We start from the raw sequence: 223,049 nt of genomic DNA, 5'->3' as shown, positions 1-223,049 counted from the left end.
GAACGGATCGGGCTTGATCAATTCCGGCGATTCGGCAACGACCTTGAAGCTGGCGTCCGGCATGCCCATGGCGATGCGCGACTTGCTCCACAGGTGGTGGTTGGCGTCGAGCTTGACGTAGCCCTCGGGTGCGGTCTTGAGCTCGATGCCCGGCGAGGCAGCCACCACCTTGTCCACGTCGAAGCTCTTGGCCTTCTCGACCGCGGCCTTCCACAGCCAGGGGCCCAGGTAGCCGGCCTGGGTCACGTCGCCGATCACGGCGTCCTTGCCGTACTTGCCCTTGAAGGCGGCGACGAACTTCTTGTTGTTATCGTTGTCCAGCGACTGGAAGTACTTCATCGACGAGAAGAAGCCCGCAAAATTCTCGCCGCCCACGCCGGTCATCTCGTCCTCGGTGACCGAGAGGGTGACCAAAAGCTGCTTGTCGCCCGTGATGCCGGCGGCCTTGAGCGCCTTGTAGAAGGCCACGTTGGAGCCGCCCACCACGGCGACGAACAGGCAGTCGGGCTTTTGCACTTTGATCTTGTTCATCAGCGAGCCGAAGTTGGTGCTGCCCAGCGGGTAGTACTCCTCGCCGACGATCTTGCCCTTCTGGAAGTTCTCCACGTGCTTGCGTGCGATCTTCATCGAGGTGCGCGGCCAGATGTAGTCCGAGCCAATCAGGAAGAAGGTCTTGGCTTTCTTCTCGGTCTTGGCCCACTCGAGGCTGTACAGGATCTGCTGCGTGGCCTCCTGGCCGGTGTAGATCACGTTCTTGGACTGCTCCAGGCCTTCATAGAAGGTGGGGTAGTACAAGAGGCCGTTCTCTTTTTCGAACACCGGCAGCACGGCCTTGCGCGAGGCGCTGGTCCAGCAGCCGAACACGGCGGCGCAGTGGTCGTTGATGAGCAGCTTCTTGGATTTCTCGGCGAAGGTGGGCCAGTCGGAGGCGCCGTCTTCCTTGATGACCTTGATCTTGCGGCCGAGCACACCGCCCATGGCGTTGATCTGGTCGATGGCGAGTTGCTCGGCCTGGATGGAGCCGGTCTCGGAGATCGCCATGGTGCCGGTGGCCGAATGCAGCTGGCCCACGGTGACCTCGGTGTCCGTCACGGCCAGCTTGGTGGTGTTGACAGCGGCGGTGGTCTGGCCGAAGGACCAGGCCGGCAGGCCGGCCATCGAGGCGGCGCCCATGGCCTGCAGCAGGCGGCGGCGGCCGCCGTCCGCGGAGGGGTTGGTGCCCAGGACATTCGGATCGGTGAGGTGCTTCATGGTGAAAACGCTCCTTGCTACAGACGGGTTGGGGTGGTGTGCGGCGCCGGCCGGTTGGTTGGTTGCCGTGGTGCCGCGCTGGTGCCAAGATTAGGGAGAACCCTGGTGCGCGCCCATACGTCAATTAACGTAGCCCCTGCGTACGCCCCTCCTTGCAAGCGTTGCTAGAACGTTTCTTGCATGGGCCCCGTGCATGCCCTCCACCCCTCCGTCCGGCGCACCGCAGCCTGCCCAGCAGACGATCTTTCGCTTCCGGCGCGAGTACAACGCCTGGGTGGCCGACGAGACCATGGAGGACTACGCGCTGCGCTACACCGCCAAGAGCTTTCGGCGCTGGAGCGAGTTCCGCGTGGCGAACACGGCGTTCGGCTCGCTGTCCTTCCTGGCGCTCGAAGCCATCGGCGGGGCCATCGCGCTCAACTACGGGTTCTCCAACGCCATGTGGGCCATCCTGGCGGTGGGGGTGCTGATCTTCCTCACCGGTCTGCCCATCGCCTACTACGCGGCGCGCTACGGCCTGGACATGGACCTGCTCACGCGCGGTGCGGGCTTCGGCTACCTGGGCTCGACTATCACCTCGCTGATCTACGCGGTGTTCACCTTCATCTTCTTCGCGCTGGAGGCGGCCATCATGGCGCTGGCGCTGCAGATGGTGGTGGACTGGCCACTGCAGTGGTGCTACGTGGTCTCGTCCCTGGTCATCCTGCCCATGGCCATGCGCGGCATCACGCTGATCTCGCGCCTGCAGGCGTGGACGCAGCCGCTGTGGCTGTTTTTGCTGCTGCTGCCCTTCGTCTGGATCGCACTCACCCAGCCGCAGCTGTACCGTGACTTCGCCGGGCTGTCGGGCCTCAAGAGCGGCAGCAGCCAGTTCAACCTGCTGATGTTCGGCGTGGCGGGCACGGTGATCTTCTCGCTGGTGGTGCAGATCGGCGAGCAGGTCGATTTCCTGCGCTTTCTGCCCGAGCGCACGGCCGCCAACCGCTGGCGCTGGTGGGGTGCGGTGCTGGTGGCGGGCCCGGGCTGGATCGTGATGGGCATGCTCAAGATGGCGGGCGGTGCCTTCCTGGCCTTTGCGGCCTTGCAGTTCGAGCTCGGCGCAAGCCGCGCGGCCGAGCCCACGCAGATGTTCCTGGCGGGCTTTCACCAGGTGACGCAGGGGCTGGGCCTGCCGGGACTGGCGGTGGCGATGACGGTGGTGTTCGTCGTCATCTCGCAGATCAAGATCAATCTGACCAATGCCTACGCGGGCTCGCTCGCCTGGTCCAACTTTTTCGCGCGCATCACACGCAGCCACCCGGGCCGCGTGGTGTGGCTGGTGTTCAACGTGGGCATCGCCACGCTGCTCATGACGCTCGGGGTGTTCGGTGCGCTTGAGAAGGTGCTGGCCGTCTACAGCAACGTGGCTATTGCCTGGGTGGGCGCGCTGGTGGCCGACCTGGTGATCAACAAGCCGCTCGGGCTGTCACCGCCGGGCATCGAGTTCCGCCGCGCGCACCTGTACGACTTCAATCCCGTGGGCCTGGGCTCCATGATCCTGGCGGCCACGGTGGCCTGCTGCGCCTATGCCGGCATGCTCGGCGAGATGGCGGCCGCGTTCTCGCCCTTCATCGCGCTGGTGCTGTCGATGGCGCTGGCCCCGCTGCTGGCCTGGGCCACCAAGGGGCGCTACTACCTGGCGCGCCAGCCCGACACCACCTGGCAGCCCGGCGAGGCCGTGCGCTGCACGGTGTGCGAGAACCAGTTCGAATCGGAAGACATGGCACGCTGCCCGGCCTACGGTGCGGCGATCTGCTCGCTGTGCTGCTCGCTCGAATCGCGCTGCCACGACCGCTGCAAGACCGGCTCGCGCGCCACCGACCAGCTGCGCGCCGTGGCTGCGCTGCTGCTGCCGCGCCACTGGGCGGCCAAGGTCAACTTCCGCATGGGGCAGTACCTGATGGTGATGGTCTCGCTGTGCGCGGTGCTGGTCTTCCTGCTCGGCGTGGTCTACGTGCAGGAGAGCATCGAAACGCCCGCGCAGTTTCTGCGCATGCCGTTCTTCAAGGTGTTCGCCCTGCTGGCGCTGCTGGCGGCCGTGTGCGCCTGGTGGGTGGTGCTGAGCACCGACAGCCGGCGCATGGCACAGGACGAATCCGAACGGCAGACGCAGCTGCTGCTGCAGGAGATCGAGGCGCACAAGCGCACCGACGCCGAGCTGCAGGCCGCCAAGGACCAGGCCGAATCGGCCAGCCTGGCCAAGACGCGCTACGTGGCCGGCATGACGCACGAGCTGCGCTCGCCGCTCAACAGCATCCTCGGCTACACGCAGATCCTGCTCAAGAACCCGCAGACCGAGGGCTGGCTGCGCGAGAGCCTGTCCACCATCCAGCACAGCGGCCAGCACATGCATGCGCTGATCGACGGCTCGCTGGAGTTGGCGCGCATCGAGGCCGGCCGCCTGCGCCTGGACCTGGCGCCCCTGCCCCTGCCCGAGCTGATCCAGAACGTGGAGGGCATGCTGCGCCCGCAGGCCGAGGCCAGGGGCCTGCGCTTCGTGGTGCAGACCGAAGGCACCATGCCCGGCTGGATACGCGCCGACGCCAAGCGGCTGCGCCAGATCCTGATCAACCTGCTGTCCAACGCCGTGCGCTTCACCGAGCGCGGCGAGGTGCGGCTGCGCCTGGATTTTCGCCCGCATGTCTCGCGCATCGAGGTCATCGACACGGGCATCGGCATCGAGCCGCAGGACCGCGAGCGCATCTTCCTGCCGTTCGAGCGTGGCAGCGCCGGCCGCCGCGCCAGCGAGGCCGGCACCGGCCTGGGCCTGACCATCACGCACCTGCTCACGCAGCTCATGGGCGGCGAGCTGACGGTGGCCAGCACGCCCGGCCAGGGCAGCACCTTCACCGTGCGCCTGTACCTGCCCGGCATCTCGCCCGACCCAGCCTGGCGCCCGGCCCACATGGCCGCGCTGCGCCCGGTGATCGGCCACATCGCCCCGCGCCGCACGCTGCTGGTGGTGGACGACCAGCCGCTGCAGCGCCAGCTGCTGGCCGGCCTGCTGGTGCCGCTGGGCTTCATCGTGCGCGAGGCGGCGAGCGGGCGCGAGTGCGTGGAGATCGTGCGCCAGTCCCCGCCCGACCTGGTGCTGCTCGACATCTCCATGGACGACCTCGATGGCTGGCAGACCGCCGCGCTGCTGCGCACCTTGTTGCCCGCCAGCGAACTGCCCATCGTCTTCGTCTCGGCCAACCAGTTCGACCACGAGCCCGGGCGCCTGGCCGCCATGCAGGTGCAGGGCTTCGTGGGCAAGCCGGTGATCGAGTCCGAGCTGCTGCGTGCGCTGCAGGCGGCGCTGCAGATCGAATGGGTACACGACAACACGCCACAGCCCCTGCCGCCCCCAGCGGCCCAGGCTGCGGGCCCGGTGCCCTCCCCTGTCAGCCTGCCCCAGGACCTGCGCGACGGCCTGACCCGCCTGGCGCGCCAGGGCCAGGCCGGCGCCGTGCGCGAGCTGCTGCGCCAGGCGCGTGCCCAGCTGCCGGCCCACGCTGCGGCACTGGCCGTGCTCCAGGCCTGCGCAGACCGTTTCGACTTCGAGGCCCTGGCCCGCCACCTTCGCGAACCCGACCATGAACAGTCCCTTTGATCCCACCGCTCCGGCCAGCCCCGGCGTGCCCGGCCAGCGCGTCATCCTGGTGGTGGACGACGCCCTGGACACCCTGCGCATGCTCTGCGACGCGCTGGCCGCCGAGGGCTATGCCGTGCTGGCCGCGCGCGACGCCGAAGAGGCGTTGCAGCGCTTCGACATGGTGGTGCCGGACGGCGTGCTGCTCGACGCGGTGATGCCCGGCATCGATGGCTTTGCGCTGTGCCGCCAACTCAAGGCCACGCCGCCCTGGTCGCACGTGCCCATCGTGTTCATGACGGGGCTGTCGGACACGGCGCAGATCCTGCAGGGCTTTGCCAGCGGCGGCGTGGACTACGTGGTCAAACCGCTGCGCATCCCCGAGGTGCTGGCGCGCCTGGCGACCCACGTGCGCAACGCCCAGGCCACGCGCATGGCGCGCGAGGCGGTGGACGTGGCCGGCCTGGGGGTGGTGGTGCTCGATGGCCAGGGCCGCGTGGCCTGGCGCTCGCCCCAGGCCACGCGCTGGCTGGAAGACGCCTTCGCCGATGCCGAGGCCCCCACCGCAGTGGCCGCCGCCTGGCTGGTGCAGGCCCAGCGCGATGGCGAACAGACACTGGCGCTGGCCGATGGCCGCCAGCTGCTGGCTCGGCACATGGGCGCCAGCGGCCTGGCCGAATCGATGCTGCTGCTCAGCCACGCCCCGGCCGAGGCCGCCGCGCCGCGCCATCTGCAGCAGGTGGCACTGACCCCGCGCGAGACCGAGGTGCTCTCATGGCTCACCAAGGGCAAGACCAACCGCGACATCGCCGACATCCTGGGCATGAGCCCGCGCACGGTGAACAAGCACCTGGAGCACATCTTCGAGAAGCTGGGGGTGGAGACACGCACCGCCGCAGCCGCCATCGCGGGGCAGCTGCTGCAGGGCTGATGCGGTTGTGCGACCGGGGCGGTCCTGAGAAAGACGCCGGCCCTATTTCATGCCGAACACGATGATGGCCGTGACCGCCACCACCCCGATGACGACCAGTCCCACCACCTGCACCACCATCTCGGCACGGATGAGGTTGACCCAGAAGCCACCGCCTGCAGGCGGCGACGGTTTCTTATCCTGGTTTTGATCCATGCTGGCTCCTTGATTGACTGTTTTCAGTCTAAGCAGCCTGTGCATCCCCGGGGTAACAAAGCGCACATTGCGTGCAGTGCAATGTCAGACCTGTGCAGCCCCTTGCGCGCTGGCGGGCAGGCCGAACACGTGGTCGAACACCCAGTTGAAGACGAAGGTGTAGCACAGGAAAAAGACGATCATGCCGATGTCCATCACCAGCGCCTGCCACAGGCTGATATGGAACCACCAGGCAAAGATGGGCACCAGGGTGACCACCAGGCCCATCTCGAAGCTCACAGCATGCACCACGCGGCGGGCAGCGCTGCGCCCGCGCACCTCCTGCCGCGCCTCCCAGCGCTCGAAAGCCCAGTTGAACAGCAGGTTCCACGCCACGGCGATCAAGGCCGCCACCGCGGCGATCACGCCCGCATGCGCTGCGCCCTGGCCCGATAGAAAAGCCAAACCGGCCGTGGCAGCTGCGATGGCGATGAGCTCGTACAGCGTGACATAGACGACCCGGCGCTTGACGCCCTGCAGGCCGGCGGCAGCCTGGGTTGCTGCGAGGGAAGTGGTGGTGTTCTGCGATTCCATGGGCAGGACTTTATGTGCCAACGGCTGATATAAAAAGTTAGCTTGTGTCAGTTTTTCTGATAGATTGAGCCGCCATGGCTTTTTCGTCTGACAACATCCAGGTCTTCCTGTCCGTGCTGGACCAGGGCTCGTTCTCGGCGGCGGCACGCAGCCTCTCGCGCGTGCCCTCGGCCGTGAGCATGGCGATTGCCCACCTGGAGGCAGAACTGGACATGCCGCTCTTTGACCGCAGCGGCCGCGAGCCCCGGCCCACGGCCGCCGCACGGGCGCTGGAGCCGCAGGCGCGACTGCTGTCCGGGCAGTTGCAGCAGCTCAATGCCCAGGCGCTGTCGCTCACGCAGGGGTTGGAGGAGCGGCTCACGGTGGCCATTGCGCCCGAGCTGCTGGCCTCGCGCTGGACGGAGCCGATCGCCGCCCTGGCGCGCGAGTACCCGCTGCTGCAGGTGGAGGTGCTGGCCGCGCCGCAGGTCGATGCGCTGTCGCTGCTGCACACCGGGCGCGCGCAGCTGGCGCTGGTGTTCGAGCGGCCCAGCATCGACGGGCGCGAGGGCTTCCAGGAGGTAGGCAGCGAGACCCTGGTGGCCGTGATGGCACCCGACCACCCGGTGCTGCAGGCCGCGCGCGAAGCCGCCACGGAGCGCGGCGAGCCGGCCGCGCTGGCCCAACTGCGCGAGGAGCACCTCACGAGCACGCGGCAGATCGTGGTGGCCAGCCGCGACCTGGCGCAAATCGACCGGCGCTTCGTCTTTGCGCGCCACCACTGGCGCACCGACAACCACCTCGCCGCCCTGGGCCTGATCGAAGCCGGCCTGGGCTGGGGCTGGCAGCCGCGCGCACTGGTGCAGCCGCGCATCGACGCCGGCACGCTGGTGGAGATGCCGTTCGAGAACCTGAGCAATGGCACGGCCTTGTGGGTGGACGTGGTCTGGTCCAAGGAGCGGCCGCTGGGCCTGGGCGCGCGGCGCTTCGTGGACCTGATGTCGCACGACGCACACCGGGCCGAACACCCCGCCGAGCAGGCCTGCTCCACGACGCCCGCATCAGAACACGCGTGACTCTCCGTCCTGCGGTATCCACAACCGTTGCTGCACACCGGCCTCTGCGGCCAGGCCCGCCAGGCCGGAGCGCGTGGTAGGGCAATGGTCGAGGGCTTCCAGGTGGTTGGCCACCACCATGCCGAGGGCCAGGGTGCAGGCCTCGATCACGTCGCGCCCGTCCATGAGGATCTCGCCCCCCAGGTCGAAGCGCGCGCCGCCGGCCGGAAGCACGGCCACGTCGGGGCGCAACCGGGTGAGGCAGTCGCGCACCTCGGGGGTGAGCACGGTGTCCCCGGCGATGTAGACGCTGGGCTCGCCCGGCATCTCGATCAGGTAGCCATGGCCATGCTCCATGAGGCGGCCGACCCAGCCGCGCCCGTGCAGGCAGGCGATGGGTGTGATGTACCCACTGCCCAGAAAGGGCTGGCGGCCAGTGCCCGCCAGTGGCTGCACCAGCAGGCCGCGCGCGGCGAGGTAGTCCGCATCGCGGGGCATGCAGGCCACGGGCGTGCCCTTCCCGCGCAGGAACTGCTTGCCCGCCCGGTCCAGGTGGTCGAAGTGGCCGCGCTGGCAATGGGTGATGAGGGCATGGGTCACACGGCCCAGCACGGCGTCGGCCCCTTCGGGCAGCTCCACGATGGGATTGCGGCGGCGCGTGCCACCCAGGTAGCGCAGCGTGGGCAGGCCGCCCTGGGGCGAGAGCATGGGGTCGACCAGCAGGGCCACGGGCGCGCCCTGGACCGTGAATTCCAGCACGAGGGTGGCATTGCGCAATTGGGTGATCTTCATGGGGTGGTTGCAGGTGCGTTGGATGAAGCCCTATTGTTCAAAGGCGCCTGCCTGGTGAAAATGGCTGGAATGGACAATTCATTGCCAATTCGTGCCACGCCCTGGCATTGATCCCCCCTTCCCTGCGCGCCCCTGGCGACTGGCCCTGCTGCTCTACGAGGGCTGCATGCCTGCGGGCCTGTTTGCCACGGCCGACATGGCGCGCGCGGCTAACCTGCGCGCAGGGCGCCCACTGTTCGACGTGCAGTGGGTGGGCCTGGGCACGCAGCCGGTGCCCACCTGGCAGGGACCGGCGTTGACCCCAGCGAGCACCCTGGCCCAGGCGCAGGCCGATGCCGTCCTGGTGCCGGGCCTGTGGCTGTCGGCGCCCGATCAGGTACGGGCCCAGTTGCGCCCCCTGCAACCCCTGGTGCGCGCACTCGGCGCCCTGCCGCGCCGCACGCAACTGTGGAGCTACTGCGCCGGCGTGGTGCTGCTGGCGGCCAGCGGCCGGCTCGATGGCCATGCGGCCACGGCCACGTGGTGGTTGCAGGCGGCACTGGAGCAGGAGTTCGCGGGCGTGCAGTGGCGCTTCGACGAACCCCTGGTGGAAGAAGCGACGGCCACCACCGCCGCAGGTGCCAGCGGCTACCTGCCGCTGATGCTGCACGCCCTGGCGGCACGGCTGCCGCCCCAGGCGGTGCAGGACCTGCAGGAGGTGCTGATGCTGCCCCGCCCGCGCACCACCCACCCGGTCTTTGCCGGGCTGGACCTGATGGCCCAGGCGGAGCCCGCCCTGCGCAGCGCCATGCTCTGGGTGCAGCGCAGCCCGGCCCAGGGCCTGTGCCTGGACGACCTGGCCGCAGCCCTGCACCTGTCCACCCGCACCCTGGCGCGGCGGGTGCGCGCGCACACGGGCCTGTCTGCGGCACACTGGATGCGCCGCATCAAGTTGCGGCAGGCCGCAGATGCCCTGTGCCAGACCCGCCATCCGCTCAAGCGCATCGCCCAGGACCTGGGCTTTGCCAGCGAGGCCGGCCTGCACAGAGCTTTTGCCCATGCCACTGGCCAGACCCCCCTGGCCTACCGCATGGCCCATGGCAACCGTTGACTCCACCCCCAACCCACCGGAGAAGCACACCATGACCCCTCCCTTGCAGAGCAACAGCAAAGCCTTCGGCGAACGCCTTTCGGCCTGGCAGCCCAAGGCCGGCGGCAAGAAAGGCAAAGCCTCGTCCCTGGCCGACTGGGATCCGGGCGCCAAGCCGTTCTCGCAAGGCAGCAAGGCCGAGGACAAGGCCGCCGTGGAGGGGCTGGCGCTGGAGCTCGACGCACTGCAAAACCTGTTCTACGCCGACAGGCGCTACAAGCTGCTGGTGGTGCTGCAGGGCACCGACACCTCGGGCAAGGACGGCACCATCCGCGGCGTGTTCGGCCGCATGAGCGCCCTGGGCGTGCACACCGTGGGCTGGAAGGCCCCCACCGAGACCGAGCGTGCGCACGACTACCTCTGGCGCATCCACCAGCAGGTACCGCAAGACGGCGACATCACCGTCTTCAACCGCAGCCACTACGAGGACGTGCTGGTGCCCGTGGTCAACGGCTGGATCACGCCCGAACAGCAACAGCAGCGCCTGGCCCACATCAACGATTTCGAGCGCATGCTCAGCGAGACGGGCACCATCGTGCTCAAGTTCCTGCTGCACATCAGCCCCGAGGAGCAGCGCCTGCGCCTGCAGGAGCGGCTGGACGACCCGGCCAAGCACTGGAAGTTCAGCATGGGCGACATCGAGGTGCGCAAGCAGTGGAAGGACTACCGCCGGGCCTACGATGCCTTGCTCAACGCCACGCACACGCCCTGGGCGCCCTGGACCATCGTGCCGGCCGACTCCAAGACCCACCGCAACCTGATGATCGCCACCGTGCTGCGCCAGGTGCTGCAGAACCTGGACCTGAGCTACCCGCCGGGGGATCCGCAACTGGCAGGCTTCAAGGTGGAGTGATTTCCTGACCCTGCGCGCAACCCCCCGGAGGATGGCCTGTGGGGGTACCGAAAGGGCTTTCGGCAGGTTATGCATCAGATGCATAACCCTGTAACACTATGGCCTTGGACAGCTTGCTGGGCCAGGCATAAGCTTCGTGGCTTGAACTTATCCCACAAGGAAATTCACATGTCGCAATCTTCCGGCGCTCCGGCCACCAGCTCCAAGTTGGGCGCCGTCCATACCCTGCCTTCGTACCTCCAAGCAGACAACCTCGGCCCCTGGGGCGTCTACCTGCAGCAGGTCGACCGCGTCACGCCCTACCTGGGCCACCTGGCCCGCTGGGTCGAGACGCTCAAGCGCCCCAAGCGCGCGCTGATCGTGGACGTGCCGATCGAGCTGGACAACGGCACCATCGCCCACTTCGAAGGCTACCGCGTGCAGCACAACACCTCGCGCGGCCCGGGCAAGGGCGGCGTGCGCTTCCACCAGGACGTGACACTGTCGGAAGTGATGGCCCTGTCGGCCTGGATGTCCATCAAGAACGCGGCCGTGAACGTGCCCTACGGTGGTGCCAAGGGCGGCATCCGTGTGGATCCCAAGAAGCTCTCCCTCGGAGAACTTGAACGCCTGACGCGCCGCTACACCAGCGAGATCGGCATCATCATCGGCCCCACCAAGGACATCCCCGCACCCGACGTGAACACCAACGGCCAGATCATGGCCTGGATGATGGACACGTACTCGATGAACACGGGTTCTACCGCCACCGGCGTGGTCACCGGCAAGCCCGTGGACCTGGGCGGTTCGCTCGGCCGCGTGGAAGCCACCGGCCGCGGTGTGTTCACCGTGGGTGTGGAAGCCGCCAAGCTGACCGGCATGCAGATCGAAGGCGCCCGCCTGGCGGTGCAAGGCTTTGGCAACGTGGGCGGCATTGCCGGCAAGCTGTTTGCAGAAGCCGGTGCCAAGGTCGTGGCCGTGCAGGACCACACCGGCACCATCTTCAACGGCAAGGGTCTTGATGTGCCGGCGCTGCTGGCCCATGTGAAGATCCGTGGCGGCGTGGGCGACTTTGCCGGTGCCGAAGCCATGAAGCCCGAAGAGTTCTGGGGCGTGGACTGCGAGATCCTGATCCCCGCAGCCCTCGAAGGCCAGATCACCGAGCACAACGCCGGGCAGATCAAGGCCAAGCTGGTGATCGAAGGCGCCAACGGCCCCACCACCCCAGAAGCCGACGACATCCTGCACGACAAGGGCGTGCTGGTGCTGCCCGACGTGATCGCCAACGCCGGCGGCGTGACGGTGAGCTACTTCGAATGGGTGCAGGATTTCTCCAGCTTCTTCTGGAGCGAGGACGAGATCAACGCCCGGTTGGTGCGCATCATGCAGGACGCCTTTGCCGGCGTATGGCAGGTGGCCCAGGAGCACAAGGTGAGCCTGCGCACCGCCACCTTCATCGTGGCCTGCCAGCGCATCCTGCACGCCCGCGAAATGCGCGGCCTGTATCCTTGAGCTTCGGTTTTTTCCCGAACTGAGGCGGTCCTACCCGGTTGCCTCGTTTCAAAACCAACCGCCAGCGCCGCACCCGGCCCTGGCGGTTTTTTCATGGCCGGACCGCCCCCCATCGGCGCCGGCCCTCCAGCAAGGGTTGTTGCGCGCGGGCGACGCGGCGCATCCGCGTTGGTGCCTGTTGTCAACACGAAGCGACCGCTTGGCGCCAGCTGAAACAGGCGGATACGCACGCCAACAAATGGAAATGATTGCCCCAAAGGGTGCGTGGGAGACTGCCTTCCATTCGGCAATCCCCAGGAGACAACGGTGGCCCTTCCCTCACTGCGCAGCGCCGTGGCGCGCTTCATGCTGAGCCGCCTGCGCACTGCCCGCTCGGTGGCCCGCCTGGCCTACCGTCTGCACGGCAGCAAGCGCGCCCTCATCGACCGGCGCGGCACCCTCACCTACCAGCAGTTGCACGAGCGCGTGCTGCGCCTGCACGGCTGGATGCAGGCGCAGGGTGTCAAGCAAGGCGACATCGTCTTCACCTGGCTGCCCGAGACCGGCGAACAGTACGAAACGCGCCTGGCCACGTTCGAGAACGGCACCATCTTCGCGAGCTTCCACAAGCACCTGTCGGCGCAGGCCGCACTCGACACCCTCCTGCGCGTGAAGCCCACGGTGTTCATCCACGATCCGGCGCTGAGCGAACCCATCCTGGCCACCGTGCGCGAGCGCATGCCCGGTCTGCACATTCTGGCGCTGGGCAAGCCCTACGAGGACGCGCTGGCCCAGGCCACGCCCACACGCGGCACGGCCAGGCTACACGAGGACGAGGTGTTCGCGCTGCACATGACCTCGGGCACCACCGGGCTGCCCAAGGCCATCGGCTACACCCACCGCAAGTACCTGGACAGCGTGCGCTTCATCGCCCAGTCGATCAACTTCACGCCCCCGGCCAGCGGCCAGGACATCAACATGCTGGGCCTGCCGCTCACCGGGCCGGGCTCGGGCTTGGTGCTGCCCACGCTGCTCTCGGGTGCGGTGCTGGTGATGCCCGAGAACTTCCGCTCGGCCACGCTGGCCGGGCTGATCGAGCGCCACAAGGTCTCGCGCGCCTTCCTCTCGCCCTCGGCCATCATCGACCTGCTCGATGACCCGGAGCTGCCGCGCTACCGCCTGGCCTCCCTGACCCATGTGCCCTATGGTTCAGAGATGATGCCCGCGCCCAAGATCGCTGAGGCGATCCGCCACTTCGGGCCGATCTTCCAGCAGGGCTACGGCTGCCTGGAGGCGCTGCCGCCCATCACCTGGCTGCTGCCGCACGAGCATGTGGATGCCAGCGGTGCGCCCGTGAGCCTGGACATTCTCTCGTCCGTAGGCCGCGTGATGCCCGGCGTGGAGGTGGTGATACGCGATGATGGCTTCAATCCGCTGCCCCAGGGCTCCACGGGCCTCATCACGGTACAGACCCCGGTGCAATTCGACCGCTACTGGCACGACCCCGAGAAGACCGCCGAGACCCTGCGCGACGGCTGGGTGGTGATGGGAGACATGGGCTACTTCGACCAGGCAGGCTACCTGCACGTGCTGGGCCGCAGCGCCGACCGCGTAAGCAAGGGCGGCCAGCTGCTCAACCCGCGCGAGGTGGAAGAGGTCACGCACCAGCACCCTGCCGTCAAGGAATGCTGCCTGGTGCAGCACGGCGAGCAGGCCGTGCTGGTGGTGAGCCTGCGCCAAAGCTGGCGCACCGAGTACAACTGGCGCGCGCTGGAGCACGACATCACCGAGTACCTGGCCGAAAACCTGGCTGCGGCACTGCAGCCGGACCGCGTGCGCATCGTGCCCGAGATCCCGCGCAGCTTCCTCAACAAGATGCTGCGCCGCGAAGTGCGCGCCATGCTGAACGCCGAGGAGCCAGTGGCCGAACTGGCGCACGCGCTGTGAGCGGGCCCACCGCCGCGCAGGCCACCACCACCACCACGCTCACGCTGGGCACCAAGCTCAGCTATGCCGTCGGCAACGTGGGCCTGCAGATGCTGATCGCCGCCATGGGCTTTCTGCTCATGATCTTCTACACCGACGTGGCCCTGGTACCACCGGCCGTGGCCGGTGCCGCCCTGCTGGTGGGCAAGGTGTGGGACACCATCAACGACCCGCTGTTCGGCTGGGTGACGGACCGCACACGCTCGCGCTGGGGCCGCCACCGGGTGTACCTCATCTACGGCGCCATTCCGCTGGCCGTGGTGTCGGCCGCGGTGTGGATGGTGCCCCCGGGCCTGTCGCCCGTCGCGGCCTTCCTGTGGATCGCCATCACCTACACGCTGTTCGACACGCTGATGACACTGGTGCAGCTGCCCTACCAGGCCATGGCCGCCAACCTCACGCGCGACTACGACGAGCGCACCAGCCTCACGGCTTTTGCCTCGCTGGGCGCGCTGCTGGGCTTCTTCGCGGGCAGCGTGCTCATGCCCGTGCTGGTGCGTGCCGCGCCCGATGCGCGCACGGGCTATGCGCTGGCGGGCGCCTGCTTCGGCCTGGCCGCCGGCATAGCGGTGGCCGTGGTGGCCTGGCGCGTGCGGGAACCCGTGGCCGAAGAGGCCACGGCCGATCCGGCACCCGCCTGGGATTCGGTGCGCCGCACCTTGCTGGGCACGCTGCGCAACCGGCCCTTCCTGCTGCTGGTGAGCGCCGCCGGCCTGGTGCGCCTGGGCCTGACGCTGGTGCAGGGAGCGCTGGCCTATTTCGTCATCTACCAACTCCAGGGCACGCAGGGCGACCTGCCGCGCCTCATGGCCATCCTGCTCGGGGTGGTGGGGGTCTCTCTGTTCGTCTGGAAACGGGTGGTGGACCGCTGGGAGAAGAACCGGGCCTACATGCTGGGCCTGGTGTTCAGTGCCAGCGGTCTGGTGCTGCTGTACTGGATCGGGCCGGGCCAGCAAGCGGCCGTGCCCGCCGTGCTGGCGCTGATCGGCATCGGCATGGGTGCGCACTGGATCGTGCCCTTCGCCATGGTGCCCGACACCATCGACCACGGCCACATGCTGGCGGAGGAACGCACCACCGGCATGTACTACGGCCTGTTCGGACTGGTGGACAAGATCGCGCGCACGCTGGCCACGGTGATCGTTGCCGCCGTGCTGGACCTGACGCACTACGTACCCAACATGGCCCAGTCGGCCCAGGCGCTGAGCGGCATCCGGCTGGTGACCGGCCCGCTGCCCGCGCTGTGCCTGGCACTCGCGATCCCGCTGCTGCTGGTCTACCCGATCACGCGCGCACGCCACGGCGAGATCCGCCGCAGCGTGGGCGACGTGCGCGACAGCCAGTACGCCAACTGACGGCTCAGGGCTGGGGACCCGCTGGCAGCACCGGGACGACGGGCTCCACCCAGCGCAGGGCCAGGCAGAACGGCTGCGCGCAGGGGGAGCGCCCCGCGTAGGGGCAGCCAGAGACCTCGCACAACGGCCGGTCGCGCTCACGCGCCTCTTCGGTGGGCCGGTGACCGCTGGCCTGCAGCACGGCCATCTGCGTCCAGGGATCCATGCGTGCCAGCATCTGTTCGCGGCCATACACGGCCGCGCCCTGCTGCGGCGCCATGTCCAGCACCAGCAGGGCGCTGGTACGCTGGGCTGCGGTGTCGGGCCCTTCAAGCACCAGCGCGAACACGCCGGACTGCAGGGCCTGAGGGTTACCGGTGAATGGGGCCTGCAAAGGGGCGGCGGGTACCGCAGTCGCCGGTGGCTGGCTGGCCAGCCAGGGCACCGGCACGCGCAGGGTGAGTGCAAAGCTGCGCGGCCCGTCGGCCGTCTGCACCGTGCCCTGGGCCACGCGCCAGGTCTGCAGCGGGGGCAGTGCAGCCTCCAGACCCTCAGCCCCGCCGCCGTCGCCCTGCACCTGGCGTACCAGGTCCGCCGGCCAGGGCTGGATGCCCGCCACGCGCTGGGGCTGCGGCATGGGGGCGGTGAGCTGCTGCACCAGGGCCGCCACCAGGCTGCGAACCGGGGCGCTGACACCGCTGGTCGGCCAGACCGCTGCGGGCAGAACAGGGGCCGTGGCCGCAGCGGGCGCCCGCACGCCAGGTGCGGCAGGCGATGCAGGCAGCGCCGGTGCACCCGCCAAAGCCGGGCTTTGCGCTGCACGGTTGGTTTGCGCATCCCCTGCGGCATCGCCTGTGCCTTCCAGGCGTTGCCGGGCTTCGGGCGAAATGCTCACCCGCTCGGTGGCTGCGGGCACGGGCGCACCGGTCGGAAGCGGTGGCGGCACCGCGCCTGGAGGAACCCCCGGCACTGCGGGACTGCTGCCGTCGGCGGCCGGCGGCACAGGGGCTTTTTGCCCGGTGCCCAGCAGCATGTTCTGCCGCTGCAGGGCGGCCTCGGCCAACACCTGCGCCACAGGGGGCACAGGGTTGCGGGGAGGATCCACTTGGATGGACATACCGGTCGTGCAGGATCGTGGGAAACTGGCCCGATTCTGGCGGCAATCGCTCCCCATGACCAGCGCGGTGCCGCAGGGACACCCTGCCCGCCACCGTCGCGGCTAGCGCGGCGAAGGCAATGCTGCAGCACTGGCGCCGAACTGAAATCCGTCCACGACCTGCAGCAGCCGCGCAGCCTGCTGCTTGAGGCTGGTGGCCGCGGCAGCCGACTGCTCCACCAGGGCCGCGTTCTGCTGGGTCATCTGGTCGAGTTCGCTGACCGAGGTGTTGACCTTGTGCAGATCTCCCGACTGGCCCTCGACGGCCGTGCTGATGGTGCCCACCCGCTGCGACACGTCGCGCGCATGGCCGACCACCTCCTGCATGCTGCGCCCGGCATCGACGACCAGGCTGGCCCCGCGGTCGGCCTGCTGCAGCGATTCGGCAATCAGCGTGCGTACCTCGCGCGCGGCACCCGCGCTGCGGCTGGCCAGCGCCCGCACCTCACTGGCCACTACGGCGAAGCCGAGGCCCTGCTCGCCCGCACGGGCCGCCTCCACGGCCGCGTTGAGCGCCAGGATGTTGGTCTGGAAGGCGATGCCATCGATCACGCCCAGGATGTCGGCAATGCGCTTGGAGCTGGCCTGAATGCCCTGCATGGTGGACACCACCTGAGACACCACACCGCCGCAGCGCTCGGCCATCTCGGAGGCCTCGGTGGCCAGGTCGCGCGCGGCCGCGGCCTCCTGCACGCTCTGGTGGACCATGCCGCCCAATTGCTCCATGGAGGCGGCCGCTTCCTGCAAATGGGCGGCCGTGCGTTCGGTACGCTGGCTCAGGTCGTGGTTGCCCAGTGCGATGTCGCCGGAGGCGCTCGACATGCTTTCGGCCGCCAGGTGTACATCGGCCACCGCGTTGTTCAGGCGCAGCAGGGCATCGCGCAGCGCGACGGCCGTGGGGCTGGTGACCGCCACGCCGCGCACGTCGAGCGAGAGCTGCCCGTCGGCCTGCGGCCTGCACAGCTGCTGCAGCTCGGCCGACTCGATGGCATCGGCGCGCATGCGCAGAGCGATCAGCACCTCCACCGTGGCCTGCACGACCACGAAGGCCGCATGCACCAGGATGCGCGCAAAGTCCGGCTCGCTCAGGCAGTACAGCGGTAGCCCCGCCAGCTGCAGCCGGTCAAAGGCCACATGGTGTACGGCGATCACCAGCGCCGCGAACAGCAGTGGCCGCCAGTCGCGGTAGGCCAGCAGAAAGGCCAGGAAGACGAAGACACCGAAATGGAACTCGGGCTGGCCCAGGCTCAGCTGCAGGTGCAGCGCCACCATGCCCATGCCGCTGAACACGATGGCCAGGCGCGACAGCAGCGTGCCCGGCGCCAGCCAGTAGGCCACGGCCCCCAGCCCCGTGAGCAGGGCGCCCCAGGCCGCCGCCGTGCCGGGCCGGCCGTGGAGGGAACCCACCCACAGCGCCACCACGAAGCCCAGGGCCACGATGCCCAGCACGATCAGGTCGGCACGCCGGCCTATGCGCTGCAGCGCGTCATGCACCCCGTCACCCGTCCGTTGAACCGCCGATGAATCGACCATGTCTCTGCTCCTGTAGGGGCCCGGAGAAGGAAAGGTGTGCCCGCCGCTGCGCGAGCCCACCCAGCCAGCCATTGATCGCCCGCAGTCGAAACCACCGCCCTGGCGGGCGGTGAGGGGCATCAACAGGTCTTGACCATGGTCAAGGCATTCATGCCACGCGTCAACGATTGAATCGCCAGCGTCAGGCGACCGGCTCGGGCGCGGGCTGGGAGACCGCCGCCACCACGCGCGCCAGCAGCGCCCCGGCGTAGCGCGCGGGCAGCGGGATCCACACGCGCACCGGGTTGCCCTGGGCCACGGCCACGGGCTGGCCGTGCACGTCGTGCATGCGCTCGAGCCGCAGCTCGATGTTTCCGCTGGGGTGCACCACCTCCAGCAGGTCGCCCACGGCGAAGTGGTTCTTGGTTTCCACCTGCACCCAGTCGCCGACCAGGCCCACAGCCTCCTGGCCGTCGGCACCCAGCACCTCGCCCGCGAACTGGCTGCGCTGGGTGGCCGAATGACCGCTGAGGTAGTTCTGGTAGTCCTGGCTGGGGCGGCGCTCGAGCAGGCCGCCCGTGTAGCCGCGGTTGGACAGGCCTTCGAGCTCGACCAGCAGTTCGGGGTTGAATGGCCGGCCGGCCACGGCGTCGTCGATGGCGCGGCGGTAGACCTGGGCGGTGCGGGCCACGTAGTACAGGCTCTTGGTGCGGCCTTCGATCTTGAGCGAGTCGACACCGATCTGCGCCAGCCTCGCCACATGCTCCACGGCGCGCAGGTCCTTGCTGTTGAGGATGTAGGTGCCGTGCTCGTCCTCCATGATGGGCATGAGCTGGCCGGGCCGGCCGATGTCTTCGAGCAGGTAGACCTGGTCGGCAGCAGGGTGGCGCACGCCGTCGCCGCAGGTGGAAAACGACTGCTCGGCCTCCTGCTGGGCAGCGGCGAAGTCGAAGCCGGCCTCCATCTTCTGTGCCACGGCCTCGCCGGTCGTCGGGTCCACGTCGGCGCCGTGCGTGGCGTAGCCCCAGCGGCAGGCGTTGGTGCAGGTGCCCTGGTTCGGGTCGCGGCGGTTGAAGTAGCCGCTGAGCAGGCAGCGGCCCGAATAGGCGATGCACAGCGCGCCGTGCACGAAGACCTCGATCTCCATGTCGGGGCATTCCTGGCGGATCTGGGCGATCTCGTCCAGGCTCAGCTCACGCGAGAGGATGACGCGCTCCACCCCCATCTTCTGCCAGAACTTCACGGCCGCCCAGTTGGTGGTGTTGGCCTGCACCGAGAGGTGTACCGGCACCTCGGGCCACTTGTCCTTGACCATCATGATCAGGCCGGCGTCGGCCATGATGAGCGCGTCGGGCTTCATGTCGATCACGGGCTCGATGTCGCGCAGGTAAGTGCGGATCTTGTCGTTGTGTGCGATCAGGTTGCTGGTCACGAAGAACTTCTTGCCGCGCGCATGGGCCTCGGCGATGCCCTGCCGGATCTGCTCCAGGCGGAACTCGTTGTTGCGCGCGCGCAGCGAGTAGCGCGGTTGGCCCGCGTACACGGCGTCGGCGCCGAAGTCGTAGGCCGCGCGCATCTTGTCGAGCGAGCCGGCGGGCAGCAGCAGTTCAGGGGCTTTGAGGGCGGTCATCGGGGGCCATCCAGTCAGGGGTTGGGTTGCTCAGCGCGGCACCGGCATGGCGATGGCCTGCGGGAATTGCTCGCCATCGAAGGCCTTGTCGCCATCGGCGTCGGCCACGCCGTTGGCCACCAGGCCCTGGAAGTCGAACTGGCGCGGGTCCATGAAGTGCGAGGGCACCAGGTTGCGCAGCGCCACGGCCATGTTCTCGATGCGACCCGGGTACAGCTGCTGCCAGTCGCGCAGCATCTGCCCGATCTGCTTGCGCTGCAGGTTCTCCTGGCTGCCGCACAGGGTGCAGGGGATGATGGGGAAGGCGCGCAGCGCCGCCCAGCGCGTGAGGTCGTCCTCGGCCACGTAGGCCAGTGGGCGGATGACGAGGTGGTCGCCCCGGTCGCTCTGCACCTTGGGCGGCATGCCCTTGAGCTTGCCGCCGAAGAACATGTTCAGGAAGAAGGTCTGCAGCATGTCGTCGCGGTGGTGGCCCAGCGCGATCTTGGTGCAACCCAGCTCGTCGGCCACGCGGTAGAGGATGCCCCGGCGCAGGCGGCTGCACAGGCTGCACATGGTCTTGCCCTCGGGCACGTGCTGCTTGACCACGCTGTAGGTGTCGCGCGTCTCGACGTGGAAGGGCACGCCCAGCCCCGCCAGGTAGTCGGGCAGCACCTGGGCCGGAAAGCCCGGCTGCTTCTGGTCGAGGTTGACCGCGATGAGCTCGAAACGGTTGCCGTTGCGCTGCTGCAGCATGCGCAGCACGTCCAGCATGCCGTAGCTGTCCTTGCCGCCCGAGACACAGACCATGACCTTGTCGCCATCGGCGATCAGGCCGAAGTCGGCGATCGCCTGGCTCACCTGGCGCACCAAGCGCTTTTCGAGCTTGACGGCCTCGCGGTCGGTACCGCCCGCCACGGGGACGGGTGGTACGGTGTCGGGGAGCAAGGTGGGGGCGTCGGTCAGCATGGGGCAGGAAAATCAAGGCGGCAGCCGGCATGCGCCGGGCAAGCCTGCCCGGCCGCACCATAGTCTGCAGCTCAAATTGCTATCTTTTGTATAGCACAAGGCGATGGCACACCCATCGCATGGGTCGATTTTCGTACAAATCGGCCCGCTGGCCCGCGGAATCAGGCCTCGGCGGCGTAGAACATGCGGCGCGCCGGCACTGCCTCCACCGCGCGCGCAATCGCGCCGATGTGGTCCGGCGTGGTGCCGCAGCAGCCGCCGACGATGTTCACCAGCCCCTCGGCCGCGAACTCGTGCACCAGCCGGCTCGTGACCTCGGGCGTCTCGTCGAAGCCGGTGTCGCTCATGGGGTTGGGCAGGCCGGCGTTCGGGTAGCAGCTGATGAAGGTATCGCCCGCCACGCGGTTGAGCTCCTGGATGTAGGGGCGCATCAGCGTGGCGCCCAGGGCGCAGTTCAGACCGATGGCCAGAGGGCGCGCGTGGCGCACGCTGTTCCAGAAGGCCGTCACGGTCTGGCCCGAGAGGATGCGGCCCGAAGCATCCGTCACCGTGCCGCTGATGATCAGCGGCAGGCGCTGGCCGCTGTGCTCGAAGTACTCGTCGATGGCGAACAGCGCGGCCTTGGCGTTCAGGGTGTCGAAGATGGTCTCGACCAGCAGTACATCGCTGCCGCCCTCGACCAGCGCCTGGGTCTGCTCGTAGTAGGCAGCGCGCAGCTGCTCGAAGTCGATGTTGCGCGCGCCAGGGTCGTTCACGTCGGGGCTGATGCTGGCCGTCTTGGGCGTGGGGCCCAGGGCGCCGGCCACGAAGCGCGGCTTGTCGGGCGTGCTGTACTTGTCGCAGGCGGCGCGGGCCAGTTGCGCGGACTTCGAGTTCATCTCGCGCGCCAGCTCGGCCATGTGGTAGTCCTCCTGCGCGATGGTGGTCGCGCCGAAGGTGTTGGTCTCGATCAGGTCGGCGCCGGCGGCCAGGTAGCGCTCGTGGATGTCGCTGATCACGTCAGGCCGGGTCAGGCTCAGCAGCTCGTTGTTGCCCTTGACGTCGTAGGCAAAGTCCTTGAACCGGTCGCCCGCGTTGCCGGGGCCGGTGTAGCCCTCGCCCCGGTACTGCGCCTCGCCCAGCTTGAAGCGCTGGATCATGGTGCCCATGGCGCCATCGAGGATGGCGATGCGTTGGGCGAGGATGTCGGGCAGTTCCCGGGCGCGGGTGTAGTGGAGGGCTTGCATCCCGCTATTGTAGAAAGCGCGGCCTGCCTGCGCTGGAACGGGGCCAGGTTGCCCCGCCATCAGGCAGGGCCGGCGGCGGCCACGTCCAGAAAGCTGCGCAGCGCCGGGCTCACTGCGTCCCGGTGCCAGGCCAGCACCCCCACCGTGGGGTGGTGCAGGCCTGCAATGGGCACGAAGCGCACGCCCTGGGCCCCTGCCAGCGCCATGGCGGCCGGCACCAGGGCCACGCCCATGCCCAGGGCGACCAGCGCCACCACCGTGAGCCACTGGCGTGCGGCATGGCGCGTATGGGGGTGGATGCCGGCGCGGTGGAACAGGGCGATCACGTTGTCGTGGTTGGCGGGCGCCACGTCGCGCGAGAACATCACGAAGGTCTCGGTCGCCAGCGCCTGCAGGTCCAGGGCCGCCGCCTGTGCCAGGGCATGGTCCTGGGGCAGGCAGCAGACGAAGTGGTCCTCGGCCAGCGGCAGGCTGGCCAGCGGCTCGGGCACCACGCTGCTGTTGATGAAGCCAGCGTGCAACTGGCGGTGCAGCAGCGCCTCCAGCTGCTCGCCGGTGGACATCTCGCGCAGCTGCACCTCAATGCCTGGCGCCCGCTCGCCGAAGGCGCGCACGATGGCCGGCATGTCGCGGTAGACCATGGAGCCGGTGAAGCCGATGTCTAACCGCCCGCGCAGGCCCGCCGCCACGGCGCGCGCCGTCTCGCCCGCGCGCGCCACGCGGTCGAGCACCACGCGCACCTCGGCCAGGTAGGCATGCCCTGCGGGGGTGAGCGCCACATGCTTGCTACTGCGCTCGAACAGCTTCACGCCCAACTCGTCCTCCAGCGCCTTGATGCCCGAGCTGAGCGGCGGCTGGGTAATGGCCAGTCGCTCGGCCGCGCGGCCGAAGTGCAGCTCTTCGGCCAGCACGGCAAAGTAGCGCAGCAGGTACAGCTTCATGCGCGCATCATGCCAGCGCATGCCGCGCCTCAGTACGACTTGGGCAACCCGAGCACCTTCTCAGCGATAAAGCACAGGATGAGCTGCGGGCTCACGGGCGCCAGGCGCGGTATCCACGATTCGCGCAGGTAGCGCTCCACGTGGTATTCCTTGGCGTAGCCCATGCCGCCATGGGTGAAGATGGCGCGCTCGCAGGCGTGGTAGCAGGCCTCGGCCGCCAGGTACTTGGCGCTGTTGGCCTCGGCCGCGCAGGGCAGGTGCTGGTCGTAAAGCCAGGCGGCTTTCTGCACCATGAGGTGCGCGGCCTCGAGCTCCATCCACGACAGGGCCAGCGGGTGCTGTATGCCCTGGTTCTGGCCGATGGGGCGGCCGAACACCTCGCGCTCGTTGGCATAGCCGGCGGCGCGCGCCAGCGCGGCACGGCCCAGGCCCACGGCCTCGCTGGCGATCAGGATGCGTTCGGGGTTCAGGCCGTGCAGGATGTAGCGAAAGCCCTGGCCCTCCTCGCCCACCCGGTCTTCCACGGGAATGCGCAGGCCGTCGATGAAGACCTGGTTGGAATCCACGCACTTGCGCCCGAGCTTGTCGATCTCGCGCACCTCGACCGTGCTGCGGTCCAGGTCGGTGTAGAACAGGCTCAGGCCCTCGGTGCCCGAGCATTCCTCCACCGGCGTGGTGCGCGCCAGCAGCAGGATCTTGTTGGCCACCTGGGCGGTGCTGATCCAGACCTTCTGGCCATGCACCACATAGTGGCCGCCGTGGCGCACGGCGCGGGTGGTGAGCTTCAGGGTGTTCAGCCCGCTGTTGGGCTCGGTCACGCCGAAGCAGGCACGGTCGCGCCCCGCGATCAGCGGCGGCAGCCAGCGCGCCTTCTGCGCCTCGGTACCGAAGACCACCACCGGGTGCAGACCGAAGATGTTCATGTGCACGGCCGAGGCGCCCGACAGGCCCGCGCCGGTGGCAGCAATGGTGTGCATCATCAGCGCCGCCTCGCTGATGCCCAGGCCCGCGCCGCCGTATTCCTCGGGCATGGCGATGCCGAGCCAGCCGGCATCGGCCAGCGCGCGGTGGAAGTCCTCGGGAAAGCCGCCGTCGCGGTCCTTGCGCAGCCAGTAGTCGGCATCGAAGGGGGCGCAGACGCGCTCGATGGCATCGCGGATCTGCCCGTGCTCGGGGGACTGGGCGAAATTCATACAGGTGCAGGGGTGCAAGGTGCGGAAGGACGAATCACCCGCTCGGGCGATTCGAGGTAGGGCGGGCTGTAGATGACGAGCAGCTTCACCGGAGCCGCGCTGGTCACGGTGAAGACGTGCTCCATGTCGGCCGGGAAGAAGCACATGTCGCCCGGCAGCAGGTCGAACACCTCGCCCGCCACCTCGGCGCGGGCCGTGCCTTCCAGCAGGTAGCAGGCCTGCTCGATGCCCGGGTGGGCATGCGGCAGCGCACCGCCGCCGGCGTGCAGCGTGCCCAACAGCACCTCCATCTGCCGGGCACCCACGGTCTCGGGGCCGATCAGGCGCTGGTTGTGCGTGTGCTGGTGGTTGGCCGGCTGGTAGGCGGGCACCTCGGCGGCGCGCACCAGGTAGCGAGGCCGGTGGGTGGTGGTGCTGGTAGTCATGCGGTGTTGTCTCCGGCGGGCAGGTGGCAGGCGCCCTGTGCCAGCAGGGCATCGATGTCGGTGGGGGCATAGCCGGCCTCGGCCAGCAAGGCGCGCGTGTGTTCGCCCAGGCGCGGGGCAGGTGCCAGTTGCCACGCCGGCGGCGTGCCAGACCAGCGCGTGGGGTGGGCCATGGTGTGCAGCGGGCCTTCGCTGGGGTGCAGGCTGTCGTGCAGGAAGCCGGTGGCGCGCAGCTGCGCGTTGGCCAGCAAGTCGGCCGGCGAGTTCATGGGCATGTGGGGCACATCGGCCGCGTCGAGCAGGGCGCGCCATTCGGCGGTGCTGCGGCCGCGCAGGATGCGCGCGACCTCGGCGTACACCGCGTCGATGTGCGCGGCGCGCGCGCCATGGGTGGCAAAGCGCGGGTCCTGGCCCAGGCCCTCGGTCTCGCCAATGGCGGCGAAGAAGCTGCGCCAGTGCTTGTCGTTGTAGATCAGCACGCAGAGCATGCCGTCGGCCGTGGCGTAGGGCTTGCGGTGGGCGGTGAGCAGCCGCGCATAGCCGGCATCGCCACGCGGCGGATCGAAGCTGAGCCCGGCCATGTGGTCGCCCAGGACGAACTGGGCCATGGCCTCGAACATCGGTACCACGATGGCCTGGCCCTGGCCGGTCTTCTCGCGGGCGTAGAGCGCCGCCGTCACGGAGTACACCGCGTGCAGGCCGGTCACGCGGTCCGACAGGGTGGTAGGCGCATAAGCGGGCTCGGGCGCGCCGTACTGCTGCATGAGCCAGGGGATGCCCGTGGCGCCCTGGATCAGGTCGTCGTAGGCGGGACGCGCGGCGTCGGGCCCTTCCTGGTCGAAGCCGCAGCAGCTCACGTGGATAAGCCGGGGGTTTCTGGCAGCCACCGCGGCGGCGTCGAGCCCCAGCCGTGCCAGCGCCTGCGGCCGCACGTTGCTTATCAGTACGTCGCAGCCCTCGGCGAGGCGCAGGGCGGCCTCGCGCCCCTCGGGGTGCTTGAGGTCGAGCACGATGCTGCGCTTGCCGCCGTTGGCGTGCAGGAAGATGTGGCCCATGCCCGGGTTGGCCATGGGGCCCACGTGGCGCATGTTGTCGCCCTCGGGCGTCTCCACCTTGATGACCTCGGCACCGAGCTGCGCCAGGATCTGCGTGGCGAACGGGCCCATGATGACGCTGGTGAGGTCGAGCACGCGCACGCCGGCGAGCGGACCTGCTGCCTGCGGGGCCAGGGTGTTCTGCATGGGGGTTCCTTGCGGCCTGCTCATTCAGGCTTGATGCCGGCCTGGCGGATCAGGGCGCGCCAGTGGTTGAGCTGGTCGGCCACGTAGCTGGCGAACTCCTCGGGGGTCTTGCTCGGCCAGACCTGGAAGCCGATCAGCGCCAGCCTGTCCTGCGTGTCCTTGTCGGCCAGCACGGCCTGCAGCTCGGTGTTCAGGCGGTTCACCACGGCCGGCGGCATGCCGGCCGGGCCGAAGATGCCGTTCCAGGAGGTCAGATCGAAGCCCTTGGCGGTCTGGCCGATGGGCGGCACGCCCGGCAGCAGGGGCGAGGCCTGGGCCGTGGTGATGCCCAGGGTGCGCACCTTGTCGCTCTTGAGCATGGCCATGCCCGAGCCCAGGTCGGCCACGTAGACCTGCACCTGCCCGCCCACCAGGTCGGTCATGGCCTGGGGGCTCGACTTGTAGGGCACGCTCAGCAGGTCGATGCCGGCGATGTGCTTGATGCTTTCCATCGCCACCAGCGAGGTGCTGTTGGGCGTCGCGTAGCTGAGCTTGCCGGGGTTGGCGCGCGCGTAGGCGATCAGCTCGCCCAGGGTCCTGGCGGGCACCGAGGGATGCACGGCCAGCGCGAACGGCAGCTCGCCCACGCGCGCCACGGGCGTGAAGTCCTTGATCGGGTCGTACTTGAGGGCCGTGTACAGCGCCGGGTTCGCCGAATGCGAGGTGTTGGTGGTCATGAACAGCGTGTAGCCATCGGGCCTGGCCTTGGCGGCGATTTGCGCGGCCACCTGGGCATTGGCACCGGGCTTGTTGTCCACCAGCACCGGCTGTTTGAGCCGTTCGGCGAGCTTCTGGCCCACGGTGCGGGCCACCGAATCGGTGCCGCTGCCGGCCGCGAACGGCACCACCAGGGTGATGGGAGCGCTGGGGTACGCGGCTTGCTGCGCCCATGCCGGCAGGCTGGCCGCCGCCACGGCGCAGGCCGTGAGCGCGGCCCGGAGGATGTGATGCATGTGGTTGTCTCCTGGATGGGTGTACGGACACCCCTTGTGCCGGGGCTGGATCGCATCTTGTCCGGGGCAGCCATTTGCGTCCAATTGGATAATCGGACCGATCCATTCGCATTGCGAATCGTTGACTGCGGCGCCGGGTTGGCCGGAGCCGGGCGCCTGCACAGCGCACAATAGGCGCCTTTGCCCGCCGCCGCAGATGCGCGCGCCGGCGCTGTTGAACACCCACCCTACCAGGCTGCCGCCCTTTTGCCATGCGCTGCGGCAGCTATCAAAAGGAGAGTCATTGAGTCCGTCACCCGCCCACACCGTCCTGCACGACGTCTTTGGCTACGAGCAGTTCCGGGGCCCGCAGCAGGACATCGTCGAGCATGTGATCGGCGGCAGCGATGCGCTGGTGCTGATGCCCACGGGCGGCGGCAAGTCGCTGTGCTACCAGGTGCCGGCCATCGTGCGCCAGCAGCAGGGGCGCGGGGTGACCATCGTCATCTCACCCCTGATCGCGCTGATGCACGACCAGGTGGGCGCCCTGCACGAGGCAGGGGTGGACGCGGCCTTCCTGAACTCCACGCTGAGCTTCGACGAAGCGCAGGACGTGGAATTTCGCCTGCAGACTGGTGCCATCACCCTGCTGTATGCGGCGCCCGAGCGGCTGAACACCCCGCGCTTCCTGGGCCTGCTCGACAGCCTGTACAACGAAGGGCATCTGTCGCTCTTTGCCATCGACGAGGCGCATTGCGTGAGCCAGTGGGGCCACGACTTCCGCCCCGAGTACCGTGCCCTCACGGTGCTGCACGAACGCTATGCCGGCGTGCCGCGCATCGCCCTGACGGCCACGGCCGATGACCTGACCCGCGCCGACATCATCGAGCGCCTGCAGCTCGAGGATGCGCGGCTGTTCATCAGCAGCTTCGACCGGCCCAACATCCGCTACCGCATCGAGGAAAAGAAGGACGCCACCACGCAGTTGCTGCGCTTCATCGAGCGCGAGCATGCGGGCGAGGCCGGGGTGGTGTACTGCCAGTCGCGCAAGCGCGTGGAGGAACTGGCCTCGACCCTGTGCGACGCGGGCCTCACCGCCCTGCCCTACCACGCAGGCCTCGACACCAAGGTGCGCCAGAAGAACCAGGACCGCTTCCTGCGCGAGGAGGGCATTGTGATGGTGGCCACCATCGCCTTCGGCATGGGCATCGACAAGCCTGACGTGCGCTTCGTGGCGCACGTGGACATGCCCAAGAACATCGAGGGCTACTACCAGGAGACCGGCCGCGCCGGCCGCGACGGCCTGAACGCCGATGCCTGGATGGCCTACGGCCTGAACGACGTGGTGAACCAGCGCCGCATGATCGACGAGAGCCCCGCGGGCGAGGAGTTCAAGCAGGCGCTGCGCGGCAAGCTCGACGCGCTGCTGGCCCTGGCCGAGGCCACCGATTGCCGCCGCGTGCGCCTGCTGGCCTATTTCGGCGAAGAATCCACGCCCTGCGGCAACTGCGACAACTGCCTTACCCCCCCGGCCATCTGGGATGCGACCGACGCAGCGCGCAAGCTGCTGTCCACCATCTACCGGGTGCAGCAGGTCAGCCGCATCGGTTTTGGCGCGGGCCACATCATGGACATCCTGCGTGGCAAGAAGACCGAGAAGGTCGTGCAGTTCGGGCACGAGAATATCTCCACCTTCGGCATCGGGGCCGACCTGTCGGAGCCCCAGCTGCGCGGGGTGCTACGCCAGCTGATCGCCACCGGCGCCCTGGGGCTGCAGAAGGTCATGCTCGACAGCGGCCACAGCTTCGACACCCTGTGCCTGACCGAAGGCTCGCGCGCCGTGCTCAAGGGCGAGGTGCCGGTGCAGCTGCGCGAATCCGTCTCGGCCGCGCCGGCCAAGCGCACCCGCAAGGGCAGCGCGCCGCCGGCGGCCGCCGCCAACCTGGGGCCCGATGCACAGGTGCGCTTCATCAACCTCAAGGCCTGGCGCGCCGAGGTGGCCAAGGAGCACAACCTGCCGGCCTACGTGATCTTCCACGACGCCACCCTGGCGGCCATCGCCGAACGCAACCCCGCCACGCTGGAGGACCTGCAGGGCATCAGCGGCATGGGTGCCAAGAAGCTCGAAGCCTATGGCAGCGAGGTGCTGCGCGTCAGCGGGCAGTAACTTACCTGCCGGGCTTCTTGCCCGGAAAGAAGGTCTGCGTGAGGGCCCGGCCGATCTGCTCGAAGGCCTTGCCCGCCTCGCCATGCTCGTCCAGATCCTCGGCGCAGGTGGCCACCACGATGGCGGCACGGCCGCCGTCCTGCGGGTTGACCACGCCCATGTGACAGGCGCGGTGCAGCTGGGTGCCCGTCTTGTGGATGAAGCGCTCGCTGCGCGGCAGGCCGGCTTCGAGCCGGTAGGCATCGTAGGTGGCGTACTTGAGGTCGGTGAACAGGCGCTGCTGGTGCGCGGGGGAGAGCAGTTGGCCGGTGACCAGCTTCTCCAGCATGCCGCCATAGGACGTGAGCGGCGCGGAATTGAGTCCGCGCGCGTAGTAGCGCTTGTAGGCCTCGTCCATGGTCTTCACACGCAGATCCGCCTTGTCCACGCCGATGGTGCGCGCGAGCGTCTCCACGCGCTTGTCGCCCATGGGCGCAGCCGCCAGGCGCACCAGGTCCATGTTGGCCATCTTGCGCGCGTCGGGGTGCAGCTCGGCATACACGTCGTAGCGCACCTGGGTGAAATCGGTGATGCGCTCGAATCCCCTGGCACCGAGCAGGTCGCGCGCGCGGCGGTTGAGCGTGTCGTCGCCGATGCTGCGCATCAGCATGTTGGCCGCAGTGTTGTCGCTCTCCATGAGCATGCGCTTGAGCAATGCGTCCACCCGGTAACGGGTGCCGGCCTTGTTCCAGACCACGTTGCCCGAGCCGTCGACCTTGTCCGTGTCCTGCAGCGTGACCTGCTGCGCCAGGTGGGTCCGGCCCTGTTCGACCTCCTGCAGCACGGCAATCGCCACAGGCAGCTTGGCCGAGGAGCCCAGGTACCAGGGCCGCTCGGCCTGGTAGGACAGCACTTCGCCGTTGTCCAGCCGCTTGACGTAGACCCCGAGCTGCCCGGGAGTGGCCTGGTCGATCTTCTCGATCTGCTGGCGCAGCGCGTCGCTCCAGGCAGCGCCTTGCGCCGCCAGGCTAGCGCTCGCCAGGATCAGCGCGGTGCACCACGCGCGCAACGGGGGGCACTCTGGGTCATGGGTTCTTCCGTCGGTCAGCAGGCCAGAGTTGCACAGGGCCGCCCCCACGTCGCGCAGGGCACGGTCTGAACGCGCGCTGGACAGCTCTCCGCGCGTACAGGCGACCACGATAACGCGCCGGTCCCGGCCCAGACGTGGGACAGTGACCAATCCGGAGTCGCAGGTGCGCGCCCTTTGCGTGCCGGTCTTGTGCGCAAAGCGCGCCGCCTTGGGCAGGCCGGCCTGCACGCGGTGGACCCCCGTCTGCACCCGCTCCATCACCGACAGCAGGTAGCGGGTGTGCTCGGCGTTGACGACCTTGCCGTTGACCAGCAGCTCCAGCAGGTCGGCATAGGCATCGAGCCGGCCCGAGTTCAGCCCGCCCGCATAGTAGGCCTCGAAGGCCTCGCCCACGCCGGGCAGCAGGAAGGACGAGGCCGGCACGTGCAGCAGGCGCGCGAGCACCTGCATGCGCTGCGCATCGCTGCGCTGCTGCTTGATCACCAGGAAATCGTGGCCCGACAGGTGCGATGCCTGCGGCGTGAGCTGGCCGTACGCATGCCGGCGCACGTCGGCCAGGCTGGTGATGCGCTCGAAGCCCCTGGGCACGAGCTGCTCGACCAGGGCGTTCACGGCACGGATGCCGACCAGCCCGATGAGCATGTCGCTGGCCATGTTGTCGCTGTAGATGAGCATCTGCTCGAGCAGGTAGCGGATGCTCAATGCGGTGCCCACGGGTTTGGAGTTGGTCTGGCCGGCACCGTCCACGTAGTCCGAGGCGCGCACGCGCAGTTTGGTATCGAGGGTGAAGTCCCCGCGCTCCACGGCCTGCAGTACCGCCAGCGCCACAGGCACCTTGACGGTGGAGGCCAGGTACCAGCGCTCCATTCCGCGGTGCGACACGGCAATGCCCGTCTCCAGGTCGCGCACGTAGACGCCGATGCCCGCCGTGTTCTGCGCCGCCACCTGGACCAGTTCGGCTTGCAGCAGCTCCGGCCAGGCGGGGCGCGGCGACGGTGCGCCCTGGGCATGCACTGAGCCCGCGGACAGGGTCAGCGCAAGGAAAAAAGCCGGCAGAAGACGGGCGATGGCGGGCACCTCCGCAAAACTGCAACGGTACACCGCGCTCCCGAGTGGCTGGTAACACTGTGTGATCCCGAGGGCTACCGCACCCGCGGGCCCATCAGGCTTCTTGCAGCAGCGGCGAGCGCAGGATGATCTGCGCGGTGGCAAACAGGTGGGTGTCGATGGCCGCGAAGGCCCGGGCCTTGTCGCGCGCCAAGGCCGCTTCCATGATCTGGCGGTGCTCGCCGCGCACGTCGCGGTGGTCGGTGCTCAGCGGCACCGAGAGGCGGCGGTAGCGTTCGCTCTGCCGGTAAAGCATGTGGCGCATGCGCAGCAGCCACTGGTTCGGGCAGGCGCTGACCAGGGCCTCGTGGAACTCGCCATGCGCGTCGTTCCAGGCGGAGGTGGAGCGGGCCTCGGCCTCCGAGGGCAGGGACTGCAGGCGTTCCATGCGGTGGGCGGCCGCGACGATGCGCGTCTCCCACTCCACCTCGCCATGGTCCATGGCCTGGCCCAGGCACAGGGACTCCATTTCCACCCGGGCACGGGTCAGGTCCAGCAGCTCGTCCTTGCTCACCGGGCTCACGCGGTAGCCGCGGTGCGACTCGCCCACCACCATGCCCTCGGCCCCCAGGCGCGACAGCGCCTCGCGCACGGCGCCCAGGCTCAGCTCCAGCCGCTCTTCGATGGCCTTGATGTTCAGCTTGGCGCCCGGCGGCAGGCGGCCGTCGAGGATTTCGGCACGGATCAGGTCGCACGCTGTCTCAGCCTGGGTGCGCTTGGGGAAGGTGGTCAACATGGCAATCCAGATTTTATCCGGGAATCTACCAACACACGAATAATAGATTATTCGATCAAATATATATCTATGCGATCCGGACCCCGTCCTTCGATCGCCCACCAGGAGACCCGATGAAATTGCTTCGCTTCCAGTCGGCCGGCCACAGCGGCTGGGCTGTTTACCAACCGGCCACCGGTGCATGGCATGGCACGACCGAAGGCCATGGCGCCTACCCCGGCGATGTGGACGACCTGCTGCGCCAGGGGCGTGCGGCGCTGGACGCCGCAGCCGCCACCATGGCCCGCCAGGGCGCCGTGGACCTGGCTGCCGTGCAGCTGCTGGCGCCCGTGGCCCGGCCGGCCAAGATCATCTGCGTGGGCCTGAACTACCGCGACCACACGGCCGAAAGCGGCTTCGTGCAGCCCGCCTACCCCACGCTGTTCGCGCGCTTCAATTCCAGCGTGATCGCGCACGGCGCACCGCTGCTGCACTCGCCGCTGTCGGATTCGCTGGATTTCGAAGGCGAGCTGGTCGCGGTCATCGGCACCGGCGGCAGCCGCATCGCGCGCAAGGATGCCCTCGCCCACGTGCTGGGCTATTCGGTCTTCAACGACGCCAGCGTGCGCGAGTACCAGTTCAAGACGCCGCAATGGACCATGGGCAAGAACTTCGACGGCACCGGCGCCTTCGGCCCCTGCCTGGTGACCGCCGACGAGCTGCCCCCCGGCGCGCGCGGCCTGCTGCTGGAGACCCGCCTGAACGGCCAGACCGTGCAGTCGGCCAATACCGATGACATGGTGTTCGACATCGAATCGCTGATCGTCACCATCAGCGAGGCCATCACGCTCGAAGCGGGCGACCTGATCGTGGCGGGCACCCCGGCAGGCATCGGCCACGCCCGCGAGCCCCGCCTGTACATGAGGCCGGGCGACGTCTGCGAGGTGCAGATCGAGCGCATCGGCCTGCTGCGCAACCCCGTGCACGCCGTGGCCGCCACGGCGCCCCGCCCCTTCGAGCCCGCCACCGCCTAACGCCCAACCCCCAGGAGACTGCCATGCCATTGAACCGATTGCTGCGCACCGCCCTCATCGGCACCCTCGCCGCCCTGGCCGCCCTCGGCGTTCAGGCCCAGGACGCCAAGCCCCGCACCGCCCGCTTCGGCCACGGTCTGGCCGACAACCACCCGGCCGGTCTGGCGGCCAAGCAGTTCGCCGCCGACATGGACAAGGCCACCGGCGGCAAGATGAAGATCACCGTGATTGCCAACCAGGCCCTGGGCCCCGACCCGCAGATGCTGGGCGCCCTGCAGGGCGGCGTGCAGGAGTTCTACACCGGCAGCGCGCTGGCGCTGCTCGGGCAGGTCAAGGAACTGGGCTTCCAGGACGTGCCCTTCCTGTTCAACACCGAGGCCGAGGCCCACGCGGTGTTCGACGGCCCCGTGGGCCAGCACCTCAACACCAAGCTCGCTGGCGTGGGCATCCACGTGCTGGGCTGGTGGGAGAACGGCTTTCGCCACATCACCAACTCGCGCCGCCCGGTCAACAAGCTCGACGACCTCAAGGGCCTGAAGCTGCGCACCCAGCCCAACCCGCTCACGCTCGATGCGTTCAAGGCCATTGGCGCCAACGCCTCGCCGCTGCCCTGGTCCGAGCTGTTCGTGGCGCTGGAGACCAGGGCCTTCGATGGCCAGGAGAACCCCATCGTGCTGATGTACACCCAGCGCTTCTACGAAGTGCAGAAGTACATGACGCTCTCGGGCCACGTCTACTCGCCGCTGATCTTCGCCGTGTCCAAGAAGTACTGGGACAGCCTCTCGGCCGACGAGAAACAGATGATGACCAGCGCCGCTAAGAGCGCCACGGCCTACCAGCGCAAGGCCACCGCCGCCGAGGCGGGCACCGCGCTGCAGGGCATGAAGGACAAGGGCGTGCAGGTGACGCAGTTCTCCGAGGCCGACCTGCAGGCCATCCGTGACAAGGTGCCACCAGCGATTGCGCCGCACCTGGAGAAGATCGGTCCCGAGTTCATGGCCCTGGTGCGCAGCGAAATCGCCAAGGCGCGCGCCGCGGCCAAGCCGCAGTGAGCGACATGCCCGCCCCCACGGCCCTTCCGCCCGCCTTCCTCGATGCGCTGGGCCAGCTCCTTGGCCCGCGCCTGTCCACCAGCCTGGCGGTGCGCGAGCACCACGGGCGCGACGAGTCGATCTTTGCCGCCATGCCGCCCGACGCCGTGGCCCATGCACGCACGCAGGAGGAGGTGGTGGCCATCGTGCGCCTGTGCCGCGACCACCGCGTGCCGCTGGTGCCCTATGGCGCAGGCTCGTCGCTCGAGGGCCACACCCTGGCCACGCGCGGCGGGCTGACGCTGAACCTGCAGCCCATGGACCAGGTGGTCGCCATCCACCCCGAGGACCAGACCGCCACGGTGCAGCCGGGAGTGACCCGCAAGGCGCTTAACGCGGAACTGCGCGACACCGGCCTGTTCTTTCCCATCGACCCAGGGGCCGATGCCACCATCGGCGGCATGTGCGCCACGCGCGCCAGCGGCACCAACGCCGTGCGCTACGGCACCATGCGCGAGAACGTGCTCAACCTCACCGTGGTGACAGCCGACGGCGAGGTGGTGAAGACCGGCCAGCGCGCGCGCAAGTCGGCCGCAGGCTACGACCTCACCCGCCTGTTCGTGGGCTCCGAAGGCACGCTGGGCGTGGTGGTCGAGGCCACGGTGCGCCTGTACCCGCTGCCCGAAAGCGTGATGGCTGCCGTGTGCGCCTTCCCCGACATCGATGCCGCCGTGCAGGTGGTGGTGCAGACCATCCAGCTCGGCGTGCCGATCGCGCGCTGCGAGTTCGTCGACGCCACAGCCATCCGTGCGCTCAACGGCCATAGCCGCACCGGCCTGCCCGAGCAGCCCCACCTGTTCTTCGAGTTCCACGGCAGCGCGGCCGGAGTGCAGGAGCAGGTGGACACCGTGCAGGCCCTGGCGCTGGACGGTGGTGGCGCGCAGTTCCAGTGGGCCAGCAGCCCCGAGGAGCGCACGCGCCTGTGGGAAGCCCGGCACAACGTCTACTTCGCGGCGCTGCAGCTGCGCCCGGGCTGCCGCTCGGTGGTCACCGATGTCTGCGTGCCGATCTCGCGCCTGGCCGAGTGCGTGGGCCAGACCGCGCAGGACCTGCAGCAGTCGGGCATGCTCGCGCCCATCGTCGGCCATGTGGGCGACGGCAACTTCCACGTGCAGATGCTGGTGGATGCGAACGACCACGCTGAGGTGGCGCAGGCCGAGGCGCTCAATGCGCGCCTGGTGCGGCGCGCTCTGGCCATGGACGGCACCTGCACCGGCGAGCACGGCGTGGGCCTGCACAAGCAGGGCTTCCTGCTCGACGAACTGGGCGCCGCGCCGGTGGCGCTGATGCGCCAGATCAAGCACGCCATGGACCCGCACAACCTCATGAACCCCGGCAAGATCTTCGCGTTCTGACGCAGGCCTCCTCTTTCCTCCCACATTCCATGAAGCAACTCATCCACTGGTATTTCAAGGCACTGGAGGGGGTCGTCGTGCTGTGCCTGGCCGCCATGTGCGTCATGGTGTTCGGCAACGTGGTGCTGCGCCACCTGTTCGACTCGGGCATCAACATCTCCGAGGAGCTCTCGCGCTTCATGTTCATCTGGCTGATCTTCCTGGGCGCGATCCTCGCCATGCGCGAGGGCGGCCACCTGGGCATGGACATGCTGGTGCACCGCCTCTCGGGCAAGGCCCTGTTCATCGCGGTGCTGTTGGCGCAGTGCACCACGCTGGCCTGCTGCGCGGTGCTGCTGTGGGGCCTGCTGCGCCAGCATGCGCTCAACATGGCCAACACCGGCCTGGTGACCGGCATCTCCCTGGGCGTGGTGTATTCGGTGGCCTACCTGTGCGCAGCCTCCATCGGGGTGATGACGGTGGTGAACATCGTTCGACTGCTGAGTGGGCGGGTGAGCCCCGGCGCGCTGGTCGCCGTGAGCGAAGAAGGGGCCTGACACCATGGTCGTCGCCGTCTTCGTGCTCTCGCTGCTGGCCGCCATGGCCCTGGGCGTTCCCATCGCCTTCTCGCTCATGGCCTGCGGCATGGCCATGATGTTCTACATGGACATGTTCGACGCGCAGATCATTGCGCAGAACATGCTCTCGGGCGCCGACAGCTTTCCGCTGATGGCCATCCCCTTCTTCGTGCTGGCGGGCGAACTCATGAATGCCGGCGGCATCTCGCGGCGCATCGTCGATGTGGCGGGCGCCTGGGTGGGGCACTTCAAGGGCGGCCTGGGCTACGTGGCCATCTTCGCCTGCGTGGTCATGGCCTCGCTGTCGGGCTCGGCGATTGCCGACACGGCTGCCGTCGCCGCGCTGCTGATCCCGATGATGCGCAAGGCCGGCTACGACATTCCGCGCGCCTCGGGGCTCATCGCCTCGGGCGGCATCATCGCGCCCGTGATACCGCCGTCCATCGGCTTCGTGATGCTCGGCGTGGTGGGCAACATCTCCATCACGCAGCTGTTCATTGCCGGCATCGTGCCCGGCCTGATGATGGCGCTGGCGCTGGTGATCACCTGGGCCTACCAGTCGCACCGCGACGACATGCCGCGCGGCGAGCGCATGCCCCTGCGCCAGCGGATCTCGGCCACCGTGGCGGGTTTCTGGGCGCTGCTGCTGCCGCTGCTCATCGTGGGCGGGCTCAAGGCGGGCTATTTCACCCCCACCGAGGCCGCCGTGGTGGCCGTGTTCTATGCGCTGTTCATCGGCTTCGTGGTGTACCGCGAACTGCGCTGGTCGCAGCTGTACGGGCTGCTGCTGGCCAGCGCCAAAACGTCTGCCGTGGTGATGTTCCTGGTCGCGGCGGCGCAGGTCTCGGCCTGGCTCATCGCCGCCGCCAACATCCCGATGGTGGTGGCCGACATGCTGCAACCCCTGGTGGGCAGCCCGGTGCTGCTGATGCTGGTGATCATGGCGCTGATCTTCGCCGTGGGCACGGCGCTCGACTTCGCGCCCACCATCCTGATCCTGGTGCCGGTGCTGATGCCCGTGGTGCGCATGGCCGGCATCGACCCGGTGTACTTCGGCGTGCTGTTCATCATGAACAACGCCATCGGCCTGATCACGCCGCCGGTGGGTACCGTGCTCAACGTCGTCTGCGGGGTGGCGCGCGAGCGCATGGAGCCGGTGATCCGCGCCGTCATGCCCTACCTGCTGGCGCAGACGGCGGTGCTGTTGCTGCTCACGCTGTTCCCGCAGCTGGTGATGGTGCCGCTGCGCTTCTTCACGCGCTGAGGGCGCTTGCTGGAGGGCGATGGCGTGCTTGAAAAGGCAGCGCCGCCATCGCACAAAGGGCCCCCGGCGCGCCACAATGGCACCCATGCTGACCCTCCAAGACATCCAAGCCGCCGCCGCCCGCGTCCAGGGCCATGTGCTCGACACCCCGTGCGTCGAGTCCAAGACGCTCTCCCAGATCGTGGGCGCGCAGGTCTTCCTCAAGTTCGAGAACCTGCAGTTCACCGCCTCCTTCAAGGAGCGCGGGGCCTGCAACAAGCTGGTGCAGCTGAGCGCTGAAGAACAGGCACGCGGCGTGATCGCCATGAGCGCCGGCAACCATGCCCAGGGGGTGGCCTACCATGCGCAGCGCCTGGGGCTGCATGCGGTGATCGTGATGCCGCGCTTCACCCCGGGCGTGAAAGTGCAGCGCACGCGCGGCTTCGGTGCCGAGGTCGTGCTGCACGGCGACACACTCGAGGAAGCGCGGGCCCATGCCTACCAACTGGCCGAGCAGCGCAGCCTGACCTTCGTGCACCCCTACGACGACGAGGCCGTGGCTGCCGGCCAGGGCACGCTGGGGCTGGAGATGCTGGCGGCCGTGCCCGACCTCGACACGCTGGTGATCGCGGTGGGCGGCGGCGGCCTGATCTCGGGCGTAGCCACCGCGGCCAAGGCGATCCGCCCGGACATCGAGATCATCGGCGTGCAGACCTCGCGCTTCCCGGCCATGGTCAACGCCATCCAGGGCACGCAGCACCCGCAGGGCACCTCGACCATCGCCGAAGGCATTGCCGTGGGCACGCCCGGCAAGATCACGCAGGAAATCATCCGGCGCCTGGTGGACGACCTGGTGCTGGTGGACGAGGGCGACATCGAGCAGGCCGTGCTGATGCTGCTGGAGATCGAAAAGACCCTGGTCGAGGGCGCAGGCGCCGCCGGCCTGGCGGCACTGTTGCGCTACCCCGAGCGCTTCCAGGGCAAGAAGGTGGGGCTGGTGCTGTGCGGGGGCAATATCGACCCGCTGCTGCTGGCGGCCATCATCGAACGCGGCATGGTGCGCTCGGGCCGGCTGGCACGCGTCAAGGTCAGTGCGCGCGACGTGCCCGGGGTGCTGGCGCGCATCACGGCCATGGTGGCCGACACGGGCGCCAACATCGAGGAGGTGCACCACCAGCGCGCCTTCACCATGCTGGCCGCGCAGAACGTGGAGATCGAACTGGTGCTGCAGACGCGCGGCAAGGCCCACATCGGCGAAGTGCTGGAACACCTGCACGATGGGGGCATGGAAGCGGTGCTGATCTGATGGGGATTGGGCCTTGTCCCGCACACCGGCTAGAATTGGTCCAGTTTTAAGCACCTGGAGCCCCGCCATGTCCGATCACAACACCCCGCACGCCCCCGAAGAACATCCGGCCGACGCCGTGGAGAATGTGGTCCCGCTGATGCCTATCGTGCTGCCCGTCGTGGGCGGCATCATGATGTTTTTGCTGGCGTTCATCGCCGTGAACATGGCCTGATCGCCGGAGCGCCCCACACGCTTCCATGGCAGCCCCGCGCAGCGGGGCTTTTTTTCGTCCTCCTTTTTCTTCTTCAACGCCCAGGAGCAGCCCCATGAGACCCGGAAGCGCATTGGTTCTTTTCTCCGGTGGACAGGACTCCACCACCTGCCTGGCATGGGCGCTCACGCATTTCGCCCATGTCGAGACCGTCGGCTTCGACTATGGCCAGCGCCACCACATCGAGCTCACCGCCCGCCAGACCGTGCTCGCGGCCGTGCGCGAGCGCTTTCCCCAGTGGGCCGGCCGGCTCGGCGAGGACCACATGCTCGACCTGGCGGTGCTGGGCCGCATCAGCGACACGGCGCTGACCAGCGAGACCGAGATCCAGATGACCGCCGCCGGCCTGCCCAACACCTTCGTGCCCGGGCGCAACCTGCTGTTCTTCAACCTGGCCGCCGCCGTGGGCTACCGGCGCGGGCTGCACACCCTGGTGGGCGGCATGTGCGAGACGGATTTCTCGGGCTACCCGGACTGCCGCGACGACACCTTGAAGGCGCTGCAGGTGGCGGTGTCGCTGGGCATGGGCCAGCGCTTCACCTTCGAGACGCCGCTGATGTGGCTGGACAAGGCCGAGACCTGGCAGCTGGCGAAGGACCTGGGCGGCCAGGCGCTGGTGGACGTGGTGCTGGAGGAGTCGCATACCTGCTACCACGGTGTGCGTGGCGAGCGCCACGCCTGGGGCTACGGCTGCGGCACCTGTCCGGCCTGCGCACTGCGCAAGGCCGGCTACGAGCGCTGGGTCAGCTCGGCACCTGCCTGAAGCACCTCTCGTCAACACATAACCCCATGCAATTTTTGCATGGTTTTAGGCCCTGTCTGACAGACAAGCGGGCGGCAGATTCATAAAATCGACATCCCAGCCGACCCGCGGAATCCGTGGAATCCGTCCTCCACCCCGTGGGGATGAACCGCGCCCCGCCCGCCGACTGAGCAAGAAAGCCGTTTTTTCAAAGGCAGCGCTCAGCATCCGCACCTGCGCCAGGCCTCTCGCCCCGGTCCCGGGACGCTTCCTTTGAAAAGACTGTTTTTCAACTTAGGAAGCTCCCGATGAACGCACCCACCATGCAGGGCCTGAATCTCAACGCCCCCTCGCACGTCAAGAACGCCCGGCTGCTCGCCTGGGTGGCCGACATGGCCGCCCTGTGCAAGCCCGACAGCATCTACTGGTGCGACGGCAGCCAGCAAGAGTACGACCGCCTGTGCCAGCAGCTGGTCGACGCCGGCACCTTCAAGAAGCTCAACCCCGCCAAGCGCCCTGGCAGCTACCTGGCCTGGTCCGACCCGTCGGACGTGGCGCGCGTGGAAGACCGCACCTACATCTGCTCGGCCGCCAAGGAAGACGCCGGCCCGACCAACAACTGGATGGCCCCGGCCGAGATGCGCGCCACACTGCAGCCCCTGTTCGACGGCTGCATGAAGGGCCGCACCATGTACGTGGTGCCCTTCAGCATGGGCCCGCTGGGCTCGCCCATCGCCCACGTCGGCATCGAACTGTCCGACAGCCCGTATGTGGCCGTGAACATGAAGATCATGACCCGCATGGGCAAGGCCGTGTACGACGTGCTCGGTGTGGACGGCGAGTTCGTGCCCTGCGTACACACCGTGGGCGCGCCCCTGGCCGCCGGTGAGCAGGACGTGTCATGGCCCTGCAACAAGACCAAGTACATCGTGCATTACCCCGAGACGCGCGAAATCTGGAGCTACGGCTCGGGCTACGGCGGCAACGCACTGCTGGGCAAGAAGTGCTTCGCGCTGCGCATCGCCTCGACCATGGGCCGCGACCAGGGCTGGCTGGCCGAGCACATGCTGATCCTGGGCGTGAGCAACCCCGAGGGCCAAAAGTACCACGTGGCAGCCGCCTTCCCGAGCGCCTGCGGCAAGACCAATTTCTCGATGCTGGTGCCACCGGATGCCTTCAACGGCTGGAAGGTCACCACCATCGGCGACGACATCGCCTGGATCAAGCCCCAGGCCGATGGCAGCCTGCGCGCCATCAACCCCGAGGCCGGCTACTTCGGCGTGGCCCCCGGCACCAACACGCTGACCAACCCCAACTGCATGGCCAGCCTGGACAAGGACGTGATCTTCACCAACGTGGCCCTGACCGACGACGGCGACGTGTGGTGGGAAGGCATGGAGAAGGACACCGGCGGGCAACCCGCCCACCTGATCGACTGGCAAGGCAAGGACTGGACGCCCGAGATCGCCAAGCAGACCGGCGCCAAGGCGGCCCACCCGAACGCCCGCTTCACCGTGGCCGCGACCAACAACCCCGCGCTCGACGATGCCTGGGACGACCCCAAGGGCGTGAAGATCGACGCCTTCATCTTCGGTGGCCGCCGCTCGACCACCGTGCCGCTGGTGACCGAGGCACGCAACTGGACCGAGGGCGTCTACATGGCCGCCACCATGGGTTCGGAGACCACCGCTGCCGCCTTCGGCCAGCAGGGCGTGGTGCGCCGCGACCCCTTCGCCATGCTGCCCTTCATGGGCTACAACATGAGCGACTACTTCCAGCACTGGCTGACGCTGGGCGAGAAGCTGGCCGCCTCGGGCGCCACCCTGCCGCGCATCTACACCACCAACTGGTTCCGCAAGGACGAGGCCGGCAAGTTCGTCTGGCCCGGCTATGGCGAGAACATGCGCGTGCTCAAGTGGATGATCGACCGCCTGGAAGGCAAGGCCACCGGCGAGGAAACCATGTTCGGCGTGGCACCGGCCTACGCCGAGATCAACTGGTCGGGCCTGGATTTCAGCGCCGCCCAGTTCAACACCGTGACCAGCATCGACAAGGCCGCCTGGGCCGAAGAGCTCAAGCTGCACACCACGCACTTCGAGCAGCTGGCCTACCACCTGCCCCAAGCCCTGCTGGACACCAAGGCCGCCATCGAAAAGCGCCTGGCTGCTTAAATGATGGCCTGAGCCCACCTGGGCCAGCCAAGCCGCCCCGCCGGGGCGGCTTTTTTTGGCCGCCGGCACAGGCTCCGGCGCCCAGGGGTCCTTATCCCTGGTCGGCGAGCCGACCCAGGCGCGATGCCAGAAACGCCGCGTCGGCGGCCGAGGGAGCGAGGGCCATGGCCCTCTGGTAGGCGGATTGGGCCTGGGCATGCAGCCCCTTGCGCACCAACAGCTCTGCCTGCGCCGCGAAAAAGGGCTGGTAGCCCTGCATGCCCGGCCCGATGCTGGCCAGCTCGTCCAGGGCCGCGTCCAGTGCGCCCGCCTCGGCGTGGGCCACGGCGCGGTTCAGGCGCACCACCGGCGTCGGTTCGAAGACCAGCAGGCGGTCGTACAACAGGGCGATCTGCGCCCAGTCCGAGTGCGCACCTTCGCAATGGCAGGCGGCAATGGCGGCCTTGACCTGGTACGGCCCCAGGGCATGCCGGCCGAGCGCTCGCTCCAGGATCGCCACGCCTGCGGCGATCTCGCCGTGCTTCCACAGCGCGCGCTGCTGCTGGCCCAGCGGCACCGTCGTTTGGCCGCTGGCATCCGAGCGGGCCTCGCGGCGCGCATGGCTGATCATCAGCAGGGCCAAGCAGCCTTCGATCTCCGCCTCGCCAGGGCGCAGCCGGTCCAGCAGTGCGCACAGGTACAGGGCCTCCTGCGCCAGGTCGCTGCCGGCCTGCGGCCCCGCCGAGTAGCCCGCGTTGAAGACCAGGTAGATGACCGCGAGCACGGCGGCCAGGCGCTCGGGCCATTCGGCCGGCTCGGGCACCGCATAGCGGATGCGCGCCGCCGCGATCTTGGTCTTGGCACGCGACAGGCGCTGTCCCATCGTGGCCTCCTGGTCGAGAAAGGCCTGGGCGATCTGCGCCGTGGACAGACCGGCGACCACGCGCAGTGTCAGTGCCACCTGCGACTTCTGCTCCAGCGCCGGGTGGCAGCAGGTGAAGATCAGGCGCAGGCGCTCGTCGGGAATCTCGTCGGTCTCGGCTTCGCAGGCCTCACCGCCGGCCAGAACCAGCAGGCTGTCGCCCATGCGGTCGGCCACCTTGCGGCTGCGGATGCGGTCCAGCGCCTTGCGGTAGGCCACGCGCAGCAGCCAGCCCAGGGGCGACGACGGGATGCCGGAACGGCCCCAGTGGGACACCGCCGACTCCATGGCGTCCTGCAGCGAATCCTCGGCCAGCTGGAAGTCCCGGAGCCGGGCAATCAGCGCCGACATCAGGCGCCCCCGGTCCTCGCGTGCCAGGCGGTTGAGGGCCTGGGTCACAGCGAGGGCGCTGGAGGCGGATGAGTTCATCGCCGCGAGCCCGGAGGATTGTGGATGGGCCCGATCAGCCCGCCGGGTTGTAGTCCATCAACGGCCGCACTTCGACGGTGCCATAGCTGGCGGTGGGAACGGCCTGTGCGTACTTCAAGGCCGCATCCAGGTCGGCCACCTCGACCACGTAGTAGCCACCCAGGTGTTCCTTGGTTTCGGCAAACGGGCCATCCATGGTTTCCACCTTGCCGCCACGGATGCGCAGCGAGGTGGCGGTTTCGATCCCTTGCAGTCCATCGCCGGCCACCAGGACGCCGTCGTCCCTCATCTTCGCGCTGAGGGCGAAGTAGCCGGCCATCATGGCCTGGAACCCGGGCGTGCCGTAGGCAGGCTCGCGTTGGGGGTCGCTGTAGATCAGAAGCATGTACTTCATGGTGGTTCCTTGGAAGTGGTGAACGTCAAGACTCCGGAACCGCCCGGTGCGGCTTGGCGCGCCAGGGATTCCGGTGCACCAAGGACGCCGTCGCGTCGGCTTTTTCGACATGCGCCCCGATTATTTTGTCCGTTTCCACGTCCCGCGTCCCACCACGGCCCGCAAGCGCCCATGAAAAAAGCCGTGGCGATGCCACGGCTTTGTTCAGATTCCATCTGCCGTCGTGCGGCAGGCAGGAGCAGGGCCCGCTCAGTAGCCGGCGCGCAGGTCGTTCACCGTGCGCACGCCCATGGCGTGGCTCAGTTCGGCCATGATGCGCGGGTCGCGGATGGCGACTTGCCAGGTGCGTTCGTCTTCGGCGGCGCGGCGGCGGCTTTCGGCCCAGCCGGCGAAACCGGCGCGCAGGGCGGCAGCGGCGCGGCGTGCGGGGGCCGAGAGCAGGGCCAGGGCGGCGAATGCCACCAGCCACAGCACCATCCAGGCGGCCAGCAGGTGGCCTTCGCTCCAGGTGTCGATCACCTGGTTGGCCACCACCAGCAGGGCGGAGACGATGGCGGCGAGCAGGAGGGAGGCGGCGCCACGGGCGCTGTCAAAGCCGGCTGCGATGCCCTTGATGGCGGCAGCGGCGTTCTGGGCGCGGATCACGCCCGAGTGTTCGGTTGGATAGTCAACGTGTGCAAAATTGGTCATTTGGTTTCCCCTTTTCTAGCGCTTTTGGCGACATTGCCGGGCGAGTGACTAAATCTTAGGGTTTACCCCAGGTGTTATCAAGTTTATATCTTGAATTACCGCCATTCACTGCAGTGATGTATCGCCCAATCCCGCTCCAGCCCGCAACAAAAAAGCCGTGGCATGCCACGGCTTTGAATGTCGAGGGCGGCCCTGCCTGAGGGCAGGAGCGCTGGCTCAGTAGTACTTGCGGATGTCGGTCAGGCCGTGGTTCAGTTCGGCCATGATGCGCGGATCGCGCAGGGCGACCTGCCAGGTGCGGCGGTCTTCGGCGGCGTGGCGCTGGCTTTCGGCCCAGCGGGCGAAGCCGGCGCGCAGGGCCAGGCCGGCACGGCGGGCCGGTGCGGACAGCAGGGCCAGGGCAGCGAAGGCCACCAGCCAGAGCACGACCCAGGCCGACAGCAGGTGGCCGTCGGTCCAGCGATCGACCACCTGGTTGGCCAGCACCAGCAGGGCGGAGACCACGGCGGCCAGCATCAGGGAGGCAGCACCGCGGGCGCTGTCGAAGCCTGCGGCGATGCCCTTGAGGGCAGCGGCAGCCTTTTCGGCGCGGATCACGCCGGGGTGTTCGGTTGGATAGTCCACGTGTACAAAATTGGTCATTTCGGTTCCCCTATTCAGCGCTTTTGGCGACATTGCCCGGGCGATGTCGCAATACTAGGGTTTACCCTTTAGTCTTTCAAATTTATATGTTGAATCATTGGTATTCACATTGGTGATGATCCGAAACCATGTCCAGCCGCCTCAACTTTCGCTCGCTCGATCTGAACCTGCTGCGGGTTTTTGACGAAGTCATGGCCGAGCGCAGCCTGACCAAGGCGGCGCACAAGCTCTCGCTGACCCAGCCGGCCGTGAGCAACGCCATGCGCCGCCTGCGCGAGGTGCTGGGCGACGACCTGGTGGTGCGCAGCGGCCAGGGGGTGGAGCCCACGCCCCGCGCCCTGGCCCTGTGGCCCCCCATCCGCGACGCGCTCACGCAGCTGCAGGAATCGCTGTCGCCCGGCCGCTTCGATCCGGCCACGGCCGAGTCCACCTTTGTGCTGGCCATGGCCGATGCCACGGGGGCGACCCTGGTGCCCGGCCTGGTGGAGATTCTGGAGAGCGAGGCGCCCGGCGTCGCGGTGCGGGTGGTGCCCCTGACCACGCGCGACCCGCGCCGCCTGCTCGAAGAAGAGGCAGCCGACATGGCCGTGGGCTACTTTCCCGCCGTGCTGGCCGACCTCACGGCGCGCGAACAATCGGGTGGCATGGTGTCCTTCGAGAGCCGGCGCCTGTACGACAGCGAATACATGTGCGTGATGCGCCAGGGCCACCCGCTGGCCGATGCGCCGCTGACGCTCGATGCCTACTGCGAGGCACGCCACATGCTGGTGAGCTTTTCGGGCCGGCCCTTCGGCTTCATCGACGAGGCGCTGGCCTCGCTCGGGCGGCGCCGGCGCGTGGTGCTCACCGTGAACCAGTTCTTCACCGCCGGCCGCGTGGTCTCGGGTTCGGACATGCTCACCGTGTTGCCGCGCCACTTCGTGCCGGTGACCGGGATCGCCGACGCCCTGGTGCAGCGCAACCTGCCCTTTGACGTGCCCCCGGTGCATGTGGACGCGCTGTGGCGCCGCAACAGCACGCAGGAGGCGGCCATGGGTTGGCTGCTGTCGGCGCTGGCGCGTTCGGCACGGCGCGCGTTTCCGCAGGGAGAGCCCGGCCATGCAGCGGGCACGCCGTTCGGCGTGACACCTTAGACTGCGGGGTCCATGAAAATCCAGATCCTGTCCGACCTGCACCTCGAAGCCAACCCCGATTTCATGCCCGAGCCTGCGCCGGGCGCAGACCTGCTGGTGCTGGCGGGCGACATCGGCTCCTACCAGGAGGGGGGCCGCATGCAGGACGAGGACTTCGGCCTGGCGCGTTTTTCGCCGCTGCCGCAGTTCGCCGGCTGGCCCACGCCGGTGCTGTTCGTCCCGGGCAACCATGAGTACGACGCGCTCGACTTCGACGTCGCCCATGAGCGCCTGCGCGCCACCTGCGCGCGCCTGGGCATCCGCATGCTGGAGCGCGAGACGCTGGTGATGGGCAGCGTGCGCTTCGTGGGCACCACCCTGTGGGCCGACTACGACGCACTGGCCGACGACCAGCAGGTGGGTGACCTCACCCGGCGCCTGAAGCTGCGCGAGAAGGCCTTTCGTGCGGCCAACCACTACCTGCGCAAGACCGGTGGCACCAAGGACGGCGAGCTCTTCCTGGCCGAGCCCATGCGCGAGCTGGCACTGGTATGCACAGAGTGGCTGCGCGAAGCCCTGTCCACGCCCTTTGACGGGACCACGGTGGCCATCACCCACTTTGCCCCCAGCCTGCGCAGCGCCGACCCACGCTACGGCGTGGTGCCGGGTACGGCCGGCTTTTGCAATGTGCTCGATGGGCTGCTGCCCCACGCGCAGCTATGGATCCACGGCCACCTGCATTCGCCGAGCGACTACACGGTACAGGGCGCGCGGGCCGATGGCAGCCCCTTTGCATGCAGGGTGGTGGCCAATCCGCTGGGCTATGCCCGCAATGGGGAACAGGAAACCTTCCGGCCCCGGTACTGCGTGACCGTATGATCGGTCGACGGGGCCCATGCCCCGCAGAGCGCAGGATGAAAAGCATGACACAGGTCAAGACAACAACCGCCCGCGCCGATTAGTCTGACCATTCCAATTAGGAGAACTCGAATGAACATCCTGCTCGCTGTCGACGGCAGCGCCTTCACCAAGAAAATGCTCGCCTACCTGGCTGCGCACGAAGAATTGCTGGGCCCGAAACACGACTACACGGTGCTCACCGTGCAGGCCCCCCTGCCCGCCCGCGCGCGCTCGGCCCTGGGCAAGGAAGCCGTGGACACCTACCACGCCGAGGAAGCCGACAAGATCCTGGCCCCGGTGCTCAAGTTCATTTCCCGCCAGGGAGTGCAGGCCAAGACCATCGTCAAGGTCGGCCAGGTCGGGGAAACCATTGCCAAGGTGGCGGACTCCGGCCGCTACGACCTGCTGGTGATGGGCTCGCACGGCCATGGCGCACTCGCCACCCTGGTCATGGGCTCCGTGACGACGCAGGTGCTGGCGCACTGCAAGGTGCCGGTGCTGCTGGTGCGTTGAATTGGCGGCGGCACGCGCCGCCCCCTGATGCGAAACGCCCGGAATGCCGGGCGTTTTCGCGTGCGGTCACTACCACGTCACCTCGATACCAGCCCATCGAAGCAGGTGCGCAGCACCAGGTCCACGATCTCGGCGTCGGAGTACTGGCCACCTTCCTTGAGGAAGGTCACGACCGGGTCGCAGGCGCGTGCATACAGGGTGTACAGCACCACCAGCGGGGGCAGCGTGGGGTTGATCACGCCCTGCGCCTGGGCTTGCACGATCCACTCGCCGATCTGGTCGCTCACGGTGACCAGGCCATCGAGGTAGTCCTTGTCGGCCATGAGCACCGCGCGCAGCGAGGAGTTGCGGCTGGGCAGCAGCGGCATTTCGTTGGTCAGCAGGCGCTCCAGCGACCAGCGCACCAGGGCGCGCAGCTTCTCGTGCGCCGGCAGTTCCTCGGGAAGCGCGGCCAGGTAGGCGCGCACCCGTGCGAGGATCTGCACCATGGCGGCGCTGCACAGCTCTTCCTTGCTGCAGAAGTGCTTGTACAGGCTGGCCTTGGCGATGCCCACCGCGTTGGCGACATCGTCCATGGTCATCGCGTCGAAGGCCTTTTCACCCAGCAGGCGACAGGCCGACTGGAGGATCGCGCCCTCCCGAGCCTGGTGCATCTGCTCCTTGAAGGACACTTTGGGTTGTAGCGTGGTGGTGGACATGGACCCCATCTTATACATTGCAGTAAAAAAATAAATGACAAAGTTGCAATACAACTACGCCGTTCACGTTTTAGTCTGCAGGAATCGTGCCGCCCCACTGCGGGGAGTGCCATTTCGTGCGGGTTACCCCCTGTTGACTGCTTTTACAGCCCCGGGCCTGGAGATCAGGGCTGGGTCAGCGTCTTTGCGGCCGTGGCAGTGAGCGCCGCCGTCAGGGCGTCCAGTACCACCGATTCGAGGTTCCAGCAGTGCCAGTACAGCTGGATGGGCAGCGCGTGGCCCGGCGCCAGGTCCACCATGCTGCCATCGGCAACGGGCCCGCGCGCGAGCAGCTCGGGCACCACGCCCACAGCCCAGCCGGCGGCCACGGCGCGCATCTGCCCCTCGGTGCTGGGCACGAACAAATGGTTGAGCGCGACCCGCTTGAGCCCGAAGGTGCGCGCCACGAACTCGGCCGCCATGTCGTCCTTGCGGTTGAAGGAGAGGAACGACACCTCGCGGAAGTTGTGTGGGGTGAGGCCGTGGGGCAGGTGCTTTTCAGCAAAGTCCCGGGACGCCACGGCCACATAGCGCATGGCCCCGAGCGGCACCATCTTGCAGCCGCGCAGCGCCTGCTTGAGCGTGGTGACGCAGCCCAGCACCTGGCCCGAGCGCAGCCACTCCTGCGTGAAGTCCTGGTCATCAACGATGATTTCGAGCGGCAGGCGCTGGCCCACCAGTTCGTGCAGCGCGCCCATGGCCCAGGTGGCGATGCTGTCGGCATTGATGGCAATCGAGATGCGCTCGTCCTCGCGCGTGGCGCCGGGGGCGCTGGGGGCCAGCTCCTGCAGGTCGCGCTCCAGGTCGGCGCGCAACAGGCGCATCTGCTTGGTGTGCTTGAGCAGCAACTGCCCCGCCGAGGTCGGCCGCAGCGGCCGGCTGCGCACGATGAGCACCGAGCCCACCTGCGCTTCCAGCGCGCGCAGGCGCTGCGAAACGGCCGACTGCGTGACGTTCAGGCGCTGGGCGGCGCGCTCGAAGCCGCCCTCTTCGACGATGGCGGCGAGGCATTCCAGGGCGGCAGGATCATAGGTGCTCATGGCTTCAAGGCTCGCAAAAAAACCCGGGCGGCGGACGCCTCGTGGGCGACCGCTGCATTAGACAGACTGATGCGTTTGGATTGAGTTTAATTTTGCTTTTAGTAGAACGCAATGTGGATCACACTGCCATCCATGAAAACCATCATCCTGGGCGCCGGCATCATCGGCATCAGCACCGCGTGGCACCTTCTGGAGCGTGGCCACGAGGTCGTCGTGGTCGACCGCCAGCCCGATGCGGCGCTGGAAACCAGCTTTGCCAATGCGGCGCAGATCTCCGTGAGCTATTGCGAGCCCTGGGCCAACCGGGAAGCACCGCTCAAGGCGCTCAAATGGATGTTCGACAAGGAAGCACCGCTGCTGTTTCGCCCCCAGCTCGACTGGGAGCAATGGCGCTGGGGCCTCAAATTCCTGGCGCAGTGCAACGACACGGCCTTCGAGCGCAACGTGCAGCAGATCGTGGCGCTGGGCGCGTACAGCCATGCCGCCCTCAAGGACCTGGTGGCCACGACCGGCATCGACTACAACCGGCTTGAGCGCGGCATTGCCCATTTCTACACCGACCAGAAATCCTTCGACGATGCCGGCCACGCCGTGGAGCTGATGCGCAAGCACGGCGTGCAGCGCCGCCTGGTGAGCAAGGAGGAACTGCTGCAGATCGAGCCCGCGTTCAAGGCCTACGGCGAGCACATCACCGGCGGCACCTACACCAGCACCGACGAGAGCGGCGACGCCCGCGTGTTCACCCAGGCCCTGGCGCGCCGCTGCGCCGAGCGTGGCGTGCAATTCCTGTACGGCCACGACGTGCTGCGGCTGAACAAGATCGGCGACACCATCGATTCGGTGGCCGTCATGGCGCGCAGTGGCGCCAACGGCCTCAAGAAGGATTTCCTGCTCAAGGCCGATGCGGTCGTGGTGGCCTGCGGCTCCTACAGCGCGCCGCTGCTGCGCACGGTGGGCGTGGACCTGCCGATCTACCCCGGCAAAGGCTACAGCGCGACCTTTCCGCTGCTGCGCCCCGAGGCCGCCCCCTCGGTCTCGACCATCGACGACGGCCGCAAGATCGCCATGAGCCGCCTGGGCAACGTGCTGCGCGTGGCCGGCACCATCGAGCTCGGTGGCTACGACCTGTCGCTCGACTCACCGGTGGCCAAGGCCCGCTGCCACATGCTGTCGCGCCGCATCGAGGAAATCCTGCCCGGTGTGTGCGACACACGCACGCCCGAACAGGGCGGCAACCCGCAGTACTGGACCGGTCTGCGCCCCGCCACCCCGACCAACATTCCCTTCATCGGCCGCACCCGCGTGGGCAAGCTGTGGGTGAACGCCGGCCACGGCACGCTGGGCTGGACGCACGGCGCGGGCTCGGGCAAGGCGCTGGCCGAGCTGATCAGCGGCGAGCGGCCGGCGATGCACTTCGGCTTCCTGGGCGAGCAGGCTGCGCGGCCACGCAGCGCTACGCTGGCCACCTCCTGAACGCTGCGAAACCGGCTGCAGCAGGGGCAACCGGCGTCCTCAGGGCCTGGGCTCGGGAGCCTGGGCCTCGCTCCAGTGCTCGCCCATCCAGCGCAGCAGGTCCTGCCACATGGAACGCACCTCGGCATCCGCGGGCATGTTCAGCGCATGCGGCAGCTCGATGGTGACCACCGGCATGCCGCGGTGTACACCGCCGTAGTTGCCCAGCGACCCCGGGAAGATGCCCACCTGGTCCAGCCACAGCCGGCCCAGCCGCTCGGGCGGCGACAGCGGGCCGTCGAAATCGAGCACGCCATAGGGCGCATGGATGCTCACGATCAGGTGCGGCCGGAAGGCCGCCATCTGGGCGTGCAGGAACTGCGATTCGGGCTCGGACAGTGGCGCCTTGCCGGGAAAGCGCCGCGGGTCGCGCCGGGTGCGCTTTTCCCAGTACAGCGGCGCATCCTTCTCCCAGCCGGGCGTGGGAAAGTTGCGGTTCAGGTCCACGCCGCGGCCGTTGGTGCGCGTGGAGGGCCTGGCCAGCAGGCCATCGGGGTTGAGCACGGGGACGAAGCGCCAGTGCACGGGCCGCTCTGTCTGCTCGGCCAGGGCGATCCAGCGCAAGGCCAACGCGGCGGCCGTGAACTCGTCGCCGTGGATGGCGCCAGCCACCAGAACGCGCAGCGGGGCGTCGGCGGAAGCCTGCACCCCGGGCACCGGCAGGTCGCGCCAGAACAGCGGCACGCCATGCGCCGAGGCAGCGCCGCTCGGGGTGAGTTGCGCGGCATCGCACTGGGCGCGCGACACGGTGGGCAGCCGCTGCAGGAACAGCTCGCAGGCGCCTGGACCACCCGGCGCTGGCGGGGTTGCGGATGCCGCGGCAACGGGAACCGGCGCCACCGGCTCGGCCACCGCCTTCCCGTCAGGGGCAGCCGGCGAGCGCACGGCCGCAGCCCGGGGCGCCATGGTGCCCCGTTCCAGATCGGCGCGGGGCGCGATCCACAAGCCGCCGGCCGCCAGGGCCGCCAGCACGCCACCGGCCAGTGCCGAACCCAGCCAGCCGGGTACCCAGGGCGTCACGGATTGCGTCAATGCAATACCCGCGAGGACGCCAGGAAATCTGCCAGCGCGCCATCGAAGCCATCGGGGTCTTCGAGCTGGGGCCAGTGGCCCGCGTGCGGCAGGCTCAGGTGGCGCGCATCGGGCAGCACATGGGCCAGGGCCTGCAGGGCCGCAGGGGGCGTGCAGCGGTCCTGCGCGCCGCCGATGATCAAGGTGGGCATGTGCAGCCGGCCCAGCACGCCGGCACCGCGGTCGAAGGTGGAGAGCGCCTGCAGCGCGCGGCGGTAGGAACCCCGGTACACCTGCGACAGGGCATGCGTGGCCAGGCGCACGCCTTCGGGCAGCGCGCCGCTGCCGGTGAACTGCGGCACCAGGGCCTGGGCCAGCGATTGCATGTCGCCCTGCGTGGCGTCGAGGGCCGCAAGGCGCGGCTCCACCCAGTCCGCCACGGCCTGCGCATCCAGGGCGGGGCCGCCGGCGCACAGCACCAGGCGGCGCACCACGGCGCTCTGGCGCACGGCCACCTCCAGCGCCACCATGGCGCCCATGCCGTGGCCCACCAGGGTCACGGGACCGCATTGCAGCGCATCGATCAACGCCATGCAACTCTCGGCCAGACCCTTGAAGCCATAGGGTTCGATGGGAGCGCTGTTGCCATAGCCGGGCATGTCCCAGGCCACGGCCCGGTAACCCAGGCTGGCCAGGGTTTCGACCTGGGGCGCGAAGGTCCGGTGGCCGCCATCGGCGTCGTGCAGCATGAGCACGGTATGCCCGCTGCCCAGGGTGGAGAAATGGGGGAGAAGTGCCATGGGTTTCCTGCTCAAAGCCCTGCCATGGCAAGGGCCGGTCCATGATAGCCGACGGCTTTTTAACCCTGGGCCGTGGTCGGGCCATCGGTGCGCAGCGGTTACACCGCTGTCCGGGAAGACGGTACGCAGGTGACACCGAACAGCGCCCCCGGCCGCAACAGGGCCGTGGCATGCAGCCCATAATGGGCCCCTGCCCTTTTTCGGCCCCTGCGCCTGCCCTTTGTGAACCGCCCCCTGCCCCGCCCTGCCCTTGCCAGGCCCCCGAGCTTCTCCGCCCGCGAGTTCCGCGATGCGCTGGGCATGTTTGCCACCGGCGTCACCATCGTTACCGCGCGCAATGAGGACGGCAGCCTGGTGGGGCTCACGGCCAGCTCGTTCAACTCCGTCTCGCTGGACCCGCCGCTGGTGCTGTGGAGCCTTTCGCGCGGCGCCAGCACCATGCCCACCTTTGCCAATGGCGCGCACTACGCCATCAACGTGCTGGCGGCAGACCAGAAGCAGCTCGCCGAGCGCTTTGCCACGCGCGGCATCGACCGCTGGGCCGGCGTGGACCACCACCCCGGCATCAGCGGCGCGCCGGTGCTCGACGGCGCGGCCGCGAGCTTCGAATGCTTCAACCGCAGCCGCTACGAAGAGGGCGACCACCTGATCTTCGTGGGCGAGGTCGAGCGCTGCAGCCACCGTGCCGGTGTGCCCCCGCTGCTGTACCACGGCGGGCGCTTCTATACCGAGCACCCGCTGTGAATCCGGCGCCCGAGAGCGCCCCGGGTGTGTGGGTGCGGCATGTGAACATCGGCAGTGCCCGCCGCCTGAAGGTGGGCGAGCGCAGTGTGCTCACGGCCATCGGCAAGGCGGCCGCCGACGGGCCCATTGCAGTGCGTCCGCTGGGCCTTGCGGGTGACGAACAGGCCGACCTGAGCGTGCATGGCGGCCTGGACAAGGCCGTGTACGCCTACCCTGCGGTCCACTACGCTTTCTGGCAGGCCGAGCGGCGCCGGCGCGGCGTGAGCCTCTTCGACGAGGAATTGCCACCCGGCTTCATGGGCGAGAACCTCACCGTGGAGGGGCTGCTGGAGCACGAGGTCTTCGTCGGCGATACCCTGCATTTTCCCGATTGCGTGCTGCGCGTGACGGCGCCGCGCGAGCCCTGCTTCAAGTTCAACGCGGTGATGGGCTTTGCCCAGGCCGGCCGCACCATGGCGCTGGCGGGCTGCTGCGGCTACTACCTCGCCGTGGACGAGCTTGGCACCATCACCGCCGGCCAGCGCGCCACGCTGGTACCCGGCCGGCGCTCGCTGGGCATTGCGCAGGCGTTTGCGGCCAAGTTCGCGAAGCATTCGCGCTAACGCTGCAACGCGCTTGCGCGCTACACGGCCCGGCCGTGCGGCGGCGGCTCCACCAGTTGCCGCGCCTGCTCCTGCAATTGCGGGAAGACCTTGCCCACCAGCGCCAGTTGTGCGGCCATGAGGCTGCGGGCCGGAGCGTGGGACGGCGCGATGCCGGGTGCGCCGAACTCCTGCAGCACCTGTGCCACGGCCGGCGCCGCTGGCGCCTTGTCCATCCGCGCACCGCTGGCCAGCTGTGCCTGCTCCAGCCGCTCGGCCAGTTGCTGCAGCGACTGCAGCAGGGCGCTGGCCATCTCCGCGTCTGCCGCGTCCACGTCCGTCCCTGCGCCGCCGCGCTGCGCACCCAGGGCCGAGAGGTAGTTGAGCTGGGTGTGCGACAGGCGCAGGAAGTTGGCCACCACCTCCACATTGCCGCGCACGCTGCGCGGCTCCTTGAGCATGGCGCTGTAGGAATTGGACAGCGCGGCATCGGCATTGTGCGCATTGCGCCGGGCCAGGCGGTACTCCAGGTGGTCGCGCTTGCCGCTGTGGTACTGCGCCAGGATGGCGCGCAGGTACAGGGCCTGGGTCTGCAGCACCTGGGCCGCCAGGCGCGGCCACTGGCGCGACTGCCAGTGCGGCAGCACCAGCCAGGAGGCAGCGGCCGCGATCAGGCAGCCGGCGGCGGTGTCCAGCAGGCGCGCCAGGATCACGCCCTGGGCCATGCCCATCTGGTGGAAACCGAGCAGCAGCAAGGTGGTCACTGCGGCCGTGGCCAGCACGTAGCGGGTGTGGCGCGCCCCGAAGAACACCGCGCCCCCCAGCACCAGCAGTGCCGCCTGCACCAGGGCCCCCGGGAACAGCTGGATGGCCGCCCAGCCCAGGGCCAGGCCAATGGCCGTGCCCTTGGCGCGCTGAACCAGCCGCGTCTGCGTGGCCGCGTACTGCGGCTGGCTCACGAAGACGATGGTCAGCAGGATCCAGTAGCCGTGCGGGTCGCTCGTGGCCTGCATGAGGGCAAAGCCCGCCAGCAGCGACAGGGCCAGGCGCACGCTGTGGCGCAGCCAGGGCGACTGCGCGTGCAACTGGGCACGCACGCGGCCCCAGGCATCGCCCAGGCTGCGCGGCTCGCGGTCGAACAGGACGTGGTCGACGCCGCCCTCGGCGGCGGCGCCCCCCAGGGCGGTCGCGAACACCGCGGCCATGGCCGCCAGGTTGTGGCCCAGGGCATGCAGTGAGCGCAGGGGCCGGGCCATGGAGGCCGCCCCCTGCGTGCCAACGAGGTCAGCGGCAATGCCGTCCTGGTGCGCGATGGCGGCCTGCAGGTCCTCGATGGCGCGGGAGGTCATGCCCCCGTGCTGCGGGAGCGATTGCTGCTGGATGGCCAGCGACAGCTTGAGCGATTGCTCACCCAGCAAGGTGAGCACGCGCTGGCAGCGGTACAGCACGTCGCTGTGGAAGAACGCCGTGGCCAGCAGGTCGTAGTGCTCGTGCGAGGAGCTTACGCGCTCGTGCATGTCCTGCGCGGCCAGGTACTGGTGCATGGCGGCCTGCAGCCAGGCGGGCGGCTGGCCCCGGCCCATGCGGCTCATGAGGCTTTCCTTGGCAGCGTTGAGGGCATCCACCACGCGCCCGTTGTGCAAGGCCAGCGCCATGCGGCGGCGCTCCAGATCCACGTCGCGCACGGGTTCGAGCAGCAGGGCCTTCAGGCGCAGGTACTCACCCAGCAGCGCATACAGACGGGCCAGGCGAAAGCGCACCGGTGCCCGCGGCATGGCCCAGGCCCAGGCTACCGAGACCAGGCCGTACCAGGCGGCGCCAGCCAGCATCCATGGCGTCGCCTGCGCTGCCCCGGCGCGGCTGGTATGGGCCGCCAGGGCTGCATAGATGAACAGCACCAGCGAGCCGAAGGCAATGGCGCGGTAGCGCTCGCCGAGTGCCCCCAGCAGGGTGAAGGCCAGGGCCGACAGCGCCAGCACCCCCATCAGCGCCCAGGGCCAGGCCACCGTGGCCCACACCGCCAGCGCCATCAGGCCAAAGCAGCCCAGCGCCAGCAGCTGCGCGCGCAGGCGGCCACGCCAGCTGTCATCGGTTTCGGTCAGGGCGCTGGCGATCACGCCCAGCAGCACCGGCATCAGCTCGGCCTGCCAGCCGGCCCACCAGCCCCAGACCAGCACGGCGGCCAGCGCGCAGAAGGCCCGCGCCCCGCGCGTGACCCCTTCGTGGTTGCGTGCGCGCTGCCAGCTGGATTTCCAGGATTCGTCCACGGGAATGCCTCACATAAGGGATTACCCTAATGCCAAGCAATAAACCGGCCACTGCGGACTGCTGGGCCCGAAACAGCCGCCAGCGCGGGTGAGGAACCTGTTCAGGCAGCCCCGTGGCAGCACACGCACAGCTTGTTGCCGTCCGGATCGCGAAAATACGCCCCGTAGTAGTTCGCGTGGTACTGGGGGCGCAGGCCGGGCGGGCCGTCGCAACGGCCGCCATGGCGCAGGGCCAGGGCATGGACTTCGTCCACCGTGCTCCGGTCGGCCGCCAGCAAGGCGTTCATGGCGCCATTGCCGGGGCTGGCGGCCTGGCCGTCGAACGGGCGGCCGATGAGGAACAGCGGCCGCGCAACGCCGGGCATCTGCCACCCGGCCCAGGGCACCCCGGGCTCGCAAAAGCGCTGCACCAGGCCGAGGCGCTCCAGCACCGGGCCATAGAAGGCCAGGGCGCGCCCGAAATCGTTCACGCCGATATGGACATGGGACAGCATGTGCCGATCACCTCCTCAAGAATGCTCGCCGCATGAAGCGGCGCGAAACCTCAACGGACGGTGTCAGGGAGTTCGATCTTGACTTCGAGCACTTCCAGGTTGTCCTGGCGTTCCAGGTGTACCTTGAGGTCTTCGGGGTTGATCTTCACGTACTTGGAGATCACCAGCACCAGTTCGCGCTGCAGCGCGGGCAGGTAGTCGGGTTCGGAGGCGTTGCGGCCGTTGCGTTCGTGCGCCAGGATGATCTGCAGACGCTCCTTGGCAACGCTGGCCGTCTTCTTCTTTTCGCCGAGAAGAAAGGAAAGAAAGGATGCCATGGCTTACTTGCTCCCGAACAGGCGTTTGAAGAAGCCGGGCTTCTCCGCTTCGATGAAACGCAGGGGCTTGTCGGTCTGGCCGAGGAAACGGTCGATCACGTCCTTGTAGGCTTCCGAGACATCCGTGCCCTGGGCATGGATGGCGGGCGTGCCCTGGTTGGACGACTGCAGCACCACCTCGGACTCGGGGATCACACCGATCAGCTTGATGCGCAGGATGTCCTGGATGTCCTCCAGCGAGAGCATCTGCCCGTCCTCGACACGGCTCGGGTTGTAGCGCGTGATGAGCAGGTGCTCCTTGATCGGCTCGCCGCCTTCAATGGCGCGTTTGGTCTTGCTGCCCAGCATGCCCAGAATGCGGTCGGAATCGCGCACCGAGGAGACCTCGGGGTTGGTGACCAGCAGGGCCTCGTCGGCAAAGTGCATGGCCATGAGCGCGCCGCTCTCGATGCCGGCGGGCGAATCGCAGACGATGTATTCGAAGCCCATCTCGGCCAGGTCCTTGAGGATCTTTTCCACGCCGTCCTGCTTGAGGGCGTCCTTGTCGCGCGTCTGGCTGGCGGCCAGCACGAACAGGTTCTCGCACTGCTTGTCCTTGATGAGGGCCTGGTTCAGGTTGGCCTCGCCCTGGATCACGTTGATGAGGTCGTACACCACGCGGCGTTCGCAGCCCATGATGAGGTCCAGGTTGCGCAGGCCGACGTCGAAGTCGATCACGGCGGTCTTGTGGCCGCGCAGGGCGAGCCCGGTGGCAAAACTGGCGCTGGTGGTGGTCTTGCCCACACCACCCTTGCCGGAGGTCACGACGACGATTTTGGCCATGGATTATTGGATCTCTCTGGGGTTGATACGAACGGGATTGCGCAGCGGCTCGATGAAGAGCTTCTCGCCTTCCAGGCGCACCTGGGCCGGCCTGCCCGCGACGTCGTCGGGCAGGGCGGTCTCCGTCGTGCGGTAGATGCCTGCAATGGACACCAGTTGCGGCTCCATGCAGGTGGAAAAGATGCGCGCCTCGGTGTTGCCGCGCGCGCCGGCAATGGCGCGCCCGCGCAGCGGGGCGTACACGTGGATATTGCCGTCGGCGATCACCTCGGCACCGAAGCTGACCATGGCCAGCACCACCAGGTCGGCGCCGCGCGCATAGACCTGCTGGCCCGAGCGCAGCGGCTTGTCGATGACCATCGTGCCGGGGCCGGCCACAGGCACTTCGCGCACCACCTCGACCTCATGCACCACCTCGCGGATGACCTCCTGCACCTGGGCCCGCGCCTCGGGCTCCGGTGCGGGCCCGTCCGAGGGGGCTGCGGCCTCGGCCCGGGCCGGCGGCGCATCGGGCACGGCCGCCAGGCCCACGGCGCGGGCAGCCTCCATCTGGGCATCGCTGCCGCCACGCACCGCCACGGGCAGGGTGCGGTGCTCGCGCAACACGGCAACGAGGGCCGCGAAGTCGATGGCCTCCTCGGCCTCGCGCACCAGGGCCAGGTCGATCAGCACCGGGTCGTTGTCGAAGAACCCCGGTGCGTCGGCCACGCGCTCGGCCAGTTCGGCGGCGAACTGGGCGACATCGGTGGTCTTGAGCAGCACCGCCACCACGGACAGCGATGCGCTCTTGAGATCGAAGCGGGTGCGGACCTGGGCCGCCGTGGAAAAGGCCATGTCTACGGAGTTGGGTGAAGAAAGCGCCCGAAAGCCGGTATCGCCAGCCGCAAAGTGTACCGTGGGCCCGCGCAGACCCTGTCTCGCAACGTTTCAGGCCGTGCCCGGCAGCCTTGGCATGCCCCTCCCATAATCGGCCGATGCCCACTGCCCGCAAAACCCACCTCGATTCCCTGGCCGTCGGCCTGTTGCTTGCCTGCTGCATGTTCTGGGGCTTCCAGCAGGTGCTGGTCAAGGCCACGGTGGCCGAGGTGGCTCCGGTGTTCCAGGCTTCCGTGCGCTTCGTGCTGGCCGCCCTGGCCATCGCCGCGTGGTGCGTGTGGCGCGGTGTGCCCCTGTCCAGCCGCGGCGAACCCGCGGGCGCGCTGCGTGCCGGGCTGCTCGCCGGGGCCCTGTTCGCGGGCGAATTCGCCTGCATCTATGTGGGCCTGCAGTACACCAGCGCCTCGCGGCTCACGGTGTTCCTGTACGGCGCGCCGTTCTGGGTGGCGCTGCTGCTGCCGCGCTTCATCCCCAGCGAACGGCTGCGCGGCTGGCAATGGCTGGGCCTGGCCGCCGCCTTCGTGGGCGTGGGGCTGGCCCTGGGCGACGGCATGCTGGGCCCGGCCAACCAGGCCCTGCCCCTGGCCTGGGTGGGCGACCTGCTGGGCGTGGCGGCCGGCCTGATGTGGGCGCTGACCACGGTGGTCATCCGCACCACGCCGCTGGCGCGCGTCGCCCCGGCCAAGCAGCTCTTCTACCAGGTGGGCGTGAGCGCTGCCATGCTGCCCCTGCTGTCCCTGGCGCTGGGCGAGACCTGGACCTGGCACCTCAGCGCCTTCGCCTGGGGTTCGCTGCTGGTGCAGGCCCTGGTAGGCGCCTTCGTGAGCTACCTGGCCTGGATGTGGATGCTGGCCCACTACCCGGCCACCCGCATCTCGGTGTTCGTGTTCCTGACGCCGGTCTTCGCGCTGCTGTTCGGCGCCTGGTGGCTGGGCGAGCCGGTGACCACGGGGCTGGTGGTGGCCCTGGCGCTGGTGGCGGTGGGCATCGTGCTGGTCAATCGCAGGCCGGCTGCCGCCTGAAACGGCCCTATCCACGCACGCCCAGATAGAGGTGGGCAAGCAAAGAAGACGCGGCAAGCGCCAGGCCCAGGCGCACGACCAGCCAGCGAAAAGCGTCGTACTCCACGGCATTGCTGCGCCGATCCGGGCCTTGCACGGCCACAGACACCAAGACCAGCACCGCGCAGACCAGCGCCCCAAGCATGAGCAGCAATGGGCCACCATTGAGCACAGCCAGGGTCCTGAAGCGGCCCGCAGGCAGCCGCAGCGCCCCGGTGAACGCGGCCACCGCAGCGACGCCTGCCAGGTACAGGGCCAGACGCGTGCTGGAAGCGCGCCTGTCCCCGTCCACCTCCAGGTCGGTAGCTTGCTGAACCGGCTTTGCCCTGGGGGACTTCTTCGCCATAAGCGAGTCGAATCGGTCTGCGCGTCAGAATTTCGGGATACGGATGCGACTGATCATCAAGGAGCCGGAAACCGCAAACAGCAGCACCAGCGGATGCAGCGTGAAGCCGCCAACCAGCACCTTGCCGAACCACAGGTTCTCGCCCAGCGCGCCCATGTAGCCGGCCAGGGCCAGCAGGGCCACCAGCACAATGGAGGTGGGGATGGGCGTGCCCTCGAAGTACCGGACCTTGCCGTCGTCGCCCGAGAGCGTTTCGGCCGTGACGTTGTAGCGCGCCAGGCGCGAGACGCCGCAGGCCACGAAGTAGGCCAGCACCACGCGGTCGTACAGGCCCTGCATGCCGCAGCCATAGGCCATGATGGCAGGCGCCACGCCGAAAGAGATCACGTCGGCCAGTGAGTCGAGCTCGCGCCCCATGGCCGAGCTCTTCTGGCGCCAGCGCGCGATGCGGCCGTCCAGCACGTCGAAGATCAGCGCCGCCAGCACCAGGGCGGCGGCGAAGTAGACGTGCAGCACCTCTCCGGTCGCCAGGTAGGTCATGGCCGAGAACAGCGCACCCACGCCGCACACCGCGTTGCCCAGCGTGAACCAGTCGGCCAGGTGGAACTCGCGGATCATCGAAAAGCGCTTGGGATGGGGTTGGGGAGTGGTCATGTCGGGAGCGCTCCGGTCGCGCCAGGGAAAGTGGTGACGCCACATTATGGGCGGCAGCGCGCGCCGTTTCCTGTAGGCACATGACCCGCGCGGGTGGGAATGCGCGGTTCACCTTTGCGGACATGCGCCAGAGCGCCCAGGCCGAAGGGCCCAGCCCAGCCCCCTTGACTGTCAAGGATTTTTGAACGGACTGTCCATGCATTTAGAGGATTGTCAAAAAATCGGCGCGCACCAACAATGGCCTCTCCACCTGTTTTTCAGGATGGACCCGATTTGCCAGGAGACAACACCATGCACACTGCCAGGAGCGAACAGTCGCCCGGCCTCACCCCTGCCGCGGCAGGCATGGAGGCCCCTGCTCCATGACGGCCACCCTCGGTACTGCGCATGCGCGCCCGCCCCTGTCGCCCCCCTTCGCCCCGGCATTCCTGGTGCGCAGCCTGCAGGACGTGGAGCGCCTGGAGGCGTTGCCGCTGGCCCAGGCGCTGCCGGTGCAAAGCACCTACGAGATCTTCTGCAACTCGGCCCATGCCTTTGGCGACAAGACGGCGCTGAGCTTTCTGCCCACGGCCGACCCGGCCGACGAACCCGTGCGCTGCTCGTACGCGCAACTGCTGGCCGGCATCCACCAGACGGCCAACCTGCTGCACGACCTGGGCGTGGGCCCTCAAGATGCCGTGGCCGTGCTGCTGCCCGGCTGCCTGGAATACCACCTGGCGCTGTGGGGCGGCGAGGCGGCCGCCATCGTGCAGCCGCTCAACCCGCTGCTCACGCCTGAAAAACTGGCGTCCATGATGACCCTGGCCCGTGCCAAGGTGCTGATCGCCTATGGCGAGGACGGCGACTCGGGCTTCTGGACCAAGGCCATGGGCCTGCGCGGGCAGGTGCCCACGCTGCGCACGGTGCTGCGCGTGGCCCCGCACGGCGAGGCGCCAGGCGCGGCCGGCCCGCTGCCCGATGGGGTGATCGACTTTGCCAGCCGCAGCGCCCAGCCCGACGACCGGCTGGTGAGCGGGCGGCGCATCGCGGCCAGCGACATCGCCGCCTACTTCCACACCGGCGGCACCACGGGCGCGCCCAAGCTCGCGCGGCACAGCCATGGCGCGCAGGTGTTCACGGCCTGGGCCTGCGTGCAGATGCAGGGCATGCGGCCCGAGGACGCGGGCATCAACGGCTACCCGCTGTTCCACGTGGCCGGCGTGCTGCCCGGCGCGCTGGCGGCGCTCTCGGCCGGGGTGGAAACCATCATCCCGACCACCGGGCTGTTCCGCAACCGGCAGGTCATCGCCAACTACTGGCGGCTGGCCGAGCGCTACCGCTGCACCTACCTGTCGGCCGTGCCCACGGTGCTGGCAGCGCTGGCCAATGTGCCACTGGACGGCGCCGACATTTCGGCACTGCGCTACTGCCGCACCGGTGCGGCGGTGCTGGCGCCCGAGCTCGCGGCGCGCTTCACGCGCCTGTTCGGCCTGCATGTGCATGAGAGCCTGGGCATGACGGAGATGGCCGGCATCTCCACCATCACGCCGCCGGGCGTGAACGCGCCCGCGGGCTGCGTGGGCTGGCGCCTGCCCTACACGCGGCTGCGCATCGTGGCGCTGGATGCGCAGGGCAATGCCTCGGACCAGGAGATGCCGCCCGGCCAGCCGGGCATGGTGCTGTTCCACTCGCCCAACCTGTTCTCGGGGTTCCTCGATGCGGCCGACACGGCCCGGGCCTTCACCGCCGATGGCTGGCTGGCCACGGGCGACCTGGGGTTCGTCGATGCCGAGGGCCGGCTGCACCTGAGCGGGCGCTCCAAGGACCTCATCATCCGCAGCGGCCACAACATCGACCCGAAGGTGATCGAGGACGCCCTGGGCGCCCACCCCGCCGTGCAGCTGTGCGCTGCCGTGGGTGCGCCCGATGCCTATGCGGGAGAGTTGCCCGTGGTGTTCGCCACGCTGGTGCCAGGTCGGGAGGCCAGCGAGGCCGAGCTGCTGGCCTTCGCCAGCGCAGGCGTGGACGAGGCCGTGGCCCGGCCGCGCCGCATCACCGTGCTGGACACCATGCCCGTGACCAACGTGGGCAAGATCTACAAGCCCGCCCTGCGCCTGCAGGCCGCCTGCCAGACCGTGCAGGCGCTGGTGGACGGTGTGTGCACCGAACTCGGCATGGCCGGGCACCCCACCGTGCAGGCCGAGGGTGAAAGCGCCGTGCGTGTCACCGTCGATGCCGCGGCGACGGGCTCGCAGGCACTGCGGGAACGCCTGCGCCAGGTGCTGGAGCCCCTGCCCGTCAAGGTGCAGGTGGTGCTGTCACCACCCGGTGCCTGAGATTTTTTTCACCGAGCGACCCCCCATAACGATTCCAGGAGACAAGACACCATGCCCACTTCCCCGACAACCCTCCAACGGCGCACCTGGCTCGGCGCAGCCGTGCTGGCCCTCGGCAGCCTCGCCGGCACGACCGCGCTGGCCCAGCAACCCGCCTACCCCACCAAACCGATCAAGGTGGTGGTGCCGTTTGCCCCGGGCGGCGCCACCGACGTGCTGGCCCGCGTGCTGGCCGAGAAGATGGCGCCCGGACTGGGCCAGCCCCTGGTGGTGGACAACAAGCCCGGCGCGGCCGGCATCATCGGCACCGATGCCGTGGCCAAGGCCGCGCCCGATGGCTACACCATCGTGCTGGGCCTGAGCAATTCGCTGCTGACCAACCAGTTCCTCTACGAAAAGCTGCCCTACGACCCGCAGCGCGACCTGGCGCTGATCTACCAGATCGCCATCGCCCCGCTGGTGCTGGTGGCCCACCCCAGCGTGCCCGTGGCCACCGGCCCCGAACTGCTCAAGTACGCTGCCGCCAACAAGGGCAAGGTCGCCTATGGCTCCTACGGCACGGGTGCCTACCCGCACCTGGCGGGCGCCTACATGAGCTTGACGCAGAACGCCGACATGAGCCACGTGGCCTACCGGGGCGAAGCGCCCATGGTGCAGGACCTGATCGGCGGCCAGATCCAGATGGCCTACGCCAGCGCGCTGGTGGCCAAGGCGCACATCGACGCCGGCAAGCTCAAGGCGCTGGGCGTGACCGGCGAGCGGCGCATGGGTATCCTGCCCAACGTGCCCACGCTGGCCGAGCAGGGCATGACCGACGAGGCCTACCGCGTGGCCGGCTGGCTGGCCTTTGCCGCACCAGCCAACACGCCACCGGCCATCCTGGAGCGCCTGGCCGCCGAGGTGCGCAAGGCTGTGCAGTTGCCCGACGTGGCCCAGCGCATCGCCGGCATGGGCTTCGAGGTCAAGGCCAGTTCACCAGCCGAGTTCAAGGCCGCGTACATGAAGGAGCGGCCGGTGTGGGAGCGTTTGATCAAACAATCCGGCGCGAAATTGGACTAACCCGCTGAGCCGCTTCGCGTCACGGTGCGTCCGCCAGAGGCGGCCGCTCTTCGTTGCCGTCCAAGCCTGCGCAGGCAGGCTTGGAGCCGCGGCACTCAGCCCCCTCTCCCGCATTGCTGCGCAATACGGGCCGGGGGACGCCCCCGGTGCGGCGGGGCGGCCCTTGCACGGGGGCACTGGCCTGCGCCGTGCCTTCTCAGAGGCTGGCTTCCCCTAGGTCGCGTCCGCGGCTCGCTGGTTGGCAAACGCCACGTACCAGTCCAGGCAGCCCGGGTTGGCCATGGCGTCCTTGTTGACGACCTTCTCGATGGGCTGGCCCAGCAGGAGTTTCTTGATGGGCAGCTCCTGCTTCTTGCCGCTCAGGGTGCGCGGGATCTCGGGCACCTGGAAGATGTCGTCGGGCACGAAGCGCGGGCTCAGTGCGGTGCGCACGGCGCCGTTCAGGCGCTGGCGCGTGGCCTCGTCGAGCAGCACGCCTTCGCGCAGCACCACGAACAGCGGCATGTAGCTTTCGCGGCCCAGGTATTCGAGGTCGACGACCATGCTGTCGAGCACCTCGGGCAGGGCCTCCACGGCGCTGTAGATCTCGCTCGTGCCCATGCGCAGGCCGTGGCGGTTGATGGTCGCGTCCGAGCGGCCGTAGATGATGCAGCCGCCGCTGGCGCCATCGATCTTGAGCCAGTCGCCATGGCGCCAGACGGCGCCGGCCTCGGGCCCCGTGTCGCCGCCGCCGGGCCGGCGGCCATGACCGGGCGGGTACATGTCGAAGTAGCTGGCCAGGTAGCGCTCGCCCTTGGGGTCGTTCCACAGGTACAGGGGCATGGAGGGTATCGGCTGCACGCAAACCAGCTCGCCCACCTCGTCCTTCACGGGCTCGCCCTGGGCGTTCCACGCTTCCACCGCGGCGCCCAGCATGCGGCACTGCATTTCGCCGGGCACCTGGGGCATCTCGCGGTGGCCGCCGATGAAGGCGCCGCAGAAGTCCGTACCGCCGGAGATGTTGTTCCACCAGATGTCCGGCGTGCCGATGCGCGCGAACTGCGCCGTGCCCCAGGCCTGCACCTCGGGCGAGAGCGGGGAGCCCGTGGTGCCCAGGGCGCGCACGCGCGAAAGCTCACCGCAGGCCGCCAGCTCCAGCCCCGACTTCATGCAGTTGGCAAAGAAGGCCGCACCCGCGCCGAAGAAGGTCACCCCCGTCTCGGCCGCAAAGCGCCACAGCGTGCCCCAGTCGGGCCGGTCCTTGCTGCCACCCGGGTTGCCGTCGTAGATCACGCAGGTGGTGCCCGAGAGCAGGCCGCTGGCCTGGGCGTTCCACATCACCCAGCCGGTGGAGCTGTACCAGTGGTAGCGCTCGCCAAAGCTGTTGGCCTCGTAGCTGCAGCCGATGTCGTTGTGCAGCACCTTGAGCTGCAGCGCCACCAGCACCATGCCGCCATGGCCATGCACGATGGGCTTGGGCAGGCCGGTGGTGCCGCTGGAGTAGACGATCCACAGCGGATGATCGAAGGGCATCCACGCGGGCTCGAAGGCGTCGACCGCCGGGCCGCTGGCCGCCACGTCGGCGGCCCAGTCGGACCAGCCGGGCAACGCGGCCCCCGCATCGAGGTTGGGCACCAGGATGGCGTGCTGCACGCTGGGCAGGGCTGCGCGCAGCTCGGTGAGCACGCCCGTGCGGTCGTGGTCGCGCCCGCCGTAGGTGATGCCGTCCACGCCGATCAGCACCGTGGGCTCGATCTGGCGGAAGCGGTCGAGCACCGCATGGGTCCCCATGTCGGGCGCGCAGATGCTCCACACGGCGCCGATGCTCACCGTGGCCAGCAGGGCGGTCATGGCCTCGGGGATGTTGGGCAGGTAGGCGGCCACGCGGTCGCCGGGCTGCACGCCCTGGGCCTTGAGGTGCAGCGCCAGCGCGGCCACCTGGCGGCGCAGCTCGGGCCAGGCCAGCTCGCGGTGCTGCCCCTTTTCATTGCGGCTGACGATGGCCGGCAGGCCGGCGGCATGGGCCGCCTGCACATGCCGCAGCGCCTGGCGCGCGTAGTTGAGCTGCACGCCCGGGAACCACTCGGCCCCCGGCATGGAGTTCTTCGCCAACGCCACCGTGGGCGGCGTGGGCGACTCGATCTCGAAATAATCCCAGACGCTGTGCCAGAAGGCGTCGAGCTCGGTAGTGGACCAGCGCCACAGCGCGTCGTAGCTGTCGAAGGCCAGGCCACGCTGCTCGCGTAGCCAGTCCTGGTACAGGCGGATCTGGGGAATGAACGGGGGGGTGTTGTTTGTCTCCATGGCGACGCAGCGTACCAGCGCTGGCGCAGGCGTGCCATATGGCGCCGTCACCGGATTGACAAACCCTCCTGGAGCGACCGCGCACTCCTGCGGCTGGCCTCCTGGCCATGCGCCAGTCACCCGGCTGCGCAAGCGCCGGGGTCAGGCACCTTCCGGTTCATGCAGGCCCGTGATCGCGTAGCCCTTCTCCTTGAGCTGGGCCCCGGGCTTGACGATTCCGTAGTGGTCCCAGCGCTCGGCATCTTCGTCCAGGTCCTGGCCTTTCACCTCGGTGTCCCAATCCGTGTTCGTCGCTTCCTCCGGAATCCGCTTTCCTTCCGGCACGGCAAGGTGGGAGAAACGGCCCTCAGCTTCGGCCCGACGGTAGATGTCCACGCGCATGGTTGGTCCTTTGGCGGTTACAAAAGGCCCACTCTACTGCCCATGCGGGGAACACGCCGTAGGAAAAACTCGCGCTGCCGGCAGGGCCATGTCGGAACAGGTGCCTCTTTTTTAGCACAGTTGTGCTAAATTTCGGCCATGGATGCCAAGACCCAGAAAGCCGAGCTCACGCGCGCCGCCATCATCGGCGCCGCGCTGGACGTGGCCGCGGCCGACGGGCTGGAATCGATCACCCTGCAGGCCGTGGCCGACCGCGTGGGCCTGTCCAAGAGTGGCGTGTTCTCGCGCGCCGGTTCGCGCGAGGCGCTGCAGAAGGCCGTGATCGAAGAGTACGGTCGCAGCTTCCTGGCCCAGGTGTTCGTGCCCGCCATGCAGCAGCCCAAGGGCCTGCCACGCCTGAACGAGATCGTGCGCCGGTGGATCGCTCGCACCCGCGATGTGGAGGCCTTCACGGGCTGCATCTACATCGCCGGGGCCTTCGAACTCGACGACCGCACCGGCGAGTTGCGCGACCTGCTGCACTCCGAGATCACGCGCTGGCGTGCCGCGCTGCGCCGCACCGTGCTGCAGGCCACCGAAGCCGGGCACCTGCCTGGCGACACCCCGGCCGACCAACTGGTCGCCGAGATCTACGCCCTGATGATGGGCCTGTTGCACGATGTCCGCTTCCTGCGCGATCCGCAGGCAGTGCACCGCACCGAGGCGTCCTGGGCGCGCCTCGTCAAGAGTTACCAGACCGCCTGACACCCGGGCATGCGCCATGGCAACCCTTGTTCTTGTACGCCCAAATTTCGCACAGTCGTGCGAAGAAAGAAAACCACCATGCTGATCCTTTGTGGCATTGCGGCAATCGCCGCCATCGCAGGCGCCATCCATGGGCTGCGCAAGGCACTTGCCGGCCTTCCGCGCAGCAACCGTGACTGGGTCTTCTACTGACCCGCCGCCGCCCGCTTCACCCCCGTCCATCGCTTTCGGAGCCCCACCATGAGCCAGTCCACCGCCGTACAGGCCACCTCGAACTTCTACGGCGCGCATGCCGGCATGCGCCTGGTGCGCCTGGCGCTGGGCACGGCGCAACGCCTGTGGCCCCGGCTTGCCGTGCGCAGCGCCTACCGCCTCTTCGGCACGCCCCTGCCCTTGCGCAGGAGCGGCCACCGGGCCCCGCCCGCCGCAGGCTGGCAGGCGGAGCGCTGGCCTTTCGAGGACGCCGAGATCACGCTCTATACCCAGAGCGACCTGCCCACCGATGGTCCCGTGGTGCTGCTGTCCCATGGCTGGGGCGGGCATGCGCGGCACATGCTGCCCCTGGCCGAAGCCCTGGCCGCGCGCGGCATGCGCCCGGTGCTGGTGGACCTGCCCGCACACGGCGGCAGCCGCGGACGGGTGAGCAACCTGCCGCAGTTCGCCCGTGCCCTCGAATACGCCAGCGCGCGCCTGCAGGCCCGGGGTGACACGCTGGCCGCCGTCGTGGCGCACTCGCTGGCGGCGAACGCGGCGGCCCATGCCGCCAGCCGGGGCCTGCCGGCCGCCCGGCTGGTGCTGCTGGCGCCGCCCGCATCGCCGCGTGAGTACACGCGGCTGTTCGCGCAGGTGTTCGGCCTGACCGAGGCCACGCGCGCCGCGATGGAGCGCCACATCGAGGCGCGCGAAGGCATCCTCATGCCCCAGTTCGAGCCCCAGGCCGTGGGGCCACGCATCGCCCAGCCCACCCTGGTCGTACACGATCGGGGCGACCGCATCAACCGCTTTGCCGATGGCGAGGCCTACCGCGACCACATCGCGGGCGCGCAACTGCTGGCCACCGACGGGCTGGGCCACCGCAAGCTGCTGCAGGACGAGGCCGTGCTGCGCGCCGTGGCGGATTTCATACGGAAGACCCCCTGAGTCGCTTCGCGCCTTCCCCCTGAAAGGGGGACGCCCCCAGCGCGGCGGGGCGGCCCTTGCGCGGGGGCACTGGCCTTGGCCACGCCAGTACCGTGCGTTGCGGGTTATACGACGCACCATGAAAAACCGATAGGACCCGGCCTGCAGGCCTATGATCGGCAGCCTGTTCCTGCCGACCCGAATTCCCGATGCCCCTGCTCATGTCCGCCTGGCCCATCCTGGTCTGGGTGTTGCTCGCCCTGGTCGTGCTGTCCGCCATTTTCTTTCTCGCCCGAGGGGATCGGCGGGCCTTCCTGCAGCTGCTGGCCCTGGTGGCCTGTTTCCTGATCGGTGCGCTGCTCATGGAGTTCATGCTCTTCATGGCCGCGCGCATGTCGCGCACGGGCGGTGTGCAGGGCACGCCGGCGCTGGGCGACGGCACGCGCCAGCTGCTGCAGACCATTGCCAACCCACGCTCCATCTCGGCGCCGCCGCTGTCGCTGGCCGCGATGGCTGCGTATTCCGTGCCGCTGTCCTTCCTGTGGCTGCTGGTGGCCTGGGTGCTGCACCTGCGCGGCGGCGGCAAATCGGGTGCTGGCAAGAAGAAAAAGCCGGCCAAGGCAGCCAGCAAGTCGCGCAAGGCTTGACCCACGGCAAAGCCCCTGCTGGCACGGGGGCAGCACAATGGGCACGCATCCACAGCGGGTGCGCCCTAGTGCCATGACTTCCCGAAGTGACGTTCTCATCGTGGGCGGCGGTCCCGCCGGGCTTTCGCTCGCCATTGCCCTGGCGCAGGCCGGCTTCGGCACCACGGTGGTGGAGCAGCAGCCCGAGGCGGCACTGGCCAACCCGGCGCCCGACGGCCGCGAGATCGCGCTCACCCACCCCAGCGTGGCCACCTTGCAGCGTCTGGGCACCTGGGCTGGCCTGCAGGCGCACGAACGCGGCACGATCCGCGAGGCCCAGGTACACGATGGCCCCCTGGGTCGCCACGGCCCCCTGCGGCTGCGCACCGACGGCGCGCAGGCGCTGGGCGCCATCGTCTCCAACCACGCGCTGCGGCGCACGGCCCATGCGGTGGCCACCCGCATGGCGGGCGTGCGCATCCTCACCGGCGCGCAGGTGCACCGGGTCGCCACCGGGGCCGAGCATGCCGAACTCGACTGCACGCTGGCCCCAGCCGAAGGCAGCGGCGCCTCGCAGACGCTGCAACTGCGCGCGCCCCTGCTGGTGGCGGCCGACAGCCGTTTTTCGGCCACGCGCCGCCAGTTGGGCATCGGCGCGGACATCACCGACTTCGGCCGCACGGTCATCGTCTGCCGCATGCGCCATGCCCTGCCCCATGGCGGCACGGCCCACGAATGCTTTGGCTACGAGCGCACGCTGGCCATCCTGCCCCTGCCCGACGCCCCGGATGGCCAGCCCGTGTGCTCGGTGGTGGTCACGGCCGGGGCCGCCGATGCCGCTGCCTTGATGGCCCTGCCGCCCGAGGCCTTTGCCGCACAGGTGCAGGCCCAGTTCCAGTTGCGGCTGGGACCCATGGCACTGGACGGCGAGCGCCATGCCTACCCGCTGGTCGGCGTGTATGCCCGGCGCTTTGCCGGGCCGCGCTGCGCGCTGCTGGGCGACGCCGCCGTGGGCATGCACCCGGTGACGGCGCATGGCTTCAACCTGGGGCTTGCGGGCGTGGAGCGCCTGGTCGGCGCTCTGGTCGCAGGCCGCCACCTGGGCCACGACCCGGGCCACGGGGCGGCCCTGGCCCGCTATGCCAGCGCCCACCACCGCCATGCCTGGCCGATGTACCAGGGCACGAATGCCATCGTGCGCTTGTACACCGATGCCCGGCCCGTGCCACGCCTGCTGCGCCAGGGCGTGCTGCAGTTGGCGCGGCACCTGCCACCGCTGCAGGCGGCCATCGTGGGGCAGCTCACCGGGCGCATGGGCGCGCTCGCTGCCGCACCGCACCGGACCGCGCTGCGGCCCTGGGACTAAGAACTCAGCATGCCCCAGACCAGGGCCACCCCGGCCACGAGCAGATCGCCGGTGACGCCCGCGTCGGACGCATTGGCGCTGGTGAAGCGCTCTTTCTGCCGCTCGCGCTCGGCGCGCGTGCGGTCGCGCTCCAGCGACACCAGTGCGTCCGCCAGATCGGTGCGCTGGGGCGGGTGCAGTTGGGCGGCGCGCTGACCGGCCTGGGCATAGCCCTCCAGCGCGCTTTTCACGGCCTCGGGGTCGATCAGCGAGAACGCAGCGCGGCAGTAGGGGCAGGCGTGGTCCTTGCGGATGTCCACCGGCGAGCCGCAGCCCGTGCAGTAGATGGCACCCACGCGCTTGGCGAGGTCGGCCACTTCGGGCTTGGTCATGTGGCGCACGAAGCCCTTCTCCACCATGAAGGACGAGAAGGTGCTGAAGCGGCCATGCTGGCTGGCGCAGCGGTAGAGCACGTAGCGGCCGCTGCGCACCAGGTCGAAACCGTGTGCCAGCGGGCGCACGCAGCGCGGGCAGGCCAGGCTGTTCTGCAACGGACGCCGCTCGTCCGTGCGGTGCTCGTGCAGCAACCTGAACAGCTCCACCACGGCCGCCGGCGCAAGCTTGAGGTTCTCGTGGCGGTCGAACCAGATGCCCTGGCAGGCAAAGCACAGGTCGAGCGTCTGCGTGCCGCCCTGGTTGGTGGCGAACTGGTGCGCTTCCATGGGCTGGCGGCAGGAGGGGCAAGAGGGAAGGTGCTGCATGGGACGGGTGGAAAGCCGACGGGAATGCAGCCATGGTAGCGCGCCGGCCAGCTGACCCGCAGGCGACGCGGCCCAAGCCCCGGACCCTTGAACCGAAGCACAATGGCAAGCCCATTTGCCAACCAACAAGGGGCCCTGTTCACCCTTGCGAGAAAGAAAAGAACGATGCCTGCCATCTGGAAGAAACCCATCACCGTCGAATCGCTCACCCACCACAGCCTGCGCACGGCCGTGCCGCACCTGGGCATCGAGTTCCTGGAAGTCGGCGACGACTTCGTGCGCGGCCGCGTGCCCGTGGACGAGCGCACCCACCAGCCCTATGGCCTGCTGCACGGCGGCGTGAGCGTGGTGTTGGCCGAAACCCTGGGCTCGGTGGGCGCAGCCCACTCCTGCCCCGAGGGCTACCGCGCCGTGGGCCTCGACATCAACGCCAACCACCTGCGCTCCACCCAGAGCGGCTGGGTGACGGGCACGGCCCGCCCGGTGCACATCGGCCGCACCACGCATGTGTGGCAGATCGACATGGTCAACGACGCTGGCGAGATGACCTGCGTGTCGCGCATCACCATGGCGATCCTGGCGCCGCGCTGAGGCAATACGGCCTAAACGGCCGCGCAGACCCCGTCGGCGCGTGGGTCGGTCGCGCCCTCGATGCGCCCGTCGGGGTGGAACGCCACCGCCCCGGCATGGCCCATCATGTCCTCGAAGGCACCCACCACCTGCACGTCGTGGCCGGCGGCGCGCAACTGGTCCACCAGGGCCGGGTCCGCGCGCGATTCGAGCTTGAGGTTGGTGGAGTGCTCGCCCCAGGTGCGGCCCAGCAGCCAGCGCGGTGCGGTCACCGCGGCCTGCATGTCCTGGCCGAAGAGCACGTGGCGCGTGAACACCGCCGCCTGCGTCTGCGGCTGGCCCTCGCCGCCCATGGTGCCGTAGGCCAGCACGCGCCCGTCTTTCAGGTGGGCCAGCGCCGGGTTGAGGGTGTGGAACGGCAGGCGCCCGGGCGCCAGCTGGTTGGGCCCGGCGCCCAGCGTGAACGAGGCACCGCGGTTCTGCCAGTGCAGGCCGGTCTCGGGCAGCACGATGCCGCTGCCGAACTCCCAGTAGATGCTCTGGATGTAGCTGACGACATTGCCCTGCGCATCGGCAGCACCCATCCACACCGTGTCGCCGGGCTCCGTGGGCTCCGGCCAGGGCGCGGCGCGGACCTTGTCGATGCGCGCCGCCTCGGCGTCGAGCGACGCTGTCTGCAGGAAGGCCACCGGGTCGGCACGCATATAGACCGGGTCGCCCACATGCCGGTTACGCCAGGCGAAGGCCCGCTTGGTGGATTCCACCAGGCCGTGCACATGGTCAAAGCCCTCGGCCTGGCCCACGCCCAGGCGGTCGAACAGGCCCAGGATGGCCAGCGAGGACACGCCCTGCGTGGGCGGCGGCTGGTTGAACACACTGCCGGCCGACAGCTGCACCGACAGCGGTGCCACCCGTTGGGCCTGCCAGCCCTCCAGGTCGGCCAGCGCCAGCGGGCTGCCCAGGGCCTGCAGGTCGCGCGCCATGCTGCGCGCCAGGTCGCCGCGGTAGAAGTCGTGCAGCCCGGCCTCGGCCAGGCGCTGCAAGGTGGCGGCGATGCGCGGCTGGCGCAAGGTGTCGCCGCGGCGCGGCTGGCCCTCGGGCGCGAAGGCGGCGGCAAAGCCGGGCACATGTTCGAGCTCGGCCCACTTGGTGCGGGTCAGCTCGACCTGGGAGGTGGTGATGGGCATGCCCTCGCGCGCATGGCGGATGGCGTCTTCGAGCAGGCGCGCCAGCGGCAGGGGCTTGCCGCCCCAAGCGCGCGCCACTTCCAGGGCTTCGGCCCAGCCGCCGATGGCACCGGCCACGGTGAGCGCCGCGCGCGGCCCGCGCGTGGGGATGGCCGCATCGCCATGCGCCTGGTAGAAAGCCGCGTCCGCTGCCTGCGCCGCGCCGCCACAGGCGCGCACTGCGACCGGGGCCGCCGTGCCGGGCGTGTGGATGAGCCAGAAGCCATCACCGCCCAGGCTGTTCATGTGCGGGTAGACCACGGCGATGGCGGCGGCTGTCGCGACCATGGCCTCCACCGCGTTGCCACCCTCGCGCAGCACGGCGGCGCCGGCCTGTGCGGCCAGGTGGTGGGGGGCGGTGACCATGCCACCGCGGCTTTGCAGGCTGTGCAACATCGAGAAGTCTCCTGGGTATCGGTCGGTCCGTCGTTTGTCGGTCAATCCATCAACGATACATGGGCTGCAACAACACACCAACCCTGGCCGGGCATGCGCACCCAGGTCTGCTGCTGGCGGCCCGTGCGCGCGCTGCCTTCGCGCGTGAACTCGGTGCTGGCGGTGGCAAAGTCGCGCCCGTAGGTCGTGATGACGGTGTTGCGCAGCGTTCGCGCCAGGCCGGCCGCCGAACGGCCGCTGCGGAAGGCGCGAATCGCGTCGATGCCGTAGAGGCATTCCGTGGCGCCGTAGCGCACGGTGTTCGGACCGTGGAAGAACAGGGCATCGAGCACCTCCACCTCGTTGTGGACCAGGGCATGCTCGTAGCGCGCAAAGGCGGCGGTGACCTCGGCGAGGACATCGGGCAGGTTGATGGCAGTGTGGTCGTCCATGGCGTTCAATTCAATGTCCACCGCCGAGGTAGGCGCGGGTCAGGGCGTCATTGGCGGCAATTTCCGCCGCCGTGCCCTGGGCCACCACGCGCCCGCCTTCCAGCACATAGGCCCGGTCGGCCAGCGACAGCGCCAGCGCCGCCATCTGGTCCACCAGCACCAGGGTCATGGATTCGTCACGCAGGCGCGCGAGCGAGGCGAACAGCTCTTCGATGACCTTGGGCGCCAGGCCCAGCGAAGGCTCGTCGAGCAACAGCACGCGCGGGCGGCTCATGAGGGCGCGGGCGATGGCCAGCATCTGCTGCTCGCCGCCCGAGAGCAGACCGGCGCGCTGGTGCAGTCGCTCGCGCAGGCGCGGAAAGCGCTGCAGCATCTCTTCCACCCGGGCCTCGCGGCCCTCGGGGTGGAGGAAGGCGCCCAGGCGGATGTTGTCGAGCACCGAGAGCTCGGGAAACACCTGGCGCCCCTCGGGCACCAACACCAGGCCGCGCGCCACGATCTGCTCGGCGCGCAGCGGGCCCAACTCCACGCCGTCCATGTGGATGCCGCCCGACAGCGGCCGGTGCAGGCCTGCCAGGGTGCGCATCAGCGTGGACTTGCCCGCGCCGTTGGCGCCCAGCAGCGCCACCATCTCGCCCTGGCGCACGCGCAGGTCCACGCTGTGCAGCACAGGCTCGGCGCCATAGCCGGTGGTGAGGCGGCCCACGCCCAGCACTTCGGGGGCATCGGCCAGCAGGGCCCGCGCTGCGGCGGCATGCACGGCCACCGCACCACCGGCGCCATCGCCCAGGTAGGCCTTGCGCACGGCGGGGTGGGCCTGCACCTCGGCAGGGCTGCCTTCGGCCAGGTGGCGGCCCGACTCCATCACCACCACATGGTCCGACAGGCCCATCACCAGCGCCATGTCGTGCTCCACCAGCAGCACGCCCACACCCTGGTCGGCAATGCGGCGCAGCAGGGCAGACAGCTGCTCCTTGTCCTCGGTGGACAGGCCGGCAGCCGGCTCGTCGAGCAGCAGCACCTCGGGCCGCAGGGCCAGTGCGCGGGCAATCTCCACCAGGCGCCGGTCGACGTGGGCCAGGTCGGCGGCCGGCACCTGCACGGCGCCCCGGTAGCCACACCAGGCCAGCAGGGCGCGCGCCTCGTTCCGGGCACCGGCCGAGCACACGCGGCCGTCGCCCAGCAGCGGGCCCAGGCCACCGCGTGCCAACGCCAGGGCGACGTTGTCCAGCACGCTCAGCGAGCCGAAGAGCTGCGAGGTCTGGTAGCTGCGCGCCACGCCGGCGCGCGCGATGCGCCAGGCACCGCGGCCCTGCAGCGGCTCGGCGCCCAGCAGCGCGCCGCCGCTGGTGGGGGTGTAGAAGCCGCTGAGCATGTTGAGCACCGTGCTCTTGCCCGCGCCGTTGGGCCCGATCAGGCTGGTGACGGCACCGGGCCGCACGGCGAACGACAGCTCACTCACCGCGCGCACCCCGCCGAACACCATGGACAGGCCCTGTGCGCTCAGCGCACGGCCACCCTCGGGCTTCAGGGCTGGCAAGGCAGCGCCTGATGCGGTGCCCGCATCCGCGCTGGCCGGCGCATTGCGGTGCAGGCGCGCCAGCAGCCCTACCAGGCCTTGTGGCGCCACCCACAGCACCACCAGCAGCAGCGCGCCAAAGAACAGCAGGCGGTACTCCTCCAGGCTCGAGAGCAGCTCGGGCAGCAAGCCCACGATGACCGCGCCCACCAGCGGCCCGGCGATGCTGCCGGCGCCGCCGATCATCACCACCAGCACGAACAGGATGGACTGCAGGAAAGAAAAGCTGTGCGGCGTGACGAAGCCCGACAGCGGCGCATACAGCCCGCCCGCCAGCCCCGCGAGCAGGGCCGACACCGCAAACGCCACGGTCTTCACGACCAGCGGATTCAGGCCGATGGACTCGGCCGCCGTCTCGGAGTCGCGCACCGCGCGCAGCGCGGCGCCCCAGGCGCCACGCGAGAGCCGCACATAGGCCAGCAGCGCCACCGCCACGGCCACGATGGCCAGCACGGCAATGGCGCGCTCGCCACGCAGGGCATCAATGCCCAGTGCCGGCGCGGCAATGCCCATGATGCCGTTCTGCCCGCCGGTGAGCTCGCGCATCTCCACCGCGCTGTGCTCCACGATCAGGCCGAAGGCAATCGTCACCATGGCCAGGTAGGGGCCCTTGACGCGCAGCGCCGGCAAGGCGAGCAGCGCGCCCATGGCGCCGGCCAGCACGGCAGCGACCGGCCAGGCGGCCCAGAAGCTCCAGCCCGCCTTGGTGGTGAGAATGGCCACGGCGTAGGCGCCGATGGCGTAGAAGCCCACGTGCCCGAACGAGACCTGGCCCGACAGGCCGAGCAGCACGTTCAGGCCGATGCCCACCAGCGCCAGCAGCGCCACGTTGGCCAGCACGAAGACGTAGTAGCCATTGACCTGCGTGGCCAGCGCCAGGCCCGCCGCCACGCCCAGTGCCGTGAGCACGAGCAGGGTGGGCATGGCCAGCCCGCGCGCGGACGAAGGAAGGGAAGGTGCGTTCTGCATGGAGGAGAAAATCGTCTTCATACCTTGCGTACCAGGGCACGCCCGAAGAGCCCGTTGGGCCGCACGGCCAGCGCCACGATGACGAGCGAGAAAGTGAGGATCTGCGTGTAGCCCGAGCCCAGCGTGGAGGTGATCAGCGCCTCGGCCACGCCGAACAGCAGGCCTGCGGCCATCACGCCCCAGGCACTGCCGATGCCGCCCAGGATGGCGACCGCAAAGGCCTTGAGGCCGAACAATGTGCCCATGTCGGACTGCACGTTCACGAGCGGCGCGATGAGCACACCGGCCACGCCCGCGAACACGGCCGACAGCGCGAACGCCGCCGACACCACGCGCCCGATGGGAATCCCCATGAGCCGCGCCGCATCGCGGTTCTGCACCACGGCCAGCATGGCCGTGCCCCAGCGCGTGCGCCGTGCCACGAAATGCAGCACGGCGGCCAGCACCAGGCCGATGGCCGGGATGAGGAGCTGCAGCGGGTACACGCCCAGGCCGATGTCGCCCAGCGTCATCGGCGCCTGGGCCAGCGGCGAGGGCAGGCTGCGCGGCTCCTTGCCGAAGGTGAACATGGCCAGGTTGTCGACCACGATGCCCAGCGCCACGGTGGCCATGAGCCAGGCGTCGGAGCCCCGGCGCGCGAACGGGCGCACGGCGAAGAACTCCACGGCCAGGCCGTAGAGCGCGCACAGCAGCAGCGCCAGCAGCACGGCCAGCGCCATGGGCCAGCCCAGCACCATGGCGAAGCCATAGGTGAGCACGGCACCCAGCATCATGGAGCTGCCCTGGGCAAAGTTCACAGTGCCGGAAACGACGAAGGTGACGTGAAAGCCCAGGGCCATGAGCCCGTACATGCTGCCCAGGCCGATGCCGCTGATGAGGGCGGAGAGAAAGAGCATCGTGGTGATCGATCAAATGCGGTAAAGGAATGACGGCAACCGTCTTTGAAGACGGCTTGAAGCGGTCAGGAAAGCTCAGCGAAGCGGTTCTGGCTAGGCGCTACACGCCAGACTGATGGCAGGCAGTACGGTTAGTACGACAAGACACAGCAACGACGCCAGAAGAGCTTTATTGGCCGCGCTTACTTTTCGAGGCCCACGGGCAGGATGCGGTTGCCTATGAACTGCGCCCACACGTAGTCGTTCTCACTCAGTGCGTCGTGGTTGGCTTCGCTGAAGGGCTTGTCATAGCCCTTGATCAGGCCCTCGTACTTGCCGATCTTGTAGAAGCCCTGGCGCACGGCATCGCCTTCGGTGCTGCCGGCCTGGGTGATGGCCAGCGCCGCCAGTTGCATGGCGTCGTAGGCGTTGGCCACGCCCACGGCGGGGGTGATGTTGTCTGGGCCCTTGATCTCGGGGTACTTGGCCTTGAGGGCCGCCAGCACCTTCTCGCCCACCGGGCCCTGCTTGCCGAAGAAGCTGTAGGTCTGCACGAAATGCACGTTCTTGGCATTCGCACCGGCCAGTTCGGTGAAGCGGCCACCCGCAGGGCCCCAGTGCGAGACGATGGGCACCTGCCAGCCCATGCGGTCGAGCGACTTGACCACCTGGGCCGAGGGGCCCACGTTGCCGACCAGGAACAGCGCGTCGGCGCCCGCCGCCTTCAGGCGCGTGAGCTGGGGCACCACGTCCACGTCACTGTCGCCGAACTTCTCGATGCCCGCGGCCTTCATGCCCTTGGCGGTCAGCGCTGCGGTCAGGCCCTTCTCGTTGGACTCGCCCCAGGGGTTGTTCACCAGGATCATGCCGGGGTTCTTGGCATTGAAGGTCTTCTGCGCATAGGCCAGCATGCCGCGGTCAACGATCTCGTCCACGGCGGAGACGCGGAACGCGAAGTTGGGCTTGGCGCCGTTCTTGGTGACCGGCGTGCCTGCGGCCCAGGGCCCCATGAAAGGCACCTTTTCCTGGTTGGCCAGTTGCACGATGGCGATGGAGACCGGCGTGTCCAGCCCACCGAAGAGCACGGCCACCTTTTCCTTGTAGATCAGTTCGCGCGCAGCCGTCACGCCCTTGGCGGGGTTGGCCTCGTCGTCGCGGCGCACCAGTTCGAGCTTGCGGCCACCGAGCAGGCCGCCCTTGGCGTTGATCTCTTCGATGGCAATGGTCAGGCCGCGCGTGATCGCATCGCCCGCCAGCGCCGACTGGCCCGAGAGGGCGGTGACCAGGCCGACCTTGATCGGTTCGGCGGCATGGGCGGCGCCCATGGCTCCCAGGGCGGCCCAGGCCGCAGTGGCGAGGGTGGCGGCGGCAAAGCGGCGGCGGGTGGTGAAAGGCATGGCGGTTCTCCTGCAGTGGCGGGTGGACGGGGATGAACGGATCGGTGGGCGGATGTCGGCCCGCCTCGGGAGGCTCCACCAGCAAGCACCGTGCCAATGTCAACAAACACCAATATCTATTGGCAACTTTATCGATATGTGATTGTCGACAATCTGGCACACGCTTTGCTGACAAAGAACACCACAAGCAGTTCACCGCGTTCTGCCCCATTCCGAGGCAACCCCGCAGCATTTCGCACCCCGGTGGTGCGATCAGGAGCACCAACATGCAGCAGCAAGCACACACCCCACCCACCCAGGATGCAGGCGCCATCGTCGAAGAGTTCCTGCGCCTGGTGATGATTCCGGACCCGGTGGCCGCCAGCCGCTTCGTCGCGCCGGGCCTGGCCATCCGCTTCACGGGTGGGCGGTCCATGCGCCAGCCGGCCGAGTGCAGCGCCTTCAACGCCACGCGCTACGCCTGGGTGAAAAAGAAGTTCGAGAGCACCGACGTCGTGGCCGGCGCCACGCACGAAGAGGCCGTGGTCTACAACACCGGCACGCTCTACGGCGCCTGGCCCGATGGCACGCCGTTCGAGGGCAACCGCTATGTGGACCGCTACGTGCTGCAGCGCGGCCTGATCGTGCGCATGGACGTATGGAACGACAGCGCCGAGTGGCTGCTGGTGCGCGCCGGCCTGGCCGCACCCTGGTCGCCCACCCAAGGTGCCGGCGCATGATCACCAGCATCTACGGCGATGGCCCCCTGCCCTCCCATGGGCGCTTCGGCTACACGCCCATCACCCGCCGCCCCGACTACACCTGGCCGAACGGCGCGCGCCTGGCGGTCTACCTGGGCTTCAACCTGGAGCACTTCGCCTTCGGCGGGGGCCTGGGCGCACGCATCGGCCCGGCATCGCCCGAGCCCGACGTGCTCAACTACAGCTGGCGCGAGTACGGCAACCGCGTGGGAGCCTGGCGCTGCCTGGAGCTGTTTGACCAGCTGGCCCTGCCGGCCGGCTGCATTTTGAACACCGCGCTGTACGAGCACTGCCCGGAGCTGCTGGCCGCCTGCGCGGCACGCGGCGATGAGCTGATCGGCCACGGCCACACCAATTCCGAGCGCCAGGGCGACTTCGCCGAAGCCGAGGAGGCCGCCCTGCTCGCCGCGTGCCGCGAACGCATCGCACAGGCCAGCGGCGGCGCGCCCGCGGGCTGGCTCTCGCCCTGGATCTCCGAGAGCCCCACCACGCCCGACCTGCTGGCCGAGGCCGGCTACCGCTACACCCTGAACTGGGCGCACGACGACCAGCCCGTGCCGATGCACACGCGCAGCGGCCAGCGGCTGTGGTCGATTCCCTACCCGCAGGAGCTCAACGACATCCCGATGATCATTGCGCGCCAGCTCGACGGCAAGGACTTCGCACAGATGATTGTCGACAATTTCGACGAGATGCTGCAGCAATCGGCCGCGCAGCCGCTGGTCATGGGCATCGCCCTGCATCCCTACCTCGTGGGCCAGCCCTACCGCTTGCGCCACCTGCGCCGCGCGCTGGAGCATGTGGCGCGCGCGCGCGATGCCGGCGCCGTCTGGTTCACCACGCCCGGCGCCATCTGCGCGCATGTGGATGCCCTGTTCCCCTCTGCCTGAGCCCCGCCCCATGCACCGCCCCATCGCTTCCCCCGGCCTGCCCTTCACCGACACCGTCCATGCCTGGGTGCCCCATGGCCACTTCGTGATCGAAGGAGCACCCCACGGCCCCCTGGCCGGCCTGCGCTTTGCCGCCAAGGACGTGTTCGACGTGGCCGGCCATCCCACGGGCGCGGGCAACCCCGCCTGGCTGGCCAGCCACCCGGTGCCCACACGCCATAGCGCACTGGTGCAGCAGCTGCTCGACGCCGGCGCCACGCTGTGCGGCAAGCTCGTCACCGATGAGCTGGCCTACAGCATCCACGGCCACAACCTGCACTACGGCATGCCGCTCAACAGCGCCGCACCCGAGCGCATCCCGGGCGGCTCGTCGAGCGGCTCGGTGGCGGCCGTGGCCGCGCGCCTGGTGGACTTTGCGCTGGGCACCGACACGGGTGGATCCACCCGCGTGCCGGCCAGCTACTGCGGCGTGTGGGGCCTGCGCACCACGCACGGCCAGGTGTCACGCGAGGGCCTGGTGCCCCTGCACGACAGCTTCGACACCGCGACCTGGTTCGCGCACGATGCCGGCACCTTCGAGCGTGTGGCCCAGGCACTGCTGCCTGCCACCTCCTTCGCGGCGGCGCGCGCCGTCGTGCTGCAGGACGCGGCTGCCGAGGCCGACGCCGAGGTGGCCGCACTGCTGCCCCGCGTGGGCGAAGTGCTCGCCAGGGTCCTGCCCCAGGGGCTGGGTACGACCACCGCAGCCCAGGGCAGTTCTCTGGAGGACTGGCGCCGCCACTATGTGGCCTGGGGCGCCCATGAGGCCTGGCAGGCCCATGGCGCATGGATCGCGGCCAACGCGCCCGGCTTCGAAGACGCCATTGCCGGCCGCTGGCAGGCCGCGTCAGAGGTCACGGCCGAGGCCGCCGGGGCGGCGCGCGCCGCAGGCCAGGCCGCCCGCGCCCAGGTGCGTGCGCTCGTCGGCAATGGCACGGTGCTGATCGTTCCTTCGGCCGCCAGCGTGGCACCGTTGCGCAGTGCGGGGGGTGCCGAGATCGACGCCATCCGCGCACGCACCCTGCGCATCTGCTGCATCGCCGGGCTGGCCGGGCTGCCACAGGTGAGCCTGCCGCTGGCCACGGCCGGTGGCTTGCCGGCGGGGGTGTCGCTGATCGGTCCGGCGGGCAGCGACCGGGCCCTGGTGCACCTGGCGGTGCAGGTCTGGCAGGCGCTGCAGGACGGCGCACGCTGAAGGCGCGACAATGGGGGCAACAACATCCGCCGGACTGCGCGACGACAACCCACAGGCGCTCCGGGCGAACACCATGGCCACCAAGACAACTCCCCGCACCGGCGCCAAGCCACCGCGGCCCACCACCTCGACCCAATCCCCTGCGGCAGTGCCGCCCAAGGCGGCCGCGCAACTGCAGGAAAGCGACCTGCCCGGCCTGCCGGGCCTGCGCACGGGCGACGATGTGGAAACGCGCATCTACAACACGGTGTACGAGAGCGTGATGACCCAGCGCCTGACGCCCGGCACCAAGCTGCCCGAGGCCTCGCTGTGCGAGCTGTTCGACGTGCGCCGCGCCACCGTGCGCAAGGTGCTGCAGGCGCTGGCGCACGACCACATCGTGGACCTGCGCCCCAACCGCGGCGCCATCGTGGCCGAGCCCACGCCCGAGGAGACGCGCCAGGTGTTCGAGGCGCGCCGTGCGCTCGAAGGCTCCATCGTGCGCCTGGCCACGCACCATGCGACGCCCGAGGACATCGCTTCGCTGCGCCAGCAGCTGGAGGAGGAGCACCACGCGATGCACCGCTTCACCCAACCCGCCTGGGCACGGCTGGCCAGCGCCTTCCACCTGCGGCTGGCGGAGCTGTCCCGCAACCCGGTGCTGCAGCGCTACCTGATGGAACTGGTGTCGCGCTGCTCGCTGATCGTGGCGCTCTACGAGCCGCCGGGCAAGGCCTCGTGCGAGCACGAAGAGCATGCGCGCGTGGTCGACCTCATCGCCCGGGGCGACGCCGACGGCGCAGCGCGCGAGATGGACGCGCACCTGCTGGCGCTGGAGCACAGCATCACGCTGCAACAGGAACGCAGCGACAACAACCTGGCACGCATGCTCGGGATGGCCTGAGGTCTGCGCAAGATATCCGCGGTGATCAGTGGTCGGCGGCCTGTGATCGGGCCAGGCGCTCGCTCTGCCAGTACACGTCGTCGCCACCGTCCATGCGGTTGAGCACGCGGGCCAGCACGAACATCAGGTCCGACAGGCGGTTGAGGTACTGGCGCGGCGCGTCGTTCAGGGTTTCCTCGCTGCCCAGGCCCACCACCACGCGCTCGGCGCGGCGCGCCACGGTGCGGCACACATGGGCCTGTGAAGCGGCTCGGGTACCGGCAGGCAGGATGAACTCCTGCAGCCGGGGCAGCGATGCGTTGTAGTGCGCCAGTGCTTCGTCGAGCTGCAGCACGGCCTCGGGCTTAAGCAGTTCGTAGCCCGGTATGGAGAGCTCGCCGCCCAGGTTGAACAGCTGGTGCTGCACCTGCACGAGCAGGCTGCGCACATCGTCGGGCAAGGGTTCGCACAGCAGCAGGCCGATGTGGGAGTTGAGCTCGTCCACGTCGCCCATGGCGTGGATGCGGGTGCTGTTCTTGGAGACGCGCTGGTCGTTGCCCAGTCCGGTGGTGCCGGCATCACCCGTGCGGGTGGCAATGGCGGTGAGTCGATTGCCCATGGAGACCTCCTGTGCGCAGCGTCTGCAGAAGTCCGGCAAGCTGCTTCGTTGAATGGGGGATTGCCATCGCAGGTGCAGCACACCACTCTCGACAGCCATGCGCCGCATTGTCATCCATCGCCGCACATTGGCGCATGGGCCTATGGGAAAAGAGAGGAGCAGAAACGGCCAATGCAATGCACGCCTACCATGCCCTTGAAAGGCAGGTAACACGTCATTGCATGGAAAAAAAGGTTGCGGGTAGTGCGCCACCCGCCGGGCGGGGCCGGTGGCAGGCACCCGCCCCAGGGCGAGTGCGTACCAGACCACCGGACTCATCTGCCGCCATGGCGGCGGTCACTGGACCATGGCGCGGCGGTTGGCGGCATCGATCTCGGCAGTGGAGACCAGGCCGTTCTTGGCGCTGGACTGCATGCCGGACCAGGCGTCAGCGTGGTAGCGGTCCCATTCAGCGCGCGACACCATGCCATCGCCATTGGCGTCCATCAGGCGGGCGTTGGTCTTCTTTTCGGCATTGGCAGCGGCCTTGCCGCCGGCAGCGGTGGCATCGATTTCAGGGGCGGGAGCGCCCTTGCCCATGCCGGCTGCGGGGTTGGCCACAGCGGCCGACGAGTTGGCCTTCTTGTTGTCGACCTTGTTCTGGGCCGAGGTGGCGGCTGCGCCACCCGATGCGGACGGGCTCACTTCGGCAGGGGTCTTGCCCACGCCAGCGGGCGCCTGAGCCAGTGCGGCACTGCATGCGAGAACAGCCAGGGAAGCGATGAGGGTGTGCTTGGTAGTCATGGAGAGTCCTTGTCAAAAGAAGAGCGTTGAGTGCTCTGGGTCTATTGTTCAGCCGCGCCGTGGCCGGGGCTGTAGGACTTGCGCAGGGACTGGCGTGGGACTTCAAGCGAGCGTGCGGCGTACCATGGCAAGCCATTCGGCCGGGCGTCCTACACCAAGAGTTACACCGGGCAGGCAAATGTAGGCCCAGGCAACAGCCGGCAAAATGGCTGGCTGCCCACAGCCATCTGCGGTGCAATGGTGGCCTGTTCAACTTCGGAGCTCAGCACCCATGAAGACCCCAACGACCGTGAACACCCCATCGCGTAAAGCCGCCCACCCCTTCGATGCCAGCAGCGCCCTGCTGTTTGCCGTGCTTTCCATCGGTGCTTTCACTGCGGCGTCCACCGCCCATGCGCAGAACACCACCAACAACCCACCGCTGACCGCGCCGGCCAACAGCACCCGGCCTGCGACACCGAGCCTGGGGGTGACCCCGCCCATCCCGCACAGCGCCACGACCCCATCGCCCGCCCTGGCACCCCAACTCGGCGGCACGGCCAACTCCACCCAACAGGTGCAGAACTCGCAGGCCGGCGTTGCCTTCTCGCGTGCAGACGCCAACCGCGATGGCCAGCTGAGCCCGCAGGAGGCCGTGATGCTGCCGGCCATCAGCCAGAAGTTCGAGGCCCTGGACCGCAACAAGGACAAGTTCCTGTCGCTCGAAGAGTTTGCCCTGGCCGCCAAGTCCTGATCGACCCCACCTCCCCATTCATCCCACAAGCACGCTGCGGCGTGCTTTTTTTCTGCCCGTCCAATCGTACGGATTTGCATTCGATCGTATGACTAGGCGGGAGCCGCAGACAGTGCTGTAGCACGGCAAGGCGAACCAACGACGTTAGACGGTTGAAGGCAAATCCGTATCAGTCGTGCAGCGACGAGAGGAACTGCTGCAGCTCGGGCGTCTTCGGGCTGCCGAAGAGTTCGGCCGGTGTGCCGGTCTCGTGCACGCGGCCCTTGTGCATGAAGACCACGCGGTCGCCCACCTTGCGCGCGAACGCCATCTCGTGCGTGACCATCATCAGCGTCATGCCTTCGAGCGCAAGCGACTCCACCACGCGCAGCACCTCACCCACGAGTTCGGGGTCCAGCGCCGAGGTGATCTCGTCGCACAGCAGCACCTGCGGCTCCATCGCCAGCGCACGGGCGATGGCCACGCGCTGCTGCTGGCCGCCCGAGAGCTGGTCGGGCATGGCGTCGAACTTCTCGGCCAGGCCCACGCGGGTGAGCAGCTGGCGCGCCTGCTCGGCGGCGGCCTTGGCGTCGCGCGCCTTGACCAGCGTGGGCGCCAGCATGATGTTGCGGCCCACGGAGAGGTGCGGGAACAGGTTGAAGTTCTGGAAGATCATGCCCACCTGCTGGCGCAGCGAGCGCATGGCGGTGGGGCTTTCGTGCATGAGCTTCTGGCCGTTGACGCTGAGCGCACCTTCCTGGAACACCTCCAGGCCGTTGATGCAGCGCAGCAGCGTGCTCTTGCCCGAGCCGCTCTTGCCGATGATGGCGATCACCTCGCCGCGCTGCACCTTCAGATCGATGCCCTTGAGCACCTCGTTCGTGCCGTAGGACTTGCGCAGCGCCGTGATGTCCACGATGGGGCGGCCCGGCAGCCCATCGGCAGGGGTGGCGGCAGCAGGGGTGGTGGTTTCAGTGCCGGTTGCCATGGAGTTTCCTTTCGAGGGACTGCGCCACCAGGCTCACCGGGAAGCACAGCGCAAAGTACATGAGGGCCACGCAGGCGTAGACGAGGAAGGGCTTGTAGGTGGCGTTGGAGATCATGCTGCCGGCCTTGGTCAGTTCGACGAAGCCGATCACCGAGGCCAGCGCCGTGCCCTTGATCACCTGCACCAGAAAGCCCACCGTGGGCGGCACCGCGATGCGCAGCGCCTGCGGCAGCACCACATGGCGCAGCTGCTCGCGGAAGTTGAGGGCCAGGCTCTGCGCGGCCTCCCACTGCCCCTTGGGGATGGACTCCACGCAGCCGCGCCAGATCTCGGTGAGGTAGGCGCTGGTGTAGAGCGTGAGGGCAAAGGCCGCCGCTGTCCACGGCGAGGTCTTGATGCCGAACAGCGCGATGCCGAAGTAGGCCAGGAACAGCTGCATCAAGAGCGGCGTGCCCTGGAAGACCTGCACATAGGCGCTGATGGCGCGCTGCGCACCGCGCAGCTTGGACAGGCGCAGCACCAGCAGCGCCATGCCGACGAGGCCGCCGCCGATGAAGGCGATGAGCGACAGGCTCACCGTCCAGCGCGCGGCACCGAGCAGGTTGCGCAGGATGTCCCAGATGCTGAACTCAACCATGTCGAATTACCTTCCTACGAGGAAACGCGCACCCACCCAGACCAGCAGGCGCCGGGTGAGCATGGACAGCGCCAGGTACACGATGGTGGCCACGATGAAGGCCTCGAATGCGCGGAAGGTGTTGCTCGAGATCAGGTTGGCGGCATAGCTCAGCTCGGGCGTGGAGATCTGGCCGCACACCGCCGAACCGAGCATGACGATGATGATCTGGCTCACCATCGAGGGCCACACCTTCTGCAGTGCGGGCGGCAGCACCACCCGGCGGAAGGTCTGGCCGGGGGTGAGGGCCAGGCTTGCAGCGGCCTCCACCTGGCCGCGCGGCGTGGCCTCGATGCCGGCGCGGATGATCTCGGACGAGTAGGCGCCGAGGTTGATCACCATGGCCAGCATCGACGCCAATTCGGGCGAGAGCTTGAGCCCCAGCGCCGGCAGCCCGAAGAACAGGAAGAACAGCTGCACGATGAACGGCGTGTTGCGCACCAGTTCGACGTACGCGGCCACCACCCAGCGCAGCGCCGCCGGGCGCGGGCCCAGGTTGCGCGAGCGCGCCCAGGCGCAGGCCGTGCCCAGCAGCAGCCCCAGCACCGTGCCCACGATGGTGAGCCCTATCGTCCAGGCCACGCCGCGCAGCAGCAGGGGCCACTGCGAGAACACGGCAGAGAAATCCAGTTGGATGAGCATGGTGTGCCTACCCCGCCGCGCTCATCGCGCGGCAGGCCTGTGCAAGGTGGGTGCGGAGGTGCGGTGCAGCCGGAATTACTGCGGCAGGTCGCCTGCGGGGCGGCCCAGCCACTTGCTGGACAGCTTGTCGATGTCGCCGGACTTCCTGGCCTCGGCGATGATCTCGTTCACGCGCAGGCGCAGCTTGTCCTCGCCCTTGGCCACGCCGATGAAGTTGGGGCTGTCCTTGAGCAGCAGCTTGTACTCGGTGGCCAGGCTCGGGTTCTTGACCATGATGGTGCCGGCCGTCGATGCGCTGGTGGCGATCGCCTGCGTCTGGCCCGAGACGAAGGCCGAGATGCTGGCCGCATGGTCCTCGAAGCGCTTGACGTCCACGCCGGGGGGCGCGACCTTGGCCAGCTCCTGGTCTTCCATGGCACCGCGCGTCACGGCCACCGACTTGCCCGTCAGGTCGGCAAAGCTCTTGATCGACAGGCTCTTGCTTGCGAACACGGCCTGGAAGAACGGTGCGTAGGCCGCGGTGAAGTCGATGACCTTCTCGCGCTCGGGGTTCTTGCCCAGGGTGGAGATGACGAGGTCGGCCTTCTGCGTCTGCAGGTAGGGGATGCGGTTGGCGCTGGTCACGGGGATCAGCTCGACCTTCACGCCCAGCTTGGCGGCAATGTAGTTGGCCATCTCCACGTCCAGGCCCTGGGGCTTGAGGTCGGTGCCGACGAAGCCGTAGGGCGGGTAGTCGGTGGGGATGGCGATCTTGATTTCCTTGGCCTTCTGGATGTTGTCCAGCGCGTTCTGCGCATGCGCGGCAGGGGCCAGCAGCGCGGCAGCCGACAGGCCGGCGGCGGCCAGCAGGCCCAGGGTGGAACGGCGGGTGGTGGTGGCGCGGGGGGTCATAGCAGGGCTCCTAGGTAGGTGGATGCGTCGTCGGACGGTGGGGGAACAGATTTCTTGGCGGCCGCCTTGCGCGGAGCGCGGCCCTTGACAGGCACTGCCGCCTCGGGCGCGGCAGCGCTCTTGCGCACCGGCGCCAGCGCGTCGCGCAGCTCGGCCAGCGGGTCGTGGGCCGCCTGCAGGCGCAGGGCGTCCTGCACGGTGCCGATGTGTTCGGACATCAGGGCCTCGGCGCGGGCGATATCGCCGGCCTCCAGCGCCTCGACGATGCGCACGTGGTCGGCGCAGGACTGCGCTGCGTCGTGCGAGGACTGGTAGAGCATGGCGATCAGCGTGGTGCGCGCGGTGAAGTCGCGCAGCGTGTCGGCCAGCAGGCTGTTGCCCAGGCACTCGGCCAGGCAGACGTGGAAATCGCCCAGCAGGAAGCTGCGCGCACCCACGTCGCTGCCGGCCAGGGCCGCCTTCTCGCGCTGCAGGTGGTTCTTGAGCTGGCGCACGGCCGCCTTGTCCACCGACTTGAGCTGGTGCAGCAACCCGAGCTCGATCACGCGGCGCGCCTCGAAGGCCTCGCGCGCCTCGTCCTCGGACGGCTCGATCACGTACCAGCCGCGGCGCGCGCTCACGGTGACGATGCCGCGCGTGGACAGCCGCGTGAGCGCCTCGCGCACGATGGTGCGGCTGCAATCGAACAGCATGGCCAGCTGCTGCTCGCCCAGGCGCGAGCCCGGGGCCAGCTTCTGGGCCATCACGGCTTCGATGATGCGGTTGCTGATGTCGGTGGCGGAAGTCATTGGCACCACCTTTGCAGCTTCCGTGCCAACTGGTATACAAGCAAAATGCACCAGCTTGGCGCACCAATGGGATGCACTGGCAGCGGTCGCCGCACTACGGCGGCGCACACGGCGGTCGGGTTCTCCTTGGCCCGCCCCGCGTTTGGGCACACCGCCCTAAAATGAATCCCACACCAGATTCCGCCGGAGACATGCCATGAACGCCCCCACCGCCGCCTCGCACCTGCTGCCCGAGATCCACCTGCGCGAGGTGCCCCAGGCGCTGATCGATGCGCTGCAGGCCCGCTTTGGCGACCGATGCTCGCTGGCGCAAGCGGTGCGCGAGCAGCATGGGCGCGACGAGGGCTCGCTGCAGGCGCCGCCGCCCTCGGCCGTGGTGTTTGCCGAAAGCACGCAGGACGTGTCCGATGCCGTGAAGCTGGCCAGCCAATACGAGGTGCCGGTGATCCCCTACGGCGCCGGCTCCTCGCTCGAAGGCCACCTGCTGGCCGTGCAGGGCGGCATCAGCATCGACGTGAGCCGCATGAACCAGGTGCTGAGCATCGATGCCGAGGACCTCACGGTAACGGTGCAGCCCGGCATCACGCGCAAGGGACTCAACGACGCGATCAAGGACACGGGCCTGTTCTTCCCCATCGACCCCGGTGCGGACGCCAGCATCGGCGGCATGAGCGCCACGCGCGCCAGTGGCACCAACGCCGTGCGCTACGGCACCATGCGCGAGAACGTGCTGGCACTGGAGGTGGTGACCGCCAGCGGCGAGGTCATCCGCACCGGCACCCGCGCCAAAAAGAGCAGCGCCGGCTACGACCTCACGCGGCTGATGGTGGGCAGCGAGGGCACGCTGGGCATCATGACCCAGATCACCGTGCGCCTGTACCCGCTGCCCGAAGCCGTGTCGGCGGCGATCTGCTCCTTCCCGAGCATTGAGGCGGCCGTGCGCACCACCATCCAGACCATCCAGCTCGGCGTGCCGATCGCGCGCGTGGAGCTGATCGACCACCACACCGTGCGCATGGTCAACGCACACAGCAAGCTCGGCCTGCGCGAGGAGCCCATGCTGCTGATGGAGTTCCACGGCTCGCCGTCGAGCGTGAAGGAGCAGGCCGAGACCGTGCAGGAGATCGCCAGCGAGTTCGGCGGCAACGCCTTCGAATGGGCCAGCACGCCCGAGGAACGCACGCGCCTGTGGACCGCGCGGCACAACGCCTACTTCGCTGCCGTGCAGAGCCGCCCGGGCTGCCGCGCCATCAGCACCGACACCTGCGTGCCCATCAGCCGCCTGGCGGACTGCCTGCTCGACTCGGTGGCCGAGGCCGACGCCAGCGGCATCCCCTACTTCCTCGTGGGCCATGTGGGCGACGGCAACTTCCACTTCGGCTACCTGCTGGACCCGAACATCCCCGAAGAGCGTGTGACCGCCGAGGACCTGAACCACAAGCTCGTGGCGCGCGCCCTGGCGCTGGGCGGCACCTGCACCGGCGAGCATGGCGTGGGCCTGCACAAGATGGGTTTCCTGCTCGACGAGACCGGCGCCGGCGCAGTGGACATGATGCGCGCCATCAAGCGCGCGCTGGACCCGAAGAACATCCTGAACCCGGGCAAGATCTTCGCGCTGTGAAGGCGGCCACGAGGCCGTTGCCCCGAGCGCGGCCTCGTTTGCGGGCATAAGTCACACAATCGTGCAGGGCGTGGCTTGCGTTGCGCCCGGGCTGCCGTATCGTGGCCGGTCCCCGGCCTCTTGCTTCGCCTGCCATGCACACCACCATCCGCCCCCTGGTCCTTGCCATCGCCCTCGTGGGCAGCCTGTTCTTTGGCGCCCTGTTCGCGGTGTCCCTGGCCCGGCCGACCTGGGTGGAGCACCAGGCCCGGGAGCTGATCCGCCAGCAGATCGAGCGCAAGACCGGCGAGAAGATCGCGGCGCTGGACGCACGCTTTCTCGATGGCAAGGCACGCGCCCTGCTGCATGACCGTGAGCGCGAAATCGCCGCTGTGCGCGGGGCACTCACCCACGGCCTGCCCGCACGCATCGCAGCCATCGCCGCCGAGATGGGCATCCCCGAATGCGCGTGCCGCAAGCGCTACCAGGAGCACATGGAACTGAAACTCGGCACCTTGCAGCAGATGCAAGCGCAGCTCTCGGACCTGATCCGCACGCAGTACCTGGAGACCGTTGGCCAGCTGCTGCGCGAGCTGCGCATCTTCAGCGGCGCCAATGCGCTGGCCTTTGCCCTGCTGGGCGTGGCCGCGCTGCGCCGCCCCGCCGCCCGTCTGCAGCTGTTGCCCGCTGCGGCCACCTTGCTGCTGGCCACCGCTGCCGCCAGCGCGGTCTACCTGTTCGGGCAGAACTGGCTGCACACCATTGTCTTTGGCGACTACGTGGGCTGGGCGCTGCTGGGCTATATTGCACTGGTCTATGCATGGCTGTGCGACCTGCTGTTCAACCGGGCGCAGGTGACGGCCCACCTGCTCAGCAGCGCGGGCGGCAGCGTGTCCCCGTGCTGACAGCCCAACCGCCCGCCCGACCTTCCCTCCCATGCGCATCGCCTTCGTTTCTGACATCCACGGCAACCTCGCGGCCCTCGAAGCCGTGGCGGCCGACATCGCCCGTCGCGGCGCCGACCGGGTGGTGAACCTGGGCGACAACCTCTCGGGCCCGCTGCGGCCGCGCGAGACGGCGCAGTGGCTCATGGCGTCGGACTGGCTGTCGCTGGCCGGCAACCATGAGCGCCAGGTGCTGCAGTTGCGACCCGGCCACGGCGGCGCATCGGACCAGTACGCGCACAGCCAGCTCACCGAGGCGGAGTTCGCCTGGATGCGCAGCCTCACCCACACCTTGCGCCTGGACGAGAACGTGCTGCTGTGCCATGGCTCACCGCGCAGCGACCATGAATACCTGCTCGAAACGCTGGACAGCTCCACGGTGCGCGCCGCCACCCCGACCGAGATCGACGAGCGCCTGGCGGGCCAGTACGCACCGCTGATCGCCAGCGGCCACACGCATGTGCCGCGCCAGGTGCGCCTGGGTGCCGGTGTGCTGCTGCTCAACCCCGGCAGCGTGGGCCTGCAGGCCTACGACGACGACCACCCCGTGGCCCACAAGGTGGAGAACGGCACGCCTGACGCGCGCTACGCCATCGCGGAGTTGACTGGGCGGGGCTGGGCGGTGGAGCACCACCTGGTGCCCTACGACCACGAATCCATGGCCGTGCTGGCCGATCGGAACGGTCGGCCCGGGTGGGCGCACGCCCTGCGCACCGGCCTCATGCCGGTATGAGGCCAGCCGATTTTCAGCCGTGCACCGCGCGCGAATCGTCGGGCGCCTCTGCCCGGTCGTTCATGCCATAGTCGCGCACCACCGCCGCCACGCGCAGCCGGTAGTCGGCAAACACATGGTCGCGCCCGGCCGCCTGGGTGCTGCGGTGTGCCTCCTGCTGGCGCCAGCGGGCCACGGCTTCTTCATCGCGCCAGAAGGACGGGGACAGCAGCTTGCCCGGCGTGGCCAGGCTCTCGAAGCGCTCGATGGAGACAAAGCCGTCGATCTGCGCGAGCAGGGGCTTCAAGGCCGCTGCCGCATCCAGGTAGGCGCCGCGCTGGCCGGGCGCGGGCGTCACCTCGAAGACCACGGCCATCATGGCGTGGACTCCTGCGCATGGGCTGGCAGGCCCAGCGTGCCTTCCACCCCTTGGGTAAACGTGCGCTCCTCGCGCAGGATGAAGCGCTTTTCCTGCGCGAAGGCAAAGTTGGCACGGCCCTCGGCATCGGTGCGCAGGCGCGCGCGGTAGGCCTCGTAGGCGGCCAGCGAGTCGAAGCCGATCAGGCCCCAGGCCTCGCAGTTGCTGCCCTCGTGCGGCAGGAAGTAGCCCAGCAGGTGGCCGCCGCAGCGCGGGATGATCTGGCCCCAGCGCCGCGCGTACTCGGCAAAGCTGTCGCGCTGGAAGGGGTCGATCTCGTAGCGGATGAAACAGGTGATCATGGTGACTGCAACCTCTTGTGGAAACAGGCTTCACGATAGGCGCTTGACCGCCCCGGATGCTTCGCCCACCATCGAAGCGTCATGACCCAAATCGCCCTGCCGCCCCTGCCCTCCGCATGAAGACCCTGCTCCTGTTCATCGCCACCGCGCTGGCCGAGATCGTGGGCTGCTACCTGCCTTACCTGTGGCTCAAACAAGGCAAGCCCATGTGGCTGCTGCTGCCCGCGGCCGCCAGCCTGGCGCTGTTCGCCTGGCTGCTGACCCTGCACGACACGGCGGCCGCCGGCCGCGTGTATGCCGCCTATGGCGGCGTCTACATCGGCGTGGCGCTGGCCTGGCTCTGGGCCGTGGACCAGATCCGACCCACGGCCTGGGACATTGCCGGAGTGGCCGTCGCCCTGTGCGGCATGGCCATCATCATGTTCCAACCAGCGCGCTGAGCTCCTACTCGCCAGCTTTCGGCTTGGTCGTCTTGGCGGCGGCTTTGGGCCGCACATGGGCCGAGCGCGGGCTGCGCAGGGTGTCGGCGTCCAGGATCAGCCGGCCCTGGATGCGCCCCTTCATGCGCTTGACGCTGCTGGCGGCGTCCTGCATGTGGCGCGCCATCAGCGTGCGCACGGTTTCCACGTCGCGCGCGCGCGCGGCCTGCACGATCTCGCGGTGGAAGTTGGCGTTGACCTCGCCAAAGCGCCGGTGCTCGGCCTTGGGCGTGCGGTTGCCGTAGACGATGAGCTGGCGCAGCATTTCGTTGATCAGCTCGCAGTTGAAGCGCAAGAAGGGGTTCGGGTTGGCCGCGGCCAGGATGTCGTGGAAGTTCACGTCCTCGCGCCGCTGGCTGAGCATGTCCTCGCTGCTCGACGCCGGGTCGCAGCAGGCGATGGAATGCTCCAGCGCCTCGAAGTCGGCCTCGGTCAGGTGCGGCACGGCGCCGGCGGCCAGCTCGGGCTCCAGGAACTGGCGCACGGCGTAGATGTTGTCGATGGTCACTTCCTGGAAGAACAGGTAGTTCTGCATGAACTGCAGGGTGCGGTCCAGCGGCACCTCGGCGATGGTGCCGCCGCCCGAGGGGCCGGTGGAGATGGTCACCAGCCCCTGCACCTCCAGCGACTTCAGGGCCTCGCGGATGGTGCCCTTGCTGACCTCGAACTGCGCCTGCAGCTCGCTCTCGCGCGGCAGGCGGTCGCCCGGGCTCAGGTTCTTCTCGGTGATCAGGCGCTTGATTTCCTGCGCCACCAGGTCGGGGCGCTTGAGGGCTTTGAGCGGCTTCTGTGCGGACGGTTTGGTTGGCATGGATGGGATTGTCGTTGGTCGGTCGGCAGCCACGGCGGTGCATCCGCGCGGCGAAGTACCGCCCATGGTGCAGTGTATGCACCGCATGGGGGCGGCGGTAGGGATGCAGGGTTTCCACGCACGGTGTTTATTCTATTTATCACTATAAATAGCAGAAATGAGCGCAAACGACGCTCTGCAGCGATGGCACGCCATGTGCTTTGCACAAGCCGTGCCCCGCTTTCGGCCACCCGGCCTCAACCCCTCCACAGGAGCCCCCATGCACCGTCGCCATCTCTTGCAACTCTCTGCCCTGGGCGCACTGCCCGCATCGCTGGGCCTGGCCGGCAGCGCCTGGGCGCAGGCCAGCGGCGCCATCCAGTTCGGCTGCCCGGTGCCCATGTCGGGTGCGTTCGCGGCCAACGGCAAGTTCGCGGACCTGGGCATGAAGCTGGCCATCGAGCAGTACGGCACGGTCCTCAAGCGCCCCCTGGCCTACACGGTGCTGGACACCGAAGGCAAGCCCGCCACGGCCGTGCGCAAGGTGCAGGAGTCCTCGCAGCAGCAGGGCACGCGCTTCTTCGCGGGCGGCATCCTGTCGTCCGAATCGCTGGCCATGGGCAAGGAGGCTGAGAAGGCCGGCGGCATCTTCATCACCACCGCCGGCGCCGACGAGATCACCGGCAAGGACTGCAATGCCGCCACCTTCCGCTGGTCGGTGCCCACCTTCGGCGCCATCGAGCAGACGGTGCGCCCCCTGGCCGAGGCCTTGCCCAAGGCCAAGCGCTGGTACACCATCACGCCGCAGTACGTGTTCGGCGACGGCCTGCTGTCGGCCGCCAAGAACATCTTCAAGGAAAAGGGCCTGGAGCACGTGGGCAACAGCTACCACTCGCTGACCGAGAAGGAGTTCAGCGGCTACCTGACCAATGCCATGGCCGCCAAGCCCGACGTGCTGGTGCTGCTCAACTTCGGCTCGCAGTCGTCCGACGCGCTGCGCCAGGCCGTGAGCTTCGGCATGCACAAGAACATGACCATCCTGGTGGCCTGGGCCTCGGGGCTGGAGCAGTTCGAGTCGCTGGGCGCCGACCTGTGCGAGGGCGTGTACTTTGGCGCGCAGTACTGGCACACGGCCAATGCCCCGCTCAACCTGGACCTGGTCAAGCGCAGCAACGACAAGTTCAAGTCCAACCCCAACTACAGCCTGGCGGGCTCGTACATCTGCACCAAGCTCATGATCGACGGCATCATCAAGGCCGGCACGGTGGAGCCCAAGGCGGTGATCGCCGCCATGGAAGGCATGAAGTACCAGGGCCTGACGGGTGATGAAGAGATCCGCAAGGGCGACCACCAGGTGCTCAAGAACTACTACCTGCTCAAGGGCAAGGCCAAGGCGAAGATGGCCAACAAGGACGACTACGTGGACGTGGTCAGTTCGGGCAAGTCCTTCCTGCCCCTCGACCAGACCGGCTGCAAGCTCGCCTGATACGGATTTGCGTTCGACCAGCTAACGTCGTTGGAGAGCCTTGCCGTGCTAGCGCACGGCCTGCGGCTCACTGCCTAGTTATCTGGCCGAGCGCAAATCCGCGAGAACGCCAAAGTTCCTGGCCGCCCTCGCCATTGAAGCCACCTCTTTGCGGGCCGTGCCTGCGCGCCGCAAGTCCATCCCCCCTCTCACCTCGCCCATGAACATCTACCTGCTACAGGCCATCAACGGGATCGGCATCGGCATGCTGTACTTCCTGCTGGCGGTCGGCCTGTCCATCGTGTTCGGCCTGCTGCGCTTCGTGAACTTCGCGCACGGGGCCTTCTACCTGCTGGGCGCCTACTTCTGCTTCCAGATGACGCGCTGGGGGCTGAGCTTCTGGCTGGCCCTGGCCGTGGTGCCCGTGCTCGTGGGCGCGCTGGGCTGGCTCACCGAGAAGCTCGTGCTGCGCCATGTGTACGCCAAGCCGCACGAGTTCCACATCCTCGTCACCGTGGGCCTGGCCCTGGCCATCCAGGAGCTGGTGATCCTGCAGTGGGGCCCGCTGGGCGACAGCGTGCCGGTGCCCGACCTGCTGCAGGGCGTGGTCATGTGGGGCGGCATCGTCTACCCCAAGTACCGCCTGTTCGTGATCGGCTTCACCGCGGTGCTGGCCGTGGGCCTGTGGTACGTGCTCGAAGGCACGCGCCTGGGCAGCGCGGTGCGCGCGGGCAGCGAGTCGACCGAGATGGTGTCGCTGCTCGGGATCAACGTGTTCCGCATCTTCAGCCTGGTGTTCGCGCTGGGCGCGGCCACCGCGGCGATTGCCGGCGTGCTCGCCGCCCCGATGCGCGGGGCCGAGCCCTTCATGGGCATCGAGGCGCTGGGCGTGGCCTTCATCGTGGTGGTGGTCGGGGGCATGGGCAGCTTTGCCGGCGCGCTGATCGGCGGCCTGCTGATCGGCATCGTGCAGAGCGTGATGAGCACCGTGTGGCCCGAGGGGGCGCGGCTGATGATCTACATCGCCATGGCCGCCGTGCTGCTGCTGCGCCCGCATGGCCTGCTGGGCCGCAAAGGATGAACCCCACCATGACGACACTTCTGCGCAAAAATTTCCACCTGCTGCTGGCCCTGGCCGTGGTGCTGGTGATGCCGCTGACCATGCAATCGGGCTCGCTGGCCAGCGAGGTGCTGATCTATGGCCTGGCCGCCATGGGCTGCAACCTGCTGCTGGGCCACACCGGGCTGCTGTCCTTCGGGCAGGGCATCTTCTTCGGGCTGGGCAGCTACACCATTGCCCTCACGCTCACGCGCTGGCCCCTGCCCATGCCGCTGGCCCTGGCGCTCGCCGTGGTGATGGGCGCGCTGGGTGCGGCCATCGTCGGCTGGGTGGCCATCCGCCAGCGTGGCACCTACTTCGTGATGCTGACCCTGGCCTTCGCGCAGATGTTCTACTTTCTCGCCTACTCCATGCCCGGCATCACGGGCGGCGACAACGGGCTGATGGACATTCCGCGCCCCTCGCTGGCCGTGGGCGGCTTCACGCTGTGGCCGCTGGTCTCGCCCTGGCAGTACTACGGCTTCGTGGCCACGGTGTTCCTGGTGGCCTTCTGGCTGCTGCAGAAGGTGTCGGCATCGGTCTTCGGGCGCACGCTGCTGGCGGTGCGCGACAACGAGGAGCGCGCAGGCGCCATCGGCTACAACCTGCGCCTGCTCAAGCTGCAGGCCTTCGTGATCTCGGGCGCGGTGACCGGCCTGGCCGGCGCGCTGCACGCGATGATGACCGGCATCGCCCCGCTGGCCAATGCCGAATACCACACCAGCGAGATGATCCTGGTGATGACGGTGATCGGCGGCACGGGCAACCTGCTGGCCTCGCTGCTGGGCTCGGCCTTCTACCTGCTGCTGGGCGACTGGCTGTCCACCCTGTGGCCGCGCTGGCTGCTGATCCTGGGCGTGGTGCTGATGGTGGTGAGCCTGGGTATGCAGCGCGGCCTGTGGGGCCTGGGCGAGTCGGCCTGGAACCTGCTGCGCGGCAAGGGCCGCGCTGGCAAGGCCGACGCCAGCACGCAAGGAGGCCAGGCATGAACACCGCAGCCTCTCCAATCCTGCTCGAAGCCGTGGGCGTGGAAAAGCGCTACGACAAGTTCGCAGCCCTCGCGGGCGTGGACCTCAAGGTGCGCGCCAATACGGTCCATTCGGTCATCGGCCCCAACGGCGCCGGCAAGACCACGCTGTTCCACATGCTCACGGGCACCAAGGCCGTGAGCGGCGGGCGCATCGTGTTCGACGGGCACGACGTGACACACGAGCCCGACCACAAGCGCGTGCAGCGCGGCATGGCGCGCTCGTTCCAGGTGACGAGCCTGTTCCTGACCCTGCCCGTGCGCGAGAACCTGCGCCTGGCGGCCCAGGGCACGGCACCGCGCCATGCACTCAACTGCTGGCATGCGCCCCAGGGTGCGCGCTCGCAGGCCGAGGTGGTGGCCAGCGTATTGGCCCGCCTGGGCCTGGAGCGCCATGCCGACACGCCGGTGGGCAACCTCTCGCACGGCCAGCAGCGCCGGTTGGAGGTGGGCATGGCGCTGGCGGCGCGGCCCAAGGCGATCTTCCTGGACGAGCCGACCTCGGGCATGGGCATCGACGACCTCGACGACATGAAGCGGCTGATCCAGGGCCTCAAGGACGAGCACACCGTGGTACTGATCGAGCACAACATGAACATCGTGATGGACATCTCCGACACCGTGACGGTGATGCAGCAGGGCCGCGTGCTGGCCGAAGGGCATCCGCACGCGATCCGCAGCGACGACCGGGTGCGCAGCGCCTACCTGGGCAACATGATCACGGGGGGCAAGGCGGCATGACGATCCTCGACATCCAGGGCTTGCACGCCCACTACGGCAAGAGCCATGTGCTGCAGGGCGTGGACCTGCGCGTGGGCGACGGCGAGCTGGTCACCCTGCTCGGGCGCAACGGCGCGGGCAAGACCACCACGCTCAAGAGCATCTGCGGGGTGGTGCCACCCACCCAGGGCCGCGTGCGCTTTGCGGGCGAGGAGGTGCAAGGCCTGGCCACGCACGCCATCGCCCAGCGCGGCGTGTGCCTGGTGCCCGAGCACCGCGGCATCTTCAAGCTGCTCACGGTGGAAGAGAACCTGCTGCTGGGCCAGCGCAAGCGCTCGCCCTGGCAGTTGCCGGACGTCTACCGCATCTTTCCGCGCCTCAAGGAGCGGCGCGGCAACGGCGGCGGTCAGTTGTCGGGCGGCGAGCAGCAGATGCTGGCCATCGGCCGGGCGCTCATGAATGCGCCGCGCCTGTTGATGCTGGACGAGCCCGTGGAAGGCCTGGCGCCCGTGATCGTCGAGGAGATCGTGGTGCAGCTCAAGACCATCAAGGCCGCCGGCGTGGCCATCCTGCTGGTAGAGCAGAACCTGGAGGTCTGCACCCAGTTGGCCGACCGGCACTACGTGATCGAACAGGGCGCCATCGTGCATGAGGCAGACAACGCCGCCTTCCTGGCCGACGACGCCATCAAGGACCGCTACCTCGGCGTGGGCCTCGCGTAGCGCCCCGCCCCATTTTTCAGGAATCTCTTACCGTGAACATGATGACCAACTCCTCTGCCCTGCTGCCGCGCGTGAACGGCGCGCGCCTGTGGCAATCGCTGATGGACCTGGCGCAGATCGGCGCCACGCCCAAGGGCGGCGTGTGCCGCCTGGCCCTGACCGCGCTGGACGGCGAAGGCCGCGACCTGTTCGTGCGCTGGGCGCGCGAGGCCGGCTGCAGCGTGCGCGTGGATGCCATCGGCAATATCTTCGCGCGCCGCGCGGGGCGCAACGATGCCCTGCCCCCGGTGATGACCGGCAGCCACATCGACACCCAGCCCACGGGCGGCAAGTTCGACGGCAACTATGGCGTGCTGGCCGGTATCGAGGTGGTGCGCACCCTGAACGACCACGGTATCGTGACCGAAGCCCCCATCGAGGTGGCCGTGTGGACCAATGAGGAAGGCTCGCGCTTCGTGCCGGTGATGATGGGCTCGGGCGTTTTCGCCGGCGCCTTCACGCTCGACCATGCGCTGGCCCAGCGCGACGCGCAGGGCACCAGTGTGGCCGAGGCACTGGCCGCCATCGGCTATGCCGGCGAAAGCGGCCCCACGCCGCCCGTGGGCGCGTATTTCGAGGCGCACATCGAGCAGGGCCCGGTGCTGGAGGCCAATGGCTGCGTGATCGGCGTGGTGCAGGGTGCCCTGGGCCAGCGCTGGTACGACGTGACGGTGCAGGGCATGGAGGCGCATGCCGGCCCCACGCCCATGGCGCTGCGCCGCGATGCGCTGCTCGCCGCCAGCACGCTGGTGGCCGAGGTCAACCGCATCGCATTCGATCACGCGCCGCATGCCCGCGGCACGGTGGGCGTGCTGGAGGTGTTCCCGAGTTCGCGCAACGTGATCCCCGGCAGCGTGCGCATGACGGTGGACCTGCGCGCCGCCGACGACGCCGTGCTGCTGCAGATGGACGCCGCGTTGCGCGCCGCCTGCGAGCGCATCGGCACGGCCCACCGCACACCCATCGCGGTGGAGCAGGTGGTGTACTTCCCGCCGCAGCCATTTGCGCCCGCGCTGGTGGCGGGCGTGCGCAGCGACGCGCAGGCCCTGGGCTACACCGCCATGGACGTGGTCAGCGGTGCCGGGCACGACGCCGTTTACCTGGCACGGCTGGCACCCACGGCCATGGTCTTCGTGCCCTGCGCCGACGGCATCAGCCACAACGAGATCGAGGACGCCGAGCCCGAGCACCTGGAGGCCGGCTGCAACGTATTGCTGCAGGCCATGCTGCGCAGCGCCCAGGTGGTGGCCGCATGAAGATCCTCATCGCCCGCCTGAACCACGAGACCAACACCTTCTCGCCCGTGCCCACGCCGCTGGAGGCGTTTTCGCCCACCTACGGCGAAGATGCCCTGCGCGACAACCTGGGCATGCGCACGGCCATGGCAGCCTTCATCGACCTGGCCCGGGGCCTGGGCGCCACGCTGGTCACGCCGGTGTCGGCCACCTCCAACCCCAGCGGCCCGGTGCATGCCGCTGCCTACGACGAACTGACCCGCCGCATCGTGGAGGCAGCGCCGGGCTGCGATGCCATCCTGCTCGACCTGCATGGCGCCATGGTGGCCGAGAACAGCCCCGACGGCGAGGGCGACCTGCTCGAACGCGTGCGCGCTGCGGCGCCCGGCGTGCCCATTGGCGTAGCGCTGGACCTGCACGGCAACATCACGCCCAAGATGGTCGCCAACGCCGATGTGATGGTGGGCTTCAAGACCTACCCGCACATCGACATGTACGAGACCGGCGAACACGCGGGCCGCCTGCTGCTGGCCATGTTGCAGGGCCAGGCACGCTACAGCGTGCGCTGGCACCAGCTGCCCATGATGGGCCACACCCTGCGCAGCACCACGCTGCAGGGCGCCATGCTGCGCGCGGTGGACGCAGCGCGTGCGGCCGAGGCCGGGGGCGTACACGCCGTCTCGGTGTTCGCGGGGTTCTCGCTGGCCGACATCGAGACCCCGTTCATGAGCGTGGTCGTCACCGGCCGCGCCGACGCGCCCGAAGCCGCCCAGGCCGCAGCCGACCGCATTGCCGCCACCATCTGGCAGGAACGCGCCGAGTTCGTCTACGACAGCGAGCCGCTGGTGCAGTCGCTGCAGCGCGCACAGACGCTGGCGCAGGGCGCTGAGCGCCCGGTGCTGCTGCTGGACCACAGCGACAACTGCATGTCCGGCGGCACCTGCGACTCCATGGATGTCTTGCAGGCCGCGCTCGCCGAGGGCCTGTCGGACATCGCCGTGGGCCCGCTGTGCGACCCCGAGGCGGTGGCCGAGCTCGTGGCGGCCGGCGTGGGCGCGCAGCGCACCGTGTACCTGGGCAACAAGGTGCCGCTCACCCAGCTCAATGTGGCCAAGGAGCCCGTGGCGCTGACCGGCACGGTGCGCACCATCAGCGACGGCGAGTACACCGTGACCGGCCCCATCTACACCGGGCAACGCTGCGCCATGGGACGCACCGTGCTGTTCGACACCGGTGCCGCGCAGATCGTGGTGACCGAAAAGACCCATGAGCCCTGGGACCTGGGCGTGTTCTCGTGCGTGGGGGTGGACCCCACGGCGCACCGCTTCGTGCTGCTCAAGTCGCGCATGTACTGCCGCCCGGTGTTCGTGCCACTGTCGCACGCGCTGGTCGAATGCGACAGCCCCACGGGCGTGACCAGCTCCAACTACGCACTGTTCCCGTTCAAGAACGTGCGCCGGCCGGTGTTCCCGCTCGACGCGGTTTGATGGAACACCGGGGGCACAGGTCAGTTCACCTTGATTAAACGCCAGTCGATGCGATTGTCGGGGCGCTGCACCAGCTCGACGTTCTTCTTCATCGCCCAGGCCAGCATCTGGTTGTGCAGGGGGATGTTGGCCACCGTGTCGTTCTGCAGCTGCAGGCCTTCGGTCAGCAGGCGGTTGCGCACAGGCTGGTCGATCTCGGTCTTCACGCGGTCCACGACGTAGTCCATGCGCTCGTTGCTGTAGCGGCCCAGGTTGTAGTTGCCGTCGCCGCCCGTGGTCTTGGTGCGCGTGAGCGACTGCAGGGTGTACAGCGCGTCGAAGGTCGGCACACCCCAGCTGAGCAGCGCGATGCTGGCCTCATGCCGCTGGGCCATGGGGTAGTAGGTCACGGACGGCAGGGTGCGCAGCTTGGCCTTGACGCCCACGCGTGCCCACATCGAGGTGATGGCCTGGCACAGGTTCTCGTCCTGGATGATGGCGTTGTTGCTGCAAGCAAAGTCGACCTCGAAGCCGTCCTTGTAACCCGCATCGGCCAGCAGCGCCTTGGCGGCACTGGCGTCGTAGGGCAGGCGCTTGTCCACGCCCTCCGTCCAGCCGTTGACCAGCGGCGAAACCATGGCCCCCGTGGGCTTGGACATGCCGCGCATGGTCACGCGCTGCAGCGCGGCCACGTCGATGGCCTGGTACAGCGCCTTGCGCACGCGCAGATCCTTGAGCGGGTTTTTGCCCTTGATGCTGCTGCCTGGCAGCTCGTCGCGGAACTGGTCCAGGGCCAGGTAGACGGTGCGGTTCTCGACCATCTCCATGACCTTGATGCTGGGGTTGGCCCTGAGCCGCTCCAGGTCCTGCAGGCCGGTGTCGCGCACCATGTCCACTTCGCCCGAGAGCAGGGCCGCGATGCGCGTGGCCTCGGACTTGATGGGCGTGTAGACGATCTCGGTGACGTTGCCCTCGCTCTTGCCGGCGTTCCACCACTGCGGGTTGGCGGCAAACACCAGCTTCTGGTCGGGCACCCACTCCTTGAGCACGAAGGGCCCGGTGCCCATGGCATTGCGGTGCGAGAAGGTCTCGTCCTTGGACTTGATGTCCTTGGGCTCGACGGCGTTGTTCTTCTCGGACCAGGCCTTGCTCATCACGCGCAGCTCGGTCAGCTGGTTGAGCAGCACCGGGTTGGGGTTCTTCAGAAAGATATCGATGGTCTCGCCGTCCACCTTGGCGATGCGGTCCATGCCCTGGGTGTAGATGGCGTAGGTGGAGCTCTTGCTCATCGCGCGCTGCAGCGAAAACACCACGTCGTCCGCGGACATGGTGGAGCCGTCGCTGAACTTCACGCCCTGGCGCAGCTTCACGCGCAGCTGCGTGGGGCTGACCTGCTGCCAGGACGTGGCCAAGAGCGGCTCGACCTTGAGCGTGCGGCTATTGAACATCACCAGCGACTCGTACACCGCGGCATGGATGCCGTTGCCCAGGGCGCTGTTCTGGGAGTGGATGTCCATGGTCTGGATGTCGGTGGACCCGGCCCACTTGAACGGTTTTGCCGATGCGTGGGGGGCGATGGCTGCCAGGGCCAGGGTGGCGGCCGCGAGCAGGGAGTGCTTGAAGTGCATGGGGGTTTCCTTTGCAAAACAGGAATGGTTGTAAGAACGTGTTTACGATCTTTTCGGGACCGCGCAAGTACCTTGCCGGGATGGGATGCAAGGCGCGGTGCGCAGCCGATAGCCCGTGCTATCGGCAAGCGCCGCAACGCCGCAGACCGCCCGGCAAGGCACTTGCCCGAAGGGTTGGAGCGAAATCGGGCGATTGGACGCCCCAGTTGCTTGCATGGGCACAAGCCCATGCGGCGCATCCGAAGCATCCACTCATCCCGATTGCGCTCCAACGCGGCCCCGAAAAGATCGTAAACACGTTCTAGGAACCGGCAATATGCAGCAGGACGCGCGCGCGCAAAAGCCCCCGTCCGGGCGGTGTGGTTGGGCAGCGCAATTGCGCGTCAGGGCCGATTGCGCAAACACTGCAACTGGGGTATTTGTCTACCTGGCAAGAGGGTAGCGCGCTGCGCCCCGTTCGGTGCCTACCTGCAGCAGGTTGATCACGCCCATCACGTCGTCCACCAGCTCCACGGCCTTTTCCAGCGCCCGCGCCTGCTCGGCGGACTGCACGCAGCCCATCAACGTGACCAGGCGCCGCTCACCCAGCACCCACACGCTGGTATCGCCAAAGCGCCCGTCCTCGCGGAGATAGCGCTGCACGCGCGGAATGATCTCGGCGTCGTAGAGGTAGGAGTTGGGCAGCCGGCAACGTCCCACACGGTGGCAGCTGCCGCCGTGCTGCGAGCGCACATGGGCCAGTTCGCGCACCTCGGCCTCGGTGTAGAGCGGGCCCTCGGGCACGGGACAGGCCGCGATGGCCGAGGTCACCTGTGCGAAGGGGTCATTGAAGGCGTTGGTGCGGGCGACGGGCGCCTGCGGCACGGGGCTTTGCGCAAAAACGCCCGATACCATGGCAACGGCCAGTGCCAGGGTGCACTGCCGAACTCCATGGAATGTGAAAATGCCTTTCATCGGATGCCCTCCTTTCGGCACAGCCCCTGCTCCACCAACGAATGAACGCGTTCCCATGACCGGATTCCTTTGCGCAACCTGCGGCCAGACCCACGACAGCATACCGATGTGCCTGGGCGCCCCTGCACCGGAGCTGTGGTTCTCGGTACCCGAAGCAGAGCGTGAAGCGCGGGTGGCCCTGTCGTCGGACCAGTGCGTCATCGATGGGCAGCATTTTTTCATCCTCGGCCGGATCCTGCTGCCCGTCGTCGACGGAGACGATTCTTTCGTCTGGCTCGCATGGGTGTCCCTGAGCGAGGCGAATTTTGTGCGCAGCTGCGAGCTGTGGGAGAGCGAAGGTCGCGAGGCCGAGCCAGCCTGTTTCGGCTGGCTGCAAAGCGCCCTGCCCGGCTACGCGCCTGGCACGCTGAGCCTGAAGACTAACGTGCAGACCATGCCCCTGGGACAGCGCCCCCTCATCACGCTGGAACCTACGGACCACCCGCTGGCGGTGGAGCAACGGGAGGGCATCACCATGGCCCGTGTTCAGCAGATCGCGGAGGCTGCTTTCCATGGTTGATCCGAAGGGCCTCGACCCTCTGAGCTTGAGATATGCATCGGCAGACGTCCCCCATCCGGTTGGAGGACCAGAGTACATGGATATCGCCACCTTTCCCTTGTCATGGAGGTGGACGCAGGCTTCCCACGCCAAGCTTGCAGATGAAGTGCTGTCCACGCTGCGTCCGCTCCCGCCTGAAAGAGCAGCGTTGCTCTGCGCGGCAGCGCCCAAGCGCTTGGGGCCGGGCGCACTGCGACATCACGCAACGGAAGATGTGCAAATGACGCGAGAATGGCTGGCCAGCCGTCCCCAGCCGGCGGGGCGTGTGGTTGCCGTCTGGGACAAGGACACCGCCGTCTCACTGCCCTGGCCCGTGCTGGTCACTTACTGGAATGACTTCTGTTATCCCTCCAGCGACGACGTGGACGTCTTCACAGAGAGCGGGGACCTCCTGCTTCGATGGCACCACGACCAAGTGTTCGAGTATGGCCGCGAGGCTCTCAAGTAGCCCGTTTCAATCCATGTGCTTTGGCTCGCCCCGGATGTAGGACAGCGCAGCGACTTGCCCGCCCCCCAGCCGATGCGCGCCTTCCTGCGCTTAGGATGAAAAGCCCGGCCACCCTGCGGCCTTGCTTGTCCATCCATGCCCAGCGACCTCATCGTCCACCGCCCCGAAGGCCTGTACTGCCCGGCCGGCAATTTCTACATCGATCCCTGGCGGCCGGTGGAGCGGGCCGTGATCACGCATGCGCACTCGGACCATGCGCGCATGGGCTCGGCGCACTACCTGGCGCACCAGGACAGCGAGGGCACGCTGCGCAACCGGTTGGGGTCTGACATAGCCCTGCAGACGCTGGCCTATGGCGACACCATCGACCACCACGGCGTGCGCCTGTCGCTGCATCCGGCCGGGCATGTGCTGGGTTCGGCCCAAGTGCGGGTGGAGCATGGCGGCCAGGTGTGGGTGGCCTCGGGCGACTACAAGCTCGAAGACGATGGCACCTGCCCACCGTTCGAGCCGGTGCGCTGCCATACCTTCATCACCGAATCGACCTTTGGCCTGCCGATCTACCGCTGGCCTTCGCAGCCCGCGCTGTTCGCCGACATCAATGCCTGGTGGGCGGCGAATGCGGCGGCGGGCAAGGCCAGCGTGCTGTATGCCTACGCCTTCGGCAAGGCGCAGCGCCTGCTGCATGGGGTGGATGCCGGCATCGGCCCCATCGTCGTGCACGGCGCGGTGGACCCGCTCAATGCGGTGTACCGCGCGGCGGGCGTGGCGCTGCCGCCCACCCTGCGCGTGACGGACCCGGGCGTCACCAAGGCCGAGTTGCGCCGCGCGCTGGTGCTGGCACCGCCCTCGGCGGCGGGCACGCCTTGGCTCAAGCGCTTTGGCGAGCATTCCGACGCCTTTGCCAGCGGCTGGATGCTGGTGCGCGGTGCGCGCCGCCGCCGCGGCGTGGACCGGGGCTTCGTGATGAGCGACCACGCGGATTGGCCCAGCCTGCAGAAGGCCATAGCTGCCACGGGTGCCGAGCGCATCATCGTGACCCATGGCAGCACCGAGGTGATGGTGCGCTGGCTGTGCGAGCAGGGGCTGGATGCCCAGGTGTTCGCGACCGAGTACGGCGCCGACGACAACGAGGACGATGCGGGTGCTGCGCCGCCAGCGCAGGCCGATGCGCCGGCACCCGAGGCTGCTGCATGAAGGCCTTTGCCCAGCTGTTCCAGGCGCTCGATGCCACCACCGGGCAGTCGGCCAAGCTGGCGGCCCTGGTGGCCTACCTGCGCGTGGCGCCGCCGGCCGATGCGGCCTGGGCCACCTACTTCCTGGCGGGGGGCAAGCCGCGCCAGATGGTGCCCACCAAGCGCCTGAAGTCCCTGGCGCAGGAGGCGGCCGGCCTGCCCGAATGGCTGTTCGAAGAAAGCTACCAGGCCGTGGGCGACCTGGCTGAAACCTTGGCCCTGCTGCTGCCACCACCCGTGCAGCCGGTGGACCTGCCGCTGGCCGAATGGATGGCCCAGCTGCTGCCCCTGCGCGCCCTACCGCCCGAGGAGGCCGACGCCCGGCTGCGCACGCAGTGGGACATGCTGGCGCCGGAGCAGCGCTTCGTGTACTTCAAGCTCATCACCGGCAACTTCCGCGTGGGGGTGTCGCGCCTGCAGGTGACCCAAGCGCTGGCCACGGTGAGCGCGCTGGACCCCAAGCGCATCGCCCACCGGCTGATGGGCTACACGCAGATCGGCCGGCAGCCGCAGGCGGGCGACTACAGCGCGCTGGTGGCGCCCGTGGACGAAGCCGCAGAGGGCGAGGCTGGGGGTGCGGGCGATGCTGGCATGGCAGGCCAGCCCTACCCCTTCTTCCTGGCGCACCCGTTCAGCCAGCCGGTGGCCGAGATGCCCGCGCTGCTGGGCGCGCCAGCAGATTGGCTGGTGGAATGGAAGTGGGACGGCATCCGCGCGCAGATCGTGCGCCGCGCGGGCGAAGTCTGGGTCTGGTCGCGCGGCGAGGAGCTGGTGACCGACCGTTTCCCCGAGTTGGCCGAGGCGGCGATGGCGGCCCTGCCCGACGGCACGGTGGTCGATGGAGAGATCCTCGTATGGCTGCCCGGTGAGCCCCAGCCCCGCCCCTTTGCCGACCTGCAAAAACGCCTGGGCCGCAAGACCCTGGGCCCCAAGCTGCTGCGCGAGCTGCCGGTGGTGCTGGTGGCCTACGACCTGCTCGAACATGCGGGCCAGGACCTGCGCCAGCAACCCCAGCAGGCACGCCGCGCTCTGCTGGAGGCCACGCTGCTGCCCGACCCGGCTGCGATCGCTCCCGCCGCGCAATCGGGCCTGCGCCTGAGCACGCTGCTGCAGGGCGCCGATTGGCCGGATCTCGCGCGCCAGCGCGAGGCCGCGCGTGGCATGGGCACCGAGGGCTTCATGCTCAAGCACCGCCAGGCGCACTACGGCGTGGGCCGCACCAAAGACGTGGGCGTGTGGTGGAAGTGGAAGATCGACCCGATGAGCGTGGACGCCGTGCTGATCTACGCCCAGCGCGGACACGGCCGCCGCGCCAGCCTGTACAGCGACTACACCTTTGCCGTGTGGAACGGCCCGCCCGAAGACCCCGAGCGCCAGCTGGTGCCCTTCGCCAAGGCCTATTCGGGCCTGACGGACGTGGAGATCGGCCAGGTGGACGCCATCATCCGCAAGACCACGCGCGAGAGCTTCGGGCCCGTGCGCAGCGTGGATGCGAGCATGGTCTTCGAACTCGGCTTCGAGGGCATCGGCAAGAGTCCGCGCCACAAGAGCGGCATCGCCGTGCGCTTTCCGCGCATGCTGCGCTGGCGCCAGGACAAGACGGTGGCCGAGGCCGATACCTTGCAGACGCTGATGGCGCTTTTGCCCGGGCAGGACGCACCGGCATGAGCACAGGAGCCAAGGCCCCGCCCCGGCGACCACGGAAGCCGCTGCCCACGGTGGCCGCCAGTGCGGCGGCAGGCTGGATGGCCGCGAGCGGCTGGCAACCCTTCGGCTTCCAGCAGGAGGTGTGGCGCGCCATGGGCGAAGGCCGCTCGGGCCTGCTGCACGCCACCACCGGTGCGGGCAAGACCTATGCCGTGTGGCTGGGCGCGCTGCAGCACCTGGCGCTGGCAGGCGCGCCCGTGGCACCCGTTGCAGAGGCCAGTGCGCGCACGGCCCTGCGCACACGCCGCGCGGCAGCGCCACCGCTCACGGTGCTGTGGATCACCCCCATGCGAGCCCTGGCGGCCGACACGCTGCGTGCACTGGTGGCGCCCCTGCCCGACCTGGCGCCGGACTGGACCAGCGGCCTGCGCACCGGCGACACGGCCAGCGGTGAGCGCGCCGCGCAGGACCGCCGCCTGCCCACGCTGCTGGTGACCACGCCCGAAAGCGTGTCGCTGCTGCTGGCACGCGCCGATGCGCACGAGCGCCTGCGCCACGTACGGCTGGTAGTGGTGGACGAATGGCACGAGCTGGTGGGCAACAAGCGCGGCGTACAGGCGCAGCTGGCGCTGGCGCGCCTGTCAGGCTGGAACCCGGCGCTGCAGGTCTGGGGCATGTCGGCCACGCTGGGCAACCTGCAGGAGGCGCTGGACACGCTGCTGCCCCGCCCGGTGCCGGGCGCCCCCGCCGCACCGCCCGCCGTGCTGGTGCAGGGCCGCATCGACAAGGCCCTGCGGGTGGACGTGATGCTGCCAGCCAAGGTGGACCGCTTTGCCTGGGCCGGCCACATGGGCCTGGCGCTGCTGCCACAGGTGGTGGAATCCATCGAGGCCTGTGCATCCTCACTGGTGTTCACCAACACCCGCTCGCAGGCCGAGCGCTGGTACCAGGCGCTGCTGGAGGCGCGGCCCGACTGGGCCGGCACCATCGCGCTGCACCATGGATCGCTGGGCCAGGAGGTGCGCGCCTGGGTGGAGAACGGGCTCAAGGCCGGCCTGCTCAAGGCGGTGGTCTGCACGTCGAGCCTGGACCTGGGCGTGGACTTTCTGCCCGTGGAGCAGGTGCTGCAGGTCGGCTCCGCCAAGGGCGTGGGACGGCTGGTGCAGCGCGCGGGCCGATCCGGGCACGCGCCGGGGCGCACGTCGAGCATCACCCTGGTGCCCACGCACAGCCTGGAGCTGGTGGAGGCGGCCGCCGCGCGCCATGCGCTGGCGCTGGGCCGCATCGAAGACCGGCACACACCGCGCGCGCCACTCGACGTGCTGGTGCAGCACCTGGTCACCGTGGCGCTGGGCGGCGGCTTCGTGCCCGAGGCGCTGCTGGCAGAGGTGCGCCGCGCCCCGGCCTATGCCGCGCTGGCCGACAACGACTGGCAGTGGGCGCTGCAGTTCGTGCGCCAGGGCGGCGCCTCGCTGGCCACCTACCCCGACTTCCAGCGCGCCGCGCCCGATGAGGAAGGCATCTGGCGCGTGCCCGATGCGCGGCTGGCGCGCCGCCACCGCAGCAACATCGGCACCATCGTGAGCGATGCCAGCATGCAGGTGCAGTTCGTGAGTGGCGGGCGCCTGGGTTCGGTGGAAGAGAGCTTCATCGCCCGGCTGCGCAAGGGCGACGTGTTCATGTTCGCCGGCCGCCTGCTGGAGCTGGTGCGCACGCAGCAGATGACGGCCTACGTGCGCATCGCCCCCAAAGGCAGCGCCGCGCTGCCGCGCTGGAACGGCGGGCGCATGCCGCTGTCGAACACGCTGGCCGACGCCATGCTGGAGATGCTGGAGCAGGCCGAGCGCGGCGTATACGCATCGCCCGAGATGCAGTGTGCCCGGCCCCTGCTGGCCGTGCAGGATGCCTGGTCGGCCCTGCCCACGCCCGGCCGCCTGGTGGCCGAAACCCTGCACACCCGCGAGGGCTGGCACCTGTACCTGTACCCGCTGGCGGGCCGCCTGGTGCATCTGGGCCTGGCCGGCCTGCTGGCCTGGCGCGCATCGCAGCAGGTGGCCAACACCTTCTCCATCGCCGTCAACGACTACGGGCTGGAGCTGTTGTCGGCCAAGCCCATCGACTGGGCCACGCTGCTGCCCCACATCCTGGGCGAGGGCACGCCCACCGCCCTGGGCGGCGGGCTCGAAGAGGAGGTGCTGGCCAGCCTCAACGCCACTGAGATGGCGCGCCGGCGCTTTCGCGAGATCGCGCGCATCGCCGGCCTCATCTTCCAGAGCCACCCGGGCGAGCAGCGCAGCAGCCGCCAGTTGCAGGCATCGTCGTCGCTGTACTACGACGTGTTCGCCCAGTACGACCCCGACAACCTGTTGCTGGCCCAGGCCCGCGCCGAGCTGCTGGCGAACGAGCTGGACATGGACCGCCTGGCCCGCACTCTGCAGGGAATGCAGGCGCAGACCCTGTCCATCCATGCGCTCACGCGCCCCACCCCGTTCGCCCTGCCCTTGATGGTGGAGCGCTTTCGCGAGCGCCTGAGCACCGAGACCCTGGCCGACCGCCTGGCGCGCATGGTGCAGGCGCTGGAGAAGGCCGCCGACGACACCACCGGCACCCACCTCGCCGACAATCCCGTGGACCCGGCCGACATGGCCTGGGATGTGCCCGACGGCGCCACCGCGCCACCCCGGCGCGCGCGCCGAGGCGATGCGGGAGACACGCCCCGCCGACCGCGAAGGCGCCACGGATTCTGAGCACGACGACGACCGACCTTGCCCGTGAACGCAGACCCTTCTTTCGCCCCTTCACCCACTGCCCCGCCCGCAGGCGCCCTGGCCATCACCCTGCCCGGCGGCACCACCCTGTGGCTGCTGCCCCAGCGCGCCGTGTGGTGGCCCGCCGCGCGCACGGCCTTCGTGGCCGATGTGCATTTCGGCAAGGCCGCCACCTTCCGCCGCGCGGGCCAGCCCGTGCCGCACGGCACCACGGCCGACAACCTGGCCCGGCTCGATGCGGTGCTGGCGGTGACGGGGGCGCAGCACCTGGTCTTCCTCGGCGATTTCCTGCACGCGCGCAGCGGCGCGGCCGATGCCCTGTGGAGCCAGTTGCTGCCCTGGCGCGAGCGCCACGTCGGCATTCGCATGACGTTGGTGCGTGGCAACCACGACCTGCATGCGGGCGACCCGCCGGCCGCCCTGGGCATCACCCTGGTCGATGAGCCCTGGCAACCGTTGGAGGGGGCCGAGGTGCGGGCCTGCCACCATCCCCTGGCCGTTGCCGGCAGCACCGTGCTCGCGGGCCATCTGCACCCCACGGTGACCCTGTACGGCCTGGCGCGCGATGCCGCGCGCCTGCCTTGCTTCGCCTTCACGCCGGGGCTGCTGGTGCTGCCCGCGTTCGGGGCGTTCACCGGGACGTCGAGCCAATCGATGGCGCCGCAGGCGCGGCGTTTTGCGGTGGTGGGGGATCGGGTGGTGGCTGTTCCTCAGAGTGCAGACCCTGGCTGACACATGCTCACTCGTCGAACCTGTGTTCGCCATGGGGTCAGCTACCATGGCCGTACGCCTGTTCAGCACCTATGGCAATAGAACACCTCTTCAACGCCGAAACCGGCTACCTCGATTTCAATGGCTACCTGCGCTACCTGGATTCGATCCAGGCACGCCTGTCTGCCCATGTGTTTGCTTTCGCAGCCGATCCCGCGCACTACGATCTGCAGTCCCGCAGTTCGCTACACGATGCGTGGCTGCAGTCACTGACCGTTGGCGAAACCGCGCAGGGTGATCGACAGGAGATCCGGCGCGCGGAAATCCGGCTGTGCCTTCTGGGGCCGTACCACGATCGGCACATTTACCTGCATTACACAGGAGTGGAGGCATATGCTTTCCAAAGTCCTGCGCGGCACAGCGAGCCGCGTTACCTGCACACGGCCCATGGAGACCTCCTGACCCACGCGGTATGGGTGAATACCTCAGACATGCTCGTGCACGACATCGTGTTCGAGCGCGGCACGACGTTGCGGATCGAATGCACGGACATCCGGCATGTGCAGGAACTTATGGAGTAGCGGCCATGCACGTTCTAGAAGAGCAGGCCCACCAGGCATGGGATGCGGGCGATCTGCCTCGCGCATTCCAATTGTTCCGGTCCTGCGTCGACCAGGGGGTCAAAGGCGCCATGCTGAGTCTGGGCTATTTTTACGACGAAGGGCTCGGCACGCCCTCCAGCAAGTACCAGGCACGCATCTGGTACCGCAAGGCCCGGCAAGCAGGTGATTTCGTGGCTGCCAACAACCTGGCCATCCTGTTCCAGGAACGGCATTTCCACCGTAGCGCTTTCCATTGGTTCCGCAATGCTGCGCTCGATGGCGACGGCGATGCCTGGGTCAAGTTGGCGAAGTGCCACCTGCAGGGCCAAGGAACGCCCCGCTCCCCAACCCTGGGCAGGGATTGCCTCAGGCGGGCCATCCGCTCCCGTTTCATCACACCTGCGGGGCGAGAGGAGGCGCAGTCCCTGCTGCGCACACAGGGCGTTCTGCAGAGCCTGAGCTACCGGCGACCCTGAGGTGACTCAGGCCCGGAGCCCGCTTATTGGCTTGCTCGTTGGCCCTTGTGTTGATGAGGCTTTTCAGATTTTCCGCCGCCCCATTTCCGTCCGAAACGGCTTTCGCTATAGGCAACGCCTTAAAAAACTTCGCCTACCCAACGGTAAATTTTGCATAGTGGAATTCAATTGCAAAAATGGGGGTCCGGGAAAGCAGCAAAAGACGAGAATGCGAGAGCATTCGCGTTTGGCCCCCGCCGTACCCCAGCGGAAGGCATTTACACACCCGTTTCGTGAGACAAGCCATGACGACCCAGCAACCGACCATCATCTACACCCTGACCGACGAGGCACCTCGCCTGGCCACGGCTTCCTTCCTGCCCATCATCCGCACGTTCGCCGCACCGGCCGGCATCAACGTGGCGGAGTCCGACATCTCCGTGGCCGCCCGCGTGCTGGGTGAGTTCCCCGAGTTCCTGAAGGAAGAGCAACGCGCTCCGAACACCCTGGCCGAGCTGGGCAAGAAGACGCTGCAGCCCGACGCCAACATCATCAAGCTGCCCAACATCAGCGCTTCGGTGTCGCAGCTCAAGGCGGCCATCGCCGAACTGCAGGGCAAGGGCTACGCACTGCCCGACTACCCGGACCAGCCCAAGGACGACAAGGAAAAAGAGATCAAGGCGCGCTACGGCAAGTGCATCGGCTCTGCTGTGAACCCCGTGCTGCGCGAAGGCAACTCCGACCGCCGCGCGCCCGCCGCCGTGAAGAACTACGCGCGCAAGAACCCCCATTCGATGGGTGAATGGAGCCAGGCATCGCGCAGCCACGTCTCGCACATGCACCATGGCGACTTCTACCACGGCGAAAAGTCCATGACGCTGGACCGTGCCCGTGAAGTGAAGATGGAATTGATCACCAAGAGCGGCAAGGCCATTGTCTTGAAGCCCAAGGTCGCGCTGCTCGACCGCGAGGTGATCGACAGCATGTTCATGAGCAAGAAGGCGCTGCTGGAGTTCTACGAGAAGGAAATCGAAGACGCGCGCAAGACCGGCGTGATGTTCTCGCTGCACGTGAAGGCCACGATGATGAAGGTGTCCCACCCCATCGTGTTCGGCCACTGCGTGCGCATCTTCTACAAGGACGCGTTCGCCAAGCACGCCAAGACGTTCGACGAGCTGGGCGTGAACGTGAACAACGGCATGGTCGACCTGTACGCCAAGATCGAGACGCTGCCCCAAAGCCAGCGCGACGAGATCAAGCGCGACCTGCACGCCTGCCACGAGAACCGCCCCGAGCTGGCCATGGTCGACTCGGCCAAGGGCATTACCAACTTCCACTCGCCCAACGACATCATCGTGGACGCGTCCATGCCCGCGATGATCCGCAACAGCGGCAAGATGTGGGACGCCAACGGCCGCCTCAAGGACGTGAAGGCCGTGATGCCCGAGTCGACCTTCGCCCGCATCTACCAGGAGATCATCAACTTCTGCAAATGGCACGGCGCGTTCGACCCCAAGACCATGGGCACGGTGCCCAACGTGGGCCTGATGGCCCAGCAGGCCGAAGAGTACGGCTCGCACGACAAGACGTTCGAGATCGCCGAAGACGGCGTGGCCAACATCACCGACCTGGCGACCGGCGAAGTGCTGCTGTCCCAGAACGTGGAAGCCGGCGATATCTGGCGCATGTGCCAGGTCAAGGACGCCGCGATCCGCGACTGGGTCAAGCTGGCCGTCACGCGCGCCCGCAACTCCGGCATGCCCGTGGTGTTCTGGCTCGACTCGTACCGCCCGCACGAGGCGCAGCTGATCACCAAGGTCAAGATGTACCTGCACGAGCACAACACCACCGGCCTCGATATCCAGATCATGAGCCAGGTGCGTGCCATGCGCTACACGCTGGAACGCGTGATCCGCGGCCAGGACACCATCAGCGCCACCGGCAACATCCTGCGCGACTACCTGACCGACCTGTTCCCCATCATGGAACTGGGCACCTCGGCCAAGATGCTGTCCGTCGTGCCCCTGATGGCCGGCGGCGGCATGTACGAAACGGGTGCCGGCGGCTCCGCGCCCAAGCACGTGCAGCAGTTGGTGGAAGAAAACCACCTGCGCTGGGATTCGCTGGGCGAGTTCCTGGCGCTGGCCGTGTCGTTCGAGGACATGGGGCTGAAGACCGGCAACGCCAAGGCCAAGGTCCTGGCCAAGACGCTGGACGCCGCCACGGGCAAGCTGCTGGACAACAACAAGAACCCCTCGCCCAAGACCGGCCAGCTGGACAACCGCGGCAGCCAGTTCTACTTGGCCCTGTACTGGGCCCAGGAATTGGCCGCGCAGACGGACGACAAGGAACTGGCAGCGCACTTCGCGCCGCTGGCCCAGGAACTGACCGCCAAGGAAGACACCATCGTGGCCGAACTGGCCGCCGTGCAGGGCCAGCCCGCCGACATCGGTGGCTACTTCCTGCCCGACGTCGCCAAGCTGGACGCCGTGATGCGCCCCAGCGAGACGCTGAACAAGGCACTCAAGGCCTTTGCCTGATCCTTTCGCTGCGGAGCCCCACACTCCCATAGCCAAGGGCCCCGATCGGGGCCCTTTTTCTTGGCCGATTGCGCCGCGAGCAAGCTGCCGGGTGCAGGCTACGGCCGCTCGCGGTCCACCACGCGGCTGTTCAGGGGCTTGGGCACATAGGCGGGCAGGAAGGCGCAGCCCTTGCCGAATGAGGCCTCATAGGCCGGGCACTGCTGGGCTATGCCCTCGGGCGTGGGCTTCACGCCCTCGTCCACCCAGCGCAGCAGCGCGGTCATCAGCGTGGGGTAGGTCGGGTCGCTCAGGTAGCTGTGCGTGTTGTGCTGGGTGAAAGTCTGCACCAGGCGCGCGCCGCTGCCAGCCCGCTCCATGGTGCCCTTGAAGTAGGCGTCGAGCTCGACGAAGGCGGTCGGGTCGTCCACGCCCTTGACGGTGAGCACCGGCACGGCAATGCGGCCCGTAGGGTCGGTGTCCTGCGCGAAGCGCGCCAGGGCCTGTGGATCGGCCTGGTAGCGCAGCACGGCGGCATTGAGCGCCGCATCGTCGGGCGAGCCGGTGTAGCGGGCACCGGTGTTGCCGAAGGGGCTGGCGTCGCCCGTGCGCAGATGCACCACGTCGCGGAAGTGGAAGGTGCCCCAGTTCAGGTGGCTCTGGATCGAGCTGGCAGGGATGCGGAGCACGTCGACGATGGTCTTGACCTTGCGCTGTTGCTCGGGCGTGCGCTCGGCGGCCGGCTTGTTCAAGCCCAGGCACTCGTTGGCGCGGGCCGTGAGCTCGGTGGCGCTCATCTTCGCATCGGCCGGCAGGCCGATGTTCAGCGGGTACTGCGGCTCGCCGGGCAGCGGGTGGTTCTTGCACAGGTGCTGGTAGACCACGCGCAGGTCGGTGCGGAAGTCGTACGAGCGGCTGCCGCCTGCCAGCAGGCCGCTGGTGAGCAGCACGGCGTCGTAGGGCTTGCCGGCGCCGTTGCCGAACATGTCGGCCCCCATGGCCGCCACGCCGGCGCCCCAGGACTGGCCGTGCAGGATGGTGCGGCGCGGCTGGGCCACCTGGGCCACGAAGATGCGGCGCAGCCGCTCGGTGTCCTCGGCCGCGGCGCGCACGGCCACACCGCCCTGGCGGAAGGTGCTGCCCGCCCAGGCGTAGCCGGCGCGGACCATGATGGACCAACGCTCCAGGTCTTCCACCGCGCGCTCGGCCTTGGGTGCGCCCAGCGTGGGGCCGCCGTGCGAATGCATCACCAGCACCTGGTTCCAGGCGGTGGGCATGGCGATGAGGTAGTAGGCGCCGGCAGAGTCCTGGCCCGACAGGCAGCGGGCGATGGCCGCGATGTCCTTGGGGCAGGCGGTGGCGACCGGGGCCGCCTCCTTGCTGGCAGGCAAAGTGCCCACACTGGCGGCCGGCGGCGGCGCCATCGGGGCGCAAGCGGCCAGCAAGCCGGCCGCCAGGCCCAGCAGGGGCAGGCGCAACGCCATGGGCGCGCAAAGGGTGCGAAGGGGGTGCATGGGCGATTCGTCTCCGGCGTGTGTTGTGCGGTTTTCGGGGGAGGCAGGGCGGGCAATGGGCCGTGGTGCATCGTAGAAAGCCCCAGGGCCCGCGTCAAATAGCCCGCACAGGGCAGCTGCATACGCTGCGCATATGGACTGCGCGAGCCAGAGGCCTGGCCGCGCGCTCGCTATAGTCCCCCGTTCCCGCGAACAGCCTTCGCCGCACCGTGCGTCGCCGCCACACAACCTGCCCCTGGTTGCTGCAGGACTGGATTTTGTTAACCATTTAGTGAATTATTTAGGCATGAGCAAAGACACCGAGACCACTTCGAAGGAGCGCCAGCGGGACGCCGACCGTTCCCAAGGCGAGATCCTGGTCGCGGCGCGCGGCGAATTCGCCGATCACGGCCTGGGTGGTGCCCGCATGGACCGCATCGCCGAGCGCGCCGGCCTGAACAAGCGGCTGATCTACTACTACTTCGAGGACAAGGAAAAGCTCTTCCAGGCCGTGCTGGAGCAGGCCTACCGGCACATCCGCGAGGAGGAGCGCAAGCTCAACCTGGTGGAGCTGGAGCCCGCCACCGCGATCCGCCGGCTGGTGGAATTCACCTGGGTCTATTACCTGGAGAACCCGCAGTTCCTGACCCTGCTCAACAGCGCCAACCTGCACAGGGCACGCCACCTGCAGGAGTCGCAGCGCGCGCGCGAGATGAATTCGCCGCTGATCGCCATGCTGGGCGAGGTGCTGGAGCGCGGCCGGCGCGAGGGCAGCTTTCGCGGCGGCGTGGACCCGCTGCAGCTGTACGTCTCGATCGCCGGGCTGTCGTACTTCTACCTGTCGAACAACCACACGCTCTCGGCCATCTTCGGGCGCGACCTGATGGCGCCCAAGGCCCGCAACGAGCGGCTGACGCACATGTGCGATGTGATCCTGGGCTACGTGCTGAAGTAAAGCACCCCCTGAGTCGCTTCGCGCCTTCACCCCTCTCTCGACCCGCTGCGCGGGTCCGGAGGGGGACGCCCCCAGCGCACGCAAGCGAAGCGCCGCCTGCGCGGCTTGGCGGCCCTTGCGCGGGGCACTGGCTGAGGTCGCGCCCGTTGCGCATGCCGTTGACGATTCACGCCCTCCTGCATTCCGGGTAAACCCCTAGCTCCGTTGAACGCGTCTGCGTTGACGCAGGCGCAGCAATGCCTAAAAATCTGCTCTATTCACCATTCAGTGAATTAGAGAGCAAGTCCAAGCCTGCCAACGGAGACAAATCCATGCCCTTCATCTGCACCACCCGCCGCGCTGCCGCCACTGCCCTGGCGGCAGCCACGCTCACGTCGCTGTCTTTCAGCGCTTTCGCGCAGGGCGGCTACCCCACCAAGCCCATCCGCGTGATCGTGCCCTTCGCGGCGGGCAGCACCACCGACATCATTGCGCGCGCCATCGCCGACAAAATGGGTCAGAGCATGGGCCAGTCGCTGGTGGTGGACAACCGCGGTGGCGCCAGCGGCACCATCGGCCAGCAGGCCGTGGCCACGGCGGCGCCCGACGGGTACACGGTGATGATCCACTCCTCCTCGCACACCGTGAGCCCCTCGACCTTTGCCAAACTGCCGTTCGACACCACAGGCGACTTCGCGGGCGTAACGCCGATCTCCTCGCTGCCCAATGCGCTGGTGATCTCGCCCGCCAAGGGCATCAAGACGCTGCAGGACCTGGTGGCTTCGGCCAAGGCCAAGCCCGGCACGGTCAACTTCGCCTCGGCCGGCCAGGGCAGCGCCACGCACCTGAACGCCGAGAAGTTCAAGCTGGCCGCGAAGATCGACGCCACCAACATCCCCTTCAAGGGCTCTGCCGAGGCCGTGACCGAGGTGCTGTCGGGCCGCGTGGACTACTACTTCTCGCCCATCGCGCCCGTCATCGGCCAGATCAAGGACGGCCAGTTGCTGGCGCTGGCCGTGGGCTCGCCCAAGCGCGCGGCCGCCCTGCCCGACGTGCCCACCACGGCCGAGGCCGGCGTGCCCGGCTCGGAGTTCAACTTCTGGATCGGGATGATGGCGCCGGCCAAGACGCCGCGCGACATCGTGAATCGCCTGCACGACGAGGTGGTCAAGGCCCTGGCCACGCCCGAGGTGAAGGAGCGCTTCCTCAAGCTCGGTGCCGACGCCTGGACGCTCAAGCCCGAGCAGTTCGACGCCTACATCAAGGACGAGATCAAGAGCAACGCCACCCTGGTCAAGGCCGCGGGCCTCCAGCCCACCCAGTAATCCCCTGCGCACCGCACAGCCAGCCCCTGCCAAGGGGGTGGTCTGGCCGCGCCTTTGCCCACCTATTGCAACCTTTGAACTGAAAACGGACCGACCACCATGGCAACCCAACGACTCGGACTCATCATGCACGGCGTTACCGGCCGCATGGGCATGAACCAGCATTTGATCCGCTCCATCTGCGCCATCCGCGCGCAGGGCGGCGTCGTGCTTTCCAACGGCAACCGCGTGATGCCCGACCCCATCCTGATCGGCCGCAACGCCGAAAAGATGGAGGCGCTGGCCAAGGCGCATGGCATTGCACGCTGGGGCACGGACCTTGACGCCGCGCTGGCCAACCCCGAGGACACGGTGTTCTTCGACGCCGGCACCACGCAGATGCGCCCCACCCTGCTAGCCAAGGCGATCCGCGCGGGCAAGCATGTGTACTGCGAGAAGCCCATCGCCACCAACCTCAACGAGGCGGTGGAGATCGCGCGCCTGGCCTCGGGCTCGGGCCTCAAGCACGGCGCGGTGCAGGACAAGCTGTTCCTGCCCGGCCTGCGCAAGCTCGATATGCTGCGCCGCGCGGGCTTCTTCGGCCGCATGCTCAGCGTGCGCCTGGAGTTCGGCTACTGGGTGTTCGAAGGCGACCTGCAGCCCATCCAGCGCCCGAGCTGGAACTACCGCAGCGAAGATGGCGGCGGCATGATCCTGGACATGATGTGCCACTGGCGCTACGTGCTCGACAACCTGTTCGGCGAGGTCAAATCGGTCTCGTGCATCGGCGCCACGCACATCCCGCAGCGCTGGGACGAAGCCGGTCAACCGTACCAGGCCACCGCCGACGACGCAGCCTACGCCACCTGCGAGCTCACGGGCCACAACGGCGAGCCGGTGATCGCGCAGCTCAACATGAGCTGGGCCACGCGCGTGCGGCGCGACGACCTGGTCACCTTCCACGTGGACGGCACCGACGGCTCGGCCGTCGCCGGCCTGTCGAGCTGCCGCGCGCAGAGCCGCGTGGCCACGCCGCGCCCGGTGTGGAACCCCGACGAGAAGCAGACCATGAACTTCTTCGACCAGTGGCAGGACATCCCCGATTCGCAGGTCTACGACAACGGCTTCAAGATCCAGTGGGAGCACTTCATCCGCCACGTGGTGGAAGACGCACCCTACAAGTGGACCCTGCCCGAAGGCGCCAAGGGCGTGCAGCTGGTGGAGGCGGCCCTGGAGAGCTGGAAGGAGCGCCGCTGGGTGGACGTCGCCCCACTCAAGGCCTGAGCACCTGATCCATTTCACCCCACCTCCCGAGTTCACCATGGCCCTTCGCCTTTCCCTGCCCACGGCCGATGGCCGCATCACCCCCTACACCCTGCAAGGCCGCACGCCGGTCGTGCCGCAGCAGGGTGCGGTGTTCAACCGCATCGCCTACTCGGCCGCCCATGTGGTGGCGAATCCGCTGGCCGCCATCGACCCGTGGCTGCAGTGCGCCGTGGACTGGGACGCGACCATCGCCTACCGCCAGCGCCTGTGGTCGCTGGGCCTGGGCGTGGCCGAGGCCATGGACACCGCGCAGCGCGGCATGGGGCTGGACTGGCCCACCTCGCTGGAGCTGATCCGCCGCTCGCTCGACGCGGCGCGCGACTTCGGGCCGGGCGCGCTCGTGGCTTCGGGCTGCGGCACGGACCACCTGGTGCTGGACGAGGTGAGGTCGGTGGACGACGTGATCCGCGGCTACGAGGAGCAGATGGAGGCCATCGAAAAGCTCGGTGGCAAGCTCATCGTGATGGCCAGCCGCGCGCTGGCCCGCGTGGCGCAAAGCCCCGCCGACTACGAGCGCGTGTACGACCGCATCCTGTCGCAGGCGCGCCAGCCCGTGGTGCTGCACTGGCTGGGCGACATGTTCGACCCGGCGCTGGCCGGCTACTGGGGCTCGCGCGATGTGGATGCGGCCATGGACACGGCGCTGGCCGTGATCGCCGCCCACCCGGACAAGGTCGACGGCATCAAGATCTCGCTGCTCGACAAGGACAAGGAAATCGCCATGCGCCGCCGCCTGCCCGCCACAGGCGGCACCGACGGCCAGGGCGTGCGCATGTACACGGGCGACGACTTCAACTACGCCGAGCTCATCGCGGGCGATGGCGCAGGCAGCACGCCGCGCCAGGGCCAGAGCGACGCGCTGCTGGGCATCTTCGACGCCATCGCCCCGGCCGCGAGTGCCGCACTGGCGGCCTTGGCCGCGGGCGACACGGCGCGCTTTCACGCCATCCTGGGGCCCACGGTGCCGCTGTCGCGCCACATCTTCGCGGCACCCACGCGCTTTTACAAGACGGGCGTGGTCTTCATGGCCTGGCTCAACGGGCACCAGAGCCACTTCACCATGGTGGGCGGGCAGCAGAGCACACGCTCGCTGGTGCATTTCGCCGAACTGCTGCGCCTGGCCGACCAGGCCGACCTGCTGGAGCAGCCCGAACTGGCCGTGCAGCGCATGGGCCATCTGCTGGCATTGCACGGCGTGAGCGCCTGACCGCCATGCGTGACTTCTCGCAAGACCACCGCTGGCTGTCGATCAACACCGCCACCGTGCGCAAGCAGCAGGGGGGTGAGGTGCCGCTTTCGCGCATCATCGACCAGTGCGCAGAGCGCGGCATCCGTGCCATCAGCCCCTGGCGCGACCAGGTGGCCGCAGCCGGCCTGGAGGCCACCGCGCGCCAGCTGCGCGCCCATGGCATGGCGCTGTCGGGCTATTGCCGCGGCGGCTTCTTCCCGTCGGCCGATGCCGCTGGCCTGCGCGCTGCGCTCGACGACAACCGCCGCGCCATCGACGAAGCCAAGACGCTCGATGCCGCCTGCCTGGTGCTGGTGGTGGGCGCCCTGCCCGGCGCGCTGGACGGCACGCCGCACTACACCGACCTCGCCCGCGCACGCGGCGAGGTGTTCGATGGCATCGCCGCATCGCTTGACTACGCGCGCCAGGTGGGCATGCCCTTGGCCATCGAGCCGCTGCACCCCATGCAGGCGGCCGACCGCGCCTGCATCAACACGCTGGAGCAGGCGCTGGACATCTGCGATGCGCTCGATGCGCAAAAGACGGGTTCGCTGGGCGTGGCCCTGGATGTGTACCACGTGTGGTGGGACCCCAAGCTCGCGCAGCAGATCGCGCGCGCCGGCCGGGAGCGCCTGCTGGCCTTCCACGTCTGCGACTGGCGCCTGCCCACGCGCGACCTGCTCAGCGACCGCGCCATGATGGGCGACGGCGTGATCGAACTCCAAAAGATCCGCCAGTGGGTCGAGGCCGCAGGCTTTGCGGGCTATGCCGAGGTGGAGATCTTCTCGGCGCTGGACTGGTGGCAGCGCACGGGCGAGGACACACTGGACACCTGCATCGCGCGCCACCGCACGGTGGTCTGACGCGCAACAGCCGCCACCGGTCACCCCGGCGTCAGGCGGCCACGGGTGCCAGGGTGCGCCGCACGCGGCGCACATTGAAGGCGCTGGCGATCAGCACACCCTGCACCACGGCCAGGCCGAGCAGCACGGCCGTAAAGCGCCCCTGGTCGAGCAGCACGCCGAACAGCAGCGGCGACACGGCCTGGCCGATGTCCAGCCCCGAGTACACAATGCCGTAGACCCGGCCCGTGGAGCCCTCGGGCGTGGAGCGCTTGACCAGCAGGTCGCGCGAGGGACCGGCGATGCCGGCGCAAAAGCCCATCACGCCGAACATCACGGGCACCAGCGCGCCGGGCGGGTGCGCCAGGGCCAGGGCCACCGCCACGCAGGCGGCCAGGCCAAAGCCCACGCCCACGATGCGCTCGCAGCGGCTCGGGTCGGCCGCGAGGAAGCCGCCCAGCACCATGCCGCCCGCGCTGGCCACCATGTAGACCGTGAGGCACATGGCCGCCAGCGCCACGGGCACGGCGTGCAGCTGGCGCGCGGCTTCGGGGGCGAAGGCCTGCACCACGTTGAGCGAGACGGCGTAGAAGAAGAAGAACGCAAAGCACATCCACACGGCGGGGATGCGCAGGAAGGCGAAGTTGCCTTGCGCTGGCACGCCGGTGGCGCCGACCTTGGCAGCTGGTGGCAGGGCCGGCAGTTCGAGGTGGCGGCGGTTGAACAGCAGCACCAGCAACACGGCAAACGCCAGCACGCCGGCGCAGACCAGCGCCACGCGCCACGAGAACGCGATCGCCAGCGGCACCAGCATGGCCGGCGCCAGCGCCCAGCCAAGGCTGCCGGTGATGCCGTGCACGCTGTAGGCATGGCCCAGGCGCGGCGCGCTCACGCGCCGGTTGAGCAGCGTGTAGTCCACCGGGTGGAACACACCGTTGCCGATGCCCGCGAGCACCGAGAACGCGGCCAGCATGGCGTAGCTGGTGCTGGCCGCAAAGCCGAACGCGGCCAGGCCCAGCAGCGCCAGGCCGCCGAACAGGATGGGGCGCGGACCGAAGCGGTCGACCACGAAACCCGAGCCCGCCTGCACGGCGCACGAGACCACGAAGAAGATGGTCATGAGGAAACCGAGCTCGGTGTAACCGACCTGGAAGGCGTCCTTGAGCCACGGGAACAGCGGCGCCAGCAGGAGCTGGCTGTAGTGGCTGATGAGGTGGGCGATGCCCACGAGGCCGATCACCCCGGCGTCGGCACGCAAGGGGACGGCAGCAACGGGGCTGGTGGGGTTGGCAGATGTCATGGCGGCATCGTAGTATTGCGCCTGGATTTCTGGAATGCGACGGAAAGACAGCTTTCGGCGAATTTGCGCCAACAGCGCATACAAAAGCATGGAGCCCCCGATGGCACGCACCAGCCAGGTCGCCCCGCTCGGGGACATGGACCCGTTTGCCCCCAACCCCGCGCACCCGGTGCGGGTGCGTGCGCGCCACATGCCGGCCGACACACATTTCGAGCCGCACCGCCACGCCTGGGGACAGCTGGCCTACTGCGCCAGCGGCGTGATCCAGGTGAGCGTGGTGGCCCCGGTCGCACCGACTGCCTACATCGTGCCGCCCTCGCGCGCGGTGTGGATCGCCCCCGGCGCGCTGCATGCCATCGCGGTGCTGGAGGCGGCGGCCTTCCGCACGCTGTACATCGACCCCAGCGTGGTGCCCGCCGACGGTGCCGTCTGCCGCGTGATGGCCGTGACGCCACTGCTGCGCGAGCTGGTGTCGGCGCTGGACCCCGTGGGCGGCACGCCACCCGGCCCCGCGCGCGAGGCGGCCCTGACCGCGCTGGTGCTGGGCGAAATCGGCGACGCCGAAAGCCTGGCCCTGGGCGTGCCCCTGCCCGGGCCCGACAGCGACAAGCGCCTGCGCGCCCTGTGCAACGCCGTGCTGGAGGCGCCCGGCCGCCACGCCACGCTGCACGATTGGGCCACCGACAGCGGTGCCAGCGAACGCACCCTGACCCGGCTGTTCCACGCGCAGTTCGGCATGGGCTTTGCACAATGGCGCAAGCAGGCGGTGCTGGCCCATGCCCTGCCCCGCCTGGCGCGCGGTGAATCGGTGGGCCAGGTGGCCGCCTCCAGCGGCTATGCGAGCGAAAGCGCGTTTTCCGCCATGTTCAAGGCGGCCATGGGGCAGCCGCCGAGCTGGTTCATCGGCAGGAACGATGCCCGTGTGCCTGCAGCGTGAGCCCGCCAGCCACCGTGCGCCGCCATGCGCGCGGACGACCGCCAGGGGGTTTTCGGGAACCGCCCGGACAGCGGGTCGCATCCCGCCAGCCGGATGCGGCGATACTGGGAACCTGCAACACAAGGTTTCGGGGGAGAGGGAAAGCATGGTTCGACAGCTGTTCATTGCCACCGCCTGTCTGGCGCTGGCGGCCCCGGTCTGGGCCATCAACAAGTGCACAGGGCCGGATGGCAAGGTGTCCTTCCAGGACGCGCCTTGCGCGGGCAGCGGCAAGGGCGAGAAGGTCGAGGTGCGGCTGTCGAGCAGCGGCATAGGTACTGCCGCGCCCGCCCCTGGCGCCGCAGCCCCTGCCGCCAGCCCGGCATCGGGTGCATCCGCCGCAGCGCCCGCAGCCGGTGCCGCATCCGCCCCTGCCACACCGGCTGCTGCCACGCCACCGGCCCCCCGCAAGGAAGGCGCCTTTGGTGAAACCTGGCGCCGCAAGACCGACCTGGAGCAGCGCCTGGTCCGCGAAGCGCGCGGCGCACTCCAGGCCCACCAGCAGCGCTGCGCGGCCGAGCAGCGCGACCGGGCTGCCCGCCGTACCCAGGCACGCACCAACGCCGCCGTGGCGACCTCCGAGCAGGCCATCACGTCCGAAATGCAGGCCGCGGCCGCCGCCTGCGAGCTGCGCTCGCGTGAGCTGCAGGCCAACGTGGATGCGCTGGAGAAGGAACTCCGGGAGCTGAGCAAGAAGTAGGTTCGGCGCACTGGCCAGCGCCACTGCCTGCCTATCGCTTGGCAGCCAGCCCCTCGGGCCAGAAAGCCGCCCGGATGTCCGGCGCACAGTACGGCACGGCGATCACCGCACCCCACAGGGCACTTCCCAACGCAAAGGATCCGTTGGCAAGGCCCGACTGCACCGTGGGCCCACCGAACACCAGCAGGACACACATCGCCAGGCCCGACCACAGCGCGAAGCCAGGCGCCCAGGGGCGAAACCGCAGCAGGCCGTAGATGCTGGCCAGCGTGGCGACCACGGCCGCCAGCATGCCGGATACCAGCGCCGGCGTGATGGCCGGCTCCTGGTCTTCCTCCAGGTAGCTCTGGAAAGCGTCCTTCAAGCCCTGGGGCACCAGTTCAGGCAGCAGAAGCCGCTCGGCGACCTCGGCCAGTATGGGAAGCGCCACGGAAGCGAAGACCAGCCAGCGGTAGTTTGTCGTGTTCAAAAAATCCCTTTGTGTTCACCCCGGCGCCCCCACCTGCTGCACCAGCGCCATGGCAAAGCGCCCGTGGCCCACCGACCAATCGGAATAGTCGTTCTCGTGCATGAAGATGAACACGTCGGCCGGTGCCACGTGCGCCATCTCCTGCAAGTTGCGCGCGATCGCAGCATACAGGGCCCGCTTCATCGCATCGCTGCGCCCTCGCCGCAGAGTGATCTCGACGACGACCACGGCGTCCGACCGGGCCACGCCGTTGAAGCTGCGGCTGAAGGCGAACTGCCCCGGCGCATAGCCGGTGACCATGTTGAACAGTTCGTCCTCGGGCATGCCGATGCCCTCGACCAGCGCCTGGTGGATGGCCTGGACGATGGCCTCGCGCTCGGTGGCGGGGGTGGCTTCGGGCAGATGGGTGTGAATGAAGGGCATGCTGTATGTTCCTGACAGTCAAAATGGGTCCGTAGCACGGTGGGATCGTGCGCTGGAGGAACCCAAATTCTTGCGGTTGACGCCCTGGTAGAAAAGCGATTTATGCTCTGGCCCTATGTGCATCTGAATCACATAGCCATGAAACACCGCCTGCCCCCGCTCGCTGCCCTGCGCGCCTTCGAAGCCGCTGCCCGCCTGGGCCGCATGACGGCCGCGGCCGATGAGCTCTCGGTGTCGCCCGGTGCCATCAGCCGCCAGGTGCGCCAGCTCGAAGACCACCTGGGCCTGGCGCTGTTCGACGGGACCAAGGCCCGGCCCACGCTGACGGCCGCGGCGCGCACGCTGCAGCCGGTGCTGACCCACGCCTTCCAGCAGATCGAGGACACGGTGCGCGCCCTGGGCGACGCCCACCACGGCCCGCTCGACGTGGCCTGCTTCAGCACCTTCACCGTCAAGTGGCTGATCCCGCGGCTGTTCGACTTCCATGCGCAGCACCCGGGCATCGAGGTGCGGCTGCGCACCACCGACACGGGCACCGATGCGGCGCGCGAGGGCTGCGACCTGCTCATCACCGCCGAGGACGCGGGCACGCCACGCGATGGCGCCACCACCCTGCCCCTGTTCGCCGAGCGCCTGGGGCCGGTGCTGTCACCGGCGCTGGCCGCGCGCACCGGTGCGCTGCGCACGGCTGTCGACCTGGCGAGCCAGCCCCTTTTGCACACGCGCTCGCGGCGCAATGCCTGGGCAATGTGGGCCACATCGGCGGGCTCGGCGCTGCCCGCCGCGGCCACCGCCCAGGGCCCGGTGTACGAGCACTACTACTTCACGCTGGAGGCGGCCGTGCGCGGCCTGGGCATCGCCGTGGCGCCCTGGCACCTGGTGATGGACGACGTGCAGGCTGGCCGGCTGGTGGCGCCGCTGGGTTTCGCCGCGTCGGGCTACGACTACCTGGCGCTGCGGCGCAGCGGGGCCGCGCACCCGCGGCTCGATGTGTTCTGCGCCTGGCTGGTGGCGCAGGCGCGCGCGATGGAACCGCCCTTCACCATGCAGGCTTGAGGGCGACGCCGGGGGGCCCAGGCGTCAGTCATCCCAGCGGAACAGCCTGTGGGCGCGGGGCTTCGTGGTCTCGATCAGGCGCGCGTTGGGCTCATCGGTACGGCTGACCCACGCCAGCGCATCCTCGCGGCTGCGGCCGTACTGTTCATGGCGCTGGGTCAGGCGGCTGGTGCGCAGGCCGTCGTCGACATCGACGTACCAGACCTCGTCCAGCAGCCCGGCCACGCCCGCCCAATGGCCGCTGTCGAGCAGCAGGTAGTTGCCTTCGGTGATGACGAGCCGGGTCTGGGGCTCCACGGCGATGGCGCCTGCGACCGGCTCTTCGATCTCGCGCTGGAACTCCGGTGCATAGACGATTTCGCCGGGCGGCTGCGCCCGCAGGCGCCGCAGCATGGCGGCATAGCCTGCGCTGTCGAAGGTGTCGGGAGCGCCTTTGCGATCCGCGCGGCCCAGCCGTTGAAGCTCCACATGGGCCAGGTGGTAGCCATCCATGGGAACCACCTGCGAGACATCGGCGAAAGCCTGCTGCAAGGTCAGGGCCAGCAGGGATTTTCCGGCGCCAGGCGGCCCGACCAGCCCGAGCAGCTTGCGCTGGCCGTCCTGGAGGAGCTCACGCACACGCGCCAGGTGGCAGGGCGGGACGGAGGGAAGTGTGCGGATCGTCATGCGTTCATGGATTCTTCAGGCCCGCCATTCGGCCGGGATCTTTTCCGCAGGCAAGGCACCGGTCATGACCGAGACCGTGTCGCTCATGGTCACCGCCTTCGGGTCGAGCACGGCACCGCGCTTGCCCAGGCGCGCGACGTGGATGCGGTCGGCGATCTCGAAAACATGCGGCATGTTGTGCGAGATCAGCACCACCGCCAGGCCCCTGTCGCGCACGCGGCGGATCAGCTCCAGCACCATGTTGCCCTCCTTGACACCCAGCGCCGCCGTCGGCTCGTCGAGGATCACCACGTGCTCGGCAAATGCCGCCGCGCGCGCCACGGCCACGCATTGCCGCTGCCCACCGGACAGTGTTTCGACCGCCTGCGTCATCGAGCGGATGCCGACCTTCAGGTCATTCATGCGCGCAATGCTTTCTTCGAGCATCCGCTTCTTGTCGAGCATGCGCAGCACATCGCCCAGGAAGCCCTTGCGGCGCAGTTCGCGGCCCAGAAACAGGTTCTCGGCGATCGTCATCGCGGGGGCAACGGCCAGGTCCTGGTACACGGTTTCGATGCCTTCGCGGCGCGCATCGACCGGGCCCTTGAACTGCACCGGCTTGCCGTCGAGCTCGATCACGCCGGCATCGGGGATGGTCGCGCCCGACAGGCATTTGATCAGGGAGGATTTGCCAGCACCGTTGTCGCCGATCAAGGCGAGGATTTCGCCGGCGCGCAGCTCGAAGTCGGCGCCATCGAGTGCCGTGACCTGGCCGTAGCGCTTGACCAGGCCCGTGGCCCGCATGACGATGGGAGATTGCGCAGCCATCAGCGGCCTCCTTTGCGCGACAGTTGGTCGACCGTGACCGCCAGGATCACGAGGATGCCGGTGATCAGCATCTGGTACACCGACGACACGCCCATCAGCGTCAGGCCATTGCGCAGCACGCCCACCACCACGGCCCCGATCAGCGAACCGAGCACCACGCCGCGGCCGCCGAACAGGCTGGTGCCGCCCAGCACGACGGCGGTGATGGCATCCAGCGCCTCGGTCTGCCCGGCGTTCGGATCGCCCACGCCGGTGCGGGCCACGGCCAGCAGCGAGGCGATGCCATAGAACACCCCGGACAGGGCATACACGCCAAGGATGATGCGCTCGGGCGGAATGCCGACCAGCCGCGTCGCCTCCGGGTTGTTGCCCACCGCGTAGACATGCCGGCCCGACGCCGTCTCGCGCAGCCAGAACCATACGCCCAGGTACAGCAGCACCATCAACACCGTGCCATACGCAATGTTGGTGCCACCGATGGCGAAGGTACTGCCCAGCCAGGTCATGGCCCCAGGCACCTCGGTGACCGTCTGCGCCCCCGAATACAGCTGCGTGATCGCAAAGGCGATGTTGAAGACGCCCAGCGTGACGATGAACGGCGGCAGCTTCAGGCGCGTGACGAGCAGGCCGTTGAGCAGGGCGAACAAGGTCGTCACGGCAATGCCGGCCAGCACCGCGAGAAACGGCGGCAGCCCGAAATCGGCGGCCACCTTGGTCATCACGATGCTGCCCAGCGCCATGATCATGCCGCACGACAGGTCGATGCCGGCGGTCAGGATGATCAGGGTCTGGCCTATGGCGATGACGCCGACGACCATGACCTGCTGCAGGATCAGCGAAAAGTTGTCCGCACTGAGAAAGCGGTCGGTGGTGGCGCCGAAGATGGTGCAGGCAATCAACAACGCGATGAAGGGCCCGAGCTGGCCGAGGGGAGGCAGTTTGTCTTTCAACGGGATGATCCTCAGGATGGGGGGCCGAGGGCAGGCACAGGGCACCTGTCAGCCCGAACGCTGCAGCAGTGCCGAGGGAGGGTACGGCCCGCTCGGCAGCCCGGTGCGCGAGTGGCTACTTCTTGCCCCAGCACAGGTCGGTGCCAGTCTTCACGTCCTTGCTGTCCACGCCTGCAATGGCTTTGCCGGCGATCAAGGTTACGCCGGTGTCGGTGTAGCCGCTGACTTTCTTGCCGCTCTTGGCGTATTCGATGCCGGCCTCCACCCCCATGGCCGCCATTTTCAGGGGGTACTGCTGCGAGGTGGCGGCGATCTTGCCAGCCGCCACATCCCGGATGCCGTCGCATCCGCCGTCCACGGAGACAATCATCACGCCCTTTTCCTTGCCGGCCTTTTGCAGCGCATTGAATGCGCCTGCGGCTGCCGGCTCGTTGATGGTGTAGACCAGGTTGATGTCGGGGTTCTTCTGCAGGCAGTTCTCCATCGCTGTCTGGGCCTTGCTGCGGTCACCGAAGCTGTCGGCCATGCACACCACCTCTGCGGGCTTGGCCAGCTCGTTGTTCTTCGCGTCGTAGCTGGCCAGGCCGAAGCCCTGCAGGAAGCCGTTGTGCCGCTGCGCACCGACCGGGTGGCCAGGCAAGAGATCGAGCGTTGCGATCTTCACCGGCTTGCCCTGCGCACTGGCGGCGAGGGCGGCTTTGGCGTACTGGCCAATCAGCACGCCGGCCTTGTAGTTGTCGGTGGCGAAGAGTGCGTCGGTGCCATCGGCAGGGTCGGTCGGGCTGTCCAGTGCGATCACCATCACCCCCTTTTCGCGCGCCTTCTTGACCGCGGGGAGGATGGCCTTGGAGTCGTTGGGCGTGATCAGTATGGTCTTGGCACCCGCGCCAATCATGTTCTCCATCGCGGTGATCTGGCCGGCGTTGTCGCCGTCGGCCTTGCCAGCGCCGCTGAGCAGTTTGGCCCCCTTGGCCTTGGCGACCTCGGCGGCGCCTTCCTTCATCTTCACGAAGAAGGGGTTGGTCTCGGTCTTGGTGATCAGCCCGATGACCGGCGTATCGGCCATCGCCGTGCCGCAGGCGGCCAGCAGGGTTGCGATCAGGGTGGCGTGCTTCAAGTTCATCGGATGTCTCCAGGATGTGGTCGGGTCCCAATTCAGCGATGCGCAAGCCCTTGCCTGTACACCTGCCGTGTGCGATTATCGTAATGCGCAAGCGCTTGCGCAAGCGCTTGCTACCTAGGGAAATCCATAGCATCGACGCGCCTCTTGCATCTGTTTGTCACGGGCGCCTGCTGCCCAGGCGCATTGGCCAGGGCACCGGGCGCTGCAGTGCAGAAATTCGCAGGATGGGTGCGATACGATGAAGAAACCCCGTGCCAGTCCACCACGCCGTGCGTCCGGCAGCACGGCTGTGGCAGTACGGGCCATGGAGGTTGGAGCTCAACGGAGAAATGATGATCACGATGGAAACCGTCGCGGCGGCCGCAGGGGTATCGACTTCAACGGTCTCGCACGTCATCAACAAGACGCGCAAGGTGCACCCCGATACCGAGCGGGCCGTGCTGGACGCCATCGACCGGGTCGGCTACTCGCCGAACCACCTGGCGCGTGCCCTGGCAGGTGCGCCGACCAGGACGGTCGGGGTCGCCATCTCGGTGTTGTCGAACCACTACTTCGCCGCCGTGGTGCGTGCCATCGAGGCAGAGTGCGCAAAGCGGGGCCTGATGATGTTGCTGGCCGACACCCACGAGGATGCCGACTACGAGCTGAAGGTGGTGCAGGCCCTGCATGAGAGGCGTGTCGACGGCATCGTGATTGCGCCCTGCGCAGAGCCGCAGCACCGTGCGCTCGACTACCTGCGCGACAAGGGCGTGCCCACCGTCCTGGTCGACCGGTTTGTGGGGACCACGTTCGACCAGATTGGCGTGGAGAGCCGCGATGCGGCCCAGACCCTGGTGGAGCACCTCATCGGGCTGGGCCACAGGCGCATTGCATTGGTGTCAGGTGCGCCAGGGCTGTCCACGACGACGGAACGGCTCGAAGGCTATTGCCGTGCGCTGGCGGCGGCAGGCATTGCTTTCGACCCCGCCCTGGTCCAGAGCGGCGAGTCGCGGTCCGAGCCGGCCTGCGCGGCCGTCCACCACCTGTTGTCACTGGACCAGCGCCCCACCGCCTTGATGACCGGCAACAACCTGATGACGATTGGCGCCATGCAGGCCTTGCGCTCCGCGGGGCTGCGCGTTCCGGACGACATCTCGCTGGTTGGCTTTGACGACTTTGACTGGGCTGACGTCTTTTCTCCGCGCCTGACGGTCATGGCGCAACCGGTGGAGGAGCTCGGCACGCGGGCTGTCCGCCTGTTGGCACGGCGCATTGCGGACCCTGGCGCGCGCCGCCAGACCGTGCGGCTCGCGCCCACGCTGCGACTGCGCGATTCCGCAGGGGTGCCTGGATCCAGGTGAGGCCGCCGAAGCTCCGTTGGACCATGGCAGATCCTGGCCCGACGGGTTAGCGTTCAGTTGACCAGCCTCCCGACCGATGCACCCACCCGGCAGGTCTGCGGCGCCAGGCAATCGACCTGAAACACCAGCTCGCCCATCGCGGGGTGCATGCCCTGCTCGGCCGCGCGGCGTTCCAGCTCGCTGCGCAGTTGGGCGCCGGGCAGCAGCACCGAACGTTCACAGCCCCGGCAGGCCATGCGCACCCCTGCCGGCGCCGGGTCCGCGGGGGTGAGCCGGTAGGTGCTGCGCAAACCTTCCCCCTGGCCGGCGAGCAGCACGCCCAGGAACTCCAACTGGTGGATGGCCCTGTACACGGTGCTCACGCTCACGCGCGTACCGCGCAGCAGCATCTGGCGGAACACGTCGTCCGCGGCCACGCCGCAGGCCCCGGCGGCCTGGATGACCTGCAGGATGCCGATGCGCGCCGTGGTCGGCCGCAGGCCGGCGTCGCGCAGGCGCTGCAGCAGGGACGGGCAGTCGCTCACGGGCGTCCCAGGCCCACGCCCGCCACCACGCCAGCGGCCTGCCAGCCCCCGCCCAGCGCCTTGTACAAGGCCACGCTGGCGATGAGCCGCGCCTGGCGCAGCAAGGCTGCGTTGTCCTGCGCGGCATACAGCGTGCGCTGCGCATCGAGCAGGGCGAGCAGGGTGTCGGCCCCCGCGCGGTAGCGCACCTGCGCCAGCGCGTGGGCCTGCTGCGCCTGCTCCAGCACCTGGGCCTGCGCGGCGGTCTGCGCATCGGTGCCGGCCACGGCCTGCAGGGCCACCTCGGCATCGCCCACGGCGGCGACGATGGCGGCCTGGTACTGGGCCACCAGCTCGTCGCGGCGCGCCTGGGCCATCTCGGCACCCGCGGCCAGCCGCCCGCCGTCGAAGATCGGAGCCGTGAGCCCTGCGGCCAGACTGTACAGCGGGTGGTCGAAGGCGCGGCCCAGTCTGTCGGCGCCCACGCCCAGCCCAGCGCCCAGTGTGATGCGCGGCAGCAGCGCGGCGCGGGCGGCCTGCAGGTCGGCATGGGCGGCGGCCAGCTGCGCCTCGGCCCGCGCCACGTCGGGGCGGCGCACCAGCAGGTCGGCCGGCAGGCCTGCGCCGATGGCCGGTGGCTGCAGCCCGGCCAGCGTGTCGGCCTGCACGGCTGGCGGCGTGGCCTGCCCCAGCAGCACGGCCAGGGCCGTGTGGTGGGCCTGCACCTGCTGGCGCAGCGCTTCGATGGCCTGGCGCTGGGTGGCCACCAGGCCGCGCTGCTGGGCCAGCTCCAGCGGCGTGGCAGCACCCGCACGGGCGCGCGCATCGACGAGCGCCAGCACACGCTCCGCACCCTGCAGGTTCAGGCCGGCAATCGCCAGGCGCTCGCGCCCGCCCACCAGGCGCAGCCAGGCATCGGCCACGGCGGCGGTGAGCGTCAGGCCCACGGTGCCCTGGTCGAAAGCGCTGGCCTGCAGGCGCGCCAGCGCCGCATCCTGGCCCGCACGCTGGCGGCCCCAGAAGTCGATCTCGTAGCTGGCGGCAAAGCCGGCCGCATAGCGGTTGGCCGCCGTGCCGTCGGTGCTGCTGCCGCCCGAGAAGCGGGCCTGGCGGCTTGCGTCCACGCTGGCCGTCAGGGCAGGCAACAGCGCGGCGCCGGCCTGGCGAGCGGTTGCCTCGGCCTGGCGCAGGCGCGCGGCAGCGGCCGCAGCGTCCAGGCTCTGGGCCTGGGCGGCCTGCACCAGCGCATCGAGCTCTGCGCTGCCCAGGCTGCGCCACCAGTCGGGCGAGATGGTGCCTGCAGAGCCAACGGCATCGCCAGGGCTGCCCCACTGCGCCGGCAGGGCGGGGGCGGTTGCCGCCAGCGGCGGCGGGGTCGTGGCGCAGGCACACAGCAGTGCGGCGGCCAGCAGGGTCAGGGAAAGGCGCATGGCGTGTGGGAGAAAAGGTGTCGATGTCATTCCGAAGCCAGGGCCACCACGGGGTCGAGCCCCGACGCGCGGCGCGCCGGCATGTAGCCGAAGACCAGGCCGGTGGCCACCGAGCAGGCAAAGGCGCCGGCCATGGCCGTGAGCGAGAAGATGACCGGCACGCCCGAGGCGATGAGCACCGCCCCCACGGCCAGGCCGATGGACAGGCCCGCCAGGCCACCCACCAGCGTGACCAGCACCGCCTCGGTCAGGAACTGGCGCAGGATGTCGCGCTGGCGCGCGCCGGTGGCGATGCGGATGCCGATCTCGCGCGTGCGCTCGCGCACCGTCATCAGCATCACGTTCATCACGCCGATGCCGCCCACCACCAGCGAGACGGCCGCGATCAGGCCGAGCATCATGGTCATGGCGTTGCGCGTCTGCGCCTCGGCCTGCAGCTTGGCGGCGGCATTGCCGATGCGGAAGTCCTCGCGCCCATGGCGTGCCAGCAACAGGGCGTGCATGGCCTTCTCGGCCGCGGTCACCTGCTCCACCGACGCGGCCGAGATCACCGTGTAGTCGGGCTGGGTCTGCACGCGGTACACGCGTGCCCTGCCCGCCTGGTAGGGGATGAAGACCATGTCGTCGTAGTTCTGCGCGCCCGAGTCGGCGCCGCGCTCGGCCATCACGCCGATCACCTCGAAGGGTGCGTTGCCGATCAGCAGGACGCGGCCCAGCGGATTCGGCGTGTCCGGGAAGAACTGCTGGTGCGCCTTGTGGCCCAGCACCACCAGCGCGGCCAGGTCGCGGTCTTCGGCGGCTGTGTAGTAGCGGCCCTGGGCCACCTTCCAGTGGTGTACGGCGGGCATGTCCTCGCTGGCGGCGAAGACGTAGACCTGGCGCTCCACGTTGCCCTGTCGCACGGGAATGGGGTCGCCGATCACGGGCATCACGTGGCCGATCTCGGGCAGCGCGGCGATGGCCTCCAGGTCGCCCTCCGTGATCTCGCCCGGCGGCCCGCCGCTGCCCACGTAGCTGCCGCCCAGGTACATGATGGTCGTGCCCATGGCGCCCATCTGGTCCACCACGCGCTGCTTGGCGCCCTCGCCCACGCCCATCATCACGATGACCGAGGCCACACCGATGACGATGCCCAGCAGGGTGAGCCCCGTGCGCGCCCGGTTCATGCGCATGCCGCGCCAGGCGCTGCGCGCGGCTTCGGCCAGCTCGGCCCACAGGGCACGGCGCGCGCCGCCCTCCTCGCCTGCGGCATGCACCGACGGCACGGCCGCCAGCCGCGCCTGCCCAGTGAGCTCCTGGCGCCCGCTGTCGGCCACGATCTGGCCATCGCGGATCTCGATCATGCGGCGCGCCTGGGCGGCCACCTCGCGGTCGTGGGTGATGAGCACGATGGTGTGGCCCGCGTCGGCCAGCTCGTGCAGCAGCGCCATGACCTCGGTGCCGCTGGTGGTGTCGAGCGCACCGGTGGGCTCGTCGGCCAGGATGATGCGCCCGCCGTTCATGAGCGCGCGCGCGATCGACACGCGCTGCTGCTGCCCGCCCGAGAGCTGGCTGGGCCGGTTCTCCAGCTTGTCGGCCAGGCCCAGGCGCGTGAGCAGCGCGGACGCACGCGCGGCCCTGTCCTGGCGCGACAGGCCGGCGTAGATGGCCGGCACCTCGACGTTCTCGCGCGCCGATTCGGCGGCGATCAGGTGGTAGCCCTGGAACACGAAGCCGAAGGCCTCGCGCCGCAACCAGGCGAGCTGGTCGGCGCCGAAGCCGGCCACGTCCTCGCCGTTGAAGCGGTAGCGCCCGCTCGTGGGCCGGTCCAGGCAGCCGAGCAGGTTCATGAGGGTGGACTTGCCCGAGCCCGAGGCCCCGACGATGGCCACGAACTCGCCGGCGTGGATGGACAGCGACACGCCGCGCAGCACCTCCACCTCGGGCTGGTCGCCGCCGCCGTAGCGCCGGCGCACGTCGGTGAGTTCGATCAACGGTGGGTTGGAGGCACCCACGCTCACAGCTTGAACCTCCTGGTGCCGGCCTGCGCGGCCCGCTCGCCGGTGATGAGCTGCTCACCCACCGCCAGGCCGCTGCGCACCTCGACACGGTGGCGGCTTTTGACGGCCACCTCCACGGTGCGCGACTGCACGCTGCCATCGGCCAGCAGCACCCGCGCCTGGTGCTGGCGCAGCCCCGGCGCGGCCTTGGCGGCATCCTTGGCCGCCGCACCCGGTGCATCCTTCAGGGCAGAGATCGGCACGGTGATCACGCCGCGGGCCTGCGCGGTGACGAAGCTGGTTTGCGCCGTCATCTGCGGCATGAGTTCGCCGTCGGCGTTGTCCACGTCGAACAGCACCGTGTACGACACCGCCTTGCTCGCCGCGGCCTGCGCGTTGGCACCGCCGCCGGCCGCCTTGCCCTCGGGCGTGGGCGGTGCCGGCAGCACCTGGCGCACGCTGCTCTGCCAGCGCCGCGCGGCCGTGTCGGCCTGGTTGCCCAGCGTGGTGAAGTACACCGGCATGCCAACCCGCACGCGTCGGATGTCGGCCTCGGACACGTCGGTCCACACCGTCATGGTCGACAGGTCGGCGATGCGCAGGATGTTGGGGGTCTGGTAGGTGGCGTTCAGGGTCTGGCCCTCGCGCGCCTCCAGCGCCACCACGGTGCCGGCCATGGGCGCGTAGATGCGCGTGTAGCCCAGGCGCGCCTCGTCGGCCTTGAGGCTGGCCTGGGTCTGGTCGATCTGCGCCTTGAGGTGCTCGATGCGCGCGGCGGTGGAGGCCAGCGCGGCCTCGGCCGTCTGCAGGTCTTCCAGGCGCGTGGCGCCCTCGCGCTCCATCTGCTGCTGGCGCGCCAGCTGCTGCTGCGCCAGGCGGTGCTGGGCCTGCTGCTCGGCCTGCTGGGCGCGCAGGCCGGCCAGCGCGGCACGGCCACCGTCCACCGTGGCCTGCTGCACGCTGGGGTCGATCTCCACGAGCAACTGGCCCTTCTTGACCTCGGCGCCGGGCTGCACGTGCAGCCGGTTGATCTGGCCCGAGACCTGGGCGCCCACGTCCACGTAGCGGCGCGGCTGCAGCGTGCCGATGGCGCTCACCGTGGCCTCGATGTCGCCGAGCGCCACGGGCGCGGTGTCGTACACCACCGGCGTCGGGCGGCTCCACCAGGCCACCGCCAGTGCGCCGGCCACGGCCACCAGGGCGAAGGACCCGAGCCAGCGGCCCCAGCGCGCGGAAGAAGACGGAGAAGAAGGAGGAATCGGCCCCATCAGCGTGCCACCTCGAAGCTCAGCGTGGCCGTGTGGCGCACGTCCTCGTAGCGCTTGCCATCCACCGTGGCCGGGCCGTTGACGCGCGCCGTCACCTCCAGCACATACAGGCCGGGGAACGGTGTCTCCAGGCTCACCGTGCCGTCCTTGGCCGGCGCCAGTGTGCGCTGCCAGCCCGCGCTGGTGTCCACGTGGACCTGCGAGGCCGCTACGGTCTGGCCCTTCCACACCAGCTTGAAGGTGTTGCCGCCGGGCGTGGTGGGCACCAGCTCCAGGTCGTTGGCGGCGCGGGTCTCGGCACGGCCGTGGCGCGCCTGGTAGAAGGTCAGCGCGCCCTTGTCGCCCACCACGCTGGTGGACAGGCGCAGGTCCTGGCCCTCGGGGGCCGTGACCTCGATGTGGCCGGCCTGCGGCGCCAGCGGCAGGTCCTTGCCGTCGGCCAGGTAGGCGCGCGGTGCCTGCAGGGCCGGCAGCGCGGCACTGCGGCGTGCCACGTCGCCGGTGTAGGCGCGCGCCTGGGCGCCTTCGCGCTGCAGCCACAGGTAGTCCGCATGGGCTGCGGGTGCCATGAAGGCGGCGGCCGTGGTGGCCAGCACGGCCAGGGCCGCACCGCGCAGGCTGTTGGATAGTGAAGGAACAGGGAACGAAGAAGACAGCATGGCGTGTAGTGGATGAGACAGAAGACAGCGGGCCGCTTTTTGGAGGGCTCTTGCTGTCCATGACCAACGAGATCAAAAAAAGGGGCAATGCCAAGCCCATTTTTTGATCCGGCGTGAAAAAAGCCAGGGCCGGCGCGGCCCTGAACGGCAGCTCAGCCCCAGGCGAGCGTGGCGATGCCGCCGGCCAGGCCCAGCACCAGGGTCACCCCGGCACCGGCGGCAGCCTGGCGCGGCCGGTAGGCCATGAGCCAGGCCACCAGCACGCCGCCCGCCGTGAGGAAACCCCACCAGGCGGTGAAGCCCACCGTGGCACCCCAGGCACCGGTGCAGGCCAGCAGGGCCAGTGCCAGCAATGCGCCGGAGGTGGCGCGCAGCATGCGGCGCCGCGCAAGCGGCACTTCGCTGCGTCCCGTGACCTGTTCGTGGTGGCGGTCCATGGCCAGGCTGAGCCCGGCCATGCCCGCATAGCTGAGCGCCAGCGCCACGGCCGAGGCGCCGAGGGCCGTCATGGGCCCACCCCCTGCAGTGCCAGCAGCGCCGCGCCGAACACGGCCGATGCGATGGCCAGGCCCGCCCAGGCCGAGAGGGCGCTGCGCGCGCTGAACACCCAGACCACCGCCAGCGCATACACCGCGAAGCTGAGCAGGGTGGCGGTGAGCAGCGCACTGGCACGCGATGCCCCCGCGATCAGCGGCAGGGCCAGCGACAGCACCGCCGTGACCAGCGAAGCCAGTGCGTAGCCGCCGAAAGCGCCCGCGATGGCACGGCTGGCCACCATGAGGCGGTAGCGCGCAGGAGAGCCGGGGTGGACTGCCATGCCGCTTTACGGGGCGACGAAGGTCAGCGTGGTCGTGTAGCCGAGCTTGGCGACCTTCTGGCCGGCGATCACCACCTCGCCCACCGCCGGCGCCTCGTGCGTGCTGACCAGCACGTAGCGGCCCTTGCCGCTCACAGGCACGTCGATGCGGCCGGCGGCATCGGTCTTGAAGCCCTTGCTCCACTTGTCGGGCGTGATCACGGTGACGGCCTTGTTCGCCAGGGGCTGGCCCTTGAACAACAGCGTGAAGGCATTGCCACCGGCGGCCACGGGCACCAGTTCGTGGTCGAGCACGGCCCGGGTGTCGGTGCGGCCGGCACGTGCGTTGAACACCGCTGCCTGGAAGCTGCCGTCCTTGGCCTTCCAGGGCTTCCAGACCTGGTCGTTGAACAGGCGCACGTCGCCGGCGGCGGCCACGTCGGCCTCCAGGAATTCTTCCCGGGCCGTGAGCTTGGCGGTCTGCTTACGGTCGCTGGTGAAGACCTCTGTGGTGGCGGCCAGCTTGGCCACCTCTTCGCCCTTGTCGTGGGCGCTGTCGGCATCGCCCACGTAGACGCGCACCGGGCCGGTGGCATCGCGCTCCAACCACAGCTGGTGGGCGCTGGCGGACAGCGCGAGGGTGGACAGGGCGACGGTGAGCAGCGTTTTCTTGAACATGAAGACTCCTTGGAAAAATCGGTGGTGGTCAGCCGGCCGCGTTGGCGGCCATGCGGGGCGTCTGGGTGGCCGGCGTGCGCGCGGACGTGGCGGCACGCAGTTGCCTGCGATGCACCCGGTGGGCCGCCACGGTGAAGCAGGCGCCCAGCGCCAGCAGGGTCAGGTCGAACCCGGCCAGCACCCAGTCGCCGGCCGGCAGGCTCACGCCCAGGTGGCGCTCGGTGGTGAGGGCATTGAGCAGTGGCAGGAGCGCGAAGGCGGCCGCCGCCAGCCACAGCGACTCGACCCAGGCGCGCAGTGGCGTGCGCAAGGCGGGGTACAGCAGCAGCAGGCCCCAGGTGATGAACATCGCGTGTACCTCCCAGTCGCGCCGGGTGGCAACGTCGGCCGGGATCAGCCGGTTGGCCCAGAAGTACGCGGCCACGGCCACGGGCAGGCCGGCGATGGTGCCGATGTTCAGGCACTCCACCAGGCGAAAGCCGAACTCGGGCTTCTCGCCGGCCTTGGCGCGCTTGTCCTGCCGGGCCCGGCGCTTGGCGGTCCACAGCACCAGGCCGGTGGCGATCATGGCGCAGCCCAGCAGGCCGCGGGCGAAGTACAGCCAGCGCAGCAGCGGCCCGGCAAAGCGGCCTTCGTGCAGCGCGAGCATCACGTCCTGCGTCTCGCGCGCGGCGCCGTCGTCGGCCCGGGGGTCGAGCGGAGCACCGGTGTGCGCGTCAAAGCGCAGCCGCTCGCTGCCCGCGATGCGACTGCCCGCCACGCGCACGACCTGCACGTCCGCGTCGGCGGTCTGGGGTTGCTGCACGCTGACCCGGGCCACCTGGCCCGCGCCCCACTGCGCCTCGGCCTTGGCGACCAGCGGAGCCAGGGCCGTGATCGGAGCCCCGGTGCTCTCCACGGCCCCACCCGGCGCTGGGCGCTGCAGCAGGTCGTCATAGAAGGCCTGCGTGTTCCCGGCATAGTGGCTGGCCTGGATCCCGGCCGGCATGTACTGGAACAGGAAGAACACCAGCCCGCTGTAGGTGATCATCACGAAGAACGGCAGCGCCGTCACGCTGATGAGGTTGTGCGCGTCGAGCCACGAACGCTGCCCCTTGCCCGGGCGGAAGGTGAAGAAGTCGGCGAAGATCTTCTTGTGTGTGATGACCCCGGTGACGATGGCCATGAGCATCAGCATGGTGCACACGCCCACCAGGCGGATCGCCACGTCGTAGGGCATGTAGTGCATGCGGTACAGCAGGTGGCCGCCGCCGGTCTTGCGCACGGCCGGCTCCGCCGCCGCCTCGCCCGTCACAGGGTCCAGCATCTTGCGCACGAAGCGCGCGCGCGTGCCGGGCTTGGCATCGGCCGCCGGTGGCTGGCGCCAGGTGACGGACAGGCTGCTGCTGCCGCGCTGGCCGGGCAATTGCACCGACCAGTCCTGCGCGCCCTGTGCGTGGACCTGCAGGTAGGCCTGGGCCAGCGCCACCGCCTTTCCAGGCTCCACCGGTGGAGCATCACCCGCATGGCCTGCAAGAGGCAACTCGGGCCGCATCCAGCGGTCGATCTCGTAGGCGAAGTAGCCGGCCGTGCCCGTCACGAACACGAAGAACAGCACCCAGCCCACGACCAGCCCGGTCCAGGTGTGCAGCCAGGCCATGCACTGGCGAAAGCCCTCTTTCATGCCGGCCTCAGAAGCGCACGTCGACCCCCACGCGCAGGTTGCGCGGGGTGCCGTAGTAGGCATTGCCGACGGTGTTGTAGTACACCTTGTCGAACAGGTTGCCGACGTTGGCCGTGACGGCCACGGTGTCGGTCACGGCGTAGCGCGCCATCAGGTCCACCACGGCATAGGCCGGCTGCGTGAAGCGTGTGCGCGCGGCGCCCTGGTTGTCGCGGTAGATTGGGTTCTGCCAGCGCAGGCCGCCGCCCACCGTCAGGCCCTTGCCAATACCGGCGATGCGGTAGCTGGTGAACAGCTTGAGCGTGTTCTGCGGCACATCGGTGTTCAGGCGGGCGCGCAGGCGGTCGTGCGTGATGTTGCGCGAGAAGCCGGCGGACACCTGCCAGCCCGGCTGTACCTCGCCCGAGGCCTCCAGCTCGAAGCCGCGCGTGCTGGTGCCCGAGACGGCCTGGTAGGCCTGGCTGCCATCGGGCGCGAAGACGTTGGGGATGGCCACGCCCAGGTTGTCCTGGCGCGCCTTGTAGACGGCGCCGGAGACGTTGAGCCGGTCGTTCAGGAAGGCGCCCTTGATGCCGAGTTCGAAGCTGTCGCCGGTCTGCGGGTCCAGGTAGTCGCCGTTGACCAGGCGCAGGTTCTGCGGCGTGAAGATGCTGGTGTAGCTGGCGTAGGCCGACCAGTTGCGGTCGATGTCGTAGACGGCGCCCAGGTAGGGAATCACCTCGCCGGTTTCACCGCGGTCGGTGATGGTGATGGCGCCCGTGGAGTAGCGGGTGCTGGTCTGGTAGCGGCTCCAGTCCACCAGGCGCAGCCCGGCCAGCAGGGCCAGGCGGTCGGTGGGCTTCAAACGCACGGTGGCATAGGCGCTGTTCAGGCGCTCGTCCGACGTGGCGCGGCCGATGCTCGGGTTGTTGGGCTCCGCAGGGGAGGTGCCATCCCACGTGTAGATATTGCCGATGGCGCTGCTCCAGCCGGCATGCGTCCAGTTGGTGTAGTTGGGCGCCCGGTAGCTGGTGCGCGACATCTGCGCGCCGAAGGCGATGTCGTGCTTGCGGCCCAGCAGGTCGAAGCGGCCCGTGGCCTGCACGTCCAGGCTGTCCTGGCGCGGCTTGGCGGTCCAGCGGCCGGCCCACAGCGTGACGCCGGCGCCGGTCTCGCGCACGGGGGCACCGCCGCTGGCGTAGCCGATCATCTCGTCGTAGAAGTTCGTGGTGCGGGTAGCGGTGGCCTTGACCTTCCAGTCGTCGTTGAAACGGTGCTCGAGCGCCGCGAACACCGAGGTGTAGTGGCGCTGCGAGTAGGCCCAGGGCGGCGCGGCCGAGGCCGAGCGCGCCCATTCGGTGCGCGTACCGTCCGCGTAGTAGGCCGGCAGGCCGCCGCGTGCATGGCCCGTGGCGTCGTGGTGCTGCACCGAGGCACCGGCGAACAACTGGGTGTCGGGCGTGAGGTCGGCCTCGACCACGCCGTAGAGCAGCTTCTTGCGCTCCTTCAAGCGGTCGATGTAGGAGTCGTTGTCCTGCGCTGCAGCCACGATGCGCCCGCGCACGCTGCCCGAGGCGTTCAGCGGGGAGGAGATATCCACCTCGGCGCGCGCATGGTTCCACGAGCCGGCTTCGGCCCGCACCTGGCCCTGGAAGTCGGCCGTGGGGCGCTTGCGGATCAGGTTGATGGCCGCGCCCGGCGTGCCCACGCCGTTCATCAGGCCCGAGGCGCCGCGCACCACCTCGACCCGGTCGAACATGGCCATGTCGTTGGTCTGGAAGATGCTCGAGTAGTTCGAGTCCGTCTGGCGCACGCCGTCGAGCATGTAGGTGTTGACGCTGAAGCCACGCGAGTAGATGGGCGAGGTGTCCGATCCCTGGTTGCCGCCCTGGCTGAACACCAGGCCCGGGGTCTGCGCCACCACGTCGGGCAACTGGGTCAGGCCCTGGTCTTCCATGCGCTGGCGCGTGATGACGCTGACCGACTGCGGCGTCTCGCGCAGCGACAGGCCCAGCGGCGTGGCCGTGCCGGCCTGGCGCGTGGTGTAGGAGCCGGTGTTCTCGGTCAGGCCGCTGCGCTCGCCCGCAGCGGTCACGCGCACCTCGGACAGGGTGCTGCTGCCGGCGGCGGGCGCGGCGCCTGAAGCGGGCACCGGGATGCGCTGCACGGTGACGGCCGTGCCATCGATCACGGCCACCAGGCCGCTGCCGGTCAGCAGCCGGTCCAGCGCCTCGCGCGGCGTGAGCAGACCCGCCACGGCTGGCGCCGTGCGGCCCGCCACCAGGGCCGGCTGCACGATCAGTTCCAGCCGCGTCTGGCGCGCCAGGTCGTTGAGGGCCTGGGCCAGCGGCTGGGCGGCAATGCTCAGCTGCACTGCCGGCTGCCCGGCCACTGCGGGCTGGGCCTGCACGGCAGAGGTTGCAGCAAGGGCCAGCATGGCGGCAAGGGCGAGCGGTGCGGGACGGAATCGGTGGCGGCGCATGGACAGGGGTTCCCCGGTGTTGGATTTGAATAAGACGCTTTCTCAGGTAGACGCAGCACGGCGCCCGAACCCCAGGTCGCCGGGGAAAATTTTTTTGCGAGGGACATCGGCCCCTGGCGGGGCCCGGAATCAGGGCGCCGCGACGATCTCGGTCGTGGCGGCCTCGCCGCCCTGCGCCGCTGGCGCCTGCATGCGCACCGGCAGCACCTGGGGCAGCACGCGCACGAAGTTGTCGAGCCGGCGCGGATCGAAGGTGCCGGTCAGGCGCAGCGCCGCGACCTCGGGGTCGCGCACCGTGAGCTGCGTGGGACCGTAGCGGCCGAACTCGGCCAGCGCCTGGGCCAGGGGGGTGTTGTCGAAGCTCACCCGGCTTTCGCGCCAGGGCGCGATGCCCGAGGGCGGCACGGCCGCCACCGGCCCGAGCCGGCCTATGGCATCGCTGGCGACCTGCTGGCCGGCGGTGAGCTCCACCACGGCCCCGGAGGCTGCGGCCGGCGCATCGGCACGGGCCACGCGCACACGCCCCTCCTCCACCGCCACGCGCACGCCCTCCTCGCCCGGGATGCCCGGGGTGTTGCGCACCGAGAAGCGCGTGCCCACCACGGTGATGCGCAGCGGGCCGGCCAGCACGTCAAAGGGCCGCGCGGCATCGCCCTGCACGCGGAACACGGCCTGCCCCTCGGGCAGCCGCACTTCGCGGCGCTGGCGGAACAAGGCCACGTCGATGGCCGTGGCGGTGTCCAGCCGCAGGTGGCTGCCATCGGGCAGTTGCACATCCACCTGCTCGCCGGTGCGGGTGGCGATGTGCTTCTCGAACAGCGGCTGCTGCTGCCAGTGCTGCCAGGCGAGCAGGCCGCCTGCCGCCACCACGGCCACGCAAGCCACGGAGGCGGCCATGGCGGCACTGCCGGCCCAGGCCCCGGCCCGCCAGCCGCGTGCCGGCCTGGCGGCTTCGGCCCGCTCGCGCGCCAAGTCCTGTGCCAGGTGGGCGCGCAATCGGGCCACGCCCTGCACCGGCAGGGCATCGAGCTGCTGCCAGTCGGCCTGCCAGCGCGCGAAGGCGTCGGCATGCGCCGGGTCCTGGGCCTGCCAGGCGGCGAGTTCGCGCGCCTCCCCCTCGCTGAGCCCGCCACGGCTGCGCACGAACCAGGCGAGCGCATCGCGCTCGGCAGGGCCCGGCTCATGGCGTGGGGAGGACTGGTCGGTGGTCATGCAAAGGTTCGGGGCCAACGGCCTGGCAGCGATTGTCGGTGCCAGGCCACTCAAGGGTGTAGACGCATGGGCGCCGAAAAACCCCAGGTAGGCAGGTCAGGTCAAGGCAGGCGCTCCCCGGCATCGGCAGCCATGTCCATCGCGTCGCGACAGCGCCGGCAGGCCTGCATGGCGCGCTGGATGTGCTGCTCCACCATCTTGCGCGAGATGCCCATCTGCGCAGCCACCTCGGCATGCGAGAGGCCGTCGAACTTGTGCAGGATGAAGGCCTCGCGGCAGCGCAGCGGCAAGGCATCGATGGTCGCCAGCATCGCCTGCATGCCCTGGGAGGACGCCGCCAGGGCCTCGGGCCCCAGGGCGGCCGGCGCCGCCAGCTCGGCCACGTCGGGCAGCGGCGGCTCATCGCTGGCGCCGCCGGGCAAAGCTTCGCGCACGGTGTTGCGCCGGTGCTGGTCCACCAGCAGGTTGCGCACCGTGCGGTACAGCAGGGCCCGCGGCTGGGCGATGGCCTGGCCCGAGCGCTGCAGCATGAGGACGCGCGCATAGGCTTCGTGCACCAGGTCGGCCGCGTTCTCGCGGCCGCGCGCGGTGCGGGCGAAGTAGTTCAGCAGTTCCTGGTAGTAGCGGGCCAGCACGGCGCGAAGGGACAGTGGATCAACAGGCGGACCGGCCACCATGGCAAATGCGAATTATTCTCAGTATTGTAGAGGAGCAGCCCCTTGCTGCTGCAAGGGAGCCCCCGCCACCTGGCCGGCTTTCTACCCTGCCCGCCATCAACCCCGGCCGTGCACAAGGGGCGCGCTTCACGTATGGTGGCGGTTCAGCCCTCCCACTACCCCACCCCGCACCGCCCATGGCCACGCCCGCACCCTCCTCCATCCACAGCTACGAGCCGCGCAACGGCCATGGCCTGCCGCACGACCCGTTCAACGCCATCGTCGGGCCGCGCCCGATTGGCTGGATCTCGACGCAGAGCGCCGCAGGCGCGCTGAACCTGGCACCCTACAGTTTTTTCAACGCCTTCAACTACGTGCCGCCCATCGTGGGCTTTGCGAGCATCGGCTACAAGGACACGGTGCGCAATGTCGAGGAGACGGGCGAGTTCGTCTGGAACCTGGCCACGCGCAGCCTGGCCGAGGCCATGAACCAGAGCTGCGCGGCCGTGCCGCCCGAGGTCGACGAGTTCGCTCTGGCTGGGCTCACCCCGCAGGCCAGCACCCAGGTGGCGCCACCGCGCGTGGCCGAAAGCCCGGTGGCCTTCGAATGCCGGCGCACGCAGATCCTGCAATTGCAGGGTCTCGACGGAGCCCAGGTGCCGACCTGGCTGGTGCTGGGCGAGGTGGTGGCCATCCATATCGACAAGGCGTTTCTCAGGGACGGGATCTACGACACGGCCGCTGCGGGCCATATCCTGCGCGCGGGGGGGCCGGCCGACTATTTCACGGTCGGCCCGGAGCAACTGTTCAAGATGTACCGCCCCCGCTGAAACCGGTCCGGCACGGTTGCCACCGGTTACAAGTGAGGGCAAGCGGCGGGAAAGCAGGCGTGGCAGCATCCGAGGTGAGCCCCTCAGGAGACACGCCATGCCCCGCCCTTCTCTCGCCCTGCTGGCCTCGCTGGCGCTGCTCGCCAGTGCTGCCGTGGCCGCGCCCACCGTGGGCCCCTGCCCCGTGCTGCCGGCCGACCATGTGTTCAACACGCGCATCGACCAGTTGCCGGTACACCCGCAGTCGGCAGCCTTTTTGCAGACCATCAGCACCGGCAGCCGGCGCCTGCACCTGGACCTGGGCCAGAGCGAGGACATGGCCAGCACCGAGTACTGGGGCATTCCGTACAACGTGGTGCAGGGCAGCAAGATCACCTGGCCTGCGGTCTACTTCGATGCCGACGGAGCCCCCGACGAAAGCGATTGCGCGCGCGCCGACGGCAGCCTGGCGCGGCCCTGCACGGGCCTCGCCAGCCCCGCGCGCCTGCCCTTCCCGCTACAGCCCAAGGTGGAAGGCGGCATCAGCAGCAACAAGGCGGTCTACAACGACCACCACATCCTCAGCGTGGACACCGACACCTGCACGCTGTGGGAGAGCTACCTGAGCTATGCCCGGCCCGATGGCGGCTGGGACATCTACAGCAGCGCGGCCTTCGACCTGCGCTCGAACGCGCTGCGTCCCGCGGGCTGGACCTCGTCGGATGCGGCGGGCTTCCCGATCTTCCCGCTGCTGTTGCGCGCCGAGGAGGCCAGCACCGGCGAGATCCAGCACGCACTGCGCTTCACCATCCAGAGCAGCAAGATCCGCACAAGCTACACCTGGCCGGCGCGCCACCTTACGCGCAACGGCGATGCCTCGGCCGCCAAGCCGCCCATGGGCCAGCTGTTCCGCCTGCGCGCCGACTACCCGGTGCCCGAGAACTACACGGCGCAGGCCAAGGCCATCCTCAACGCGCTCAAGCGCTATGGCATGTACATCGCCGACGGCGGCTCGGACATGTACATCACGGGCGACCCGAGCCGCCTGTGGCAGGACGCGACCATCTCCCAGGTGCAGACCGTGCCGCACACGGCCTTCGAGGCGGTGGACCTCTCGCCCATCGCCGCGCGCGCGGGCTTCAGCCCCGACAGCGGGCGCGTGCCGCCCGCAGCGGGCACCACACCCGCAGGCTTCTCAGCCACCGCCGAGGGCACGGTGCAGTCGCTGCGGCTGACCGGGCGCGTGCAGCCCGCATCGGGCGATGTGGGCCAGGGCGGGGTGGTCTATGTCGTGGCCGTGGTGCCGGGCGTGGGCGTGGCGGTGCTGTCGCCGCAGGGCTGGACGCTGTTCAACGGCGCCTCGACGCCCGCACCGGCATGGCAGGGCACGCTGACGGCGTCGCAGACCGTGCCGATCCTGGAACTGGTCAATGTGAGCGGCCTGCGCGGCACGCAGTTCTTCCTGGGCTACGGCACCAGCCTGGCGGACATGCTGAACAACGGCAAGTTCCAGCTGATCTACACCGTGCCCTGAAGTCGGCTCAGCGCGACAGCGGCGCGCACAGCCCCTGCTGCGGGTCGCGCGCCCACTGCTCGAGCCAGGCCCACAGCTGCTGCACGCCGTCGCGGCCCGGGCTTTGCAGGCCATGGTCGGCACCCGGAATTTCCCGCACACACCAAGGCGCCGTACGGCCCGCAGCCAGCCGGGCACCTTGCTCAAAAGCAGCCGGCGGCACCAGCGCATCCGCACCGCCCCACACCTGCAGCACGGGCCAGGGCCCCTCGCGCAGGGGATGGGCCAGCGGCCAGTGCCACAGGTCGCGCCAATAGCCCAGGCTGCGGCCCTGCGCCATCGTGCTGTCGGGCAGGCTGCCGGCCTGCAGGCGGCCCAAGGCCTCCCAGTCGGCCGAGACACCCAGGCGCTGCGCCTGCAGGGCACCCGCTTCGCGCGGGTCGAGCCCGCTCGCGGACAGCAGAACCAGGCCCGCCAACCCGGGCACCTCGGGTGCGAGCGCGGGCAGCAGCTCGGCCCCTTCGGAGATGCCGACCAACACCTGGGGCAGCGCGGGCAGGCCGCGGGCCTGGCGCTCCCGGGCATCGGCGCGCAGCGCGGCACGGGCATGCCCGCGCCAGGCCGAGAGGCGGTCGGCCTGCACGAAATCGGCTGCGCAGGCGCCGGCCGCCGTGCGCGCACCGGGCGCCACGCCGGGCTTGTGCAGCACCAGCACCTCGGCATGCAGCAGGCCGGCAAAGTAGCGGTCGGCCAGCGGCCCCATGCCGGCGCAGCCGGAGCCGGGCACCACGATCACGCGGTAGCGCAGCGGCGCGGTGCGCTCGGGCCGCTGCAGGGCCCGCACGCGCGCCTCTCCCACCCCGGGCAGCGGATGGGGCGCGAAGGCCGTGGCATCCGCAACAGCCTCAGGCCCCGGCTGCGCCGCGCAGCCGGCCACGAAAAAGGCCAGCGCAAGGCTGGCCTTCAGGGTGGGACGCATGCGGCCCGTCATGGCGGCAAGGGACCCGTGAAGCTCACTTGAGGATCAGCACCTGATCGGGCTGCTGGGGCACGGGCATGGGCTGGCCGCCGCCCTGGTAGACCACGGGCGGTGGCGGTGGGCGCACGCCGCGTGCCAGTTGGGCATCGGTGTAGCCGAGCTGGCCGGCCAGCTGCTCGTACACGCTCTGTGCCAGGCTGCGCGAGGTTTCGCTGATCACCTTGGCCCGGTTGGGCGGGGCGATGTCGCCGCGGTTGGACAGGATCTTGGTGTCGTTGCCTTCGCCCTGTGCGGAGAAGGCGGCCTTGATCTCGTAGGTGCGGGTGTTGATCAGCGAGAAGTCGGCCAAGAGCTGCAGGCCATACTGGCGCGTGGCGCTGCTCGTGCCCTGCAGGGGCGAGAGCGCGTCGGTGAAGTTGATGCTGGAGACCACGCCGAAGAGCACGTAGTCGGCACCGGCGAACTCGCCCTTCTTGATGCGGGCGGTCACGTTGGCCACCTGGTTCTGCGCCTGGGGCGTGGCCATCCTGCCGGTCTGCACCTGGTTGAGCACCTGCTCGGCCTTGCTGTTCTGCGGCTTGCCGGCGTCGAAGCCCTTGCCCTGCACCAGCCGGAAGTAGGTGCCTTGCAGCAGCGCGCCTTTGATGTCGTTGGTGTAGCCGCCGAGTTCGCGCTGCTCGATGTAGCTGTAGCGGCCGGCCACATAGGTACCGCTGGCCTGTTCGGAGGCCTGCATCGAGTGGCTGCCCGAGCCGCCGTACATGCCGTGGCTTGCGCTGCCGCTGGCGCTCATCTGGGCGCTGCGCTGGTAGGCGCCGGCCACGAAATACTCCGAGACCTGCTGGGCGTAGGCCAGGTCGGTCACGGCGATCTTGGGGGCCGCGTTCTGTGCCTGGGCGCTCGCGCCGAAGGTCAGGGCCAGCACGGACAGTGCGGCCGCGAGGGTGGTTCTGCGTTGCATGGTGAAGTCCTTTCAGTACCGTGGTCGATCAGCGCTTGCTGGTCTTGCGGATTTCTTTCTCGTCCTGCCATTCCACGGTGCCTTCCTGCACGTCGAACAGCTTGAGCGTGAACTTGTAGTACACGTCCTTGGTGGAGTTGCTCTGCTTGACGATGCTGGTCAGCTCGCCTTCCATGCTGTACTTGGCGGCCGTCATCTGGCCGACCTTGGCGGTGGTGCCCTGCTTGTACAGGCCGCTCTGGTTCTGGCGCTGCAGTTCGTCCACGCCCTGCTGCATCTCGTTGATGGAGCGCACGAAGCGCACCTTGCCGGACTTGACCAGCGAGGTCTGGATCGAGTTCATCACGTTGGTGGTGTCGATGTACTCGCTGGTCTTGTTCTTCACGGTGGAGATGGTCACCGTGGGGCGGCCCTGGAAGATGCCCGTTTCGAGCAGGCCGCCGGTCATCTTCTCGGCGATCATCTGCAGGTCGGTGGAGCCGAACTCGTTGGTCACCAGCTCCACGGCCTTGGAGTCGCCGTAGTTGACCTGGCGGTCAAAGCGCACGGTGGGCGAGGACAGGTTCTGGCAGGCCGAGAGGGCCAGGGTGCTGGCTGCGAAGGCCAGGATGAGCGCGGTGCGCTGGATGCTGCTGTTGCGTTGCATGGTGTGTTCTCCGGTCGGGGCTGTGGGGTTCAGCGCGGTTCTACGTTCATTTCCAGGCGCAGGTCTGCTGCGGCACTGTTGGGGGCGACGCTCTTGACGGTCTGCTGGCCCAGGCCGAGCACACTCATCTGCTTCCACGACTCTCCGTCACCCACCTGGTTGCCCACCTGGTCCACCCACTTGAAGCGGTAGAACACGGTGCGGTCGGTGCGACCCATGTTGGACATGTCGGCCTCGACCACCAGGACGTCGTTCTTGCGCACGATGCGCATCTCGCGCACGGCGATGCTGTTGGCTTCGCCGCGCAGCGCCACCTTGGAGGCCACGGCGATGGGGGTCGCAGGGTCGTGCAGCTGGGCGTGGGCCGCAGCGCCGGTCAGTGCCATCACGGCGACGCCGATGGCGGTCAGGTGGGTGCGGATAGTCATGGATAAGGCTCCTTGGAAAACGGTCTGTCGGTTCAGTTCTTGGCCGGGGTCACGGGCGCTTGCGCGGGCTTGGCCGCAGGCCGCGTGCGGTTGTTGGTGGTGGTCTTGGTGGTCGTCGTCGTTGAGATCGTCTTGGTGGACGATGAAGGCACGTCGACCGCCGGGGCCACGGCGGCAGTGGAAGCCGCTGCAGCCAGCTGGCCGACCGATGCCACGTCGCCCATGATCACGCTGTTTTCGTACAGGCGCAGGGGCACCAGGGCGTACTGGCCGTCGATCTTGACCGGCACGGGCAGCGCTCGACCATTGATGGTCACCGTGTGCTCGCCCGGTGGCAGGTAGCCGCGGGCCACGTACACGCGGCCAGGCAGCATGCGCCACATGCGGTCGTCAGCCTGCTCGGTGGCCGAAGCAGCCACGGCGCCCACGATGCCGCCCAACAGGCCGCCCTTCTTCTGCAACTGGTCCTGCATCACGCCCTTGGCCACGGCGCGGGTGAAGCCGCGCAGCACCATCCCGGGCATTTCATCCTTCAGGGCGCGGCGTGCCATCACGTTCACGTCGACCACTTTTTCGAGCTTCAAGTCCGTGCCGGCGGCCGACAGGTTGGTCAGCGGCGCATCGCGCGAGGGCTCGATCACGGGGTAGGAGACGCTCACCGTGGTCCAGCGGCTGCCCACGGGCACGGGCAGCGTGAAGGCACGGGGCTTGCGCGCGGGGGCGTCGCCGGCCTCGACCACGAACAGCACGTCGGTCATGCGCTGGCGGCGCTTCCAGGTGAAGCTGGTGCGGCTGTCCAGGCCGCGCAGGCCTTCTTCGAGCACGCCGGTCTCGGGCTTGAGCTCGATGGCCTTGCGGTAGCCCGGCGCAGCCAGGCCCGGCTCGTTGAGCATCTCGTACAGGAAGCCGGCCAGGTAGTGGCTCAGGGCGTTCTGGTAGCCGTTCTTCAGGGCCAGCACTTCGGGGTCGTTGAAGGTCTCGACGGGGTAGCCGTTGAGCTCCTTGCCGCCCGAGCTGGCGCCCTTGGACTTGGCTTCCTGCTCGGCCGCCAGGGTTTCCTTGGAGCGGAACTCGGCGATGATGGCTTCGCGTTCGTGCGTGCGCTTGATGTCCACGCGGGCGTTCTCCACGTCGCCCACGGCCACGCGGTTGAGCGCCAGGCGAGTGGTCAGCCAGACCTTCTCGTAGTCCTGGCCTTCATAGGCCTTCAGGCGCTCGCTGATCAACGCGGCACCCACGGTGCCCATGAGCTTTTGCGGGTTGCTCTTGGCGGTGTCTTCCCATTCCTTGACCTTCACGTCGGCCAGCAGGAAGGCATTCGTGCTGTCCGCGTAGCGGCGGTCCATGCGCAGCAGTTCGCCGCGCTCCATGTTGAAGAGCAGTGCGGTCTTTTCTTCCTCGGTCTTGGCCGTGGATTCGAGCTGTGCGATGGCGGCGGGAATCCCGCCGCTGCGGCCTGCGCCCTGCACGTCCGTGGCGAGCTTGTCGTGGCTCTGCATCGTCGCGCAGCCTGTGAGGGCGGCGCTCAGCGCCAGCACCCACAGAAGGCGGGGACGGAATTGGGGACGGGTGGTCATGAATACTCCTTGTGAATGGATCGGGTGTTCACCAGAAAACCCCGGCGACGCGCCCCTGCAGCAACAGGAATGCTGCGGCGGACACCGAAAGGGGTGCCGCACGCGGCAAGCCGCTGGCGAAGGAGGTTGTCGACCGGACAAGGAAAGCTGTGCAGGACCTCGCGCTCCCTCCTGGCGCTGATCCTCGCGGTTGCGGCTGCAAGCCCCTTGTGGCTGTGAATTTCTTGGTTTTTGTGTGCTCTGAAGCCAGGGCGCAATGTAGCAAAAGGATGTATCTTTTCTGTAACCGGCAACGGGTTGGAAAAACAGTTGTAGCGGTGCATTTCAGGCCCCCTTGTCCGCAAGCATCGGCAGGCGGTAGATCCACACCACACGCCCGCCGGGCGCACGCAGCTGGGCGCTGGGCAGCAGGCCGGGCACGGCGAACTCCAGGCTCACCAGCCAGGAACCGGCAGCCATCTCAGCCTGGGCCTTGGCGGCCGCGCGGGCCATGCTCTCGGGGCGCTGGAACAGGTAGACCATCTGGTAGCCGCTCCAGTCGGCGTGCCACATGTCGCCGCGGCGCACCTTGGCCCAGGGGCAGCGCAGCGCGCAGGCCAGGCGCAGCGGCCAGCTCCATTCCAGCCCTTCCAGGCGGGCATCCGGGTAGGCGTGGCGCAGGGCGATGAGCCCGTCGCCCACGCCGCAGCCCGCATCGAGGATACGGGCTGCGGGCGCCACCGACGCCTGTACCGCCAACGCCTGCAGTGCATGGCGCGGCGTAGGGAAGATGGGCGCGTCGCGCCAGGCATTGAGGGGGTAGACCGCCAGCAGCAGGGCCAGCGGCACCAGCCAGGCCCAGGCCGGCAGGCTGGCCACGCCGGTGATCGCCAGCGACAGCGGAAAGCCCAGTGCAATCAGCGCGCGGCGCCACCAGTTGGCACCCAGCAGGCTTGCGGCCGTGCCCAGCAGGCAGGCGGCCACCAGCGCCGCCATGGGGGGCACGGCCCGCTGCAGGCTGAGGTACAGCAGCCATGCTCCCGCCCACGCCAGCAGAGCGGGGAGAGGCCAGGGCAGCAGGCGCAGGGGCATATGCATCACAGGCCCAGAAGGCCTTGCAGAAAGTGGGCAGCGCCCGTAACGACCAGGCCCACAGTCTGCGCGCAAATCGCGCAAACGGCCATGCCCACAAGCCCCGTGGCCAGGGCGGCGGGATGCAGTGACGGCAGGCGGCTTGCGCGGGGCATGGAACTCTCCAGAACTCCCCCGGTGCACATGCCCCGGGATGGAATGGAGCGCAGTGTAGGCCGGCATGGCGCGCTGCAACACGCCTGTGCAGGCCTCCGCGGCACGATTGTGTGCACTTTGTCACGTGACCCCGCCCCGGTGCGGTGGGGCCACGCGCCCACAGGGGTTTTAGCCGCGCAGGCGCTCGATCAGGCCGTTGAGTTCTTCGATGGAGGCGAACTGGATGGCCAGCTCGCCCATGTCTTCCACACGCCCTGCCCGCTTCACGCGCTTCTTCACGCGCACCTCGACCTCGGCCATGAGCAGGTCGGAAAGCTCTTCTTCCACGCGCCGCAGGTCGCGCGATTTTTCCTTCTTGGGCTTTTGCGGCACCAGGCTGAACTCGGCGCCGATCTTCTTGACCAGGGCTTCGGCCTCGCGCACCGAGAGCTTCTTGGCCGCGATCTGGTTGCCGGCCGTGATCTGCGCCGCGCGGTCCAGCGACAGCAATGCGCGCGCATGGCCCATGTCGATGTCGCCGGCCATGAGCATGGTCTGCACCGGCTCGGCCAGGTTCAGCAGGCGCAGCAGGTTGCTGGCAGCGCTGCGCGAGCGGCCCACGGCCTGGGCGGCCAGTTCGTGCGTAAGCCCGAACTCGCGCACCAGGCGCTGCAGGCCATGGGCTTCTTCGAGAGGGTTCAGGTCCTCGCGCTGGATGTTCTCGATGAGCGCCATCGCGGCTGCGGCCTCGTTGGGCACGTCTCGCACCAGCACCGGCACGCGGTCCAGGCCGGCCAGGCGCGCGGCACGGAAGCGCCGCTCGCCGGCGATGATTTCGTACTTGCCGGCGTTCTCCCCGTCGGCCAAGCGCCGCACCAGGATGGGCTGCATGATGCCCTGCACCTTGATGCTCTCGGCCAACTCGTACAGCGCGCCCTCGTCCATGCGCGTGCGCGGCTGGTACATGCCGGGCACCATCTCGGCCAGGGTCAGCGCATTGGGCAGGCCGGCATCGGCCGCCTGGGCCTGCTCGGAGGCTTCGCTGACCTTGGGGCCCAGCAAGGCTTCGAGGCCGCGTCCGAGGCCCTTGGGTTTTTTGGTGACCATGGTGAGAAAAGCTTTCTTGTTGTGTTCAAAAAATCAGGGGCGTCGCCGCGCCACCGTCATTGGTCGATGATCACCAGCGTGCCATGGCTGCCCGGCGCCACCGCATGGGGCACGCCAGCAGGCACGATGAAGACCTCGCCGGCCTGCACCTCGGTGACCTGGCCCTGCAGGTCCAGGCGCATGCAACCTTCGACCACGAGCAGGGCCTCATCGAAATCATGCGTCTCATCGGGGTAGGCGCCGTCGTCCATGCGCAGCACCTTGACGTTGGCGTTGGCAGCCCGGCCGATGACGCGGGACGACCAGGCCTTTGGAAACGACCGGGCCTTTTCCAGCAGATTGGTTTTGGACATAGAGCTCAGGAGGTGGCAAGCGGTGGCATGGTGGACGACCGCAGCCCGCCCAGCAGGGCCTGGCCCTCGGGCCAGTCGGCCAGGCCCGATTCGGCATTGATGTGGCCGCGCTCGCCATAGTCGATGAAGCGCGCGCCCCAGGCCTGGGCCATGCCCTGGGCACGCTCGAAGCTGCAGTACGGGTCGTTGCGGCTGCCCACGAGCACGGAGGGGAACGGCAGGGCCTGGCGCGCAACCGGCGCCCAGCCCGGCAGGTAGCCGGCGATGTCCTCGCGCTCCACGTCACCCGGCGCAACCAGCAACGCACCCTTCACGCGGTGGGTGTGAGAGGAATGCGCGGCCCACCAGGCAGTGAGGATGCAGCCCAGGCTGTGCGCCACCAGCACCACGGGGCCGGGGGCGTCGACGATGGTTTCCTCCAGACGCGCGGTCCAGTCGCCGCGCAGCGGGCGCATCCAGTCGTGCTGCTCCACGCGCTCAAAGCCATGCAGCGCCTCCCATCGGCTCTGCCAATGGTCGGGGCCGGAACTCTGCCAGCCGGGCAGCACGAGCACGGTATCGGGGGATGCATTCATACTATGAATTTGATAGCAATCGGATAGATGCCCGGTCAGACAACCGCAGGTTTCTTGCCGAGCGCCTTCATGCTTTGCACACGCTCGACCATCTCCTGCGCGAACTCGATGAAGGCCTGGCTGCCCTTGGCCAGCGGGTCGAACACCACGCCGGGCAGGCCGTAGCTCGGTGCCTCGGCCAGGCGCACGTTGCGCGGGATCATGGTGTTGAACACCTTGTCGCCGAAGTGGTCCTTGAGCTGCTCGCTCACCTGCTGCTGCAGGGTGATGCGCGGGTCGAACATCACGCGCAACAGGCCGATGATCTGCAGGTCGGCATTCAGGTTGGCATGCACCTGCTTGATGGTGTTGACCAGGTCGGTCAGGCCTTCGAGCGCGAAGTACTCGCACTGCATGGGCACGATCACGCCATGGGCCGAGCACAGGCCGTTCAAGGTCAGCATCGACAGCGAGGGCGGGCAGTCGATGAGCACGAAGTCGTAGTCCGCATCCACCTCGGCGAGTGCCGCCTTGAGGCGCTTTTCGCGGTGCTCCAGCGCCACCAGTTCGACCTCGGCACCGGCCAGCTCGCGGTTGGCACCCAGCACGTGGTAGCCGCACTTTTCGCTCAGCACGGCCGCTTCGCGCACCGAAGCCGACTCGAGCAGCACGTCGTAGACCGTGAGGTCGAGCTTGCGCTTGTCCAGGTTCGACCCCATGGTGGCATTGCCCTGGGGATCCAGGTCGACCATCAGCACGCGCTGGCCGATCTTCGCCAGGCCGGCCGCCAGATTGACGGTGGTGGTGGTCTTGCCGACGCCACCCTTCTGGTTCGCAATGCAAAAAATCTGGGCCATGGAGTGGATGCCTTGTTTACTTCGAAATGGCCAGCTTGATGCCGAAGCCGATCAGGAACACGCCCGCGATTTTTTCGAGCACGCGGCCGATGGTGGGATTGGCGCGCATGCGCTCCGCCAGATGGTGGGTGAACAGCACGGCAATGAGTCCGTAGGCAAACGTCAGGGCCGCCACGGTGGCCGCCATCACGCCGAAGGTCAGCAGGCCCTGGTGGCGGGCCGGGTCGACGAACAGCGGGAAGAACGCCATGTAGAACACGATGGCCTTGGGGTTGAGCAAGGTGATCAGCGCGGCCTGCTTGAAGTAGTGGCGCGGCTCGATGTTGAGGATGGGCTGGGCGCCGGGCTTGGCCGTGAGCATCTTGAAACCCAGCCAGGCCAGGTAAGCGGCACCGAGCCACTGCGCTGCATGGAAGGCGGTGGGGTAGGTGGACAGCAGGGCGGCCACGCCGGCCACCGCCATCCACATCAGCACCTGGTCGCCGGCGATCACCCCCATGGTGGCGGCCAGGCCACCGCGGATGCCACCCTTGCTGGTGGAGGTGATCAGCGCCAGATTTCCCGGACCGGGGATTGCCAGGAACAACACGATGGCGGCCACGAAGGCGCCGTAATCCGCAATGCCAAACATGAGAAAGCCCCCAGGGGAAAGACGAGCCGCAAGCAGGCGAATACTGCTGCTGCAACAAACGACCGGCGAGCGGCGAGTTTACGCGACCCGTGCGCGCAGCCCTGCCCTTTTTACCAACGGCGGGTCACGCGGGACGCATCCAGACGATGCAGCGCTCGGCCTCCAGGCCCGGCACGACGAGTGGTTCCACGTGAAACACCTGCACGCTGGCAGGCAAGGCTGCGATTTCCTCTGCGGGGTGCTTGCCCTTCATGGCCAGCCAGACACTCTGCGCGCCAAGCGCCTGTCGCGACCAGGTGGTGAAATCCACCAGCGAGGCGAAGGCCCGGCTGGTCACCACATCGAACGGACCATCCAGGTTCTCGACCCGGGCATGCACGCCGCGCAGATTCGGCAGCTTGAGGGACACCGCCACCTGCTGGATGAAGGCAGCCTTCTTGGCCACCGTGTCCACGCAGCTCACATCCACCTCAGGGCAGCAGATGGCGATCACCACGCCTGGCAGTCCGGCCCCGGCCCCGACGTCGAGAAGGCGAGCGCCCTGCCCCGCAGGCAGTGCCGCCTGTGCGAGGGCCCGGCGCAGCGGCGGCACCGCCGCCAGGCTGTCCAGCAGGTGGTGGGTCAGCATCTCTTTCGGATCGCGCACGGCCGTAAGGTTGTAGACCTTGGTCCATTTCTGGATCAGGTCCAGGTAGCACAACAGGGCATCGGCCTGCGCGTCCGCGAGGGACACGCCGATTTGTTCGGCCGCCGAAAGCAGCGTGGAGCGAAAAGCCAGCGTGGTGGCGGAAGGAGTGTTCATGGGGTTTGGGGTGTCCATTGTTCAATTGGCAGCGCCCTGGTCGGTCAGCCATCGGGCAATGGTTTCACGTGGAACCATTGCACTCGGAGCGCCTTCAGGAGCCAGCACTGTTCCAGCAGTTGGCCGGCTGGTCCTTGGTCTGCACCCAGTAGCGGGTGCCCTGGCCCAGGGTGGTATTGGTGGTGCGCATGCCGGTGAGGCTGCCGCTGCCCAAGCCATCTTGCACATCGGCCATGCGCCAGCCACTGCCCAGCTCCTTCTCACACCGGGCCGAGGCCAGTGCTGCCGAAGTCAGGATGGCACCCATCACGGGCTGGGTGGGCGCCAGCATTCCGCCGGTCCAGCCGGCATAGGTGGTTTCCACGCCCCCGGCAGGTTTGGCGGCCGTGCCCGGTTGGATGCACAGCACCGGCAGGACCACGCGGCACGAGGTGTCGCCTTGCTGGTGGTTGCAGGGATGGTCATCCTTCAAGGGCCGGTCCGTCGCATGGGGTTCTCCGGCACAGCCCAGGCGTGCGACCTCGGCGGGCATCGTGGCATCGTCTGCCACCACCGCAAAGGTAAGGCCGTGGCCAATACCTGGGCTGGCGGCCGCTGGCGCTGCAGCCGCGGGCACCGCAACAGAAGCCGCCAACTGCGCCGGGCGGGAGGAAACACGAGCGCCCCCCGACAGCACAGAGCCCTCCTTGCCAGCCTGCGCCCCTGCGCGCTTGTCCCGCTCGTGCTTCATCCACAGCGGAATGGCCAGCAGCAGCACCAGTACGGCCACCACGGCGATGGCGCGCACCATCAGCAGCTCACCCCGCTGGCGCGCGCGCAGCCCTGCCCCGCTCTTGCCGACCACAGGCCGCTCAGTGCGCGGGCGCTTCTGCATGGGCACGTGCACCGGCAATTCCGCGGAAGGCGCCCTTCTTGAGGTGCACCATGAGCAACGAGATCGTGGCGGGCGTAATGCCCGAGATGCGCGATGCCAGGCCCAGCGTCTCGGGGCGGAGGCGGCTCAGGATCTGGCGCGCCTCGATGGAGAGGGCCGCCACCTGCATGTAATCCAGGTCGTCCGGCAGCTTGAGGTTTTCGTAGTGGGCGGCACGCTCCACTTCGTCCTTCTGGCGGTCGATGTAGCCCGAGTACTTGGCCGCGATCTCCAGCTGCTCGATCACGGATTCGCTCAAGGCACCCAGGGTTTCACGTGAAACATCGGCCGTGGCGTATTTGCCACCGTCCATGCCCACCAGGGATGCATAGCCCACATCGGGCCGGCGCAGCAGTTCGAACAGGTTGTATTCGTGCTCGATGCTCTTTCCCAGCACCCGCTCGGACTCTGCCGCCGGCAGGTTGCGCGGGTTCACCCAGGTGGCCTTGAGGCGCTCTGTTTCACGTGAAACAGCGTCGCGCTTGCGGCTGAAAGCCTCCCAGCGGGCATCGTCCACCAGGCCCATCTTGCGGCCCATTTCGGTCAGGCGCAGGTCGGCGTTGTCCTCGCGCAGCTGCAGGCGGAACTCGGCGCGGCTGGTGAACATGCGGTAGGGCTCGTTCACTCCCTTCGTGATCAGGTCGTCGACCAGCACGCCCAGGTAGGCCTCGTCGCGGCCGGGCAGCCAGGGCGCATCGCCACGGCACTGCAAGGCGGCGTTGACACCGGCGAACAGGCCCTGGGCCGCAGCCTCCTCGTAGCCCGTGGTGCCATTGATCTGGCCTGCGAAGAAAAGGCCCTCGATCTGGCGCGTCTCGAAGCTGCTCTTGAGCGAGCGCGGGTCGAAGTAGTCGTACTCGATGGCATAGCCCGGGCGCAGGATGTGCGCGTTCTCCAACCCCGGCATGCTGCGCACCAGCTCGTACTGGATGTCGAACGGCAGGCTGGTACTGATACCGTTGGGGTAGTACTCGTGCGTGGTCAAGCCCTCCGGCTCCAGGAAGATCTGGTGGCTGTCCTTGTCGGCAAAGCGGTTGATCTTGTCTTCCACGCTCGGGCAATAGCGCGGGCCCACCCCCTCGATCTTGCCCGTGAACATGGGACTGCGGTCGAAGCCGCTGCGGATGATGTCGTGCGTGCGCTCGTTGGTGTGCGTCACCCAGCACGGCATCTGCCGCGGGTGCATGGCCGCATTGCCCATGAAGCTGAACACCGGCACCGTGCCCTCGTTCACGCCGCCGAGCATGCCGTCGCCAGGCTGTTCGGCACACTTCGAAAAGTCGATGCTGCGCCCATCCAGGCGCGGCGGCGTGCCGGTCTTCAGGCGCCCTTGGGGCAGCTTGAGTTCCTTGAGGCGCGCCGAAAGCGACACGGCGGGTGGGTCCCCTGCCCGGCCGGCGGCATAGTTGTTCAGGCCCACGTGGATCTTGCCATCGAGGAAGGTGCCAGCCGTGAGTACCACGGTGCGCGAACGGAAGCGGATGCCCACCTGCGTCACGGCACCCACCACCCGGTCGCCCTCCACCATCAGGTCGTCCACTGCCTGCTGGAACAACCACAGGTTGGGCTGGTTCTCCAGCATGCGACGGATGGCAGCCTTGTACAGAATGCGGTCGGCCTGGGCGCGGGTGGCGCGCACGGCAGGGCCCTTGGAGCTGTTGAGGATGCGGAACTGGATGCCGCCCTCGTCAGTGGCCAGCGCCATGGCGCCGCCCAGGGCATCCACCTCCTTGACGAGGTGGCCCTTGCCGATGCCACCGATGCTGGGGTTGCAGCTCATCTGTCCCAGCGTCTCGATGTTGTGCGTGAGCAGCAGCGTCTTGCTGCCCATGCGGGCAGCCGCCAGCGCGGCCTCGGTACCGGCATGGCCACCGCCGACGACAATCACATCAAATTCCTGGGGGTACAACATGGGAGCGCTCCGGGGCCTGTCGGGCCCGATAATCAAAAATCCCGGTACGACACCTGTGGCCGGGCCCCGCCTGGGCCTGCCGTGTGTACCGCCCCCGCCCGGGTGCGGGGGTGCAAGCCTGCACCCTGCCCCGGCGGGCAACCCGGGATTTTCCCACTTTGCGCCCACCGTGTCTGCCCACAGCCCTCTGACCCACTTTCTCACCCGACTGGTGGGCGATCCGCCCGTACCGGTGGCGTCATGGTGGAGCAGTGCCCAGGCCATTGATCTGCAACGGGGCCAGCCCTTGTTGCGCGCCGGTGAAACCTGGCGCCATCTGTGGTGGGTGGAGCGCGGCATCCTGAGGTTGTACCTGGTGGACAGAGACGGAGCGGAAGCCAACAAGAACTTCTTTCTCGATGGCGCGATGTTCTGGCCGATCACGCCCAGCCTGCGACAACAACCAGCAATGTTCCACGTGGAACCCTTGGAGGACAGCCGGGTCTGGGCGCTTCCCATGCCTGCACCGGGAATGCCAGGGGCCACCGATGGCTGGGCTGCCTGGGCGGCGCTCGAGCACCGAGCCCTCTGCGCCCAGCTCGATGGCAAGATGCAGCGCGAGCAGGAATTTCTGCAGTTGAGTGCGCGCGAGCGCTATGCCCGGCTGCTGGCCCAGCACCCCGACTGGCCAGAGCGCATCGCGCTGCGGCACCTCGCGTCCTACCTGGGCGTCACCGATGTCACGCTCTCACGCGTGCGCAGCGAGATGGGCCTTATCAAAGGTTAAGGCAACAAGCCATCGCCATGGGCACAGTGGGCTCCATGCCTACTACCCCCCTTCCCACCTGCACTCCGCCATCGCCATGGCTCCCCATTTCCTGGCGGTCGTCTGGCTCGGCCTCATGGCCGGCTTCTTCGGCACCTACAGCGCCAATGTGAACCTGGCCATGCTGCAGATGGATGGCGCGACCTACGCCACCGTGCAGTCGGCCCTGAACCGCAACGTGCGCCACAGCCTGTTCTTTGCGCTGTTCTTCGGCCCACCCGTCTGGTGCGCGCTGGCCCTGGCCACCGGCTGGGCCCGGCGCCGCGAAGGCTGGTGGCCCATGCTGGCGGTGATTCTCGTGGCTTATGCCCTGGGCATCATCCTCTTCACCCAACAGGTGAACCTGCCGCTCAATGTGACCACCGAGGCCTGGAACCCGCAGCTGCCGCCCGCCGACTGGGCCCAGGTGCGCGCGCGCTGGAACGCCGCCAACCTCTGGCGCGCCCTCCTCAGCCTGGCCTCCTTCGTGGCGGCGCTGGCCACCCTGGTGTGGCGGCTGGCTGCGCCCCAGGCAGACAGCTAGCCTGCGCTTGCAGGAATCCTGCCTGGCGCCTGTGCTCCAATCCAGCCATGCACAAGAACTCCCTCCTCGTCTTCGCCGGCAGCACGCGCCAGCAATCGTTCAACCGGCGTCTGGCCCACGCGACCGCCGCGATCGCCCGCGATGCCGGCGCCGAGGTCACGCTGCTGGAGCTGTCGGACTACGATATCCCCATGTACAACGCCGACCTCGAAGCCCAGGGCACGCCGGCCGACGTGGTGCGCCTCAAGCAGGTGCTGTGGGAGCACCCGGCCTGGATCGTCTGCTCGCCCGAGTACAACGGCAGCTACACCGCCCTGCTCAAGAACACCATCGACTGGGCGTCGAGCCCTGTGGGCGGCAACCCCGCGTGGCAGGACGGCACCAAGCCCTTCCGCGGCAAGGTCGTGGGCATGCTCAGCGCCTCCAACGGCGGCCTGGGCGGCCTGCGCTCGCAAAGCCACCTGGCACCGCTGCTGCACAACCTGGAATGCTGGCTCGCGCCCAAGGCCTTTGCCCTGGGCCAGGCCAGCACGGCTTTCGACGAAGCCGGTGCCCTGGTGCAGCCAGCCCACCGCGAGCGCGTGCGCGCCGTGGTCGACCAGGTGCTCTGGGCGTCCGCGCGCCTGAACGCAGCCTGAGCTATCAAAACAATAGCAACCGAACAGCGATAGGAATGCAGTGCCGGTCCGGCTGCGGCGCCTGTTGCACCGCCCCGTCCATCAGCTCGCCCATCCCCGGCATGCCACAGGGCAAGCCGGCGGGCGTGCGCTGCATCCAGCTCGGGGATGATGCTCGCTGCCTCATTTTTGGGCACCCTGCACGACCTGCAGTCTGCAGCGGCCTGCAGCCCTCGGTTGAGATGTGCGCCGACAGCACGCCAGCGGCCATGGCTTTCCTCACCCGGCTCGAAGACCTCACCCGGCCCTCGGCCTGAGCATCCCCGCGGGCGCGGCTAGTCCTCGTCGTCGCCCTTGTCCGCCTCGGGCGGCACGTCCAGTGCCACGCGCGTCTCGAACTTGGAGCAGTTCATCGCGAACGTGCTCTTGAAGTTGCGCACGTTGTTGTTCGAGGAGAACACCTCGCGCGTGAACGCATGGTAGCGCTCCATCGACGCCGAGTTGATGATCAGCAGAAAGTCGAACTCGCCCGACACCTCGTAGCAGGCCATCACGTCGTCCTGCGCGGCCATCTTGGCCTCGAAGTTGCGCAGCAGCGCATCGTTCTGCTTGTCCAGCTCCACCGACACGAACACCGTGAGCGCGCGCCCCACGCGCTGCCGGTTCACCACCGCGACCTGCTTGAGCAGGATTCCCGCCGCCCGCAGAATGGCAATGCGGCGCTGGCAGGTGGCCGGTGAGCTGTTCACCTTGCGGGCCAGCACACGCAGGGGCTGCGAAGCGTCCTCCTGCAGCAGGTTGAGGATCTGGATGTCCAGGCGGTCAAGGTTCATGGCCCCACCCACGATACCAAAGGACTTATGGGACAAATGCATCACGCTTCTCCAAATTGTGAGACAGGTGCCTCATTGAACGCCGTATTGCGGTGGTTTCAACCGGGCGCGAACGCCAACAATGTGTAGGAACCATCCGACACCTGGGACCGCATTGCCATGACCACCACCGCCGCCGATTTCGACCAGCAGCTCGTGCGCTGGCGCCACCACCTGCACCGGCACCCCGAATCCGGCTTCAACGAAGTGCACACGGCCGAGTACGTGGCGCGCATCCTCACGGCACTGGGCCTCGACGTCCATCGAGGCATTGGCGGCACCGGGGTGGTGGCCAACCTCAGCGTGGGCAGCGGCGGCCCCACCATCGGCCTGCGCGCCGACATGGACGCGCTGGCCATGGGCGAATCCGCACCCGGCCGCGCCCATGCCTCTCAGAACGCAGGCTGCATGCATGCGTGCGGGCACGACGGCCATATGGCCATGGTGCTGGGTGCCGCCCAGCTATTGGCCGAGCGGCGCGACTTCCACGGCACGGTGCGCTTCATCTTCCAACCGGCCGAGGAACATGGCCGGGGAGCCGCCGCGATGATGGCCGACGGGCTGTTCGAGCGCTTTCCGGTCGACGAGATCTATGGCGCACACAACATCCCGGGCATGCCGGCCGGCCACATGGCCATCCGCAGCGGCGGCATCATGGCCAGCGAGGACAACTTCGTCATCGCGATCACCGGCCGCGGCGGCCACGCGGCCCGCCCGCACATGGCGGTGGACCCGCTGGTCATCGGCGCAGAGATCGTGCTCGCGCTGCAGACCGTGGTGGCCCGCTCGGTGGACCCGAGCCAGCCCGCCGTCATCTCATGCACCGAGTTCACCACCGACGGCATTCGCAATGCCCTGCCCAGCCACGTCACCATCAAGGGCGATACGCGCAGCTATTCGCCGGCGGTCCAGGCGCTCCTGGAAAAACGCATGCGCGAGATCTGCGAAGGCATCTGCGCGGCGCACGGCGCCACATGCGCCTTCACGTACACGCACGAGTTCGCGCCTACCGTGAACTGGCCGGAGTGCGTGGACACGGCTGTGGCAGCAGCCGAGGCCGTGGTGGGCGCAGAACGCCTGGACCGCAACATCACCCCGATGATGATCTCCGAGGATTTCGGCGCCTTCCTGCAGGTGGTCCCAGGCGCCTTCATGTTCATCGGCAACGGCGAGGCCGGCAGCCCCGGCGGCGTGCCCCTGCACAACGCCGGCTACGACTTCAACGACGCTGTGCTGCCCATCGGCGCGCGCTACTTCGCCGAGATCGCGCGCCAGCGCCTGCCCATTTCCTGAACCCCGAAAACCTTCTCCATGCTGTTCACCAACCCCCAAGCCACACGCCGCCCCTACGATCCCGATCTGCAGCGCGTGATGAACCTCGCCCAGGGCCGCGAAAGCCGCCAGTGGCTCTCCGGCTGGAATCAGCTGCGCCATGGCAGCACGCCGCTGCACGCCCTGCCCCACCTGGCACGGCAGCTCGGGTTGGGTCAGCTTCACCTGAAGGATGAATCGGTGCGCTCGCCGCTCTCCAGCTTCAAGGCACTGGGCGCACCCGTGGCGCTGCTGCGCCTGGTCCTGCGCCAATGGCCCGGCGCAGGCTGGGCGCCGGCGAATCTGCTCGCGCGCCGGCATGCCGCAGCCCTCGCGGATTTCACGGTCATCAGCGCTACCGACGGCAACCACGGCCGGGCCCTGGCCGCCGCAGCGCAGGCCACCGGCTGCCGCTGCGTCATCGTGCTGCATGCCCATGTCAGCGCCGAGCGCGAGCAACCCATCCGCGCGCTGGGCGCAGAGATCGTGCGCATCGCCGGCAACTACGACGATTCCGTGCAGGAGGCCGAGCGCCTGGCACGGGCGCATGGCTGGTGGGTGGTCTCCGACACCTCGTACGACGGCTACGAGGAAATCCCGCGCGACGTGATGCAGGGCTATGGCATCCTGGTCGACGAACTGCTCGAACAAGCCCCCGCGAGTGCCGATGGCGCCTGCCCCTTCACCCATGTGCTGCTGCAGGGCGGCGTGGGTGGCCTGGCCGCCGGTGTCGTGGCGCATTTCTGGGAGCGCCACGGCGCTGCACGCCCGGCCTTCATCACCGTGGAGCCCGAACAGGCCGACTGCCTGCTGCAAAGCGCGATCGCCGGTCGGCCCGCCCGTGCCACGGGCAGCGTGGACTCGGTGATGGCAGGCCTGGCCTGCGGCGAGACCTCGCCCCTGGCCTGGCGCTTCCTGCAGCCTGCGGTGGACCTGTTCATGACCGTGGGCGACGCCCAGGCCGAGGAGGCCATGCGCACCCTGGCCAGCGGTGCAGCGGGCGACATGCCCATCCTCAGCGGCGAATCGGGAGCCGCCGGCCTGGCAGGGCTGGCCGCGCTCATGGCCGACCCGTCGCTGGCAGCCCAGGCCGGCCTGGGCGCCGACGCCCGTGTGCTGCTGATCAGCACCGAAGGCGCCACCGCCCCCGGTGTCTACGAAACCATCACCGGCCGCAGCCCGGCCAGTGTGCTGCAGGCGCAGTCCGCCTGGATGGCACGCCCGTTGCACGGATGACGATGAATGAACCCACGACCCCAGGAACCCCGATGACCCCTTCCACCCCTGATTTCGACGCACCCGAGGTGCACCGCCTGCGCGACGACCTGGCCCTGGCCCTGCGCGCCGCCGCCCACCATGGCCTGTCCGAAGGCGTGTGCAACCATTTCAGCGTCGAACTGCCCGATGGCTCGGGCCGCTTCCTGCTCAACCCGCGCGGCCTGATGTGGAGCGAGGTGCAGGCCGAGGACATCGTGCTCATTGACGAAGAAGGCCGGCGCCTGGCCGGCCGCCATGAGGTCGAGCCCACGGCCATGTTCATCCATGCCGCCATCCACCGCATCTGCAAGAAGGCCTGCGTGCTGCACACCCACATGCCCTACGCCACGGCGCTCACGCTCACCACCGACCGCTGCCTGGACACCATGCTGTCGCAGAACGCCATGCGCTTTCATGGCCGCACCGCGGTGGACCCGCACTACAACGGCTTCGCGCTCGATGTGCGCGAGGGGGAGCGCATCGCCGGCGTGCTGCAAAGCGCGGACATCGGCTTCCTGGGCAACCACGGCGTGGTCGTCTGCGGCGACCGCATCGACTACGCCTACGACGATCTGTACTACCTGGAGCGCGCCTGCATGGCCCAGGTGCTGGCGCAGTCCACCGGCCGCCCCCTGGCCCCGGCCAGCGCCGCGCTGGCGCAGCACGTGGGCGAACAGTCGATGGGCGAACGCCTGCAGTCCGAGCTGTTCTTCGAGGCGCTGCGCAGGACGCTCTGAGCATTTTTGCGGGTCCGGGCTGTCACACAGCGGACCCCTGGCACGTCTGGTTATCGACCAGACTACGCTTGGAGATGCGCCATGACCACCACCCTGCCCCCGGCCTACCGGGCCGATGACACCTTCACCGCCCTGCGCCCGCGCCTTTTCGGCATCGCCTACCGCATGCTCGGCGTGCGCGCCGATGCCGAGGACGTGCTGCAGGATGCCTGGCTGCGCTGGAGCCACGCGGACACCAGCACATTGCAATCGGCCGAGGCCTGGCTGGTCACCGTGGTCACGCGCCTGTCCATCGACCGGCTGCGCGCCGCCAAGGCCGAACGCGAGGCCTATGTGGGCTGGTGGTTGCCCGAACCCCTGGTGGAGCCACTCGACCACCGCACACCCGAGGCCGCGGCAGAGCTGGCGGGCGAGCTCTCGGTCGCCTTCCTGTACGTGCTCGAACGCCTGGGACCCGAGGAGCGCGCCGCCTTCCTGCTGCGCCAGGTGTTCGACTACGACTACCCCGAGATCGCCGCCCAGCTGGGAAAGACCGAGGCCACCTGCCGCCAGATGGTGCACCGCGCCAGCGAGCGCGTGCAGCAGGCGCGCACCCGCTTCGAGGTGCCGCGGGGCGTGCACCACCAACTGCTCGAACGCTTCATCGCCGCCGCCCACAGCGGCCGGCGCGATGCCATAGAGGCCCTGCTGTCCGAAGACGCCATGCTGATCGGCGACGGCGGCGGCAAGGTGCAGTCCTTCCCGCACCCGCTGGTGGGCGCCTTCCGCATCGCCAACCTGTTCTGGGCCCAGTGGCGGCGCATGGCCGAGCAGGTGGTCTACCGCCCGGTTCTGATCAATGGCGAGCCGGGCCTGCTGCGCTACATCGACGGCCGGCTCGAATCGGCCCAGGCCATCGTCACCGACGGCGAGCGCATCGTCGCCATCTACGCGATCCGCAACCCGGACAAGCTGCAAGGGATCCCGCTCACCCTGGCCTGAAGAATTTTTCGGCCGGGCTGTCACAACCCGCCAGCCTGGCCCGTCTTGAGAGGTATGGAAGGCCGCAAACGATGCAATGCCTTCCACGAAGCACGTTCACCCCTTCATCACCACCGAGGAGTTTTCACCATGTCCCAGCACACCGCCCGCCTGCCCTACCACCAGCTTGCCAACAAGGCCTTCATGGGCCTCGTGAACCTGTCCGAAACCGTCAAGAAGGGCAGCATCGGCACCCGCCTGGCCGAACTCGTCTTCCTGCGCGTGTCGCAGATCAACGGCTGCGCCTACTGCATGGACATGCACTGGAGCTACCTGGTCAAGGACGGCATGGACCCGCGCCACCTCAACGCCGTGGCCGGCTGGCGCGAAGCCCCCTTCTTCAGCGAGCGTGAACGCGCCGCCTTCCGCTGGGCCGAGATCATCACCGCCACGCCGCACAGCGATGCCAGCGACGAGGAGTTCGCCCTGCTCAAGGCACAGTTCAACGACACCGAAATCGCCGAGCTGGGCTTTGCCATCGGCGTCATCAACGCCTGGAACCTGATCAACGCAGGCATGCGCGCCCCCATCCCGCTCCAGGCCGGCTGAACGCGCGAGTTTGCCCACCCTCAGCCAAGGTCGGCGACAATACGGGGCCGGCCGGTTTGGTGCGGCCCGGATCCTGATGCGCGCCCTGCCTCGGACCCCAGCGAGCCCCCTGGCGCAAAGGACCGGCATGCCGATCGCCCCGCAGGAGCTGGTGGCCCACCTGGACCCCCTGGTTTCCGATCCCCGCCGGCTCGCCGCCGTCCACAGCATCGCGCTGCTGGACAGCCCGACGGAAGAGACCTTCGATTCGATGAGCCGTCTGGCCGTGAACCTGGTGGGCGCGCCCGCGAGCTTCCTGTCCATCGTCGACGCCGAGCGTGACTTCTACAAGAGCGCGCACGGCTTTCCGCAAGAGCTGGCCTCCGCCCGCGAGGTCCACGGCCGCACCTTCTGCCACTACGCCATTGCCAGCACCGATCCGCTGGTGATCGAAGACACCCACGCCGACCCGCTGTGGCGCGCCGTGCCCATCGTCGACAGCCTGGACGTGCGCGCCTACGTGGGCGTGCCCCTCATCGTCGACGGCCAACCCATCGGAAGTTTCTGCGTCATCGACAACCAGCCGCGCAGCTGGACCGAGACCGAGATCGAGACCCTCGTGCAGCTCGCCAAGGCCGCCGCGCGCGAGATCCAGCTGCGCAGCGCACTCAAGGAGTCCGAGGCCAACGCCGAACGCGCCCATGCGCTGGCCAAGGCCAACGAAGAGCTGCTGGCGGTGGTGGCGCACGACCTGCGCTCGCCGCTGCAGGTGATGGGACTGAACGCCACCCTGCTCACGCGTGCGGGCCATGCACCCTCGCTGCCGGCCATCCGCCGCATCGAGGGCGCCATCGCCTCCATGAAGCGCCTGGTGGACGACCTGCTGTCGACCCACGCCGTCGACAGCCGCGAGCGCACCCTGTGCGAGACCATCGCACCGGCCCGGCTGCTTGCCGATGCGGCAGACGCCATGGGCATGGTGGCCGAGCGCGCCGGCATCCAGTTGCACCTGGTGCCCGGGCAGGCGGGCGAGGTCTTCGTGGACTATGCGCAGCTGCTGCGCGTGCTGTGCAACCTGATCGGCAACTGCGTCAAGTACTGCCCTTCGGGCAGCACCGTCTCCCTCAGCGCGACGGAGACTGCGGACAGCATCGTCATCCGCGTCACCGACGACGGCCCCGGAATGGGCGATGCCGAGCAGTCATGCGCCTTCGAGCGCGGCTGGCAGGGCAGTGCCGGCGTGGCCGGCCAGGACGGCGCAGGCCTGGGCCTGTGGATCGTGCGCACCCTGGTCGAACAGAACCAGGGCCGCGTCGCGCTGCACAGCGCAGCCGGCCAGGGCACCGAGGTCGCCGTGCGCCTGCCGCGCCACCGCAGCTGAGCCCACCTGCGCTAGTGCGGCCGAAGCATCTGCTGAGACAGCGCCGCAGCGCTACCCGCCGCCAACGTGAGACCCAGCGCACCGTGCCCCACGTTCAGGTACACGTTGCTCTCGCGCCAGCGCCCGACGATGGGCACCGAGGTCGGTGTCGCAGGCCGCAGGCCCGCCCACACCACGGGGGCGTCGAGCGCGCACAGGCCCGGGTAGGTCTGTGCCACCGCGTCCACCATGGCCTGCACGCGCGCGGGCGCCACCGACAGGCCCGTGGCCCCCACCTCGGCCATCGCCGCCACGCGCAGGTGCCCGCCCAGTGGCGCGAACACCGTCTTGCGCGCGAGGTCCGTCACGCTGGCACGCGGCCGGTGCACACCCGCGCTGAACGGCACCGTGATGCTGTAGCCCTTGATGGGCTCGATCGGCAGGCGCAGGCCCAGCGCGGCTGCCAGGGCCGGTGCACGCGGGCCGCAGGCCAGCACGAAGGCGTCGGCCGCGATGTCGCCGACACCGGTCTGCACGGCCACCACGCGCGCACCCTGGCGCACGAATCCCTGCGCCTGCACACCCAGTGACAGCGTGCCGCCCATGCGTTGCACGCTGGCCGCCAGATCCAGGCACAGGCGGTGCGGGTCTCCCACACATTCGTCGTGCGTCCACACACCGCCGGCAAACTGCAGCGCCATGGCGCCGCGCAGCGCGGGCTCCCTGTCCAGGCATTCCCGCATGCCCAGCACCTCCTGCCGGCAGCCCATGCCGGCCTGCAGGCGCACCTGGCGCTCCTGGTGGCGCAGCGATGCGGCCGTGGGGCACAGCACCAGCTTGCCGTTCTCGGCAAAGCCGAAGTCCCAGCGCTCGTCCTGCATCCACTGCGCCAGGGTGGCGCGGCTGGCCTGCGCCAGCTGCAGCAGCTGCGCCGTGCCCCGCAGCGACTGCCGCGCCGTGCAGGCACGCAGGAACTGCAGCCCCCAGGCCCACTGCCGCCAGTCCCAGCGCGGATGAAAGCGCACGGCCGATCCGCGCGCAAGCAGCAGCCCCGGTAGCGCCCGCAGCGTGGCCGGCGAGGCAAAGGGCTCCACGTAGCTGTAGCTCAGCTGCGCGCCGTTGGCGTAGCTCGTGGCCAGGCCCGGCGCGTGCGCGGCATCGATCAACTGCACCTCGCAGCCCTGGCGCGCGAGCTGGTAGGCCGTGGCGCATCCGATGATGCCCGCGCCGATGACACAGACCTTCATTGCCGCAGCTCCCCACCATGGAGCACGCGCTCCACCGCCAGCTGCGCCACCGCCACGTCGGCCAGGCCGATGCCCACCGACTTGAAGACGGTAATGGCCGGGCCAGCCGGACGCCAGGGTGCCTCGCCGGCATAGAGTTCGGGCAGGTCCACGAAGGGTGCATGGCTGCTGCGCCCCTGCCACAGCACGATCTCGCCGGCCTCGGCCAGGCTCTGCGGCTTCCACTCCACGATGATGCGGCCCGCCCGATCCATGGCGGTGTCATCCAGCTCGCGCCCCTTGGGCGTGCTGGTGCCGATGGCCGAGACGAAGGCGCCCGGTGCCAGCCATGCACCATCGAACACCGGCGTGGCCGAGCGCGTCGCGGTGACCACGATGTCGGCGCCGCGCACCGCCGCCTCGGGCGTGGTGAAGGCCACGCGGCTGCCCGTGCGCGCGGCCAGGGCCTGGGCCCAGGCCGAATCACCGGCCGGGTCCACCAGAGCGATTTCCTCGAAATCGAACCACCCGCACAGCGCATCGGCCTGCGCCCGCCCCTGCAGCCCGGTGCCCAACAGCGCCAGCTTGCGCGGGCGCAGTGCCGCGGCCTTGGACGCCACCAGCGTGGTGATGGCCGCCGTGCGCAGCCGCGTGAGCTCGTTGCCGTCGAGCACGGCCAGCGGTTGATTGCTTTGGAGGTCGAACAGCACGATGGAGAAGCTGAACTGCCCACGCACCGTGGGATAGACCTTGACCCCGGCAACGGCCCGGTCAGCCCAGACGGCCCCCATGGTGCTCAGCCGCAGGTCGCGGCAGTCGGTGCGCTGGCGCCGGTGCACGGCCGCGCCGCCAGAGGCCAGGCTGGCGAAGGCCTCGCCGAGCACCGCGGCAACGCAGCGGTAGTCGAGGGCCTCGGCCACCTGCCGATCGCTGATGAAGGGAATGCTGCTGCTCATGGAAACACCTCAGGAAGGGAAAGAACAAAAAAGGGCTCAGGGAATGCCGTACTTGTTGGGGTAGCGGATGTTTTCGCGCATGTGCGCGCTCATCGGTATGCGCAGCGTGGCCGTGTCGAACCACTTGCGGTACAGCGCCGCCAGCTCGCCCGAGTGCATGAGGCCCAGCACCGTGCGGTCCACGATCTCGCGCAGCGGCGCGTCGTCCTTGGGCAGCATGAAGGCGTAGGGCTCCACCGTGAGGTGCCGACCGGTCACATGCAGGCTGTCACGCGCGGGCGATGCGGCGATCAGCCCATACAGCAGCACGTCGTCCTGCGCAAAGGCATCCACCTGGCCCTGCTCCACCAGGCGCACGCCCTCGGCGTCGGTGGCTACCACGGTCACCGCGATCTCCTGCTCGCGCTGCGCGCGCTGCACCGTCTCCTGCGCGGTCGTGCCGTTGCTCACCGCGATGCGCCGCCGCCACAGGCTGGGCACGCCGTCGAGCTGCACCGACTGGCGTGCCAGCAAGCGCACGCCCGTGGTGAACAGCGTGTGCGAGAAATCCACCTCCTTTTGCCGGCCCACGGTGTTGGTGTTGCCCCCGCACTCGATGTCGATGCTGCCGGCCTTGAGCAGGGGAATGCGCTGCGCCGCCTCCAGCGGCCGAAAGTCCACGCGCAGGTCGGGGCGGGCAAGGGCCCGGCGCATGGCCTCGACCACCTTCATGCACACGTCGATCGAATAGCCCACCGTGTTGCCGGCCGCATCGCGAAAAGCGAAGGTGCCGGGCGTGGGGATGTAGCCCACGTGCACCGTACCGCTGCGCGCGATGCGCGCCAGCGCCCCGTCCCTGGCCTGGGCCTGGCACGCCAGGCCCAGCAAGGACAGGACAGCGAAAGCCGCCAGGGACTTCGACAGCAGGGTGACAGGCATGGATCGCTCCTTCGGGAAAAAGCCGCCCCCCGCCGTGCGCAGGGCACGGACGACAGGCAAAGGGACAGGGGAGGCGCCGGGCTAACCCAGCCCCGGCGGCACGGCCAAGTGCCAGCGCGTGGCGCGCTCGAAGGCATGGCCCACGCGCAGAGCCGTGGCCTCGTCGAAGGGCCGGGCAATGAGCTGCAGCGACACCGGCAGCCCCAAGCCCGTGAAGCCTGCCGGCACGGCCACCGAGCACAGGTCCAGCAGGTTCACGAAGCGGCCGAAGCGCGACAGCGGCGTGGCCAGCTCGTCCACCTCGGCCAGCGGAATCGCCGCGATGGCATTGGTCGGAAAAGCGCAGACGTCCACACCGTCCATCGCTGCCAGCATGTCGCTCCGGGCCTGCTCGCGCGCCTTGAGCAGGTGGATGTACTGGGCCGCGCCGATGTCGCGCCCAAGCAGGATGCGCCGGCGCACATGCGGGTCGAACTCCAGCCCCTCCTGCTCGAACAGATCGCCCAGGTTCGCATAGCCCTCCGCGCTCATCAGGCTGCCGGCCACGCGCATGGATTCGGCGCAGCTTTGCGGCAGCGCCCGCTCCACGCGCTGCATGCCCAGGCCCTCCAGCACCCGCACGGCCGCGTCGTAGGCGGCCAGCACCTCGGCGTCCACGTCCACGCGCTCGGCCTCGGGCAGCGTCCACACCCGCATGCCGCCCACGCCGCGGGCCGCGTCCAGCTGCGGCAGCACCGCACGCACGGGGGCCGGCAGCGATGCGCCGTCGCGCGGGTCGGGGCCCGAGAGCACGTCCAGCAGGATGGCGCTGTCGCGCACCGTGCGCGTGAGCGGCCCCACCGTGTCGTGCGTGGGGCACAGCTCGATGAGCCCGTGGCGGCTGATCAGCCCGCGCGTGGTCTTCAGGCCCACCACCCCGCACAGGCCCGCCGGTATGCGCACCGAGCCGCCCGTGTCGGTGCCGATGCTGGCCGAGCACAGCCCGGCCGCCAGCGCCACGGCCGAGCCGCTGCTGCTGCCGCCGGGCGTGCGGTGGGTGCCCAGGTCCCAGGGGTTCCAGGGCGTGCCCATCGCGGCATTCGTACCCCAGCCGCCAAAGGCGAACTCCACCGTGTGCGTCTTGCCGATGACCACCGCGCCGGCCGCGCGCAGGCGCTCCACCACCGCGGCACTGATCGCCGAGGTGCGCGGCGGCCGCGCCCTGGAGCCGGCCGCGATGGGCTTGCCGTGCACCTCGAACAGGTCTTTCACGGCCACTGTCACGCCGTGCAGCGGCCCCAGGCGCACGCCGGCGCGCGCCATCTGGTCCAGGCCGCGCGCACTGGCACGGGCCTCGTCGGCATACACGTCGGTGAAGGCGTGCAGCTGCCCGTCGTGGCGCGCAATGCGTGCCAGCTGCGCCTCCAGCAGCGCCTCGCTGGACAGCTCTCCGCGCTGGATGGCGCTGGCCAGCTGTTCCAGCGGCGCATAGGTCATGGATGTCATGGGGTCCTTCGGGATGTTCATGCCGCACCCACCGTGCGGCGCCCATGGGCCAGGCGGCGTTCCAGCAGCCGCGAGAGCATGGACAGGGGAAAGGCGATGGCGAAATACAGCAGCCCCACCAGGACGAAGATGTGCAGCGGCAGGAAGTACTCGCTGGACAGGGCCTTGGCCGTGAGCATCAGCTCGTTGGTGGCGATCAGCGCGCACAGCGAGCTGTCCTTGAGCAGCGCGACGTAGCTGTTGAGCAGCGGCGGCAGCATCACCCGCAGGGCCTGCGGCAGCGTGACGTGCAGGAACACCTGGCGCGGCGTGAGCCCCGCGGCCAGCCCCGCCTCGCGCTGCCCGCCATGCACGGATTTCAGGCCGCCGCGCAGCACCTCGGCCACGTAGGCCGAGCCGTGCACCCCGAGGCCAATGGCCCCCGCCCAGTAGCCCGGCAGCGTGATGCCGGCCGCCGGCAGCGCGAAGTAGATGGCCAGCAGCAATGCCAGCAGCGGCACCGCGCGCAGCAGCTGGATGAAGCCGTTGGCCCCGTGGCGCAGCAGCGCCACACCGCTGCGCAGCATCCACACCAGCAAGGCGCCCAGCACCAGCGCGATGGCGAAGCCGATGGCCGAGAGCTCGGCCGTGACGCACGCCGCCTGCGCCAGGCGCGGCCACCATTCGGCCAGGTACTCGGCATAGGTCGCAAGAAAGGCGTTCATCGCGCACCCCCTGCCGTGCGGCGTTCCAGCCGCGCAAAGGCCCAGCTGATGGGCAGCACCATGGCCGCATACAGCAGCATGGCGGTCAGGTAGATCAGCGGCGTCTCGAAGGTCGAGGTGACCAGGTTGCGTGCGTAGAACATGACCTCGGGCGCCGCGATGGCCGAGGCGATTGACGTGTCCTTGACCAGCTGGCTCGCGTAGTTGCCCAGCGAGGGCAAGGTCACGCGCAGCATCTGCGGCAGCAGCACGCTGCGCAGCGCCTGCGCCGGCGTCAGGCCCACGGCCAGGGCTGCCTCGCGCTGGCCCGCATGCAGGCAGCGCAGGCCCGCCGCGAACACCTCGCACAGGACCGCGGCACCCACCAGGCCCAGGCCGATCACCGCAGCCGTGAGCGGCGACAGCCGCACGCCCACCGAGGCCAGGCCGAAGTACAGCACGAATAGGTGCGCCAGCGCCGGCACGTTGCGCATCCATTCGATATAGACCGCGATGGCGGCCTGCAGCGCACGCTGGCGTGCGAACACCACCAGCAGCGCCAGCAGCAGGCCCAGGCTGGCAGCCAGCAGGCCCGCGCCCAGGGCCACCTGCGCCGCCGTGAGTGCGCCGCGCGCCAGCGTGGAGACAATGAGGGTGAGGGTGTCGATGCCCGGCATGCTCATGCCCCCAGCCCGGCCTCGGCACCCACCTGGCCCAGGAAGCTGCGCGTGCGCTCCATGCGCGGCTGGTTGATCACCTGCGCGGCGGGCCCCTCCTCCACGATGTGCCCGCCGTCCATGAAGATCACGCGGTCAGCCACGTCGCGCGCGAAGCGGATCTCGTGCGTCACCAGGATCATCGAGCGGCCCTCCTCGGCCAGCTCGCGGATGACCCCCAGCACCTCGCCCACCAGCTCCGGGTCGAGCGCCGAGGTGGGCTCGTCGAACAGGATCAGCCGGGGTTTCTGCGCCAGTGTGCGCGCAATGGCCACGCGCTGCTGCTGCCCGCCCGAGAGCTGCTCGGGGTAGGCGTCGGCCTTGTGGCGCAGGTGCACCTTGTCCAGCATCTCCTCGGCCAGCGCATGGGCCTCGTCGCGCCGCATGCCCGCGGCCTTGATGGACGCCAGCGCCACGTTGTCGCGCACGGTGAGGTGCGGCCACAGGTAGAACAGCTGGAACACCATGCCGATCTCGCGGCGCTGCGGCGCCATCTCGGTGTCGGTCATGAAGCGCCAGCCGCCCTTGCGGTCGGGCACCTGGCCGATGCGCTTCGATTCGAGCAGCACCTCGCCGGCCTGCGGCTTTTCCAGGAAGTTCAGGCAGCGCAGGCAGGTCGACTTGCCCGAGCCGCTGGGCCCGATCAGCGACAGCGTCTCTCCCTTTTGCAGGTCGAAGGAAATGCCCTTGAGCACCTCGGCCGGGCCGTAGCTCTTCCTGAGGCCGCTGACTTGAAGCAGGGGATGGTTCACATGGTTCTCCAGACAAAACTGCGGGTGCCGCGGCACGGTCCTTGCAGCCGCACCCCTCGATACCCAGTGCCTCCATGCTAGGAATACCGACCCTCTGTTCATTGCAGGCGGTCGCCGCTATATTGAACGTATGCGACATGCAGGGAAAACCCGATGCCCCCACCCAAAGCGCCCCCCGATGCCCTCTCTGACGAGATTGGTGCAGCCGCGCACCAGGCCAGTGCACAGAACGCAGGCGACATTGGTGCACTGATCGACCGGCTCGACGCCTCACCGCGGACGGCGGCCACGCGCAAGCGGCCCGCCAGCGCATCGGCCACCGAACTGCGCGTGGGCATCCTGCTGTGGCCGCAGTTCCCGCTGCTGTCGCTGGCCGGGCTGTGCGATGGCCTGCGCCACGCGGCCGACGTGGGTGACCAGAGCCGGCAGATCCGCTGCTCGTGGACCATTCTGGGCGTGCCGGGGCAATCGGTGCAGGCCAGCTGCGGCGTGGCCGTGCCGGTGCAGGAATCGCTCTCGTCCGAGTGCGACTACGACTACATCGCCGTCATCGGCGGGCTGCTGCCCGCCATCTCCACCGCGAGCCCGCGCTACCAGGCCTTCCTGCACTTCGCTGCCTCGCTCGGCAAGCCGCTGATCGGCATCTGCACGGGCACCTTCGCACTGGCGCAGGCGGGCCTCATGGCCGGGCGCCGGGCCTGCGTGCACCCCTACCATGTGGAAGACTGGAAGGCCGCCTTCCCGGCCCTCAGCTACAGCACGGACTGCCACTACGTGTTCGACGGCGACCGCATCAGCTGCGCGGGCGGCATCTCCATCGTGGAGCTCACGGCCGAGCTGGTGCGCCTGCATTGCGGGCCCGACCGCGCAGCCAAGGTCATCCACCAGATGACAGTGAACCCGGCCGCCAGCAGCACCCACGTGGCGCGCCGCCATGCCCTGGGCTACGGCACGGCCGACCACGACAAGCTGCGCCAGGCCATCGTGCTGATGGAAAAGAACATCGGCACGCCGCTGGAGATCGCGGTCATCGCGCGGCTGGTGGATTCGAGCAGCCGCCAGCTCGAACGCGTCTTCCTGGCCGAAACGCGCACCACCCCCTCGGAGTACTACCGCAACGCGCGGCTCAAGTACGCACGCTGGATGCTCACCAGCACCGACCTGCCCATCATCACCATCGCCTACGAGTGCGGCTTCTCGGACGCATCGCATTTCATCCGGCACTTCCAGCAGCTGTACGGCATGCCCCCGGGGCGCATGCGCAAGGCGCTTCAGGCCGGAACCGTGGAGGCCTGAAGCCGCGGCCGCGCGCGCACCGGCGCGGCGCGCTGCAGCGGGCCACCGTCGCCAGCGGTGCCCTCTTCGCCATGAAAGCGCGCCACCACCGCCACCAGCCGGCCCGACTGGGCGTGCAGCGCCTCCGACGCGCCACGCGCCTGCCCCACCAGCGCCGCGTTGTGCTGCGTGAACTGGTCGATGCGCGAAAGCACCTCGGTGAGCTGGCGTACGCCTGCATGCTGCTCGGTGCTGGCGGTCTGCACGGCGGCCATGAGCGCGGCGAAGGCGTTGACCGCCCCGATCACGCCGGCCGTCTGCGCGCTTGCGCGCTCCACCATGGCGCGGCAGGCGGCGATCTGTTCGTTCGACTGCGCAATGAGCTGGCGGATCTCCCGCGCCGACGTGGCCGAGTGCAGCGCCAGGCTGCGCACCTCGCTGGCCACCACGGCGAAGCCCCGGCCCTGCTCGCCCGCGCGCGCCGCCTCCACCGCCGCATTGAGCGCCAGGATGTTGGTCTGGAAGGCGATGCCATCGATCACCGCCGTGGTTTCGGCGATGCGCGCGCCGTGGCCGGCCACGGCCAGCATGCTCTGCATGGCGCCGTCGACGATGGCCTGGCCATCGTGCGCCACGCTGCGCGCCGAGGTGGCCAGGGCGTGCGCATCGCGCACGGACTGCTGCGTGTGCCCCATGGTCGCAGCGAACTGCTCCAGCGCCGCGGCCGCCTGCTGCAGCTCGGCCGACTGCATCTCGGTGCGCTGCGACAGGTTGCCCGCCTCGTCCACCAGGCTGCGGCTTTGCAGCGCCACGTCCGCCGAGGCGCTGCGCACCTGCTGCACCGTGTCGGCCAGGCCCGCCACCATGGCGCGCAATGAGGCGATCACCGATCCCTCGGGGGCCACGGCACCCTGCAGGGGTACGGTCAGTTCGCCGCCAGCCACCCGGGCCATGGCCTGCGCCACCGCCGCGGGCTCCGCTCCCAGCCGGCGCGTGAGCGTACGCACCAGCACCACCGCCACAGCGCAGCCCACCAGCAGCACCAGCGCGAGCGAGACCGCCATGCGCACCAGCATGGCCTGCAGCGCGGCGATGGAGGCGGCCGCCGCCTGCTCCACCTGCCGCGCCTGGCCCTCGCGCAGCTGCACCAGTGCCTGCAGGTAGGCCGCTTGCGACTGGCGCAGCGCCCCGGTGAGCATGCCGCGCGCCGGGCCGCGCGCACCGCCCTGCAAATGCGCCAGGAACTGGTCGCGGTCCTGCCGGAAGCGCGTGGCCGCCTGGCCGATGCGCGCCAGCAGCTCGCGTTCGGCCGGCTCCGCCACGGCAGCCTGCAGCGCGTCCATGTGCCGGTCGATGCGCTGCTGCGCGACGTCGATGCGCTGGATCTCGGCCGGCAGGTCCTCCTGCATCTCCACCAGCACCGCATCGCGCAGCGCACGCGACACGGCGCCCACCTCCAGCGACACCTCGCAGGCCGCGCTCCACATCGGCAGGCGCTCGCGGGTGATCGATGCGAACTGCGCATTCGCGGCCAGCCCCGCATGCACCGCAAGCGCCATCGCCATGGCCAGCAGCGCCCCGATGGCGGAAAAGCCCAGGATCAACGACGCGCGAATCGACAGCCCGCGCCCGGCCCGTTCAAGAAGTGCCATGGTGGAGAAGGATGAAAAAAGAAAGAAAAGAGGGGTGAACGGACAAGCCGCATGCGTGCGCGGGGCAGGCATGCGGCTCGTCGGCGATGCAGGCGTTCAGGAGATCACTTGCAGGACGGCAGCTTCCAGTCCGCCGCGCGGTCCACGCCGGCCCGGGCGTTCTGGCCCACAGGGATGTACCAGACGTCCTGCACCAGGCCATAGGTCTTGCCGATCTTGCGCAGCTCGCAGCTGCCCCAGAGCTTGGCGATCTCGGTGTTCACGGCCTTCACCAGCTCGGGGTTGTCCTTGTTCAGGCCGAACACCACCTGGCCCAGCCCCGTGAGCAGCGGGTAGTCGGGCGAGGCATCGCTGAAGGCATTGAACTTGATCTTCCACTGCGGGTTCTGCGAGATCGCGTACTGCATCACCGGCGGGTCGCCGATCACCGCATCGATGCGCCCGGCCAACAGGTCGCGCACGGCCGCGTCCGAGGTGTCGTACAGCGCCAGCTGCAGGCCGCCGATCTTGCGCAGCTCGGGGATGAACGAGAAGCCGGTGATGGTGCCGACCTTCTTGCCCTCCAGGTCCTTCAACTTGCTCCAGTCGGTCTTGTCCGATTGGGTGATGCCGTTCTTGAAGTAGTGGATGGGATCGCTCAGCGCCATGATCCTGGAGCGTTGCTCCGTCCAGCCCATGGTGCCGGCCATCACGTCCACGCGCTTCGATTGCACCGAGGCGATGGTGCCCGACCACTCCATCAGCGCCGGCTTGACCTTGAGCTTGAACGCCTCGGCGATGCGCTGCAGGATCTCGCCGTCATAGCCCACCATCTTGCCGTCCTGGTAACCCGTGCCCGGCATGTCGCCCGAGAAGGCGATGGTGAAACCGCCCTTGTCCACGGTCTCCAGGGCATGGGCCGACAGCCCCAGGGCAGACAGGCAGGTGGCGGCAGCGAACGAGGCCAGCAGCCTCGCGATTTTCAATGTTGGCATGGTGGTGATCTCCAGAAGTCCGGTGGTGGTTCCCTCCCATCGGGCGATGGGGTGAATCGACTGTAGGGACGCCTGCCGCGCGGCGATTGGAGGTGCGCACGGCGAAATGGAATGCCCGCGACATCGCGGGAAAACACCGCTGCAGCAGCCTCGCCGGCTGATCCGTATACTTTTTTGCCATGGACACCACCCTGCGCATCTCCACCGACCCGGCCGAACTCGACGTGGCACTGGTCCACCGCTTCCTGTCCGAACGTTCGACCTGGGCCCGGGGCATTCCGCTGGCCACCGTGCAGCGCGCGCTGGCGCACTCGCTGTGCTTCGGCGGTTTCGTGGGCAACGCCCAGGTGGCGTTCGCGCGCGTCATTTCGGACCGCGCGACCTTCGCCAACCTGGTGGACGTGTTCGTGCTGCCTGCGCACCAGGGCCAGGGCCACGGCAAGCAGCTGGTGGGGGCCGTCATGGCCCACCCCGATCTCCAGGGCCTGCGCCGCTTCAGCCTGGCCACCGGCGATGCCCATCGCCTGTACGCCGGCTTCGGGTTCACCGCGCCGCTGCGGCCCCAGACGCTGATGGAGCGCTACTTCCCCACCATCTACAAAACCGGCACCGCGTCATGAACTGCAGTGCAAGCGCTTTTCTGCGGCTTGTGTAGCCTGCCTGACAGCGCCCGCTGCGCAGGCGGCCTACAGTGGGCTTCCCTTCCAAAGACATACCAGGAGACAAGCCCCATGATCGCCATCCCCTCCCTGCAAGAAAGCGTCAGCCCCGAAGAATGGCAGCTGCGCTGTGACCTGGCCGCCTGCTACCGCCTGGTCGCGCTGTACGGCTGGAGCGACCTGGTGTTCACCCACATCAGCGCCAAGCTGCCCGAATCGGTGTCGGGCCCCGAGCACCAGTTCCTGATCAACCCCTACGGCCTGATGTTCGACGAGATCACTGCATCGAGCCTGATCAAGGTCGACATGCAGTGCAACAAGCTGCACGACTCGCCCTTCCCGGTGAACCCGGCCGGTTTCGTGATCCACAGCGCCGTGCACGAGGCCCGGCACGATGCCCAGTGCGTGCTGCACACCCACACGCGCGCCGGTGTGGCCGTGAGCGCACAGAAATGCGGCGTGCTGCCCATCAGCCAGCAGAGCACCTTCGTGCTCGCCTCGCTGGCCTACCATGGCTACGAGGGCGTGGCCTTCCGTGACGAGGAAAAGCCGCGCCTGCAGGCCGACCTGGGCGAAGCCAACTTCCTCATGCTGCGCAACCACGGCCTGCTCACCGTGGGCAAGTCGATTGCCGACGCCTTCCTGTCGATGTACACCTTCGAGAACACCTGCCGCATCCAGATCGACGCCCAGGCCGGCGGCGAGCTCAACCCGGTGGACCCGCAGATCGTGAGCGGCGTGGCCCAGGCCATGCGCGTGCAGACCGGAGGCCTGGGCGGTGCCTTCGTCTGGCCGTCGCTGTTGCGCAAGGCGCAGCGCGACGCGCCTGGTTACGACAGCTGACACTTGCCCCAGGCAATCCGGGCGGCTTTACCGCCCGGGTCATGCAAAAAGCGGGAGCAGCGCATAGGATCGGGGGTTCCCGCCGTATCCAACCCAGAGGACCCAAAATGAAACTCTACTACTCTCCTGGCGCCTGCTCCCTGTCCCCACACATCGCCCTGCATGAAGCGGGCCTGGCGTTCACGCCCGTGCTGGCCAGCACCAAGAGCCACAAGCTGCAGGACGGCACCGACTACTACACCATCAACCCGCTGGGCTACGTGCCCCTGCTGGAGCTGGACGACGGCACGCGCCTGCGCGAAGGCCCGGCCATCCTGCAGTACATCGCCGACCAGGTGCCGCTGAAGATGCTGGCCCCCCAGAACGGCTCGCTGCAGCGCTACCGCCTGCAGGAATGGCTGACCTTCATCGGCACCGAGATCCACAAGGGCTTCAGCCCCCTGTTCAACCCCGCCACGCCCGAGGACTACAAGACCATCGCGCGCGACAAGCTGCTGCAGCGCCTGCAGTGGGTGGACGGCCAACTGGCGGACAAGCAGTACGTGATGGGCGAGCAGTTCACCGTGGCCGACGGCTACCTGTTCACCGTGACCAACTGGGCCAAGCCGACCAACGTGGACATCTCGGCCTTCACCCACCTGGCGGCCTACCGTGACCGCGTGGCCGCACGCCCCGCCGTGCAGGAAGCCATGAAGGCCGAAGGCCTGCTCAAGTAAGTAGCAAGCAGCAGCCCTCGGGAAAGGGCGGTCAACGCCCTTTCCAGGGGACGAAGCGCTGCTCCAGCCAGCGCATGAGCCAGTCGAAGGTCCAGGCCACGAGGCCGATGACCAGGATGCCCATCACCACCAGGTCGGTGCGCAAAAAGTTGGAGGCGTTGAGCACCATCTGCCCCAGCCCCACGGTGGCCGCCACCATCTCGGCAGCCACCAGCGTGGTCCAGCCGAAGCCGATGGCGATGCGCAGGCCCACCATGATCTCGGGCAGCGCAGCCGGCACGATCACATGCCGCACCAGCTGCCAGCGGCTGGCGCCCAGCGACAGTGCGGCATTGATCTGCTCCACGCTCGCGCTGCGCACGCCGGCCTTCGCGGCCAGCGCGATCGGCGCAAAGCAAGCCAGGTAGATCAACAGGATCTTGGACGCCTCGTCGATGCCCAGCCAGATCACGATCAGCGGCAGGTAGGCCAGCGGCGGCAGGGGGCGATAGAACTCGATGGGCGGGTCGAACACACCGCGCGCCACGCGGCTCACGCCCATGGCGATGCCCACCGGCACGGCCGTGGCAGCAGCCAGCGCGAAGGCGCCGAACACGCGGATCGCGCTCCACTGCAAATGCTTCCACAGCGGCTCACCCCCCTGGATGTTGCCGCGCCAGGCATCGCCGAAGGCGCGCAGCACCGCTTCGGGCGCCGGCAGGAACAGCGGCGGCACCCAGGCGCGCTGGGTGGCCCCCCACCACAGCAGCACCAACACAGCCACGCAGGCTGCGCTGATGGCACGGCTGGGCCCGCTGCCCGGCAGCCGGAACGGCGCCACGGCACGCGGTACGGGTGGGCGCGCCGGCACCTCGGGCACGGCGGCCCCCGGCGCATCGCGGCCGATGCCCGGGATCACCAGGATCTGGGCCATGGCGTCAGGCACTGGCAGGCTCCAGGTGTGCCACGCTCGGCGCGATCCAGTCCAGCACGCGCTCGCGCCAGGCGATGAACTGCGGGTCCGACTTCACGGCGCGCGCGGGCCGGCCCGCCAGGTGCTGGCGGTTGAAGTCCAGCGCATGCTGCTGCGCGATGCGGCCCGGGCGCGGCGTCATCACGACGAGGCGCGAGGCCAGGAACAGCGCCTCCTCCACGTCGTGGGTGATGAAGAAGATGGTCTTGCCGGTGCGCTCCCACAACTGCAGCACCAGCTCCTGCAGCGATTCGCGCGTGAACGCGTCGAGCGCGCCCAGCGGCTCGTCCATGAGCAGCACGTCGGGGTCGCTGGCCAGGGCGCGGGCAATGCCCACGCGCTGCTGCATGCCGCCCGACAGCTGCCACACGGGTGCCTCGCCAAAGTCTTGCAGCCCCACCAGTGCCAGCTTGTCGGCGGCCCGCTGGCGCCGCTCCGCGCGCGGCACGCCGCGCAGGCGCAGGCCCAGCGCCACGTTGTCGACCACGTTGAGCCAGGGCATCAGCGCATGCTTCTGGAACACCACGCCGCGCTCCGCACCCGGCCCCGTCACCTCGCGCCCATGCAGCGTGATGCGGCCCGAGGACGCCTCGGTGAAGCCCGCGATGCAGTTGAGCAGCGTGGTCTTGCCGCAGCCCGAGGCTCCGAGCGCCACCACGAGCTCGCCCTGGGCGATATCGAGGTCCACGTCCTGCAGCGCGAGCACCGGCGACGGGGCCTGGCGCGCGCCCGCATAGCGCACGTTCAGGCCGGTGATCCGCAGCCCGCCCGGGGCTGCGGCAATGCCATCGTCACTTGGCACGCCGCACCCAGGCCGGGTTCACGCCTACGGCGTAGTCGGGCAGCACGTTCTGGATGGTGCCCTGCTCCTTGAGGAAGGCCGCCGTGGCCGCCAGCGATTTGGCCACACCCGAATCCTTGCCACCGCCCAGCCACTGGCTGGACGCCTGCTCGGTGGGCGGCACGAAGGCGTACAGCGCCAGGCTGGCGGGCACCGTGGGGGCTTCGGCCCCGCTCCACTTGGCCAGGGACCTGACCTCGGCCGCATCAGCATTCCACGCGGCCTTGTTGCCGGTGTAGGACTTGTCGGCATCGGCCAGCACCTGCACGAACTGCGCGAGAAAGGCGTCGTGCTCCTTGGCGAAGGCCTTGGTCACAGCCAGGCCGTCGAAGGTGGCCTTGCCGGTCTTGGCCGCGATCTGGCCCGAGGTCACGATGACCTTGCCATTGCCCTTGACCTTGGCCAGCACCGGGTCCCAGACGAAGGTGGCGTCGATGTCGCCGCGCTCCCAGGCCGCCAGGATTTCGGGCGGGCGCAGGTTCAGGATCTGCACGGTCTTGGGATCGACACCCGCGTCCTGCAAAGCCACCAAGGCGTGGAAGTGCGTGGTGGACACATAGGGCAGGCCGATCTTCTTGCCCTTCAAGTCGGCCAGGCTGTTCACGCCCGAGCCGTTGCGCGCCACCAGGGCCTCGGCGTCGTGGATGTTGTCCAGCACCCAGAACACCTCGATGGGCACGCCCTGCGAAATGGCCGAGGCGAACGGCGAGGAACCCGCCTCGCCGATGTGGATGGCCCCCGAGGCGAGCGCGCGCACCACCTCGGCCCCGCTGCCCAGCTTGCGGTAGGTGACCTTGTAGCCGGTGCGCTTCTCGACCTCGCGGGTCTCCTGCGCATGGCGCCAGGGCACCACCATGTCCTGGTAGCCGATCACCACCTCGCGGGTCTGCGCCAGGGCGCCGAAGCCCAGTACCGTGCCCATCAACAGGGCCACGGCCTGGATGCTTGTTCTGCGTGTTGCCATCGGGAATATGTCCTCTCGGGGATCCATGGGAATCGACCGGGCGCGCGCACCCGGCATGAGAGAAAAATTCTAGGCAGCAGGGGCCGCTGCGCCTTGCACTGCTTTCGCGCTTGGATATGCGAAAAGCGTCTATCGCTGGCTACGCGGCGAGGGCCAGCGGCTTTTGCCGCGACGCCACCAGCGCACCCAGCCATAGCGCACAGGCGGAGAACACCAGCCCGCGCGCCAGGCCGCCGGGGCCGTCGGCGATCCAGCCCACCACGGTGGGCCCGACGATCTGCCCGGCCGCGAAGACGATGGTGAAGGCGCTGATGCCGCTGGCCCACAGCGCCTGCGGCAGGTTGTGCCGCACCAGGGCCGTGGTGGAGGCCACCACCGACAGGAACACCGCCCCGAACAGCAGGCCCGAGGCCAGCACCACCGGCCAGGCCGAGGTCAGCGCCGGCAGCACCGTGGCCACGCCCAGCAGGCCATTGAGCAGCGCCAGCGCCTGCCCGCCGCGGCTGCGGTCCAGCAGGCCCGCCCAGATGCGCGAGGACAGCACCACCGCCAGGCCCAGCAGCGCATAGAACCAGGTCACGGCCGTGCCGCTGGCGCCCTGCTCGCGCAGCAGCGCCACCACGAAGGTCATGTAGCCGATATAGCCCACGCCGAACAGGCCATAACCGAGCAAGGCCGGTGCAAAGGGCGCCCAGCGCATGCCGCTGGCCACGGGCTGCGCGGAGGCGGCTGCGGCAACCGGTGCTGCCAGGGCCTGCAGCGCCCGCGCCGGCCACAGCAGCACCAGCGTGGCTGCCACGCAGGCCAGGGCCAGTGCCCACCAGGCCCAGGCCCAGGGGTGCGGGCCCGGTGCAGCGGCCAGCACCGCCGGCACCAGCACCGCCGAGAGGCTGATGCCCCAGCCCGTGCCGCCGTAGTACAGGCCCAGCAGCAGCCCGCTGCGCCCCGGCTGCTGGGCACCCAGGCGCGCCGCGAGCAGGCCCCCGCAGACGAAGACCAGCGCACTCGCCACGCCCGCCAGCAGGCGCTGCACCAAGAGCGGCACGGCATCCACGAAAAAGCCGCACAGCCCCATGAACACCGTGGCCAGCACGGACCCCGCCACGAGCAGGGTGCCGGGCGAAAAGCGGCGCAGCAACATCGGCGTGGCCAGGGCGCCCAGCAGGTAGCCCAGCGCGTTCACGGTGTTCATGGCCCCGGCCAGCGTGTAGGACCAGGAAAGGTCGGCACGCATCGGCGGCAGCAGCAGCGCGTAGGCAAAGCGCGTGATGCCCAGCGACACGGCCGCCCCCATCGACAGGGCCACGGCCAGCCACAGGCCGTTGCGCAGCAGGGCGGACGAAGACGCGGGAACAACGGTGCTCATGGCGGCCATTGTGCCGGGCATGGGCCCACGGCGCTGTCGCCGACCTTTCCCCGTGCCAGGCCCGCCGCGCCTTTCGATAACACAAATGCCTTGCCCTGTGTTGCGCCAGCCCACTGCAGCCTTTGCCGATTGCGAATACGCTTGTCCGTCATTTCCGGTCCTTGCGACCTCCGCACGAAAGAAAGCACCACCGCATGTCCACACCTTCGCTTTTCGATCCCATCCAGGTCGGTGACCTGCAGCTGGCCAACCGCATCGCCATGGCGCCGCTCACGCGCAACCGCGCACCCAATGCCGTGCCGGCCGAGATCACCGCCACCTACTACGCGCAGCGCGCCAGCGCCGGCCTGCTGATCACCGAGGCCACGGCCATCAGCCACCAGGGCCAGGGCTATGCCGACGTGCCGGGCCTGTACGGCACCGAGCAGCTCGATGCCTGGAAGAAGGTCACCACCGCTGTACACAAGGCCGGCGGCAAGATCGTGACCCAGCTGTGGCACGTGGGCCGCATCTCGCACAACGACCTGCAGCCCGATGGCGGCGCACCGGTGGCGCCCTCGGCCCTCATCGCCAAGTCCAAGACCTACCTGATCGACCGCGAGACCGGCAAGGGCAGCTTCGTGCCCACCTCGCAGCCGCGCGCGCTCGACGCCTCGGAACTGCCCGGCATCGTGCACGCCTATGCGGCGGCGGCCCGCAACGCCGTGGAAACCGCCGGCTTCGATGGCGTGGAGATCCATGGCGCCAACGGCTACCTGCTCGACCAGTTCCTCAAGACCGGCGCCAACCAGCGCACCGACGACTACGGCGGCAGCATCGAGAACCGCGCCCGCCTGCTGCTCGAAGCCACGCGCGCCGCCGTGGACGCCGTGGGTGGCGGCAAGGTCGGCATCCGCCTCTCGCCCGTCACGCCCGCCAACGACATCGTGGACGCGGCCCCCCAGCCCCTGTTCGACTACGTGGTGCGCCAGCTCGCCCCGCTGGGCCTGGCCTACATCCACATCATCGAAGGCGCCACCGGTGGCCCGCGCGAGCTGCCCGAGCGCCCCTTCGATTACGCGGCCCTCAAGGCCGCCTACCGCGCAGCCGGCGGCAAGGGTGCCTGGATGACCAACAACGCCTACGACGCCACCCTGGCCGAGCAGGCCGTGGCCGACGGCTCGGCCGACATCGTGGCCTTCGGCAAGCTCTACATCGCCAACCCCGACCTGGTCGAGCGCCTGCGCAAGAAGGCCCCGCTCAACGCCTGGGACCAGAGCACCTTCTACGGCGGCGGCGAGAAGGGCTACACCGACTACCCGACGCTCCAGTCGGCGTGAATCCGGCCTACCCCAGTCCTATGGGATTGGGGGCCCGCATCACGATGCGGGTGAACAGTCGGTCATAGGCCCCATCGCGGGCCGGGCCCTGCGCCAGGGGGCTGACGTTGGTGGCAAACGCCGCATCCACGGCCGCCCAGTCCTGCGCATCCAGGTGCGCATGGGCCGCGGGCAGCACCACGGTCTCTTCGATCCGCATGTGCTCCAGGTAGAAGGCCACATAGCGGTGCAGGGCCTCCTCGAACGCGCTGCGCCGCGTGTCCCCCAACAGCTCCCAGGCCAGCAGCAGGTGCTGCAGCTCGCGCACTGCGGCCTCGCCGCCCACATGCTCGCGCTCGAGCTGTGCGATGGCGGCAGCTGCCTCGGGCGCACGCTCGGCCACGCGCGGAAACAGCCACTGCGATTCCTTGGGGTGGTGCTGCCTCTCCGGGAATTCATCAATATAGAACAGCATCGCGCGCATCACGTCGAAGAACGCGGCCGGCGCATCGGCGGGCCCCCGCTCCAGCATCAGTTGCAGCGAGCGCAGCACCGCTGCCAGCGACGCGTGCTCGTCGCGAATGGTCCGCACACTGGCATGAGGCATGGCCTTGCTCCCAAATAATTCCAACAGGCCCAAGCGTGACATGCAGGCGCCCGGACCGACCTGACACAGGTCAATGAAAACCGAGCGCCCATGAAAAAAGCCCCGCTCGCCGAAGCGTGCGGGGCCTTGTCGTGGGGCTGAAGACGGCGTGGCGTCAGCGTGCCAGCAACTGGCGCGAGCCCGTTGGCGCACGCAGCGATGCATGCTGCTGGGGCTGGGCCACGGGGCCGCCGCTGTGACCGCCATGGCCACCATGGCCCATCGACTCGGCCAGCTGGAACTGCTGCACCACTTCCGACAGGCGCGCCGCCTGCTCGCGCAGCGACTCGGCCGCCGCAGCGGACTCCTCCACCAGGGCCGCGTTCTGCTGCGTCATGCGGTCGATCTCGCCCACCGACTGGTTCACCTGGCCGATGCCAGCCGACTGCTCGGTGGCGGCCGCCGTGATCTCGCCGATGATGTCGCCCACGCGCTGCACGCTGGCCACGATCTCCTTCATGGCCGTGCCCGCGTCTTCCACGTGGCGCACGCCGCCGTCCACGGCGGTCACGCTGTTGTGGATCAGGCCCTTGATGTCGCTGGCCGCAGCGGCCGAGCGCTGGGCCAGGCTGCGCACTTCGCTAGCCACCACGGCAAAGCCGCGGCCCTGCTCGCCGGCACGGGCGGCTTCCACAGCGGCGTTCAGCGCCAGGATGTTGGTCTGGAAGGCGATGGAGTCGATCAGGCCGATGATGTCGCCGATCTTGCGGCTCGATGCCGAGATCTCCTGCATGCTGGCCACGGCCTGCTGCACCACCGAACCACCGCGTGTGGCGGTGTTCGATGCCGAGGCCGCCAGCTGGTTGGCCATCTGCGAGGACGATGCCGTCTGCTGCACGGTGGAGGTCAGCTGCGACAGCGAGGCCACGGCCTCCTGCGCGTTGCTGGCGGTCTGCTCGGTGCGCTGCGACAGGTCCTGGTTGCCGGTGGCGATCTCCTGGCTGGCCGTGGCAATGTTGCCGCTGGCATCGCGCACCTGCGCCACCAGGGCGCCCAGGCCCTGCTGCATGTCGCCCAGCGCGCGCTGCAGATCGGCGACCTCGTCCTTGCCGTCGGCCACGATGGGCTGCGACAGGTCACCGCCGGCAATCGCCTGCGCCATGCGGCGCGCATCGGCCAGCGGGTTGCAGATGGACATCATGTTCAAGAGCGTCAGCGGCACCACCACCACCACCGTGATCAGCACCGCCAGCACGAACAGCCACTTGGTCTGGCTGGTCACTTTGTCCTGCTGCTCCACGGCATTGGTGACCTCGGTGCGCAGCACCGTGTCGAGCTGGGCCATGAGCTTGTCGGCCTGGTCGAACTCGGCCACGGCCTTGCCGCTCATGCGGTTGGCGATGGTGGCCGTGTCGTAGCCGCCGGCTTCGAGCTGGCGCGCCACATGGGCAAACTGCTCGCGGTAGCTGTCCAGGCGCTTGATGATGTCGCGCACCACGGGGTTGTCGCTGTCTTCCGGCCCTTCGAGGAACTGGCCTGCGATCTTCTTGGCCTTGTCCTGGCTGGCCAGCCACTTGGTGTGCACGGTCTTCACGACCTCGGGCTTCTCGTAGCCGATGATCATGTCCTTTTCCAGCTGGCGGATGGTCCCCATCTCGCCGCGCAACTCGGCCATGTAACCCACCTCGGCGAACGAGTTGGCCATGAAGTCCTCGGACAGGGCGTGGATGCGGAACATGCCCAGCATACCGGCCCCGCCCAGAAGCCCCAGCAACCCCAGCACCACGGCAATGGCGCCCAGCATTCGGAACCGAATGGTGAACTGCCGCATGAGCGCGAATAGATTCATGTCTGTCATCCTTCAATTGGTATGTATGCCGGTGCCGAACTGCAAGGGATCCTCATACAAGGACCCTGCCCCCGTTGTCCGCCCGACTGCAACAAAACGTTGCAGTTTGCCAGACATGTGTGACCATGCGCCATACGTGTTTATCACATGCGCCAGCGCTTGAGTAAGAGGGCATTCGCCATCACGCTCACCGAGCTGAGCGCCATGGCAGCCCCCGCCACCACCGGGCTCAGGTAACCGAGCGCCGCCAAAGGGATGCCGGCCACGTTGTAGGCAAAGGCCCAGAACAGGTTCTGGCGGATCTTGAGCACCGTGCGGTGCGAAATGTCGAGCGCTGCCGCCACCAGCAAAGGGTCACCGCGCATCAGCGTGATGCCCGCCGCATGCATGGCCACGTCCGTGCCATTGCCCATGGCCATGCCCACATCGGCAGCGGCCAGGGCCGGCGCATCGTTGACGCCGTCGCCCACCATGGCCACCACATGGCCACCCTGCTGCAATGCAGCAACCCGGGCCGCCTTGTCACCCGGCAGCACCTCGGCCATGACCTCGCCCGCCGCGGGGTCCAGCCCCAGGCGGCGTGCCATGGCCTCGGCCGCGCCCCGGTTGTCGCCCGACACCATCACCGTGCGGATGCCACGGGCCTTGAGTGCCGCCAGCGCTTCGCGCGCACCTGGCTTGGGCTCGTCGCCAAAGGCCAGCAGCGCGCGCATGGCCAGGCCCTGGGCCGTGCGCTCGGCCACCGCAGAGACGGTAGCGCCCTCGGCCTGCAGATCGGTGGCACGGCCGGCCAGCGATCCCAGGTCCACCTCCAGCTCCTGCATCCAGCGCAGGCTGCCCACGAGGTAGCTGGCGCCCTGCACTTCGCCTTCGGTGCCACGGCCCGGCACAGCGCGCACGGCATCTGGGGCCTGCAAGGCCAGCTGGCGCTCCTGCGCCGCGCGCACCACGGCGCGCGCCAGCGGGTGCTCGCTGCCGCTCTGCACCGCCGCGACCGCCGCCAGCACCGCGCCTTCGACCAGGCCCGGCACCACCTCGAAGGCGGTCAGCCGCGGCTGGCCCACGGTCAGCGTGCCGGTCTTGTCGAAGGCCACCGTGTCCACCTGGTGCGCGCGCTCCAGCGCCTGCGCATCCTTGATCAGAATGCCATGCTTCGCGGCCACCCCCGTGCCCGCCATGATGGCCGCCGGCGTGGCCAGGCCCAGCGCGCAGGGGCAGGCGATCACCAGCACCGCCACGGCGTGGATCAGCGCTGCCTCCATGCCCGCACCGCTCCACAGCCAGCCCAGCAAGGTGGCCAGCGCAATCGCCAGCACCACCGGCACGAACACGGCCGAGACCTTGTCCACCAGCCGCTGCAGCGGGGCCTTGGCGGCCTGGGCATCCTCCACCAGGCGGATGATGTGCGCCAGCACCGTCTCGGCGCCCACGGCCGTCACCGCCATCACAATGCGCCCGTCGCCATTGATCGAACCACCCGTGAGCGGCGCGCCCACGTCGCGCGCCACGGGCAGGGGTTCACCGGTCAGCATGGATTCGTCCACCTGCGTGTGGCCTTCATGCACCGTGCCGTCCACCGGGATGCGCTCGCCCGGGCGCACCACCAGCCGGTCGCCCACCAGCACCTCGGCCACGGGCACATCCACCTCGCCGGCCTTGCCCAACAGGTGTACCACGTCGGGCCTCAAGGCATGCAGCGCACGGATGGCGGTGGTGGTCTGGCGCTTGGCGCGCGCCTCCAGCCACTTGCCCAGCAACACCAGCGTGACCACCACGGCCGAGGCCTCGAAATACAGGTGCGGCGCATGGCCAGCGTGCGCCGTGGCCCACAGCCACACCGACAGGCCCCAGCCCGCGCTGGTGCCCAGCGCCACCAGCAGGTCCATGTTGCCCGTGAGCGCCTTCAGTGCATGCCAGCCCGCCTTGTAGAAACGTGCGCCCAGGATGAACTGCACCGGCGTGGCCAGCGCGAACTGCAGCCAGGCCGGCAGCATCCAGTCCTGCCCGAAGAGATCACCCACCATGGGCAGCACCAGCGGCGCCGACAGCGCCAGGCCCACGCCCACCGGCAGAAAGCCGGCCCAGGGCGACAGGTCCTCGGCCGCATCGGCGTCCTCCTTCGCCCGGGGCTCGTAGCCGGCATCGCGCACGGCCCGACGCAGCCGCGCCTGCAGCGCCGCGGCATCGCTGCCCTCGGGCGCCGCCATGGCCACGCGGGCCGATTCGGTGGCCAGGTTCACCGAGGCCTCCTTCACGCCCGGCACCTTGCGCAGCGCGCGCTCGACGCGCCCCACGCAGCTGGCGCAGGTCATGCCCGCGACTCCGAGATCGAACTGTTGCAGGGGCTCAAGGGCCTGTTCTGGGATGGTGGATGTCGTCATGGCATGTACGGTACAGCTTGCCATGGTGTCAAGGTCAAGCCCTTGCCCCAGATCAAGTCGGCGCCTTGTCCGATAGAGCCGCCGGACGGCCGGTGGTCGAATTTTCCCCATGACAAGCCCCACACCCCCACGGGCGCGCACCGGCCAGGCCCCCAAGCCCCTGGACCGCGCCGAATTCCGCGAACGCTTCCTGCTCGACTTCCAGGACCCGCGCTTTGCCGACGAGGCTGGCGACGCCCTGGACCGGATCGAGGCCATCGCCTGGCGCAACTACGACGACAACCGCAAGGCGCCCCGCACACGCAAGGCCGGGCCCGGCTATGCCGACCCGAACTACGATCTGTCGGTGGATTGGATCGAGGCCAAGGAGCGCATCGACGCAGCGCGTGCGCGCTGGGCCGACCCGGCCAGCCCCTCGCGCGTGCTGCTGGTCTGCGGCTCGGCGCGCAACGACGGCACCTGCCCCGGCGAGATCTCCAAGAGCTGGCGCATGCTCAACATGGCGCGCGACGTGCTGGCCGCCGAGCACATCGAGATCGACCTGCTCGACCTGAGCCGCGTCACCTCCGACTACGGGCGCCACATCCACCCCTGCAAGGGCTGCGTTTCCACGGCCATGCCGCTGTGCCACTTCCCGTGCAGCTGCTACCCCAATCACGCCATGCGCCAGACCGGCGACTGGATGAACGAGATCTACGAACGCTGGACCGCCGCGCACGGCGTGATGATCATCACCCCCGTGTACTGGTACCAGTCGCCCAGCCCGCTCAAGCTCATGATCGACCGCCTGGTCTGCGCCGACGGCGGCAACCCCGACCCCACCAGCACGCACGGCAAGAAATCCGCCGAGGCCAAGGCGCTGGAGCTGGCCGGCTGGGGCTACCCCAAGCACCTGGAAGGCCGCGCCTACGCCCTGGCCGTGCATGGCGACGTGGCCGGCATCGAGATGACGCGCCGCGGCCTGTCGGACTGGCTCGACTGGATGGGCTTCATCGACGCCGGCCCCGCCGCGCGCCTGGACCGCTACATCGGCTACTACGAAAGCTATGCCCAAAGCCACGAGGTGCTGGACCGGGATGCCGCCATGCAGGCCGAGATCCGCGGCGCCGCCCAGGCCCTGGCGGTGGCGGTGGGCGAGCTGCGCGCGGGCACCCTCTCGCGCCCCGATGCCGGCGTGCGCCGCGCCCGGCCGAAGTAGGCAGTCCCTCTTCAAGGTTTTGCAGCAGGGCTTGACCTTGCCACCATGTGAAGGTTTACGCTCCAGGCTGTTCAATGCAATCAGCCAACCAGCAAGGAGTCTTCACATGCAGCCATCCACCACCACCAGCCATGACTTCCAGGTTCAGGGCATGACCTGCGGCCACTGCGAGCGCGCCGTGACCCAGGCCGTGCAGGGCGTGGACCCCGATGCCACGGTGCGCATCGACCGCGCCAGCGGCAGCGTGCATGTGGCGCACAGCAGCGCCGACCGCGCAGCGCTGGCCGCGGCCATCGCCGAAGAAGGCTACGCCGTCGCGGCATGAGCAAGACCGACTGGCCCGTGCCCATCGGCGAGGCCGCGCGCCGCGCCGGGGTTTCGGCGCGCATGGTGCGCCACTACGAATCCCTGGGCCTGGTGGCCGGCGTGGCACGCACCGACAGCGGCTACCGCCAGTACACCGCGGCCGACGTGCATGGCCTGCGCTTCATCCGCCGCGCGCGCGACCTGGGCTTTTCGATGGAAGAGATCGCCGGCCTGCTCGCCCTGTGGCAGGACCGCAGCCGCGCCAGCAGCCAGGTCAAGCGCATCGCCCAGGTCCACATCGAGGACCTGAACGAGCGCATCGCCGCCATGCAGGCCATGCAGCGCAGCCTGCAGACGCTGGTGTCGTGCTGCCATGGGGATGAGCGGCCGGACTGCCCGATCCTGGATGACCTGGCGGGGGAGCCAGCTCCCCATCAACACTAAGCGCGTTTGCGCGGTGCCGCTGCAGCCGGCGCCGCCTTGCGCACCCGCTTGGCAGGCGCCTGGGCCACCACCGCCCCATCGGCACGCCGCAACACCCCCTGGCACAGCGTTGCTATGCACTGCTCGGCCACCTGCTCGGCCGTGTACTCGCCGCCGGGCTGGTACCAGCGGCCGATCCAGCTGAGCGCACCGGCGATCACGAAGGCCGTCATCTTCGGGTCGCAGGGCTGCAGCGAGCCCTCCTGCACGCCCTCGGCCACCAGGCGGCGGAACTCCCGGTCGATGGCGGACTTGTGGCGGCGCAGTTCGGCGCGGCTTTCGGGCGGCAGCTGCTCGTCGCCCACGCGGATCAGGCACTTGCCGAAGTCCATGGTGACGATGCGCGCATACACCTGCATGCAGGTCATGAGCTGGTCGATGGCCTTGCCGCCGGCCGCGCGCGAGGCGTCTATGCCCTCGAGCATCATTTCAAGCCCCTTGCTCACGCACTGCAGCAGGATCTCGTCCTTGTTCTTCACGTAGTAGTACAGCGTGGGCTTGGTCACATTCAACCGCGCAGCGATGTCGTCGAGCGAGGTGGCGTGAAAGCCGCGCTCGTTGAACAGCTGCGCGGCCGCCTGCAGCACGGCGTTGCGCTTGGCCTCGCGCTGCTGTTCGCGGTGGGACGCGGGCGCCCAGGGCGACGCGGGCGGGCGGTCCGCACTGCGGGGGGGCGACACGGTGGTGCTGGGCATGGCGGGCTGGTTCCTCGGGAAAGTACGGATGCTGGTTTGGCACAGAGCCTTCCAGAATCTACTCGTGAGTAAACAGTTTACGCACAAGTAGAAAATTTCTGCAGGCCCGCAGGCATTTTCTGGTCAGCACAAACCCGCATTAGAAAGCCAATGGAGACACACCCACCCGGCAATCCCCCCGCCAGCGCGCCGCCCCTGCTGCAGGTCGATGGCGTCACGCTGGCCTTTGGTGGGGTCAAGGCGCTCACCGGCGTGGGCTTTGGCGTGCAGGCCGGCTCCATCACTGCCGTCATCGGGCCCAACGGTGCGGGCAAGACCTCGCTGTTCAACACCATTTCGGGCTTCTACCGCCCGGGCAGCGGCGCCATTCGCTTCAAGGGCCAGGACATCACGCGCGTGCCAGCGCCACAGCGTGCCCGGCTGGGCCTGGGGCGCAGCTTCCAGAACATCGCGCTGTTTCGCGGCATGACGGTGCTCGACAACATCAAGCTCGGGCGCCACGCGCACCTCAAGACCAACGTGCTCGACGCGCTGCTGTACATCGGCCGCGCACGGCGCGAAGAGTCGCAGCTGCGCGCCGACATCGAGGAGCGCATCATCGACTTCCTGGAGATCGACCACATCCGCCACGCGCCCGTCTCGGCCCTGCCCTACGGCCTGCAAAAGCGCGTGGAGATGGCCCGCGCCCTGGCCATGCAGCCCGAGATCCTGATGCTCGACGAACCCGTGGCCGGCATGAACCGCGAGGAGACCGAGGACATGGCGCGCTTCATCCTCGACGTGCGCGCCGAATGGGGCGTCACGGTGCTCATGGTCGAACACGACATGGGCATGGTCATGGACCTGTCGGACCACGTGGTGGTGCTCAACTTCGGCCAGGTCATCGCCCAGGGCACCCCGGCCGAAGTGCAGGCCAACCCCGAGGTCATCCGCGCCTACCTGGGCTCGGGCGACGTGGGCGACCTGCGCGCCCGGCTGCATGCTGGGGCCGCGACGCCGCTGCAGGGAGTCGCATGATGGACTGGGCCTACCTGTTCGAAATCAGCCTCACCGGCATCTCCGGCGGCGGCCTGTACGCGCTGGCGGCACTGGCTTTCGTGATGGTCTACAAGGCCACGCGCGTGGTCAACATCGCCATCGGCGAGATGCTCATGGTCGGCGCCTACCTGTTCTTCACCTTTGCCGCCACCTTCGCGCTGCCGCTGTGGCTGGCCATTCCTGCGGCGGTGCTCGGCTCGGGCCTCTTGGGCGCGGTGATCGAACGCACCATGATCCGCCCGCTGCTGGGCGAGCCGCCGATCTCTGTCTTCATGGTCACCGTGGGCCTGGCCTCGGTGCTCGTGGGCCTGGTGGAGATGATCTGGACGGCCGACCAGCGCCGCCTGCCCGAATTCATGCCGACCAAGCCCATCATGGTCGGCGAGGCCTTTCTCGCGCCCAAGGTGTTCTGGGGCGCCATGATCGCCGTGGCCTTCATCGCAGCGGTGCTGCTGGTGTTCCGCTTCTGGCGCGGCGGCGTGGCCCTGCGCGCCACGGCCAGCGACCAGGCCGCCGCCTACTCGGTGGGCATCAACGTGCCGCGTGTGTTCTCGCTGGCCTGGGTGGTCTCGGCCATGATCGCCGCGGTCTCCGGGATCATCGTCGGCTCCATCGGCGGCATCTCGTCGAGCATGGGCGTGTTTGGCCTGTCGGTGCTGGTGGTGGTCATCGTCGGCGGGCTCGACAGCGTGCTCGGTGCCCTCATCGGCGGCCTGCTCATCGGCCTCATCGAGGCCCTGGCCGGCGCCTACCTGGGCGGCGAATACAAGCTCTTGGCCACCTTCATCGTGCTCGTGGCCGTGCTGCTGGTGCGGCCCTATGGCCTGTTCGGCACGCACGAGATAGAGAGACTCTAGAAACATGCGCCCCCACGTTCATCACTTCGTGTATTCACTGCCCCCCAGGGGGGCGCAGGCCTGCCTTGGGGCGGCCCGGCGGGAGGCCTGATGCGCATCGGTACCCTCAAGGAATCCTACGTCGCCGACGCAGCGCTGTTCGACTCGCGCACGCAGAAGGTCTGGCTCGCCGTGGCCGCCGCGCTGCTGCTGCTGTTCCCCTTCATGGCCAGCGACTACTGGCTCTACCTGGCCTGCCTGGTCAGCATCAACGTCGCCAGCGCCACGGGGCTCAACATCCTCACGGGCTACACGGGGCTGGTGAGCCTGGGGCAGGCCGCCTTCATGGGCCTGGGGGCCTACACCGTGGCCGTGCTGGAGACGCGCGTGGGCACGCCCTTCCTCGTGAACCTGCTGGCCGGCGGCTGCGTGGCCATGCTGGGCGGCATCATCGTGGGCATCCCCTCGCTGCGCGTCAAGGGCCTGTACCTGGCCATCGCCACCATCGCCGCATCGTTCATCGCGCACTTCATCTTCGCCAACTGGAAGTTCACGGGCGGCACCGGAGGGCTGAGCGTACCGCCGGCCAAGCTGTTCGGACTGCCGCTCGACACCTCGTTCCGCCTGTACTGGGTGATCGTACCGGTCACCGTGCTCATGCTGCTGGGCGCGGCCAATCTGTTTCGCACGCGCGTGGGCCGCGCCTTCATCGCCATCCGCGACCGCGACATTTCGGCCGAGGTGCTGGGCATCCCGCTGCTGCGCTACAAGCTGCTGTCGTTCGGCCTGTCCTCGTTCTACGCGGGCGTGGCGGGCGGCCTGTGGGCCTACTTCTTTCGCGTGGTCACGCCCGAGAGCTTTCCGCTGCTGATGTCCATCTTCTTCCTGGCCGCCATCATCGTTGGCGGCATGGGCTCCATCCTGGGCGGCATCCTGGGTGCAGTGTTCATGACCATGGTGCCCGAACTGCTCAAGCTGGTCGTCAACCTGCTGCCCGGCGGCAACGAGCTCACGGTGTTCCTCTCGCCCGTGCGCACCGTCATCTTCGGGCTGCTGATCATCGGCTTCCTCGTCTTCGAGCCCCATGGCCTGGCCGAAGTGTGGCGGCGCATCCGCCGTTTCTTCCATCTCTGGCCTTTCAGAAACTAAACCACCAGGAGACACGCATGCACAAGACCCCCACCTCCCCACGCCGCCGCTCGCTGCTCGCCGCCGCAGGCGCTGCCGCGCTGGCACACCCTCTGTCGGTGCTCGCGCAATCGGGCGAAGACATCGTCATCGGCGGCTCCATCCCGCTCACCGGCGTGTTCGCGTTTGCGGGTGTGGGCATCAACGCCGGCATCGGCGACTACGTGAAGATGGTCAACGACGCGGGCGGCATCAAGGGCCGCAAGCTCAGGTACGTGCCCGAGGACACGGGCTACAAGGTCGATGTCTCGGTGGCGGCCTACAAGAAGATCACCAGCCAGAACAAGGTCAACCTCTACTACGGCGACTCCACGGGCTTTTCCAAGACCATCAACCCCGAGCTCGACCGCGCCGGCACCACGCTGATGGCCGGCGCGTCCTTCGCGTCCGAACTCAACGATCCTGCCAAGTACCCCCACCAGTTCCTCGTGGGGCCCGACTACACCGAGATGTTCGGCATCCTGCTCAAGCACATCGCCAAGGAAAAGCCCGGTGCCAAGGTGGCCTTCGTGTATTCGGACTCCGAGTTCGGCCGCGACCCGATCGACAAGAGCGAGGCCGCGGCCAAGGCGCTCGGCCTGTCGGTACCCGTCAAGATCATGACGCCCGCCGGCAGCGTGGACGTCTCGGGCGAGGTCATCAAGCTGCGCCGCGCCGCGCCCGACTACACCATCTTCCACGGCTACATCCTGGCCCCCATCCCCGAGTTCATCACCCAGGGCAAGCAGCAGGGCATGACCAGCAAGTGGATGGGCACCTTCTGGACCATGGACAGCTCCACCGTGATGAAGATGGGCGAGGCCGCCGATGGCTTCATGGGCGTGATGCCCTACCGCTACTACTACGACACCGAGAAGGCGCCCATGCTGGAGAAGATCCGCGCGCTGCGCCCCGAGTACCAGAGCACAGCCTACATCCAGGGCTTTCTCGCCGCCATGCTGTTCACCGAATCGGCCAAGCGCTGCCTGGATGCGGGCAAGCCGCTCGATGGCAAGAACCTCAAGGCTGCGCTCAACAGCATCAAGGACTTCGACACCGGCGGCCTGATCGGCGTGCCGATCACCATCAGCGGCAACTCCATCCCTGTGGGCCGCGTGTACCGCGCGGACATGAAGGCCCAGAAGATGGTCGCCGCCTCCGACTGGATCAAGCTCTGATGTCCCTGACACCCCCCCTGAGTCGCTTCGCGCCTTCCCCCTTCAGGGGGACGCACCCCGAGGCCCGGCAAAGCCGGTTCCACGGCTGCGCTGGCAGAGCAGCGCCCACGGCATGCGCCGGGTGCGGCGCGGTTCGCAGTGCTCCTTCCCAGCCGCCGAGACCGTGATGCCGCACGCTCCTGAGTTCGTCCTCGAAGTCAACAACATCGAGGTCATCTACAACAAGGTCGTGCAGGCACTGCGCGGCCTGTCGCTGTCCGTGCCGCGCGGGCAGATCGTGGCGCTGCTGGGCAGCAACGGCGCGGGCAAGTCCACCACGCTCAAGGCGGTGTCGGGTCTGCTGGCACTCGAAGACGGCGAGGTGCAGGGCGGCAGCATTCTCTTCAACGGCCAGCCCACGGCCCACCTGGCGCCCCAGCAGCTGGTGCGCCATGGCCTGTCCCATGTGATGGAAGGCCGCCGTGTTTTCGAGGACCTCACGGTCGAAGAGAACCTGGTGGCCGCCACCTATGCACTCACGGGCCGCAAGGATGCAAAGCCCGATTTCGACAGCGTCTACAGCTACTTCCCGCGCCTGCACGAGCGCCGCAAGGGCCTGGCGGGCTACCTTTCGGGTGGCGAGCAGCAGATGCTGGCCATCGGCCGCGCGCTGATCGCCCAGCCCCAGCTGATCCTGCTCGACGAACCTTCTCTGGGCCTGTCGCCGAAGCTCGTGGAAGACATCTTCACCATCATCGCGCGCATCAACGCCGAGCGCGGCACCTCCATGCTGCTGGTCGAGCAGAACGCCACCGTGGCGCTGGCCGTGGCGCACCAGGGCTACATCATGGAGAACGGCAAGATCGTGATCGACGGCACGGCCGAGCGCCTGGCCAGCGACCCCGACGTGCGCGAGTTCTACCTCGGCATGGGTGGCGGTGGCGAAGCGAAAAGCTTCAAGGACATCAAGCACTACAAGCGCCGCAAAAGATGGCTGTCATGACCCTCCCCGAACTCACCCTGCCCCAGATGCTGCGCGAGCGCGCACGCACAGAGCCTGCGCGCGTGGCCATCCGACAGAAAGACTTCGGCATCTGGAAGCCCTTCACCTGGGCCAGTTATTACCAGCGCGCCTGCCACTTCGGGCTGGGGCTGCGCGCGCTCGGGCTGCCGGCCGGCGGCCATGTGGGCGTGATCTCGGAGAACCGCACGGAGTGGGTGCTGGCGCAGATGGGCGCGGGCCTGGTCGGTGCGGTCACCGTGGGCGTCTACCCCACCAGCCCCACCAACGAGGTGGCCTATGTGGTCGGCCATGCCGACATCGAGATCATGGTCTGCGAGGACCAGGAGCAGACAGACAAGCTGCTCGCCGCGCTACCCGAGCTGCCGCGCCTCAAAAAGATCATCGTCATGGAGACCAAGGGCCTGCGCAGCTTTGCACCCGAGGTGCGTGCGCTGATCGCCACCTTCGCCGAGGTCGAGGCGCTGGGCGCTGCATCCGGCCAGCAGGCGCTGGTGGACGAGGCGCTCGCGCGCCAGACGCTCGACGACGTGGGCCTGATGATCTACACCTCGGGCTCCACCGGCAAGCCCAAGGGCGCGATGATCAGCTACCGCAACATCCGCGGCGTGGTGCCCGGCATCGTCGATCGGCTGCAGCTCGATGCCGCCACCACCCACCTGTCCTACCTGCCGCTGTGCCACGTGGCCGAGCAGATGCTCACCAGCTTCGTGCCGGTCTACATCGGCTCACAGGTGAACTTCGGCGAGTCCATCCGCACCGTGCAGGAAGACCTGCGCGAGGTGGCGCCCACCATGTTCCTGGGCGTGCCGCGCATCTGGGAGAAGATGCATGCCGCCATCCACATCAAGCTGCAGGAGACCGGGGGCCTGCGCCGCCGGCTGTTCCACCGCGCCGTCGCCGCCTGCCAGCCGCTGGCCGAGAAGCCGCGCAGCACCTGGAGCCTGGCCGAGCGGGCCACCTTCGCCGCCAGCTACTGGCTGGTGTTCCGCGCGCTGCAGAACTTCATCGGCCTGCGCGATGCGCGCGTGGCGCTCACCGGGGCCGCACCTATCCCGCCCGATGTGGTGCGCTTCTTTCGCGTGCTCGGCTTGCCGCTGGTGGAGGTCTATGGCCTGACCGAATCCACCGGCATGGTCACGGGCCACCGGCTGGACCAGGTGGTGGTCGGCACCGTGGGCGTGCCCACGCTGGGCGTGGAGCACCGCATTGCCGACAACGGCGAGTTGCAGTTGCGCGGCGACATGGTGTTCGCGGGCTACTACAAGAACCCCGAGGCCACGGCCACGAGCATCGTCGACGGCTGGCTGCACACCGGCGACGTGGTGCGCGAAGAGCAGGGCCAACTCAAGATCGTGGACCGGCTCAAGGACATCATGATCACGGCGGGCGGCAAGAACCTCACGCCCTCGGAGATCGAGAACACCATGAAGGGCAGCCCCTTCATCAAGGAATGCATCATCGTCGCCGAGGGCCGCAAGTTCGTCGGCGCGCTGGTGATGATCGACTATGAGACCGTGGGCAAGTGGGCCGAGGCCCGGCGCCTGGCGTTCACGCACTTCCGTTCGCTGGTCGAGGCACCCGAGGTGCGCGAACTCATCGACACCGAGATCCGCCGTGGCAACGAGCGCCTGGCCCAGGTCTCGCAGATCCGCCAGTTCCACCTGCTCACCAAGGAACTGGACCACGACGACGGCGAGGTCACCGCCACCATGAAGGTGCGCCGCTCCAGCATCTACAAAACCTACGCTGCCGAGATCGAGGCGCTGTACCGCTGAGTAACCGACATGACCGACGACACCGAGGCTGCGCCTCCCGCACTGCTGCACGAGCGCCAGGGCGCCATCGCCACCTTGCGCTTCAACCGCCCCGCCGCGCTCAACGCCATCGACGTGCCCATGGCCCAGGCCTTCCTGGCCGCCGTGCAGGCCATTGCGGCAGACGCCAGCGTGCGCGCCGTGGTGCTGCGCGGCAACGGCAAGGGCTTCATGGCCGGCGGCGATCTAGCCACCCTGCGCGCCAACCCCGTGCAGGGCGCGATGGACCTGCTCGGGCCGTTGCACGCGGGCCTGGCCCTGCTGGCGCAGATCGATGCGCCCGTGATCGCCCAGGTGCATGGCGTGGCCGCAGGCGCCGGCCTGTCGATGCTGCTGCAGGCCGACTACGTGCTCATGGCCGAGGGCACGCGCCTGAACCTGGCCTACATCAACCTGGGCACCAGTTGCGACGTGGGCGCCTCCTGGGCGCTGCCGCGCATGGTGGGCCTGCGCCAGGCGCTGGAGATCGCGCTGCTCGGCGATGCCTTCACGGCCGAGGATGCGCTGCGCCTGGGCCTGGTCAACCGCGTGGTACCCATGGCCGAACTCGACGCCGCCACCACCGCCGTGGCCGAGCGCCTGGCCGCCGGCCCCACCGTGGCCTATGGCGCAATGAAACGCCTCATGCGCCAGTCGCTGGAACGCAGCCTGCCCGAGCAGCTGGCGGCCGAGCAGCAGGCCTTCGCGCACTGCGCCGCCACCGCAGACTTCCGCGAAGGCATAGCGGCCTTCTACGCACGCCGGCCCGCCCAGTTCAACGGGCGCTGAATTCCCTCTCTTCTCCTTCGACACATTCCCTATGAGCAGCCTCCAAGACGTCTACGTCCTCTCCACCGCGCGCACCGCCATCGGCACCTTCGGCGGCAGCCTCAAGGACGTGCCCAACACCGACCTGGCCACTACCGCCGTGAAGGCCGCCATCGCGCGCAGCGGCCTGCCGGCTGACGCCATCGGCCACGTGGTGATGGGCAACGTGATCCCCACCGACACCAAGGACGCCTACCTCGCGCGCGTGGCCGCCATCGACGCCGGCTGCCCCATCGAGACGCCGGCCTTCAACGTCAACCGGCTGTGCGGCTCGGGCCTGCAGGCCATCATCTCGGCGGCCCAGGCCATCGGCTACGGGGATTGCGACATCGCCATCGGCGGCGGCAGCGAGTCGATGAGCCGCGGCCCCTACTTCGACACCGCCGCGCGCTACGGCGCGCGCATGGGCGATGCCAAGAGCATCGACTACATGCTCGGCATCCTGCACGACCCCTGGCAGAAGATGCACATGGGCATCACCGCCGAGAACGTGGCCGAGCGCTACCGCATTGGGCGGGAGGCGCAAGACCAGCTGGCCGTGCAGAGCCAGCAGCGCGCAGCCCACGCCATCGCTGCGGGCTACTTCCGCGAGCAGATCGTGCCGGTGGAGATCACCACGCGCAAGGGCACGGTGGTCTTCGACACCGACGAGCATGTGCGCGGCAGCACCACACTCGAAGTGCTGGCCGGCATGAAGCCCGCGTTCAAGAAGGACGGCCTGGTCACCGCCGGCAATGCCTCGGGCATCAACGACGGCGCAGCCGCCGTGGTGCTGGCCTCGGGCGCGCGCGTGTCGGCCCTGGGCCTCAAGCCCCTGGCCCGCCTGGTCGGCTACGCCCATGCGGGCGTGGAGCCGGCCTACATGGGCATAGGCCCGGTGCCGGCCACACAAAAGGTCCTGCAGCGCACCGGCCTCACGGTGCAGGACATGGACGTGATCGAGGCCAACGAGGCCTTCGCCGCCCAGGCCTGCGCCGTGATCCAGGAGCTGGGCCTGGACCCGGCCAAGGTCAACCCCAACGGCTCGGGCATCTCGCTGGGCCACCCGGTGGGCGCCACGGGCGCCATCATCACCACCAAGGCCATCGCCGAACTGCACCGCACGGGCGGGCGCTATGCGCTGGTGACCATGTGCATCGGCGGCGGCCAGGGGATTGCGGCGGTGTTCGAACGGGTCTGATCGGCCCAGGCGCCTGCTGCCGGGCGCATTGCTGAACGCGGCGCAGCAATGCATGGCCATTGGCCATCAATCAGCGCCGCCATGTTTCTACGCTTGGGGACTTCTTCCTCCTTGCTGAAAAACATCCCGTGCTGCCTTTCACCGTTGTCTCGTCCCCTACCCGCTGGGGTACCCCATGACCTGGGTCGCCCTGGGTCTCTTCGCCGGCCTGGTGCTGGGCAGCTACGACTTTCTCACCAAGCTCGCGCTGCGCGACAAGGGCGTGCTCGAAGTGGTGCTGCTGTCCTCCGTGCTGGGCGCGCTCGTGTGGGCGCCGTTCCTGCTCGCGCCACCAGCGGCATCGCAGGTGCTGCAGCCCTGGGGCCTCTCTCCGGCACCCCTGTCCTGGCGCGAACAGGCCCTGGTGCTTCCCAAGTCGCTGATGATGGTCGCCACCTGGGTGCTGTCGTACTACGCGGTCAAGGCGCTGCCGCTGTCGATCTCGGCCGGCGTGCGCGCGTCGGGCCCGCTGTGGACGGCAGCGGGTGCCATCGTGCTGCTCGGCGAGCAGCTCACCGGGTGGCAGTGGCTGGGCCTGGCGGTGTCCATGCTGTCCTACCATCTGTTCGCGCGCATCGGCAGCCGCGAGGGCATCCGCTTTCACCGCGACGGCTGGGTGCTGTGCATGCTGGCCGCCACGCTGCTGTCCTCGGCCAACGCGCTGTACGACAAGCACATCCTCGCCGGGCTGCGGCTGGACCTGGCGGCCGTGCAGGCCTGGTCGGCGCTGCAGCGCGGCGTGATCGCACTGGCCCTGCTGCCCTGGGTGGGGCGCAGCCTTTCGCTGCGCGGCCTGTTCACGCGCCACTGGGCCGTGCCTGCGATCGCGCTGGCCTATCTGGCGGCGGAGTACCTCTACCTCGCTGCCGTGCAGACCGAGGGCGCCATGATCTCGGTGATCGCCGTGCTGCGCCGCAGCAACCTGGTCATGGTGTTCGCGCTCGGTGCCCTGTTCCTGCGGGAGCGCTTCATTGCCCAGAAGTCGCTGGCCATCGCCGGCGTGCTGGCCGGCATCGTGCTCACGCTGGCGGGCTGACCGGCACCAGGCTGCGGATCCAGGCCATCACCTGCTGCCCCTGCGGCGTGATGGCCATGCGCTGCGAGACGAGCAGGTAGTACGACTGCTGCGCAGGCAGAGCCACCTCGCCCAGGCGCACCAGCGCGCCGCTGGCCAGCAGGTCCTGCACCAGCGAGCGCCGGCCCAGCGCTATGCCCTGCAGGCCCAGCGCCGCATCGAGCACGAAGCCCGTGTCCGTGAACGCCATGCCCTGCTGGCGCGATGCCAGCACGCGGATACCCGCCTTGTCCAGCCAGGGCTTCCAGGGCTGGCGCGTGTGCGCGAGCAGCACCGCCTTGCGGAACGCGGCCGTGCCGGCCGGCACGCCCAGGCGCTCCAGGTAGGCCGGCGCCGCCACCGGGAACCACTCGTCGTCCATGAGCTTTTCGCAGTGGTAGGCGGCCGGGCGGGTGCGCGCAAAGCGCACGGCAATGTCGGCATCGCCCCGCTCCAGGTCCACGGTGTCGATGGAGGGATGGATCTCCACGCGCCACGCCGGCGGCTGGGCGCCCAGGCGTGACAGTGCCGGCACCAGGCGCCAGCGCGCGAACGAGGGCAAGGCGCTGATGCGCACCACCGGCAATTGCCCAGGATCGCCCGCGCCGAAGATCTGCTGCAGCTGGTGCAGCGGCTCCTTGAGTTGCTGGTGCAGGTGCGCCCCTTCGGCCGTGAGCGCTACGGCGCGCGTGCTGCGCACGAACAGCGGCTGCGCGAGCAGCCGCTCCAGCGCGCGGATGCGGTGGCTCACCGTGCTGTCCGACAGGTGCAGCTCCTCGGCTGCCTTGCTGAAGCTGCACAGCCGCGCCACCGCATCGAAGGCCAGGATCAGGTGGATGGGCGGAATGGCTTTCATCGACCGCAGGGAATGTCCATGCCCGTCACCGCCGCACCCATCTCGCTCAGAACGGCGCCGAATCCGGGTCGGTGTCCGCCGGTGCCATCGCCGGCCCGGTGATGGCGCGCCCCGCCACGTCCTTGCCGCGCTGCGGCGCAGGCACCGCAGCGGCCAGAACCGGTCCCGAAGGGCCACTGCCTGCGGGAATGGCCTGCGCAACAGCGCTGGCCCCAATGCCATCGGATTCACCGCCCAGCGCCTCGATCAGGTCGGGGATCAGCTTGGACAACTCGCCCGTGGCAATCGCCACGTCGGTGTCGAAGCTACCGTCATCGGCCTTGGTGCCTTCGAACACGGTGTCCAGAAAGGACACCTTCTTGATCTGCAGCCCCTCGGTCAGCATCAGCGAGACGCGATCGTCCCAGGTCAGCGCCAGCTTGGTGGGCAGCTTGCCGGCAGCGATGTGCGCCTGCACCTCTTCGATGTCCAGTGGGTGGCGCGAGTAGCGCACCACGGCCTTGGACTCATCGGCGCTTTTCAGCTCGCATTCGCGGTCCACGGTAAAGCCCACGGGCGGCTCCTGCGTGCTCAGCCAGTGCGACATGGCAGCCTGCGGGCTGGTCTCGGTGTACAGCAGCGAGACCGACAGGCCCGGCAGGTATTCGACCAGCAGCGAAACGACCTCGTCGGCACGGCCCTGGCTGGACGTGTCGAACACGATGGTGCGTGCTTCCCTGTCGATCCACACCCACATCGAGCCCTGCTTGGTGAAGGCCATGGGCAGCAGGTCGAGCTTGGCCTCTTCCTTGAGCTCCTTGCTTTCCTTCTTGCCCGGCTTGCGCCCGGTTTCCTTCTCGATGCGCTCGGCCTTTTCCTTCACACGGCGGTTGAGCACCGAACCTGGCAGCACCTTGGATTCGACCATGAAGCGCAGGATCCACTGCCCTCCCACCGACTCGACCATGGCGCCATGCTCATCGCCGCGCGGCGGCACCCAGCCCAGCGACTTTTCCTGTGTGGCACCGCACTCCATGAAGGGGGCCTTGGCCAGCGCCTCTTCCACCTGCGTCAATTCCACCTGCCATTGCGGAGCAATGCGGTACACGATCATGTTCTTGAACACGAAAAACCCTCTGGTTACCGGACGAAGCTGTCCACCGGTGCCATGCACGCCTGCGGCGCTGGCACGGAACCCTCCATTGTCGGTGGTCGGCGCCCCCTGCGCAGCGGGCCGCAGCGCAACACAGGGAAAATCCCGGCGCCTGCTCCGCTTTTGATAGCTGCAACCTCCCACAGGCAAAGACGATCTTCTTGTCACAACTTTACACTGGGACAAACAACGTGCATGCGGGCGATACATGGCAGGCAGACACTGCAGTCAACCGCTGGAACCACCGTTCCGGGGCCCTTCCTCCCTCTGAAAGGACTCTCACCATGGCTTTCCTGTCCCGCCACACCGTTGCTGTCGCCGTCCTCGCCGCCCTGGCCCTGCCGGTGCTGGCCCAGCCCACTCCCCCTGCCAACCCGCCCGCCGTGGGCGCGGCAGCCGCCGCCGATGCCCGCAAGGGTCCGGGCGAACACCGCGAGCGCCACCAGGCCCACAAGGCCCAGCGCGCCGCCGCGCTCAAGGAACAACTCAAGCTGACCCCCAACCAGGAGCCGGCCTGGAACAGCTTCACCGCCTCCATGCAGCAGGGTGACGGCCATGCCCGCCTGGACCGCAAGGAGCTGGACAAGCTGACCACCCCCGAGCGCATCGACCGCATGCGTGTCCTGCGCACGCAGCACGCCGCCGAGGCAGACCGCCGCGGCGAAGCCACCAAGGCCTTCTATGCGGTGCTGACGCCCGAGCAGCAAAAGACCTTCGACGCACGCACCCACCGCATGGGCCCGCACGGTGGCCATGGCAAGCATGGCCACCGCGGCCACGGCGACAAGCCCGCCGGTGCCGCAGCAGCGCAGAAGTAAGCAAGCGCCAGGTGCAACCCCCAGGGGCCCGAAAGGGCCCTTTCCTTTTTGGCCCACAAGGCGAGATGGCGGCCTGCTCAGGCGCCGCCGGAGGCGTTTCTACACTCCATCACATAACGGTGTGCGGTTCACCCAGGCCCCACACCCTCTGTGGATAACCATGGGCATGGTTCCCGAACAACCTATCGGTTATCCACAGAACTGCGCCGTGGCCAAAAGTTGTTGTCATCAGAGTCCAAAGTTCAACCCCCTCGCGCCACAGGGTTTGACGCCACGCAAGTGCGCGCCAGCATTGCGAAAAACGGGCTTGTCCACACAACAGCCCCTGCTCTACTACTACTGCTATTGATTTATAGAGCTATCAAAGAATAACAAGCAACACCCAAGGCAGGCCCGGTCGACCGTCCTGGCGCCTCTCGCGCAGGGCCGATGCCAAGACAACTGCGGCCGCTGGGTGCCTGCCTGCAGGCAGGGAGCGACCGTCCGTGCCCTTTGCAGACCGCTGAGGAGCACTTGATTGCACCTGGCAAGCCTGTGCAGGTCGTGGGGTACCGCAGGGGGCCTAGAGGGCTTCCAGGGGCCTTGCCGGTGGATCCGGTGGCCCGGCAGCCACCTTCCAGGTCCGCAGATGGCCGAAAAGGCAGGAGATGAACGCACAAGGCCGAACACTGGGTGAAAAAGGCCCTCGGTGCGGCAACTTCTCCCGGTACGGGCAGGTCCTTGTGCATAACTTTGGGGGAATTGCTGGCACAACCGCCCGGTTGTCCACAGCGAAGTGCCGTTTCCGATGGTTGTCCCCGTTGGCGCTACAGCGGGAACCGCGTGCCGCGCACAGGGTTTGGCGCGACGCAAGTGCTTGCCAGGACAGGGAAATTGGCACTTGTCCACACAAATACCCCGGCTCTACTACTACGACTATGTATTTATAAAGACTTTAAGAAGAAGACAGGGAACAACATTCGGTCGCCGCTCCACGCCCCTTCGTCGTCAGCCAAACGGGGTTCAGAAGCAAAAGGCGGCTGCGTTCTCTGCACCCCCTTCCGTACATGCCTGACCCGTCCTGCCCTGCGTTGACACCTTCCCTCCCCAAAAAGGAAAAGTGTCATGGAATCAAGGACCAAGCGCACGCAGCGCGACTACACGATGGCCTTTAAGCTGGCAGTTGTCGAGCAGGTAGAAAAAGGCCAGTTCACCTACAAACAAGCCCAGGTGCATTACGGCATCCAGGGCAAGTCGACGGTGCTGGCGTGGCTTCGCAAACACGGCAGACTGGGCTGGCCGCGTGCGGCATCATTGACGGCAATGCCCATCGACAAAGCCCCCAGCCCCCTCACACCCGAGCAAGAGATCAAAGCGCTGAAGGCGCAATTGCAGCAATCCCAGCAGAAGGCGCAGTTGTTCGAAGCCGTGATCGACGTGCTGCGCAAGGACTATGGGGTGCGCATCGTAAAAAAGCCTTCTGGCAAGTCCTCGACCAAGCCCTCATCCAAGGGCTGAGCGTGAGCAGGGCTTGCCAGCACATGGGCGTGAGTCGCCAAGCGTATTACCAAGGGCGCTGCCGACATGCCCAGCGCGTGGAGCACGCCAAGGTTGTCGTTCAACAGGTCAAGGAGCTGCGCATGCGCCAGCCTCGGGTGGGCACGCGAAAGCTGCATCACATGCTGCGTGAACCATTGGGCCTGCAGGGCATTGTCTTGGGCCGGGACGCCATGTTCGACGTGTTGCGCAACGCCAGGATGCTGGTTCCTCCTGGACGTGCGTACCACAAGACCACCCACAGCCACCACCGCTTCAGGCGCCATCCCAATCTGCTCAAGGTCGGGCCACAGCAGGTGCATGCTGCCCACAGTGAGCAAGTCTGGGTGGCCGACATCACCTACCTGCCCACCGCAGGCAGGTTCGTGTACCTGAGCCTGGTGACGGATGCCCACTCCCGCAAGATCGTGGGCTGGCACGTGCACGAGAGCTTGCAGACCGAGGAGGTGGCGCAGGCGTTGCAGATGGCGCTCAGGCAGCGCCAGACCCGCCAGCGCCTAGTACACCATTCGGACAGGGGGATCCAGTACTGCTCGACCTACTACCAGCAGCTTCACCGCAACCATGGCCTGACCTGCTCGATGACGGACGGCTACGACTGCTACCAGAACGCGTTGGCCGAGCGGGTCAACGGGATTCTGAAGACGGAGTTCCTGTTGAGCCGGCCACAAGACATCCATCAAGCCAGGCGCATGGTGCAGCAGTCAATAGAGATATACAACCACGAGAGGGTTCATCTGTCGCTGAAAATGCAAACACCCGATGCGGTGCATCGGGCGTCATTGGCCGGGTTGCTCCGGCTTGTTTAACCGTTTGAGGTGTCAACGCTATTCAGGACGGGTCAGCCCCTAAAAACCGGCACTACCGAAGCCAGTGCCCCCGCGCAAGGGCCGCCCCGCCGCGCTGGGGGTGTCCCCCTCCGGGAGAAGGCGCGAAGCGACTCAGAGGCTGGGAGTTTTTTGGCCGTGCAAGGCGGGCATGGATGAAAGACTCTCAGCCTCTCAGGGGGGCTTCTTACCCAGGACTGCGCAGGAAGGCCTCCAGGACGTCCACGGAGAGGGGTCGGCTGAAGAGGTAGCCCTGGTAGAGCTGGCAGCCTGCGCGGGCCAGCAGCTCGCGCTGCTCGGCCGTTTCCACGCCCTCGGCGATGACTTCCAGGCCCAGGCTGCGCGACAGGCCGATGATGGTGTCCACGATGGCCGCGTCGTTGGGGTCCGTCAGCAGATCACGCACGAAACTCTGGTCGATCTTGAGCTGGTCCAGCGGCATGCGCTTCAAGTAGCTCAGGCTCGAATAGCCGGTGCCGAAGTCGTCCAGCGAGAAGCCCACCCCATAGGAGCGCAGTGCGGTCATGGTGGCGATCGTGGTTTCCATGTCCTCCACCAGCAGGCTCTCGGTCAGCTCCAGCTTGAGCAGGCCCGAGGGCGCCCCCGTGATGGCCAGCACCCGGGCCACGTCGTCGACGAAGCTCGCATGGCGGAACTGGCGCGAGCTCACGTTGACGGCCACGGTCAGGTGGCTCAGGGCCGGGTCGTCCTGCCAGCTGGCCAGGAGCTTGCATGCGGTGTGCAGCACCCAGCGGCCCAGCGGCAATATCAGGCCGGTTTCCTCGGCCAGCGGGATGAACTGCGCCGGCGAGACCATGCCGCGCTGGGGGTGCGCCCAGCGCAGCAGCGCCTCGACCCCCACCACCAGGCCCGACTGGCGCACCTGGGGCTGGAAGTGCAGCAGGAACTCTTCCTGCGCCAGCGCCGAGCGCAGGTCGGTTTCCAGCGAGGCGCGTTCGGTCACCACGGCCTGCATCTGCGGGTTGAAAAAGCGCAGCGTGTTGCGGCCCGCCGTCTTGGCCTGGTACATGGCCAGGTCGGCCTGCTTGAGCAGCTCGCCCACGCTGGTCTGCCCGCCCGTGAAGGGGGCCACGCCGATGCTCGGCGTGCTGCGGTACTGGTAGCCCGCCAGCGCGTAGGGCAGGGCCAGCGTGGCCAGGATCTTCTCGCCCACCGAACGCGCATGCAGCACCAGTTCGTCGGGAAGCGGGCTCAGCTCCTCGAGCATCACCACGAACTCGTCGCCGCCCAGGCGCGCCACCGTGTCCACGGCGCGCACGCAGGTGTTCAGGCGCTGGGCCACCTGCTGCAGCAGCATGTCGCCCTGGTCATGGCCCAGGGTGTCGTTCAGGGTCTTGAAGTTGTCGAGATCGATGAACAGCAACGCCCCGCCGCGCTGGTGCCGCCGGGCGCTGGCCAGCGCCTGGTGCATGCGGTCCATCAGCAGCATGCGGTTGGGCAGCCCGGTCAGCGGGTCGTAGAACGCCAGGCGCTGGATCTCGCGCTCGGTGGCCTTGCGCTGGCGGATGTCGGTGTTGATGGCCAGGATGGAATGCGGCTGGCCGTTGTCGCCGCGCACCAGGGTCCAGCGGCCTTCCACGTCGATGGAGCTGCCATCGCGGTGCTGCTGCACGATCTCGCCGGTCCATTCCCCATGCTCCAGCGTGGCCTGGGTGGCGCGGCGAAAGTGCGTGGGGTCCTCGTACAGCAGGGTCTCGATCGACTGGCCCAGCACCTGCAGCTTCGACCAGCCGTACAGGCGCTCGGCGCTCTGGTTCCAGAAGATGATGCGGTGCTCCAGGTCGCGCACGATGATCGCGTCCTGCGCCTTGTCCAGCAGCGAGGCCTGGTGGCGTATGCGCGCATCGGCCACCTGGCGCTCGATCTCGGCCGAGGCGCGGGCCGCGAAGATCTGCAGGGTGGAGATGATGAAGTTCGGATCGGCGATGGCCTGGCGGAACAGCACGAACACCAGGCCCACCACCTCGCCATCGGCATTGCACAGCTGCTGCCCCGCGTAGCCGCGGGCCTGCACCATGCGCAGCACAGGCGCCTCGGGGTACTGCCGCTGCACGCCATCGGTCACCACGAACTGGCGCTGGTTCAGCAGCTGCAGGCTGGGCGTGCCTTCCAGGGTGTAGTCGGTAGGGGCCAGCAGCTGGCCATCGAGGACGGCCGCCAGCGTGCTCACCCGGGGTGGCTCGTCGTGGTAGTGCGGCAGCAGGCGCACCACGCAGCCGCCCTGGGCGTCGAGGGCGTCAGCCATGTTGCGCACCAGCTGCTCGAAGAACTCCGTGCCGGTGCTGGCCGATACGGCCGCCGCCACCTTGAGCACCGAGGCCTGCAGCCGCTGCTGCGCCTTCTGGGTGCGCAGGCTGGTGATGCCGAACGCCAGGTCGTTGGCCAGCTCCTGCAGCAGCGTGGTTTCCTCGGCGCTGACCTGCAGCACCTCGGGGGCGTACAGGTAGAGCAGGCCGAAGGTGCTGTCGCGGTCGCGCAGCGGCAGGCAGATCACGGCATGAAAGCCGTGTTCGAGCATGCGCGCGGTCCAGTCCATGAAGTAGCGTTCCGTGCGGATGTCGCGCACGATCTCGGGCTGGCCCGAGCGCACGGCGCGGCCGGCGGGCCCGCGCCCATAGGGCTCGTCCTCCGACCAGCTCAGTTTCAGGGTCTCCAGGTAGTTGTCGTTGTGGCCCGCATGGGCTACCGGTTCGATGGATTTGCGCTCGTCATCGCGCGCAAATCCCACCCAGCCCATGCGGTAGCCGCCGATGTCCACCGCGATCTTGCAGATGGCCTGCAGCAGCGTGGCCTCGGAGGTGGCGCGCACCAGGGTTTCGTTGCAGGCGCTCAACAGGCGCTGGGCACGGCCCATGCGCGCCAGCTCGGCCTCGTTGCGCACGCGCTCGGTCACGTCGGAGGCCAGCACCTGGCGCGCCGCCACGCCGTTGAAGTCGATGTTGCCCGCCGTGAGTTCCATGTCGATCAGGCTGCCGTCCTTGCGCACGTGCCGGCGCACCTTGGGGAGGCTGCGCTGCTGCGGGTCGATGGCGCGCAGCTTGCGTTCGGCAACCTCGCGGAACTGCGCCGGCCACAGGTCCTGCATGCGCATGCGCAGCAGCTCCTTTTCGCTGTAGCCGTAGTGGTACACCATGGCGTGGTTCACGGCCAGCAGGCGCAGGCTTGCGCGGTCGTACACCCACATGGGCTGCGGATGCTCGTCGAACAGCATGCGGTACTGCAGCTCCGAGGCATGCAGTTGCCCGGCCACGTGGCGCAACTGCACCATGGCCCCGAGCGATTCGGCCAGGATCTCCAGGTGCGCCACGTCGCGCCGCGAAAAGGCATTCGCCTGGTCCGAGGTGACCGTGAGCGAGCCCACCACCGCGTCCCCTGCGCGCAGCGGCGCGGCCATCACCGAGCGCACGCCACGGCGGTGCACCATGGACTGCATGTCCCAGCCTTCGCCCTCGGTGTCGTTGCAAAGCACCGTGCGGCCCTGCTGGAGCGAGGGCCAGAGAACGCTTTCATCCACCGCCAGCAGGTCGCCCTCGGGCCGCACCATGTCGCCGGCCGAGGCCTTGGCCGCCAGGTGCCGGCCCTCGAGCAATTCCACCATGGCGCCGCGCGCGCCGGTCTGGCGCTGCACCGCCTCGGCCACCATGTGCAGCACGTCGGCCAGCGGCATGTCCAGCGAGGAGATGCGCTGCTGCAGGTGCAGCAGCTCGGCATGGTTGCGTGTGTCGCGCTGGGCTTCGAGTTCGACCGCTTTCTGCGCACTGTGGTCGGCCATGCCACCGACCATGCGCACCGCGCGCCCGTTGCCGTCGCGGATCAGGAAGCCGCGGTCCAGCACCCAGGCATAGCTGCCGTCCTGGCGGCGAAAGCGGTACTCGGCCGACCAGTGGCTGTCGGTGCCGTCAATGGCCGCGTGGATGCCACGCAGCACGGCTTCGCTGTCCTCGGGGTGCAGCCGCAGCGTCCAGGAGGTACTGTCCGGCGGCAACTGGTCGAGCGGCACGCCGAACAGGGTCTGCATGCCCTCGTTCCACCACATGGCGTCGGTGGTGAGGTTCCAGTCCCAGATCGCATCGGCCGTGGCACGCGAGACAAGCTGGAAGCGCTCCTCGCTGCGCTGCAGTGCCAAGTCGGCCTGGTGGCGCGCCGAGATGTCCTGGAAGGCCCCCTGGATGCGCACGACACGGCCCTGCGCATCCCGCACCGCCTGGCCGGCGGTGCGCACCCAGAAATGCCGGTCCCCCGGCATGACGACCTCGGCCTCCAGGTCGAAGGCGGTGCCGTGCCGCAGACAGGCCCTGAACGCATTGCGCAAGGCGCTGCGGTACGGTGGCGTGTAGAGGTCCAGGATCTGGCCCACGGCACCCACCCGCCGGGTCAGCCCATAAGCGGCGGCGATCTCCTGCGACCAGCTCAGCCGCATGCTGGGCAGCTCCACGATCCAGCCACCGACCTGCGCGATGCGACCGGCCACGCGCAGCGTCTCGCCCTGCTCCACCAGTTCGTCGTGCATGCGGTCGCGCTGCTCCACCAGCTGTGCCAGCAGGCGCTGCTGGCGGCGCAGTTCCAGCTGCACCATGGCCTGCTCGGCCAGCACCTTGAGGCCGTCGAGTTGTTCAGCCCCCAGGGGCCGCACGCGGGTGTCCAGCACGGCCAGCGTGCCCAGGGCAAAGCCTTCGCCATTGACCAGCGGAACACAGGCGTAAAAGCGGATGTGCGGGCTGCCGGTCACCAGCGGGTTGTGCGAGAACACGGGGTGTGCGCTGGCATCGTCCACCACCACCGGTTCCTTGCTGCCATGCAGCACATGGGCGCAGAACGCGACCGCGCGGTCGGTCTCCTGAAACGGGATGCCCACGGCGGCCTTGAACCATTGGCGCTCGCTGTCCACGAAGTTGACCACCGCCATCGGAGTCTGGCAGATGCGCGAGGCCAGCAGGGCCAGCTTGTCGAAGGCATCCTCGGAAGGGGTGTCCAGGATGGCGTAGGACTGCAGTGCATGGAGCCGCGCAGCCTCAGCGGTGGCGTGCTCTGGATGCTCCATGGTCAGGCGCGCGAATCCGTGCGCGGTGGATAGGTTCTTGCGGGAAGCGGTGTAGCCAGCATGGAAGGAGAGAGCCCGAACCGGATTCGATGGTGAGGAAGAAGGTGGCAAAAAAAACGCGCAGCGAAACGCACCCGCAGCGTGCATGGGCGCCTGGCCCCTGTTTCTAGACGCAAATGGTGACCACTGCAACTCCAAAAGGACAATCCTACACCGGTACGCCCGTGTGGGCGCCTGCCAGGAACCCTTGGAATCGGGTGCCGCGTCGCCTGCGCAACCCTCGTGCAGCGCGAGGCTTGCTAGCCTTGGTGGCATGCAGATTTCCGAACTCGCCCGCCGCACCTCGGTCTCGGTACACGCCCTGCGGCACTATGAAAGCCAGGGGCTGTTGCGGCCCGCGCGCCGGGCCAACGGCTACCGCGACTATGCCGAGGGCACCGAGCGCGAGGTGGTCTTCATCGCCATGTCGCGCCAGCTTGGCTTTGCGCTGCCGCGCATCGCCGAGCACCTGGCCGACTTTCGCCGTGGCCGGCTCACCATCGCCGCCATGGTGCAGGCCCTGCACCAGCGCGCGCAGGAGCTTGCGGACCAGGTGGCACTGCTGCAGGCCCAGCGCCAGCAGGTGCTCGCGCATGTGGATTGGTTGCAGGCCCGGGCCCCGGCCGTCCCCAAACCACCGGCCTCCAGGGCTGCCGGCCCTGCCCCGGCCCCCTGGCCGCGGGTGCGCCGGCGCCCCGCGAGCACCCCCTCCCCTTCCACCACCAGGAGAAAAAAGCCATGACCACCGCTGCTGAAACGACCCCGTCCCACAACCCGCCCGGCCTGCTGCAGGCCCATGTGCTGGCCATGCCGATTGCGCAGACCCTGGGCCTGCGTTTCACCCGCGTGGCCCCTGGCCGGGTGGACCTGGAGATGCCGGTGCAGGATTCCCTGTGTTTTCGCCCAGGCCAACTGCAGGCTACCGCTGTCTTCGCACTCGCCGACTTTGCAGCCGTGGCCGCAGCCGGCAGCACGTTGCCTGCCGGCTGGGTCAATTCCACCGTCGATGCCCACGTGAAACTGCTGGCTCCCGCGCGTGGCAGCTGCCTGCGCGCCCAGGGCCGGGTGGTCCATGCGGGCCGCACGCTCACGGTCTGCGCGGCGGACGTCTATGCGGTGGCGGATTCGGGCGAGGAGACCTTGTGCGCCACGCTGCTTGCCACCGCGCACAATGTGGACGGCAGAGCGGCCCGGCCGTCCCGGGCCTGAATCAGCCCTTCTTGTGTGCGCGGCGGGCGCGCACCGCAGCGGCCAGGCCTTCCAGCACGGGCACGGTCTGCGCCAGGCTGATGCAGGCGTCCGTCACCGACACGCCATGCGCCAGCGCCTGGCCGGGCACGATGTCCTGGCGGCCTTCCTGCAGGTGGCTCTCGACCATCAGGCCGGTGATGCGCGCGTCGCCTGCGGCGATCTGGCGCGCCACGTCCTCGGCCACCGTGATCTGGCGCTGGTGTTGCTTGCTGCTGTTGGCGTGCGAGACGTCGATCATCACCTGCGGCCGCAGGCCGGCCGACTGCAGCATGGCGCAGGCGGCGTCCACATCGGCGGCGCTGTAGTTGGGCTGCTTGCCGCCGCGCAGGATCACGTGGCAGTCGTTGTTGCCGCGCGTCTCGAAGATCGCCGCCTGGCCCATCTTGGTCATGCCCATGAAGGCATGCGCGGCGCTGGCCGCCTGGATGGCGTCGCTGGCCACCTTCACGCCGCCATCGGTGCCGTTCTTGAAGCCCACCGGGCACGACAGGCCGCTGGCCAGCTGGCGGTGGCTCTGGCTCTCGGTCGTGCGCGCGCCGATCGCGCCCCAGCTCACCAGGTCGCTGATGAACTGCGGGCTCAGGAGGTCCAGGAACTCCGTGCCCACCGGCAGGCCCAGGGCCAGCACGTCCAGCAGCAGGGCGCGCGCCATTTCCAGCCCCTCGTTGATGGCAAAGCTGCCATCGAGGTGCGGGTCGTTGATGTAACCCTTCCAGCCCACGGTGGTGCGCGGCTTCTCGAAGTACACGCGCATCACCACCAGCAGGTCGCCCGCCAGCGCATCGGCCTGCGCCTTGAGCGCCCGTGCGTATTCCATGGCCTGGCCGTGGTCGTGGATGGAGCACGGCCCCACCACCACGATGAGCCGGTCGTCCTGGCCGTGCAGCACACGCGAGATCGCGGCGCGGCTGCTTTCCACCAGCGTCTGGGCAGCCTCGGGCGCGGGCTGCCATTCCTGCAGCAGGGCCGGCGTGATCAGCGGGCGCACGGCCTTGATGCGGGTGTCGTCGATGCGGGTCGTGTCGTGGGTGGACAGCGCGGCGCTCGTGGGGGTGTGTACGTGCAGGGTCATGGTGGCAATTGTCGCCTTGGACGCGGGCCGGCTTTGGAGTACGGTGTCGTCCTACAGCCTGCGCCCGGACCCCCAGATATACCTGGAGCCAGTCCCAACGCCTTGTTCAGAGGAGATTCCATGGCCATCCAGAACGCCCTTGCCAGTGTGGCCGTCAGCAGCCTGCCCGACGCCGTGCAATGGTATGGCGCCCTGTTCGAACGCGGCCCCGATTCGCAGCCCATGCCGGAACTGGCGGAATGGAGCCTGCCGCAGGGCGGCTGGCTGCAGGTCTACCAACTGCCCAGGCGCGCCGGCCGCTGCTCGGTCACCCTGGCGGTGGACGACATCGACGAACAGGGCGAGCAACTGGAGCGCATGGGGGTGGATACCGCCCAGCGCTCGAACAGCAAGAAGGTGCGCGCCATCCTGGTGACGGACCCGGACGGCAACCACCTGGCTTTTGCCCAGGCAGTCGGACGACCTACTTTCGCAGGTTGATCCCGCTTCTTTTTGTTTCGCAGCGTTTGAAGAGACACGGCCAAGGCCAGTGCCCCCGTGCAAGGGCCGCCCCGCCGCACTGGGGGCGTCCCCCTCCCGCTTCGCGCGGCGAGGCGAGAGAGGGGTGAAGGCGCGAAGCGACTCAGGGGGTGTTTCTTACGGCCGACGGAAAGCGGGCCTCTGGCCCGCCCAGTGCTTGGCGCTCAGGTAATCGAGCCGCACCGTGCCGCCGCTCGAAGGTGCATGCACGAAGCGCCCTTCCCCCACGTAGATGCCCGCATGGTTGGGCTGGCGCCCGGTGCCGAACACCACCAGATCACCCGCACGCAGCTCACCACCCTCAATCGGGTAACCCCACGAATTGAGCGCGGCCACGGTGCGCGGCGGCGGCGTGCCGACCTGGTTGCGGTAGACATAGCCGATGAGTCCACTGCAATCGAAGCCCGAATCCGGCGTATTGCCGCCGTAGCGGTAGGGCGTGCCCACCAGGCCCAGCGCATGGATGGCGATGCCATGCGCCTGGTCCGGGCTCAGCGGGGGCGTCGTACGGGTCGAGGCGGACGGGAACGAGGAGGACGACGACGGGGGGGGCCGGGAGCTGCCGCAGCCTGCGATCAGCAGCGCAGCGGACACCAGGGCCAGGCAAGAGAGAACACGCATGGATCGCAAGCGTACCGTACCCTGCCGGCGGGGGTGAATGCCCCGCCGTGGCGCCTGCCTTTTGTGAAGGCTGCGCCACCGTGGCCCGTGTGCTGCCTTTCCTATGCCGTTGCCGTTGCCGTGCGCGTCGCCTCGCGGCGCTGGGCCAGCCGGTTGGCCACGCTCACGATGGCCTGCACCGAGGCGGTCACGATGTTGTGGCTGGTGCCCGCGCCGAAGGTGGAGCCGGCCACGCCGTCGAGCGCCGCTTCCACGATGGCCAGGGCCTGGGCGTTGGCCCCCGTGCCCGTGGCACGCTCCTCGTAGTGGTCCACGCGCAGCGGCAGGCCCAGCGCATCCACCGTTGCGGCGATCGGGCCGTTGCCCTCGCCCTGCAGGGACTGGCGCACGCCATCGATGCTCACGTCGAGCTCAATGCCCTGGCCGTCATCGGCCAGCTTGTGGCCATGGCAGACGATGGCCGCGTTGGGGCCGCTGGCCAGGTAGGTGGACTGGAACAGCTTCCACAGCGCATCGCCGGTCATCTCGCCCTCGCTGGCGTCGGTCTGGCGCTGCACCACGGCGCTGAACTCCACCTGCATGCGCCGTGGCATCACCACGCCGTGCTCGCGCTCGAGCAGAAAGGCGATGCCGCCCTTGCCCGACTGGCTGTTCACGCGGATCACGCTGTCGTAAGTGCGGCCGAGGTCGGCCGGGTCGATGGGCAGGTAGGGCACTTCCCACAGGGCGTTCGGGTCCTGCGCGGCAAATCCCTTCTTGATTGCGTCCTGGTGCGAGCCCGAAAACGCAGTGAACACCAGGTCGCCCGCATAGGGGTGGCGCGGGTGCACGGGCAGCGCCGTGCATTCCTCGGCCACGCGCGCCACGGCGGTGATGTCCGAGAAGTCCAGCCCCGGGTGTACGCCCTGGGTGTACATGTTGAGCGCCAGGGTCACGATGTCCACGTTGCCGCAGCGCTCGCCGTTGCCAAAGAGGCAGCCCTCCACGCGGTCGGCGCCGGCCATCATCGCCAGCTCGGCCGCGGCCACGCCGGTGCCTCGGTCGTTGTGCGGGTGCACCGAGAGCACCACGTGCTCGCGCGGCGCCAGGCGCCGGTGCATCCATTCGATCTGGTCGGCGAACACGTTCGGCGTGGCATTCTCCACCGTGGTCGGCAGGTTGATGATGATGCGCCGGTCCGGGCCCACGCCCCAGGCCTTGATCGCGGTCTGGCAGGCGCGCAGCGAGACGTCGAGCTCGGTGGCGCTGAAGGTCTCGGGCGAGTACTGCAACGTCCACTGCGTCCCGGGCTGGGCATCGGTCAGGCGCTTCAAGTGCGAGACATGCTGGTCGATGAACTCCATGACCTGGGTCACGTTCATGCCGAAGACGATGCGCCGCCAGGCCGGTGCCGTGGCGTTGTACAGGTGCACGATGGCGCGCGGGGCGCCGCGCACGGCCTCCACGGTGCGCTCGATCAGGTCGGCGCGCGACTGGGTCATGACCATGAGGGTCACGTCCTGGGGCATCAGGTCTTCGTCGATCAGGCGGCGCACGAAGTCGAAATCGGTCTGCGAGGCGGCCGGAAAGCCCACCTCGATCTCCTTGAAGCCGATGCGAACGAGCTCCTGGAACAAACGCATCTTGCGCTCGCCGTTCATCGGCTCGAACAGGGCCTGGTTGCCGTCGCGCAGGTCGGTGGACAACCAGATCGGCGCCTGGGTGATGGAACGTGAGGGCCAGGTGCGGTCGGTGAGCGCAACGGGGGCGATGGGCTGGTACTTGGTGGCGGGCTTGGCAATCATGAGAGGCTCCACGAACGGTTGCATGCGGTGCGCCATGGTCTGGGCGCTGCCTGCATGCAGGTCAAACGAAATGAATACGGATGACGTCCCCTGCAGCCCTTTGCTGGTGTGCAAAGGCTGGTTCGCGGGCCGGGGTCAGGGGGAAATCAGGTGTTGCGCGAAGTGGCAACGGTGATGGCGAACGCAGGCAGACCCCGGCCAGGCACTAGGCCTAGCGATAGGGTGGGTAGGGACATGCTGCGTTGCATAGCGGCAAATCCTAGCACAGGCGTGGCTGCGCTGCCAGCCCTTGGCCTTCATACGGATTTGCCTTCAACCGTATAACGTCGTTGGTTCGCCTTGCCGTGCTACAGCACTGTCTGCGGCTCCCGCCTAGTTATACGATCGAATGCAAATCCGTATCAGACCCCTTCGGTGCGCCGGCTCCAGTCCTCGACCGTGCCCTGCTCCAGCCGGCGTGCCACCAGCTTCTGCCAAGACGGTGGCAAGGGCAATTGCGCCAGTTCAACCAGCAGCGCGGCATCGAGCGCGCGGTGGTAGAGCACCTCGATCACGCGCGCCAGCGGCCAGGCCGGGTACGGGCGCGCCACCAGCGTGATGGCGTCGCCCGCCTGCACGGTGCCGGGCGCGAGCACGCGGTAGTACCAGCCGGTGCGGCCCGTGCGCTGCAGGCGCAGCGCCATGTCGCGCTGGCCGAAGCGGGTGTTGAGCTTCCAGCACGGCTGGCGCGTCTGAGCGACCTCCAGCAGCACACTGCCCATGCGCACGCGGTCGCCCCAGCACAGGTCGGCCTCGGCCATGCCGGTGCTGGCGATGTTCTCGCCGAAGGCGCCCGGCTGCTCCAGCACGGGCAGATCACCGAGCTCGCTGCGCCACAGCGCGTAGTGGTCCAGCGGGTACTGGTGCACCGCCTTGTCGGGCCCGCCGTGGATGCGGGTGTCGCCCTGCTCGTCGCCCTGCAGGCCGGCCGCATCCACAGGCACCGGGCCCGCGACGGCCTGCTTGGCAATGGCGCTGCGTGTGTCCGGCCGGTCGCCGAACGGCACGGCGGCCCCACGCAGCACGGCCGCCACCTGGCCCAGCAGCACCGGGCTCATGCGTGGCCGCCCCCGATGCCGTCGAGCCAGGCGCCGAACACGGCCTCGGCCGCACGGGCCAGCGCGCTGCCATGCTCCCGGGCCCCGCTGCGCAGCGCCTGCAGGTCCACGCCAGCCGCGGCCAGCTCGCAGGCATGGCCCACCAGCCACTGCTCGATGCGCGAGAGGTCCGCCTCCAGGTGGAACTGCAAGGCGAGCGCATGCGTGCCCACGGCAAAGGCCTGGTGCGGGCACAGCGGCGTGGTGGCCAGGTTTTCGGCACCGGGTGGTATCTCGAACTGGTCGCCATGCCAGTGCAGCACCGGGGTGCCCCGGGCCAGGGGGGCCAGCACCGAGCGTTCGCCGCGTGGTGTGAGGGCCAGCGGCGCAAAGCCGATCTCCTTGCGCCGCATGGGTGCCACGCCGGCACCCAGCGCGCGGGCCATGAGCTGCGCGCCCAGGCAGATGCCCAGCACCGGCAGCCGGCGTGCCAGCCGCTCGCGCAGCAGCGCCAGCGTATCGGTGAGGAACGGGTAGGCCGCCTCGTCGCAGGCGCCGATGGGCCCGCCCAGCACCACCAGCAGGTCGGGCGCGGGGTGCAGGCAGTCCTGCAGCGGGCCCACGCCCGCGTCGTGCGTGTGCAGGGCGTAGCCGCGCTGTTGCAGCACAGGGGCCAGCAGGCCCAGGTCCTCGAAGGGCACATGGCGCAGCACGAGCGCGGTCTTCATGGTGGTTTCCATTTTTGTACTAGTACATTAAAATGAATGTATGAGTACATTGTACGTCTCCGGAAAAACCGCTGCGGACATCGCCGACAGCCTGCTGGCCGCCATGCGCGACGGAACCCTGCCGCCTGGCAATCCCCTGCCTGCGGTGCGCGTGGCGGCGCAGCAACTGGGCGTCAACCCCAACACCGTGGCGGCTGCATACGCGCGCCTGCGCGATGCCGGCCATGTCGTGACCGATGGGCGCCGCGGCACGCGTGTGGTCGAGCCGCCCGAGCGCATGCCCCACGCCTATTCCGTGCCCCAGGGCCTGCGCGACCTGGCCAGTGGCAATGTCGATGCGGCCCTGCTGCCCCAATTGCAGGGCGGCGCAGCAACCTGGGCGGCACTGACCTCCTCTGCGGGCTACGACGCCCCGGCCGACCTGCCCGCATTGCAGGCCGAGGCGCGCCAATGGCTGTCGGCCCAGGGCCTGCCTTGCGAAGAGATCGCCGTGTTCTCCGGCACGCTCGATGCGGTGGAACGGGCCCTGCGTGCGCACACGCGCCCGGGCGAGCGCGTCGCGGTCGAAGACCCCTGCTGGCCGCCCATGGTGGCGCTGCTGCACAGCCTGCGCCTGAAGCCCGTGCCGCTGTCCGTGGATGGCGAAGGCGTGTGCATTCCCGATGCCGGGGTGCTCGCAGGCTGCACGGCCCTGGTGCTCACGCCCCGCGCGCACAACCCCACGGGCGCGGCGCTCAGCACCGCGCGATGGAAGGCGCTGCGCGTCCAACTGCAGGCGCT

214 protein-coding genes (2 of these 214 running past the window's edge) are annotated in these 223,049 nt (G+C 68.8%); 101 read left to right on the top strand and 113 right to left on the bottom strand.

The window, feature by feature from the left end; all coding sequences use genetic code 11:
• On the bottom strand, positions 1–1,251 hold the 5' portion of the coding sequence (urtA, locus tag AC0IZS_RS09785) for an urea ABC transporter substrate-binding protein (RefSeq protein WP_471635463.1). The gene continues 18 nt to the left of window position 1, outside the view; 1,251 of the gene's 1,269 nt are visible here — the first part of the coding sequence; it begins with the start codon at positions 1,249–1,251; its stop codon lies beyond the left edge, outside the window.
• 193 nt (positions 1,252–1,444) lie between these two features.
• On the opposite strand from urtA, the gene AC0IZS_RS09780 reads away from it, so the two are divergent.
• Both AC0IZS_RS09780 and AC0IZS_RS09775 read left to right on the top strand, forming a co-directional pair.
• The gene (locus tag AC0IZS_RS09780; RefSeq protein WP_471635462.1) at positions 1,445–4,882 is read left to right on the top strand and encodes a hybrid sensor histidine kinase/response regulator; all 3,438 of its coding nucleotides are present in this window, start codon (positions 1,445–1,447) and stop codon (positions 4,880–4,882) included.
• Positions 4,866–5,792: a response regulator transcription factor gene (locus AC0IZS_RS09775; RefSeq protein ID WP_057200284.1), complete on the top strand. Its 927-nt coding sequence runs from the start codon at positions 4,866–4,868 to the stop codon at positions 5,790–5,792. Before AC0IZS_RS09780 ends, AC0IZS_RS09775 begins: the two co-directional genes overlap by 17 nt.
• Before the next feature lie 42 nt (positions 5,793–5,834).
• On the opposite strand, the gene AC0IZS_RS09770 is transcribed toward AC0IZS_RS09775, so the two are convergent.
• A complete protein-coding gene (locus AC0IZS_RS09770; protein WP_179682581.1) occupies positions 5,835–5,987 on the bottom strand; it encodes a hypothetical protein in 153 nt (50 codons plus the stop codon).
• An 84-nt stretch (positions 5,988–6,071) separates the two neighbouring features.
• On the bottom strand, positions 6,072–6,560 hold the full coding sequence (locus AC0IZS_RS09765) for a PACE efflux transporter (protein WP_471635461.1): 489 nt from the start codon (positions 6,558–6,560) through the stop codon (positions 6,072–6,074).
• A 74-nt stretch (positions 6,561–6,634) separates the two neighbouring features.
• On the opposite strand from AC0IZS_RS09765, the gene AC0IZS_RS09760 reads away from it, so the two are divergent.
• Positions 6,635–7,615 (top strand): LysR family transcriptional regulator, encoded by a 981-nt coding sequence (locus AC0IZS_RS09760; protein ID WP_471635460.1) that lies wholly within the window; start codon positions 6,635–6,637, stop codon positions 7,613–7,615.
• Here AC0IZS_RS09760 and AC0IZS_RS09755 read toward each other — a convergent pair.
• The gene (locus tag AC0IZS_RS09755) at positions 7,601–8,386 is read right to left on the bottom strand and encodes an MBL fold metallo-hydrolase (RefSeq protein WP_471635459.1); all 786 of its coding nucleotides are present in this window, start codon (positions 8,384–8,386) and stop codon (positions 7,601–7,603) included. The two genes, AC0IZS_RS09760 and AC0IZS_RS09755, sit on opposite strands and share 15 nt — an antisense overlap.
• 91 nt (positions 8,387–8,477) lie before the next feature.
• Here AC0IZS_RS09755 and AC0IZS_RS09750 point away from each other — a divergent pair, with 91 nt between their 5' ends.
• The 5 genes from AC0IZS_RS09750 to AC0IZS_RS09730 all read left to right on the top strand — a co-directional run bounded on the left by AC0IZS_RS09750 (position 8,478) and on the right by AC0IZS_RS09730 (position 15,179).
• On the top strand, positions 8,478–9,476 hold the full coding sequence (locus tag AC0IZS_RS09750; RefSeq protein ID WP_471635458.1) for a GlxA family transcriptional regulator: 999 nt from the start codon (positions 8,478–8,480) through the stop codon (positions 9,474–9,476).
• A 31-nt stretch (positions 9,477–9,507) separates the two neighbouring features.
• Complete coding sequence (locus tag AC0IZS_RS09745) at positions 9,508–10,368, top strand: PPK2 family polyphosphate kinase (RefSeq protein ID WP_471635457.1); 861 nt, start codon at positions 9,508–9,510, stop codon at positions 10,366–10,368.
• Between the two features lie 168 nt (positions 10,369–10,536).
• Positions 10,537–11,859: a Glu/Leu/Phe/Val family dehydrogenase gene (locus AC0IZS_RS09740; RefSeq protein ID WP_145694297.1), complete on the top strand. Its 1,323-nt coding sequence runs from the start codon at positions 10,537–10,539 to the stop codon at positions 11,857–11,859.
• A 306-nt stretch (positions 11,860–12,165) separates the two neighbouring features.
• Complete coding sequence (locus AC0IZS_RS09735; protein ID WP_471635456.1) at positions 12,166–13,785, top strand: class I adenylate-forming enzyme family protein; 1,620 nt, start codon at positions 12,166–12,168, stop codon at positions 13,783–13,785.
• On the top strand, positions 13,782–15,179 hold the full coding sequence (locus AC0IZS_RS09730; RefSeq protein ID WP_471635455.1) for an MFS transporter: 1,398 nt from the start codon (positions 13,782–13,784) through the stop codon (positions 15,177–15,179). The genes AC0IZS_RS09735 and AC0IZS_RS09730 overlap by 4 nt, the downstream gene beginning before the upstream one ends.
• Positions 15,180–15,183: 4 nt before the next feature.
• Here the strand turns inward: AC0IZS_RS09730 and AC0IZS_RS09725 are convergent, their stop codons facing one another.
• The 10 genes from AC0IZS_RS09725 to AC0IZS_RS09680 all read right to left on the bottom strand — a co-directional run bounded on the left by AC0IZS_RS09725 (position 15,184) and on the right by AC0IZS_RS09680 (position 26,422).
• A complete protein-coding gene (locus tag AC0IZS_RS09725) occupies positions 15,184–16,275 on the bottom strand; it encodes a hypothetical protein (protein ID WP_471635454.1) in 1,092 nt (363 codons plus the stop codon).
• Between the two features lie 102 nt (positions 16,276–16,377).
• Complete coding sequence (locus AC0IZS_RS09720; RefSeq protein WP_471635453.1) at positions 16,378–17,847, bottom strand: methyl-accepting chemotaxis protein; 1,470 nt, start codon at positions 17,845–17,847, stop codon at positions 16,378–16,380.
• 181 nt (positions 17,848–18,028) lie between these two features.
• Positions 18,029–19,456 carry a prephenate-dependent tRNA uridine(34) hydroxylase TrhP gene (gene trhP / locus AC0IZS_RS09715; RefSeq protein WP_471635452.1) on the bottom strand — a complete coding sequence of 476 codons (1,428 nt, stop codon included), beginning with the start codon at positions 19,454–19,456 and terminating at the stop codon, positions 18,029–18,031.
• Positions 19,457–19,486: 30 nt separating this feature from the next.
• Positions 19,487–20,404 carry a tRNA 2-thiocytidine(32) synthetase TtcA gene (gene ttcA, locus AC0IZS_RS09710; protein ID WP_471635451.1) on the bottom strand — a complete coding sequence of 306 codons (918 nt, stop codon included), beginning with the start codon at positions 20,402–20,404 and terminating at the stop codon, positions 19,487–19,489.
• 161 nt (positions 20,405–20,565) lie between these two features.
• Positions 20,566–21,630: a homocysteine S-methyltransferase family protein gene (locus AC0IZS_RS09705; RefSeq protein WP_471635450.1), complete on the bottom strand. Its 1,065-nt coding sequence runs from the start codon at positions 21,628–21,630 to the stop codon at positions 20,566–20,568.
• Between the two features lie 59 nt (positions 21,631–21,689).
• On the bottom strand, positions 21,690–22,571 hold the full coding sequence (locus AC0IZS_RS09700) for a LysR family transcriptional regulator (protein WP_471639492.1): 882 nt from the start codon (positions 22,569–22,571) through the stop codon (positions 21,690–21,692).
• A gap of 29 nt (positions 22,572–22,600) precedes the next feature.
• Positions 22,601–23,764, bottom strand: a complete 1,164-nt coding sequence (locus AC0IZS_RS09695; protein WP_471635449.1) for an acyl-CoA dehydrogenase family protein — start codon at positions 23,762–23,764, stop codon at positions 22,601–22,603.
• The gene (locus AC0IZS_RS09690; protein WP_471635448.1) at positions 23,761–24,189 is read right to left on the bottom strand and encodes a cupin domain-containing protein; all 429 of its coding nucleotides are present in this window, start codon (positions 24,187–24,189) and stop codon (positions 23,761–23,763) included. Before AC0IZS_RS09690 ends, AC0IZS_RS09695 begins: the two co-directional genes overlap by 4 nt.
• The gene (locus tag AC0IZS_RS09685) at positions 24,186–25,430 is read right to left on the bottom strand and encodes a CaiB/BaiF CoA transferase family protein (RefSeq protein ID WP_471635447.1); all 1,245 of its coding nucleotides are present in this window, start codon (positions 25,428–25,430) and stop codon (positions 24,186–24,188) included. Before AC0IZS_RS09685 ends, AC0IZS_RS09690 begins: the two co-directional genes overlap by 4 nt.
• 20 nt (positions 25,431–25,450) lie before the next feature.
• Positions 25,451–26,422 (bottom strand): Bug family tripartite tricarboxylate transporter substrate binding protein, encoded by a 972-nt coding sequence (locus tag AC0IZS_RS09680; RefSeq protein WP_471635446.1) that lies wholly within the window; start codon positions 26,420–26,422, stop codon positions 25,451–25,453.
• Positions 26,423–26,705: 283 nt separating this feature from the next.
• Between AC0IZS_RS09680 and recQ the strand changes: the two genes are divergently transcribed.
• Complete coding sequence (recQ, locus tag AC0IZS_RS09675; protein ID WP_471635445.1) at positions 26,706–28,568, top strand: DNA helicase RecQ; 1,863 nt, start codon at positions 26,706–26,708, stop codon at positions 28,566–28,568.
• A 1-nt stretch (position 28,569) separates the two neighbouring features.
• Here recQ and AC0IZS_RS09670 read toward each other — a convergent pair whose 3' ends face one another.
• Positions 28,570–30,714 carry a serine hydrolase gene (locus tag AC0IZS_RS09670; protein WP_471635444.1) on the bottom strand — a complete coding sequence of 715 codons (2,145 nt, stop codon included), beginning with the start codon at positions 30,712–30,714 and terminating at the stop codon, positions 28,570–28,572.
• An 85-nt stretch (positions 30,715–30,799) separates the two neighbouring features.
• A complete protein-coding gene (locus tag AC0IZS_RS09665; protein ID WP_471635443.1) occupies positions 30,800–31,480 on the bottom strand; it encodes a GntR family transcriptional regulator in 681 nt (226 codons plus the stop codon).
• Between the two features lie 113 nt (positions 31,481–31,593).
• On the opposite strand from AC0IZS_RS09665, the gene AC0IZS_RS09660 reads away from it, so the two are divergent.
• From AC0IZS_RS09660 to AC0IZS_RS09620, 9 genes are all read left to right on the top strand, one after another.
• On the top strand, positions 31,594–32,493 hold the full coding sequence (locus tag AC0IZS_RS09660; protein ID WP_471635442.1) for a fumarylacetoacetate hydrolase family protein: 900 nt from the start codon (positions 31,594–31,596) through the stop codon (positions 32,491–32,493).
• 23 nt (positions 32,494–32,516) lie between these two features.
• Positions 32,517–33,545 carry a TRAP transporter substrate-binding protein gene (locus AC0IZS_RS09655; RefSeq protein ID WP_471635441.1) on the top strand — a complete coding sequence of 343 codons (1,029 nt, stop codon included), beginning with the start codon at positions 32,517–32,519 and terminating at the stop codon, positions 33,543–33,545.
• Positions 33,546–33,550: 5 nt separating this feature from the next.
• The gene (locus AC0IZS_RS09650) at positions 33,551–34,939 is read left to right on the top strand and encodes an FAD-binding oxidoreductase (protein ID WP_471635440.1); all 1,389 of its coding nucleotides are present in this window, start codon (positions 33,551–33,553) and stop codon (positions 34,937–34,939) included.
• 29 nt (positions 34,940–34,968) lie between these two features.
• On the top strand, positions 34,969–35,475 hold the full coding sequence (locus tag AC0IZS_RS09645) for a TRAP transporter small permease (protein ID WP_471635439.1): 507 nt from the start codon (positions 34,969–34,971) through the stop codon (positions 35,473–35,475).
• 4 nt (positions 35,476–35,479) lie between these two features.
• Positions 35,480–36,760, top strand: a complete 1,281-nt coding sequence (locus AC0IZS_RS09640) for a TRAP transporter large permease subunit (RefSeq protein WP_471635438.1) — start codon at positions 35,480–35,482, stop codon at positions 36,758–36,760.
• Positions 36,761–36,845: 85 nt separating this feature from the next.
• The gene (locus AC0IZS_RS09635) at positions 36,846–38,045 is read left to right on the top strand and encodes a threonine ammonia-lyase (protein WP_471635437.1); all 1,200 of its coding nucleotides are present in this window, start codon (positions 36,846–36,848) and stop codon (positions 38,043–38,045) included.
• A 67-nt stretch (positions 38,046–38,112) separates the two neighbouring features.
• Positions 38,113–38,259 carry a hypothetical protein gene (locus tag AC0IZS_RS09630; RefSeq protein ID WP_007860492.1) on the top strand — a complete coding sequence of 49 codons (147 nt, stop codon included), beginning with the start codon at positions 38,113–38,115 and terminating at the stop codon, positions 38,257–38,259.
• A 94-nt stretch (positions 38,260–38,353) separates the two neighbouring features.
• A complete protein-coding gene (gene queC / locus AC0IZS_RS09625) occupies positions 38,354–39,061 on the top strand; it encodes a 7-cyano-7-deazaguanine synthase QueC (protein ID WP_471635436.1) in 708 nt (235 codons plus the stop codon).
• A gap of 287 nt (positions 39,062–39,348) precedes the next feature.
• The gene (locus AC0IZS_RS09620) at positions 39,349–41,211 is read left to right on the top strand and encodes a phosphoenolpyruvate carboxykinase (GTP) (RefSeq protein ID WP_471635435.1); all 1,863 of its coding nucleotides are present in this window, start codon (positions 39,349–39,351) and stop codon (positions 41,209–41,211) included.
• A 91-nt stretch (positions 41,212–41,302) separates the two neighbouring features.
• On the opposite strand, the gene AC0IZS_RS09615 is transcribed toward AC0IZS_RS09620, so the two are convergent.
• The 4 genes from AC0IZS_RS09615 to AC0IZS_RS09600 form a co-directional block, all read right to left on the bottom strand.
• Positions 41,303–42,541, bottom strand: coding sequence for an RNA polymerase sigma factor (locus tag AC0IZS_RS09615; protein ID WP_471635434.1), 1,239 nt, complete (start codon positions 42,539–42,541; stop codon positions 41,303–41,305).
• A 34-nt stretch (positions 42,542–42,575) separates the two neighbouring features.
• Entirely contained in the window at positions 42,576–42,935 is a 360-nt protein-coding gene (locus tag AC0IZS_RS09610; RefSeq protein ID WP_471635433.1) for a YciI family protein, read from the bottom strand.
• A gap of 249 nt (positions 42,936–43,184) precedes the next feature.
• On the bottom strand, positions 43,185–43,625 hold the full coding sequence (locus AC0IZS_RS09605; RefSeq protein ID WP_471635432.1) for a hypothetical protein: 441 nt from the start codon (positions 43,623–43,625) through the stop codon (positions 43,185–43,187).
• Between the two features lie 216 nt (positions 43,626–43,841).
• Positions 43,842–44,267 (bottom strand): hypothetical protein, encoded by a 426-nt coding sequence (locus tag AC0IZS_RS09600; protein ID WP_471635431.1) that lies wholly within the window; start codon positions 44,265–44,267, stop codon positions 43,842–43,844.
• Between the two features lie 128 nt (positions 44,268–44,395).
• Between AC0IZS_RS09600 and AC0IZS_RS09595 the strand changes: the two genes are divergently transcribed.
• The 3 genes from AC0IZS_RS09595 to AC0IZS_RS09585 all read left to right on the top strand — a co-directional run bounded on the left by AC0IZS_RS09595 (position 44,396) and on the right by AC0IZS_RS09585 (position 46,792).
• Positions 44,396–45,400 (top strand): LysR family transcriptional regulator, encoded by a 1,005-nt coding sequence (locus AC0IZS_RS09595; RefSeq protein WP_471635430.1) that lies wholly within the window; start codon positions 44,396–44,398, stop codon positions 45,398–45,400.
• 12 nt (positions 45,401–45,412) lie between these two features.
• Positions 45,413–46,258 (top strand): metallophosphoesterase, encoded by an 846-nt coding sequence (locus AC0IZS_RS09590; RefSeq protein WP_471635429.1) that lies wholly within the window; start codon positions 45,413–45,415, stop codon positions 46,256–46,258.
• Between the two features lie 111 nt (positions 46,259–46,369).
• Positions 46,370–46,792 (top strand): universal stress protein, encoded by a 423-nt coding sequence (locus tag AC0IZS_RS09585; protein WP_471635428.1) that lies wholly within the window; start codon positions 46,370–46,372, stop codon positions 46,790–46,792.
• Positions 46,793–46,869: 77 nt separating this feature from the next.
• Here AC0IZS_RS09585 and AC0IZS_RS09580 read toward each other — a convergent pair whose 3' ends face one another.
• Both AC0IZS_RS09580 and AC0IZS_RS09575 read right to left on the bottom strand, forming a co-directional pair.
• Positions 46,870–47,490 (bottom strand): TetR/AcrR family transcriptional regulator, encoded by a 621-nt coding sequence (locus AC0IZS_RS09580; RefSeq protein ID WP_471635427.1) that lies wholly within the window; start codon positions 47,488–47,490, stop codon positions 46,870–46,872.
• 164 nt (positions 47,491–47,654) lie between these two features.
• Complete coding sequence (locus AC0IZS_RS09575) at positions 47,655–48,569, bottom strand: LysR family transcriptional regulator ArgP (RefSeq protein ID WP_471635426.1); 915 nt, start codon at positions 48,567–48,569, stop codon at positions 47,655–47,657.
• Between the two features lie 132 nt (positions 48,570–48,701).
• Between AC0IZS_RS09575 and AC0IZS_RS09570 the strand changes: the two genes are divergently transcribed.
• Positions 48,702–50,042 carry a D-amino acid dehydrogenase gene (locus AC0IZS_RS09570; RefSeq protein WP_471635425.1) on the top strand — a complete coding sequence of 447 codons (1,341 nt, stop codon included), beginning with the start codon at positions 48,702–48,704 and terminating at the stop codon, positions 50,040–50,042.
• A 39-nt stretch (positions 50,043–50,081) separates the two neighbouring features.
• Here AC0IZS_RS09570 and AC0IZS_RS09565 read toward each other — a convergent pair whose 3' ends face one another.
• Positions 50,082–51,101 carry a M14 family zinc carboxypeptidase gene (locus AC0IZS_RS09565; protein WP_471635424.1) on the bottom strand — a complete coding sequence of 340 codons (1,020 nt, stop codon included), beginning with the start codon at positions 51,099–51,101 and terminating at the stop codon, positions 50,082–50,084.
• Between the two features lie 8 nt (positions 51,102–51,109).
• The gene (locus AC0IZS_RS09560) at positions 51,110–51,892 is read right to left on the bottom strand and encodes an alpha/beta fold hydrolase (protein WP_471635423.1); all 783 of its coding nucleotides are present in this window, start codon (positions 51,890–51,892) and stop codon (positions 51,110–51,112) included.
• Positions 51,893–52,114: 222 nt separating this feature from the next.
• Here AC0IZS_RS09560 and AC0IZS_RS09555 point away from each other — a divergent pair, with 222 nt between their 5' ends.
• Positions 52,115–52,636: a flavin reductase family protein gene (locus AC0IZS_RS09555; RefSeq protein ID WP_471635422.1), complete on the top strand. Its 522-nt coding sequence runs from the start codon at positions 52,115–52,117 to the stop codon at positions 52,634–52,636.
• On the top strand, positions 52,633–53,238 hold the full coding sequence (locus AC0IZS_RS09550) for an MOSC domain-containing protein (RefSeq protein WP_471635421.1): 606 nt from the start codon (positions 52,633–52,635) through the stop codon (positions 53,236–53,238). The genes AC0IZS_RS09555 and AC0IZS_RS09550 overlap by 4 nt, the downstream gene beginning before the upstream one ends.
• Before the next feature lie 20 nt (positions 53,239–53,258).
• On the opposite strand, the gene yccS is transcribed toward AC0IZS_RS09550, so the two are convergent.
• The 5 genes from yccS to minC form a co-directional block, all read right to left on the bottom strand.
• On the bottom strand, positions 53,259–55,484 hold the full coding sequence (yccS, locus tag AC0IZS_RS09545) for a YccS family putative transporter (protein ID WP_471635420.1): 2,226 nt from the start codon (positions 55,482–55,484) through the stop codon (positions 53,259–53,261).
• Positions 55,485–55,585: 101 nt separating this feature from the next.
• On the bottom strand, positions 55,586–55,978 hold the full coding sequence (locus tag AC0IZS_RS09540) for a VOC family protein (RefSeq protein ID WP_471635419.1): 393 nt from the start codon (positions 55,976–55,978) through the stop codon (positions 55,586–55,588).
• A 50-nt stretch (positions 55,979–56,028) separates the two neighbouring features.
• The gene (gene minE, locus AC0IZS_RS09535) at positions 56,029–56,295 is read right to left on the bottom strand and encodes a cell division topological specificity factor MinE (protein ID WP_007855949.1); all 267 of its coding nucleotides are present in this window, start codon (positions 56,293–56,295) and stop codon (positions 56,029–56,031) included.
• Positions 56,296–56,298: 3 nt separating this feature from the next.
• A complete protein-coding gene (gene minD / locus AC0IZS_RS09530; RefSeq protein ID WP_471635418.1) occupies positions 56,299–57,117 on the bottom strand; it encodes a septum site-determining protein MinD in 819 nt (272 codons plus the stop codon).
• Positions 57,118–57,120: 3 nt separating this feature from the next.
• A complete protein-coding gene (gene minC, locus AC0IZS_RS09525; RefSeq protein ID WP_471635417.1) occupies positions 57,121–57,951 on the bottom strand; it encodes a septum site-determining protein MinC in 831 nt (276 codons plus the stop codon).
• 140 nt (positions 57,952–58,091) lie between these two features.
• Here minC and AC0IZS_RS09520 point away from each other — a divergent pair, with 140 nt between their 5' ends.
• Complete coding sequence (locus AC0IZS_RS09520) at positions 58,092–59,015, top strand: DMT family transporter (protein WP_471635416.1); 924 nt, start codon at positions 58,092–58,094, stop codon at positions 59,013–59,015.
• A gap of 7 nt (positions 59,016–59,022) precedes the next feature.
• Here the strand turns inward: AC0IZS_RS09520 and AC0IZS_RS09515 are convergent, their stop codons facing one another.
• Together AC0IZS_RS09515 and pssA are read right to left on the bottom strand one after the other, a co-directional pair.
• Entirely contained in the window at positions 59,023–59,400 is a 378-nt protein-coding gene (locus AC0IZS_RS09515) for a hypothetical protein (RefSeq protein ID WP_471635415.1), read from the bottom strand.
• Positions 59,401–59,424: 24 nt separating this feature from the next.
• Positions 59,425–60,054, bottom strand: coding sequence for a CDP-diacylglycerol--serine O-phosphatidyltransferase (pssA, locus tag AC0IZS_RS09510; protein WP_436176331.1), 630 nt, complete (start codon positions 60,052–60,054; stop codon positions 59,425–59,427).
• Between the two features lie 362 nt (positions 60,055–60,416).
• On the opposite strand from pssA, the gene AC0IZS_RS09505 reads away from it, so the two are divergent.
• Both AC0IZS_RS09505 and AC0IZS_RS09500 read left to right on the top strand, forming a co-directional pair.
• Complete coding sequence (locus tag AC0IZS_RS09505) at positions 60,417–62,369, top strand: acyl-CoA synthetase (protein ID WP_471635414.1); 1,953 nt, start codon at positions 60,417–60,419, stop codon at positions 62,367–62,369.
• 51 nt (positions 62,370–62,420) lie between these two features.
• Positions 62,421–63,428: a Bug family tripartite tricarboxylate transporter substrate binding protein gene (locus AC0IZS_RS09500; protein ID WP_471635413.1), complete on the top strand. Its 1,008-nt coding sequence runs from the start codon at positions 62,421–62,423 to the stop codon at positions 63,426–63,428.
• A gap of 213 nt (positions 63,429–63,641) precedes the next feature.
• Here the strand turns inward: AC0IZS_RS09500 and AC0IZS_RS09495 are convergent, their stop codons facing one another.
• Both AC0IZS_RS09495 and AC0IZS_RS09490 read right to left on the bottom strand, forming a co-directional pair.
• The gene (locus AC0IZS_RS09495) at positions 63,642–65,711 is read right to left on the bottom strand and encodes an acetoacetate--CoA ligase (protein ID WP_471635412.1); all 2,070 of its coding nucleotides are present in this window, start codon (positions 65,709–65,711) and stop codon (positions 63,642–63,644) included.
• A gap of 141 nt (positions 65,712–65,852) precedes the next feature.
• Positions 65,853–66,092, bottom strand: a complete 240-nt coding sequence (locus AC0IZS_RS09490) for a DUF6139 family protein (protein WP_471635411.1) — start codon at positions 66,090–66,092, stop codon at positions 65,853–65,855.
• A 138-nt stretch (positions 66,093–66,230) separates the two neighbouring features.
• Here AC0IZS_RS09490 and AC0IZS_RS09485 point away from each other — a divergent pair, with 138 nt between their 5' ends.
• From AC0IZS_RS09485 to ubiM, 4 genes are all read left to right on the top strand, one after another.
• Positions 66,231–66,836 (top strand): TetR/AcrR family transcriptional regulator, encoded by a 606-nt coding sequence (locus tag AC0IZS_RS09485; RefSeq protein ID WP_471635410.1) that lies wholly within the window; start codon positions 66,231–66,233, stop codon positions 66,834–66,836.
• A 240-nt stretch (positions 66,837–67,076) separates the two neighbouring features.
• Positions 67,077–67,976, top strand: a complete 900-nt coding sequence (locus AC0IZS_RS09480) for an alpha/beta fold hydrolase (RefSeq protein WP_471635409.1) — start codon at positions 67,077–67,079, stop codon at positions 67,974–67,976.
• A 188-nt stretch (positions 67,977–68,164) separates the two neighbouring features.
• Positions 68,165–68,602 (top strand): hypothetical protein, encoded by a 438-nt coding sequence (locus tag AC0IZS_RS09475; RefSeq protein ID WP_471635408.1) that lies wholly within the window; start codon positions 68,165–68,167, stop codon positions 68,600–68,602.
• Positions 68,603–68,675: 73 nt separating this feature from the next.
• A complete protein-coding gene (ubiM, locus tag AC0IZS_RS09470) occupies positions 68,676–69,947 on the top strand; it encodes a 5-demethoxyubiquinol-8 5-hydroxylase UbiM (protein WP_471635407.1) in 1,272 nt (423 codons plus the stop codon).
• On the opposite strand, the gene AC0IZS_RS09465 is transcribed toward ubiM, so the two are convergent.
• Positions 69,944–70,687, bottom strand: coding sequence for a zf-TFIIB domain-containing protein (locus AC0IZS_RS09465; RefSeq protein ID WP_471635406.1), 744 nt, complete (start codon positions 70,685–70,687; stop codon positions 69,944–69,946). The genes ubiM and AC0IZS_RS09465 overlap by 4 nt on opposite strands.
• A gap of 165 nt (positions 70,688–70,852) precedes the next feature.
• On the opposite strand from AC0IZS_RS09465, the gene AC0IZS_RS09460 reads away from it, so the two are divergent.
• Positions 70,853–71,278 carry a hotdog fold thioesterase gene (locus AC0IZS_RS09460; protein ID WP_057200328.1) on the top strand — a complete coding sequence of 142 codons (426 nt, stop codon included), beginning with the start codon at positions 70,853–70,855 and terminating at the stop codon, positions 71,276–71,278.
• An 11-nt stretch (positions 71,279–71,289) separates the two neighbouring features.
• Here the strand turns inward: AC0IZS_RS09460 and AC0IZS_RS09455 are convergent, their stop codons facing one another.
• The 5 genes from AC0IZS_RS09455 to AC0IZS_RS09435 form a co-directional block, all read right to left on the bottom strand.
• Positions 71,290–72,879 (bottom strand): gamma-glutamyltransferase family protein, encoded by a 1,590-nt coding sequence (locus tag AC0IZS_RS09455; protein ID WP_471635405.1) that lies wholly within the window; start codon positions 72,877–72,879, stop codon positions 71,290–71,292.
• A 41-nt stretch (positions 72,880–72,920) separates the two neighbouring features.
• Positions 72,921–73,310, bottom strand: coding sequence for an oxalurate catabolism protein HpxZ (gene hpxZ / locus AC0IZS_RS09450; RefSeq protein ID WP_471635404.1), 390 nt, complete (start codon positions 73,308–73,310; stop codon positions 72,921–72,923).
• Positions 73,311–73,320: 10 nt separating this feature from the next.
• A complete protein-coding gene (locus AC0IZS_RS09445; protein ID WP_471639491.1) occupies positions 73,321–75,813 on the bottom strand; it encodes a branched-chain amino acid ABC transporter ATP-binding protein/permease in 2,493 nt (830 codons plus the stop codon).
• A gap of 62 nt (positions 75,814–75,875) precedes the next feature.
• Positions 75,876–76,754, bottom strand: a complete 879-nt coding sequence (locus tag AC0IZS_RS09440; protein ID WP_409780007.1) for a branched-chain amino acid ABC transporter permease — start codon at positions 76,752–76,754, stop codon at positions 75,876–75,878.
• A gap of 182 nt (positions 76,755–76,936) precedes the next feature.
• Positions 76,937–78,130, bottom strand: a complete 1,194-nt coding sequence (locus AC0IZS_RS09435) for an ABC transporter substrate-binding protein (RefSeq protein ID WP_471635403.1) — start codon at positions 78,128–78,130, stop codon at positions 76,937–76,939.
• Positions 78,131–78,396: 266 nt separating this feature from the next.
• Here AC0IZS_RS09435 and AC0IZS_RS09430 point away from each other — a divergent pair, with 266 nt between their 5' ends.
• The 4 genes from AC0IZS_RS09430 (at position 78,397) to AC0IZS_RS09415 (ending at position 81,877) form a co-directional block, all read left to right on the top strand.
• Positions 78,397–78,849 carry a nuclear transport factor 2 family protein gene (locus AC0IZS_RS09430; RefSeq protein WP_471635402.1) on the top strand — a complete coding sequence of 151 codons (453 nt, stop codon included), beginning with the start codon at positions 78,397–78,399 and terminating at the stop codon, positions 78,847–78,849.
• Positions 78,846–79,760 (top strand): polysaccharide deacetylase family protein, encoded by a 915-nt coding sequence (locus tag AC0IZS_RS09425; protein WP_471635401.1) that lies wholly within the window; start codon positions 78,846–78,848, stop codon positions 79,758–79,760. Before AC0IZS_RS09430 ends, AC0IZS_RS09425 begins: the two co-directional genes overlap by 4 nt.
• Positions 79,761–79,770: 10 nt before the next feature.
• Positions 79,771–80,994 carry an amidase gene (locus AC0IZS_RS09420; RefSeq protein WP_471635400.1) on the top strand — a complete coding sequence of 408 codons (1,224 nt, stop codon included), beginning with the start codon at positions 79,771–79,773 and terminating at the stop codon, positions 80,992–80,994.
• A gap of 73 nt (positions 80,995–81,067) precedes the next feature.
• Positions 81,068–81,877 (top strand): GntR family transcriptional regulator, encoded by an 810-nt coding sequence (locus AC0IZS_RS09415; RefSeq protein ID WP_471635399.1) that lies wholly within the window; start codon positions 81,068–81,070, stop codon positions 81,875–81,877.
• 25 nt (positions 81,878–81,902) lie between these two features.
• On the opposite strand, the gene AC0IZS_RS09410 is transcribed toward AC0IZS_RS09415, so the two are convergent.
• A complete protein-coding gene (locus tag AC0IZS_RS09410) occupies positions 81,903–82,475 on the bottom strand; it encodes a cob(I)yrinic acid a,c-diamide adenosyltransferase (RefSeq protein ID WP_471635398.1) in 573 nt (190 codons plus the stop codon).
• Between the two features lie 336 nt (positions 82,476–82,811).
• Positions 82,812–83,258 carry a hypothetical protein gene (locus AC0IZS_RS09405; RefSeq protein ID WP_471635397.1) on the bottom strand — a complete coding sequence of 149 codons (447 nt, stop codon included), beginning with the start codon at positions 83,256–83,258 and terminating at the stop codon, positions 82,812–82,814.
• Positions 83,259–83,529: 271 nt separating this feature from the next.
• Here AC0IZS_RS09405 and AC0IZS_RS09400 point away from each other — a divergent pair, with 271 nt between their 5' ends.
• Positions 83,530–83,991: an EF-hand domain-containing protein gene (locus tag AC0IZS_RS09400; RefSeq protein WP_471635396.1), complete on the top strand. Its 462-nt coding sequence runs from the start codon at positions 83,530–83,532 to the stop codon at positions 83,989–83,991.
• Between the two features lie 169 nt (positions 83,992–84,160).
• Here AC0IZS_RS09400 and AC0IZS_RS09395 read toward each other — a convergent pair whose 3' ends face one another.
• From AC0IZS_RS09395 to AC0IZS_RS09375, 5 genes are all read right to left on the bottom strand, one after another.
• A complete protein-coding gene (locus AC0IZS_RS09395; protein ID WP_471635395.1) occupies positions 84,161–84,958 on the bottom strand; it encodes an amino acid ABC transporter ATP-binding protein in 798 nt (265 codons plus the stop codon).
• Positions 84,942–85,595: an amino acid ABC transporter permease gene (locus AC0IZS_RS09390; protein ID WP_057200340.1), complete on the bottom strand. Its 654-nt coding sequence runs from the start codon at positions 85,593–85,595 to the stop codon at positions 84,942–84,944. Before AC0IZS_RS09390 ends, AC0IZS_RS09395 begins: the two co-directional genes overlap by 17 nt.
• Before the next feature lie 6 nt (positions 85,596–85,601).
• Positions 85,602–86,276, bottom strand: coding sequence for an amino acid ABC transporter permease (locus tag AC0IZS_RS09385; protein ID WP_471635394.1), 675 nt, complete (start codon positions 86,274–86,276; stop codon positions 85,602–85,604).
• Positions 86,277–86,351: 75 nt separating this feature from the next.
• Positions 86,352–87,167, bottom strand: coding sequence for a transporter substrate-binding domain-containing protein (locus AC0IZS_RS09380; protein WP_471635393.1), 816 nt, complete (start codon positions 87,165–87,167; stop codon positions 86,352–86,354).
• Positions 87,164–87,955: a GntR family transcriptional regulator gene (locus AC0IZS_RS09375; RefSeq protein WP_471635392.1), complete on the bottom strand. Its 792-nt coding sequence runs from the start codon at positions 87,953–87,955 to the stop codon at positions 87,164–87,166. Before AC0IZS_RS09375 ends, AC0IZS_RS09380 begins: the two co-directional genes overlap by 4 nt.
• A 196-nt stretch (positions 87,956–88,151) precedes the next feature.
• On the opposite strand from AC0IZS_RS09375, the gene AC0IZS_RS09370 reads away from it, so the two are divergent.
• The 3 genes from AC0IZS_RS09370 (at position 88,152) to AC0IZS_RS09360 (ending at position 91,232) form a co-directional block, all read left to right on the top strand.
• On the top strand, positions 88,152–89,576 hold the full coding sequence (locus AC0IZS_RS09370; protein ID WP_471635391.1) for an FAD-binding oxidoreductase: 1,425 nt from the start codon (positions 88,152–88,154) through the stop codon (positions 89,574–89,576).
• A 134-nt stretch (positions 89,577–89,710) separates the two neighbouring features.
• Entirely contained in the window at positions 89,711–90,460 is a 750-nt protein-coding gene (locus tag AC0IZS_RS09365; RefSeq protein WP_471635390.1) for a hypothetical protein, read from the top strand.
• A 31-nt stretch (positions 90,461–90,491) separates the two neighbouring features.
• Positions 90,492–91,232 carry a metallophosphoesterase family protein gene (locus AC0IZS_RS09360; RefSeq protein WP_471635389.1) on the top strand — a complete coding sequence of 247 codons (741 nt, stop codon included), beginning with the start codon at positions 90,492–90,494 and terminating at the stop codon, positions 91,230–91,232.
• A 13-nt stretch (positions 91,233–91,245) separates the two neighbouring features.
• On the opposite strand, the gene AC0IZS_RS09355 is transcribed toward AC0IZS_RS09360, so the two are convergent.
• The gene (locus AC0IZS_RS09355; protein WP_471635388.1) at positions 91,246–91,590 is read right to left on the bottom strand and encodes an antibiotic biosynthesis monooxygenase family protein; all 345 of its coding nucleotides are present in this window, start codon (positions 91,588–91,590) and stop codon (positions 91,246–91,248) included.
• Positions 91,587–91,931, bottom strand: a complete 345-nt coding sequence (locus AC0IZS_RS09350; protein WP_471635387.1) for an NIPSNAP family protein — start codon at positions 91,929–91,931, stop codon at positions 91,587–91,589. The genes AC0IZS_RS09355 and AC0IZS_RS09350 overlap by 4 nt, the downstream gene beginning before the upstream one ends.
• A 116-nt stretch (positions 91,932–92,047) precedes the next feature.
• On the opposite strand from AC0IZS_RS09350, the gene AC0IZS_RS09345 reads away from it, so the two are divergent.
• Positions 92,048–92,371 (top strand): YnfA family protein, encoded by a 324-nt coding sequence (locus AC0IZS_RS09345; RefSeq protein ID WP_057266802.1) that lies wholly within the window; start codon positions 92,048–92,050, stop codon positions 92,369–92,371.
• Positions 92,372–92,375: 4 nt separating this feature from the next.
• Here AC0IZS_RS09345 and AC0IZS_RS09340 read toward each other — a convergent pair whose 3' ends face one another.
• Positions 92,376–93,221 (bottom strand): FadR/GntR family transcriptional regulator, encoded by an 846-nt coding sequence (locus AC0IZS_RS09340; protein WP_471635386.1) that lies wholly within the window; start codon positions 93,219–93,221, stop codon positions 92,376–92,378.
• Between the two features lie 259 nt (positions 93,222–93,480).
• Between AC0IZS_RS09340 and AC0IZS_RS09335 the strand changes: the two genes are divergently transcribed.
• The 7 genes from AC0IZS_RS09335 to AC0IZS_RS09305 all read left to right on the top strand — a co-directional run bounded on the left by AC0IZS_RS09335 (position 93,481) and on the right by AC0IZS_RS09305 (position 100,994).
• On the top strand, positions 93,481–94,686 hold the full coding sequence (locus AC0IZS_RS09335) for an ABC transporter substrate-binding protein (RefSeq protein WP_471635385.1): 1,206 nt from the start codon (positions 93,481–93,483) through the stop codon (positions 94,684–94,686).
• A 199-nt stretch (positions 94,687–94,885) separates the two neighbouring features.
• The gene (locus AC0IZS_RS09330; RefSeq protein ID WP_057266805.1) at positions 94,886–95,746 is read left to right on the top strand and encodes a branched-chain amino acid ABC transporter permease; all 861 of its coding nucleotides are present in this window, start codon (positions 94,886–94,888) and stop codon (positions 95,744–95,746) included.
• 8 nt (positions 95,747–95,754) lie between these two features.
• Entirely contained in the window at positions 95,755–96,753 is a 999-nt protein-coding gene (locus tag AC0IZS_RS09325; RefSeq protein WP_471635384.1) for a branched-chain amino acid ABC transporter permease, read from the top strand.
• Positions 96,750–97,532 (top strand): ABC transporter ATP-binding protein, encoded by a 783-nt coding sequence (locus AC0IZS_RS09320; protein WP_471635383.1) that lies wholly within the window; start codon positions 96,750–96,752, stop codon positions 97,530–97,532. Before AC0IZS_RS09325 ends, AC0IZS_RS09320 begins: the two co-directional genes overlap by 4 nt.
• On the top strand, positions 97,529–98,233 hold the full coding sequence (locus tag AC0IZS_RS09315) for an ABC transporter ATP-binding protein (protein WP_471635382.1): 705 nt from the start codon (positions 97,529–97,531) through the stop codon (positions 98,231–98,233). The genes AC0IZS_RS09320 and AC0IZS_RS09315 overlap by 4 nt, the downstream gene beginning before the upstream one ends.
• A gap of 41 nt (positions 98,234–98,274) precedes the next feature.
• Entirely contained in the window at positions 98,275–99,528 is a 1,254-nt protein-coding gene (locus AC0IZS_RS09310) for a Zn-dependent hydrolase (protein ID WP_471635381.1), read from the top strand.
• Positions 99,525–100,994, top strand: coding sequence for a M81 family metallopeptidase (locus AC0IZS_RS09305; protein ID WP_471635380.1), 1,470 nt, complete (start codon positions 99,525–99,527; stop codon positions 100,992–100,994). The genes AC0IZS_RS09310 and AC0IZS_RS09305 overlap by 4 nt, the downstream gene beginning before the upstream one ends.
• Positions 100,995–101,014: 20 nt before the next feature.
• Here AC0IZS_RS09305 and AC0IZS_RS09300 read toward each other — a convergent pair whose 3' ends face one another.
• Positions 101,015–102,601 carry an ABC transporter substrate-binding protein gene (locus tag AC0IZS_RS09300; protein ID WP_471635379.1) on the bottom strand — a complete coding sequence of 529 codons (1,587 nt, stop codon included), beginning with the start codon at positions 102,599–102,601 and terminating at the stop codon, positions 101,015–101,017.
• A gap of 423 nt (positions 102,602–103,024) precedes the next feature.
• Positions 103,025–103,495 (bottom strand): BON domain-containing protein, encoded by a 471-nt coding sequence (locus AC0IZS_RS09295; protein WP_471639490.1) that lies wholly within the window; start codon positions 103,493–103,495, stop codon positions 103,025–103,027.
• Positions 103,496–103,610: 115 nt separating this feature from the next.
• Between AC0IZS_RS09295 and AC0IZS_RS09290 the strand changes: the two genes are divergently transcribed.
• From AC0IZS_RS09290 to AC0IZS_RS09250, 9 genes are all read left to right on the top strand, one after another.
• Complete coding sequence (locus AC0IZS_RS09290) at positions 103,611–104,114, top strand: DUF2199 domain-containing protein (RefSeq protein ID WP_471635378.1); 504 nt, start codon at positions 103,611–103,613, stop codon at positions 104,112–104,114.
• Between the two features lie 76 nt (positions 104,115–104,190).
• A complete protein-coding gene (locus AC0IZS_RS09285; RefSeq protein ID WP_471635377.1) occupies positions 104,191–104,601 on the top strand; it encodes a hypothetical protein in 411 nt (136 codons plus the stop codon).
• Positions 104,602–104,736: 135 nt separating this feature from the next.
• Complete coding sequence (locus AC0IZS_RS09280) at positions 104,737–105,798, top strand: ligase-associated DNA damage response exonuclease (protein WP_471635376.1); 1,062 nt, start codon at positions 104,737–104,739, stop codon at positions 105,796–105,798.
• The gene (locus tag AC0IZS_RS09275; RefSeq protein WP_471635375.1) at positions 105,795–107,504 is read left to right on the top strand and encodes an ATP-dependent DNA ligase; all 1,710 of its coding nucleotides are present in this window, start codon (positions 105,795–105,797) and stop codon (positions 107,502–107,504) included. The genes AC0IZS_RS09280 and AC0IZS_RS09275 overlap by 4 nt, the downstream gene beginning before the upstream one ends.
• Positions 107,501–110,230, top strand: coding sequence for a ligase-associated DNA damage response DEXH box helicase (locus tag AC0IZS_RS09270; RefSeq protein WP_471635374.1), 2,730 nt, complete (start codon positions 107,501–107,503; stop codon positions 110,228–110,230). The genes AC0IZS_RS09275 and AC0IZS_RS09270 overlap by 4 nt, the downstream gene beginning before the upstream one ends.
• Positions 110,231–110,248: 18 nt before the next feature.
• Positions 110,249–110,983 (top strand): ligase-associated DNA damage response endonuclease PdeM, encoded by a 735-nt coding sequence (pdeM, locus tag AC0IZS_RS09265; protein ID WP_471635373.1) that lies wholly within the window; start codon positions 110,249–110,251, stop codon positions 110,981–110,983.
• Between the two features lie 71 nt (positions 110,984–111,054).
• A complete protein-coding gene (locus AC0IZS_RS09260; RefSeq protein ID WP_471635372.1) occupies positions 111,055–111,543 on the top strand; it encodes a hypothetical protein in 489 nt (162 codons plus the stop codon).
• A gap of 5 nt (positions 111,544–111,548) precedes the next feature.
• Entirely contained in the window at positions 111,549–112,040 is a 492-nt protein-coding gene (locus AC0IZS_RS09255) for a tetratricopeptide repeat protein (RefSeq protein WP_471635371.1), read from the top strand.
• Positions 112,041–112,324: 284 nt separating this feature from the next.
• Complete coding sequence (locus tag AC0IZS_RS09250) at positions 112,325–114,559, top strand: NADP-dependent isocitrate dehydrogenase (RefSeq protein ID WP_057200364.1); 2,235 nt, start codon at positions 112,325–112,327, stop codon at positions 114,557–114,559.
• Between the two features lie 98 nt (positions 114,560–114,657).
• Here the strand turns inward: AC0IZS_RS09250 and AC0IZS_RS09245 are convergent, their stop codons facing one another.
• Positions 114,658–116,052 (bottom strand): hypothetical protein, encoded by a 1,395-nt coding sequence (locus AC0IZS_RS09245; protein ID WP_471635370.1) that lies wholly within the window; start codon positions 116,050–116,052, stop codon positions 114,658–114,660.
• A 286-nt stretch (positions 116,053–116,338) separates the two neighbouring features.
• Between AC0IZS_RS09245 and AC0IZS_RS09240 the strand changes: the two genes are divergently transcribed.
• The 5 genes from AC0IZS_RS09240 (at position 116,339) to AC0IZS_RS09220 (ending at position 121,686) form a co-directional block, all read left to right on the top strand.
• Positions 116,339–116,986: a TetR/AcrR family transcriptional regulator gene (locus tag AC0IZS_RS09240; RefSeq protein ID WP_471635369.1), complete on the top strand. Its 648-nt coding sequence runs from the start codon at positions 116,339–116,341 to the stop codon at positions 116,984–116,986.
• Between the two features lie 311 nt (positions 116,987–117,297).
• Positions 117,298–118,290, top strand: a complete 993-nt coding sequence (locus AC0IZS_RS09235; RefSeq protein ID WP_471635368.1) for a tripartite tricarboxylate transporter substrate binding protein — start codon at positions 117,298–117,300, stop codon at positions 118,288–118,290.
• 99 nt (positions 118,291–118,389) lie between these two features.
• The gene (locus tag AC0IZS_RS09230) at positions 118,390–119,553 is read left to right on the top strand and encodes a Gfo/Idh/MocA family protein (protein ID WP_471635367.1); all 1,164 of its coding nucleotides are present in this window, start codon (positions 118,390–118,392) and stop codon (positions 119,551–119,553) included.
• Between the two features lie 37 nt (positions 119,554–119,590).
• Entirely contained in the window at positions 119,591–120,802 is a 1,212-nt protein-coding gene (locus tag AC0IZS_RS09225) for a dihydrodipicolinate synthase family protein (RefSeq protein ID WP_471635366.1), read from the top strand.
• Between the two features lie 5 nt (positions 120,803–120,807).
• Complete coding sequence (locus AC0IZS_RS09220; RefSeq protein ID WP_471635365.1) at positions 120,808–121,686, top strand: sugar phosphate isomerase/epimerase family protein; 879 nt, start codon at positions 120,808–120,810, stop codon at positions 121,684–121,686.
• Between the two features lie 31 nt (positions 121,687–121,717).
• Here AC0IZS_RS09220 and AC0IZS_RS09215 read toward each other — a convergent pair whose 3' ends face one another.
• Positions 121,718–122,965 carry an MFS transporter gene (locus tag AC0IZS_RS09215; protein ID WP_471635364.1) on the bottom strand — a complete coding sequence of 416 codons (1,248 nt, stop codon included), beginning with the start codon at positions 122,963–122,965 and terminating at the stop codon, positions 121,718–121,720.
• A 100-nt stretch (positions 122,966–123,065) separates the two neighbouring features.
• Here AC0IZS_RS09215 and AC0IZS_RS09210 point away from each other — a divergent pair, with 100 nt between their 5' ends.
• Positions 123,066–123,902: an AraC family transcriptional regulator gene (locus AC0IZS_RS09210; protein WP_471635363.1), complete on the top strand. Its 837-nt coding sequence runs from the start codon at positions 123,066–123,068 to the stop codon at positions 123,900–123,902.
• A gap of 145 nt (positions 123,903–124,047) precedes the next feature.
• Positions 124,048–124,641, top strand: a complete 594-nt coding sequence (locus AC0IZS_RS09205) for a hypothetical protein (protein ID WP_471635362.1) — start codon at positions 124,048–124,050, stop codon at positions 124,639–124,641.
• 31 nt (positions 124,642–124,672) lie between these two features.
• On the opposite strand, the gene AC0IZS_RS09200 is transcribed toward AC0IZS_RS09205, so the two are convergent.
• The gene (locus tag AC0IZS_RS09200) at positions 124,673–125,110 is read right to left on the bottom strand and encodes a hypothetical protein (protein ID WP_471635361.1); all 438 of its coding nucleotides are present in this window, start codon (positions 125,108–125,110) and stop codon (positions 124,673–124,675) included.
• 15 nt (positions 125,111–125,125) lie between these two features.
• Positions 125,126–125,533, bottom strand: a complete 408-nt coding sequence (locus AC0IZS_RS09195; protein ID WP_471635360.1) for a tautomerase family protein — start codon at positions 125,531–125,533, stop codon at positions 125,126–125,128.
• Positions 125,534–125,671: 138 nt separating this feature from the next.
• On the opposite strand from AC0IZS_RS09195, the gene AC0IZS_RS09190 reads away from it, so the two are divergent.
• A complete protein-coding gene (locus AC0IZS_RS09190) occupies positions 125,672–126,589 on the top strand; it encodes a LysR substrate-binding domain-containing protein (RefSeq protein WP_471635359.1) in 918 nt (305 codons plus the stop codon).
• A 24-nt stretch (positions 126,590–126,613) separates the two neighbouring features.
• Here the strand turns inward: AC0IZS_RS09190 and AC0IZS_RS09185 are convergent, their stop codons facing one another.
• From AC0IZS_RS09185 to AC0IZS_RS09170, 4 genes are all read right to left on the bottom strand, one after another.
• Entirely contained in the window at positions 126,614–127,255 is a 642-nt protein-coding gene (locus AC0IZS_RS09185) for a nucleoside/nucleotide kinase family protein (RefSeq protein WP_471635358.1), read from the bottom strand.
• 15 nt (positions 127,256–127,270) lie between these two features.
• A complete protein-coding gene (locus AC0IZS_RS09180) occupies positions 127,271–128,062 on the bottom strand; it encodes an ATP-binding cassette domain-containing protein (protein ID WP_471635357.1) in 792 nt (263 codons plus the stop codon).
• A complete protein-coding gene (locus AC0IZS_RS09175) occupies positions 128,062–129,012 on the bottom strand; it encodes an ABC transporter permease (protein ID WP_471635356.1) in 951 nt (316 codons plus the stop codon). The genes AC0IZS_RS09180 and AC0IZS_RS09175 overlap by 1 nt, the downstream gene beginning before the upstream one ends.
• A gap of 115 nt (positions 129,013–129,127) precedes the next feature.
• A complete protein-coding gene (locus AC0IZS_RS09170; protein ID WP_471635355.1) occupies positions 129,128–130,135 on the bottom strand; it encodes a substrate-binding domain-containing protein in 1,008 nt (335 codons plus the stop codon).
• 332 nt (positions 130,136–130,467) lie between these two features.
• Here AC0IZS_RS09170 and AC0IZS_RS09165 point away from each other — a divergent pair, with 332 nt between their 5' ends.
• Entirely contained in the window at positions 130,468–131,475 is a 1,008-nt protein-coding gene (locus tag AC0IZS_RS09165) for a LacI family DNA-binding transcriptional regulator (RefSeq protein WP_471635354.1), read from the top strand.
• A gap of 53 nt (positions 131,476–131,528) precedes the next feature.
• Here the strand turns inward: AC0IZS_RS09165 and AC0IZS_RS09160 are convergent, their stop codons facing one another.
• The 12 genes from AC0IZS_RS09160 to AC0IZS_RS09105 form a co-directional block, all read right to left on the bottom strand.
• Positions 131,529–131,999, bottom strand: coding sequence for a Fur family transcriptional regulator (locus AC0IZS_RS09160; protein WP_471635353.1), 471 nt, complete (start codon positions 131,997–131,999; stop codon positions 131,529–131,531).
• A complete protein-coding gene (locus AC0IZS_RS09155) occupies positions 131,996–133,408 on the bottom strand; it encodes an efflux transporter outer membrane subunit (RefSeq protein WP_471635352.1) in 1,413 nt (470 codons plus the stop codon). Before AC0IZS_RS09155 ends, AC0IZS_RS09160 begins: the two co-directional genes overlap by 4 nt.
• A 26-nt stretch (positions 133,409–133,434) precedes the next feature.
• On the bottom strand, positions 133,435–135,408 hold the full coding sequence (locus AC0IZS_RS09150) for a MacB family efflux pump subunit (RefSeq protein WP_471635351.1): 1,974 nt from the start codon (positions 135,406–135,408) through the stop codon (positions 133,435–133,437).
• Entirely contained in the window at positions 135,405–136,655 is a 1,251-nt protein-coding gene (locus AC0IZS_RS09145) for an efflux RND transporter periplasmic adaptor subunit (protein ID WP_471635350.1), read from the bottom strand. Before AC0IZS_RS09145 ends, AC0IZS_RS09150 begins: the two co-directional genes overlap by 4 nt.
• Positions 136,655–137,314, bottom strand: coding sequence for a hypothetical protein (locus AC0IZS_RS09140; protein WP_471635349.1), 660 nt, complete (start codon positions 137,312–137,314; stop codon positions 136,655–136,657). Before AC0IZS_RS09140 ends, AC0IZS_RS09145 begins: the two co-directional genes overlap by 1 nt.
• Before the next feature lie 152 nt (positions 137,315–137,466).
• Positions 137,467–137,823: a DUF3325 domain-containing protein gene (locus AC0IZS_RS09135; RefSeq protein ID WP_471635348.1), complete on the bottom strand. Its 357-nt coding sequence runs from the start codon at positions 137,821–137,823 to the stop codon at positions 137,467–137,469.
• On the bottom strand, positions 137,820–138,131 hold the full coding sequence (locus tag AC0IZS_RS09130; protein WP_471635347.1) for a DUF3649 domain-containing protein: 312 nt from the start codon (positions 138,129–138,131) through the stop codon (positions 137,820–137,822). Before AC0IZS_RS09130 ends, AC0IZS_RS09135 begins: the two co-directional genes overlap by 4 nt.
• Positions 138,132–138,137: 6 nt before the next feature.
• Positions 138,138–138,788: a nickel uptake transporter family protein gene (locus tag AC0IZS_RS09125; protein ID WP_471635346.1), complete on the bottom strand. Its 651-nt coding sequence runs from the start codon at positions 138,786–138,788 to the stop codon at positions 138,138–138,140.
• 28 nt (positions 138,789–138,816) lie between these two features.
• Complete coding sequence (locus AC0IZS_RS09120) at positions 138,817–140,451, bottom strand: PepSY-associated TM helix domain-containing protein (RefSeq protein WP_471635345.1); 1,635 nt, start codon at positions 140,449–140,451, stop codon at positions 138,817–138,819.
• Positions 140,452–140,458: 7 nt separating this feature from the next.
• The gene (locus tag AC0IZS_RS09115) at positions 140,459–142,912 is read right to left on the bottom strand and encodes a TonB-dependent siderophore receptor (protein ID WP_471635344.1); all 2,454 of its coding nucleotides are present in this window, start codon (positions 142,910–142,912) and stop codon (positions 140,459–140,461) included.
• A 129-nt stretch (positions 142,913–143,041) separates the two neighbouring features.
• Entirely contained in the window at positions 143,042–144,124 is a 1,083-nt protein-coding gene (locus AC0IZS_RS09110; RefSeq protein WP_471635343.1) for a FecR family protein, read from the bottom strand.
• Between the two features lie 101 nt (positions 144,125–144,225).
• Positions 144,226–144,801, bottom strand: a complete 576-nt coding sequence (locus AC0IZS_RS09105; RefSeq protein WP_471635342.1) for a sigma-70 family RNA polymerase sigma factor — start codon at positions 144,799–144,801, stop codon at positions 144,226–144,228.
• Between the two features lie 176 nt (positions 144,802–144,977).
• On the opposite strand from AC0IZS_RS09105, the gene AC0IZS_RS09100 reads away from it, so the two are divergent.
• Positions 144,978–145,610, top strand: a complete 633-nt coding sequence (locus AC0IZS_RS09100; RefSeq protein WP_471635341.1) for a flavin reductase family protein — start codon at positions 144,978–144,980, stop codon at positions 145,608–145,610.
• Positions 145,611–145,707: 97 nt separating this feature from the next.
• On the top strand, positions 145,708–147,123 hold the full coding sequence (locus tag AC0IZS_RS09095) for a hypothetical protein (protein ID WP_471635340.1): 1,416 nt from the start codon (positions 145,708–145,710) through the stop codon (positions 147,121–147,123).
• Positions 147,124–147,130: 7 nt separating this feature from the next.
• On the opposite strand, the gene AC0IZS_RS09090 is transcribed toward AC0IZS_RS09095, so the two are convergent.
• The 16 genes from AC0IZS_RS09090 to mnmG all read right to left on the bottom strand — a co-directional run bounded on the left by AC0IZS_RS09090 (position 147,131) and on the right by mnmG (position 160,028).
• A complete protein-coding gene (locus AC0IZS_RS09090) occupies positions 147,131–148,081 on the bottom strand; it encodes an alpha/beta fold hydrolase (protein ID WP_471635339.1) in 951 nt (316 codons plus the stop codon).
• A 34-nt stretch (positions 148,082–148,115) separates the two neighbouring features.
• Positions 148,116–149,042 (bottom strand): hypothetical protein, encoded by a 927-nt coding sequence (locus AC0IZS_RS09085; protein WP_471635338.1) that lies wholly within the window; start codon positions 149,040–149,042, stop codon positions 148,116–148,118.
• A gap of 28 nt (positions 149,043–149,070) precedes the next feature.
• On the bottom strand, positions 149,071–149,688 hold the full coding sequence (lpoB, locus tag AC0IZS_RS09080; RefSeq protein WP_471635337.1) for a penicillin-binding protein activator LpoB: 618 nt from the start codon (positions 149,686–149,688) through the stop codon (positions 149,071–149,073).
• A gap of 29 nt (positions 149,689–149,717) precedes the next feature.
• Entirely contained in the window at positions 149,718–150,116 is a 399-nt protein-coding gene (locus tag AC0IZS_RS09075; protein ID WP_471635336.1) for a YcfL family putative periplasmic lipoprotein, read from the bottom strand.
• A 32-nt stretch (positions 150,117–150,148) separates the two neighbouring features.
• A complete protein-coding gene (locus AC0IZS_RS09070) occupies positions 150,149–151,693 on the bottom strand; it encodes a COG3014 family protein (RefSeq protein WP_471635335.1) in 1,545 nt (514 codons plus the stop codon).
• A complete protein-coding gene (locus AC0IZS_RS09065) occupies positions 151,690–152,016 on the bottom strand; it encodes a hypothetical protein (RefSeq protein ID WP_471635334.1) in 327 nt (108 codons plus the stop codon). Before AC0IZS_RS09065 ends, AC0IZS_RS09070 begins: the two co-directional genes overlap by 4 nt.
• Position 152,017: 1 nt before the next feature.
• The gene (locus AC0IZS_RS09060) at positions 152,018–152,770 is read right to left on the bottom strand and encodes a class I SAM-dependent methyltransferase (protein ID WP_471635333.1); all 753 of its coding nucleotides are present in this window, start codon (positions 152,768–152,770) and stop codon (positions 152,018–152,020) included.
• Complete coding sequence (locus AC0IZS_RS09055) at positions 152,770–152,919, bottom strand: hypothetical protein (protein ID WP_471635332.1); 150 nt, start codon at positions 152,917–152,919, stop codon at positions 152,770–152,772. Before AC0IZS_RS09055 ends, AC0IZS_RS09060 begins: the two co-directional genes overlap by 1 nt.
• A 169-nt stretch (positions 152,920–153,088) precedes the next feature.
• Complete coding sequence (locus AC0IZS_RS09050) at positions 153,089–154,006, bottom strand: ParB/RepB/Spo0J family partition protein (RefSeq protein ID WP_471635331.1); 918 nt, start codon at positions 154,004–154,006, stop codon at positions 153,089–153,091.
• Between the two features lie 56 nt (positions 154,007–154,062).
• On the bottom strand, positions 154,063–154,359 hold the full coding sequence (locus AC0IZS_RS09045; RefSeq protein ID WP_471635330.1) for a cupin domain-containing protein: 297 nt from the start codon (positions 154,357–154,359) through the stop codon (positions 154,063–154,065).
• 5 nt (positions 154,360–154,364) lie between these two features.
• Positions 154,365–154,934, bottom strand: coding sequence for an RBBP9/YdeN family alpha/beta hydrolase (locus AC0IZS_RS09040; RefSeq protein ID WP_471635329.1), 570 nt, complete (start codon positions 154,932–154,934; stop codon positions 154,365–154,367).
• A 35-nt stretch (positions 154,935–154,969) separates the two neighbouring features.
• Complete coding sequence (locus AC0IZS_RS09035) at positions 154,970–155,770, bottom strand: ParA family protein (protein ID WP_471635328.1); 801 nt, start codon at positions 155,768–155,770, stop codon at positions 154,970–154,972.
• A gap of 16 nt (positions 155,771–155,786) precedes the next feature.
• Positions 155,787–156,401 carry a LysE family transporter gene (locus tag AC0IZS_RS09030; protein ID WP_471635327.1) on the bottom strand — a complete coding sequence of 205 codons (615 nt, stop codon included), beginning with the start codon at positions 156,399–156,401 and terminating at the stop codon, positions 155,787–155,789.
• Between the two features lie 124 nt (positions 156,402–156,525).
• Complete coding sequence (gene rsmG / locus AC0IZS_RS09025) at positions 156,526–157,203, bottom strand: 16S rRNA (guanine(527)-N(7))-methyltransferase RsmG (RefSeq protein ID WP_471635326.1); 678 nt, start codon at positions 157,201–157,203, stop codon at positions 156,526–156,528.
• Positions 157,204–157,297: 94 nt separating this feature from the next.
• Positions 157,298–158,077 carry a hypothetical protein gene (locus AC0IZS_RS09020; RefSeq protein ID WP_471635325.1) on the bottom strand — a complete coding sequence of 260 codons (780 nt, stop codon included), beginning with the start codon at positions 158,075–158,077 and terminating at the stop codon, positions 157,298–157,300.
• The gene (gene mnmG / locus AC0IZS_RS09015) at positions 158,055–160,028 is read right to left on the bottom strand and encodes a tRNA uridine-5-carboxymethylaminomethyl(34) synthesis enzyme MnmG (protein WP_471635324.1); all 1,974 of its coding nucleotides are present in this window, start codon (positions 160,026–160,028) and stop codon (positions 158,055–158,057) included. The genes AC0IZS_RS09020 and mnmG overlap by 23 nt, the downstream gene beginning before the upstream one ends.
• Before the next feature lie 211 nt (positions 160,029–160,239).
• Here mnmG and AC0IZS_RS09010 point away from each other — a divergent pair, with 211 nt between their 5' ends.
• The 4 genes from AC0IZS_RS09010 to AC0IZS_RS08995 all read left to right on the top strand — a co-directional run bounded on the left by AC0IZS_RS09010 (position 160,240) and on the right by AC0IZS_RS08995 (position 162,290).
• Entirely contained in the window at positions 160,240–160,794 is a 555-nt protein-coding gene (locus tag AC0IZS_RS09010) for a Crp/Fnr family transcriptional regulator (RefSeq protein WP_471635323.1), read from the top strand.
• Positions 160,795–160,870: 76 nt separating this feature from the next.
• The gene (locus AC0IZS_RS09005) at positions 160,871–161,356 is read left to right on the top strand and encodes an anthrone oxygenase family protein (protein ID WP_471635322.1); all 486 of its coding nucleotides are present in this window, start codon (positions 160,871–160,873) and stop codon (positions 161,354–161,356) included.
• A gap of 47 nt (positions 161,357–161,403) precedes the next feature.
• Positions 161,404–161,994 carry an NADPH-dependent FMN reductase gene (locus AC0IZS_RS09000; RefSeq protein ID WP_471635321.1) on the top strand — a complete coding sequence of 197 codons (591 nt, stop codon included), beginning with the start codon at positions 161,404–161,406 and terminating at the stop codon, positions 161,992–161,994.
• Between the two features lie 35 nt (positions 161,995–162,029).
• A complete protein-coding gene (locus AC0IZS_RS08995; protein ID WP_471635320.1) occupies positions 162,030–162,290 on the top strand; it encodes a YkgJ family cysteine cluster protein in 261 nt (86 codons plus the stop codon).
• Positions 162,291–162,308: 18 nt separating this feature from the next.
• On the opposite strand, the gene AC0IZS_RS08990 is transcribed toward AC0IZS_RS08995, so the two are convergent.
• Positions 162,309–162,806, bottom strand: coding sequence for an Lrp/AsnC family transcriptional regulator (locus AC0IZS_RS08990; RefSeq protein ID WP_471639489.1), 498 nt, complete (start codon positions 162,804–162,806; stop codon positions 162,309–162,311).
• Between the two features lie 159 nt (positions 162,807–162,965).
• Here AC0IZS_RS08990 and AC0IZS_RS08985 point away from each other — a divergent pair, with 159 nt between their 5' ends.
• The 6 genes from AC0IZS_RS08985 to AC0IZS_RS08960 all read left to right on the top strand — a co-directional run bounded on the left by AC0IZS_RS08985 (position 162,966) and on the right by AC0IZS_RS08960 (position 169,079).
• Positions 162,966–164,138, top strand: a complete 1,173-nt coding sequence (locus tag AC0IZS_RS08985) for a M20 aminoacylase family protein (protein WP_471635319.1) — start codon at positions 162,966–162,968, stop codon at positions 164,136–164,138.
• Between the two features lie 18 nt (positions 164,139–164,156).
• Positions 164,157–165,392, top strand: a complete 1,236-nt coding sequence (locus tag AC0IZS_RS08980; RefSeq protein ID WP_471635318.1) for a diaminopropionate ammonia-lyase — start codon at positions 164,157–164,159, stop codon at positions 165,390–165,392.
• Positions 165,393–165,424: 32 nt separating this feature from the next.
• Positions 165,425–166,150 carry an aldolase gene (locus tag AC0IZS_RS08975; RefSeq protein ID WP_471635317.1) on the top strand — a complete coding sequence of 242 codons (726 nt, stop codon included), beginning with the start codon at positions 165,425–165,427 and terminating at the stop codon, positions 166,148–166,150.
• A gap of 81 nt (positions 166,151–166,231) precedes the next feature.
• The gene (locus tag AC0IZS_RS08970) at positions 166,232–167,131 is read left to right on the top strand and encodes an RNA polymerase sigma-70 factor (RefSeq protein WP_471635316.1); all 900 of its coding nucleotides are present in this window, start codon (positions 166,232–166,234) and stop codon (positions 167,129–167,131) included.
• Positions 167,132–167,260: 129 nt separating this feature from the next.
• Positions 167,261–167,719 carry a carboxymuconolactone decarboxylase family protein gene (locus AC0IZS_RS08965; RefSeq protein ID WP_471635315.1) on the top strand — a complete coding sequence of 153 codons (459 nt, stop codon included), beginning with the start codon at positions 167,261–167,263 and terminating at the stop codon, positions 167,717–167,719.
• Between the two features lie 127 nt (positions 167,720–167,846).
• Positions 167,847–169,079 carry a GAF domain-containing sensor histidine kinase gene (locus tag AC0IZS_RS08960; RefSeq protein WP_471635314.1) on the top strand — a complete coding sequence of 411 codons (1,233 nt, stop codon included), beginning with the start codon at positions 167,847–167,849 and terminating at the stop codon, positions 169,077–169,079.
• Positions 169,080–169,090: 11 nt separating this feature from the next.
• On the opposite strand, the gene AC0IZS_RS08955 is transcribed toward AC0IZS_RS08960, so the two are convergent.
• From AC0IZS_RS08955 to AC0IZS_RS08925, 7 genes are all read right to left on the bottom strand, one after another.
• Complete coding sequence (locus AC0IZS_RS08955) at positions 169,091–170,305, bottom strand: FAD-dependent oxidoreductase (protein WP_471635313.1); 1,215 nt, start codon at positions 170,303–170,305, stop codon at positions 169,091–169,093.
• The gene (locus AC0IZS_RS08950) at positions 170,302–171,240 is read right to left on the bottom strand and encodes an ornithine cyclodeaminase family protein (protein ID WP_471635312.1); all 939 of its coding nucleotides are present in this window, start codon (positions 171,238–171,240) and stop codon (positions 170,302–170,304) included. The genes AC0IZS_RS08955 and AC0IZS_RS08950 overlap by 4 nt, the downstream gene beginning before the upstream one ends.
• Before the next feature lie 36 nt (positions 171,241–171,276).
• Entirely contained in the window at positions 171,277–172,158 is an 882-nt protein-coding gene (locus AC0IZS_RS08945; RefSeq protein ID WP_471635311.1) for an amino acid ABC transporter substrate-binding protein, read from the bottom strand.
• A gap of 81 nt (positions 172,159–172,239) precedes the next feature.
• Positions 172,240–173,643: an amidase gene (locus AC0IZS_RS08940; protein WP_471635310.1), complete on the bottom strand. Its 1,404-nt coding sequence runs from the start codon at positions 173,641–173,643 to the stop codon at positions 172,240–172,242.
• A gap of 17 nt (positions 173,644–173,660) precedes the next feature.
• Positions 173,661–174,347, bottom strand: a complete 687-nt coding sequence (locus tag AC0IZS_RS08935) for an amino acid ABC transporter permease (RefSeq protein WP_471635309.1) — start codon at positions 174,345–174,347, stop codon at positions 173,661–173,663.
• The gene (locus AC0IZS_RS08930; RefSeq protein WP_471635308.1) at positions 174,344–175,009 is read right to left on the bottom strand and encodes an amino acid ABC transporter permease; all 666 of its coding nucleotides are present in this window, start codon (positions 175,007–175,009) and stop codon (positions 174,344–174,346) included. Before AC0IZS_RS08930 ends, AC0IZS_RS08935 begins: the two co-directional genes overlap by 4 nt.
• Positions 175,006–175,794, bottom strand: coding sequence for an amino acid ABC transporter ATP-binding protein (locus AC0IZS_RS08925; protein ID WP_471635307.1), 789 nt, complete (start codon positions 175,792–175,794; stop codon positions 175,006–175,008). The genes AC0IZS_RS08930 and AC0IZS_RS08925 overlap by 4 nt, the downstream gene beginning before the upstream one ends.
• Positions 175,795–175,947: 153 nt before the next feature.
• Between AC0IZS_RS08925 and AC0IZS_RS08920 the strand changes: the two genes are divergently transcribed.
• Positions 175,948–177,090 (top strand): GlxA family transcriptional regulator, encoded by a 1,143-nt coding sequence (locus AC0IZS_RS08920; protein ID WP_471635306.1) that lies wholly within the window; start codon positions 175,948–175,950, stop codon positions 177,088–177,090.
• Here AC0IZS_RS08920 and AC0IZS_RS08915 read toward each other — a convergent pair.
• Together AC0IZS_RS08915 and AC0IZS_RS08910 are read right to left on the bottom strand one after the other, a co-directional pair.
• Positions 177,066–178,721, bottom strand: a complete 1,656-nt coding sequence (locus tag AC0IZS_RS08915; RefSeq protein WP_471635305.1) for a methyl-accepting chemotaxis protein — start codon at positions 178,719–178,721, stop codon at positions 177,066–177,068. The genes AC0IZS_RS08920 and AC0IZS_RS08915 overlap by 25 nt on opposite strands.
• A gap of 104 nt (positions 178,722–178,825) precedes the next feature.
• On the bottom strand, positions 178,826–179,695 hold the full coding sequence (locus tag AC0IZS_RS08910) for an ABC transporter substrate-binding protein (protein WP_471635304.1): 870 nt from the start codon (positions 179,693–179,695) through the stop codon (positions 178,826–178,828).
• Between the two features lie 179 nt (positions 179,696–179,874).
• Between AC0IZS_RS08910 and AC0IZS_RS08905 the strand changes: the two genes are divergently transcribed.
• The 3 genes from AC0IZS_RS08905 (at position 179,875) to gstA (ending at position 181,913) form a co-directional block, all read left to right on the top strand.
• Complete coding sequence (locus AC0IZS_RS08905; protein ID WP_471635303.1) at positions 179,875–180,315, top strand: GNAT family N-acetyltransferase; 441 nt, start codon at positions 179,875–179,877, stop codon at positions 180,313–180,315.
• 111 nt (positions 180,316–180,426) lie between these two features.
• Complete coding sequence (locus AC0IZS_RS08900; RefSeq protein ID WP_057200412.1) at positions 180,427–181,197, top strand: class II aldolase/adducin family protein; 771 nt, start codon at positions 180,427–180,429, stop codon at positions 181,195–181,197.
• 107 nt (positions 181,198–181,304) lie between these two features.
• Positions 181,305–181,913 carry a glutathione transferase GstA gene (gene gstA / locus AC0IZS_RS08895; RefSeq protein WP_471635302.1) on the top strand — a complete coding sequence of 203 codons (609 nt, stop codon included), beginning with the start codon at positions 181,305–181,307 and terminating at the stop codon, positions 181,911–181,913.
• Positions 181,914–181,944: 31 nt separating this feature from the next.
• Here the strand turns inward: gstA and AC0IZS_RS08890 are convergent, their stop codons facing one another.
• The 4 genes from AC0IZS_RS08890 to AC0IZS_RS08875 form a co-directional block, all read right to left on the bottom strand.
• Complete coding sequence (locus AC0IZS_RS08890) at positions 181,945–182,826, bottom strand: ABC transporter permease subunit (RefSeq protein ID WP_471635301.1); 882 nt, start codon at positions 182,824–182,826, stop codon at positions 181,945–181,947.
• 4 nt (positions 182,827–182,830) lie between these two features.
• Complete coding sequence (locus AC0IZS_RS08885; protein WP_471635300.1) at positions 182,831–183,667, bottom strand: taurine ABC transporter ATP-binding protein; 837 nt, start codon at positions 183,665–183,667, stop codon at positions 182,831–182,833.
• Positions 183,657–184,670: a taurine ABC transporter substrate-binding protein gene (tauA, locus tag AC0IZS_RS08880; RefSeq protein WP_471635299.1), complete on the bottom strand. Its 1,014-nt coding sequence runs from the start codon at positions 184,668–184,670 to the stop codon at positions 183,657–183,659. The genes AC0IZS_RS08885 and tauA overlap by 11 nt, the downstream gene beginning before the upstream one ends.
• A gap of 139 nt (positions 184,671–184,809) precedes the next feature.
• Entirely contained in the window at positions 184,810–186,036 is a 1,227-nt protein-coding gene (locus tag AC0IZS_RS08875; protein ID WP_471635298.1) for a YbfB/YjiJ family MFS transporter, read from the bottom strand.
• 194 nt (positions 186,037–186,230) lie between these two features.
• On the opposite strand from AC0IZS_RS08875, the gene AC0IZS_RS08870 reads away from it, so the two are divergent.
• Entirely contained in the window at positions 186,231–187,355 is a 1,125-nt protein-coding gene (locus AC0IZS_RS08870; RefSeq protein ID WP_471635297.1) for an alkene reductase, read from the top strand.
• A 7-nt stretch (positions 187,356–187,362) separates the two neighbouring features.
• Here the strand turns inward: AC0IZS_RS08870 and AC0IZS_RS08865 are convergent, their stop codons facing one another.
• From AC0IZS_RS08865 to AC0IZS_RS08855, 3 genes are all read right to left on the bottom strand, one after another.
• On the bottom strand, positions 187,363–187,941 hold the full coding sequence (locus AC0IZS_RS08865) for a hemerythrin domain-containing protein (protein WP_471635296.1): 579 nt from the start codon (positions 187,939–187,941) through the stop codon (positions 187,363–187,365).
• 154 nt (positions 187,942–188,095) lie between these two features.
• Positions 188,096–189,769, bottom strand: coding sequence for a methyl-accepting chemotaxis protein (locus tag AC0IZS_RS08860; RefSeq protein WP_471635295.1), 1,674 nt, complete (start codon positions 189,767–189,769; stop codon positions 188,096–188,098).
• 143 nt (positions 189,770–189,912) lie between these two features.
• Positions 189,913–192,150, bottom strand: a complete 2,238-nt coding sequence (locus tag AC0IZS_RS08855; RefSeq protein ID WP_471635294.1) for a heavy metal translocating P-type ATPase — start codon at positions 192,148–192,150, stop codon at positions 189,913–189,915.
• A gap of 109 nt (positions 192,151–192,259) precedes the next feature.
• On the opposite strand from AC0IZS_RS08855, the gene AC0IZS_RS08850 reads away from it, so the two are divergent.
• The 3 genes from AC0IZS_RS08850 to cueR all read left to right on the top strand — a co-directional run bounded on the left by AC0IZS_RS08850 (position 192,260) and on the right by cueR (position 194,098).
• Complete coding sequence (locus AC0IZS_RS08850; RefSeq protein ID WP_471635293.1) at positions 192,260–193,348, top strand: flavodoxin family protein; 1,089 nt, start codon at positions 192,260–192,262, stop codon at positions 193,346–193,348.
• Positions 193,349–193,454: 106 nt separating this feature from the next.
• Positions 193,455–193,673, top strand: a complete 219-nt coding sequence (locus tag AC0IZS_RS08845) for a heavy-metal-associated domain-containing protein (RefSeq protein WP_471635292.1) — start codon at positions 193,455–193,457, stop codon at positions 193,671–193,673.
• Entirely contained in the window at positions 193,670–194,098 is a 429-nt protein-coding gene (cueR, locus tag AC0IZS_RS08840) for a Cu(I)-responsive transcriptional regulator (RefSeq protein ID WP_471635291.1), read from the top strand. The genes AC0IZS_RS08845 and cueR overlap by 4 nt, the downstream gene beginning before the upstream one ends.
• Here the strand turns inward: cueR and AC0IZS_RS08835 are convergent.
• On the bottom strand, positions 194,095–194,832 hold the full coding sequence (locus AC0IZS_RS08835) for a TetR/AcrR family transcriptional regulator (RefSeq protein WP_471635290.1): 738 nt from the start codon (positions 194,830–194,832) through the stop codon (positions 194,095–194,097). The genes cueR and AC0IZS_RS08835 overlap by 4 nt on opposite strands.
• Positions 194,833–194,982: 150 nt before the next feature.
• On the opposite strand from AC0IZS_RS08835, the gene AC0IZS_RS08830 reads away from it, so the two are divergent.
• The 9 genes from AC0IZS_RS08830 to AC0IZS_RS08790 all read left to right on the top strand — a co-directional run bounded on the left by AC0IZS_RS08830 (position 194,983) and on the right by AC0IZS_RS08790 (position 204,930).
• Positions 194,983–195,849, top strand: coding sequence for an ABC transporter ATP-binding protein (locus AC0IZS_RS08830; protein WP_471635289.1), 867 nt, complete (start codon positions 194,983–194,985; stop codon positions 195,847–195,849).
• Entirely contained in the window at positions 195,846–196,727 is an 882-nt protein-coding gene (locus AC0IZS_RS08825) for a branched-chain amino acid ABC transporter permease (protein ID WP_471635288.1), read from the top strand. The genes AC0IZS_RS08830 and AC0IZS_RS08825 overlap by 4 nt, the downstream gene beginning before the upstream one ends.
• Before the next feature lie 90 nt (positions 196,728–196,817).
• Positions 196,818–197,855: a branched-chain amino acid ABC transporter permease gene (locus AC0IZS_RS08820; protein WP_471635287.1), complete on the top strand. Its 1,038-nt coding sequence runs from the start codon at positions 196,818–196,820 to the stop codon at positions 197,853–197,855.
• A gap of 17 nt (positions 197,856–197,872) precedes the next feature.
• On the top strand, positions 197,873–199,051 hold the full coding sequence (locus AC0IZS_RS08815; protein ID WP_322594455.1) for an ABC transporter substrate-binding protein: 1,179 nt from the start codon (positions 197,873–197,875) through the stop codon (positions 199,049–199,051).
• A 166-nt stretch (positions 199,052–199,217) separates the two neighbouring features.
• Positions 199,218–200,033: an ABC transporter ATP-binding protein gene (locus AC0IZS_RS08810; RefSeq protein ID WP_471635286.1), complete on the top strand. Its 816-nt coding sequence runs from the start codon at positions 199,218–199,220 to the stop codon at positions 200,031–200,033.
• On the top strand, positions 200,030–201,829 hold the full coding sequence (locus AC0IZS_RS08805) for an AMP-dependent synthetase/ligase (RefSeq protein ID WP_471635285.1): 1,800 nt from the start codon (positions 200,030–200,032) through the stop codon (positions 201,827–201,829). Before AC0IZS_RS08810 ends, AC0IZS_RS08805 begins: the two co-directional genes overlap by 4 nt.
• A gap of 9 nt (positions 201,830–201,838) precedes the next feature.
• Positions 201,839–202,636, top strand: a complete 798-nt coding sequence (locus AC0IZS_RS08800; RefSeq protein WP_471635284.1) for an enoyl-CoA hydratase/isomerase family protein — start codon at positions 201,839–201,841, stop codon at positions 202,634–202,636.
• 31 nt (positions 202,637–202,667) lie between these two features.
• Positions 202,668–203,855 (top strand): acetyl-CoA C-acyltransferase family protein, encoded by a 1,188-nt coding sequence (locus AC0IZS_RS08795; protein ID WP_471635283.1) that lies wholly within the window; start codon positions 202,668–202,670, stop codon positions 203,853–203,855.
• 175 nt (positions 203,856–204,030) lie between these two features.
• Complete coding sequence (locus AC0IZS_RS08790; protein WP_471635282.1) at positions 204,031–204,930, top strand: EamA family transporter; 900 nt, start codon at positions 204,031–204,033, stop codon at positions 204,928–204,930.
• On the opposite strand, the gene AC0IZS_RS08785 is transcribed toward AC0IZS_RS08790, so the two are convergent.
• Complete coding sequence (locus tag AC0IZS_RS08785; protein ID WP_471635281.1) at positions 204,914–205,804, bottom strand: LysR substrate-binding domain-containing protein; 891 nt, start codon at positions 205,802–205,804, stop codon at positions 204,914–204,916. The genes AC0IZS_RS08790 and AC0IZS_RS08785 overlap by 17 nt on opposite strands.
• Positions 205,805–205,850: 46 nt before the next feature.
• Entirely contained in the window at positions 205,851–206,909 is a 1,059-nt protein-coding gene (locus tag AC0IZS_RS08780; protein WP_471635280.1) for a recombination-associated protein RdgC, read from the bottom strand.
• Between the two features lie 311 nt (positions 206,910–207,220).
• Between AC0IZS_RS08780 and AC0IZS_RS08775 the strand changes: the two genes are divergently transcribed.
• Complete coding sequence (locus AC0IZS_RS08775; RefSeq protein WP_471635279.1) at positions 207,221–207,754, top strand: Spy/CpxP family protein refolding chaperone; 534 nt, start codon at positions 207,221–207,223, stop codon at positions 207,752–207,754.
• A gap of 1,104 nt (positions 207,755–208,858) precedes the next feature.
• A protein-coding gene (locus AC0IZS_RS08770) for an IS3 family transposase (protein ID WP_471635278.1) occupies positions 208,859–210,099 on the top strand; the annotation gives its coding sequence in 2 pieces (ribosomal slippage) (positions 208,859–209,216 and positions 209,216–210,099; 1,242 coding nt in all).
• A gap of 205 nt (positions 210,100–210,304) precedes the next feature.
• On the opposite strand, the gene AC0IZS_RS08765 is transcribed toward AC0IZS_RS08770, so the two are convergent.
• The gene (locus AC0IZS_RS08765) at positions 210,305–215,179 is read right to left on the bottom strand and encodes an EAL domain-containing protein (protein WP_471635277.1); all 4,875 of its coding nucleotides are present in this window, start codon (positions 215,177–215,179) and stop codon (positions 210,305–210,307) included.
• Between the two features lie 313 nt (positions 215,180–215,492).
• Here AC0IZS_RS08765 and AC0IZS_RS08760 point away from each other — a divergent pair, with 313 nt between their 5' ends.
• Positions 215,493–215,960, top strand: a complete 468-nt coding sequence (locus AC0IZS_RS08760; RefSeq protein ID WP_471635276.1) for a MerR family DNA-binding transcriptional regulator — start codon at positions 215,493–215,495, stop codon at positions 215,958–215,960.
• Positions 215,957–216,427: a PaaI family thioesterase gene (locus AC0IZS_RS08755; protein WP_471635275.1), complete on the top strand. Its 471-nt coding sequence runs from the start codon at positions 215,957–215,959 to the stop codon at positions 216,425–216,427. The genes AC0IZS_RS08760 and AC0IZS_RS08755 overlap by 4 nt, the downstream gene beginning before the upstream one ends.
• A gap of 1 nt (position 216,428) precedes the next feature.
• Here AC0IZS_RS08755 and AC0IZS_RS08750 read toward each other — a convergent pair whose 3' ends face one another.
• Positions 216,429–217,541, bottom strand: coding sequence for a 3-deoxy-7-phosphoheptulonate synthase (locus tag AC0IZS_RS08750; RefSeq protein ID WP_471635274.1), 1,113 nt, complete (start codon positions 217,539–217,541; stop codon positions 216,429–216,431).
• Positions 217,542–217,661: 120 nt separating this feature from the next.
• On the opposite strand from AC0IZS_RS08750, the gene AC0IZS_RS08745 reads away from it, so the two are divergent.
• Positions 217,662–218,021 carry a VOC family protein gene (locus tag AC0IZS_RS08745; RefSeq protein WP_471635273.1) on the top strand — a complete coding sequence of 120 codons (360 nt, stop codon included), beginning with the start codon at positions 217,662–217,664 and terminating at the stop codon, positions 218,019–218,021.
• A gap of 156 nt (positions 218,022–218,177) precedes the next feature.
• On the opposite strand, the gene AC0IZS_RS08740 is transcribed toward AC0IZS_RS08745, so the two are convergent.
• From AC0IZS_RS08740 to AC0IZS_RS08725, 4 genes are all read right to left on the bottom strand, one after another.
• Positions 218,178–218,681, bottom strand: a complete 504-nt coding sequence (locus AC0IZS_RS08740; protein ID WP_471635272.1) for a C40 family peptidase — start codon at positions 218,679–218,681, stop codon at positions 218,178–218,180.
• 101 nt (positions 218,682–218,782) lie between these two features.
• Positions 218,783–220,465, bottom strand: coding sequence for a 2-isopropylmalate synthase (gene leuA / locus AC0IZS_RS08735; protein WP_471635271.1), 1,683 nt, complete (start codon positions 220,463–220,465; stop codon positions 218,783–218,785).
• A 401-nt stretch (positions 220,466–220,866) separates the two neighbouring features.
• Positions 220,867–221,562 (bottom strand): MOSC domain-containing protein, encoded by a 696-nt coding sequence (locus tag AC0IZS_RS08730; protein WP_471635270.1) that lies wholly within the window; start codon positions 221,560–221,562, stop codon positions 220,867–220,869.
• Positions 221,559–222,269 (bottom strand): glutamine amidotransferase, encoded by a 711-nt coding sequence (locus tag AC0IZS_RS08725; RefSeq protein ID WP_471635269.1) that lies wholly within the window; start codon positions 222,267–222,269, stop codon positions 221,559–221,561. The genes AC0IZS_RS08730 and AC0IZS_RS08725 overlap by 4 nt, the downstream gene beginning before the upstream one ends.
• Positions 222,270–222,309: 40 nt before the next feature.
• Here AC0IZS_RS08725 and AC0IZS_RS08720 point away from each other — a divergent pair, with 40 nt between their 5' ends.
• Positions 222,310–223,049: the 5' portion of an aminotransferase class I/II-fold pyridoxal phosphate-dependent enzyme gene (locus tag AC0IZS_RS08720; RefSeq protein ID WP_471635268.1), read on the top strand. The gene runs 571 nt beyond the window's last position; the window shows 740 of its 1,311 coding nt (coding positions 1–740); the start codon lies at positions 222,310–222,312; its stop codon lies off the right edge, out of view.

This window comes from Acidovorax sp. AC410, from assembly GCF_979253235.1.
The sequence above is the reverse complement of the archived record's forward strand: the minus strand, read 5'-3'. Positions and strand labels throughout refer to the sequence as shown.

Coding starts and splice junctions, on each gene's coding strand:
- AC0IZS_RS09780 (WP_471635462.1), top strand. CDS start 1,445: ATGCCCTCCACCCCTCCGTCCGGCGCACCGCAGCCTGCCCAGCAGACG.
- AC0IZS_RS09775 (WP_057200284.1), top strand. CDS start 4,866: ATGAACAGTCCCTTTGATCCCACCGCTCCGGCCAGCCCCGGCGTGCCC.
- AC0IZS_RS09770 (WP_179682581.1), bottom strand. CDS start 5,987: ATGGATCAAAACCAGGATAAGAAACCGTCGCCGCCTGCAGGCGGTGGC.
- AC0IZS_RS09765 (WP_471635461.1), bottom strand. CDS start 6,560: ATGGAATCGCAGAACACCACCACTTCCCTCGCAGCAACCCAGGCTGCC.
- AC0IZS_RS09760 (WP_471635460.1), top strand. CDS start 6,635: ATGGCTTTTTCGTCTGACAACATCCAGGTCTTCCTGTCCGTGCTGGAC.
- AC0IZS_RS09755 (WP_471635459.1), bottom strand. CDS start 8,386: ATGAAGATCACCCAATTGCGCAATGCCACCCTCGTGCTGGAATTCACG.
- AC0IZS_RS09745 (WP_471635457.1), top strand. CDS start 9,508: ATGACCCCTCCCTTGCAGAGCAACAGCAAAGCCTTCGGCGAACGCCTT.
- AC0IZS_RS09740 (WP_145694297.1), top strand. CDS start 10,537: ATGTCGCAATCTTCCGGCGCTCCGGCCACCAGCTCCAAGTTGGGCGCC.
- AC0IZS_RS09725 (WP_471635454.1), bottom strand. CDS start 16,275: ATGTCCATCCAAGTGGATCCTCCCCGCAACCCTGTGCCCCCTGTGGCG.
- AC0IZS_RS09720 (WP_471635453.1), bottom strand. CDS start 17,847: ATGGTCGATTCATCGGCGGTTCAACGGACGGGTGACGGGGTGCATGAC.
- trhP (WP_471635452.1), bottom strand. CDS start 19,456: ATGACCGCCCTCAAAGCCCCTGAACTGCTGCTGCCCGCCGGCTCGCTC.
- ttcA (WP_471635451.1), bottom strand. CDS start 20,404: ATGCTGACCGACGCCCCCACCTTGCTCCCCGACACCGTACCACCCGTC.
- AC0IZS_RS09705 (WP_471635450.1), bottom strand. CDS start 21,630: ATGCAAGCCCTCCACTACACCCGCGCCCGGGAACTGCCCGACATCCTC.
- AC0IZS_RS09700 (WP_471639492.1), bottom strand. CDS start 22,571: ATGAAGCTGTACCTGCTGCGCTACTTTGCCGTGCTGGCCGAAGAGCTG.
- AC0IZS_RS09695 (WP_471635449.1), bottom strand. CDS start 23,764: ATGAATTTCGCCCAGTCCCCCGAGCACGGGCAGATCCGCGATGCCATC.
- AC0IZS_RS09690 (WP_471635448.1), bottom strand. CDS start 24,189: ATGACTACCAGCACCACCACCCACCGGCCTCGCTACCTGGTGCGCGCC.
- AC0IZS_RS09685 (WP_471635447.1), bottom strand. CDS start 25,430: ATGCAGAACACCCTGGCCCCGCAGGCAGCAGGTCCGCTCGCCGGCGTG.
- AC0IZS_RS09680 (WP_471635446.1), bottom strand. CDS start 26,422: ATGCATCACATCCTCCGGGCCGCGCTCACGGCCTGCGCCGTGGCGGCG.
- AC0IZS_RS09665 (WP_471635443.1), bottom strand. CDS start 31,480: ATGTTGACCACCTTCCCCAAGCGCACCCAGGCTGAGACAGCGTGCGAC.
- AC0IZS_RS09660 (WP_471635442.1), top strand. CDS start 31,594: ATGAAATTGCTTCGCTTCCAGTCGGCCGGCCACAGCGGCTGGGCTGTT.
- AC0IZS_RS09655 (WP_471635441.1), top strand. CDS start 32,517: ATGCCATTGAACCGATTGCTGCGCACCGCCCTCATCGGCACCCTCGCC.
- AC0IZS_RS09650 (WP_471635440.1), top strand. CDS start 33,551: ATGCCCGCCCCCACGGCCCTTCCGCCCGCCTTCCTCGATGCGCTGGGC.
- AC0IZS_RS09645 (WP_471635439.1), top strand. CDS start 34,969: ATGAAGCAACTCATCCACTGGTATTTCAAGGCACTGGAGGGGGTCGTC.
- AC0IZS_RS09640 (WP_471635438.1), top strand. CDS start 35,480: ATGGTCGTCGCCGTCTTCGTGCTCTCGCTGCTGGCCGCCATGGCCCTG.
- AC0IZS_RS09635 (WP_471635437.1), top strand. CDS start 36,846: ATGCTGACCCTCCAAGACATCCAAGCCGCCGCCGCCCGCGTCCAGGGC.
- AC0IZS_RS09630 (WP_007860492.1), top strand. CDS start 38,113: ATGTCCGATCACAACACCCCGCACGCCCCCGAAGAACATCCGGCCGAC.
- queC (WP_471635436.1), top strand. CDS start 38,354: ATGAGACCCGGAAGCGCATTGGTTCTTTTCTCCGGTGGACAGGACTCC.
- AC0IZS_RS09620 (WP_471635435.1), top strand. CDS start 39,349: ATGAACGCACCCACCATGCAGGGCCTGAATCTCAACGCCCCCTCGCAC.
- AC0IZS_RS09615 (WP_471635434.1), bottom strand. CDS start 42,541: ATGAACTCATCCGCCTCCAGCGCCCTCGCTGTGACCCAGGCCCTCAAC.
- AC0IZS_RS09610 (WP_471635433.1), bottom strand. CDS start 42,935: ATGAAGTACATGCTTCTGATCTACAGCGACCCCCAACGCGAGCCTGCC.
- AC0IZS_RS09605 (WP_471635432.1), bottom strand. CDS start 43,625: ATGACCAATTTTGCACACGTTGACTATCCAACCGAACACTCGGGCGTG.
- AC0IZS_RS09600 (WP_471635431.1), bottom strand. CDS start 44,267: ATGACCAATTTTGTACACGTGGACTATCCAACCGAACACCCCGGCGTG.
- AC0IZS_RS09595 (WP_471635430.1), top strand. CDS start 44,396: ATGTCCAGCCGCCTCAACTTTCGCTCGCTCGATCTGAACCTGCTGCGG.
- AC0IZS_RS09590 (WP_471635429.1), top strand. CDS start 45,413: ATGAAAATCCAGATCCTGTCCGACCTGCACCTCGAAGCCAACCCCGAT.
- AC0IZS_RS09585 (WP_471635428.1), top strand. CDS start 46,370: ATGAACATCCTGCTCGCTGTCGACGGCAGCGCCTTCACCAAGAAAATG.
- AC0IZS_RS09580 (WP_471635427.1), bottom strand. CDS start 47,490: ATGTCCACCACCACGCTACAACCCAAAGTGTCCTTCAAGGAGCAGATG.
- AC0IZS_RS09575 (WP_471635426.1), bottom strand. CDS start 48,569: ATGAGCACCTATGATCCTGCCGCCCTGGAATGCCTCGCCGCCATCGTC.
- AC0IZS_RS09570 (WP_471635425.1), top strand. CDS start 48,702: ATGAAAACCATCATCCTGGGCGCCGGCATCATCGGCATCAGCACCGCG.
- AC0IZS_RS09560 (WP_471635423.1), bottom strand. CDS start 51,892: ATGGCACTTCTCCCCCATTTCTCCACCCTGGGCAGCGGGCATACCGTG.
- AC0IZS_RS09540 (WP_471635419.1), bottom strand. CDS start 55,978: ATGCTGTCCCATGTCCATATCGGCGTGAACGATTTCGGGCGCGCCCTG.
- minE (WP_007855949.1), bottom strand. CDS start 56,295: ATGGCATCCTTTCTTTCCTTTCTTCTCGGCGAAAAGAAGAAGACGGCC.
- minD (WP_471635418.1), bottom strand. CDS start 57,117: ATGGCCAAAATCGTCGTCGTGACCTCCGGCAAGGGTGGTGTGGGCAAG.
- minC (WP_471635417.1), bottom strand. CDS start 57,951: ATGGCCTTTTCCACGGCGGCCCAGGTCCGCACCCGCTTCGATCTCAAG.
- AC0IZS_RS09520 (WP_471635416.1), top strand. CDS start 58,092: ATGCCCACTGCCCGCAAAACCCACCTCGATTCCCTGGCCGTCGGCCTG.
- AC0IZS_RS09515 (WP_471635415.1), bottom strand. CDS start 59,400: ATGGCGAAGAAGTCCCCCAGGGCAAAGCCGGTTCAGCAAGCTACCGAC.
- pssA (WP_436176331.1), bottom strand. CDS start 60,054: ATGACCACTCCCCAACCCCATCCCAAGCGCTTTTCGATGATCCGCGAG.
- AC0IZS_RS09505 (WP_471635414.1), top strand. CDS start 60,417: ATGACGGCCACCCTCGGTACTGCGCATGCGCGCCCGCCCCTGTCGCCC.
- AC0IZS_RS09500 (WP_471635413.1), top strand. CDS start 62,421: ATGCCCACTTCCCCGACAACCCTCCAACGGCGCACCTGGCTCGGCGCA.
- AC0IZS_RS09495 (WP_471635412.1), bottom strand. CDS start 65,711: ATGGAGACAAACAACACCCCCCCGTTCATTCCCCAGATCCGCCTGTAC.
- AC0IZS_RS09490 (WP_471635411.1), bottom strand. CDS start 66,092: ATGCGCGTGGACATCTACCGTCGGGCCGAAGCTGAGGGCCGTTTCTCC.
- AC0IZS_RS09485 (WP_471635410.1), top strand. CDS start 66,231: ATGGATGCCAAGACCCAGAAAGCCGAGCTCACGCGCGCCGCCATCATC.
- AC0IZS_RS09480 (WP_471635409.1), top strand. CDS start 67,077: ATGAGCCAGTCCACCGCCGTACAGGCCACCTCGAACTTCTACGGCGCG.
- AC0IZS_RS09475 (WP_471635408.1), top strand. CDS start 68,165: ATGCCCCTGCTCATGTCCGCCTGGCCCATCCTGGTCTGGGTGTTGCTC.
- ubiM (WP_471635407.1), top strand. CDS start 68,676: ATGACTTCCCGAAGTGACGTTCTCATCGTGGGCGGCGGTCCCGCCGGG.
- AC0IZS_RS09465 (WP_471635406.1), bottom strand. CDS start 70,687: ATGCAGCACCTTCCCTCTTGCCCCTCCTGCCGCCAGCCCATGGAAGCG.
- AC0IZS_RS09460 (WP_057200328.1), top strand. CDS start 70,853: ATGCCTGCCATCTGGAAGAAACCCATCACCGTCGAATCGCTCACCCAC.
- AC0IZS_RS09455 (WP_471635405.1), bottom strand. CDS start 72,879: ATGTTGCACAGCCTGCAAAGCCGCGGTGGCATGGTCACCGCCCCCCAC.
- hpxZ (WP_471635404.1), bottom strand. CDS start 73,310: ATGGACGACCACACTGCCATCAACCTGCCCGATGTCCTCGCCGAGGTC.
- AC0IZS_RS09445 (WP_471639491.1), bottom strand. CDS start 75,813: ATGCCCACCCTGCTCGTGCTCACGGCACTGGGCGTGGCGGCGGGCCTG.
- AC0IZS_RS09440 (WP_409780007.1), bottom strand. CDS start 76,754: ATGCTCTTTCTCTCCGCCCTCATCAGCGGCATCGGCCTGGGCAGCATG.
- AC0IZS_RS09435 (WP_471635403.1), bottom strand. CDS start 78,130: ATGCCTTTCACCACCCGCCGCCGCTTTGCCGCCGCCACCCTCGCCACT.
- AC0IZS_RS09430 (WP_471635402.1), top strand. CDS start 78,397: ATGCAGCAGCAAGCACACACCCCACCCACCCAGGATGCAGGCGCCATC.
- AC0IZS_RS09425 (WP_471635401.1), top strand. CDS start 78,846: ATGATCACCAGCATCTACGGCGATGGCCCCCTGCCCTCCCATGGGCGC.
- AC0IZS_RS09420 (WP_471635400.1), top strand. CDS start 79,771: ATGCACCGCCCCATCGCTTCCCCCGGCCTGCCCTTCACCGACACCGTC.
- AC0IZS_RS09415 (WP_471635399.1), top strand. CDS start 81,068: ATGGCCACCAAGACAACTCCCCGCACCGGCGCCAAGCCACCGCGGCCC.
- AC0IZS_RS09410 (WP_471635398.1), bottom strand. CDS start 82,475: ATGGGCAATCGACTCACCGCCATTGCCACCCGCACGGGTGATGCCGGC.
- AC0IZS_RS09405 (WP_471635397.1), bottom strand. CDS start 83,258: ATGACTACCAAGCACACCCTCATCGCTTCCCTGGCTGTTCTCGCATGC.
- AC0IZS_RS09400 (WP_471635396.1), top strand. CDS start 83,530: ATGAAGACCCCAACGACCGTGAACACCCCATCGCGTAAAGCCGCCCAC.
- AC0IZS_RS09395 (WP_471635395.1), bottom strand. CDS start 84,958: ATGGCAACCGGCACTGAAACCACCACCCCTGCTGCCGCCACCCCTGCC.
- AC0IZS_RS09390 (WP_057200340.1), bottom strand. CDS start 85,595: ATGGTTGAGTTCAGCATCTGGGACATCCTGCGCAACCTGCTCGGTGCC.
- AC0IZS_RS09385 (WP_471635394.1), bottom strand. CDS start 86,276: ATGCTCATCCAACTGGATTTCTCTGCCGTGTTCTCGCAGTGGCCCCTG.
- AC0IZS_RS09380 (WP_471635393.1), bottom strand. CDS start 87,167: ATGACCCCCCGCGCCACCACCACCCGCCGTTCCACCCTGGGCCTGCTG.
- AC0IZS_RS09375 (WP_471635392.1), bottom strand. CDS start 87,955: ATGACTTCCGCCACCGACATCAGCAACCGCATCATCGAAGCCGTGATG.
- AC0IZS_RS09370 (WP_471635391.1), top strand. CDS start 88,152: ATGAACGCCCCCACCGCCGCCTCGCACCTGCTGCCCGAGATCCACCTG.
- AC0IZS_RS09365 (WP_471635390.1), top strand. CDS start 89,711: ATGCACACCACCATCCGCCCCCTGGTCCTTGCCATCGCCCTCGTGGGC.
- AC0IZS_RS09360 (WP_471635389.1), top strand. CDS start 90,492: ATGCGCATCGCCTTCGTTTCTGACATCCACGGCAACCTCGCGGCCCTC.
- AC0IZS_RS09355 (WP_471635388.1), bottom strand. CDS start 91,590: ATGATGGCCGTGGTCTTCGAGGTGACGCCCGCGCCCGGCCAGCGCGGC.
- AC0IZS_RS09350 (WP_471635387.1), bottom strand. CDS start 91,931: ATGATCACCTGTTTCATCCGCTACGAGATCGACCCCTTCCAGCGCGAC.
- AC0IZS_RS09345 (WP_057266802.1), top strand. CDS start 92,048: ATGAAGACCCTGCTCCTGTTCATCGCCACCGCGCTGGCCGAGATCGTG.
- AC0IZS_RS09340 (WP_471635386.1), bottom strand. CDS start 93,221: ATGCCAACCAAACCGTCCGCACAGAAGCCGCTCAAAGCCCTCAAGCGC.
- AC0IZS_RS09335 (WP_471635385.1), top strand. CDS start 93,481: ATGCACCGTCGCCATCTCTTGCAACTCTCTGCCCTGGGCGCACTGCCC.
- AC0IZS_RS09330 (WP_057266805.1), top strand. CDS start 94,886: ATGAACATCTACCTGCTACAGGCCATCAACGGGATCGGCATCGGCATG.
- AC0IZS_RS09325 (WP_471635384.1), top strand. CDS start 95,755: ATGACGACACTTCTGCGCAAAAATTTCCACCTGCTGCTGGCCCTGGCC.
- AC0IZS_RS09320 (WP_471635383.1), top strand. CDS start 96,750: ATGAACACCGCAGCCTCTCCAATCCTGCTCGAAGCCGTGGGCGTGGAA.
- AC0IZS_RS09315 (WP_471635382.1), top strand. CDS start 97,529: ATGACGATCCTCGACATCCAGGGCTTGCACGCCCACTACGGCAAGAGC.
- AC0IZS_RS09310 (WP_471635381.1), top strand. CDS start 98,275: ATGACCAACTCCTCTGCCCTGCTGCCGCGCGTGAACGGCGCGCGCCTG.
- AC0IZS_RS09305 (WP_471635380.1), top strand. CDS start 99,525: ATGAAGATCCTCATCGCCCGCCTGAACCACGAGACCAACACCTTCTCG.
- AC0IZS_RS09300 (WP_471635379.1), bottom strand. CDS start 102,601: ATGCACTTCAAGCACTCCCTGCTCGCGGCCGCCACCCTGGCCCTGGCA.
- AC0IZS_RS09295 (WP_471639490.1), bottom strand. CDS start 103,495: ATGGTATCGGGCGTTTTTGCGCAAAGCCCCGTGCCGCAGGCGCCCGTC.
- AC0IZS_RS09290 (WP_471635378.1), top strand. CDS start 103,611: ATGACCGGATTCCTTTGCGCAACCTGCGGCCAGACCCACGACAGCATA.
- AC0IZS_RS09285 (WP_471635377.1), top strand. CDS start 104,191: ATGGATATCGCCACCTTTCCCTTGTCATGGAGGTGGACGCAGGCTTCC.
- AC0IZS_RS09280 (WP_471635376.1), top strand. CDS start 104,737: ATGCCCAGCGACCTCATCGTCCACCGCCCCGAAGGCCTGTACTGCCCG.
- AC0IZS_RS09275 (WP_471635375.1), top strand. CDS start 105,795: ATGAAGGCCTTTGCCCAGCTGTTCCAGGCGCTCGATGCCACCACCGGG.
- AC0IZS_RS09270 (WP_471635374.1), top strand. CDS start 107,501: ATGAGCACAGGAGCCAAGGCCCCGCCCCGGCGACCACGGAAGCCGCTG.
- AC0IZS_RS09260 (WP_471635372.1), top strand. CDS start 111,055: ATGGCAATAGAACACCTCTTCAACGCCGAAACCGGCTACCTCGATTTC.
- AC0IZS_RS09255 (WP_471635371.1), top strand. CDS start 111,549: ATGCACGTTCTAGAAGAGCAGGCCCACCAGGCATGGGATGCGGGCGAT.
- AC0IZS_RS09250 (WP_057200364.1), top strand. CDS start 112,325: ATGACGACCCAGCAACCGACCATCATCTACACCCTGACCGACGAGGCA.
- AC0IZS_RS09245 (WP_471635370.1), bottom strand. CDS start 116,052: ATGCACCCCCTTCGCACCCTTTGCGCGCCCATGGCGTTGCGCCTGCCC.
- AC0IZS_RS09240 (WP_471635369.1), top strand. CDS start 116,339: ATGAGCAAAGACACCGAGACCACTTCGAAGGAGCGCCAGCGGGACGCC.
- AC0IZS_RS09235 (WP_471635368.1), top strand. CDS start 117,298: ATGCCCTTCATCTGCACCACCCGCCGCGCTGCCGCCACTGCCCTGGCG.
- AC0IZS_RS09230 (WP_471635367.1), top strand. CDS start 118,390: ATGGCAACCCAACGACTCGGACTCATCATGCACGGCGTTACCGGCCGC.
- AC0IZS_RS09225 (WP_471635366.1), top strand. CDS start 119,591: ATGGCCCTTCGCCTTTCCCTGCCCACGGCCGATGGCCGCATCACCCCC.
- AC0IZS_RS09220 (WP_471635365.1), top strand. CDS start 120,808: ATGCGTGACTTCTCGCAAGACCACCGCTGGCTGTCGATCAACACCGCC.
- AC0IZS_RS09215 (WP_471635364.1), bottom strand. CDS start 122,965: ATGACATCTGCCAACCCCACCAGCCCCGTTGCTGCCGTCCCCTTGCGT.
- AC0IZS_RS09210 (WP_471635363.1), top strand. CDS start 123,066: ATGGCACGCACCAGCCAGGTCGCCCCGCTCGGGGACATGGACCCGTTT.
- AC0IZS_RS09205 (WP_471635362.1), top strand. CDS start 124,048: ATGGTTCGACAGCTGTTCATTGCCACCGCCTGTCTGGCGCTGGCGGCC.
- AC0IZS_RS09195 (WP_471635360.1), bottom strand. CDS start 125,533: ATGCCCTTCATTCACACCCATCTGCCCGAAGCCACCCCCGCCACCGAG.
- AC0IZS_RS09190 (WP_471635359.1), top strand. CDS start 125,672: ATGAAACACCGCCTGCCCCCGCTCGCTGCCCTGCGCGCCTTCGAAGCC.
- AC0IZS_RS09185 (WP_471635358.1), bottom strand. CDS start 127,255: ATGACGATCCGCACACTTCCCTCCGTCCCGCCCTGCCACCTGGCGCGT.
- AC0IZS_RS09180 (WP_471635357.1), bottom strand. CDS start 128,062: ATGGCTGCGCAATCTCCCATCGTCATGCGGGCCACGGGCCTGGTCAAG.
- AC0IZS_RS09170 (WP_471635355.1), bottom strand. CDS start 130,135: ATGAACTTGAAGCACGCCACCCTGATCGCAACCCTGCTGGCCGCCTGC.
- AC0IZS_RS09165 (WP_471635354.1), top strand. CDS start 130,468: ATGATCACGATGGAAACCGTCGCGGCGGCCGCAGGGGTATCGACTTCA.
- AC0IZS_RS09155 (WP_471635352.1), bottom strand. CDS start 133,408: ATGCGCCTTTCCCTGACCCTGCTGGCCGCCGCACTGCTGTGTGCCTGC.
- AC0IZS_RS09145 (WP_471635350.1), bottom strand. CDS start 136,655: ATGGGGCCGATTCCTCCTTCTTCTCCGTCTTCTTCCGCGCGCTGGGGC.
- AC0IZS_RS09140 (WP_471635349.1), bottom strand. CDS start 137,314: ATGCTGTCTTCTTCGTTCCCTGTTCCTTCACTATCCAACAGCCTGCGC.
- AC0IZS_RS09135 (WP_471635348.1), bottom strand. CDS start 137,823: ATGACGGCCCTCGGCGCCTCGGCCGTGGCGCTGGCGCTCAGCTATGCG.
- AC0IZS_RS09130 (WP_471635347.1), bottom strand. CDS start 138,131: ATGGCAGTCCACCCCGGCTCTCCTGCGCGCTACCGCCTCATGGTGGCC.
- AC0IZS_RS09125 (WP_471635346.1), bottom strand. CDS start 138,788: ATGTTCAAGAAAACGCTGCTCACCGTCGCCCTGTCCACCCTCGCGCTG.
- AC0IZS_RS09120 (WP_471635345.1), bottom strand. CDS start 140,451: ATGAAAGAGGGCTTTCGCCAGTGCATGGCCTGGCTGCACACCTGGACC.
- AC0IZS_RS09115 (WP_471635344.1), bottom strand. CDS start 142,912: ATGCGCCGCCACCGATTCCGTCCCGCACCGCTCGCCCTTGCCGCCATG.
- AC0IZS_RS09110 (WP_471635343.1), bottom strand. CDS start 144,124: ATGACCACCGACCAGTCCTCCCCACGCCATGAGCCGGGCCCTGCCGAG.
- AC0IZS_RS09105 (WP_471635342.1), bottom strand. CDS start 144,801: ATGGTGGCCGGTCCGCCTGTTGATCCACTGTCCCTTCGCGCCGTGCTG.
- AC0IZS_RS09100 (WP_471635341.1), top strand. CDS start 144,978: ATGGCCACGCCCGCACCCTCCTCCATCCACAGCTACGAGCCGCGCAAC.
- AC0IZS_RS09095 (WP_471635340.1), top strand. CDS start 145,708: ATGCCCCGCCCTTCTCTCGCCCTGCTGGCCTCGCTGGCGCTGCTCGCC.
- AC0IZS_RS09090 (WP_471635339.1), bottom strand. CDS start 148,081: ATGCGTCCCACCCTGAAGGCCAGCCTTGCGCTGGCCTTTTTCGTGGCC.
- AC0IZS_RS09085 (WP_471635338.1), bottom strand. CDS start 149,042: ATGCAACGCAGAACCACCCTCGCGGCCGCACTGTCCGTGCTGGCCCTG.
- lpoB (WP_471635337.1), bottom strand. CDS start 149,688: ATGCAACGCAACAGCAGCATCCAGCGCACCGCGCTCATCCTGGCCTTC.
- AC0IZS_RS09075 (WP_471635336.1), bottom strand. CDS start 150,116: ATGACTATCCGCACCCACCTGACCGCCATCGGCGTCGCCGTGATGGCA.
- AC0IZS_RS09070 (WP_471635335.1), bottom strand. CDS start 151,693: ATGACCACCCGTCCCCAATTCCGTCCCCGCCTTCTGTGGGTGCTGGCG.
- AC0IZS_RS09065 (WP_471635334.1), bottom strand. CDS start 152,016: ATGCACCGCTACAACTGTTTTTCCAACCCGTTGCCGGTTACAGAAAAG.
- AC0IZS_RS09060 (WP_471635333.1), bottom strand. CDS start 152,770: ATGCATATGCCCCTGCGCCTGCTGCCCTGGCCTCTCCCCGCTCTGCTG.
- AC0IZS_RS09055 (WP_471635332.1), bottom strand. CDS start 152,919: ATGCCCCGCGCAAGCCGCCTGCCGTCACTGCATCCCGCCGCCCTGGCC.
- AC0IZS_RS09050 (WP_471635331.1), bottom strand. CDS start 154,006: ATGGTCACCAAAAAACCCAAGGGCCTCGGACGCGGCCTCGAAGCCTTG.
- AC0IZS_RS09045 (WP_471635330.1), bottom strand. CDS start 154,359: ATGTCCAAAACCAATCTGCTGGAAAAGGCCCGGTCGTTTCCAAAGGCC.
- AC0IZS_RS09040 (WP_471635329.1), bottom strand. CDS start 154,934: ATGAATGCATCCCCCGATACCGTGCTCGTGCTGCCCGGCTGGCAGAGT.
- AC0IZS_RS09035 (WP_471635328.1), bottom strand. CDS start 155,770: ATGGCCCAGATTTTTTGCATTGCGAACCAGAAGGGTGGCGTCGGCAAG.
- AC0IZS_RS09030 (WP_471635327.1), bottom strand. CDS start 156,401: ATGTTTGGCATTGCGGATTACGGCGCCTTCGTGGCCGCCATCGTGTTG.
- rsmG (WP_471635326.1), bottom strand. CDS start 157,203: ATGAACACTCCTTCCGCCACCACGCTGGCTTTTCGCTCCACGCTGCTT.
- AC0IZS_RS09020 (WP_471635325.1), bottom strand. CDS start 158,077: ATGCAGAAGCGCCCGCGCACTGAGCGGCCTGTGGTCGGCAAGAGCGGG.
- mnmG (WP_471635324.1), bottom strand. CDS start 160,028: ATGTTGTACCCCCAGGAATTTGATGTGATTGTCGTCGGCGGTGGCCAT.
- AC0IZS_RS09005 (WP_471635322.1), top strand. CDS start 160,871: ATGGCTCCCCATTTCCTGGCGGTCGTCTGGCTCGGCCTCATGGCCGGC.
- AC0IZS_RS09000 (WP_471635321.1), top strand. CDS start 161,404: ATGCACAAGAACTCCCTCCTCGTCTTCGCCGGCAGCACGCGCCAGCAA.
- AC0IZS_RS08995 (WP_471635320.1), top strand. CDS start 162,030: ATGCAGTGCCGGTCCGGCTGCGGCGCCTGTTGCACCGCCCCGTCCATC.
- AC0IZS_RS08990 (WP_471639489.1), bottom strand. CDS start 162,806: ATGAACCTTGACCGCCTGGACATCCAGATCCTCAACCTGCTGCAGGAG.
- AC0IZS_RS08985 (WP_471635319.1), top strand. CDS start 162,966: ATGACCACCACCGCCGCCGATTTCGACCAGCAGCTCGTGCGCTGGCGC.
- AC0IZS_RS08980 (WP_471635318.1), top strand. CDS start 164,157: ATGCTGTTCACCAACCCCCAAGCCACACGCCGCCCCTACGATCCCGAT.
- AC0IZS_RS08975 (WP_471635317.1), top strand. CDS start 165,425: ATGACCCCTTCCACCCCTGATTTCGACGCACCCGAGGTGCACCGCCTG.
- AC0IZS_RS08970 (WP_471635316.1), top strand. CDS start 166,232: ATGACCACCACCCTGCCCCCGGCCTACCGGGCCGATGACACCTTCACC.
- AC0IZS_RS08965 (WP_471635315.1), top strand. CDS start 167,261: ATGTCCCAGCACACCGCCCGCCTGCCCTACCACCAGCTTGCCAACAAG.
- AC0IZS_RS08960 (WP_471635314.1), top strand. CDS start 167,847: ATGCCGATCGCCCCGCAGGAGCTGGTGGCCCACCTGGACCCCCTGGTT.
- AC0IZS_RS08955 (WP_471635313.1), bottom strand. CDS start 170,305: ATGAAGGTCTGTGTCATCGGCGCGGGCATCATCGGATGCGCCACGGCC.
- AC0IZS_RS08950 (WP_471635312.1), bottom strand. CDS start 171,240: ATGAGCAGCAGCATTCCCTTCATCAGCGATCGGCAGGTGGCCGAGGCC.
- AC0IZS_RS08945 (WP_471635311.1), bottom strand. CDS start 172,158: ATGCCTGTCACCCTGCTGTCGAAGTCCCTGGCGGCTTTCGCTGTCCTG.
- AC0IZS_RS08940 (WP_471635310.1), bottom strand. CDS start 173,643: ATGACATCCATGACCTATGCGCCGCTGGAACAGCTGGCCAGCGCCATC.
- AC0IZS_RS08935 (WP_471635309.1), bottom strand. CDS start 174,347: ATGAACGCCTTTCTTGCGACCTATGCCGAGTACCTGGCCGAATGGTGG.
- AC0IZS_RS08930 (WP_471635308.1), bottom strand. CDS start 175,009: ATGAGCATGCCGGGCATCGACACCCTCACCCTCATTGTCTCCACGCTG.
- AC0IZS_RS08920 (WP_471635306.1), top strand. CDS start 175,948: ATGCCCCCACCCAAAGCGCCCCCCGATGCCCTCTCTGACGAGATTGGT.
- AC0IZS_RS08915 (WP_471635305.1), bottom strand. CDS start 178,721: ATGGCACTTCTTGAACGGGCCGGGCGCGGGCTGTCGATTCGCGCGTCG.
- AC0IZS_RS08910 (WP_471635304.1), bottom strand. CDS start 179,695: ATGCCAACATTGAAAATCGCGAGGCTGCTGGCCTCGTTCGCTGCCGCC.
- AC0IZS_RS08905 (WP_471635303.1), top strand. CDS start 179,875: ATGGACACCACCCTGCGCATCTCCACCGACCCGGCCGAACTCGACGTG.
- AC0IZS_RS08900 (WP_057200412.1), top strand. CDS start 180,427: ATGATCGCCATCCCCTCCCTGCAAGAAAGCGTCAGCCCCGAAGAATGG.
- gstA (WP_471635302.1), top strand. CDS start 181,305: ATGAAACTCTACTACTCTCCTGGCGCCTGCTCCCTGTCCCCACACATC.
- AC0IZS_RS08890 (WP_471635301.1), bottom strand. CDS start 182,826: ATGGCCCAGATCCTGGTGATCCCGGGCATCGGCCGCGATGCGCCGGGG.
- tauA (WP_471635299.1), bottom strand. CDS start 184,670: ATGGCAACACGCAGAACAAGCATCCAGGCCGTGGCCCTGTTGATGGGC.
- AC0IZS_RS08875 (WP_471635298.1), bottom strand. CDS start 186,036: ATGAGCACCGTTGTTCCCGCGTCTTCGTCCGCCCTGCTGCGCAACGGC.
- AC0IZS_RS08870 (WP_471635297.1), top strand. CDS start 186,231: ATGTCCACACCTTCGCTTTTCGATCCCATCCAGGTCGGTGACCTGCAG.
- AC0IZS_RS08865 (WP_471635296.1), bottom strand. CDS start 187,941: ATGCCTCATGCCAGTGTGCGGACCATTCGCGACGAGCACGCGTCGCTG.
- AC0IZS_RS08860 (WP_471635295.1), bottom strand. CDS start 189,769: ATGAATCTATTCGCGCTCATGCGGCAGTTCACCATTCGGTTCCGAATG.
- AC0IZS_RS08855 (WP_471635294.1), bottom strand. CDS start 192,150: ATGACGACATCCACCATCCCAGAACAGGCCCTTGAGCCCCTGCAACAG.
- AC0IZS_RS08850 (WP_471635293.1), top strand. CDS start 192,260: ATGACAAGCCCCACACCCCCACGGGCGCGCACCGGCCAGGCCCCCAAG.
- AC0IZS_RS08845 (WP_471635292.1), top strand. CDS start 193,455: ATGCAGCCATCCACCACCACCAGCCATGACTTCCAGGTTCAGGGCATG.
- cueR (WP_471635291.1), top strand. CDS start 193,670: ATGAGCAAGACCGACTGGCCCGTGCCCATCGGCGAGGCCGCGCGCCGC.
- AC0IZS_RS08835 (WP_471635290.1), bottom strand. CDS start 194,832: ATGCCCAGCACCACCGTGTCGCCCCCCCGCAGTGCGGACCGCCCGCCC.
- AC0IZS_RS08830 (WP_471635289.1), top strand. CDS start 194,983: ATGGAGACACACCCACCCGGCAATCCCCCCGCCAGCGCGCCGCCCCTG.
- AC0IZS_RS08825 (WP_471635288.1), top strand. CDS start 195,846: ATGATGGACTGGGCCTACCTGTTCGAAATCAGCCTCACCGGCATCTCC.
- AC0IZS_RS08820 (WP_471635287.1), top strand. CDS start 196,818: ATGCGCATCGGTACCCTCAAGGAATCCTACGTCGCCGACGCAGCGCTG.
- AC0IZS_RS08815 (WP_322594455.1), top strand. CDS start 197,873: ATGCACAAGACCCCCACCTCCCCACGCCGCCGCTCGCTGCTCGCCGCC.
- AC0IZS_RS08810 (WP_471635286.1), top strand. CDS start 199,218: ATGCCGCACGCTCCTGAGTTCGTCCTCGAAGTCAACAACATCGAGGTC.
- AC0IZS_RS08805 (WP_471635285.1), top strand. CDS start 200,030: ATGACCCTCCCCGAACTCACCCTGCCCCAGATGCTGCGCGAGCGCGCA.
- AC0IZS_RS08800 (WP_471635284.1), top strand. CDS start 201,839: ATGACCGACGACACCGAGGCTGCGCCTCCCGCACTGCTGCACGAGCGC.
- AC0IZS_RS08795 (WP_471635283.1), top strand. CDS start 202,668: ATGAGCAGCCTCCAAGACGTCTACGTCCTCTCCACCGCGCGCACCGCC.
- AC0IZS_RS08790 (WP_471635282.1), top strand. CDS start 204,031: ATGACCTGGGTCGCCCTGGGTCTCTTCGCCGGCCTGGTGCTGGGCAGC.
- AC0IZS_RS08785 (WP_471635281.1), bottom strand. CDS start 205,804: ATGAAAGCCATTCCGCCCATCCACCTGATCCTGGCCTTCGATGCGGTG.
- AC0IZS_RS08775 (WP_471635279.1), top strand. CDS start 207,221: ATGGCTTTCCTGTCCCGCCACACCGTTGCTGTCGCCGTCCTCGCCGCC.
- AC0IZS_RS08765 (WP_471635277.1), bottom strand. CDS start 215,179: ATGGAGCATCCAGAGCACGCCACCGCTGAGGCTGCGCGGCTCCATGCA.
- AC0IZS_RS08760 (WP_471635276.1), top strand. CDS start 215,493: ATGCAGATTTCCGAACTCGCCCGCCGCACCTCGGTCTCGGTACACGCC.
- AC0IZS_RS08755 (WP_471635275.1), top strand. CDS start 215,957: ATGACCACCGCTGCTGAAACGACCCCGTCCCACAACCCGCCCGGCCTG.
- AC0IZS_RS08750 (WP_471635274.1), bottom strand. CDS start 217,541: ATGACCCTGCACGTACACACCCCCACGAGCGCCGCGCTGTCCACCCAC.
- AC0IZS_RS08745 (WP_471635273.1), top strand. CDS start 217,662: ATGGCCATCCAGAACGCCCTTGCCAGTGTGGCCGTCAGCAGCCTGCCC.
- AC0IZS_RS08740 (WP_471635272.1), bottom strand. CDS start 218,681: ATGCGTGTTCTCTCTTGCCTGGCCCTGGTGTCCGCTGCGCTGCTGATC.
- leuA (WP_471635271.1), bottom strand. CDS start 220,465: ATGATTGCCAAGCCCGCCACCAAGTACCAGCCCATCGCCCCCGTTGCG.
- AC0IZS_RS08730 (WP_471635270.1), bottom strand. CDS start 221,562: ATGAGCCCGGTGCTGCTGGGCCAGGTGGCGGCCGTGCTGCGTGGGGCC.
- AC0IZS_RS08725 (WP_471635269.1), bottom strand. CDS start 222,269: ATGAAGACCGCGCTCGTGCTGCGCCATGTGCCCTTCGAGGACCTGGGC.